Annotated in this window: 211 protein-coding genes, 2 tRNA genes, 17 pseudogenes and 2 riboswitches (2 of these 232 only partly in view); of the genes and pseudogenes, 151 read left to right on the top strand and 79 right to left on the bottom strand. The window is 42.7% G+C overall.

What is annotated here, in order from left to right; all coding sequences use genetic code 11:
* A protein-coding gene (locus KHN78_RS01770; RefSeq protein WP_211919963.1) for a methyl-accepting chemotaxis protein crosses the window boundary here: on the top strand, positions 1-1795 show its 3' portion. The gene continues 89 nt to the left of window position 1, outside the view; 1795 of the gene's 1884 nt are visible here — the last part of the coding sequence; its start codon lies off the left edge, out of view; it ends in the stop codon at positions 1793-1795.
* Positions 1796-1896: 101 nt separating this feature from the next.
* Here the strand turns inward: KHN78_RS01770 and KHN78_RS01765 are convergent, their stop codons facing one another.
* Both KHN78_RS01765 and KHN78_RS01760 read right to left on the bottom strand, forming a co-directional pair.
* Positions 1897-2616, bottom strand: a complete 720-nt coding sequence (locus KHN78_RS01765) for a 3'-5' exonuclease (RefSeq protein ID WP_211919526.1) — start codon at positions 2614-2616, stop codon at positions 1897-1899.
* Between the two features lie 8 nt (positions 2617-2624).
* Positions 2625-4514, bottom strand: coding sequence for a putative nucleotidyltransferase substrate binding domain-containing protein (locus tag KHN78_RS01760; protein WP_211919525.1), 1890 nt, complete (start codon positions 4512-4514; stop codon positions 2625-2627).
* Between the two features lie 286 nt (positions 4515-4800).
* On the opposite strand from KHN78_RS01760, the gene KHN78_RS01755 reads away from it, so the two are divergent.
* The gene (locus KHN78_RS01755; protein WP_211919523.1) at positions 4801-5442 is read left to right on the top strand and encodes an outer membrane beta-barrel protein; all 642 of its coding nucleotides are present in this window, start codon (positions 4801-4803) and stop codon (positions 5440-5442) included.
* A gap of 94 nt (positions 5443-5536) precedes the next feature.
* On the opposite strand, the gene KHN78_RS01750 is transcribed toward KHN78_RS01755, so the two are convergent.
* The 4 genes from KHN78_RS01750 to asnS form a co-directional block, all read right to left on the bottom strand.
* The gene (locus tag KHN78_RS01750) at positions 5537-6727 is read right to left on the bottom strand and encodes an amino acid aminotransferase (protein WP_211919521.1); all 1191 of its coding nucleotides are present in this window, start codon (positions 6725-6727) and stop codon (positions 5537-5539) included.
* Between the two features lie 454 nt (positions 6728-7181).
* Positions 7182-7481 (bottom strand): hypothetical protein, encoded by a 300-nt coding sequence (locus tag KHN78_RS01745; RefSeq protein WP_211919519.1) that lies wholly within the window; start codon positions 7479-7481, stop codon positions 7182-7184.
* 198 nt (positions 7482-7679) lie between these two features.
* Positions 7680-7910: a hypothetical protein gene (locus KHN78_RS01740; protein ID WP_211919517.1), complete on the bottom strand. Its 231-nt coding sequence runs from the start codon at positions 7908-7910 to the stop codon at positions 7680-7682.
* Positions 7911-8089: 179 nt separating this feature from the next.
* A complete protein-coding gene (gene asnS, locus KHN78_RS01735; RefSeq protein WP_211919515.1) occupies positions 8090-9490 on the bottom strand; it encodes an asparagine--tRNA ligase in 1401 nt (466 codons plus the stop codon).
* A gap of 365 nt (positions 9491-9855) precedes the next feature.
* Between asnS and queD the strand changes: the two genes are divergently transcribed.
* Positions 9856-10218 carry a 6-carboxytetrahydropterin synthase QueD gene (queD, locus tag KHN78_RS01730; protein ID WP_211919513.1) on the top strand — a complete coding sequence of 121 codons (363 nt, stop codon included), beginning with the start codon at positions 9856-9858 and terminating at the stop codon, positions 10216-10218.
* Positions 10219-10374: 156 nt separating this feature from the next.
* Here queD and KHN78_RS01725 read toward each other — a convergent pair whose 3' ends face one another.
* From KHN78_RS01725 to pabB, 5 genes are all read right to left on the bottom strand, one after another.
* Complete coding sequence (locus KHN78_RS01725; protein ID WP_211919511.1) at positions 10375-10842, bottom strand: GNAT family N-acetyltransferase; 468 nt, start codon at positions 10840-10842, stop codon at positions 10375-10377.
* A gap of 238 nt (positions 10843-11080) precedes the next feature.
* Entirely contained in the window at positions 11081-12442 is a 1362-nt protein-coding gene (locus tag KHN78_RS01720) for an L-serine ammonia-lyase (RefSeq protein WP_099080867.1), read from the bottom strand.
* Between the two features lie 97 nt (positions 12443-12539).
* The gene (locus tag KHN78_RS01715) at positions 12540-13793 is read right to left on the bottom strand and encodes an aromatic amino acid transport family protein (RefSeq protein WP_211919509.1); all 1254 of its coding nucleotides are present in this window, start codon (positions 13791-13793) and stop codon (positions 12540-12542) included.
* Positions 13794-14140: 347 nt separating this feature from the next.
* Positions 14141-14740: a CoA pyrophosphatase gene (locus tag KHN78_RS01710; RefSeq protein WP_211919507.1), complete on the bottom strand. Its 600-nt coding sequence runs from the start codon at positions 14738-14740 to the stop codon at positions 14141-14143.
* A gap of 396 nt (positions 14741-15136) precedes the next feature.
* Positions 15137-16522: an aminodeoxychorismate synthase component I gene (pabB, locus tag KHN78_RS01705; RefSeq protein ID WP_211919962.1), complete on the bottom strand. Its 1386-nt coding sequence runs from the start codon at positions 16520-16522 to the stop codon at positions 15137-15139.
* 308 nt (positions 16523-16830) lie between these two features.
* Here pabB and KHN78_RS01700 point away from each other — a divergent pair, with 308 nt between their 5' ends.
* The 8 genes from KHN78_RS01700 (at position 16831) to KHN78_RS01665 (ending at position 24671) form a co-directional block, all read left to right on the top strand.
* A complete protein-coding gene (locus tag KHN78_RS01700; protein ID WP_211919505.1) occupies positions 16831-18348 on the top strand; it encodes a fumarate hydratase in 1518 nt (505 codons plus the stop codon).
* Positions 18349-18586: 238 nt separating this feature from the next.
* A complete protein-coding gene (locus tag KHN78_RS01695) occupies positions 18587-18772 on the top strand; it encodes a hypothetical protein (RefSeq protein WP_128811100.1) in 186 nt (61 codons plus the stop codon).
* Positions 18773-18922: 150 nt separating this feature from the next.
* Positions 18923-20299: a YcjX family protein gene (locus KHN78_RS01690; protein WP_211919503.1), complete on the top strand. Its 1377-nt coding sequence runs from the start codon at positions 18923-18925 to the stop codon at positions 20297-20299.
* Positions 20296-21336: a YcjF family protein gene (locus tag KHN78_RS01685; protein WP_211919500.1), complete on the top strand. Its 1041-nt coding sequence runs from the start codon at positions 20296-20298 to the stop codon at positions 21334-21336. Before KHN78_RS01690 ends, KHN78_RS01685 begins: the two co-directional genes overlap by 4 nt.
* Before the next feature lie 100 nt (positions 21337-21436).
* Positions 21437-22981, top strand: a complete 1545-nt coding sequence (gene tyrR, locus KHN78_RS01680) for a transcriptional regulator TyrR (protein WP_211919490.1) — start codon at positions 21437-21439, stop codon at positions 22979-22981.
* 30 nt (positions 22982-23011) lie between these two features.
* Positions 23012-23596 carry a ribosomal protein S5-alanine N-acetyltransferase gene (gene rimJ / locus KHN78_RS01675; protein ID WP_128811097.1) on the top strand — a complete coding sequence of 195 codons (585 nt, stop codon included), beginning with the start codon at positions 23012-23014 and terminating at the stop codon, positions 23594-23596.
* Entirely contained in the window at positions 23597-24184 is a 588-nt protein-coding gene (locus KHN78_RS01670; protein ID WP_211919488.1) for an HD domain-containing protein, read from the top strand.
* Between the two features lie 13 nt (positions 24185-24197).
* Complete coding sequence (locus KHN78_RS01665) at positions 24198-24671, top strand: DUF2947 domain-containing protein (RefSeq protein WP_211919486.1); 474 nt, start codon at positions 24198-24200, stop codon at positions 24669-24671.
* A 112-nt stretch (positions 24672-24783) separates the two neighbouring features.
* On the opposite strand, the gene KHN78_RS01660 is transcribed toward KHN78_RS01665, so the two are convergent.
* Entirely contained in the window at positions 24784-25746 is a 963-nt protein-coding gene (locus KHN78_RS01660) for an integron integrase (RefSeq protein ID WP_211919484.1), read from the bottom strand.
* A 309-nt stretch (positions 25747-26055) separates the two neighbouring features.
* Here KHN78_RS01660 and KHN78_RS01655 point away from each other — a divergent pair, with 309 nt between their 5' ends.
* From KHN78_RS01655 to KHN78_RS01540, 12 genes are all read left to right on the top strand, one after another.
* On the top strand, positions 26056-26262 hold the full coding sequence (locus tag KHN78_RS01655; RefSeq protein ID WP_211919481.1) for a hypothetical protein: 207 nt from the start codon (positions 26056-26058) through the stop codon (positions 26260-26262).
* A 117-nt stretch (positions 26263-26379) separates the two neighbouring features.
* A complete protein-coding gene (locus KHN78_RS01650) occupies positions 26380-27078 on the top strand; it encodes a hypothetical protein (RefSeq protein ID WP_223917755.1) in 699 nt (232 codons plus the stop codon).
* A 731-nt stretch (positions 27079-27809) separates the two neighbouring features.
* Positions 27810-28277 (top strand): cold shock domain-containing protein, encoded by a 468-nt coding sequence (locus tag KHN78_RS01640; protein ID WP_038899037.1) that lies wholly within the window; start codon positions 27810-27812, stop codon positions 28275-28277.
* A 151-nt stretch (positions 28278-28428) separates the two neighbouring features.
* On the top strand, positions 28429-28854 hold the full coding sequence (locus KHN78_RS01625) for a hypothetical protein (RefSeq protein ID WP_148498831.1): 426 nt from the start codon (positions 28429-28431) through the stop codon (positions 28852-28854).
* Between the two features lie 1198 nt (positions 28855-30052).
* Complete coding sequence (locus KHN78_RS01610; protein ID WP_025573065.1) at positions 30053-30331, top strand: hypothetical protein; 279 nt, start codon at positions 30053-30055, stop codon at positions 30329-30331.
* Positions 30332-31079: 748 nt separating this feature from the next.
* Positions 31080-31409: a DUF2185 domain-containing protein gene (locus KHN78_RS01605; RefSeq protein WP_211919475.1), complete on the top strand. Its 330-nt coding sequence runs from the start codon at positions 31080-31082 to the stop codon at positions 31407-31409.
* A 209-nt stretch (positions 31410-31618) separates the two neighbouring features.
* Complete coding sequence (locus KHN78_RS01600) at positions 31619-31897, top strand: hypothetical protein (RefSeq protein ID WP_020840791.1); 279 nt, start codon at positions 31619-31621, stop codon at positions 31895-31897.
* Positions 31898-32578: 681 nt separating this feature from the next.
* On the top strand, positions 32579-33649 hold the full coding sequence (locus KHN78_RS01585; RefSeq protein ID WP_211919472.1) for a Shedu immune nuclease family protein: 1071 nt from the start codon (positions 32579-32581) through the stop codon (positions 33647-33649).
* 135 nt (positions 33650-33784) lie between these two features.
* Positions 33785-34144, top strand: coding sequence for a hypothetical protein (locus KHN78_RS01580; protein ID WP_105067028.1), 360 nt, complete (start codon positions 33785-33787; stop codon positions 34142-34144).
* A 1316-nt stretch (positions 34145-35460) separates the two neighbouring features.
* Positions 35461-36135: a YkgJ family cysteine cluster protein gene (locus KHN78_RS01560; RefSeq protein WP_211919469.1), complete on the top strand. Its 675-nt coding sequence runs from the start codon at positions 35461-35463 to the stop codon at positions 36133-36135.
* 209 nt (positions 36136-36344) lie between these two features.
* Positions 36345-36623 carry a hypothetical protein gene (locus KHN78_RS01550; protein ID WP_020840791.1) on the top strand — a complete coding sequence of 93 codons (279 nt, stop codon included), beginning with the start codon at positions 36345-36347 and terminating at the stop codon, positions 36621-36623.
* Between the two features lie 143 nt (positions 36624-36766).
* Complete coding sequence (locus KHN78_RS01540) at positions 36767-37426, top strand: hypothetical protein (RefSeq protein WP_039562374.1); 660 nt, start codon at positions 36767-36769, stop codon at positions 37424-37426.
* 158 nt (positions 37427-37584) lie between these two features.
* Here KHN78_RS01540 and KHN78_RS01530 read toward each other — a convergent pair whose 3' ends face one another.
* Positions 37585-37935 carry a hypothetical protein gene (locus tag KHN78_RS01530; RefSeq protein WP_211919465.1) on the bottom strand — a complete coding sequence of 117 codons (351 nt, stop codon included), beginning with the start codon at positions 37933-37935 and terminating at the stop codon, positions 37585-37587.
* A gap of 265 nt (positions 37936-38200) precedes the next feature.
* On the opposite strand from KHN78_RS01530, the gene KHN78_RS01520 reads away from it, so the two are divergent.
* The 5 genes from KHN78_RS01520 to KHN78_RS01485 all read left to right on the top strand — a co-directional run bounded on the left by KHN78_RS01520 (position 38201) and on the right by KHN78_RS01485 (position 41141).
* Entirely contained in the window at positions 38201-38635 is a 435-nt protein-coding gene (locus KHN78_RS01520) for a hypothetical protein (protein ID WP_211919463.1), read from the top strand.
* Between the two features lie 198 nt (positions 38636-38833).
* A complete protein-coding gene (locus KHN78_RS01510; protein ID WP_009705214.1) occupies positions 38834-39181 on the top strand; it encodes a DUF3024 domain-containing protein in 348 nt (115 codons plus the stop codon).
* Positions 39182-39396: 215 nt separating this feature from the next.
* Complete coding sequence (locus KHN78_RS01500; protein WP_211919428.1) at positions 39397-39675, top strand: hypothetical protein; 279 nt, start codon at positions 39397-39399, stop codon at positions 39673-39675.
* Between the two features lie 139 nt (positions 39676-39814).
* The gene (locus KHN78_RS01490) at positions 39815-40525 is read left to right on the top strand and encodes a hypothetical protein (RefSeq protein WP_211919426.1); all 711 of its coding nucleotides are present in this window, start codon (positions 39815-39817) and stop codon (positions 40523-40525) included.
* 142 nt (positions 40526-40667) lie between these two features.
* Positions 40668-41141 carry a DUF4145 domain-containing protein gene (locus KHN78_RS01485; RefSeq protein WP_211919461.1) on the top strand — a complete coding sequence of 158 codons (474 nt, stop codon included), beginning with the start codon at positions 40668-40670 and terminating at the stop codon, positions 41139-41141.
* A 25-nt stretch (positions 41142-41166) separates the two neighbouring features.
* Here KHN78_RS01485 and KHN78_RS01480 read toward each other — a convergent pair.
* A pseudogene (locus tag KHN78_RS01480) lies at positions 41167-42134 on the bottom strand (IS30-like element ISVa6 family transposase).
* Between the two features lie 244 nt (positions 42135-42378).
* On the opposite strand from KHN78_RS01480, the gene KHN78_RS01470 reads away from it, so the two are divergent.
* The 8 genes from KHN78_RS01470 to KHN78_RS01420 all read left to right on the top strand — a co-directional run bounded on the left by KHN78_RS01470 (position 42379) and on the right by KHN78_RS01420 (position 47361).
* A complete protein-coding gene (locus tag KHN78_RS01470) occupies positions 42379-42657 on the top strand; it encodes a hypothetical protein (protein WP_025573065.1) in 279 nt (92 codons plus the stop codon).
* A 190-nt stretch (positions 42658-42847) separates the two neighbouring features.
* A complete protein-coding gene (locus tag KHN78_RS01465; protein ID WP_211919458.1) occupies positions 42848-43738 on the top strand; it encodes a HEPN domain-containing protein in 891 nt (296 codons plus the stop codon).
* Between the two features lie 582 nt (positions 43739-44320).
* The gene (locus KHN78_RS01460) at positions 44321-44746 is read left to right on the top strand and encodes a hypothetical protein (protein WP_038888887.1); all 426 of its coding nucleotides are present in this window, start codon (positions 44321-44323) and stop codon (positions 44744-44746) included.
* A gap of 145 nt (positions 44747-44891) precedes the next feature.
* Entirely contained in the window at positions 44892-45338 is a 447-nt protein-coding gene (locus KHN78_RS01450) for a hypothetical protein (protein ID WP_211919454.1), read from the top strand.
* A 144-nt stretch (positions 45339-45482) separates the two neighbouring features.
* Complete coding sequence (locus KHN78_RS01440) at positions 45483-45761, top strand: hypothetical protein (RefSeq protein WP_025573065.1); 279 nt, start codon at positions 45483-45485, stop codon at positions 45759-45761.
* 253 nt (positions 45762-46014) lie between these two features.
* Positions 46015-46296, top strand: coding sequence for a type II toxin-antitoxin system Phd/YefM family antitoxin (locus tag KHN78_RS01435; RefSeq protein WP_000086647.1), 282 nt, complete (start codon positions 46015-46017; stop codon positions 46294-46296).
* The gene (locus tag KHN78_RS01430) at positions 46293-46580 is read left to right on the top strand and encodes a type II toxin-antitoxin system RelE/ParE family toxin (protein ID WP_005445239.1); all 288 of its coding nucleotides are present in this window, start codon (positions 46293-46295) and stop codon (positions 46578-46580) included. Before KHN78_RS01435 ends, KHN78_RS01430 begins: the two co-directional genes overlap by 4 nt.
* A gap of 163 nt (positions 46581-46743) precedes the next feature.
* Positions 46744-47361, top strand: a complete 618-nt coding sequence (locus tag KHN78_RS01420; RefSeq protein ID WP_211919450.1) for a hypothetical protein — start codon at positions 46744-46746, stop codon at positions 47359-47361.
* Between the two features lie 25 nt (positions 47362-47386).
* On the opposite strand, the gene KHN78_RS01415 is transcribed toward KHN78_RS01420, so the two are convergent.
* Positions 47387-48355: an IS30-like element ISVa6 family transposase gene (locus KHN78_RS01415; RefSeq protein ID WP_211919448.1), complete on the bottom strand. Its 969-nt coding sequence runs from the start codon at positions 48353-48355 to the stop codon at positions 47387-47389.
* Positions 48356-48591: 236 nt separating this feature from the next.
* On the opposite strand from KHN78_RS01415, the gene KHN78_RS01410 reads away from it, so the two are divergent.
* On the top strand, positions 48592-49080 hold the full coding sequence (locus KHN78_RS01410; protein WP_053441821.1) for a GNAT family N-acetyltransferase: 489 nt from the start codon (positions 48592-48594) through the stop codon (positions 49078-49080).
* 825 nt (positions 49081-49905) lie between these two features.
* Here the strand turns inward: KHN78_RS01410 and KHN78_RS21935 are convergent.
* Positions 49906-50209, bottom strand: a pseudogene (locus tag KHN78_RS21935) (hypothetical protein).
* A gap of 295 nt (positions 50210-50504) precedes the next feature.
* Between KHN78_RS21935 and KHN78_RS01390 the strand changes: the two are divergent.
* From KHN78_RS01390 to KHN78_RS01375, 3 genes are all read left to right on the top strand, one after another.
* A complete protein-coding gene (locus KHN78_RS01390) occupies positions 50505-50783 on the top strand; it encodes a hypothetical protein (RefSeq protein ID WP_223917753.1) in 279 nt (92 codons plus the stop codon).
* Positions 50784-51063: 280 nt separating this feature from the next.
* Complete coding sequence (locus tag KHN78_RS21930) at positions 51064-51294, top strand: hypothetical protein (RefSeq protein WP_211919982.1); 231 nt, start codon at positions 51064-51066, stop codon at positions 51292-51294.
* A gap of 339 nt (positions 51295-51633) precedes the next feature.
* Positions 51634-51798, top strand: coding sequence for a hypothetical protein (locus KHN78_RS01375; protein ID WP_211919981.1), 165 nt, complete (start codon positions 51634-51636; stop codon positions 51796-51798).
* Between the two features lie 435 nt (positions 51799-52233).
* On the opposite strand, the gene KHN78_RS01370 is transcribed toward KHN78_RS01375, so the two are convergent.
* The gene (locus KHN78_RS01370; protein ID WP_211919445.1) at positions 52234-52536 is read right to left on the bottom strand and encodes a hypothetical protein; all 303 of its coding nucleotides are present in this window, start codon (positions 52534-52536) and stop codon (positions 52234-52236) included.
* Between the two features lie 717 nt (positions 52537-53253).
* Between KHN78_RS01370 and KHN78_RS21925 the strand changes: the two are divergent.
* From KHN78_RS21925 to KHN78_RS01305, 7 genes and pseudogenes are all read left to right on the top strand, one after another.
* A pseudogene (locus KHN78_RS21925) lies at positions 53254-53714 on the top strand (N-acetyltransferase family protein).
* A gap of 143 nt (positions 53715-53857) precedes the next feature.
* Complete coding sequence (locus KHN78_RS01340; RefSeq protein WP_211919443.1) at positions 53858-54145, top strand: hypothetical protein; 288 nt, start codon at positions 53858-53860, stop codon at positions 54143-54145.
* Positions 54146-54268: 123 nt separating this feature from the next.
* On the top strand, positions 54269-55033 hold the full coding sequence (locus tag KHN78_RS01335; protein ID WP_211919441.1) for a hypothetical protein: 765 nt from the start codon (positions 54269-54271) through the stop codon (positions 55031-55033).
* A gap of 144 nt (positions 55034-55177) precedes the next feature.
* A complete protein-coding gene (locus tag KHN78_RS01325; protein ID WP_211919440.1) occupies positions 55178-55762 on the top strand; it encodes a HEPN domain-containing protein in 585 nt (194 codons plus the stop codon).
* A 68-nt stretch (positions 55763-55830) separates the two neighbouring features.
* Positions 55831-56649 carry a DUF2971 domain-containing protein gene (locus KHN78_RS01320; protein WP_223917767.1) on the top strand — a complete coding sequence of 273 codons (819 nt, stop codon included), beginning with the start codon at positions 55831-55833 and terminating at the stop codon, positions 56647-56649.
* A 159-nt stretch (positions 56650-56808) separates the two neighbouring features.
* Positions 56809-57264: an NUDIX domain-containing protein gene (locus tag KHN78_RS01315; RefSeq protein ID WP_211919435.1), complete on the top strand. Its 456-nt coding sequence runs from the start codon at positions 56809-56811 to the stop codon at positions 57262-57264.
* 135 nt (positions 57265-57399) lie between these two features.
* A complete protein-coding gene (locus KHN78_RS01305) occupies positions 57400-57831 on the top strand; it encodes an NUDIX hydrolase (protein WP_211919434.1) in 432 nt (143 codons plus the stop codon).
* Positions 57832-57998: 167 nt separating this feature from the next.
* On the opposite strand, the gene KHN78_RS01300 is transcribed toward KHN78_RS01305, so the two are convergent.
* Positions 57999-58445, bottom strand: a complete 447-nt coding sequence (locus KHN78_RS01300) for a DUF417 family protein (RefSeq protein WP_211919432.1) — start codon at positions 58443-58445, stop codon at positions 57999-58001.
* Positions 58446-58721: 276 nt separating this feature from the next.
* On the opposite strand from KHN78_RS01300, the gene KHN78_RS01290 reads away from it, so the two are divergent.
* The 3 genes from KHN78_RS01290 (at position 58722) to KHN78_RS01275 (ending at position 60968) form a co-directional block, all read left to right on the top strand.
* Positions 58722-59000, top strand: coding sequence for a hypothetical protein (locus KHN78_RS01290; RefSeq protein ID WP_211919428.1), 279 nt, complete (start codon positions 58722-58724; stop codon positions 58998-59000).
* A 139-nt stretch (positions 59001-59139) separates the two neighbouring features.
* The gene (locus KHN78_RS01280; protein ID WP_211919426.1) at positions 59140-59850 is read left to right on the top strand and encodes a hypothetical protein; all 711 of its coding nucleotides are present in this window, start codon (positions 59140-59142) and stop codon (positions 59848-59850) included.
* A gap of 155 nt (positions 59851-60005) precedes the next feature.
* Positions 60006-60968 carry a hypothetical protein gene (locus tag KHN78_RS01275; RefSeq protein WP_211919424.1) on the top strand — a complete coding sequence of 321 codons (963 nt, stop codon included), beginning with the start codon at positions 60006-60008 and terminating at the stop codon, positions 60966-60968.
* Positions 60969-61689: 721 nt separating this feature from the next.
* On the opposite strand, the gene KHN78_RS01265 is transcribed toward KHN78_RS01275, so the two are convergent.
* The 4 genes and pseudogenes from KHN78_RS01265 to KHN78_RS01240 all read right to left on the bottom strand — a co-directional run bounded on the left by KHN78_RS01265 (position 61690) and on the right by KHN78_RS01240 (position 64496).
* Positions 61690-61989 (bottom strand): type II toxin-antitoxin system RelE/ParE family toxin, encoded by a 300-nt coding sequence (locus KHN78_RS01265; protein ID WP_033006605.1) that lies wholly within the window; start codon positions 61987-61989, stop codon positions 61690-61692.
* 7 nt (positions 61990-61996) lie between these two features.
* A complete protein-coding gene (locus KHN78_RS01260; protein ID WP_005442033.1) occupies positions 61997-62239 on the bottom strand; it encodes a type II toxin-antitoxin system Phd/YefM family antitoxin in 243 nt (80 codons plus the stop codon).
* Positions 62240-62563: 324 nt separating this feature from the next.
* Positions 62564-62731: a hypothetical protein gene (locus tag KHN78_RS01250; protein WP_211919422.1), complete on the bottom strand. Its 168-nt coding sequence runs from the start codon at positions 62729-62731 to the stop codon at positions 62564-62566.
* Between the two features lie 796 nt (positions 62732-63527).
* Positions 63528-64496: pseudogene (locus KHN78_RS01240) on the bottom strand (IS30-like element ISVa6 family transposase).
* Positions 64497-64754: 258 nt separating this feature from the next.
* On the opposite strand from KHN78_RS01240, the gene KHN78_RS01230 reads away from it, so the two are divergent.
* From KHN78_RS01230 to KHN78_RS01160, 8 genes are all read left to right on the top strand, one after another.
* On the top strand, positions 64755-65108 hold the full coding sequence (locus KHN78_RS01230) for a DUF6404 family protein (protein WP_211919420.1): 354 nt from the start codon (positions 64755-64757) through the stop codon (positions 65106-65108).
* 781 nt (positions 65109-65889) lie between these two features.
* Positions 65890-66174: a MazG nucleotide pyrophosphohydrolase domain-containing protein gene (locus KHN78_RS01215; protein WP_025640084.1), complete on the top strand. Its 285-nt coding sequence runs from the start codon at positions 65890-65892 to the stop codon at positions 66172-66174.
* Positions 66175-66319: 145 nt separating this feature from the next.
* On the top strand, positions 66320-66796 hold the full coding sequence (locus KHN78_RS01205) for a hypothetical protein (protein ID WP_211919417.1): 477 nt from the start codon (positions 66320-66322) through the stop codon (positions 66794-66796).
* A 361-nt stretch (positions 66797-67157) separates the two neighbouring features.
* Entirely contained in the window at positions 67158-67319 is a 162-nt protein-coding gene (locus tag KHN78_RS01195; protein WP_223917750.1) for a hypothetical protein, read from the top strand.
* Positions 67319-68404: a hypothetical protein gene (locus KHN78_RS01190; RefSeq protein ID WP_211919412.1), complete on the top strand. Its 1086-nt coding sequence runs from the start codon at positions 67319-67321 to the stop codon at positions 68402-68404. The genes KHN78_RS01195 and KHN78_RS01190 overlap by 1 nt, the downstream gene beginning before the upstream one ends.
* A gap of 172 nt (positions 68405-68576) precedes the next feature.
* Positions 68577-69077 carry an opioid growth factor receptor-related protein gene (locus tag KHN78_RS01180; protein ID WP_038892302.1) on the top strand — a complete coding sequence of 167 codons (501 nt, stop codon included), beginning with the start codon at positions 68577-68579 and terminating at the stop codon, positions 69075-69077.
* 233 nt (positions 69078-69310) lie between these two features.
* Positions 69311-69577, top strand: a complete 267-nt coding sequence (locus KHN78_RS01170; RefSeq protein WP_211919410.1) for a hypothetical protein — start codon at positions 69311-69313, stop codon at positions 69575-69577.
* Between the two features lie 214 nt (positions 69578-69791).
* Positions 69792-70070 carry a hypothetical protein gene (locus KHN78_RS01160; protein WP_211919408.1) on the top strand — a complete coding sequence of 93 codons (279 nt, stop codon included), beginning with the start codon at positions 69792-69794 and terminating at the stop codon, positions 70068-70070.
* Between the two features lie 25 nt (positions 70071-70095).
* Here the strand turns inward: KHN78_RS01160 and KHN78_RS01155 are convergent.
* Positions 70096-71065: pseudogene (locus KHN78_RS01155) on the bottom strand (IS30-like element ISVa6 family transposase).
* 255 nt (positions 71066-71320) lie between these two features.
* Between KHN78_RS01155 and KHN78_RS01145 the strand changes: the two are divergent.
* Positions 71321-71821, top strand: coding sequence for an opioid growth factor receptor-related protein (locus KHN78_RS01145; RefSeq protein ID WP_038892302.1), 501 nt, complete (start codon positions 71321-71323; stop codon positions 71819-71821).
* A gap of 209 nt (positions 71822-72030) precedes the next feature.
* A complete protein-coding gene (locus KHN78_RS01135; RefSeq protein WP_138955697.1) occupies positions 72031-72546 on the top strand; it encodes a DUF6933 domain-containing protein in 516 nt (171 codons plus the stop codon).
* Positions 72547-72671: 125 nt separating this feature from the next.
* Here KHN78_RS01135 and KHN78_RS01130 read toward each other — a convergent pair whose 3' ends face one another.
* A complete protein-coding gene (locus KHN78_RS01130) occupies positions 72672-72962 on the bottom strand; it encodes a type II toxin-antitoxin system RelE family toxin (RefSeq protein WP_005377002.1) in 291 nt (96 codons plus the stop codon).
* Positions 72952-73200 (bottom strand): type II toxin-antitoxin system Phd/YefM family antitoxin, encoded by a 249-nt coding sequence (locus KHN78_RS01125; protein WP_005377003.1) that lies wholly within the window; start codon positions 73198-73200, stop codon positions 72952-72954. The genes KHN78_RS01130 and KHN78_RS01125 overlap by 11 nt, the downstream gene beginning before the upstream one ends.
* 740 nt (positions 73201-73940) lie before the next feature.
* On the opposite strand from KHN78_RS01125, the gene KHN78_RS01110 reads away from it, so the two are divergent.
* From KHN78_RS01110 to KHN78_RS01075, 5 genes are all read left to right on the top strand, one after another.
* Positions 73941-74276, top strand: coding sequence for a hypothetical protein (locus tag KHN78_RS01110; RefSeq protein ID WP_069490580.1), 336 nt, complete (start codon positions 73941-73943; stop codon positions 74274-74276).
* Positions 74277-74486: 210 nt separating this feature from the next.
* On the top strand, positions 74487-74753 hold the full coding sequence (locus KHN78_RS01105; protein ID WP_223917749.1) for a hypothetical protein: 267 nt from the start codon (positions 74487-74489) through the stop codon (positions 74751-74753).
* A gap of 151 nt (positions 74754-74904) precedes the next feature.
* The gene (locus tag KHN78_RS01095) at positions 74905-75282 is read left to right on the top strand and encodes a DUF2513 domain-containing protein (protein ID WP_223917748.1); all 378 of its coding nucleotides are present in this window, start codon (positions 74905-74907) and stop codon (positions 75280-75282) included.
* Between the two features lie 155 nt (positions 75283-75437).
* Positions 75438-76718 (top strand): hypothetical protein, encoded by a 1281-nt coding sequence (locus KHN78_RS01085; RefSeq protein ID WP_155399305.1) that lies wholly within the window; start codon positions 75438-75440, stop codon positions 76716-76718.
* A gap of 138 nt (positions 76719-76856) precedes the next feature.
* The gene (locus KHN78_RS01075) at positions 76857-77489 is read left to right on the top strand and encodes a DUF4145 domain-containing protein (protein WP_072604793.1); all 633 of its coding nucleotides are present in this window, start codon (positions 76857-76859) and stop codon (positions 77487-77489) included.
* Positions 77490-77514: 25 nt separating this feature from the next.
* Here the strand turns inward: KHN78_RS01075 and KHN78_RS01070 are convergent, their stop codons facing one another.
* Positions 77515-78483: an IS30-like element ISVa6 family transposase gene (locus KHN78_RS01070; protein ID WP_211919396.1), complete on the bottom strand. Its 969-nt coding sequence runs from the start codon at positions 78481-78483 to the stop codon at positions 77515-77517.
* Between the two features lie 235 nt (positions 78484-78718).
* On the opposite strand from KHN78_RS01070, the gene KHN78_RS01060 reads away from it, so the two are divergent.
* The 8 genes from KHN78_RS01060 (at position 78719) to KHN78_RS00995 (ending at position 84921) form a co-directional block, all read left to right on the top strand.
* Positions 78719-79138, top strand: a complete 420-nt coding sequence (locus KHN78_RS01060; protein WP_031813941.1) for an NUDIX domain-containing protein — start codon at positions 78719-78721, stop codon at positions 79136-79138.
* 134 nt (positions 79139-79272) lie between these two features.
* Complete coding sequence (locus tag KHN78_RS01050; RefSeq protein ID WP_211919394.1) at positions 79273-79719, top strand: hypothetical protein; 447 nt, start codon at positions 79273-79275, stop codon at positions 79717-79719.
* A 183-nt stretch (positions 79720-79902) separates the two neighbouring features.
* Positions 79903-80418: a DUF6933 domain-containing protein gene (locus KHN78_RS01040; protein ID WP_138955697.1), complete on the top strand. Its 516-nt coding sequence runs from the start codon at positions 79903-79905 to the stop codon at positions 80416-80418.
* A gap of 689 nt (positions 80419-81107) precedes the next feature.
* Positions 81108-81728 carry a hypothetical protein gene (locus tag KHN78_RS01030; protein ID WP_211919392.1) on the top strand — a complete coding sequence of 207 codons (621 nt, stop codon included), beginning with the start codon at positions 81108-81110 and terminating at the stop codon, positions 81726-81728.
* A 138-nt stretch (positions 81729-81866) separates the two neighbouring features.
* On the top strand, positions 81867-82325 hold the full coding sequence (locus KHN78_RS01025; protein WP_211919390.1) for a GNAT family N-acetyltransferase: 459 nt from the start codon (positions 81867-81869) through the stop codon (positions 82323-82325).
* Positions 82326-82476: 151 nt separating this feature from the next.
* The gene (locus tag KHN78_RS01015; protein ID WP_211919388.1) at positions 82477-83214 is read left to right on the top strand and encodes a hypothetical protein; all 738 of its coding nucleotides are present in this window, start codon (positions 82477-82479) and stop codon (positions 83212-83214) included.
* A 160-nt stretch (positions 83215-83374) separates the two neighbouring features.
* Positions 83375-83761 carry an NUDIX hydrolase gene (locus KHN78_RS01005; RefSeq protein WP_010648800.1) on the top strand — a complete coding sequence of 129 codons (387 nt, stop codon included), beginning with the start codon at positions 83375-83377 and terminating at the stop codon, positions 83759-83761.
* A 143-nt stretch (positions 83762-83904) separates the two neighbouring features.
* Positions 83905-84921 carry a hypothetical protein gene (locus tag KHN78_RS00995; protein ID WP_211919386.1) on the top strand — a complete coding sequence of 339 codons (1017 nt, stop codon included), beginning with the start codon at positions 83905-83907 and terminating at the stop codon, positions 84919-84921.
* A 25-nt stretch (positions 84922-84946) separates the two neighbouring features.
* Here the strand turns inward: KHN78_RS00995 and KHN78_RS00990 are convergent.
* Positions 84947-85357: pseudogene (locus tag KHN78_RS00990) on the bottom strand (IS30 family transposase); the annotation flags it as partial.
* A 333-nt stretch (positions 85358-85690) separates the two neighbouring features.
* On the opposite strand from KHN78_RS00990, the gene KHN78_RS00985 reads away from it, so the two are divergent.
* The 3 genes from KHN78_RS00985 to KHN78_RS00975 are packed head-to-tail and all read left to right on the top strand — an operon-like array spanning position 85691 to position 88910.
* Entirely contained in the window at positions 85691-87109 is a 1419-nt protein-coding gene (locus KHN78_RS00985; protein WP_211919379.1) for an SLC13 family permease, read from the top strand.
* Positions 87110-87112: 3 nt separating this feature from the next.
* Positions 87113-88450 carry an ATP-binding protein gene (locus KHN78_RS00980; RefSeq protein WP_211919377.1) on the top strand — a complete coding sequence of 446 codons (1338 nt, stop codon included), beginning with the start codon at positions 87113-87115 and terminating at the stop codon, positions 88448-88450.
* Positions 88437-88910: a response regulator gene (locus KHN78_RS00975; RefSeq protein ID WP_128811028.1), complete on the top strand. Its 474-nt coding sequence runs from the start codon at positions 88437-88439 to the stop codon at positions 88908-88910. The genes KHN78_RS00980 and KHN78_RS00975 overlap by 14 nt, the downstream gene beginning before the upstream one ends.
* 152 nt (positions 88911-89062) lie before the next feature.
* Here the strand turns inward: KHN78_RS00975 and KHN78_RS00970 are convergent, their stop codons facing one another.
* Entirely contained in the window at positions 89063-90793 is a 1731-nt protein-coding gene (locus KHN78_RS00970; RefSeq protein WP_211919954.1) for an EAL domain-containing protein, read from the bottom strand.
* Between the two features lie 397 nt (positions 90794-91190).
* Here KHN78_RS00970 and KHN78_RS00965 point away from each other — a divergent pair, with 397 nt between their 5' ends.
* The 4 genes from KHN78_RS00965 to KHN78_RS00950 all read left to right on the top strand — a co-directional run bounded on the left by KHN78_RS00965 (position 91191) and on the right by KHN78_RS00950 (position 95976).
* Positions 91191-92402 (top strand): HD-GYP domain-containing protein, encoded by a 1212-nt coding sequence (locus KHN78_RS00965; protein WP_211919374.1) that lies wholly within the window; start codon positions 91191-91193, stop codon positions 92400-92402.
* A 245-nt stretch (positions 92403-92647) separates the two neighbouring features.
* Entirely contained in the window at positions 92648-93274 is a 627-nt protein-coding gene (locus KHN78_RS00960) for a LysE family translocator (protein ID WP_211919953.1), read from the top strand.
* 254 nt (positions 93275-93528) lie between these two features.
* The gene (locus KHN78_RS00955; protein WP_211919372.1) at positions 93529-95073 is read left to right on the top strand and encodes a YjjI family glycine radical enzyme; all 1545 of its coding nucleotides are present in this window, start codon (positions 93529-93531) and stop codon (positions 95071-95073) included.
* Positions 95074-95094: 21 nt separating this feature from the next.
* Complete coding sequence (locus KHN78_RS00950; protein ID WP_211919363.1) at positions 95095-95976, top strand: YjjW family glycine radical enzyme activase; 882 nt, start codon at positions 95095-95097, stop codon at positions 95974-95976.
* Between the two features lie 39 nt (positions 95977-96015).
* On the opposite strand, the gene KHN78_RS00945 is transcribed toward KHN78_RS00950, so the two are convergent.
* The gene (locus KHN78_RS00945) at positions 96016-96951 is read right to left on the bottom strand and encodes a LysR family transcriptional regulator (protein ID WP_211919361.1); all 936 of its coding nucleotides are present in this window, start codon (positions 96949-96951) and stop codon (positions 96016-96018) included.
* A gap of 338 nt (positions 96952-97289) precedes the next feature.
* On the opposite strand from KHN78_RS00945, the gene KHN78_RS00940 reads away from it, so the two are divergent.
* The 6 genes from KHN78_RS00940 (at position 97290) to KHN78_RS00915 (ending at position 103291) form a co-directional block, all read left to right on the top strand.
* Entirely contained in the window at positions 97290-98057 is a 768-nt protein-coding gene (locus KHN78_RS00940; RefSeq protein WP_211919359.1) for a TerC family protein, read from the top strand.
* Positions 98058-98241: 184 nt separating this feature from the next.
* Positions 98242-98844, top strand: a complete 603-nt coding sequence (locus tag KHN78_RS00935; RefSeq protein WP_211919356.1) for a 2OG-Fe(II) oxygenase — start codon at positions 98242-98244, stop codon at positions 98842-98844.
* 192 nt (positions 98845-99036) lie between these two features.
* Positions 99037-100230, top strand: coding sequence for an iron-containing alcohol dehydrogenase (locus tag KHN78_RS00930; RefSeq protein WP_211919355.1), 1194 nt, complete (start codon positions 99037-99039; stop codon positions 100228-100230).
* A 172-nt stretch (positions 100231-100402) separates the two neighbouring features.
* Positions 100403-101608 carry an aromatic amino acid transport family protein gene (locus tag KHN78_RS00925; protein ID WP_211919353.1) on the top strand — a complete coding sequence of 402 codons (1206 nt, stop codon included), beginning with the start codon at positions 100403-100405 and terminating at the stop codon, positions 101606-101608.
* A gap of 255 nt (positions 101609-101863) precedes the next feature.
* Entirely contained in the window at positions 101864-102988 is a 1125-nt protein-coding gene (locus tag KHN78_RS00920; RefSeq protein WP_211919350.1) for an HD-GYP domain-containing protein, read from the top strand.
* Between the two features lie 87 nt (positions 102989-103075).
* Complete coding sequence (locus tag KHN78_RS00915; RefSeq protein WP_128811017.1) at positions 103076-103291, top strand: hypothetical protein; 216 nt, start codon at positions 103076-103078, stop codon at positions 103289-103291.
* Between the two features lie 201 nt (positions 103292-103492).
* On the opposite strand, the gene KHN78_RS00910 is transcribed toward KHN78_RS00915, so the two are convergent.
* The 4 genes from KHN78_RS00910 to KHN78_RS00895 form a co-directional block, all read right to left on the bottom strand.
* Complete coding sequence (locus KHN78_RS00910; protein ID WP_211919348.1) at positions 103493-104041, bottom strand: hypothetical protein; 549 nt, start codon at positions 104039-104041, stop codon at positions 103493-103495.
* A gap of 437 nt (positions 104042-104478) precedes the next feature.
* Complete coding sequence (locus tag KHN78_RS00905) at positions 104479-106257, bottom strand: ABC transporter transmembrane domain-containing protein (RefSeq protein WP_211919345.1); 1779 nt, start codon at positions 106255-106257, stop codon at positions 104479-104481.
* Between the two features lie 3 nt (positions 106258-106260).
* Positions 106261-108000: an ABC transporter transmembrane domain-containing protein gene (locus KHN78_RS00900; RefSeq protein ID WP_211919343.1), complete on the bottom strand. Its 1740-nt coding sequence runs from the start codon at positions 107998-108000 to the stop codon at positions 106261-106263.
* A 253-nt stretch (positions 108001-108253) separates the two neighbouring features.
* Positions 108254-108940 carry a DNA-3-methyladenine glycosylase I gene (locus tag KHN78_RS00895; RefSeq protein WP_211919340.1) on the bottom strand — a complete coding sequence of 229 codons (687 nt, stop codon included), beginning with the start codon at positions 108938-108940 and terminating at the stop codon, positions 108254-108256.
* 86 nt (positions 108941-109026) lie between these two features.
* Between KHN78_RS00895 and KHN78_RS00890 the strand changes: the two genes are divergently transcribed.
* Entirely contained in the window at positions 109027-109221 is a 195-nt protein-coding gene (locus KHN78_RS00890; protein WP_164837191.1) for a hypothetical protein, read from the top strand.
* Positions 109222-109314: 93 nt separating this feature from the next.
* Here KHN78_RS00890 and KHN78_RS00885 read toward each other — a convergent pair whose 3' ends face one another.
* From KHN78_RS00885 to KHN78_RS00875, 3 genes are read right to left on the bottom strand one after another with little or no spacing between them, the layout of a single operon-like run.
* Positions 109315-112140, bottom strand: coding sequence for an Hsp70 family protein (locus tag KHN78_RS00885; protein ID WP_211919330.1), 2826 nt, complete (start codon positions 112138-112140; stop codon positions 109315-109317).
* A 55-nt stretch (positions 112141-112195) separates the two neighbouring features.
* Complete coding sequence (locus tag KHN78_RS00880) at positions 112196-114160, bottom strand: Hsp70 family protein (RefSeq protein WP_211919328.1); 1965 nt, start codon at positions 114158-114160, stop codon at positions 112196-112198.
* Positions 114160-114792 carry a DUF2760 domain-containing protein gene (locus KHN78_RS00875; protein WP_128811010.1) on the bottom strand — a complete coding sequence of 211 codons (633 nt, stop codon included), beginning with the start codon at positions 114790-114792 and terminating at the stop codon, positions 114160-114162. Before KHN78_RS00875 ends, KHN78_RS00880 begins: the two co-directional genes overlap by 1 nt.
* A gap of 748 nt (positions 114793-115540) precedes the next feature.
* On the opposite strand from KHN78_RS00875, the gene KHN78_RS00870 reads away from it, so the two are divergent.
* Together KHN78_RS00870 and ihfA are read left to right on the top strand one after the other, a co-directional pair.
* On the top strand, positions 115541-116071 hold the full coding sequence (locus KHN78_RS00870; protein WP_128811008.1) for a 3'-5' exonuclease: 531 nt from the start codon (positions 115541-115543) through the stop codon (positions 116069-116071).
* 518 nt (positions 116072-116589) lie between these two features.
* Positions 116590-116886 (top strand): integration host factor subunit alpha, encoded by a 297-nt coding sequence (ihfA, locus tag KHN78_RS00865; RefSeq protein ID WP_128811007.1) that lies wholly within the window; start codon positions 116590-116592, stop codon positions 116884-116886.
* Between the two features lie 113 nt (positions 116887-116999).
* Here ihfA and KHN78_RS00860 read toward each other — a convergent pair whose 3' ends face one another.
* On the bottom strand, positions 117000-117773 hold the full coding sequence (locus tag KHN78_RS00860) for a RelA/SpoT domain-containing protein (RefSeq protein ID WP_211919326.1): 774 nt from the start codon (positions 117771-117773) through the stop codon (positions 117000-117002).
* Positions 117774-118110: 337 nt separating this feature from the next.
* Between KHN78_RS00860 and KHN78_RS00855 the strand changes: the two genes are divergently transcribed.
* Positions 118111-118761, top strand: a complete 651-nt coding sequence (locus KHN78_RS00855) for a thiopurine S-methyltransferase (protein WP_211919323.1) — start codon at positions 118111-118113, stop codon at positions 118759-118761.
* Between the two features lie 140 nt (positions 118762-118901).
* On the opposite strand, the gene purT is transcribed toward KHN78_RS00855, so the two are convergent.
* The 6 genes from purT to KHN78_RS00825 all read right to left on the bottom strand — a co-directional run bounded on the left by purT (position 118902) and on the right by KHN78_RS00825 (position 124916).
* The gene (purT, locus tag KHN78_RS00850) at positions 118902-120077 is read right to left on the bottom strand and encodes a formate-dependent phosphoribosylglycinamide formyltransferase (protein WP_211919321.1); all 1176 of its coding nucleotides are present in this window, start codon (positions 120075-120077) and stop codon (positions 118902-118904) included.
* Positions 120078-120227: 150 nt separating this feature from the next.
* Entirely contained in the window at positions 120228-121115 is an 888-nt protein-coding gene (gene cdd / locus KHN78_RS00845) for a cytidine deaminase (RefSeq protein WP_128811004.1), read from the bottom strand.
* A 374-nt stretch (positions 121116-121489) separates the two neighbouring features.
* Positions 121490-122167, bottom strand: coding sequence for an LrgB family protein (locus tag KHN78_RS00840; protein ID WP_211919319.1), 678 nt, complete (start codon positions 122165-122167; stop codon positions 121490-121492).
* A 1-nt stretch (position 122168) separates the two neighbouring features.
* Positions 122169-122543 (bottom strand): CidA/LrgA family protein, encoded by a 375-nt coding sequence (locus KHN78_RS00835; protein ID WP_128811003.1) that lies wholly within the window; start codon positions 122541-122543, stop codon positions 122169-122171.
* A gap of 58 nt (positions 122544-122601) precedes the next feature.
* Positions 122602-124023 carry an exodeoxyribonuclease I gene (sbcB, locus tag KHN78_RS00830; protein ID WP_211919317.1) on the bottom strand — a complete coding sequence of 474 codons (1422 nt, stop codon included), beginning with the start codon at positions 124021-124023 and terminating at the stop codon, positions 122602-122604.
* 197 nt (positions 124024-124220) lie between these two features.
* Positions 124221-124916, bottom strand: a complete 696-nt coding sequence (locus KHN78_RS00825; RefSeq protein WP_211919314.1) for an NAD(P)H-binding protein — start codon at positions 124914-124916, stop codon at positions 124221-124223.
* 1046 nt (positions 124917-125962) lie between these two features.
* Between KHN78_RS00825 and cobT the strand changes: the two genes are divergently transcribed.
* The 8 genes and pseudogenes from cobT to btuD all read left to right on the top strand — a co-directional run bounded on the left by cobT (position 125963) and on the right by btuD (position 133981).
* Positions 125963-127009 carry a nicotinate-nucleotide--dimethylbenzimidazole phosphoribosyltransferase gene (cobT, locus tag KHN78_RS00820; RefSeq protein ID WP_411912341.1) on the top strand — a complete coding sequence of 349 codons (1047 nt, stop codon included), beginning with the start codon at positions 125963-125965 and terminating at the stop codon, positions 127007-127009.
* Positions 127009-127812, top strand: a complete 804-nt coding sequence (locus tag KHN78_RS00815; RefSeq protein WP_211919305.1) for an adenosylcobinamide-GDP ribazoletransferase — start codon at positions 127009-127011, stop codon at positions 127810-127812. Before cobT ends, KHN78_RS00815 begins: the two co-directional genes overlap by 1 nt.
* The gene (gene cobU / locus KHN78_RS00810; protein ID WP_211919303.1) at positions 127809-128342 is read left to right on the top strand and encodes a bifunctional adenosylcobinamide kinase/adenosylcobinamide-phosphate guanylyltransferase; all 534 of its coding nucleotides are present in this window, start codon (positions 127809-127811) and stop codon (positions 128340-128342) included. Before KHN78_RS00815 ends, cobU begins: the two co-directional genes overlap by 4 nt.
* A gap of 11 nt (positions 128343-128353) precedes the next feature.
* Entirely contained in the window at positions 128354-128965 is a 612-nt protein-coding gene (gene cobC / locus KHN78_RS00805; protein ID WP_211919294.1) for an alpha-ribazole phosphatase family protein, read from the top strand.
* Positions 128966-129052: 87 nt separating this feature from the next.
* A pseudogene (locus tag KHN78_RS00800) lies at positions 129053-130853 on the top strand (M3 family oligoendopeptidase).
* Positions 130854-131102: 249 nt separating this feature from the next.
* Positions 131103-132131, top strand: coding sequence for a succinylglutamate desuccinylase (locus KHN78_RS00795; protein ID WP_211919292.1), 1029 nt, complete (start codon positions 131103-131105; stop codon positions 132129-132131).
* 100 nt (positions 132132-132231) lie between these two features.
* Positions 132232-133227 (top strand): vitamin B12 ABC transporter permease BtuC, encoded by a 996-nt coding sequence (gene btuC, locus KHN78_RS00790; RefSeq protein ID WP_211919951.1) that lies wholly within the window; start codon positions 132232-132234, stop codon positions 133225-133227.
* A complete protein-coding gene (gene btuD, locus KHN78_RS00785) occupies positions 133214-133981 on the top strand; it encodes a vitamin B12 ABC transporter ATP-binding protein BtuD (RefSeq protein WP_211919290.1) in 768 nt (255 codons plus the stop codon). Before btuC ends, btuD begins: the two co-directional genes overlap by 14 nt.
* A 28-nt stretch (positions 133982-134009) precedes the next feature.
* Here btuD and pilW read toward each other — a convergent pair whose 3' ends face one another.
* Positions 134010-134732: a type IV pilus biogenesis/stability protein PilW gene (pilW, locus tag KHN78_RS00780; RefSeq protein ID WP_211919288.1), complete on the bottom strand. Its 723-nt coding sequence runs from the start codon at positions 134730-134732 to the stop codon at positions 134010-134012.
* A gap of 289 nt (positions 134733-135021) precedes the next feature.
* Entirely contained in the window at positions 135022-135963 is a 942-nt protein-coding gene (gene metA / locus KHN78_RS00775) for a homoserine O-acetyltransferase MetA (RefSeq protein ID WP_211919286.1), read from the bottom strand.
* 405 nt (positions 135964-136368) lie between these two features.
* On the opposite strand from metA, the gene KHN78_RS00770 reads away from it, so the two are divergent.
* Complete coding sequence (locus KHN78_RS00770; protein WP_211919284.1) at positions 136369-136716, top strand: hypothetical protein; 348 nt, start codon at positions 136369-136371, stop codon at positions 136714-136716.
* Between the two features lie 159 nt (positions 136717-136875).
* Here KHN78_RS00770 and KHN78_RS00765 read toward each other — a convergent pair whose 3' ends face one another.
* Both KHN78_RS00765 and KHN78_RS00760 read right to left on the bottom strand, forming a co-directional pair.
* Positions 136876-138303 (bottom strand): APC family permease, encoded by a 1428-nt coding sequence (locus KHN78_RS00765; RefSeq protein WP_211919282.1) that lies wholly within the window; start codon positions 138301-138303, stop codon positions 136876-136878.
* 331 nt (positions 138304-138634) lie between these two features.
* Positions 138635-139264 (bottom strand): LysE family translocator, encoded by a 630-nt coding sequence (locus KHN78_RS00760; protein ID WP_211919280.1) that lies wholly within the window; start codon positions 139262-139264, stop codon positions 138635-138637.
* A 387-nt stretch (positions 139265-139651) separates the two neighbouring features.
* On the opposite strand from KHN78_RS00760, the gene KHN78_RS00755 reads away from it, so the two are divergent.
* Positions 139652-140599: an LpxL/LpxP family Kdo(2)-lipid IV(A) lauroyl/palmitoleoyl acyltransferase gene (locus KHN78_RS00755; RefSeq protein ID WP_211919278.1), complete on the top strand. Its 948-nt coding sequence runs from the start codon at positions 139652-139654 to the stop codon at positions 140597-140599.
* A 51-nt stretch (positions 140600-140650) separates the two neighbouring features.
* Here the strand turns inward: KHN78_RS00755 and KHN78_RS00750 are convergent, their stop codons facing one another.
* Positions 140651-142126, bottom strand: a complete 1476-nt coding sequence (locus KHN78_RS00750) for a carboxypeptidase M32 (RefSeq protein ID WP_211919269.1) — start codon at positions 142124-142126, stop codon at positions 140651-140653.
* 261 nt (positions 142127-142387) lie between these two features.
* Here KHN78_RS00750 and KHN78_RS00745 point away from each other — a divergent pair, with 261 nt between their 5' ends.
* Entirely contained in the window at positions 142388-143020 is a 633-nt protein-coding gene (locus tag KHN78_RS00745) for a LysE family translocator (protein WP_211919267.1), read from the top strand.
* Between the two features lie 229 nt (positions 143021-143249).
* Here KHN78_RS00745 and KHN78_RS00740 read toward each other — a convergent pair whose 3' ends face one another.
* A complete protein-coding gene (locus KHN78_RS00740) occupies positions 143250-144626 on the bottom strand; it encodes an alanine/glycine:cation symporter family protein (protein WP_211919264.1) in 1377 nt (458 codons plus the stop codon).
* Positions 144627-144757: 131 nt separating this feature from the next.
* Positions 144758-144845: riboswitch (glycine riboswitch) on the bottom strand.
* Between the two features lie 2 nt (positions 144846-144847).
* A riboswitch (glycine riboswitch) is annotated at positions 144848-144961 on the bottom strand.
* A gap of 420 nt (positions 144962-145381) precedes the next feature.
* On the opposite strand from KHN78_RS00740, the gene KHN78_RS00735 reads away from it, so the two are divergent.
* Entirely contained in the window at positions 145382-145540 is a 159-nt protein-coding gene (locus KHN78_RS00735) for a hypothetical protein (RefSeq protein ID WP_128810983.1), read from the top strand.
* A 32-nt stretch (positions 145541-145572) separates the two neighbouring features.
* A complete protein-coding gene (locus KHN78_RS00730) occupies positions 145573-146307 on the top strand; it encodes a chromosome partitioning protein ParA (RefSeq protein ID WP_211919262.1) in 735 nt (244 codons plus the stop codon).
* Between the two features lie 173 nt (positions 146308-146480).
* Here KHN78_RS00730 and KHN78_RS00725 read toward each other — a convergent pair whose 3' ends face one another.
* The 4 genes from KHN78_RS00725 to KHN78_RS00710 all read right to left on the bottom strand — a co-directional run bounded on the left by KHN78_RS00725 (position 146481) and on the right by KHN78_RS00710 (position 149685).
* Positions 146481-146864: a hypothetical protein gene (locus KHN78_RS00725; protein ID WP_211919259.1), complete on the bottom strand. Its 384-nt coding sequence runs from the start codon at positions 146862-146864 to the stop codon at positions 146481-146483.
* 191 nt (positions 146865-147055) lie between these two features.
* The gene (locus tag KHN78_RS00720) at positions 147056-147631 is read right to left on the bottom strand and encodes a nucleoside triphosphate pyrophosphohydrolase family protein (protein WP_211919257.1); all 576 of its coding nucleotides are present in this window, start codon (positions 147629-147631) and stop codon (positions 147056-147058) included.
* Positions 147632-147820: 189 nt separating this feature from the next.
* The gene (locus tag KHN78_RS00715) at positions 147821-148402 is read right to left on the bottom strand and encodes a DUF1415 domain-containing protein (protein ID WP_211919255.1); all 582 of its coding nucleotides are present in this window, start codon (positions 148400-148402) and stop codon (positions 147821-147823) included.
* A gap of 59 nt (positions 148403-148461) precedes the next feature.
* Positions 148462-149685 carry an MFS transporter gene (locus tag KHN78_RS00710; protein WP_211919253.1) on the bottom strand — a complete coding sequence of 408 codons (1224 nt, stop codon included), beginning with the start codon at positions 149683-149685 and terminating at the stop codon, positions 148462-148464.
* Between the two features lie 106 nt (positions 149686-149791).
* Between KHN78_RS00710 and KHN78_RS00705 the strand changes: the two genes are divergently transcribed.
* Positions 149792-150661: a LysR family transcriptional regulator gene (locus KHN78_RS00705; RefSeq protein ID WP_211919251.1), complete on the top strand. Its 870-nt coding sequence runs from the start codon at positions 149792-149794 to the stop codon at positions 150659-150661.
* Between the two features lie 112 nt (positions 150662-150773).
* Here KHN78_RS00705 and KHN78_RS00700 read toward each other — a convergent pair whose 3' ends face one another.
* Positions 150774-151004: a glutaredoxin family protein gene (locus tag KHN78_RS00700; RefSeq protein WP_211919249.1), complete on the bottom strand. Its 231-nt coding sequence runs from the start codon at positions 151002-151004 to the stop codon at positions 150774-150776.
* A 138-nt stretch (positions 151005-151142) separates the two neighbouring features.
* Between KHN78_RS00700 and KHN78_RS00695 the strand changes: the two genes are divergently transcribed.
* From KHN78_RS00695 to KHN78_RS00680, 4 genes are all read left to right on the top strand, one after another.
* Positions 151143-151658, top strand: a complete 516-nt coding sequence (locus KHN78_RS00695) for a M48 family metallopeptidase (protein WP_211919247.1) — start codon at positions 151143-151145, stop codon at positions 151656-151658.
* Positions 151645-152772: a 23S rRNA (adenine(1618)-N(6))-methyltransferase RlmF gene (gene rlmF, locus KHN78_RS00690; protein WP_211919245.1), complete on the top strand. Its 1128-nt coding sequence runs from the start codon at positions 151645-151647 to the stop codon at positions 152770-152772. The genes KHN78_RS00695 and rlmF overlap by 14 nt, the downstream gene beginning before the upstream one ends.
* Before the next feature lie 166 nt (positions 152773-152938).
* Positions 152939-156472 (top strand): ATP-binding protein, encoded by a 3534-nt coding sequence (locus KHN78_RS00685; protein ID WP_211919243.1) that lies wholly within the window; start codon positions 152939-152941, stop codon positions 156470-156472.
* A gap of 231 nt (positions 156473-156703) precedes the next feature.
* The gene (locus KHN78_RS00680) at positions 156704-157855 is read left to right on the top strand and encodes a GGDEF domain-containing protein (protein ID WP_211919241.1); all 1152 of its coding nucleotides are present in this window, start codon (positions 156704-156706) and stop codon (positions 157853-157855) included.
* Between the two features lie 84 nt (positions 157856-157939).
* Here the strand turns inward: KHN78_RS00680 and KHN78_RS00675 are convergent.
* Positions 157940-158700 (bottom strand): annotated as a pseudogene (locus KHN78_RS00675) (transcriptional regulator).
* Positions 158701-159199: 499 nt separating this feature from the next.
* On the opposite strand from KHN78_RS00675, the gene KHN78_RS00670 reads away from it, so the two are divergent.
* The 4 genes and pseudogenes from KHN78_RS00670 to KHN78_RS22050 all read left to right on the top strand — a co-directional run.
* Positions 159200-160321 (top strand): polysaccharide export protein, encoded by a 1122-nt coding sequence (locus KHN78_RS00670; RefSeq protein WP_211919239.1) that lies wholly within the window; start codon positions 159200-159202, stop codon positions 160319-160321.
* 70 nt (positions 160322-160391) lie between these two features.
* Entirely contained in the window at positions 160392-160832 is a 441-nt protein-coding gene (locus tag KHN78_RS00665) for a low molecular weight phosphotyrosine protein phosphatase (protein WP_211919237.1), read from the top strand.
* A gap of 29 nt (positions 160833-160861) precedes the next feature.
* Positions 160862-163012: a polysaccharide biosynthesis tyrosine autokinase gene (locus KHN78_RS00660; RefSeq protein WP_211919235.1), complete on the top strand. Its 2151-nt coding sequence runs from the start codon at positions 160862-160864 to the stop codon at positions 163010-163012.
* A gap of 14 nt (positions 163013-163026) precedes the next feature.
* Positions 163027-163208 (top strand): annotated as a pseudogene (locus tag KHN78_RS22050) (hypothetical protein); the annotation flags it as partial.
* A 67-nt stretch (positions 163209-163275) separates the two neighbouring features.
* On the opposite strand, the pseudogene KHN78_RS00655 reads toward KHN78_RS22050, so the two are convergent.
* From KHN78_RS00655 to KHN78_RS00640, 4 genes and pseudogenes are all read right to left on the bottom strand, one after another.
* Positions 163276-164069: pseudogene (locus KHN78_RS00655) on the bottom strand (transcriptional regulator).
* A 23-nt stretch (positions 164070-164092) separates the two neighbouring features.
* Positions 164093-164767 carry a GntR family transcriptional regulator gene (locus tag KHN78_RS00650; protein ID WP_211919226.1) on the bottom strand — a complete coding sequence of 225 codons (675 nt, stop codon included), beginning with the start codon at positions 164765-164767 and terminating at the stop codon, positions 164093-164095.
* Between the two features lie 141 nt (positions 164768-164908).
* Positions 164909-166453 (bottom strand): aldehyde dehydrogenase (NADP(+)), encoded by a 1545-nt coding sequence (locus KHN78_RS00645; protein WP_211919224.1) that lies wholly within the window; start codon positions 166451-166453, stop codon positions 164909-164911.
* 18 nt (positions 166454-166471) lie between these two features.
* A complete protein-coding gene (locus tag KHN78_RS00640; RefSeq protein WP_211919222.1) occupies positions 166472-167473 on the bottom strand; it encodes a 4-hydroxyproline epimerase in 1002 nt (333 codons plus the stop codon).
* A gap of 110 nt (positions 167474-167583) precedes the next feature.
* On the opposite strand from KHN78_RS00640, the gene KHN78_RS00635 reads away from it, so the two are divergent.
* From KHN78_RS00635 to tsgA, 9 genes are all read left to right on the top strand, one after another.
* The gene (locus KHN78_RS00635; RefSeq protein ID WP_211919220.1) at positions 167584-168840 is read left to right on the top strand and encodes an NAD(P)/FAD-dependent oxidoreductase; all 1257 of its coding nucleotides are present in this window, start codon (positions 167584-167586) and stop codon (positions 168838-168840) included.
* 165 nt (positions 168841-169005) lie between these two features.
* On the top strand, positions 169006-170079 hold the full coding sequence (locus tag KHN78_RS00630; RefSeq protein WP_211919218.1) for a polyamine ABC transporter substrate-binding protein: 1074 nt from the start codon (positions 169006-169008) through the stop codon (positions 170077-170079).
* A 93-nt stretch (positions 170080-170172) separates the two neighbouring features.
* Positions 170173-171147 (top strand): ornithine cyclodeaminase family protein, encoded by a 975-nt coding sequence (locus KHN78_RS00625; protein WP_211919210.1) that lies wholly within the window; start codon positions 170173-170175, stop codon positions 171145-171147.
* Positions 171148-171203: 56 nt separating this feature from the next.
* Positions 171204-172118, top strand: a complete 915-nt coding sequence (locus KHN78_RS00620; RefSeq protein ID WP_211919208.1) for a dihydrodipicolinate synthase family protein — start codon at positions 171204-171206, stop codon at positions 172116-172118.
* A gap of 72 nt (positions 172119-172190) precedes the next feature.
* On the top strand, positions 172191-173312 hold the full coding sequence (locus KHN78_RS00615) for an ABC transporter ATP-binding protein (RefSeq protein ID WP_211919206.1): 1122 nt from the start codon (positions 172191-172193) through the stop codon (positions 173310-173312).
* Positions 173309-174589, top strand: coding sequence for an ABC transporter permease (locus tag KHN78_RS00610; RefSeq protein ID WP_211919204.1), 1281 nt, complete (start codon positions 173309-173311; stop codon positions 174587-174589). Before KHN78_RS00615 ends, KHN78_RS00610 begins: the two co-directional genes overlap by 4 nt.
* A 2-nt stretch (positions 174590-174591) precedes the next feature.
* Positions 174592-175440: an ABC transporter permease gene (locus KHN78_RS00605; RefSeq protein WP_211919202.1), complete on the top strand. Its 849-nt coding sequence runs from the start codon at positions 174592-174594 to the stop codon at positions 175438-175440.
* Positions 175441-175654: 214 nt separating this feature from the next.
* Positions 175655-176365 carry a purine-nucleoside phosphorylase gene (gene deoD / locus KHN78_RS00600; protein ID WP_411912343.1) on the top strand — a complete coding sequence of 237 codons (711 nt, stop codon included), beginning with the start codon at positions 175655-175657 and terminating at the stop codon, positions 176363-176365.
* 90 nt (positions 176366-176455) lie between these two features.
* Complete coding sequence (gene tsgA, locus KHN78_RS00595; protein WP_211919198.1) at positions 176456-177628, top strand: MFS transporter TsgA; 1173 nt, start codon at positions 176456-176458, stop codon at positions 177626-177628.
* Between the two features lie 137 nt (positions 177629-177765).
* Here the strand turns inward: tsgA and KHN78_RS00590 are convergent, their stop codons facing one another.
* Both KHN78_RS00590 and KHN78_RS00585 read right to left on the bottom strand, forming a co-directional pair.
* Positions 177766-178440, bottom strand: coding sequence for a Crp/Fnr family transcriptional regulator (locus KHN78_RS00590; RefSeq protein ID WP_211919196.1), 675 nt, complete (start codon positions 178438-178440; stop codon positions 177766-177768).
* On the bottom strand, positions 178441-178878 hold the full coding sequence (locus tag KHN78_RS00585; protein WP_211919194.1) for a hypothetical protein: 438 nt from the start codon (positions 178876-178878) through the stop codon (positions 178441-178443).
* A gap of 442 nt (positions 178879-179320) precedes the next feature.
* On the opposite strand from KHN78_RS00585, the gene KHN78_RS00580 reads away from it, so the two are divergent.
* The 8 genes and pseudogenes from KHN78_RS00580 to KHN78_RS00545 all read left to right on the top strand — a co-directional run.
* Positions 179321-182089 (top strand): molecular chaperone DnaK, encoded by a 2769-nt coding sequence (locus KHN78_RS00580; RefSeq protein WP_211919192.1) that lies wholly within the window; start codon positions 179321-179323, stop codon positions 182087-182089.
* Positions 182090-182098: 9 nt separating this feature from the next.
* Positions 182099-182737 carry a hypothetical protein gene (locus KHN78_RS00575; protein WP_211919190.1) on the top strand — a complete coding sequence of 213 codons (639 nt, stop codon included), beginning with the start codon at positions 182099-182101 and terminating at the stop codon, positions 182735-182737.
* Positions 182738-182744: 7 nt separating this feature from the next.
* Positions 182745-185747, top strand: coding sequence for an ATP-binding protein (locus KHN78_RS00570; RefSeq protein ID WP_223917747.1), 3003 nt, complete (start codon positions 182745-182747; stop codon positions 185745-185747).
* A gap of 9 nt (positions 185748-185756) precedes the next feature.
* Complete coding sequence (locus KHN78_RS00565; RefSeq protein WP_223917746.1) at positions 185757-186407, top strand: hypothetical protein; 651 nt, start codon at positions 185757-185759, stop codon at positions 186405-186407.
* A 1-nt stretch (position 186408) separates the two neighbouring features.
* Positions 186409-186888 carry a hypothetical protein gene (locus KHN78_RS00560; RefSeq protein ID WP_211919188.1) on the top strand — a complete coding sequence of 160 codons (480 nt, stop codon included), beginning with the start codon at positions 186409-186411 and terminating at the stop codon, positions 186886-186888.
* Positions 186889-186894: 6 nt separating this feature from the next.
* Positions 186895-187722 (top strand): hypothetical protein, encoded by an 828-nt coding sequence (locus KHN78_RS00555; protein ID WP_211919180.1) that lies wholly within the window; start codon positions 186895-186897, stop codon positions 187720-187722.
* Between the two features lie 155 nt (positions 187723-187877).
* Positions 187878-188168: a YkgJ family cysteine cluster protein gene (locus KHN78_RS00550; protein WP_211919178.1), complete on the top strand. Its 291-nt coding sequence runs from the start codon at positions 187878-187880 to the stop codon at positions 188166-188168.
* Positions 188169-188627: 459 nt separating this feature from the next.
* Positions 188628-188783 (top strand): annotated as a pseudogene (locus tag KHN78_RS00545) (IS91 family transposase); the annotation flags it as partial.
* 91 nt (positions 188784-188874) lie between these two features.
* Here KHN78_RS00545 and KHN78_RS00540 read toward each other — a convergent pair.
* Positions 188875-189318: pseudogene (locus KHN78_RS00540) on the bottom strand (helix-turn-helix domain-containing protein); the annotation flags it as partial.
* 401 nt (positions 189319-189719) lie between these two features.
* Between KHN78_RS00540 and KHN78_RS00535 the strand changes: the two are divergent.
* From KHN78_RS00535 to KHN78_RS00525, 3 genes are all read left to right on the top strand, one after another.
* On the top strand, positions 189720-194102 hold the full coding sequence (locus tag KHN78_RS00535; RefSeq protein ID WP_211919175.1) for an ImpA family metalloprotease: 4383 nt from the start codon (positions 189720-189722) through the stop codon (positions 194100-194102).
* A gap of 425 nt (positions 194103-194527) precedes the next feature.
* A complete protein-coding gene (locus tag KHN78_RS00530) occupies positions 194528-194971 on the top strand; it encodes a patatin-like phospholipase family protein (RefSeq protein WP_211919167.1) in 444 nt (147 codons plus the stop codon).
* Between the two features lie 221 nt (positions 194972-195192).
* On the top strand, positions 195193-195492 hold the full coding sequence (locus KHN78_RS00525) for a hypothetical protein (protein WP_211919158.1): 300 nt from the start codon (positions 195193-195195) through the stop codon (positions 195490-195492).
* 301 nt (positions 195493-195793) lie between these two features.
* Here the strand turns inward: KHN78_RS00525 and KHN78_RS00520 are convergent, their stop codons facing one another.
* From KHN78_RS00520 to KHN78_RS00505, 4 genes and pseudogenes are all read right to left on the bottom strand, one after another.
* Positions 195794-197590: an aminopeptidase P family protein gene (locus KHN78_RS00520; RefSeq protein WP_211919156.1), complete on the bottom strand. Its 1797-nt coding sequence runs from the start codon at positions 197588-197590 to the stop codon at positions 195794-195796.
* A pseudogene (locus tag KHN78_RS00515) lies at positions 197587-197772 on the bottom strand (oligopeptide/dipeptide ABC transporter ATP-binding protein); the annotation flags it as partial. The pseudogene KHN78_RS00515 and the gene KHN78_RS00520, both read right to left, overlap by 4 nt.
* Positions 197773-198000: 228 nt before the next feature.
* Positions 198001-198168, bottom strand: a pseudogene (locus KHN78_RS00510) (peptide ABC transporter substrate-binding protein); the annotation flags it as partial.
* A 269-nt stretch (positions 198169-198437) separates the two neighbouring features.
* The gene (locus KHN78_RS00505; protein WP_128810946.1) at positions 198438-199544 is read right to left on the bottom strand and encodes a M20/M25/M40 family metallo-hydrolase; all 1107 of its coding nucleotides are present in this window, start codon (positions 199542-199544) and stop codon (positions 198438-198440) included.
* Between the two features lie 491 nt (positions 199545-200035).
* On the opposite strand from KHN78_RS00505, the gene KHN78_RS00500 reads away from it, so the two are divergent.
* From KHN78_RS00500 to KHN78_RS00490, 3 genes are all read left to right on the top strand, one after another.
* Positions 200036-201430 carry a hypothetical protein gene (locus KHN78_RS00500; RefSeq protein WP_211919154.1) on the top strand — a complete coding sequence of 465 codons (1395 nt, stop codon included), beginning with the start codon at positions 200036-200038 and terminating at the stop codon, positions 201428-201430.
* A 550-nt stretch (positions 201431-201980) separates the two neighbouring features.
* The gene (locus KHN78_RS00495) at positions 201981-202610 is read left to right on the top strand and encodes an amidohydrolase family protein (protein ID WP_223917745.1); all 630 of its coding nucleotides are present in this window, start codon (positions 201981-201983) and stop codon (positions 202608-202610) included.
* 17 nt (positions 202611-202627) lie between these two features.
* Positions 202628-203716, top strand: coding sequence for an amidohydrolase (locus KHN78_RS00490; protein WP_223917744.1), 1089 nt, complete (start codon positions 202628-202630; stop codon positions 203714-203716).
* A gap of 522 nt (positions 203717-204238) precedes the next feature.
* Here the strand turns inward: KHN78_RS00490 and KHN78_RS00485 are convergent.
* From KHN78_RS00485 to KHN78_RS00470, 4 genes are all read right to left on the bottom strand, one after another.
* Positions 204239-205882, bottom strand: a complete 1644-nt coding sequence (locus tag KHN78_RS00485; RefSeq protein ID WP_211919152.1) for an MFS transporter — start codon at positions 205880-205882, stop codon at positions 204239-204241.
* A gap of 77 nt (positions 205883-205959) precedes the next feature.
* The gene (locus KHN78_RS00480) at positions 205960-207579 is read right to left on the bottom strand and encodes an MFS transporter (protein ID WP_211919150.1); all 1620 of its coding nucleotides are present in this window, start codon (positions 207577-207579) and stop codon (positions 205960-205962) included.
* Positions 207580-207747: 168 nt separating this feature from the next.
* A complete protein-coding gene (locus KHN78_RS00475) occupies positions 207748-208230 on the bottom strand; it encodes a hypothetical protein (protein WP_211919148.1) in 483 nt (160 codons plus the stop codon).
* Positions 208209-208907, bottom strand: coding sequence for a transcriptional regulator (locus KHN78_RS00470; RefSeq protein ID WP_211919146.1), 699 nt, complete (start codon positions 208905-208907; stop codon positions 208209-208211). Before KHN78_RS00470 ends, KHN78_RS00475 begins: the two co-directional genes overlap by 22 nt.
* Positions 208908-209311: 404 nt before the next feature.
* Here KHN78_RS00470 and KHN78_RS00465 point away from each other — a divergent pair, with 404 nt between their 5' ends.
* From KHN78_RS00465 to KHN78_RS00420, 10 genes are all read left to right on the top strand, one after another.
* Positions 209312-210130, top strand: a complete 819-nt coding sequence (locus tag KHN78_RS00465; RefSeq protein ID WP_211919144.1) for a hypothetical protein — start codon at positions 209312-209314, stop codon at positions 210128-210130.
* Between the two features lie 419 nt (positions 210131-210549).
* On the top strand, positions 210550-211623 hold the full coding sequence (gene hppD / locus KHN78_RS00460) for a 4-hydroxyphenylpyruvate dioxygenase (RefSeq protein WP_211919142.1): 1074 nt from the start codon (positions 210550-210552) through the stop codon (positions 211621-211623).
* On the top strand, positions 211616-212746 hold the full coding sequence (locus KHN78_RS00455) for a homogentisate 1,2-dioxygenase (RefSeq protein ID WP_211919140.1): 1131 nt from the start codon (positions 211616-211618) through the stop codon (positions 212744-212746). Before hppD ends, KHN78_RS00455 begins: the two co-directional genes overlap by 8 nt.
* A 9-nt stretch (positions 212747-212755) precedes the next feature.
* Positions 212756-213793 (top strand): fumarylacetoacetate hydrolase family protein, encoded by a 1038-nt coding sequence (locus KHN78_RS00450; protein ID WP_211919138.1) that lies wholly within the window; start codon positions 212756-212758, stop codon positions 213791-213793.
* Positions 213794-213812: 19 nt separating this feature from the next.
* Positions 213813-214481 carry a maleylacetoacetate isomerase gene (maiA, locus tag KHN78_RS00445; RefSeq protein WP_211919136.1) on the top strand — a complete coding sequence of 223 codons (669 nt, stop codon included), beginning with the start codon at positions 213813-213815 and terminating at the stop codon, positions 214479-214481.
* 202 nt (positions 214482-214683) lie between these two features.
* Positions 214684-215385: an SDR family NAD(P)-dependent oxidoreductase gene (locus tag KHN78_RS00440; RefSeq protein WP_211919134.1), complete on the top strand. Its 702-nt coding sequence runs from the start codon at positions 214684-214686 to the stop codon at positions 215383-215385.
* Between the two features lie 225 nt (positions 215386-215610).
* Positions 215611-216273 (top strand): DUF2726 domain-containing protein, encoded by a 663-nt coding sequence (locus KHN78_RS00435; protein ID WP_211919132.1) that lies wholly within the window; start codon positions 215611-215613, stop codon positions 216271-216273.
* Between the two features lie 185 nt (positions 216274-216458).
* Positions 216459-216797, top strand: a complete 339-nt coding sequence (locus KHN78_RS00430; RefSeq protein ID WP_211919130.1) for a hypothetical protein — start codon at positions 216459-216461, stop codon at positions 216795-216797.
* Between the two features lie 190 nt (positions 216798-216987).
* Positions 216988-217064 (top strand) — tRNA-Val (locus KHN78_RS00425).
* A gap of 29 nt (positions 217065-217093) precedes the next feature.
* A tRNA-Val gene (locus tag KHN78_RS00420) sits at positions 217094-217170 on the top strand.
* 89 nt (positions 217171-217259) lie between these two features.
* Here the strand turns inward: KHN78_RS00420 and KHN78_RS00415 are convergent.
* The 7 genes and pseudogenes from KHN78_RS00415 to KHN78_RS00385 form a co-directional block, all read right to left on the bottom strand.
* On the bottom strand, positions 217260-217865 hold the full coding sequence (locus tag KHN78_RS00415) for a sugar transferase (RefSeq protein WP_223917762.1): 606 nt from the start codon (positions 217863-217865) through the stop codon (positions 217260-217262).
* Positions 217866-218013: 148 nt separating this feature from the next.
* Positions 218014-219166: pseudogene (locus tag KHN78_RS00410) on the bottom strand (glycosyltransferase family 2 protein).
* Between the two features lie 11 nt (positions 219167-219177).
* Positions 219178-219738, bottom strand: a pseudogene (locus tag KHN78_RS00405) (OmpA family protein); the annotation flags it as partial.
* A 172-nt stretch (positions 219739-219910) separates the two neighbouring features.
* Positions 219911-220264 (bottom strand): STAS domain-containing protein, encoded by a 354-nt coding sequence (locus tag KHN78_RS00400; protein ID WP_211919126.1) that lies wholly within the window; start codon positions 220262-220264, stop codon positions 219911-219913.
* Positions 220265-220429: 165 nt separating this feature from the next.
* Positions 220430-222133, bottom strand: coding sequence for an ATP-binding protein (locus KHN78_RS00395; RefSeq protein WP_211919124.1), 1704 nt, complete (start codon positions 222131-222133; stop codon positions 220430-220432).
* A 6-nt stretch (positions 222134-222139) separates the two neighbouring features.
* Positions 222140-222679, bottom strand: coding sequence for a heme NO-binding domain-containing protein (locus KHN78_RS00390; protein WP_211919116.1), 540 nt, complete (start codon positions 222677-222679; stop codon positions 222140-222142).
* Between the two features lie 188 nt (positions 222680-222867).
* On the bottom strand, positions 222868-223803 hold the full coding sequence (locus tag KHN78_RS00385; protein WP_211919114.1) for a universal stress protein: 936 nt from the start codon (positions 223801-223803) through the stop codon (positions 222868-222870).
* A gap of 226 nt (positions 223804-224029) precedes the next feature.
* On the opposite strand from KHN78_RS00385, the gene KHN78_RS00380 reads away from it, so the two are divergent.
* Positions 224030-225121 carry a linear amide C-N hydrolase gene (locus KHN78_RS00380; protein ID WP_211919112.1) on the top strand — a complete coding sequence of 364 codons (1092 nt, stop codon included), beginning with the start codon at positions 224030-224032 and terminating at the stop codon, positions 225119-225121.
* Positions 225122-225298: 177 nt separating this feature from the next.
* On the opposite strand, the pseudogene KHN78_RS00375 reads toward KHN78_RS00380, so the two are convergent.
* Positions 225299-226593 (bottom strand): annotated as a pseudogene (locus KHN78_RS00375) (mechanosensitive ion channel family protein).
* Between the two features lie 281 nt (positions 226594-226874).
* On the opposite strand from KHN78_RS00375, the gene KHN78_RS00370 reads away from it, so the two are divergent.
* Entirely contained in the window at positions 226875-227435 is a 561-nt protein-coding gene (locus tag KHN78_RS00370) for an HdeD family acid-resistance protein (protein WP_211919110.1), read from the top strand.
* A gap of 123 nt (positions 227436-227558) precedes the next feature.
* Here the strand turns inward: KHN78_RS00370 and KHN78_RS00365 are convergent, their stop codons facing one another.
* A complete protein-coding gene (locus KHN78_RS00365) occupies positions 227559-228461 on the bottom strand; it encodes a DMT family transporter (RefSeq protein ID WP_211919101.1) in 903 nt (300 codons plus the stop codon).
* A 138-nt stretch (positions 228462-228599) separates the two neighbouring features.
* Here KHN78_RS00365 and KHN78_RS00360 point away from each other — a divergent pair, with 138 nt between their 5' ends.
* From KHN78_RS00360 to KHN78_RS00345, 4 genes are all read left to right on the top strand, one after another.
* A complete protein-coding gene (locus KHN78_RS00360) occupies positions 228600-229034 on the top strand; it encodes a DUF962 domain-containing protein (protein ID WP_211919099.1) in 435 nt (144 codons plus the stop codon).
* A 233-nt stretch (positions 229035-229267) separates the two neighbouring features.
* Positions 229268-229600, top strand: coding sequence for a hypothetical protein (locus KHN78_RS00355; RefSeq protein WP_211919949.1), 333 nt, complete (start codon positions 229268-229270; stop codon positions 229598-229600).
* Between the two features lie 127 nt (positions 229601-229727).
* Complete coding sequence (locus tag KHN78_RS00350) at positions 229728-230336, top strand: sugar O-acetyltransferase (RefSeq protein ID WP_211919092.1); 609 nt, start codon at positions 229728-229730, stop codon at positions 230334-230336.
* A gap of 220 nt (positions 230337-230556) precedes the next feature.
* Positions 230557-230686: the 5' portion of an SslE/AcfD family lipoprotein zinc metalloprotease gene (locus KHN78_RS00345; protein WP_211919090.1), read on the top strand. The gene runs 4307 nt beyond the window's last position; the window shows 130 of its 4437 coding nt (coding positions 1-130); its start codon is at positions 230557-230559; the stop codon falls past the right edge of the window.

The following is a 230686-nucleotide window of genomic DNA, read 5'->3' as shown; positions in this document are numbered from 1 at the left end:
TCAATTATTTGATCAGACTCGTTCAGGTGTCTATTCACGCGCACAGAGCCTAAGTAATTCGGCTTCAGAGGGGATCGCTGATTGGGTTGCCATTCGTAAAGATATCGCAACAGCTTTCAATGATTACTCAACAGAGCGTGATGTTGTGCCTTTTTTACAACAAGCACGTAAAGCAGGGGGCTTTGACGATATCTTCCTTGGTACGCCAGAGGGGGACATGTACCGTTCTCACCCTGAGCGAAATCGTGCTGATTACGATCCGCGTACTCGCCTTTGGTACAAAGAAGCGAATGCTGCCGGTAAGCAGATTATTACTGAAGCCTATCAAGACGCCATCACCAATGCACTGCTCGTGACGATTGCAGAGCCAGTCATGAAAAATGGCCGCTTTATTGGTGTTGTTGGTGCAGACGTATTGATTGATCAATTAATAGAGGATGTCATCAGTCTTAATGCTGGTCAAAATGCATATGCCATGTTGATTGATATGAATACTGGCACTTTCCTCGCTCATCCAAATAAAAGCTTAACGCTTAAACCAATCACTAACCTTTCTAACGAACTTTCCAAAGAATCCATAGAGCGTGCAGCCAACACTGGTACCATTGAAACCGCAACGATTGCAGGTCAAGAAAAGCTATTCTATTTCAGTAAAGTGCCGGGAACGCACTGGATGTTTGCGATTGAAATGGATCGTGCAACAGAAGAAGCAGGGCATTCGCAGCTTTTAAGTGAAATGATCATCACAGCGGTCTTGATCACTATCGCCGTAATTATCGCCGTTTCTTGGCTTGTCGGGTTCTTATTCCGCGACCTTGGACGAGTATCGAAAGCTCTTGAAGAAATTGCTTCGGGCGAGGGTGACTTAACTCAACGACTAGAACCTCGTAGTGACGATGAAGTCGGTAAGCTTGCTGAGAACTTTAACCGCTTTGTGGGTAACATGCATACCATGGTTGTCAAGTTAAGTGATGTATCATCAGCACTATCAGAGCAAGCGCGAACCACGGCACAACAAGCTCAAGAACGTAGCCAACGCATTTCTTACCAACAAGATGAAATTAACATGGTTGCGACGGCTGTGAATGAAATGGCAGCGGCAACACAAGAAATTGCGGGCAATGCTGATAATACCGCAAACAATTCTGAAGAAGCGGTACAAGCCTGTGTTCATGGTTCTGAGCAAGTTACGCAAACACAAACGTCCATTCAAAGCCTCGCTCATGAAGTGCAGGTTGCGACGAATGTCATTCAAGAGCTTGAAGCGCATGGAAACAGCATCAATGCAATCTTATCAACGATTCAGGGCATTGCAGAGCAAACCAACTTATTGGCGCTAAATGCGGCGATAGAAGCGGCTCGCGCGGGTGAGCAAGGTCGTGGTTTTGCGGTCGTTGCAGATGAAGTTCGAGTGCTTAGTCAGCGGACTCATGCATCAACGAAAGAAATCCAAGAAACCATTGAAATGTTGCAAGGCACTACGGCTAAAGCTGTTGGTATCATGGATGATGGTCGTCGTTTGGCGGATACCAGTGTTGATGACGCCAATGCAGCGGCAGTGAGCCTTACTCAGATCCACACCGCAGTAGAGCGAATCAGTGATATGGCAACGCAAATCGCATCAGCGGCAGAAGAGCAAGCATCGGTAACGACGGAAATTACACGTAATACCGAGGGTATCCGCGATGTATCAAATGAACTTGCGGTAGAAGCGCAGCAAGCTGCAGACCAAGCGTCATATTTATCAACCTTGTCTCGTGAACTAGAGCAAGAGATCAACCGCTTTAAGCTGTAGTGACGGACGACCATTTTAGTATGCTAGTTCGCTAGAATGGTAAAGACCTAAAATGAAAAGGAGCCAATGATTGGCTCCTTTTTTACCTTTTTACATTGGTATTAAAGCCAGAAGTCGCCGATGGGGTGATCTGGCTGATAGTGGTGAGCGATTTGAGCCTGCAATAATTCAGCTGTTGCAATGGCATCGGTTAGCGCGTGATGAGGCGTATAGTCTGGTAGGCCATATCGTCGACGAGATTGGGCTAAGCGTAGTGACTCTGGCTTTTTCCCTTTAACTTTGTTCCAGATGCCACCATGAAGTTTTTGCTGAATATTCGCTTCAATCTCTAATGTGTCCAGTACGGGGAACTCGATACCCTCGTCGATACGGCTACGAAGCGCGTGGTCGAGGAACTCACGTTCAATTCTTCGATAGTGCACCACGACAATTTTTCCGCTCAGGCTAGCCAAAATATCACTGAGAATTTCATTGAGATCAGGCGCATCAATCAGATCACTATGAGTAATACCGTGAATGATGACAGAATCTTCAGCCAGCTTTTCTTGCGGTCTTACTTTCCAATGCTTGGATTGGCGTAAAAAAATTCGATTGAGATTAAAGGGCACTAACCCTATGGTGATAATGCCGTTTTTATGAGGATCTAGCCCAGTGGTTTCGAAGTCCATTGCAACAAACTCAACCTCAGAGATTGGCGTGTTTGCATCGGGCAGATCATGGCCATAAAACGCAATGAGCCGCTCATCCGTTGCCCGCTCTTGTTTATGCTTAAACTTAGTTGGCCATTGAATGGTCGGTTTTTGAAATAACTTCTTAATCATCACGTACCTCACTTGAAGCTATTGCTCGCTTGGTAACGGAACTTGAGGAAGTTCTGACCATTACTCAAAATTTGGAATGCATCTTTTAGGTTACGACGTTCAAAATCAGACAAATTTTCTGGCTCGATATTGTTATCAGGATCCATACCTAGCTCAACGTCGACCGCTTGGTGGCGAATTCGAACCATAGAAATAAACTCTAGGGCATCTTTTAAGTCCTGAGCTCGTCCTTTAGGTAGGATGCCGGCATCAATAATGTCATCAAGACGCTCAAAAGAATTTTGTGCGCGTGATCCGACGGCTAAAGCATGAACACGAATAAGATCAACTAACGGTGCGGTGCCGCGACGTTTCAGGTTAATCGAGTTTTTATGTTGGCCATCTTTCTCCATTACGAAATCTTTAAAGAACCCTAAAGGAGGTGTTCGGTTTAATGCGTTGCGTGCTAAGCAGGCTAAGAATCGGTTGTTTTTTCGAGCCCGTCTGACGATGAAGCTGGTCAATTGCTCTGCCCATTTCAAGCGACCATAAACACCATCTAAGTCGAAGAAAATAGAAGCGTTGAGTAGCGCTTTTGGGTTTGGATCATCAATCCAATCGGCAAAGCACTCTTCCCATTGAGAACGCGTCATACGCCAAAGAGGATTGGTTGCCATAATGTCGCCTGTACAGTATTTGTAACCACAAACGTTTAGGCCGTCACTGACAAATTGTGCCAGTGTTTCAAAATACTTGCCGTGTTGCGCTTCATCATAACTGTCATCAAGAATGATCGCGTTGTCTTGGTCTGTGACCAATAATTGCTCATCACGGCCCATGGAGCCGAGCGCTAAGAAACAATACGGAACGGGTGCTGGGCCCAACTCTTCTTCAGCTATTTCAAGTAGGCGTTGTTTAAAGCTGCGACCGATAACAGACATCGCGCTACCAACCATGTGTGAATTCGCATCTTCATTGACTAAGCGAACAAAACTGCTTTTTACTTCTTCGGCAACAATGGCAAGATCTTCGATAGTTTGCTGTTGGAAGATACTGCTCACTAACAACAGAGAGTTCTGCGATTCATAGCGAACAATATCCGTTGCTTCAATGATGCCAATCGGCATCTGATCTTTGACGACAGGCAGGTGGTGTACGTTGTAGCGAAGCATCGTCAGCATGGCTTCATACACATAAGCATTGTGGTCGAGTGATATCACTTCCGTTGTCATGACCGTCGCTACATCATCTTGTGGTGACAAGCCCTCGGCTAACACTCGCGTACATAAATCACGGTCGGTAATGATGCCAACGACAGGAGATTGTGGATCGTCTTCATCAAGAGTGAAATCCGGGTCGACAATCAATAATGACGATACGTTTTCCTGAGCCATTAACTGGGCAGCTGCTTGAATCGTTTGATTTCTAGCGATGGTTGGAGCTTCGCGCGTGAGGAGGGTTTTCACTTTTGAGGTTGTGAGGTCATTAGCATCGCTGTTTTCCGAGACTGCCTGTCGTAAGCGAGCACTGTTTTCAACTTCAACAAAGTCAGCGAAACTGTCGAAGTTATCATACAGCTCTTGGAAAATATCTTGAGGAATACAGTAGAGTAGGGAGTCTTCAATCGCTTTAACCGGGAAACGGACCTTATTGTTTGTCAGTAGACCCATTTGCCCAAAAAGGTCACCCTCATCGAGTCGGTTATAAAGCTCCCCTTTGCGTCGATACACTTCGACCACACCACTTCTTACCATATACAGATCGTTAATTTGATCGCCAAAATGAATGATTGGCGTATCTTGTCGGTAATAAGAGATCTCTATGTTTTCGGTGATCTTGGTGAGAGTTTCTTCGGGTAGCTCGTTAAACGGGGGATACTTGGCGAGAAAGTTATATATCTCGAGAAGTTCTGCATCCATCAAGGTGCCTTTTCGTTTGCAAGTGGTAAGGTAATCTTAACTTAGTTTTAAAACAGAATCTTATCGGATCACTGTTTTTCGTGCGGAATGATAAGATTCCGATGAGCAGCACGGCAAATCGTTCTCAATTCGGCTACGCTGTCATGAAGATGCCGAATTAAATCAATAGAATGTAAACGGTATGAAAAGAGCAATGCTCTAAGAATAATTGAGTTCAAAATAAGAACTCGTAAAGAATAAGAGTGATAGAACAGTACTTTGAATGACACTCATGAAAGGAAGTAAAATGGTAAGAATATTATTAGCTGCACCTCTTGTAGCATTACCGGTGATGAGCGTTGCTTCAGAAGCAGAACAAGTAAGCAAGTTTGGCTATGAGCATATTCATCTTGATGTTGGTGCGGGAACGACCAATGAAGAGTGGTTAGATAATTCAAATGCGACCACGGCAGGTCTTGGCGGTAACTATCTTTTTACCGATAACTGGCTGTTCAACCTTGATTACACTGCGCAGTTTTTCCACCCCGATATTTACACTTTACGCATTGACCGTTTGTTAGTGGGTGGCGGTTACCGTTATGGTATTAATGAGCAATGGGACATCTATGGTATTTACAGTTTGGGGGCGATTAAAGCCAAAGCAACCAACGATGATACAGACAGAACGCTATCCTCAGAGAGCGAGTTCATTCAGGGTGTCAAGCTAGGGACCAATTACTTGATCAGTGAAAAACTTATCGCGACGGCTGAAATTTATCTCAATCGCAGTGATATCGTGGATGAAAACAATTACAAAATCGGTTTCAACTACCAGTGGCATGATGTCATTGGTACAGGACTTTACTATCAATACCGAGATACCGATTATCAAGGTGAAGCGTCAGAAGAGATCAATGAAGTTGGGTTGAGCTTTAAGTTCGTTTACTAGAACAGTATCGCTGTCGTTATATCGATGGCAGCCAAGGTCATAAATACAAAAAAGGTCAGCAATACGCTGACCTTTTGCAATTTTACTTGCTGATTTATAGAACCGCAGCAATACCTTTACATAAAGGTCCCATGTTCGATTTTGTCATGCCTGCAACACTAATGCGGCCTGAGCCAACGATGTAAATAGCAAACTCGTCTTTCAAGCGATTTACTTGCTCTTTTGATAGACCTGAGAATGAGAACATACCATTTTGACGTTCAATAAAGCTGAAATCGGCATCCACGCCCTCTGCTTTCAACGTTGCGACAAATAGCTCTCGCATCTCTTGGATACGATCACGCATTTCTGCAACTTCTGCTTCCCATTCTGCGCGCAGTGCAGCATCGTTAAGAATGTGAGTAACCACAGCACTACCGTGAGCGGGTGGGTTTGAATAGATAGAGCGGATGATAGCTTTCACTTGAGAGAATGCCGTGGTTGCGACGTCTTCTGATTCTGCAACCAGCGTAAATGCACCAACCCGTTCATTGTAGAGGCCAAAGTTCTTAGAGAAAGAGCTCGCAACTAGAATTTCTTTATTGTACTTAGCAAAGATACGCAGACCTGCCGCGTCTTCTTCTACACCTTTAGCAAAACCTTGGTAAGCGAAATCAAACAGTGGAAGCAGTTTCTTCTCAGCAACAAGCTTAGCCAGTGTTTCCCACTCTTCTGCCGTTGGATCAATACCCGTTGGGTTGTGGCAGCAGCCATGCAAAAGCACAATGTCACCTGCTGATGCTGCTTGAAGATCCGTTAGCATCGCGTCAAAGTCTTTGTCTTTTGTTTCTGCGTTGTAGTAGCTGTACTGCGCAGTTTCAATTCCTGCGGCCGTAAATACGCCATTGTGGTTTGCCCACGTTGGGTTGCTGATCCAGATCTTTACGTCGCCAAGTTGACGTTTAATGAACTCACCAGCAACACGTAAAGCACCTGTACCGCCTGGGGCTTGTGCTGTTTTTGCACGTTTTTCAGCCACAATCTCAGCGTCTGCGCCAAACAACAGTTTTTGAACAGCGAGTGCGTATTCCGCCGTCCCTTCAATTGTTAGATAAGATTTGGTTTTTTCTGTTTCAATTAATGCAGCTTCGGCTTTTTTTACGGTAGCAAGAACAGGGGTTTCGCCTTGCTCATTCTTGTAGATACCCACACCAAGGTTAATTTTTTCCGCGCGAGCGTCTTTTTTAAACTCTTCAGTTAGTCCAAGAATAGGGTCTGCCGGAGCGGCAAGTAATGTTTCAAACATAATCTTCATCCATGTGAATTGAAAGGGTCTGAGGTCATTTATACCTTCCAGCAATATTGGATACAACAGTTACAGAAAAGAAAACTTAAAAAAGTCTCGATTTGAAACAGATTGATAACAAAGCAGGCCTTTTTACTATGCATTCTCTTGAGTTAGCGTCTGAAAATCCAAACTTAATTTTTAAGTTGATTGGAAATTAACCACGATATCTCACTGTTCGCCAATACATTAACTGTTCGCTCATATATTAACTGTTCGTTAATACGTTAGGTTCTCGCTCATACATCAAGTGCTCGCGACTACGTTCGTGCATGCTGCTTTAATATTGAATGAGGGCTTTAAAGTGAGTTTCGAATGGAAAGCGTGGGGTGTATGAAGAGAGTGTAGAGAATAACTGAATGCACACATGGAAAACACACGCGCCCAACATCGGGCGCGCAGAAGAAGTTCGTTGTTATTTCTTCAGATTCATTTCTGATTCAATGGCATTGGTCTCAATATCAGGGTTTGAAGATAGCTTGCCACTTGCCCACTCATTTATGTGTTTTAGAACCGCTTTCAAAGCGTGTTTCTCAGTAGGGACTTCAGAACCCGTCACTTCGAGTTTTTGTTTTGGGTGTGAGCCAGTGACATCTTCTGCAACGTGCAACCAATCAGGATGCCAGTAGTAAGGTTGGCCAGATGGCGTGCTCCATGAATGAACGCCGTTAGATTCGCCTTTATATTGAATGTCATTTTCATTGTACTTTGTCATTATTATCATCTCTCATCTTCATGGGTTGAGGTACATCACCTTTACTTCATAAATGTAACAGACACACAAAGAATTAACGTGACGACCATCTACTTATTCTGTCGATGAATAACCGAATACGTTGCACAGTTCTCATTCATACCAATCGTCTGATCTTGTTAGACTTTAACCTTGTGGTAGGTATGGCAATCTTGCTTGTTAGTTTTCATTGAGATGTTTGATGATTGCGGCCTTAGCGTGCTCTTCTGTTGCGACTTCACCCTCAGGCACATCCAATTTTGCTTTTGGGTGAACCCCTAGCGCATCTTCTGCGATATGTAGCCAATCTGGATGCCAATAATATGGAATTGAGCTATCTGGGTGATCCCAACTGTGAACCCCTTTGTGTACGCCTCGATAGGAGAGGTCATCCATCGTAAACAGTTTCATTATTTATCCTCGGTGTTCTTTCATATCATTGAAAGTATGGAACATAATTTCACACTTTGAAGATAAAATTGCTACCGAGAAGAATGAGAAATCACGTTTCAAAAATGACCAATATAAATGACGGGTAAAAAAAGACCTCCACGAGGGAGGTCTTTACAATTTGACTCGTACAGCGATGATTAGAAGTTCGCAGAGCGAGGAGTACGTGGGAATGGGATCACGTCACGAACGTTGCCCATACCAGTTACGTAAGAGACTAGACGCTCGAAGCCTAGACCGAAGCCTGCGTGTGGCACGGTGCCGTATTTACGTAGATCACGGTACCAGCTCATGTGTTCTGGATCGATACCTACTTCACGCATACGTGCATCTAGGATGTCTAGACGCTCTTCACGCTGAGAACCACCGATGATTTCACCGATGCCTGGTGCTAGTACGTCCATCGCAGCAACTGTCTTACCGTCATCGTTAGCACGCATGTAGAATGCTTTGATATCTTTCGGGTAGTTCTTAACGATTACAGGAGCTTTGAAGTGCTCTTCCGCTAGGAAACGCTCGTGCTCAGAAGACATATCGATACCCCATTCAACTGGGAATTCGAACTCACGACCTGAATCTAGAAGAATCTGGATTGCGTCAGTGTAGTCAACTTGCGCGAAGTCAGAAGAAACAAACTGCTCTAGACGAGTGATCGCTTCTTTATCGATACGTTGAGCAAAGAACTCAAGGTCATCTCGACACTCTGCAAGAACGGCTGTGAATACGAACTTCAGCATGTCTTCAGCCAATTTTGCAACGTCGTCTAGTTCCGCGAACGCAACTTCAGGTTCAACCATCCAGAATTCCGCTAGGTGGCGGCTTGTGTTCGAGTTCTCAGCACGGAAAGTAGGACCGAATGTGTAAACTTTGCTTAGTGCACAAGCGTAAGCTTCTGCGTTTAGCTGACCAGATACCGTTAGGAACGTTTCTTTACCGAAGAAGTCTTCGTTGTAATCCACTTTGCCATCGTCAGTGCGAGGAAGGTTTTCCATGTCTAGCGTAGATACGCGGAACATTTCACCAGCGCCCTCTGCGTCAGATGCCGTGATCAACGGCGCAGATACCCAGAAGTAACCTTGCTCGTGGTAGAAACGGTGGATCGCTTGAGCTAGACAGTTACGTACACGTGCTACCGCACCGATTACGTTTGTGCGTGGACGTAAGTGCGCAACTTCACGTAGGTACTCAATTGAGTGGCGAGTTTTTGCCATTGGGTACGTGTCAGCGTCTTCCACCCAACCAACAACTTTAACGTCAGTTGCTGCTAGTTCGAATGCTTGACCTGCCGCAGGAGAGTCAACAATCTTACCTGTTACTTCAACAGAGCAGCCAGTGGTTAGCTTTAGTACTTCGTCGTTGTAATTATTAAGATTATTAGGGACCACGGCCTGAATCGGGTCGAAACAAGAGCCGTCGTAAATGGCAAGGAAAGAGATTCCAGCTTTGGAATCACGACGTGAACGGATCCAACCGCGTACAGTTACTTCACTGTCTACCGCGAGTTGACCTTTCAAAACGTCTGATACAGGCGCGTAAGTCATGTTTTAAATATTCTCCGTTAAGGCATAAAATCAACGCAACAAATCAAAGTGTCTGTCTTTTAACTCGTTTGTACAAAAAACAGCCGAGTGCTGCGTTGGAAAGAATTCTAAAGATTCATCGCAACATATTACCTGTCAATTCGATAGCTTCAACCTTTATATTCACTTTGAACGACAGAAATTTTCTATTTGTTCTCTCTTTGCTCTTTTTTACCGGGAAATGGGGTAACTAAACGCTTAAATGATGGTTTTGGTGGGGGGAGGGTTAGGCCGCAGGTGATTGCGTTAAAGGAGATTGGCATAAAGGTTGTCATCAAGGATTGAATTCCTTAGTATGGCGTCTCTTTTTTAGCCTGAGATTTAAGATGAAAACTGAATTATACAAAGAGTTTATGTTCGAAGCTGCGCACCACTTGCCACACGTGCCAGAGGGCCACAAATGTGGTCGTTTGCACGGACACTCTTTTCTTGTTCGTCTTTATGTAGAAGGTGACGTTGATCCACACACAGGTTGGGTTGTGGATTTTGCAGAAATTAAAGCGGCATTTAAACCAATTTATGATCGTTTGGACCATTACTACCTTAATGATATTGAGGGATTAGAAAACCCAACAAGTGAGGTTTTAGCAAAATGGATTTGGCTACAACTCAAGCCAAAGTTGTCACTATTAAGCAAAGTAGAAATTAAAGAAACTTGTACAGCAGGCTGCATTTACAAGGGCGAATAAATTCGCAATAAAGACAACTGGAAATAAGAACAATAAGAAATAAAGATAAATAAGAAAGGCAAGCTGAACGATAGCTTGCCTTTTTTGTCACTAAATCAAGTCAGATCTACATCAAGCCAGAATTAAATCCAGCCTGAGCCAAATCCATTCAGAAGATCAGCTTAACGCATGGCGAACAATCATCGCTTTCCCACTTTCGTCATACAATGACTTTTGCGTATTTTCAAACCCTGCTGATTCAAAAAGCGTCATGGCAACGGCATTTTTTTGTGGGATGGTGGCACAAATAGAATTACTCAGAGTATCTATTGCATACCCATAAACCATGAGCTTTTTCAGCGTCGCTTTACCTATACCTTGTCGTTGGAAGCGTCTGTCGATGACGATATAGCTTAGCCCTAATTCATGGCGTTTAGCGAAAGGCACATACTGTGCAAACGCTTTGTCGATGATGAGGTAACCCACAACGAGGTAATCATAAAAGATGGTATAGAAGACTTGTGACTTACTGCGCTTTTGATACGCTAAATCGAATGGCAGAAAAAATGCGGTTTGATCTTTGTCTACTTCAAGTTGCAGCAGACTAGAGAAGTCTTTTAATTGAGTCGGTTTAATCGCAATCATAGTGCATGCGTCAGCTAAGCGGTGATGATAGCCGCATTATACAATAGGGTGCAGTGTTTGTATCAATGATAAGGTGAGGGACTGTTTAATAATGGACAGCTTTTTCAATCTAAGGGGGCTTTCAAAATAGAACAGGGCACAGAGAGAAGAGAGGGGAAAGAAAAAACCCGAACCAATGGCTCGGGTTTGTTGTTAGTTCGCAAGACTTAGAAAATCACTTTATTAGCGAATAACCGTATTAACAAATCACTTTAATTGCTAGACCGCCTTGAGACGTCTCACGGTATTTTGCGTTCATGTCTTTACCTGTTTCTAGCATCGTCTCGATAACTTTATCTAGAGATACTGTCGGAGCAGAAGAACGGCGCAGTGCCATGCGAGTAGAGTTGATCGCTTTCACTGCCGCAATACCATTACGTTCGATACAAGGAACCTGTACCTGACCTGCAACTGGGTCACAAGTTAGACCTAGGTTGTGCTCCATGCCGATCTCTGCCGCCATACATACTTGCTCTGGGCTACCACCCATAAGCTCTGCAAGGCCAGCCGCCGCCATAGAACACGCTACGCCAACTTCACCTTGACAGCCAACTTCTGCACCAGAGATAGAAGCGTTACGCTTGTAAAGGCCGCCGATCGCACCAGATGCTGCGAAGTAACGGATGTAATCTTTCTCTGTCACGGTTTGGATAAACTTGTCGTAGTAAGCCAATACCGCAGGGATGATGCCACATGCACCATTCGTTGGCGCTGTTACAACACGGCCACCGGCTGCGTTTTCTTCGTTTACTGCAAAAGCAAACATGTTTACCCAGTCAACCACTGCCATTGGGTCATTTGACGTCTTTTCAGAAGTCAGAAGCTGTTGACGAAGTGCTGCTGCACGGCGAGGTACGCGTAGTGGCCCAGGTAGAATACCTTCTGTATTCATACCGCGTTCCATACCCTCACGCATGGTTTTCCAGATGTTCGCAAAGTAAGTACGAGACTCTTCATCTGAATGCAGCGCAGCTTGGTTTTTCATCACCAAAGCACTGATAGAAAGACCGTGCTCTTTACATTGGTTCACAAGCTCTTCAGCGGTTGTAAATGTGTAAGGAACCTTGATAGGGTTTTCTTCTTCTTTGCCGAAGTTTTCTTCATCGACGATGAAACCACCACCGATAGAGTAATACGTTTTCGAGTACGCGACTTCGTCATCGATCCAAGCGTGGATCTGCATGCCGTTTTCGTGCAGCGATAAGTTAGAAGTATGGAAGTTCATACCGCCATCTTTAGGGAACGATACTGTGTGACAGTGCATGCCAACAGGAAGGCGCTCAGTTTCTTCTACGCGAGCAATAAAGCCCGGTATAGAGTCGATGTCTACTTTCTCAGGGGTGTTGCCAGCAAGACCCATGATGATAGCGATATCGGTGTGGTGACCTTTCCCTGTCAGTGATAGTGATCCATAAACGTCAACGGTGATTTTAGTGATGTCGCGCAATTTTCCCATTGAACGAAGATCATCAATAAATTCTTTACCCGCTTTCATCGGGCCTACAGTGTGTGAGCTTGAAGGACCAACGCCGATTTTATAGATATCAAAAACACTAATCATATCGATTACCTCAGAACAAAAGCCTCCCAAGGGGAGTTGGGAGGCTTGTTTTTATCGTTATATTCTTGAATTAATCACGCTAAAAAATGAGCGGTGATTAAAGAGCGCCGTAGATTACAGAAGTAATCGCTGCAAGACCACAGATAACTGTGAAAAGCTGTACAGGTGCTGAAGTTTTGTACTTCGCCATTGCAGGAACTTTGTGCATTGCGAATATAGGAAGCAAGAATAGGATACCTGCAATCATTGGAGCGCCCATTGTCTCAATCATACCTAGGATGCTTGGGTTAACGATAGCAACGATCCAAGTCGTAATTACGATGAAGATTAGTGAGCCTTTCTCGATTTTGCTTACAGGCGTTTGAGAGCGAGACTTGATTAGACCAACTAGGCCCTCGTGTGCACCTAGGAAGTGACCGAAGTAGCTAGAAGTAATCGCTGCGAATGCCACTAGTGGACCCATGTAAGAGATCAGTGGAGACTCATGAACGTTAGCAAGGTAAGAAAGAACAGAGATGTTTTGCTCTTGTGCTGTTGCTAGTGCTTCTGGAGATAGAGAAAGAACAACAGAGAATACGAAGAACATTACAAAACCCATTAGCATCATTGCTGCGCCGCCAGTGATAGCGTCAGTTTTCTTAACTGCGTCATCACCAAACTGTTGGCGTTGTTCTTTAGAGAACTGAGAAATGATTGGGCTGTGGTTGAATGAGAATACGATGATTGGAATTGCTAGCCAAACGATAGTCGGTACTTCACCCCAGTTTGGTGAAACTTCCATCATAGATGTATTCCAATCAGGAATTAGGTAAACAGAAAGTGCCAGTAGGATAGCAACGAGTGGGTAAACCATTGCTGATGTTGCTTTCAGCATAAGTTCTTTACCAAATACAACACCTGCAGTCATTGCAAGGATCAGCGCACCTGATAGCAACCAACGAGGAATTGATTCCATACCCATTTGGTTAACTAGGAAAGAATCAACTGTGTTTGTAATACCAACACCGTAAATAAGTACGATTGGGTAGATAGCAAAGAAGTAGGCAAAAGTAATAAGGTTTGCGCCAGTCTTACCGAAGTGCTCTTCTACTGTGTCAGTGATGTCTGCGTCTGGGTTTTTCGCCGATAGTACGAAACGTGCTAGAGATTTGTGTGCGAACCAAGTCATTGGTGCCGCGATTAGAGCAAGGATGACAAGAGGCCAAAAACCGCCAGCGCCTGCTTTGATTGGAAGAAATAGTACACCTGCACCTACTGCCGTACCGAATAGGGATAGACACCAAGTGAAGTCTTTGTAAGTAAACTTACTAGACGATTGTGCGGTTGAAGCCGCAGAAGTAGTTGTAGTCATTTTTGAGTTACTCATTTTTGGGAACAGGAAATAAGTCGAGAGCAATTTTGCAGGATTTTACATTACAAAAATTGGATCTAAATCATATATTGCTCGAGCTTATCGAATGATATGTCAAAAACCTGCTTTTTATCACGAAAATGACGTGCCACACCTGATAAATGCTAATGATAGAAATTAGAAAAACTAATCCGAAAGGGTGGTTGTGTGAAATTTATTCTCCGCAAGCGTTTGCGTTGAAAACGGTTAATTAGACTAATGTGAAACTATGTTCTAAAAATAACTTTTTATTAATATTGATGCACATGATGGTTGGTCAAAAAGTAAACCTATCGTTGATAGTCTTGTCATTTAGTGATGATGTGTTTTTGCATCGACTCGATGATTTTTGCCGTCACTCCCCAGATAAAATGACGCTCATAGGGTATGGCAAATACTCTGTGATGGCTGTTTTTTAAACTAAATTTGGCGCTGAAAAGTTTCTTAGGATTCAAAATGTGAGTTGCGGGGACTTCAAAAACCTCTGCGACTTCGTTCGGATCAACCCGCGCAGTGTAGTTGGGAGAAATGAATGCTAAGAAAGGCGTCACATTAAATTGACTAATCGTTGGCAGCGGTCTGAGTTGGCCAAAGACAGTGATTTGTTCTGGTGATATGCCAATTTCCTCTTCGGCTTCACGCAATGCAGTATTAACTAAATGCTCATCGCCTTGTTCATACTTCCCTCCAGGGAATGAAATTTGACCAGGGTGGTGGCGTAAATGTGTGGCTCGCTTGGTAAATATGACCTGCAATCCACTTTCTCGCTCTACAAAACCGATCAACACCGCCGCGTCGCGCAATGATGCTTGGTTTAGATTGGCTAACCGCTTGAGAGACTCGTCATGATAGCCGGTTGGCAAATGCAGTTGGAAGTTTTGCAGTAGGGTTGCTTTGTCGATAACCAAAATAGATTCCTTTCGCTTGTTATTATTATGGACTTATCTCAGGTTTTGATGGGTGACTTAGGTATATTTCTGAACGATTTATCATTAAGGCACCATCTATAACTGATAGGAGTAGGTTCAACTTATATGGAAACGAGGCGAATGGCTACTTTGAATGTGGCTAGCATTGAGCGAAAGTGACAAGTGTTAACGAAATCAGAAAGCATCCATCTCAGAAAGCATCTATTTAAAAAAGCATTCACTTCAGAAAGCATGCATCGAAACAAACCAATGTTGATTGAAATGCAGAGCCGGCGTTCTGAGTACTAGCGGCATGCTATAAACATGCGATAAAAAAGAGGCAAACCTAAATAGGGTTGCCTCTGATGAGAAGTGTGGCTTAATGACGTGAGCGACCTATTTTAACGCCGGTAGGATCTTTGATAACTTGTCGAGCGTTTCTTGATACTCTGCCGCGCAATCACTGTCGGCAACGACGCCACCACCTGCCCATGCGTAAAGGCGGTTGTCTTCTGCAACGAGTGTGCGAATTGTGATACTGGTATCCATTCGACCATGACGGGAGATATAGCCAATGCTACCGCAGTAAGCGCTGCGACGATGTGGCTCTAGTTCTTCTATGATCTGCATCGCGCGGACTTTCGGTGCGCCAGTGATAGAACCTCCAGGAAAGCAAGCTCGCAGTAAATCGGCAGCATTATATCGCGTATCCAACTGCGCTCGAATGGTGCTGACTAGATGATGCACAGCAGGGAAACTTTCAATATCGAACAGCTTCGGAACATGAACGCTGCCCGCAGAAGCGACACGGCCAATATCATTGCGCAGCAAATCGACAATCATTAAGTTTTCGGCTTGATCTTTTTCCGCTGTTTGTAGATCGCGCGCATTGGCTTGATCTTGTTCGCGGTCCAAACTTCGTGGGCGTGTGCCTTTGATGGGCTTGGTTTCAATGACGTTGTCTTTTAATTCCAAAAAACGCTCTGGCGAGACACTGATGATCGCCGAATGAGGCATGCGGATAAATGCGGAGAAAGGCGCAAGGTTGGCCGCTTCGAGTTTGGTGTATGCCTGCCACTCACTGCCTTGATACGGTGCATTGAAACGCTGCGCTAAGTTGATTTGATAGCAATCTCCACTTAACAGGTAGTCTTGCACGCGATCAAAACGCGACGCATAAGACGCTTGCGTCATGTTTGATTGCCAGTCTCCGGTGAGTTTGAATCCCTCGGGATCAACGGATGATTGCTGGTCGACTGACGCGTCATTTAACCAATGCCAAGCTTGTTCAATGTTTTGCCCTACCAAACACGCTTGTTTAAGTTTGTGGTCAACGATCAATGCCCATTCATACAGACCAACAGCCATGTCTGGCGTCTGCAAATCTTTGTTCGCAAGTTCTGGCATGGTTTCCACCCGGCGACCTAAATCGTAACTGAAGTAACCTAAGGCCCCACCGACGAAAGGCAAATCCCACTCATTTGTTAACTTGAGAGTCGGCAACAGCGCTTGTTGCAATTCATCAAGTAGAGCAAATGGGTCAGCTTGCGTTGTGTATTGCTGAGTCGTCGTGTGTATATGAGTGTCATTTGCGATCGTTTCGAGGGTCGCAATCGGTTTTGCAACCAATATGTCGAAACGACTGTCAATGTGCGTATCAGAAGCAGAACGGAGCAGCATTGCCCAAGGTAAATGTTCAATACGAGAAAAAATGGAAGCGGCGAGATCGCGTGAGTAATCCAACGTTTGAAAACTGAGCAATTGTGTGTCCATGTTGTTCATTTGTTTAAATTGTGACAAAGAGTTCGTTCACTGCATGGCATGTGATGGGCAGCAAGAGTATCATAAACGTCTGTATAGCCAAACTACCTCTATACAAAGGCTTAAAGGTGGTTTTACTATATGAAAGGCCAACTTCTTTGAATCGTGTGTCGATATCAGCCGTTCGACGAATATTTATAACGGCTTGTTTATAAAAGTCTAAAAAACAAGCCGTTATAAAATATGCTCATTGAGAGCAGTAAGCTCAACAAAGACGACAGAAGCCAAGCCAATAATGGAAGCAAAGCATAACAATAATGAGGCATGCAATGACGGTAATACGCAAGCAGGACGTCATCAGCAGTGTTGCTGATGCGCTACAGTATATTTCTTACTACCACCCACTAGACTTTGTTCAAGCGCTTGAGAAAGCTTACTACCGAGAAGAGAGCCAAGCTGCGAAAGATGCAATTGCACAGATTCTGATTAACTCTCGTATGTCAGCAGAAGGGCATCGACCGATCTGTCAAGATACAGGCATTGTCACGTGTTTCGTTAATATCGGTATGGGTGTGCAGTGGGATTCTACCGACATGACGGTTCAGCAAATGGTCGATGAAGGCGTTCGACAAGCCTATACCAACCCAGACAACCCATTGCGTGCCTCGGTTTTGATGGACCCAGCAGGTAAGCGAATCAATACCAAAGACAATACGCCAGCGGTTGTGCACATCAATATGGTGCCAGGTAATACGGTTGAAATTCAAATTGCAGCAAAGGGTGGCGGCAGCGAAAACAAAACCAAGATGGTGATGTTAAATCCATCAGATGATATCGCAGAATGGGTAGAGAAAACGCTACCAACGATGGGAGCAGGTTGGTGTCCTCCAGGGATGCTAGGCATCGGTATTGGTGGTACGGCAGAAAAAGCCGCCGTATTGGCAAAAGAGTCTTTGATGGAGCACATCGACATCCAAGAGTTGATTGATCGTGGCCCGCAAAACGCAGAAGAAGCGCTTCGTCTTGATATCTTCAATCGAGTGAACAAACTGGGTATTGGTGCCCAGGGTCTTGGCGGTCTAACAACGGTTGTTGATGTGAAAATCAAAACCGCGCCAACGCATGCTGCTTCTAAGCCAGTGTGTTTGATTCCTAACTGTGCGGCAACGCGCCACGTTCATTTTACTCTCGATGGCAGTGGTCCGGCAGAACTTACGCCGCCGAAGCTAGAAGATTGGCCAGACATCACTTGGGAGGCCGGCGAGAACACACGTCGCGTGAACCTAGATACAGTAACCCAAGAAGATGTACAAGAATGGAAGACGGGTGAAACGGTTCTTCTATCGGGTAAAATTCTGACGGGGCGTGACGCTGCGCACAAACGTATTCAAGGTATGCTAGAAGCGGGTGAAGGGCTACCAGCTGGCGTGGATTTCAAAGGCAAGTTCATTTACTACGTTGGTCCGGTTGATGCGGTGGGTGATGAAGCGGTAGGCCCGGCAGGACCGACAACGTCAACGCGAATGGATAAGTTTACCGACATGATGCTCGAAGAAACCGGCATCATGGGGATGATAGGCAAAGCCGAGCGTGGTCCTGCAACGGTTGAGTCGATCAAGAACCACAAAGCGGTTTACCTCATGGCCGTCGGAGGCGCTGCGTACCTGGTTGCAAAAGCGATCAAGAAAGCACGCGTGGTTGCCTTTGAAGATTTAGGTATGGAAGCTATTTATGAGTTTGAAGTGGAAGACATGCCTGTCACCGTTGCGGTGGATTCAAACGGAGCAAACGCGCACCAAATTGGACCTGATACTTGGAAAGTAAAAATCCAAGAGATGGAAGCGTAGCCTGCACGATGATTATGTTGTTTCGCGATTAAATCCGTACCAAGCGGCCTTATTTTATCTGTCTCAACCAAGAGATTCTATCTATCTCAAGCAAGAGAATGTGACAAGGTGCTGATTTAACTAGCAAACAATTGACAAAAGTGCAGCGAAAGCTGCACTTTTTGTCTATATAATTAAAGATATACATTTATAGGCATAGCAAATGATGTTGTTATGCTGACTATAATTAGGAGACGACATGCCTCGTTTTATTCAGATTCTACAAATCGTTCTTGCTGTTGTGATCGGTGGCTTTGTGGGCTACGACTTGATTCTTCATGGTATCAGTATCTTCAATGAAAAATACGTAACCATTACTTGTGTATTGTGGCTGATTCTAGAAATCGCTTTGTTTGTTATCTACAAGTTGATAGAAGAAGATTAGTTTCCAGCGATTTAAATAATTCTTTAAGCCTCTGATGTTCTCAGGGGCTTTTTCGTTTATGTAGGCATAGTTTGCAGTGAATGTTTTGTTCATCTTCGATTAAGGTTGATAAAATTACACTGCGTAGCAAGACTTGATGAGATAACAAGAATGAAAAGAATAACGCAAGAAGTGAATGATTTTATTAGCCGAGGTATGGATTCCAACGTGCGGATTGCCGTAACAGGATTATCTCGTGCGGGCAAAACGGCCTTTATTACTTCGCTGGTCAATCAACTGCTGCATACTGCCACTCACGATAATTTGCCACTGCTTACTGCCGCCAGAGACAAACGTTTGATTGGTGCAAAGCGAGAACCCCAAGCCAACATGATGGTGCCTCGGTTTGCTTACGATGACGCAATGAATCAAATTCATGCCACGCCGCCTCAATGGCCGATTCCGACTCGTGATGTGAGTGAGATCCGTTTGGCGCTGAAATACAAGCCGAAAAAAACGACCAAAAAGTTGCTCAGCAAAACGGCCGTGTTGAATGTCGATATTATTGACTATCCGGGTGAATGGCTGCTTGATTTGCCATTGTTAGACATGGATTTTGCTACTTGGTCTCACTCTCAGTTTGATGCGCTAAAAGGTCAGCGAAGCGATCTTGCCAGTGAGTGGCTTGATGCGCTTGAACAGGTTGATTTACACGCTGATGTGAATGAAAAGCAGCTTGAAAAAGTGTCGCAAGCTTACACCGATTATCTACATGCCTGTAAAGAGGCGGGGTTGCATTGGGTTCAGCCTGGGCGTTTCGTTCTGCCGGGAGAGTTAGCCGGTGCGCCTGTGCTGCAGTTCTTCCCATGTCGATTTAATTCAGAATCTAAACCCACAAAAGGCAGCAATTTAGCCATGCTAGAAGCGCGCTATCATGAATATCAACAAAAAGTCGTGAAAGCGTTTTATAAGCACCATTTTGCTACGTTTGATCGTCAAATTGTTCTCGTGGATTGTTTGCAGCCGCTCAATGCAGGTGATGAAGCCTTTTATGATATGCGTCAAGCACTCGAGCAGATCATGCATAGTTTCCGTTATGGTCGCAGTAGCTTTTTGCGCCGTTTGTTTTCTCCGAAAATCGACAAAGTCCTGTTTGCTGCAACCAAAGCCGATCACGTTACACCCGATCAGCACCCACACTTGGTATCGTTGTTACAACAGATGGTACACCCTGCGTGGCAAACCGCAGCTTATGAGAACATTGAAATGAGCTGCATGAGCATTGCATCGATTCAAGCGACGACTTCTGGTTTTATTGCATCAGGAGATAAGACGGTACCTGCACTCCAAGGCACTACAATCGAGGGGGAAACCATGACCATGTTTCCTGGCGAAGTACCGAAGAAACTGCCAAATTCAGCCTACTGGCAAAATAGTGGTTTTGACTTTACTTCTTTCCGTCCGATGTCATCAGAGAGTGACGAGCCGATGAAACACATTCGCTTAGATAAAGCACTGGAATACTTGTTGGGAGATAAATTGAAATGAGCGATCTGAAACAAAAACAAGTCTTCTCAGAAAAGGTCATGCACCGAGAAGACGTCGAGTGTTCTCCTGAGCTGACCGCTCAAAAGACGTTCAGCGAAAAAGAAACTTTCGTACCTGTTGAGATTCAAGAACATCAAGAAGAAATCAAGCAAGAGTTACAACTGGAGCAGGTTATTCGCCCGAAATCCAGCCGTAAATGGCTGACAGCCGGTTTGTTTACGACTTTTGCAGGCCTTGTTGGGTGGCAAGCGGTGGATTCGGTGGTCACGGCTGTTCAAACCGCAGATTGGCTTGCTTTGGGTTGGGCTGGTTTTGTCACTACGATCGCCTCTTTTGGTTTAGGGGCGTTAGCTAAGGAGCTTTGGAAGTTACGCAAGCTTCGTCACCACTTCAGTGTGCAGGAAGAGAGTGAAGCACTGATCGATAGTCAGAGTGTCGGTAAAGGTAAAGCATTTTGCGAAAAGGTCGCGGAGCAAAGTGGTGTACTAGCAGAAAATCCAGGCTTTGACCGTTGGAAAAACAGCGTTAACCCAGCACACAGTGATGCAGAAATTCTTGATATGTATGATTCGATGGTGGTCAGCCAACAAGATAAACTTGCCACTAAGATCGTTTCGCAACACGCGACAGAATCTGCGGCATTGGTCGCCGTGAGCCCATTAGCGGCGGCTGACATGTTGCTGGTGGCGTGGCGAAATTTCAAGATGATAGACAACTTATCTAAAGTGTACGGCGTAGAACTTGGTTATGCCTCGCGTATTAAATTACTGCGCGCGGTATTCGTTAATATGGCAGCTGCGGGCGCGAGTGAACTGGCAATCGATGCAGGTATGGATCTAATGTCTATGGACTTGGCTGGAAAAATCTCGGCGAGGGCAGGCCAAGGCTTAGGCGTGGGTATCTTAACGGCTCGTTTAGGTCTAAAAGCCATGGCGTTGCTACGCCCATTACCTTGGTACCCAGAGCGACAAGTCAAATTGGGTACGATTCGTAAAGAAGTCGTGGCGAAAGTTGCATCAATTACGATGAAACCGTAATCAATATCACCTTTGATGAAGAGGATTGCTTGACGCCATTCCACGCATGGTAGAAACTACTGTCAACTTTTCCTGACAGTTGTGAATTGGGATATTTTCAGTGCGTCTTGAAGTCTTTTGTGAAGATAGACTCGGTTTAACCCGAGAATTGCTCGATATTTTAGCGTCTAAAAGCATCGATTTACGTGGCATCGAAATCGATATCAGTGGCATCATCTACCTTAATTGCCCAGATATCGATTTTGATACCTTTAGTGAATTAATGGCCGAAATCCGTCGTATTTCAGGGGTAAAAGACGTACGTAAAATCCAATTTATGCCAATGGAGCGCCATAACACGGAACTGCTTTCATTGGTGGATAACCTCCCTGATCCTGTATTCGCGATTGATCTTAAAGGCGCAGTCGATATGGCAAATATGTCGGCGCTTTCTCTCCTTGGCCAGCACAAGCAAGACGTGATAGGCACACAAATCGGCACATTATTGCCAAGCGTCCGTTTTTCTCGTTGGTCCGAGGGTGTCAATGCGCGCACACGTGAAAGCTTGGTGATAGATGGCTTAGATTACATACTTGAATTGATGCCCGTCTATATCAAGGATGAAGCACAAAACTCGACACTAGCCAGCACGCTGATGACCATTCGCTCTAGTCAACATGGCGTGCAAATTGAAGAGACACTGCCACTGCAAAACCAATTGGGCTTTGAGCATTTTGTGGGTTTGTCTAACCGCCATAAGGCGCTGATGAATCAAGCGAAAAAGTTGTCAGTGTTGGACCAACCACTCTTAATTGAGGGCGAAACGGGCACAGGCAAAGAAATGCTCGCAAAAGCGTGTCATAGCCGTTCAAGCCGAGCAAATAAGCCATTTTTGGTGCTAAGTTGTGCCTCTATGCCTGACGATGTAGCCGAAACCGAACTGTTTGGTCATGCGCCGGGTTCATTCAATCATGAGCAAGGCCATAAAGGCATCTTTGAACAAGCGAATGGCGGTACCGTATTTCTTGATGAAATCGGCGAGATGAGCTCACATTTGCAAATCAAACTGCTGCGTTTTTTACAAGATGGTAATTTCCGTCGAGTAGGCGCAGAAGATGAAATGCACGTTGATGTTCGTATTATCGCCTCTACTAAGCATAACCTTGCTGAGCTTGCCGAAGCGGGCCAGTTCCGTGAAGACTTATACTATCGTTTGAATGTGTTAACGCTTAATATTCCACCTTTGCGCAAGCGTTCTAATGATGTGGCTCCGTTATTGGACTTATTTGTTACCAAGCATGCTCAACAACTTGGTATAGATAAACCTGACTTGGATGAAGCTTTGGTGGATGCGCTTGCGAATTATCAGTGGCCTGGCAATATGCGTCAGTTAGATAACATGGTACTGCGTGCACTCACCGAAATGGATGGCCAGGTTCTGAAAGTCGAAAACTTCAATTTGCCACAGCCACAAGCCATGGGTGGAAGCAGCGCGACACTTAACCTTGATGGTTCACTTGATGAGATCATGCGTGATTACGAATCGCAAATTTTAGAGCGTTTGTATCAATCATTTCCGTCAAGTCGTAAGTTAGCGAAGCGATTGAATGTCTCCCATACCTCTATCGCGAACAAACTACGTGATTACGGTATTCGAAAAAATTAGGCCAAAATTAAAAGGAAGTGATTCATCATAATGGAAGATAAAAGCTCCTCAATCGCCGTTCACAAGTTGGACGGCGACTTGCTTCTACGTACTGCTGAAATCGGCGACGCAGATATGATCGCAGAGTATTTTCAAACTAACCGAGAATACCTCAAGCCTTTTGAACCCAAACGAGAAGAAGCCTTTTATTCTGTCAATGATTGGCTACAAAAGCTGATCAAACTTAATGAGTTACATCGATTGGGCCTTGGTTATTACTGCCTACTTGTGCATGCAGAATCTGGCAAAATGCTCGGTACGCTTTCTTTTAGTAACCTGACACGATTTCCTTTCTATGCGTGTAACGTTGGTTACTCGCTTGCAGAAGATGCGCAAGGAAAAGGGTACATGCGTCGCGGGTTGAAGATGGCTTGTGATTACATGTTTGAGGTGCAAAAGCTGCACCGCATTCAAGCTGGTTATATGCCTCATAACAAACGCAGTGAAGCGGTTCTAAAGCATGTTGGCTTTGAGAAAGAAGGATATGCAAAGAACTATCTGTTGATCAATGGTGAATGGCAAGACCATGTGTTGACCTCATTGACCAACGCAAATTGGAAAGCAGAGGCACGATAAATGGACAGATTGGAAAAGCAGATAGCGTTGTTGATTGAATTGGATCAACTGAAAAGTGTCCTTCGTCGCACTCGTATAAAAAGTGCTGATGGACGATTAGAGAACAGTGGTGAGCACAGTTGGCATGTCGCACTCATGGCTATTTTGATGCAAGAACATGCGAATGCACCTGTCGATATCACTCGAGTAATGAAAATGCTGCTCATCCATGATGTCGTAGAGATCGACGCAGGCGATACCTTTGTTTATGATACAGCAGCATCAAAAGAGCAAGAAGAGAAAGAGCAAAAAGCCGCGCAGCGATTGTTTGGTATGTTACCCATTGAACAAGGTGACGAATTGCTAGCGTTATGGAACGAATTTGAAGCGGCCCAAACAGATGATGCTAAGTATGCAAAAGCGCTGGATCGCTTAATTCCAATGTTGCTGAACTATCACAACAATGGTCAAAGTTGGATCGAGAATAACGTCACACGTGACCAAGCGTTGACGATTAATAAAAGAATTGAATTTGGCTCTGTTACCTTATGGGACAAAGCCAAGGAACTGATTGAAGAAGCCACCGAAAAAGGTTGGTTGAAGTCGTAATAAAGGAGACGGAATGTCTTATTTGCCTTTGGATGAATACCAAAGAAAATGGATTTTTACCCACCAGTCGATGCCGGTACCGGAAGACGAACTGGAGTTTATCAAGCCGATGAATCAGGCTCGTGCAGCACAGTTTTGGAAAGAAAACATCAGTGCGCAAAGTCCGGATATGGAACGCTTGAGCTCATCAGACTGGCCAATGAAAGAGTCTAATTGGACAGATGCAGTGGATTGGATGGCAGCTTGGGACGCAGACGAGCCTGAATTGCCAGAAGAAGTCACGGCATTTGTTGATTGGCAAGATGATGTAACCGTCTACTTTTGTTACGAGAAGTACAATATCATCGAAACAAAGTGGTCGACGTTTAAAAAGCATTGGAAAAATTTCTTGTTTTACGATGATGGCCCGATGTTGCTTGGCCGCCGCCGTTCCCAAGCGTTGTGGTTTGACTCCAAAGGCAACGTCAAACTTGGCGAACGCACTTAACAATGTAACTTAATATGTATTAGTACACTTAATTAGAAGCCACGCATGATATTTTGTTGCAATTGAGCAATGACGAGCCATGCGTGGTTTTTATTTATCTAGAAACTATTAACTAGAGACTTGAAAGGGGACTTAATACTCCTCCTGCTCCGCGCTCAATGACATGGGTATAGATTTGTGTTGTTTTTACATCGCTGTGCCCAAGTTGCTCTTGTACGGTTCTGATATCGGCTCCTGATTCTAAAAGATGGGTAGCAAAACTGTGTCGCAGAGTGTGGCACGTGACCGTTTTTTCGATACCCGCGTCTTTCGCTGCACGTTTTACTGACCTTTGAATGGCACTTTCATTGATATGATGACGTTTAAGTTCGCCGGTTTCTTTATCAATGCTTAGTTTTGTCGATGGGAATAGAAAGTGCCAGTTGAAATCCATTTCAGCTTCTGGGTATTTTCGCCTCAATGCATCAGAAATATAGACACCAGCATATCCAGGGACATGACGGTCTTTTTTGTAATAATCTCGAACAAGATTAACCTGAGATCTCAAAGGCTCATGTAATTCTTTTGCTAACGTCACGGTTCTATTCTTGCCGCCCTTGCCTTGCCAAACACGAATGGCACCATAGTCATAATCGATATCCTGAATTCTAAGTCGCAAGCATTCCATTACCCTTAGGCCAGAACCATAAAGAAGCTGAGTATGAAGTTTATATCTTGGATCGATATGCAGGACAAAGCGGCGCATTTCTTCTCTGGTTAATACTACTGGGAGTTTTTTCTCAGTCAGGGACTTTTGAAAGCGCATTTCTAATGACAGAGGCATTCGAAAATACTCACGATACAGAAATGAAATAGCGTTAAGTGCGAGGGCTTGAGTTTTCACCGCGACTTTTTCATCTATTGCTAAGTGACTTAGAAAGCGTTCTACATCGTCTTCCGCTAATTTGGATGGATGAGCCAACTGGTGGAATACGATAAATCGTTTGATCCAGAATAGATAACTTTCAATCGTTTTCTTTGCATAGTGTCGAGCGATCATGTGTTCTTTTACGCTAAGTAAAAACTGACTTTTCATAACTCAATTTACCTGATTTTTTATACAGTTTTATTAATTTAGCGTTCAAACTGTAATTAGGCTTTATTCCGCCGTCTAATTGCGTGCTTGAGCACACAGATTCATACCATTTTTCTATTTGTTTCATGAGTATAAGTGTTAGCATCCGTTTTTCTTTTTGTGTGAAAGATGGCGGTAGCTTGCGTGAAACTCGGCATACAGCCGTATAGAAAGCGTTAGCTTACTATGCAATGACTTGCAAATTACATTTAGTGACTTAAGCTTACCTTAGTGGTATTATTGCTCTGAAAATTGGTAAGGAGACAAGATATGCCAAGCTTTTTGAAAAGATTGCTACTGCTAACCGTTAGCGAGCAAGAGAAAAAGGTTTTAGTTGCGCTGCAAACGTCAGAGGTTACTTCTCGTCGTGTTGTTGGTCGTGGCACATTGACTGTCGATGCTATCGAAGTTACACGTACTCGAAAATTTCAAGAATACGCAGAGCAAGCCTCTCAGATCGTCAACAGTAGCAGATAATAATTAAGCCAACCTATGTTTCTTCTTTTAGTAATCCCGATACTCATATCGGGATTTTATGTATGTAACCACAATCTATACTATTACTATAAAATTCACCGTTATGAAGGGCAGTATTTGTACTTAAAAAGTGCTCTTTTGGGGTTTGGGTGCTTAGTAATCGCTTCGTTAGTAACCCTTCTGTTAAATCGCTTTATGCCTGCATCGATATTTTGCATCAATATCGACGTTGTTAGTCGGTTAGAAACTTTGCTTAGCTCTGCTGTTTCAATGAAAGAAAACGAAGCGAAGCAATTAGCTTGGATCTCAATTATCGCTGTATCCACCCAAATTGTTGCGTACCTGTGGGTTAAACTGTCAGATCTACATATTCGAATTAAAGAAAGTGACGTTGAGAAATCAAAGATAATGCTAATGTCTACAATTCTCAGTGATAGCCCTTTAGACCTACTTTTACTAAACTCTTACGTGTATGAAAATCCGATTATGCTCACACTCAGTGACCAAAAAGTCTATGTCGGCGTTGTTTCTTCATTAGGTGAACCGAATGAAAGTGAAGGATTAGATCAAGAGATAGCAATCATTCCTATCATGAGTGGTTATAGAGATGATGATAATCTAAAAGTAATTTTTAATACCGATTATAAAATCGTTGGTAAAGACATATCGCTGGCAATTCGACAATCTCTAATTAGTACTGCTACTAAGTTTGAGTTTGATGTTTATCAAGAATTTCAAAAGTCCCAACCAAAAGAAGATAAGAGCAAAAAACTGAGTATTCCAGCTAATTCCAAAGTATTCTTCTGGAAATCGTAAGCTAACAATCTGTTTAAGAGTGATTCGCAACGCTTGGCATTTTTGCTATGCGTTGCGTTTTGTGTTTAAGGTGGTATGCGGGAGCTTCGGTATTGCGTTGCTCACACCTTAACAGGGCGTTATGTTTACTTGAAATTCAAAGGCTTAAAGGTATTGGGCTCTAGTTCTTTGTCCCTCTGGTAATTCGTTCCTAGTAGACTCAGCAAATCAGCATTGTCGACCTAAGTTTTTTGAATCTCTCAGCCCGTAAAACATGCCAATGTTAGTGGGTTGCTTCATTGGCAGGTCGTGGCGGTCGGCTTCTGATTTAACTGGCTCAAAGTCGCTTCTAGGTTCTTAACCGATTAGCATCCTACCTTGGCAGTCGCCTCGGCAATTTTCCGTTGTCTTGCGCTTTTGTTGGAAAGAAAGGGCGCTTGTTGGTACTCAGTTGGGTTGCCTCATTGGGCAGGGAAGTGGACTTGTTTGTTTTAGGTTGGTCGCCTTTGGTGGTCAAGTTAGTTTCTGCCTTGTGGTTTTGCTCAGAAAACTGGTTGGAAATGGGAGTTCTTTCTCAAGTAAATCATGTATTTGTGGTAAAACATAACAAACAATTCAACAGTGATTCGCAACGCTTGGCGCTCTCACTTCGGGTTGAGTTAAGTGTTTACGGCGCAGTATTTAAGTTCAGTGTATGCGCTGCTCACACGTTAATTGGGCGTTATGCCGCTATGTGAAAAACGGGAGAGGACATGAAAGGGGAAATTGTTCGCTGGGTTGATGAGCGCGGTTTTGGGTTCATAAATTCCAATGAACTGGATGGTGACATTTTTGTTCATGTATCCAAGTTCAAAAAAGGATACCGACGCCCCCGAATAGGGGACCAAGTAGAGTTTCAACTGGCAAGTGTTCAGCCTAAGTTAAGTGCGGAAAGTGCTCAGTTAGTCGGTGTCAAACCACAGAAAAGCAATTCTTTTTCAGTTGTATTATCAGCAGTTATCGTCGGTCTAATAGGCGCAGCCTTATATCTGTTTTATATAGAGCCTAAGCTAAACCCTGCATATGAAAATATGGGGTTTAGTTGCCAAGGTAAGACCTACTGTAGCGAAATGGCGTCTTGTGACGAAGCAAAGTTTTATTTATCAAATTGTCCAAATGTCAAAATAGATGGCGACAATGATGGTACTCCTTGCGAGAGTCAGTTATGTGGTAGTTGGTAGGATCGGCATAACAAACTGTTTAAGAGTGATTCGCAACGCGTGGCATTTTTACCATGCGTTGGTTTAAGTGATTAAGGTGGTATGCGGCGGCATCGGTATTGCGTTGCTCACACCTTAACAGGGCGTTATAACTACTTTTTTAGAACGGTATATGAAAGAGAAAATCGATAAAAATACAATATTGCTTAGTCAGTTAAACAAGGCATGCTCGCTATACCTGAAAAAAGAATACATATGTTCTCTTACTTTAGCTGGTAGTGCGGAAAGTTTGAGTGAGGGGCTAGTGGAAGCAATAAACTCTAAGCCGTATAGCGCTTTCTTTGTTATGTTTAAGCGTTTAAAAGCAGAATGGCGTAAAGAGGATGCCTCTAAAGCGAATATCATTCTTCGAGAAAGGAATTGGTCTAGAAACATAATCAAACACCATGACAAGGGTGAGGAGACAATTATCGATATTGATCTTCAATTCCAAAGCTTCATTGTTCTAAAGTCATGCTTGGAGAATTATCGGAAGCTTGGTTTTCAGCCAACGCCTGTCATGCGTCAGTTTGAAAAAGTAACACGTGATTTTGGTTAAACCGTAGTTATAACAAACAATTTAAGAGTGATTCAGCACGCGTGGCATTTTTGGCATGCATTGGTTTTTGGTGTTGAAGTGCTATGCAGCGGCTTGGTCATTGCGTGCTTCACACCTTAATTGGGCGTTAGTACGGGTTTGACATCAAAGGTCATCAGTTTTGGTGTTTATCTGTTTTGGCGCTCGTCTTTACACCTTTCAGTTAGTGCCTTTCACGTTCTATCCGGTGGCACTATATGCGGAGTGTTCGCTTTGATTTTACCGTTTACGGTTTCTAACTTTTAGCCTATTTCTTTGGCGCTTCTTCTCTTTCGTGGTTTTTACTAAGTCAGAATTGTCTTTCTTTGGTGTTGTCGTTGCAGTGCGAGGATCGAATCCTTTTCTAATTTGAAGTCAGTAAAAGTAAGGGAGTTCAGTACGTTTTTCTTCTAGCTAGCTTTCGTCTCTTAATCGAGTTTAAGTTTTGTAGCTGCCCGTCTCACTTCAGTGTTCAAAGCCTTTCATATCATGCTACTTTTCAATATCTTGGAGCGCACAAATAGAAGTAGCGCATGTACTAACAAATTGCTTAAGAGTGATTCGTAACGCGTGGCATTTTTACTTTGCGGTAGCTTATGTGATTAAGGCGCCGTGCGGTAGCTTTTGTATTGCGTTACTCACACCTTAGCAAGGCGTTATAGCGATGGGAAAGTGCCCTAAAATAGATATATTAGGGCATCAATGACGGATTAGTCTATTGGGTACGAACCTTCATAATGGTCATCACAAACGGGGTGATCTTGGACGTAACTAGTGGCTAGATTTTCACAAAACTCGCACTCAGCACCTTTAGGTGGTCTAGTTTCATCACAATATACACAGTAGCCATCTTCTTCTGGATATTCAGTACCGCAGTCATCACACGTAATATAGTTATCTTCTGACATATCGCCTCCATCAATAGTGTAAGTCAGAACTATGGTTTATCATATATGCACTTAATGTAAAAGTGGTTTAACTTATTGATAATTGGATTAATTATTGGTTTGGTGTGACCATTAAAGAATCGCTATAACAATAAATTTAAGAGTGATTCACAACGCTTGGCGCTCTCACTTCAAGTCAGTTTAGTGTTTATGGCACAATGCTTTAGGTAAGGTGTTAGCGTTGTTCACACCTTAATTTGGCGTTATATGCCAATACAGATAGGAAGTAAAAAATGAACTTTGTATATGAATTTCTATATGTGCTTTCATTATCAAAACGCACTCAATTAGCACTGATTCTTGGTGTCGTTTTTCACTTCGTAATTTTATTGGTTGGCAAATACTACATCGCTGAAATTGAGTTCCAAGGAGTAATGAAACCTTTGGAAGATGCCATAGTTGGGAAGCTATTGCATAGATACGATAAGGTAGCGTTGTTTGCATTGGTTTCATTCTGGGTATTGGCTTTTAAATGTTACCGTAAAGATCGCAAAAGGCTATACAGCTTGTAGTCCTTACTTTGGTTGCTCATTAAGGGACTTTCAGGCTTTGGGTACAAGCATATAACAAAGCGTTTAAGACGGATTCCCAACGCTTGGCATTTTCGGTTTGATTCGTATTTAGTGTTTACGGCACAATATTTTAGGTAAGGTGGTAGCGTTGCTCACCACTTAACGCGGCGTTAGGCGCAGTAAAGAAATTCTTGGATCTAATCTCTAATTTATCTTTGGCCATTTGTTCTAGTTTTTCGGCAATCTGGTTTTATCTTCCTAAATTCTTGAATCACTCAACCCGCAAAATATGTCAATGTTCGCGGGTTGCCTCATTCAGCTTTCGGGTCGGTTAGTTGTAATTTTCTTTGGCTCAAATCGCTTCAAGTTCATCTGTTTTGGAAGTTGATTTATTGGCTGAAATTTCGCTCTGAAAATCAGCCTGTTCAAATCCCATTTTTATGTGCTGAAAAGCCAATTTCTTTGGTGTTTTGGTTGCACTGGGTTTCAGATACTTAACTGCTTTAGCATTTGGGTTTTAATCAAATTCAGTGGGTTACGTGAATTTCTTTTTCCAAAAGGTGGTTTTCTAAATCAAATTTAAACTATTTGCGTGAAGCGCCTAACAAAGCATTTAAGAGTGACTCACAACGCTTGGCTATTTCAGTTTAAACTTGGCTTTAGTGTTTAAGGTGCAATGGGTTAGGTTAGGTGTTTTAGCGTTGTTCGCACCTTAATGCGGCGTTATGCGAATACGGAGAATTTAAATATGTCTAAAAAATTCAAAATATCTGCGGACACTATAAGAGAATTGGCGAGTGGGTACGGCGGTTGTATTGCTACAGACATGATAACCGTGGTTGGTAAGAAAGTTGGTTATTTTTACCGAGATGAACCAAATAATGATCTAGACAGCGGTTGGTGTTTTATGTCTGGTGATGAGACGCAAGAGTATATGGATGAGTCAACTAACCACGAAATCTATGATGTGAATACCATTGCTAACTATGACCCGGATATTATTCCTTTTTTGGACGCTCCTGTTGGCTCAGCATTCGAGCGAAACAGTGAAGGGAAAATAGTCGAAATAGTTGAATAATTCGCATAACAAGCAATTTAAGAGGGATTCACAACGCTCGGCATTTTTGCTTCTACTTCAAATTTTGTGTTTATGGCACAATGCTTTAGGTTTAGGGGGAGGCGTTGTTCACCCCTTAATTGGGCGTTAGGCGACATGAGATAAGCGATAGAGTAGTGATAGTATCTTGGCGTGAATCTAGCTTCAGTTAATTGAAAAGGAGTGGATTAATGAATGGTAAAGCATTTGATAATTGGCAAAAATCGCGAAAGAAAGGATGTTTAAATTGGCTTTTCAGAACCACTTTCGTCACAGCCATTTTGTACATGATTTTTAATGTTATTTTCCTTTATCCATCTTCTGATGCGGCAAGCATTACGATTTTCTTATCGGATAATGCTCTTAATTACTCAATTTACACGATCGGGATGTTTTTCGCATTTTGGGCTATTTGGCTATACAACGAATCTTCGTATGAGAAAGAAGTTAAACGTAGAAATGTCGCCTAACAAACTGTTCAAGAGGGATTCGCAACGCGTGGCATTTTCACTATGCGTTGGTTTTAGTGTTTAAGGTGGTATGCGGCAGCTTCGGTATTGCGTTGCTCACCCCTTAACAGGGCGTTAGTACGGGTTTGGCATCAAAGATCATAAGTTTTGGTGTTTATCTGTTTTGGCACTCGTATTTACACCTTTCAGTTAGTGCCTTTCACGTTCTTTCCGGTGGCACTATATGCGGAGTGTCCGTTTTGATTTCACCGTTTACGGTTTCTAACTTTTAGCCTATTTCTTTGGCGCTTCTTCATTTTCGTGATGGCTTTTGAGAGAACCTTGATTACTTTTGGTGTGGCTGTTGAAGTACGAGGAAAGAATCCTTTTCCAATTTGAAGCTAGTGAAAGTTGGGCAGTTCAGTGCGTTTTTCTTCTAGCCAACTTTCCTCTCTTAATCGGTGTAAAGTTTTGTAGCTGCCCGTCTCACTTCAGTGTTCAAAGCCTTTCATATCATGCCAGTTTTCAATATCTTGGAGCGCATAAATAGAAGTAGCGCATGTACTAACAAACTGTTCAAGAGGGATTCGCAACGCGTGGCATTTTCACTATGCGTTGGTTTTAGTGTTTAAGGTGGTATGCTGCGGCTTGGGTATTGCGTTGCTCACCCCTTAACAGGGCGTTAAATTTCAATGAGGTACTATGAAAAATTCAGATGCTGATTTCAGCGATATTTTTGAGGATGTATTTGAAAAGGTTTTTGGTGCGGCTAGATTATCAAAAGACCTTACCAAAGCGAAATCAGCGGACTCAGATAAGATTGGTGATGCAATTTTGTATAAACTGTCTTACGACAGTGTTGATAAAATTTCTGAGTGTGTTGCAAACTTTCAAGACGAAATCAGGGATTATTTGTTAGTATCATTTGAGCGCAATAACGTTGATAAAAGTAAAAAAGATGAAGTCGTCGATTTTGTTTCAGGAGACTCACAAGATAGTAAAAATGCAAGAATTGCTATGGATACTTTGCGTGAGTTGGTTACATTTGATGAAGAGTATGGCGATGACTATCACTACCTTGATCACGATGAGTTCTGCGCTTCGCTACTATCTTGGGTAACGACCTTGAATCGCATACGAGCAACAGGTGACCTGATTCCAATGGTTACTCGTGCCGTTTATCAAGATAAAGTTCGTGATGCAATTAATGTTTGGTTTGACAATAAAGATACCAAAAATAGTGATTCTGAAGATTTTTGGCAAAAGGAGCTGAGTCAAAATCTGGAAGTTTTGGAACGTATTATTGGGTCTAAAGTTTTACTCGTCAGTGAGCAGCCAAATTTTGGTGGGCAAGACATTGATGGCAAAGGTGGAAAAATTCCTGATTTTGCATTGGAAAGTGTAAGTACAAATAACCTTGTCATTGTAGAAATCAAGAAGCCAGGTGCTAAGCTTTTAGGTAGAAAATATCGGGGTGGGGTCTATGGGTTTAGTGCTGATTTGTCAGGTGCAATCTCACAAGTATTAGTTCAACGTAATCAAATTATGAACTCATTCTATGAGAAGAAATATACTTCAAATTCAAGTTTTGAAGTACATAAACCAAAGTGTATTGTGATTACTGGTAACTCAGAGAAAGAGTTAAAAGGTGATACTGACAAATGCCGTTCTTTTGAACTACTTAGAAACACAGTTGAACCTGATGTCGTAATAAAAACATTTGATGAGTTGTATGCGAATTATATTTCCTTCAACGAGGCAAATGAAATTTAACAAAGCATTTAAGAGTGATTCCCAACGCTTGGCATTTTCAATCCATCGTTGGGTTTTGTGTTTACGGTGGTATGGTTAGGTTTCGTGGTAGCGTTGCTCACACCTTAATGCGGCGTTATGTACTTGGAGAAAAATATGGATTTTCTCGTAGGTGTAGACCTTCAGGATTCATTTGTTTTGGGTTGGCACTACACTGATCAAACTTTTGAAATTGAACTAGAGTTTAGCATCTGGCCTGAGTCTAAATATTATGAAGCTCCAAAAATAGGTGAGCATACTTGCTATCGTTTGGGGTCTCTTCTTTTTGAGGGTGTTTTAAGTATTAATGGGCTCTTGAATCAAAATGATATGCAGCCGACCATAGACCTTGACGGTTCAAAAGACTACGGAAACATCGACTACTTTGAAAAGAACCAATCATATTTCAAGGTGGTAGGTGGCTTTGGGAGCATAGAATTTGAAAGCTCAGGTGTTCATTTTAAACTACGTACATAACAAACTGTTCAAGAGGGATTCGCAACGCGTGGTATTTTCAATATGCGTTGGTTTAGTGGTTAAGGTGGTATGCGGCGGCTTTGGTATTGCGTTGCTCACCCCTTAACAGGGCGTTAGTTTGCAAGAGAAAAAACGCAGCTATATCGCAAGATCTAGTGGTAAAAGCTCAAAGTTTAAGTTGTCGTATTGGCTTTCAATTTTAGTGTTAACTAGCGTGGTGAAAATCCAAAATTGGTATCGTTTCAACGGTTGATTTGTTCTTTGGTGCGGCGACTTTTGGGTTAACTGGGTTGAACTTTTTCGCTGAAACTCTGCTCGTTGAGTTTGTTGGTATAAAAGCCGAACTACTCGCTGAAATGACGCTTTCTTTGGTGTGGAAAGTTCACGTGGTTTCAGTGGCTTTGTTGAAAGTCCGCACTGTGAGATTGGTTTTCCAAAAGCGTTTTTTGGTGTTGTGAGTTCGGTTTCTGCCACGTTGTTTGTTCCAAGTGGTTTCATTGAGTTGCCGCTTTGAGACTAAGCCTGACTTAAGTGCATCAAAGCACATAAAGCTTATTGTTTTCAAAATTTAAAATAACGTAAAATCAACTCCTTGGGTTTGCAAACTAACAAACTGCTCAAGAGGGATTCGCAACGAGTGGCATTTTTACTATGCGTTGGTTTTGGTGTTTAAGGTGGTATGCGGCGGCCTTTGTATTGCGTTGCTCACCCCTTAGCAGGGCGTTAGTACGGGTTTGACATCAAAGGTCATAAGTTTTGGTGTTTATCTGTTTTGGCACTCGTCTTTACATCTTTCAGCTTGTACCTTTCACGTTCTTTCCGGTGGCACTATATGCGGAGTGTTCGCTTTGATTTCACTGTTTACGGCTTCTAACTCTTAGCCTATTTCTTTGGCGCTTCTTCATTTTCGTGGTGGCTTTTGAGAGAGCCTTGGTTACTTTTGGTATGGCTGTTGAAGTACGAGGAAAGAATCCATTTCTAATTTGAAGCTAGTGAAAGTAGGGCAGTTCAGTGCGTTTTTCTTCTAGCCAACTTTCGTCTTCCAATCGAGGTAAAGTTTTGTAGCTGCCCGTCTCACTTCAGTGTTCAAAGCCTTTCATATTATTCCACTTTTCAATATCTTGGAGCGCATAAATAGAAGTAACGCATGTACTAACAAATTGCTTAAGAGTGATTCGTAACGCGTGGCATTTTTACTTTGCGGTGGCTTATGGTGATTAAGGCGCTGTGCGGTAGCTTTTGTATTGCGTTACTCACACCTTAGCAAGGCGTTAGGGCTTAAGAAGATAACAATTACAATTGCAAGTGAGATTAATATGTTGCATCTAAACGAAAGAGAACGGCTTGAAGTTCAGAATATATTTGTTACAACCGAGAAAGAATATAGAAAGAAGCTTAGAGCAAACAAAAATGCCATTTATGCCATAAATTTGGTTGGTGATCTCCATAGTAAAATTGATGCTGTAATAGAGTCCGTAAAAGTCAAAGGTATTAAATTCGGATGCAAAAAGGGGTGTAGTTTCTGCTGTGATCTCCGCGTCGAGGTATTAGCTCCAGAGGTTTTTTATATTGCCAAGAAGCTGAAAGCTGATATGTCTAAGTCTGAAATGCAGACGTTTATAGATAAGTTGCAGATATATGCAGGTAAGGCTAAAGGACTTAGGTTCGATGAACACATCATTCCATGCGTAATGTTAGAAGATGGAGCATGTGGAATATACAGTTATAGACCTATGATGTGTCGAAAATATAATTCTCTGGATGCACAGGTGTGTGAGGATCCACATGCACAAGTCCCTGAAAATACGGAAGTAGTAGTTAAAACGGGAGCAATTGGTAAAGGATTCGCTGATAGTTATGAATCTCGAAGTTTGTCAGCAATACCACATGAGTTTGGTCAGGCTCTTCTTATTGCACTAACCGACTCAAAATCAGAGCAGAAATGGGCTAAAGGCAAAGAGGTTTTCGTTCGTATTCCTGAGATGTGTTAAAGACAGCCCTAACAAACAATTTAAGAGTGATTCCCCACGCTTGGCATTTTTGGTTTGGGGCAAGTTTAGTGTTTACGGCGTCCAAGTTGAGTGCGGTGGTAGCGTGGCTCACACCTTAATTGGGCGTTAGGCGACATGAGATAAGCGATAGAGTAGTGATAGTATCTTGGCGTGAATCTAGCTTCAGTTAATTGAAAAGGAGTGGATTAATGAATGGTAAAGCATTTGATAATTGGCAAAAATCGCGAAAGAAAGGATGTTTAAATTGGCTTTTCAGAACCACTTTCGTCACAGCCATTTTGTACATGATTTTTAATGTTATTTTCCTTTATCCATCTTCTGATGCGGCAAGCATTACGATTTTCTTATCGGATAATGCTCTTAATTACTCAATTTACACGATCGGGATGTTTTTCGCATTTTGGGCTATTTGGCTATACAACGAATCTTCGTATGAGAAAGAAGTTAAACGTAGAAATGTCGCCTAACAAACTGTTCAAGAGGGATTCGCAACGCGTGGCATTTTCACTATGCGTTGGTTTTAGTGTTTAAGGTGGTATGCGGCAGCTTCGGTATTGCGTTGCTCACCCCTTAACAGGGCGTTATGTTTTTAGAGGAAATTTGATAGTTTATGGAAAGCTTCTTCGAGAGTGAGTTCATGCTCTCCAACTCGCTTCACTTTGTTTTGCTCACCTGCGGTTTAGCATTAGCTTTCCATTTACCAATCTGGTGTGGCTTTAATCTCTGTAAGCGTAAGTGGAAGTATGTTGACTACCTTTGGCCTCTGCTAGCAGGTGTGGGTATGCTGGGTGCAGTTTCTGAAATTCGTGCAGCAGTTGCTGGTAATTGGGCTATCACCGAGCAAACACGAGCGGTAACCATTCTCGAATCAGTTCACGAGTTTTCAGTTCGGCAGATTAAAAGTGATATGTGTTCTGGTCTTATATCTGTTGGTGGTGAAGATGGATACTCCGACCCATGCAGTTGGTATTTATCGGTTGCTAAGCATCTAAAATCCCTCGATTTCAATTTACTGCCAACATTGGACCTGAATCTATTTTCTACCTCAGGACTCAATTTAAAATGGGTTGAGGAAGATGTTACATGGGTTAATGGTATGTTTGAGCAATACAACCAGCAAAAAAAGCGATACGACGAGACCAAGCTCGCGCAAGTCAAACATCCGATTGAGCAAGTATTTTGGTATATCAGCCCGTATTTAGTTTGTTTTGCGGTAGCTTTACGATTGGCTAAAGTGACAGGTGAGCTCAAACTGGAAAAACAAACATAACAATCTGTTTAAGAGTGATTCGCAACGCGTGGCATTTTTACTATGCGTTAGGTTTGTGTTGTAAGGTGGTATGCGGAAACATCGGTATTGCGTTGCTCACACCTTAACAGGGCGTTAGTCGCCAGAAAAAGCTAGCAATCAAAATCATGTTTCTAAGCTCAAAATTTGGCTGCTGATTGTTCGGCCCACAGGTTCATCGTCGTTGGTCCAAACTCATTTTCAGCTGTTTTAAGTCCAAAGTTTTGCAAGTGTCCTCGCGGTTGTTTTGTTCTTTGGTGCTGACATAGCAGGGCAATCGAGAGTTTGCTTTTGGTTGCAACTCCGCTCGGTGAGTTTGTCGGTACAAAAGCCGATTTACTCGCTGAAATGACGTTTTCTCTGGTGTGGTAAGTTCCACGTGGTTTCAGTGACTTTGTTGAAAGTCCGCATTGTGAGATTGGCTTTCCAAAAGCGCTTTTTGGTATTGTTAGTCCGTTTTCTGCGGCGTTGTTTGTTCTAGGTGGTTTCATTGAGTAGCCGCTTTGAGACTACGCCTGACTTAAATGCATCAAAGCACATAAAGTTTGTTGTTCGCAAAGTTTAGTTCGGCTTAAAATTGTCGCTCGGTGCCTCGCGACTAACAAACTGCTCAAGAGGGATTCGCAACGCGTAGCATTTTCACTATGCGTTGAATTTAGTGATTAAGGTGGTTTGCGGCGGCTTCGGTATTGCGTTGCTCACCCCTTAGCAGGGCGTTAGGCATACAAGGTTATTTTTAGCTTATAGGTCAAGTTTATGAGTTGGGCAAAATTAAAAACGGGTATTATTATAGTTTTGGTCATCCTCATTTCTGAGGCAATTAGGCTACACACTGGGCTACCTATAACAATGATTGATATTGGGGTGCTGCCTATCACATGTTTGCTAATTTATTGTATGAAATATTATAGGTTTCCTTTTAGTAAAACATATAAAGATACGGATAATCTCCAACAAAAAACGCTTTTTCAGCTAATTGGTTTCTTGCTTTTTACAATTATCTTAGCAGCAATGGGTAGCTGGTTAGCTTGGCTTGGAATTCAAGCTCCTCTAAAGTACTTCTCGAGTGTTAAAGGAGCTGCCCATGGATATACATTAATTCAAATTGGTGGTTTAACTGCTTTATACAGTATGTGGGGGGCACTTGTTTTCCTATTTAGGCTAGTTAAGTTACGTGATAAGTCTGCCTAACAAACTGTTTAAGAGTGATTCGCAACGCGTGGCATTTTTACTATGCGTTGCGTTTAGTGTTTAAGGCGGTGTGCGGGAGCATCGGTATTGCGTTGCTCACACCTTAACAGGGCGTTATGTACTTTCTCGAAAATTAACCTAGCCAACGTATGAAATTAGGTCGTAAACTTAGCTTAATTAAAGGGTTAGGTGATAGATATGGCATTTTCAGAAATTGAGCAACAGCGTTATAGAAAGGTAGTGGAGAAGTACCTTGATTCTTGTCGGCCGCCAGAAGAGATCCGCAACCAACTTGATATTGGGTATCGTTTAGAGGGGCAAGTCATCGAAATCTTCGAGATACGTCCTAAGTGGAATGATCCATCCGAAAAAATGGAGTGCCCAGTAGCCAAAGTCAAATATTATAAGTCGCGTGATGCGTGGAAAATTTACTGGATGAAATCCGACCAAAAATGGCATTCGTATGAGCCAGTTCCAGAGATTCAACTTCTAGAAGCTTTCTTGGAAATATTGGAAGACGATACTTATGGGTGTTTCTGGGGATAGAACCAACCACGTACATAACAAACTGTTCAAGAGGGATTCGCAACGCGTGGCATTTTTACTATGCGTTGGTTTTAGTGTTTAAGGCGGTATGCGGCGGCATCGGTATTGCGTTGCTCACCCCTTAACAGGGCGTTAGGCGACATGAGACAAACGATAGAGTAGTGATAGTATCTTGGCGTGAATCTAGCTTCAGTTAACAGAAAAGGAGTGGATTAATGAATGGTAAAGCATTTGATAATTGGCAAAAATCGCGAAAGAAAGGATGTTTAAATTGGCTTTTCAGAATAGCTTTCGTCACAGCCATTTTGTACATAATTTTTAATGTTATTTTCCTTTATCCATCTTCTGATGCGGCAAGCATTACGGTTTTCTTATCGGATAATGCTCTTAATTACTCAATTTACACGATCGGGATGTTTTTCGCATTTTGGGCTATTTGGCTATACAACGAATCTTCGTATGAGAAAGAAGTTAAACGTAGAAATGTCGCCTAACAAACTGTTCAAGAGGGATTCGCAACGCGTGGCATTTTCACTATGCGTTGGTTTTAGTGTTTAAGGTGGTATGCGGCGGCTTTGGTATTGCGTTGCTCACCCCTTAACAGAGCGTTATGTGTATAGAGGAACTAACAAATTGATCGTAAACAGTATTTGTCCTTATTGCTCGACTGCAATGGTAAAAGGCGAGAACTTGCACAATAGTCGTTCTGTTGAGCACCTAGTTCCCAATACCGCTCTAACGCGAAAGAGAAACAACGGTGAGGGTGATTTCTATGCTTGTCGTAAGTGCAATTCTGAAAAAGGTACATTGGATGAAATATTTGGTCTAATTGCCCGATGCCAATCCAGTGATAGTGAGCTAGCTGTGAAAGCACTAGTTCGTGCTTTCACGAAACGTAAGCGTGTACCGAATCGTCTTTGGGAAATGTATGACAGTGCGGTAGAGGTGGGTGAACACGTTGAAGCAAAAATGCCTGTTTATGGTCAAGAGCTGATCGACTACGCAACGTTCTTTGGCAAGGGTCTATATTTTCTAAAGCATCAACGAGTCTTCAATGAAAAGCGAGACGTCATGCATATTCGCTTCTTCAATAAACAGGTTCATTCAAGTTTCGCTCAGAATTATGAGAGTAAGTTTTTAAGCAATCCCATCAAAGACCTAGAATCCAACTCAAAATCATGGGTTGTCGCAGAGGATGAGTGTGTCATCTGGTCAAAAAATAGAAGTCATCTCATTATTTTTCATCACTTTATCTCTTTTGGTATTAGGTTTAAAACTCGTAACCACAAGACTCTGATGAAAAAGAAAGAACTAGAAAATAATATTTTGGAAAGCTTTGGGTAATACACATAACAAAGCGTTTAAGACAGATTCGCAACGCTCGGCATTTTCGGTTTGCTTTGAATTTAGTGTTTACGGCACAATGGTTTAGGTAGGGGTAGCGTTGCTCACTACTTAACGCGGCGTTATGCATCATGGAGTAGCTGTGAAAATTAAAGATGATAAAAACAAATTCAAAGGTTTGAGTAACATTAAAAATGCATCTACTTGGTTTGATGTTTTAAAAAGCGATGACCGGAGTGCGGTGCTTATTTCGTGTGCTGCATTTGACGCAAAACTTGAGAGAATACTTGATAATAGTTTCAAAAGTGGTGTTTCAAACAAAGTAGTTAATCAGTTTGCCAAAAGGATTGATCTTTGTTTCGAGCTAGGGCTAATTTCTAAACAGGTGCAATCGGAGTTGCACGCGTTGAGAGAAATTAGAAATGCTTTCGCCCACAACATATTTGGCTGCAGCTTCGAGAATCCAGATGTTCTCAACGAACTAAAAAAGGTCAAAAGTGCAGAGCTTGCTGGAGCATCTTTCAATGAGCCAAGAATATATTTTCATACCGCGGTTCTCATTCTAGATAATGCTCTTGAAACTGTAATTCAGCAAAACAGTGCAAGTGATGCTTAGTATCAAGTTTGAAGTGCGACACTTTCTACAGATGCGCATGAATATACTCCGTTGGTGTCCTATACCCAAGTCTTTTGCGTGGGCGCATATTTAATTTGTGTGCAATTTCATTGCAGAACTTCTGTGTCACGTGTGACATAGAAGTTCGTTTTGGTAAGTATTGTCGTATCAAGCCATTAGTGTTTTCATTAGTGCCTCGTTCCCATGAGTGGTATGGGTTTGCAAAGTAAAACAGACAGTTATGATGTTTCTCTAGTTGTGCATAACCATGAAATTCAGTGCCGTTATCCGCAGTTATCGTCTTAAAGGGTAAGTCAGAGCGGGTCATGATTTTGCTCATTCTTACGTTGAGCGACTCGCTTGTTCTGTCGTCCATTTGCCCAATAAAAGTGTAGCCAGTCATTCTGTCGACTAAAGTCACGATACAGTGCTTGGTTCCGCGGCCAACGACGGTATCAATTTCCCAGTGACCAGGCTCTTTTCGATGCTCAGCTTTTGCAGGTCTTTCGGTAATATGACGCTTTGCTGCCAGGCGACCTCGGCTGTCTTTTGAGTTATACCTTTTACGCCTTTTCTTAGTGGATTGGCGTAGGTGTTTCCATAGGGTTCCACCGAAAGTTTTGTCGTTCCAAATATGCTGATAAATGAGCTCGTGGCTCATTGTTGGATAGCCTCTTACCCTTAGGTATCCGACGATTTGGTCATGGCTCCAATCCAGTCGTAGCAAGGCTTCAGGTAACCTGAAGTCGATTTCGCTGTAGCGCTTATTTCTGCGCGAGCGACTCAGCCGGTTACGAGCCATTTGTTGGGCTCTCCATGCCTGATAGGAGTACCTTTTAAAGTGTCTGTTGTATCGGGAGTTGCGTTCAATTTCTCGATAGATAGTAGCTTTGTGACGGCCCAGTTGTTTAGCTATTTTAGCGGTACTAATTCCTTGCTTTCTGAGTGCAGAAATCATATACCTTCGTTCTCAGTGAGGTGCGTGTATCTCATGTTTTTTACTTCTTGGCGGGAGCAAACTTCATGATTATCGCATCTCACTGTTTTTATGTTCAGAGGTGTCGCACTTCGTACTTGAATCCAAGATGCATAACAAATTGTTCAAGAGGGATTCGCAACGCGTGGCATTTTTACTATGCGTTGAGTTTAGTGTTTAAGGTGGTCTGCGGCAGCTTCGGTATTGCGTTGCTCACCCCTTAACAAGGCGTTATATGCCAATACAGATAGGAAGTAAAAAATGAACTTTGTATATGAATTTCTATATGTGCTTTCATTATCAAAACGCACTCAATTAGCACTGATTCTTGGTGTCGTTTTTCACTTCGTAATTTTATTGGTTGGCAAATACTACATCGCTGAAATTGAGTTCCAAGGAGTAATGAAACCTTTGGAAGATGCCATAGTTGGGAAGCTATTGCATAGATACGATAAGGTAGCGTTGTTTGCATTGGTTTCATTCTGGGTATTGGCTTTTAAATGTTACCGTAAAGATCGCAAAAGGCTATACAGCTTGTAGTCCTTACTTTGGTTGCTCATTAAGGGACTTTCAGGCTTTGGGTACAAGCATATAACAAAGCGTTTAAGACGGATTCCCAACGCTTGGCATTTTCGGTTTGATTCGTATTTAGTGTTTACGGCACAATATTTTAGGTAAGGTGGTAGCGTTGCTCACCACTTAACGCGGCGTTATATCTTGGAGGTCTTAGTTGAGTAAAAAAGTGGTCATTAATGATATCTTCGAAGAGATAGATGAACGTCTTATCACACAGGGCGTGCCTATTAAGCTCCGTTATATGGAAGCCGTTGGAGAGGTCAGTGCATACTTTGGAAATGTTCCAATTCCGTTGTCACCGAAATCACTTCTTCCCAATAACGAAATAGGTAATCAACTTTGTGTATGGTTGCACGACTGGTATGACGCTAAGTACGGTAAACTTCAGTCCTTCAATTCTGATTTAGGCTTCTTCTATCAAAAAATCAGAGGAGACTTATGGCATTATCGTGTGCCAAACTTTGTTGGTACATGTAACTTTTTCATCGATAAAAATTTGACAGTTTGTGGTGCTCATAACGAGACAAATATAATGCGTATGTCATCTAATATGACGCAAGCTTATGTGAATTCTTTAACCGACGCTGAATTGAGTTCGTTAATGGCATCATTTAGGAGTGCTCTCGAATCATTCGAAATTCTATCTGGTTGGCGATTAGCAAAAATACCATTCTGTCAAGCTATAGAAGCAGACCTTAAGACAATATCCGTGCAGTTACAGACCAATGCAATGAATTATGGGCAAGCTCGATGGGCGTATTCACAATGTGCGGAGAAGATACTTAAGGCTTGGCTTTTAAAGGCTGGTATCTCTGAAAAACGTCTAAAAGATAAATATGGTCACAGCATCCACAAACTAGTTAATGCGTTTAACAAACATTATAACGAGCAGCTTAGCTCTGATAAGTTTGATGCTATTACTTGTTCTCCAAGCGCTCGTTACGATGAGGATGATTTTTCATCTGAAGATATCATTGAAGCGCAAAATTGGTTGTTCGAGACAATTAAAACGATAGGTTTTTCTCCAAAATTAGCAACGATATAACAAACAATTTAAGAGTGATTCCCCACGCTTGGCATTTTTGGTTAGGGTCTAATTCAGTGTTTACGGCGTCCAATTTGAGTGTGGTGGCAGCGTGGCTCACACCTTAATTGGGCGTTAGCAATAATAAACGGTTCAAATGCTTTTTTTGATTTTATCTGAGGTTAATATTCAATGAAACTCATCAAATCGCTAGGTGATGGTAGTGCTTTTACACATGTTTTTTATCTTAATAATGACCCTCAAAAATGCTTCATATTTGGTTCAGCTAGTAGGTATGAGAACTATTTTTATGCACAATTGGATCAAGCTTCTTTAAAATCAATGTTAAAGGCGAATATCGTTGATGCTAGCCGTATCGGTGCGTACGTAGTCAATCACCTAAGGTTTAACTACCTTTTTCTATCAACAGACGTGACTGTAGTCGCAAGGCGTTAAATTTATATTGCTAACAAACTGTTCAAGAGGGATTCGCAACGCGTGGCATTTTTATTGTGCGTTGGTTTAAGTGATTAAGGTGGTATGCGGCGGCTTCGGTATTGCGTTGCTCACCCCTTAACAGGGCGTTATAAGCAATAGGAAAGTATGAAGAATATAGATTTGTTCAATCTTGGGGTCGCTAGCGTCTTTGGCAAATGCTATGAGTCTTTTCCCGTCCCGATCGAGCTATACTCCGGTATCATCGCATTAGAGGTTGAAAGAAAACACACCGAGAATCCTTTCGCAAATATCGACGGTCATGGTGAACAGCAACATATAGCAGAATGTACGATTCAATGGTTATTAGACACTGGTTATATCAAAGGTGTGAAAAAAGAGGGCTTTGCTGTATTCCAAAATGTTGTATTAACCCCGATGGGGCTAGCAGCGTTGAATCGTATGCCTAGTTCACTTTCTGGTAATACAATTGGTGATCAGTTGGCTGATTTCTCGGGTGAGTGCTCCAAGTCTGTGGTGATGGATCTTGTAAAAGACGTGATAGCTGAGGGTATAAGGTTAATCGCGGGATAAATTGCTTATAACAAACTGTTTAAGAGTGATTCGCAACGCGTGGCATTTTTGCTATGCGTTGTGTTTAGTGTTTATGGTGGCATGCGGCGGCATCGGTATTGCGTTGCTCACACCTTAACAGGGCGTTAGGCATCAAGGAGGATGGATGAATCGTCGAGAGAACAAATACCTCATAGCATCTTCAGCGTGTTGCTTTTTGGCAGCATTAGCTCATTTGGGATGTATTGTGTTTGGATCTGACTGGTATCGAATGTTTGGGGCCGGAGAAGCGATGGCACAAATGGCGGAGCAAGGGCTTTGGTACCCTACACTGGTCACGCTCACAATAGCAGCAATTTTGTGTTTTTGGGGTATTTTTGCGTTAGCTGGGGCGGGCGTAATAAAGAAACTTCCATTTACGCGTTCCATTTTAGTAGTGATAACAAGTGTTTTTATCCTCAGAGCATTTTCATTCCCAGTACTAATGCCAAGCTTTCCAGATAATACCTTAACTTTTTGGCTGACAAGTTCAGGTATCTGTTTGTTAATAGGTAGTTTGTTTGCAGTGGGTACAAAGCAAGAATGGTCGAGGCTCACTCAGGCAAATGCCTAACAAACTGCTCAAGAGGGATTCGCAACGCGTGGCATTTTCACTATGCGTTGATTTTAGTGATTAAGGTGGTTTGCGGTGGTTTCGGTATTGCGTTGCTCACCCCTTAGCAGGGCGTTATATGCCAATACAGATAGGAAGTAAAAAATGAACTTTGTATATGAATTTCTATATGTGCTTTCATTATCAAAACGCACTCAATTAGCACTGATTCTTGGTGTCGTTTTTCACTTCGTAATTTTATTGGTTGGCAAATACTACATCGCTGAAATTGAGTTCCAAGGAGTAATGAAACCTTTGGAAGATGCCATAGTTGGGAAGCTATTGCATAGATACGATAAGGTAGCGTTGTTTGCATTGGTTTCATTCTGGGTATTGGCTTTTAAATGTTACCGTAAAGATCGCAAAAGGCTATACAGCTTGTAGTCCTTACTTTGGTTGCTCATTAAGGGACTTTCAGGCTTTGGGTACAAGCATATAACAAAGCGTTTAAGACGGATTCCCAACGCTTGGCATTTTCGGTTTGATTCGTATTTAGTGTTTACGGCACAATATTTTAGGTAAGGTGGTAGCGTTGCTCACCACTTAACGCGGCGTTATAACACAGAATCAACTTCTTGCTCAAAAGGGTCAGTTGAACTATTATCTGTACGTTATTTTGTACTAACTGGAGTTCAATATGAGTCGTATTCATTTCGATCAAGATATTCAGCCTTTGTCTGAGTTTCGTGCCGGTGTAGCTTCATACATCAAACAAATCAATGAGACTCGTCGCCCATTGGTTATTACGCAACGTGGCAAAGGTGTTGCTGTTGTTCTCGATGTTGCTGAGTATGAAGCAATGCAAGAGAAAATCGAATTACTGGAAGAAATGCGCACAGCAGAAGCTCAGTTAGCTTCTGGTCTCGGTGTTTCCAATGATGATGCGCGTGCTCAAGTACTTGGGCGCATTAAAAAATGAAAGTAGTCTGGTCTCCATTAGCACTTCAGAAACTAGGTGATGCAGCGGAGTTTATTTCTTTGGATAATCCACCTGCAGCAGAGAGGTGGGTAAACGAAGTTTTTGATAAAACTGAACTACTTGGAAGTATGCCTGAAATGGGGCGGTTTGTTCCTGAAATGCCCCACACGAACTATCGCGAAATCATCTTTGGTCACTATCGTATTATCTACAGTTTAAGTCACGAAATCCGCGTACTAACAGTTCGTAATTGTCGTCAAATTTTATCGGAAGATGACGTGTAAAACTGTGTTATAACAAACTGTTTAAGAGTGATTCGCAACGCGGGGCATTTTTACTATGCGTTGGTCTTAGTGTTTAAGGTGGCATGCGGCGGCATCGGTATTGCGTTGCTCACCCCTTAACAGGGCGTTATACCACTAGTTAATTAAAGTTCGAGAGTTCATTTTGGAAATTAATGAAGATAATGTTCAAACTATTATAGATAAAGCTTGGGGGGCTTGTCGGGAACGCGTTGAGGATAAAGACTACCCACTGTCAAGCGAGAAGAGTTTAGTGTTTCTATTTGCTATGGAGATACTAAAAATCGTAGGTAATAAATTAGTGGTTGATTTTGAGCAGCAATGTTATGAAGAATTGTCTGGGAAAAGTAAGTACTTAGATCTATTTTTTTATACATCAACTAACTATAAAGTCGCTGTAGAATTTAAACTTCCTCAAGGAACTCCTGATAGAAAGGAAACAAGAAAATCAATTTACCGTGATTTAGCTAGGCTAAGATATTTACATGATCAGAAATCACACAACTATTGCGTCTTTCTAATGGCTTCCAATATTGAGTCTTTTTTGAATCCTGGAAACTATACCAATTACATAAATTACATCACTGCCCATAATCATGTAATTGAACCAGAGAACGATTTGTTAGTAGAGAACCTTCCATTGCAAGGCGTTAGTGCAAAATTTGAATGGAGAAACATAGAGTTTAGGGAAAACAAAACTAACAATAATGGCAAGTTTGTTGTATCCGGCAGTTATGCTTGGATAAAGCCAATAGTGGCTTAGTATCAAGTTTGAAGTGCGACACTTTCTACAGATGCGCATGAATATACTCCGTTGGTGTCCTATACCCAAGCCTTTTGCGTGGGCGCGTATTTAATTTGTGTGCAATTTCATTGCAGAGCTTCTGTGTTACGTGAGACATAGAAGTTCGTTTTGGTAAGTATTGTCGTATCAAGCCATTGGTGTTTTCATTAGTACCTCGCTCCCATGAGTGGTATGGATTTGCAAAGTAAAACAGACAGTTATGATGTTTTTCTAATTGTGCATAACCATGAAATTCAGTGCCGTTATCCGCAGTTATCGTCTTAAAAGGTAAGTCAGAGCGGGTCATGATTTTGCTCATTCTTACGTTTAGCGACTCGCTTGTTCTATTGTCCATTTGCCCAATAAAAGTGTAGCCAGTCATTCTGTCGACTAAAGTCACGATACAGTGCTTGGTTCCGCGGCCAACGACGGTATCAATTTCCCAGTGACCAGGCTCTTTTCGATGCTCAGCTTTTGCAGGTCTTTCGGTAATATGACGCTTTGCTGCCAGCCGACCTCGGCTGTCTTTTGAGTTATACCTTTTACGCCTTTTCTTAGTTGATTGGCGTAGGTGTTTCCATAGGGTTCCACCGAGAGTTTTGTCGTTCCAAATATGCTGATAAATGAGCTCGTGACTCATTGTTGGATAGCCTCTTACCCTTAGGTATCCGACGATTTGGTCAGGGCTCCAATCCAGTCGTAGCAAGGCCTCAGGTAACCTGAAGTCGATTTCGCTGTAACGCTTATTTCTCCGCGATTGGCTCAGCCGGTTGCGAGCCATTTGTTGGGCTCTCCATGCCTGATAGGAGTACCTTTTAAAGTGTCTGTTGTATCGGGAGTTGCGTTCAATTTCTCGATAGATAGTGGCTTTGTGACGCCCCAGTTGTTTAGCTATTTTAGCGGTACTAATTCCTTGCTTTCTGAGCGCAGAAATCATATACCTTTCGTTCTCAGTGAGGTGCGTGTATTTCATGTTTTTTACTTCTTGGCGGGAGCAAACTTCATGATTATCGCATCTCACTGTTTTTATGTTCAGAGGTGTCGCACTTCGTACTTGAATCCAAGTGGTATAACAAAGCGTTTAAGACAGATTCCCAACGCATGGCATTTCCTATTCCATCGTTGGGTTTTATGTTTACGGTGGTATGGTCGGGTTTAGTGGTAGCGTTGCTCACTACTTAACGCGGCGTTATACGACTAAGGAGAAAAATGAAGCCTGATTTACACGGAAGTAGAATTGTTTTGAGGTCAATTCAAACGAATGATTCTGATGATTTGTTTGAAATTTATGGTGACATTCAAACAATGGAATTTGCTTCAGACCCAGTTTTCACATCGGAAGATATGGTAGTTCAGATGCTAGAAAGCGTCGTCCGACTAGAGAAATCAGGTGAATCGTTGGAATGGGCGGTTATGGAGCAAGCGACAAGCAAAGTTATTGGAACCTGCGGCTTACATAGCTTTAGTGATAGCGGTGATTCCTGTGAGGTCGGGTGCTTACTAAATTCATCGTACTGGCGACAAGGGTATATGTCGGAAGCTCTTAGTTTATTATTCTCTCATGCTAAATCTTTGGGTATTGAAAAATTGTATGCCGATATTGATGAGGGTAACTTTAGGTCTCAAGCTTTGTTTAACAAACTGGGCTTCAAAGCTAAAAACGGTCAGTTTCAGCGCTTGCTGAGAGGCATCGTATAACAAACTGTTTAAGAGTGATTCGCAACGCGTGGCATTTTCACTATGCGTTGGTTTTGGTGTTTAAGGTGGTTTGCGGCGGCTTCGGTATTGCGTTGCTCACCCCTTAACAGGGCGTTAGTCGCCAGAAAAAGCTAGCAATCAAAATCATGTTTCTAAGCTCAAAACTTGGCTACTGGCTTTTTGATTCATAGTTCCATCTTCGACGGTCAAAGCTCAGTTTCATCGGTTCTAAATCAATGCATTGCTATTTTCCAAGCGGTTGTTTCGTTCTTTGGTGGTGATAGAGCGGGGCAATCGAAAATCTGTTTTCGGTTGCAAATCTGCTCGGTGAGTTTGTTGGTTTAAAAGCTCATTTACTAGCTGAAAGGACGTTTTCTTTGGTGTGGTAAGTTCCACATGGTTTCAGTGACTTTGCTGAAAGTCCGCACTGTGAGATTGGCTTTCCAAAAGCGCTTTTTGGTGTTGTCAGTCCGTTTTCTGCAGCGTTGTTTGTTCCAAGTGGTTTCATTGAGTAGCCGCTTTGAGACTACGCCTGACTTAAATGCACCGAAGCACATAAAGTTTGTTGTTCGCAAAGTTTAGTTCGGCTTAAAATTGTCGCTCGGTGCCTCGCGACTAACAAACTGCTCAAGAGGGATTCGCAACGCGTGGCATTTTTACTATGCGTTGGTTTAAGTGATTAAGGTGGTTTTCGGCGGCTTTTGTATTGCGTTGCTCACCCCTTAGCAGGGCGTTAGTCGCCAGAAAAAGCTAGCAGTCAAAATCACTTTTCTAAGCTTAAGATTTGGCTGATGATCGTTTGATATGCAGGTGTGTCGGCGATGCTCAAAGCTCAGTTTCAACTGTTTCAAGTCCAAAGTTTTGTAAATGTCCTAGCGGTTGTTTTGTTCTTTGGTGCTGACAGTGCAGGGCAATCGAGAGTCTATTTTTGCTTGCAACTCCGCTCGGTGAGTTTGTTGGTACAAAAGCCGATTTACTCGCTGAAATGACGTTTTCTCTGGTGTGGTAAGTTCCACGTGGTTTCAGTGACTTTGTTGAAAGTCCGCACTGTGAGATTGGTTTTCCCAAAGCGCTTTTTTGGTGTTGTCAGTCTGTTTTCTGCGGCGTTGGCTGTTCCAAGTGGTTTCATTGAATAGCCGCTTTGAGACTACGCCTGACTTAAGTGCATCAAAGCACATAAAGTTTATTGTTCGCAAAGTTTAGTTTGGCTTAAAATTGTCGCTCGGTGCCTCGCGACTAACAAACTGCTCAAGAGGGATTCGCAACGCGTGGCATTTTTACTATGCGTTGAATTTAGTGATTAAGGTGGTATGCAGCGGCTTCGGTATTGCGTTGCTCACCCCTTAGCAGGGCGTTATTGCGACATTGGCAAAGTGAACTACATACAGAATATTAGGAAGATTGGCTTAGATTAGGGAATGTGTATGAATGATAAGTATTTTTCGCACTGGAGCAAGGTTAGAAAGCAGGGTTTTCTCGTCTGGGCTTTAAAAAGTACTGCGGTAATGGCAGTTGCTTTTATAGTGTTTAACATCTTGATTAACTACCCGTCATCAGATGCAGAAAGCGTGTTAATGTACGTAAAAGCCAATGTCGTAGAATACTCTATCTTTCCATGTTTAATGTTTTTCGTTAACTGGGGTATTTGGTTACATAGAGAAAGTAAGTTTAAGGTCGAGCTACAGCGAAGAAATGTCGAATAACAAGGTATTTAAGACGGATTCCCAACGCTTGGTATTTTCGGTTTGCTTTGAAATTAGTGTTTACGGAACAATGTTTTAGGTCGGGTGGTAGGCGTTGCTCACCACTTAATACGGCGTTAGTTTGCAAGAGGAAAAACGCAGCTATATCGCAAGATCTAGTGGTAAAAGCTCAAAGTTTAAGTTGTCGTATTGGCTTTCAATTTTAGTGTTAACTAGCGTGGTGAAAATCCAAAATTGGCATCGTTTCAACGGTTGATTTATTCTTTGGTGCGGTGACTTTTTGGGGTTAACTGAGTCGAATTTTTTTGCTGAAACTCTGCTCGTTGAGCTTGTTGGTATAAAAGCCGATCTATTCGCTGAAATGACGCTTTCTTTGGTGTGGCAAGTTCCACGTGGTTTCAGTGGTTTTGTTGGAAGTCCGCATTGTGAGATTGGTTTTCCAAAAGCGCTTTTTGGTGTCGTTAGTTCGTTTTCTGCGGCGTTGTTTGTTCCCCGTGGTTTCATTGAGTAGCCGCTTTGAGACTACGCCTGACTTAAGTGCATCAAAACACATAAAGTTTGTTGTTTGCAAAGTTTAAAATTACGTAAAATCAACGTCTTGGGTTTGCAAACTAACAAACTGCTCAAGAGGGATTCGCAACGCGTGGCATTTTTACTATGCGTTGAATTTAGGTGATACCCCACGAAGACATCCCTATGCTCAAACTTGCTGATATTGCGATGATGAATTGGCAACCTTGGTCAAGCAACAGGTTTGCAAGAGGAAAAACGCAGCTATATCGCAAGATCTAGTGGTGAAAGCTTAAAGTTGAAATTGTCGTATCGGCGTTCAATTTCAGTGTTAACTGGCGTGGTGAAAATTCAAAATTGGCATCGTTTCACAGTTGATTTGTTCTTTGGAGCGGTGGTTTTGGGGTTAACTGAGTCGAACTTTTTTGCTGAAACTCTGCTCGTTGAGTTTGTTGGTACAAAAGACGATTTACTCGCTGAAATGGCGTTTTCTCTGGTGTGGTAAGTTCATGTGGTTTCAGTGGCTTTGTTGAAAGTCGGCATTGTGAGATCGGTTTTCCAAAAGCGCTTTTTGGTGTTGTTAGTTCGTTTTCTGCGGCGTTGTTTGTTCCACGTGGTTTCATTGAGTAGCCGCTTTGAGACTACGCCTGACTTAAGTGCATAAAAACACATAAAGTTTGTTGTTTGCAAAGTTTAAAATGACGTAAAATCAACGCTTTGGGTTTGCAAACTAACAAACTGCTCAAGAGGGATTCGCAACGCGTGGCATTTTTACTATGCGTTGGTTTAAGTGATTAAGGTGGTATGCGGCGGCTTTTGTATTGCGTTGCTCACCCCTTAGCAGGGCGTTAGTCGCCAGAAAAAGCTAGCAATCAAAATCATGTTTCTGAGCTTAAAATTTAGCAGCAGTTTGTTTGGAACACAGATTCATCGTCGATCCTTAGAACTTAGTTTTAGCTGTTTTGAGTCCAAAATTTTGCAAGTGTCCTAGCGATTGTTTTGTTCTTTGGTGCTGACAGAGCAAGGCAATCGAGAGTTTGTTTTTGGTTGCAACTCCGCTCGTTGAATTTGTTGTTACAAAAGCAGATTTACTCGCTGAAATGACGTTTTCTCTGGTGTGGTAAGTTCCACGTGGTTTCAGTGACTTTGTTGAAAGTCCGCATTGTGAGATTGGCTTTCCAAAAGCGCTTTTTGGTGTTGTCAGTTCGTTTTCTGCGGCGTTGTTTGTTCCAAGTGGTTTCATTGAATAGCCGCTTGGAGACTACGCCTGACTAAAGTGCATCAAAGCACATAAAGTTTGTTGTTCGCAAAGTTTGGTTCGGCTTAAAATTGTCGCTTGGTGCCTCGCGACTAACAAACTGCTCAAGAGGGATTCGCAACGCGTGGCATTTTTACTATGCGTTGATTTTAGTGATTAAGGTGGTATGCAGCGGCATCGGTATTGCGTTGCTCACCCCTTAGCAGGGCGTTAACTGGCGCAGAAAATACGAAAGCACAATGATACAGTTTCTAGGTTCAGAGATTTAGCGTGTTCGGTCGGTTTCCTTAGCTGAGCTAATGCGACTAATTTCAGTTTGATACTTAAGTTTACTGATGTGAAAGGCGGCACAAAGCCTTCTAATAATATAAGGCATTCGCGATTAGTTCGGCGCACTTACATCGCCGAAGTATGGTGTTGTGAGACGCATTTCAAACTAAAGATAAACGGTAATTTTTTGGTTAAATACATATTTGAGTTAGCTTTGCTAATCATTAATTAGCAAAACGAGCTTTGGCGAAAGTGGCTGAAAGATCGGCGAAAACTGAAAGGCGCTCAGTTAACAAACTGTTCAAGAGGGATTCGCAACGCGTGGCATTTGCACTATGCGTTGGTTTTTAGTGTTTAAGGTGGTATGCGGCGGCTTCAGTATTGCGTTGCTCACCCCTTAACAGAGCGTTATGTGCTTTGGTGGAAATGAATATGGAAATCACAATCAGGCTTATCGAAACAGAAAGCATTGAGGACAAGAGTATATTCGAGACTTTGTTTAGAGAGTATCTATCTGGATTCTCAGTTGAACTAGACCTCTCAGTAATTGCTCAGCTATTTGCGTTGCCTTATTTCCACGGATTTATCAGTTTTGTCGACAATAAGCCTGCTGGTTTTGCGGTTTGCTTTGAATCGTTCTCACCACTTATCGTGCGCAAAGAGTGATGAATATTCATGACTTTATGGTGTTGGACAACTTTCGTGGTAAAGGTGTTGGCAAGGCACAACTGAATGGTATCGAACAGTATTGTCGTGATAATGATTACCTCAAAATCACATTAGAGGTCGGTGATGATAATGTTTCAGCTAAAAAGCTTTACAGTTCATTGGACTACGAAGATTACAGAGTAGTTTTGAAAGGGCAGCAACATTGGCAAAAGTACCTCAATTAGCACGCACATAACAAACTGTTCAAGAGGGATTCGCAACGCGTGGCATTTTTACTATGCGTTGGTTTTAGTGTTTAAGGCGGTATGCGACGGCATCGGCATTGCGTTGCTCACCCCTTAACAGGGCGTTATAAGGCACGATAGTTATGAGTGACGAAATGAAATATGTTGAATGTTGTTCTCACGGAAAACAGCAAGCAACGTTTGTCTGCCAGCACATCATACAAACCCTAAGAGATGGTCAACCGCGTGGGTTCTGGTCTGCGGAACCAGAGCCTGGTGATACTCGCCCTGATTCTTGGTGTAGCGAGTGTGAGGATAAAGTTACAAGCACTGGAGGCGAATGGAATGATGAGTCTGAAGCATTTGCTGGAGTCACTTTACTATGTGGTGCTTGTTACGATCGTGCAAAAGAAATCAACGGCCTGACATAGAGTTTTTTAGTGCCTTATAACAAAGCCATCAAACATCGCCCCCTTCGGGGGCTGGACTCGCAAAAAACGCTCGCCGTTTATGGCAAGCGTTATAAGTAATGGAAACGACGGAGAGCGAAATGTATGTTTGAGTCAGCCAGACTTAAAATTGAAAGAGCTAAAAAGCATATAAATGATCTACATGATTTATGTAACACTTATGTCGCTTCAAATTTTTGCGAACTATGGGTCGAGAAAGATGAGAAAAGTGGTGATTACTTATTAAGGTTGGCTCAAACCAAAGAACCGCCATCAGATATACCATTGATTATCGGAGATGCAGTGCACAATTTGAGGTCTTCATTAGATATTGCGTACTGTGAACTAATCAGAGATATCGCTGGCATTTCTCTTACGCCCAAAACACAAATTAAGATCGTAAAAACTCGTAACGAACTCGTTTCAGGCTTGACGAAAGGTAAAGGTATACTGGTTAGTCGCCCCGATATTGCAGAGGTTATAGCCACCACTCTACGTCCATATAAAGATGGAAATGAGGATAGTTTGCTACATGTGATCCATGACCTAAATATTACTGACAAGCATATTATTCTAATACCCATTTTCTGTCCTTCAAAAGCTGAAATTACAAATATAAAAATGGGTGGTTTGACTATTGGAAAACTTGTAGCAGACATAGGACCCGATGGAGTTCTTAATATTGCTCGGATGGGAGGTGGTGTAACCGATTTTAGCTTCGATTCACAATCAGTTTCCTTTTCTGTGCTCTTTGGTAAAGATCAGCCATTGTCTGGAAAGCCAGTAGTCTCAGAACTACGTAATTTAGTCAAATATACGGAAAATGCTTTGCAAAGCATCCAAGACGCAGTTTTAAAGCTGGAGACATAAATTACTTATAACAAACGCTTTAAGGCGGATTCGCAACGCGTGGCATTTTTACCATGCGTTGATATTGGTGATTACGGTGGTTTGCGGAAACGTCGCATTGCGTTGCTCACCACTTAAGCGGGCGTTAAGTTCTCGGAGAGAAATATGGAGCAGTGGATACATTTTTATAAAGAGTACTTTGAATCCGAAAAAGAACGAAATCGATTTATTTTGAAGTGTGAGTCTTTAAGACCGCAATCAGATTCGCACAAAGCCAAGATAATGATGCATCAGGGAAAGCGACTAGTATCGATAGCAAATGAAATGGAGTCAGTAGCAGGTGGTCGAGACTCTCTAAAGCTTATGTTTTTGATTATTGCCTGCGAGAACGTATATAAGTTGAGTTTAGGTAAAAGCCTACGAGGTGATTCAAACAAGAGTGTTAAAAAGTTCTTTAACGTGTTTGTTAGTCCAGAAGATAAAGAGATTTTAACAAAAGGCATCCATTTAATTACTCCTGAAGAAAGTGATTATGATTTGGCTGATATTATCGAGGCTTTATATAAAATTCGATGCGATATAGTTCATGAGGGCTACTATTGGGGATTCGACTTTGCATGCAAACGTTATCCAACGGTTTTGTCAGGACGTGGAACAGATCTCCAACTTCGAGTTTCTCTTCAATATGAAGATCTAAGAGGCATAATCGTCCGTGGTATCATTAGAGCTGTTGAACGTCATATCAATTAGCAACGAACTTAACAAAGCGTTTAAGACGGATTCACAACGCTTGGCATTTTGGGTTTGCCTTGGCTTTAGTGGTTACGGCACAATGTTTTAAGTACGGTGGTAGCGTTGTTCACCACTTAACGCGGCGTTATATTTTTATTGGGGTAAATAACTTGGCTGTAGCTACATCTATATTTAAATATCGAGAGTTCACAAAATCGTCAATAGAGTTGCTTGTCAACCAAGAGCTATGGTTTGCGAAGCCAGATACGTTGAATGATCCATTTGAATGTCAAATGATGATGCCTGAAATGTTGGAATCGATTTGGCGTCATCATGAAGTTGAACAAAAAGAACGAGAAAAAATTGGTCAGTTTCTTACTGAACGTCTCGATGAGGTTGGTATTTGTTCCTTTAGTAAAACACGTCAAAACCAATTGATGTGGGCACATTATGCGGACGAACATAAAGGGTTCTGTATAGGTTTTTCTGAATGCGCTTTGATGCAAGATATACATCCTGTGCATTCTGCGAGTGTAGAGTATCAAGATGATTTGCCATATAAAGGCGTGATAGAACGGATTAAGTATTTTGAAGCCCACCCTCACTCAGAACCATCATTTCAGAATTCTCCCCATTCAATAGCCAGTGATATCTTAAGTTCTTCTATTGGTATCAAGTATACTAATTGGAGTTATGAGAAAGAGGTTCGTCTAGTAAAAATGAAGTTTGGCGCATATAAATTTCATCCATCCTCAGTTGTTTCAATTGCATTTGGTTTACGAATGAGTGAAAGAGATAAAGCCACGTTAAGGAAGCTACTTTCAGGACCTGAGTGGTCTCATCTATTGTGGTTTCAAGCACAAAAATTGCCTGACAAATTCGGCTTAGAGTTTGTAAAAATATAACAAACAATTTAAGAGTGATTCAGCACGCTTGGCATTTTCGGTTTGGGTAAAGTTTAGTGATTAAGGTGTTCAAATTGAGTGTCGTGGTGGCGTGCTTCACACCTTAATTGGGCGTTATGCCACTTTTATTTTACTTCTCATGGATGAGGATAGAATTAGATGCAATATGGGATTCAGCATCACATAGAAGTTACGGCAAAAGCTGCCGGAGCTGTGATTTTTAATCAACGCAATGAAGTGTTATTGGTTCAAGAGCTAACCGGCTCAAAGAAAGGTCTATGGCATATACCGTCAGGTAGTGTTGAATCTACAGAGTTTCCTCAAGAGGCAGCGGTCAGGGAAATTGCAGAAGAAACGGGTTTAGAAGTTGCTTTAGAGAATTACTTAAATACCTATGCAGGACGTTTTGATGATGGTGAATTAGTATTACGTCATGTCTGGGTCACAGAAGTTAAAGACCAAGTCATATTGCCGAAATTCAACCATGAAATAGGTCGAGCAAAGTTCTTCTCGTTAGCTGAAGTACGGGATTTGTATGCTCAATCGAAATTGCGGATGCACCATACATTTTTAATGATCAATGATGCTTATGCACAGCGGGAAAAATTGGCATAACAAACTGTTCAAGAGGGATTCGCAACGCGTGGCATTTTTACTATGCGTTGGTTTTGGTGTTTAAGGCGGTTTGCGGCGGCTTTTGTATTGCGTTGCTCACCCCTTAACAGGGCGTTATATGCACGGGAGAGTTCAGTGGAAGAAAGAGTCCGAAAAAGGGAAGTTAAAGTCTGTCCCGTAGTGTTCAGAAAATCAGGAAACTATCGTGAGTTACTATTGTTTGAACATCCATTAGCTGATGTTCAGCTGGTTAAAGGTACACTAGAACCGTCGGATATTTCTATCGAAAGTGCCGCTTTGAGAGAATTGGAAGAAGAATCAGGGCTATCCAGTGTATCGAGCACTCACTATCTCGGCTGCTGGGAAAGCGGTTTTCAAAATCATTTGTGGCATTTTGTGCTTTGCGAAATAGACCAAGAACTACCGAATAGCTGGAGTTTCTTTACTCAAGATGACGGTGGGCATGAGTTTAACTTCTTCTGGCATAAATTAGGAAGTAAGCCCGATTTGAAGTGTCATAAAGTATTCTTTGATGCCATTAAGCAAGTCGAAATTCTGTGCATATAACAAACAATTTAAGAGGGATTCCCAACGCTTGGCATTTTTGCTTCTACTTCAAGTTTAGTGTTTATGGCACAATGCTTTAGGTTGGGTGGTAGCGTTGCTCACCCCTTAATTGGGCGTTAGGTAACAGGAGCCTACTTTAGATATGCTCTATTTCGGCTCAATATTTGTCACTTACTAGGCTTGTTTCGTTCGATAACGCTCACAGATATTGCGAGAAACAGAATGTCTTTGACTAAGAAGAAGTTAGTAACTAATACTCCGTCAGAAACTTTCCATGTGTTTGGGGTAGTAAGAAGAAAACTTAATGTCGTGACAAAAATAAGTGCTGCCGCGATACCCGAAAGGTAGGCTATTTTGTTATTTTTAATGCCAACAATAAGTCCAATAGCAACAACAATTTCGGTTGCACCAATAATGTTGGATACAGCTTGAACGGAGATGACGTTATATAACCAGCTCATGGCGAAATGATTTTCAACTAGTGATTGAATGAGTTTCGCTTCAGTAGGTGTGAACTTGTAGATACCAATCCAAGCTAGAACTAATGAAACACCCAAAACACCGATAAGGTACCCGACGTTGTCATTTTTTGATTTATTTTCTACAGCATGCATAAATTATATTCCTCATAGTTAGCATGCAAAAGAAGACCGAGGTGGTAATCAAAAAATTTCATTGAGAACAGTTACCTAACAAACTGTTTAAGAGTGATTCGCAACGCGTGGCATTTTTACCATGCGTTGGTTTTAGTGATTAACGTGGTATGCGGCGGCTTCGGTATTGCGTTGCTCACACCTTAACAGGGCGTTAGGCGACATGAGACAAACGATAGAGTAGTGATAGTATCTTGGCGTGAATCTAGCTTCAGTTAACAGAAAAGGAGTGGATTAATGAATGGTAAAGCATTTGATAATTGGCAAAAATCGCGAAAGAAAGGATGTTTAAATTGGCTTTTCAGAATAGCTTTCGTCACAGCCATTTTGTACATAATTTTTAATGTTATTTTCCTTTATCCATCTTCTGATGCGGCAAGCATTACGGTTTTCTTATCGGATAATGCTCTTAATTACTCAATTTACACGATCGGGATGTTTTTCGCATTTTGGGCTATTTGGCTATACAACGAATCTTCGTATGAGAAAGAAGTTAAACGTAGAAATGTCGCCTAACAAACTGTTCAAGAGGGATTCGCAACGCGTGGCATTTTCACTATGCGTTGGTTTTAGTGTTTAAGGTGGTATGCGGCGGCTTTGGTATTGCGTTGCTCACCCCTTAACAGAGCGTTATGTGTATAGAGGAACTAACAAATTGATCGTAAACAGTATTTGTCCTTATTGCTCGACTGCAATGGTAAAAGGCGAGAACTTGCACAATAGTCGTTCTGTTGAGCACCTAGTTCCCAATACCGCTCTAACGCGAAAGAGAAACAACGGTGAGGGTGATTTCTATGCTTGTCGTAAGTGCAATTCTGAAAAAGGTACATTGGATGAAATATTTGGTCTAATTGCCCGATGCCAATCCAGTGATAGTGAGCTAGCTGTGAAAGCACTAGTTCGTGCTTTCACGAAACGTAAGCGTGTACCGAATCGTCTTTGGGAAATGTATGACAGTGCGGTAGAGGTGGGTGAACACGTTGAAGCAAAAATGCCTGTTTATGGTCAAGAGCTGATCGACTACGCAACGTTCTTTGGCAAGGGTCTATATTTTCTAAAGCATCAACGAGTCTTCAATGAAAAGCGAGACGTCATGCATATTCGCTTCTTCAATAAACAGGTTCATTCAAGTTTCGCTCAGAATTATGAGAGTAAGTTTTTAAGCAATCCCATCAAAGACCTAGAATCCAACTCAAAATCATGGGTTGTCGCAGAGGATGAGTGTGTCATCTGGTCAAAAAATAGAAGTCATCTCATTATTTTTCATCACTTTATCTCTTTTGGTATTAGGTTTAAAACTCGTAACCACAAGACTCTGATGAAAAAGAAAGAACTAGAAAATAATATTTTGGAAAGCTTTGGGTAATACACATAACAAAGCGTTTAAGACAGATTCGCAACGCTCGGCATTTTCGGTTTGCTTTGAATTTAGTGTTTACGGCACAATGGTTTAGGTAGGGGTAGCGTTGCTCACTACTTAACGCGGCGTTAGGCATAATGAAATATTGGAGTATGTTTTAAATGACAGTAATTGATGCTGATTTTATTGAAGAAGACTACATTTCGGCGGTAGAAACGATGATATCTCGTTCAGCATATGCCCATAATAAAAAATTTATAGAGATTTCACGTATCTCACAAGATCAAGAAAGAGGGCTCGGTTATGATGGCGTTTTAACTGCAATTGTTCCATTTTATGTCCAATTTAAGCGTTCACAATTTTATACCCCAGCTTATAGTGGAAAATTAAGTAAAGACAGACAAAAGGTGTTCGGAGAACCGTTAAACTCTGGTTTTTTAGCTTTTAAGTTACATAGAGATCGGCATACTCAAATGTATGAGCAACACAATGCAATGTGGAAGCTATCCCAGTGCAGTTCTGCTGCATATGTTGCTCCGCTGTTCTATAAAAAAAGGGACCTGACAGCCTTAAAACAGCGTGAGGTGGATCTTCCTTGGGAATATAGACAGTTAAAAATTCGCGATAGGGTGTATAGGATGGGTTATCCACTAAAGGCTGTTCGAACTTTCAAAGACTCAATTGTAGTTATCCCACATCGAGAAGTTAAAGATAAGGAACCTAGCCATCATTATACTTATGATAGAGCAATAAAGAATGTTGCTTTTCATAGTGATGTTGAGTTTGTTGAAAGCCCGCAATATAACCTTGCTGATTTTGTATCTTCAGTTCTTGAAAGAGCAAGTCGATTGGAGGCTGGTTTTAATCAGATGCCAATGGACGGAAGCTTAGAAGTTATTCAGCACCTACCTGAATTGTTTGGTCTAAATTGGCGATCTCGTAAATTTAGAAGTATGGTATCTAATTATCTAGTAGAAATCGGGGTTATCTTCAAGAAGCTACCGAATAACCTTGAATCCTACCTATCTGATGAATTGTCAATTCAAGATCGATTCTACTTTCTAGAAGAAATCTTAAGACAAGAGTTTGATATCATACAATACACAGTGCGTCTGGATGCCTAACAAAGCGTTTAAGACAGATTCCCAACGCATGGCATTTTTCATTCCATCGTTGGGTTTTGTGTTTATGGTGCAATGGCTTAGGTTCGGTGGTAAGCGTTGCTCACTACTTAACGCGGCGTTAGTACGGGTTTGACATCAAAGATCATAAGCTTTGGTGTTCATCTGTTTTGGCGCTCGTATTTACACCTTTCAGTTAGTGCCTTTCACGTTCTTTCCGGTGGCACTATATGCGAAGTGTTCGCTTTGATTTCATCGTTTACGGCTTCTAACTCTTAGCCTATTTCTTTGGTGCTTCTTCATTTTCGTGGTGGCTTTTGAGAGAACCTTGATTACTTTTGTTGTGGCTGTTGAAGTGCGAGGAAAGAATCCTTTTCTAATTTGAAGCAAGTGAAAGTAGGGCAGTTCAGTGCGTTTTTCTTCTAGCCAACTTTCGTCTTTCAATCGGGGTAAAGTTTTGTAGCTGCCCGTCTCACTTCAGTGTTCAAAGCCTTTCATATCATCTCAGTTTTCAATATCTTGGAGCGCATAAATAGAAGTAGCGCATGTACTAACAAATTGCTTAAGAGTGATTCGTAACGCGTGGCATTTTTACTTTGCGGTGGCTTATGTGATTAAGGCGCTGTGCGGTAGCTTTTGTATTGCGTTACTCACACCTTAGCAAGGCGTTAGTTTGCATGGATAAACTCTCACCCCAGTTATTATTTCTAGGGTGAAAGTCGTGTTATTTCAGATGATTCTGGGGTAGCTGTGATTGACCTAAGACAGCAACGACTAAGATAAAGTCATGTTCTTTGGTGAAATAAGCTGTGTGTTTTCCAATCGGGAAATAAAAGCCATTTGGGTATATCTCGTCACAACTTCTTCCTAAGCCTGGATTATCAGCTAGCATCTGAAACCCTGATAGCAGAGTATCTTTGTAGTTACGCCACTGTAATTCAGAAAAGTTTTCAACAGTGTAGTTTTTTACTTTGCGCAAGTGAGATTGCGCTAAGTTACTTAGCTTGTATTTGTTCTTTTGCATAAGTTAGTTACAGCGAGTTCAGAAAGCTTTCACCATCAACAGTGTTTCCATTGTTCAAGTCTTCTTTAGCTGACTTAAAGCAGTGTTTGAGGTACTCAACTTTCATAGCTTCTAGCTCTTCAAAGTCACGAATGGACATGACAACGACAGTATCTTTACTGTTTTTGCTGATTTTTACTGGCTCGCGTTGTGCGCTTAGAAGTAGTTCGCCGAAATTTCGTTTGGCATCATTGGCTGTTAATGTATGCATGGTCAGTTCCCAATTGAGTGTACAGTTAGATTATAATGTATCGCATGAAATGTTCAATTTAATTAAATCGTGCGATTTGTACGAAATGCAAACTAACAAACTGCTCAAGAGGGATTCGCAACGCGTGGCATTTTCACTATGCGTTGAATTTAGTGATTGAGGTGGTTTGCAGCGGCTTTTGTATTGCGTTGCTCACCCCTTAGCAGGGCGTTAGTCGCCAGAAAAAGCTAGCAATCAAAATCATGTTTCTAAGCTCAAAACTTGGGTTACTGATTGCTTGGTTTATTGTCTATCTTCGACGGTCAAAGCTCATTTTCATTGGTTCTAAATCAATGCATTGCTATTTTCTAAGCGGTTGTTTAGTTCTTTGGTGGTGATAGAGCGGGGCAATCGAAAGTCTGTTTTTGGTTGCAAATCTGCTCGGTGAGTTTGTTGGTTTAAAGGCTTATTTACTTGCTGAAAAGACGTTTTCTCTGGTGTTGTAAGTTCCACGTGGTTTCAGTGACTTTGTTGAAAGTCCGCACTGTGAGATTGGTTTTCCAAAAGCGCTTTTTGGTGTTGTCAGTCCGTTTTCTACGGCGTTTTATGTTTCAAGTGGTTTCATTGAGTAGCCGCTTTGAGACTACGCCTGACTTAAATGCATCAAAGCACATAAAGTTTGTTGTTCGCAAAGTTTAGTTCGGCTTAAAATTGTCGCTCGGTGCCTCGCGACTAACAAACTGCTCAAGAGGGATTCGCAACGCGTGGCATTTTTACTATGCGTTGAATTTAGTGATTAAGGTGGTTTGCGGTAGCATTGGTATTGCGTTGCTCACCCCTTAGCAGGGCGTTAGTACGGGTTTAGCATCAAAGGTCATCAGTTTTGGTGTTTATCTGTTTTGGCGCTCGTCTTTACACCTTTTCAGTTTGTACCTTTCACGTTCTTTCCGGTGGCACTATATGCGGAGTGTTTGCTTTGATTTCACCGTTTACGGCTTCTAACTTTTAGTCTATTTCTTTGGCGCTTCTTCATTTTCGTGGTGGCTTTTGAGAGAACCTTGGTTACTTTTGGTGTGGCTGTTGAAGTACGAGGAAAGAATCCTTTTCTAATTTTAAGCCAGTGAAAGTAGGGCTGTTCAGTGCGTTTTTCTTCTAGCCAACTTTCGTCTCTCAGTGGCGGTAAAGTTTTGTAGCTGCCCGTCTCACTTCAGTGTTCAAAGTCTTTCATACCATGCCCCTTTTCAATATCTTGGAGTGCACAAATAGAAGTAGCGCATGTCTTAGTATCAAGTTTGAAGTGCGACACTTTCTACAGATGCGCATGAATATACTCCGTTGGTGTCCTATACCCAAGTCTTTTGCGTGGGCGCGTATTTAATTTGTGTGCAATTTCATTACAGAGCTTCTGTGTCACGTGTGACATAGAAGTTCGTTTTGGTAAGTATTGTCGTATCAAGCCATTGGTGTTTTCATTAGTGCCTCGTTCCCATGAGTGGTATGGATTTGGTAAAACAGACAGTTATGATGTTTTTCTAGTTGTGCGTAACCATGAAATTCAGTGCCGTTATCCGCAGTTATCGTCTTAAAAGGTAAGTCAGAGCGGGTCATGATTTTGCTCATTCTTACGTTGAGCGACTCGCTTGTTCTATCGTCCATTTGCCCGATAAAAGTGTAGCCAGTCATTCTGTCGACTAAAGTCACGATACAGTGCTTGGTTCCGCGGCCAACGACGGTATCAATTTCCCAGTGACCAGGCTCTTTTCGATGCTCAGCTTTTGCTGGTCTTTCGGTAATATGACGCTTTGCTGCCAGCCGACCTCGGCTGTCTTTTGAGTTATACCTTTTACGCCTTTTCTTAGTTGATTGGCGTAGGTGTTTCCATAGGGTTCCACCGAGAGTTTTGTCGTTCCAAATATGCTGATAAATGAGCTCGTGACTCATTGTTGGATAGCCTCTTACCCTTAGGTATCCGACGATTTGGTCAGGGCTCCAATCCAGTCGTAGCAAGGCAGGCCTCAGGTAACCTGAAGTCGATTTCGCTGTAACGCTTATTTCTCCGCGATTGGCTCAGCCGGTTGCGAGCCATTTGTTGGGCTCTCCATGCCTGATAGGAGTACCTTTTAAAGTGTCTGTTGTATCGGGAGTTGCGTTCAATTTCTCGATAGATAGTGGCTTTGTGACGCCCCAGTTGTTTAGCTATTTTAGCGGTACTAATTCCTTGCTTTCTGAGCGCAGAAATCATATACCTTTCGTTCTCAGTGAGGTGCGTGTATTTCATGTTTTTTACTTCTTGGCGGGAGCAAACTTCATGATTATCGCATCTCACTGTTTTTATGTTCAGAGGTGTCGCACTTCGTACTTGAATCCAAGTGTACTAACAAATTGCTTAAGAGTGATTCGTAACGCGTGGCATTTTTACTATGCGGTGGCTTATGTGATTAAGGCGCTGTGCGGTAGCTTTTGTATTGCGTTACTCACACCTTAGCAAGGCGTTAGGTTTCTCCGCGGGAAACATCGAATACAAGGATTTTGGATCATGGATTATGAAACGAAGCTACAACTGGCGCACAAAGAATTAAGTGACAAAGGTGTTTGGAAGTCGAACTACAATCCTCCACTTGTAAAGTTGTTACGTAAACTAGGACTGTGTTTTCCACCGCCTTATTATCAAAGCTTCTTTTCAAACGTTATGCTTTGTGTGGCTTTCTTTGCTCCTGTTTGGGGAGTCTTTCAATGGTTTCTTGTGTGGGACGAGTTAGGTAAACTAGTTTTAGAAGCTGTTTTCATTTCGTTACTTACTGGCGCTTTGTTTGGCTTGGTTATGGCAACCTTCTATTACATTAGGCGTAAGCAATTAAATCTAACAGATTGGGGTTCACTGGGGGAATAAGCCCAAAACCTAACAAACTGTTCAAGAGGGATTCGCAACGCGTGGCATTTTTACTATGCGTTGGTTTTAGTGTTTAAGGTGGTATGCGGCGGCTTTGGTATTGCGTTGCTCACCCCTTAACAGGGCGTTAGTCGCCAGAAAAAGCTAGCAATCAAAATCATGTTTCTAAGCTCAATATTTGGCAACTGTTTGTCCGGTTCACAGGTTCATCGACGTTGGTCCAAACACATTTTCAGCTGTTTTAGGTCCAAGCTTTGCAATTGTCCTAGCGTGTTTTGTTCTTTGGTGCTGACAGAGCAGGGCAATCGAGAGTCTGTTTTTGGTTGCAACTCCGCTCGTTGAGTTTGTTGGGTACAAAAGCCGATTTACTCGCTGAAATGACGTTTTCTCTGGTGTTGTAAATTCCACGTGGTTTCAGTGACTTTGTTGAAAGTCCGCACTGTGAGATTGGTTTTCCAAAAGCGCTTTTGGTGTTGTCAGTCCGTTTTCTGCGGCGTTGTTTGTTCCAAGTGGTTTCATTGAATAGCCGCTTTGAGACTACGCCTGACTTAAGTGCATCAAAGCACATAAAGTTTGTTGTTCGCAAAGTTTAGTTCGGCTTAAAATTGTCGCTCGGTGCCTCGCGACTAACAAACTGCTCAAGAGGGATTCGCAACGCGTGGCATTTTTACTATGCGTTGAATTTAGTGATTAAGGTAGTTTGCGGCGGCTTCGGTATTGCGTTGCTCACCCCTTAGCAGGGCGTTATACGCTTTATGGAAAATGATACAAAAAGGACGTTATGAAGTTATCTGAGTTACAAAGTCATATAAAAGAATTCGATTATGCGCCAGAGCAATCTGAACACTATTTTTTAAAACTAATCGAAGAAGTTGGCGAATTATCGGAATCTATTCGCAAAGGCAAAAGTGGGCAACCAACGCTAGATGAGCTCAAAGGTTCAGTCGCAGAAGAGTTATATGACGTTTTGTATTATGTTTGTGCTCTAGCCAATATTCACGGTGTAAACCTTGAGAAAACGCATGAACTAAAAGAAGTTTTGAATAAAGTTAAGTACAACCGATAGGGCGCGTATAACAAGTTGTTCAAGAGGGATTCAGCACGCGTGGCATTTTTACTATGCGTTGGTTTTAGTGATTAAGGCGGTATGCGGTAGCATCGGTGTTGCGTGCTTCACCCCTTAACAAGGCGTTATGTCTAAGGAGAAAACAATGAATTTTAAATTAACAATCAACGAAAAATTAACGTTAATGGTTGCTATATTTTCACTTGGTATCGCAGGATATTCGCTTTATATTTCTCTACAGGCTAAAACAACGAAATTGAGTATTGAAACTGAAAAAACAACATGCTCAGGTGAAAAGGATTGTTATAAGGTTTTTGTATTTAATAACGATGAAGCACCTTGTTTTGATTTTAGTTTGAGCTATGGCGAGGAGCTTGGACAAGGCTATTATATGCAAGGCTATGAAAAGTCGAGTTTGTTCAACAGTAATATAACCAATAAAACGATTTCATTCCCTGCGATGACAATGGTGCCGTTAAACAAGCATAACGGTAAAGCATGGCTGGGGTTTCTGGATAATAAACAAATAGCACATTTTTCTTTCATACCGCTAAAGCCACATTCTTCCAGTTCTACTTTGAAAGTTACGTGTGCTGGATTTGAGGAAAGTGTATCTTTGTAGGTACGACATAACAAACTGTTTAAGAGTGATTCGCAACGCGTGGCATTTTTACTATGCGTTGCTTTTAGTGTTTAGGGTGGTATGCGGTAGCTTCGGTATTGCGTTGCTCACACCTTAACAGGGCGTTATAACTAGTAGGTGAAAATTGAAATTAAGTAGCTATAAAGTTAACCCAAAACATAGAGCTCAAAAACCTAAAGAGGACTGCACTCAATGGACAGTTTCGGAATGGGTCGAGCTAAATTTATTTGTCGAAGGACAAAAAAAAGAATGGGTTTGTGGAAAAAATAATGTTTGGTCTATTGAGGGCTCTATAGGTAACTATACTGAAATAGGTAACAACGGGACAGCAAGTGCGTACATGGCTAAGTACGTAACTGACCACAATGGGGAGTGGCATGGTTACCCAGTAGTACCTTCAAGGCAAGCGGATCGTCCGCCGACAACGGTCCTCGATAGCTGGAAAAATAGTGGTATTATCAATAAGCATATTCAATCGAGAATCACTAAGGGCAAGTGGTAATGACTAACAATGAGTTTAAAATCATCATTGAAGGTGACTATGTCGATTCATATATTTACTCTGGCCTTCTTTTCCTAGTGGATTCAAATTATATATTATCGGTATATAAGTGGGAGGACATATTCGAAGAGGCGCTAAAAGGTGTAAACTTCTTTGATTCACTATCTATTAAAGAACTGATCAAAGATAGTAGAAATAAAATTTCTACTAATGGTATTGATTCTATTACTGTAGCAAAGGATATTCTAAATAATCACAAACTTTCAAGTTATGAGGTTGGTGTTTGGCCTACTGATATCAACATATTTTCAAATAAGCTGTATATTGCTTCAGAAAAAGGTGTGCAATGTTTAAGTCTTAATTACTTAACAGGTGAACTAAGCGGTGAACTAACCATGTTTGATGAGATGGTGTTTACACTATCACCTAATTCGCATGGCCGCCTAGCGTTCGCTGCTGGGCAGTCGGGCGTATTGTCATATACTCCGTTTTCTAAATTTTTTAATCGAGACAATATTAAGCAAATCGTAAGTGATACGTGCTTAGAAGTTGATTGGCAATCAACGACACTATTTGCAGAAACAATGAGCTCAATTGTTCGCTGTGATTTTAAGTCTATGCCAAGTAAATCAGATTTTGACTCTAATAGAGAGTATTTCGAATCGGTTAAAGGTATTAAACAAATTAAACCGTCTATAAATCAGTTAGGCTATTTTAAGAACGCATGGGTTGCAGGTGATAAAACGTTTTCCATAACTGAAAGTGGTACAGTTTGTAGCGGGAGTGTGCTGAGTCAAGAGTACGAAGAATACCCGGATATTGTAATTATAGATAAAGTCCTGAAAGCAAGAACTGCAGCTTTCGGAACTGCGATTGAAACTGATAAAGGGTTGTTTACATTACTCAATAAAGAGGTTACTCATTACGCTAGTGAGCCAATCTCTTGGCGAGTCTTCCCACGCGCAAAAAATTATGCCAACCAAATTCATATCATTAAAGAGCAACATATTGAATTAGTTGTTGTGGAATCTAAACCCGATGAGATCTTTGGCTTTGATGTCGAAAAAATTGACTTAAGAGGCTAGGTTTTATCTTGTTATAACAAACAATTTAAGAGTGATTCAGCACGCTTGGCATTTTCGGTTTGGGTTAAGCTTAGTGTTTACGGTGGTCAAATTAAGTGTAGTGGATGCGTGCTTCACACCTTAATTGGGCGTTAGTGCGCAAAGATAAAAATTACAATTAGCAGGATTTAAAATGAGTGAAATTGCTCGTTTCATATCTGGTAAAGCCCCAGATAAATTTGGTCGTAATGTAGAGCAGTTGTTAGCTTACAACCACTTCTGGCTAGAGCATGATCATAAGTATATTCAAGTTCTTTTCCCGATTGATGAGGGTACTAAGTTCAATCAACATGCTCCTTTGGTAACTCAAGCAGATCGAGAGGCTTTTGCTAACTCAGAAGAATTGCGCATTGCTCACTTAAAAGCACTCGACCTTTTACTCGAGTTTTGGGGATTACAGCGAGATGGGTGTGAAATTTCGTCAATACAGCCATTAAGCCCTTCTAACCATGTTTGGCTTAAAAGTCATGACCATAACCAACTTCGCCTGACCCGAGCAATTCGTAGTTTATATTTACTCGGTAATGAGCAGATAGCTGCTAACTTGTGTGACTTTCTAGTGGCTGCAACTAGAGAAACCGGCATGGTTTCAGATAAAACGGTCGAGTATTGGCGTAACGCGCTCAAAGGTTAGGTGATCGCTGAAACAGCGCACTAACAAACTGTTCAAGAGGGATTCGCAACGCGTGGCATTTTTACTATGCGTTGGTTTTGGTGTTTAAGGTGGTATGCGGCGACTTCGGTATTGCATTGCTCACCCCTTAACAGGGCGTTATACGCTAAAGGTTAAACGTAGCAGTAATCAATTTAAAGCAATTGGTTAGCTGCATGTTGGATAATAGGTTTTCATCATTATCAAGGGTAATCATGGAGTTACAAAAGGCAGAGTTGCTAGCATTACTATCAAAAGAGTGTGAAGTTTACTCATCAATTCCCGCTAGCGAGAAGTCGCAAAAACGCGACAAAAAGCACTTCATTAATGGTCTTATGACAGCTTGTCGTGTTGTGGACATCAGTTACGATGAACTCAGCACTATCATTGATTCAATGCCTAAAAGTCCCAAATACAAAGACCTTGATGAGCAATTATCGATTCCTACTTACATTCGTAATAAAGTGGATATTCAGTTGTAAACGTGACTACGCGTATAACAAAATGTTCAAGAGGGATTCGCAACGCGTGGCATTTTCACCATGCGTTGATTTTAGCGATTAAGGTGGTTGCGGCAACATCGGTATTGCGTCGCTCACCCCTTAACATGGCGTTAGGCGACATGAGATAAATGATAGAGTAGTGATAGTATCTTGGCGTGAATCTAGCTTCAGTTAATAGAAAAGGAGTGGATTAATGAATGGTAAAGCATTTGATAATTGGCAAAAATCTCGAAAGAAAGGATGTTTAAATTGGCTTTTCAGAACAACTTTCGTCACAGCCATTTTGTACATGATTTTTAATGTTATTTTCCTTTATCCAACTTCTGATGCGGCAAGCATTACGATTTTCTTATCGGATAATGCTCTTAATTATTCAATTTACACGATCTGGATGTTTTTCGCATTTTGGGCTATCTGGCTATACAACGAATCTTCGTATGAGAAAGAAGTTAAACGTAGAAATGTCGCCTAGTATCAAGTTTGAAGTGCGACACTTTTTACAGATGCGCATGAATATACTCCGTTGGTGTTCTATACCCAAGCCTTTTGCGTGGGCGCGTATTTAATTTGTGTGCAATTTCATTGCAGAGCTTCTGTGTTACGTGTGACATAGAAGTTCGTTTTGGTAAGTATTGTCGTATCAAGCCATTGGTGTTTTCATTAGTGCCTCGCTCCCATGAATGGTATGGATTTGCAAAGTAAAACAGGCAGTTATGATGTTTTTCTAATTGTGCATAACCATGAAATTCAGTGCCGTTATCCGCAGTTATCGTCTTAAAAGGTAAGTCAGAGCGGGTCATGATTTTGCTCATTCTTACGTTGAGCGACTCGCTTGTTCTATCGTCCATTTGCCCAATAAAAGTGTAGCCAGTCATTCTGTCGACTAAAGTCACGATACAGTGCTTGGTTCCGCGGCCAACGACGGTATCAATTTCCCAGTGACCAGGCTCTTTTCGATGCTCAGCTTTTGCTGGTCTTTCGGTAATATGACGCTTTGCTGCCAGCCGACCTCGGCTGTCTTTTGAGTTATACCTTTTACGCCTTTTCTTAGTTGATTGGCGTAGGTGTTTCCATAGGGTTCCACCGAGAGTTTTGTCGTTCCAAATATGCTGATAAATGAGCTCGTGACTCATTGTTGGATAGCCTCTTACCCTTAGGTATCCGACGATTTGGTCAGGGCTCCAATCCAGTCGTAGCAAGGCCTCAGGTAACCTGAAGTCGATTTCGCTGTAACGCTTATTTCTCCCGCGATTGGCTCAGCTGGTTGCGAGCCATTTGTTGGGCTCTCCATGCCTGATAGGAGTACCTTTTAAAGTGTCTGTTGTATCGGGAGTTGCGTTCAATTTCTCGATAGATAGTGGCTTTGTGACGCCCCAGTTGTTTAGCTATTTTAGCGGTACTAATTCCTTGCTTTCTGAGCGCAGAAATCATATACCTTTCGTTCTCAGTGAGGTGCGTGTATTTCATGTTTTTTACTTCTTGGCGGGAGCAAACTTCATGATTATCGCATCTCACTGTTTTTATGTTCAGAGGTGTCGCACTTCGTACTTGAATCCAAGTCGCCTAACAAACTGTTCAAGAGGGATTCGCAACGCGTGGCATTTTCACTATGCGTTGGTGTCAGTGTTTAAGGTGGTATGCGGCGGCTTCGGTATTGCGTTGCTCACCCCTTAACAGGGCGTTAGTGCGCAAAGATAAAAATTACAATTAGCAGGATTTAAAATGAGTGAAATTGCTCGTTTCATATCTGGTAAAGCCCCAGATAAATTTGGTCGTAATGTAGAGCAGTTGTTAGCTTACAACCACTTCTGGCTAGAGCATGATCATAAGTATATTCAAGTTCTTTTCCCGATTGATGAGGGTACTAAGTTCAATCAACATGCTCCTTTGGTAACTCAAGCAGATCGAGAGGCTTTTGCTAACTCAGAAGAATTGCGCATTGCTCACTTAAAAGCACTCGACCTTTTACTCGAGTTTTGGGGATTACAGCGAGATGGGTGTGAAATTTCGTCAATACAGCCATTAAGCCCTTCTAACCATGTTTGGCTTAAAAGTCATGACCATAACCAACTTCGCCTGACCCGAGCAATTCGTAGTTTATATTTACTCGGTAATGAGCAGATAGCTGCTAACTTGTGTGACTTTCTAGTGGCTGCAACTAGAGAAACCGGCATGGTTTCAGATAAAACGGTCGAGTATTGGCGTAACGCGCTCAAAGGTTAGGTGATCGCTGAAACAGCGCACTAACAAACTGTTCAAGAGGGATTCGCAACGCGCGTGGCATTTTTACTATGCGTTGGTTTTGGTGTTTAAGGTGGTATGCGGCGACTTCGGTATTGCATTGCTCACCCCTTAACAGGGCGTTATGTTGCAATCGGCTCTAGCACACATTATCGTAGCTAAAATTAACTATAAATCAGGATATTGCGCTTATGTACCAGTTGCGATGTACAAAGAAAGTACAAGACGCATTAGGCTTGAAACCAGCAGACCTAACTGAAGTTCAAGATGAAAACTTCACCATAGGTAATTGGTATGTAAACCTTTTTACAGCAGACCGTAGAAAGTGTCTGGTTTTCATGGAAGAGCAAACCTTAATGTCGTTTATATTGGTAGGTTATCGAAAAGAGCATGCAAAAGACATTGGAAAAATCTTTAAAAATGGTGTCTTGCAATTACTTGAGCTAGAGGGCTTTCCCACTGAAATTATCGAAGCTTATGAGAAAGCACCAGAAAATGTACTTTTTACTAAGACAGCAAGTAAAAAGTTGCTAGGTAACATGAACGATGTTTTGGGTGGCTATGAGCACTTTATTTACATGGATGGTGGGTTAAAGCATTGTGATTTCACTGATGCAATGTTGCGTATAAATCGAACGCCACAAAGAACTTTGGAGTGGAAGTATCCGATAGAGTCTCTACATCAGCTCTTTGGAACGGCAACATAACAAACAATTTAAGAGCGATTCCCCACGCTTGGCATTTTTGGTTTGGGTCAAGTTCAGTGTTTACGGCGTCCAATTTTAATGTCGTGGTAGCGTGGCTCACACCTTAATTGGGCGTTATACCGCAATCAGTCATCTAACCTTTTCATGGCTTTACGGTAAACATCGCTACGTTCGCGCTTTCCAACTGCTAGGACGGTTACAATGATGACATCATCTTCAACTTTGTAGACGAGACGGTAGCCTGATTGACGCAATTTAATTTTATACATGTTGTCAGCTCCAGAAAGTTTTGAAGCCGGAACATGTGGGTTATCTAAGCGCTCGATTAGCTTTTTCTTAAATTGTTGTTGCAGAGTAGAACCAAGCTTTTTCCACTCTTTGAGGGCGCTCTTTTTAAAGTCGAGTTTATAGGTCATCAATATTTACCGAAATGCTCTCTTCAGATTCACGCTCTTTAGCGATAGCGAGTAGTTCAAGATCTTCGAGTCTGTCCATCATCATTTCGTACGCTTCGGCAGGTACGCAATAAAATGCTGGTTCATTTCGGTTTAATACAGCAACAGGTTCGCCGTAAGCACTAGTTGCAACTTTCATAGGGTTAGCTTTCAACTCAGTAATGCTTGCAGCAACATCGGCTAAAATTCTAGTGGTCATATAATCGGTCTCTTAAGTGGTCTTTATGTTGGTCATTTTAGCCTCAACCAAGCGGTATAACAAGTTGCTTAAGAGTGATTCGCAACGCGTGGCATTTTTACTATGCGTCGGTTTATGTGTTTAAGGTATTATGCGGAGGCTAAGGTATTGCGTTGCTCACACCTTAGCAAGGCGTTAGTACGGGTTTGACATTAAAGGTCACAAGTTCTGGTGTTTATCTGTTTTGGCGCTCGCCTTTACACCTTTCAGTTTGTACGTCTCACGTTCTTTCCGGTGGCACTATATGTGGAGTGTTCGCTTTGATTTGATCGTTTACCGTTTCTAACACTTAGCCTATTTCTTTGGTGCTTCTTCTCTTTCGTGGCTTTTACTAAGTCAGAATTGTCTTTCTTTAGTGTTGCCGTCGAAGTGCGAGGAACGAATCCTTTCCTAATTTGAAGTCAGTAAAAGTAGGGGAGCTCAATGCGTTTTTCTTCTAGCCAACTCTCGTCTCTCAACCGAGTTTAAGTTTTGTAGCTGCCCGTCTCACTTCAGTGTTCAAAGCCTTTCATATTATGCCAGTTTTCAATATCTTGGAGCGCATAAATAGACGTAGAGCATGTACTAACAAATTGCTTAAGAGTGATTCGTAACGCGTGGCATTTTTACTATGCGGTGGCTTATGTGATTAAGGCGCTGTGCGGTAGCTTTTGTATTGCGTTACTCACACCTTAGCAAGGCGTTATGGCTTAGGAGAAAAAATGGCATTTGTATTAGCAAATACAGCAACTAAAAATCAGGCACTCTATGCATTTGAACCAAGTCTTTCATTAGAAAGTGTCGAGTTTAAGACTGTTCGTCTTGAACATGTACATTATGATCATGATGGCAATATATTGGTTGACTCGGATACCCTAAAGGAGTTTGAAGTTTTAGGCATTCCGGTATTCGAAAGGAAGTCATCTGCTAAACAGTTTTTGGTGGGTTTAAATTTGGTAGGTAAGGCAAAGTATGTTGGTGTGCGTTACAAGCGTGCCTTTGAGCATCAATATACAGATCTTGGCTTATTCTCAAGTTGGACGGAACTAAATCGCTAAACGTGAGCTTCACCATAACAAAGCGTTTAAGACGGATTCCCAACGCTCGGCATTTTTGCTTCTACTTCAAATTTAGTGTTTACGGTGCAATGTTTTAAGTGCAGTGGTAGCGTTGCTCACCACTTAACGCGGCGTTAGGCATTAATCGTTAGATTATCAAATTTAGCTGATACAATACCCTTAATTTTCAAAGTAGCAGAGTTTGTGAGTATGGACATTGAAAAGTTAACTCGAAAAGAATTGATTGAGTTAAATAACCGAATCGTAGCTCGCTTGGAACGCCTAGATGAACTTGAAATTCAGGCCAAAAGGCAACAGTTCATACTTGGTTCTCCAGCGGAGTTTGTTGATGATAAAGGCATAGTTCATGTCTGTGTTGTGGTTAAGTTCAATAAAAAGACAATATCAGTGTCAACTGTAAATGGTGAACGTTGGAACATTCCAGCAGATCGGCTGCGCCCGTTGGCAAATGCCTAACAATCTGTTTAAGAGTGATTCGCAACGCTTGGCATTTTTACTATGCGTTGCGTTTGGTGTTTAAGGTGGTATGCAGGAGCTTCGGTATTGCGTTGCTCACACCTTAACAGGGCGTTATAGCGCAGAGGTATTTTTAGAGTGAGGGTATCCGATGAAGCGTGATATGGAATTGATCCGAAAGTTACTAATGTCAATCGAAGAACTGGAAAACCCAAGTTCTAGTGCAATTAGTATCGACGGTTATGAGGAGCGTGTAGTTAATTATCATTTATATTTGCTTATTCAAGCAGATTTACTCAATGGTAACTTTGATTTTGAAGGAGGAGGAAATCTTTCAATTCCTGATTATGTCCGGATCTATCGAGTAACTTGGAGTGGTCATGAGTTTATTGATAATGTACGAAGTGAGGATGTTTGGAATACTCTAAAATCAGAGTTTAAAGAGGTTAGTTTTTCGTCACTTACAAATATAAGTAAGCAGTTGGTAGAAGGTTTTGCCAAGAAAAAAATCGAATCATTACTACTTTAGACACCACGCTATAACAAACAATTCAAGAGTGATTCCGCACGCGTGGCATTTTTACTATGCGTTAGGTTTAATGGTTAATGTGTTATGCGGAAGCATCGGTATTGCGTGCCTCACACCTTAATTGGGCGTTAGCTTACAACTCTACGGAGATACAATTGAGTAAAATAAAAACAAGAATAGATTTTAAACCTCAAGTTCCTGAAATATTGTACAAGCAAGCAGGTGCTAGGTGTTCGGTACCTCGATGTTCGAACCCTACAATGGGACCATTTTATGATCTAGATGGTGCTGTAAATATGGGCGTAGCTTGTCATATATATAGTGCTTCAGAAAATGGTCCTAGAGGTTGGGGCGGTAAAGACGCGGATTTCATTAGCAGCGAGAAGAATGGATTATGGTGCTGTCAGTATCACGCAGCATTGATAGATAAAAAAAATGGTAGAGATTATCCGGCTAGTACGTTATTCGCATGGAAAGAATTAATTGAAGCGCGAACAAGAAAATTAATGAATGATACACCATCTCCTCTAGGCTGGATTGAATCAATAGCAATAGATAAATTTGCTTCTGACAAAGGGATCTCTCCGAATATTGAACTATCTAGATGGAGCTTAATTTGGGGTAAAAATGGAGTTGGTAAAACGGCTTTACTCGAGTTTGCAGCATCTATATCTAATGCTAAGTACGCCGAACGTTTTTCCGGGAATCAGAATTCAATTTTTGAAACAAACGTAAAATACTCGACCGTAGACTCTTTTAATAAAAACTTGACATTAAGTATAGTGAACGGTGACTTTAAGAGACTAGAAAATGGGGTTGAATGCTTGTTACCTCCAGGGGACTTAGAGGTAATATATTGTGATGTAGGTGATCTCCGTGCGCATGAACATGAAGATCATATAGACGTTATGCAAAGAGTGTTAAATGTTGACAAAGCAGCACTCATGTCGCTGTGTTCTATTGGTACTAAAACACTTATACCCGGCGAAATAAAGTTTGAGCCCGGAGTTGTTGAGGACGAGGATGATTGGGATTACGAAAATGATACTTATGTGACCAAGCCTCGACTGAAACTGAATGAAGAGCCATTTTATGAACTATATTTTAAGCGTAAGAACTCATCTCTAGATAGATTTGCTTCCTTCGAGCAACTATCTACAAGTGAACGCGCAAAACTAATCTTGGACTTACAAATTACAAAAGCTCGGGAAATAGCAAAACAGCGATTAACCCTACTATTGGTTGAGGGGCTTGCGGTGAACTTTGATAAAGTTAGCTTTAGATCACTTCTTAATGCTTTAGAAAACGAGAACTTTCAGGCAATAGTTTCAATTCCTCCTTTTTTAGACGGTGAGATTATTGATAAAAAACAATCGACAGTGTGTCTTCAAGATCATGATTATTTAAGATCGTGGAGTCTGCGAGTTATAAGCTAACAATCTGTTTAAGAGTGATTCGCAACGCGTGGCATTTTTACTATGCGTTGCGTTTAATGTTTAAGGTGGTATGCGGGAGCTTCGGTATTGCGTTGCTCACACCTTAACAGGGCGTTATGCCTTTTTTGGAGATATTAAATGAGTAGTCATTACGAACAACCTTTTCTAGATAAAAAAGGTTTTACATGTCCGCATTGCGGTGCTTATTCAGCTATGGGTTGGGAGTGGCTTAGAAATCACTATGATTCATTGCCTTTAAAGCGTGCTTCTTGTCATAAATGCAAACAGTTTTCAATTTGGCGTGTTTCAGATGGTGAGAGTCGCATGGTTGACCCTATTATCGTTTCAGCTCCGCTTCCTAGTGAAGACTTGCCTGAATCTTGTCGTAAGGATTATCAAGAGGCTAGAGAAATTGCGGATAAATCTCCTCGTGGCGCTGCAGCTCTATTGCGTCTATGTATTCAAAAACTCTGTAAAGAGCTTGGTGGAAAAGGAAAGAACATTAATGATGATATTGCGGAGTTGGTGAAAAATGGGTTACCCGTAAAAATCCAGCAAGCGCTCGATGTTGTTAGAGTTGTGGGCAATAACGCTGTACATCCTGGCGAAATATCGCTAGAAGACCACCCGCAAGTTGTGACAGCTTTATTCAATCTGATCAATATGATTGTTGATAATCAAATTACGCAACCTAAGCAGGTCGCGGAACTTTTTGCCTTCTTACCTGAGGGCGCAAAAAGTGCGGTAGAAAAGCGAGACACCAAGGCTTAGTATCAAGTTTGAAGTGCGACACTTTCTACAGATGCGCATGAATATACTCCGTTGGTGTCCTATACCCAAGTCTTTTGCGTGGGCGCGTATTTAATTTGTGTGCAATTTCATTACAGAGCTTCTGTGTCACGTGTGACATAGAAGTTCGTTTTGGTAAGTATTGTCGTATCAAGCCATTGGTGTTTTCATTAGTGCCTCGTTCCCATGAGTGGTATGGATTTGCAAAGTAAAACAGACAGTTATGATGTTTTTCTAGTTGTGCGTAACCATGAAATTCAGTGCCGTTATCCGCAGTTATCGTCTTAAAAGGTAAGTCAGAGCGGGTCATGATTTTGCTCATTCTTACGTTGAGCGACTCGCTTGTTCTATCGTCCATTTGCCCGATAAAAGTGTAGCCAGTCATTCTGTCGACTAAAGTCACGATACAGTGCTTGGTTCCGCGGCCAACGACGGTATCAATTTCCCAGTGACCAGGCTCTTTTCGATGCTCAGCTTTTGCTGGTCTTTCGGTAATATGACGCTTTGCTGCCAGCCGACCTCGGCTGTCTTTTGAGTTATACCTTTTACGCCTTTTCTTAGTTGATTGGCGTAGGTGTTTCCATAGGGTTCCACCGAGAGTTTTGTCGTTCCAAATATGCTGATAAATGAGCTCGTGACTCATTGTTGGATAGCCTCTTACCCTTAGGTATCCGACGATTTGGTCAGGGCTCCAATCCAGTCGTAGCAAGGCCTCAGGTAACCTGAAGTCGATTTCGCTGTAACGCTTATTTCTCCGCGATTGGCTCAGCTGGTTGCGAGCCATTTGTTGGGCTCTCCATGCCTGATAGGAGTACCTTTTAAAGTGTCTGTTGTATCGGGAGTTGCGTTCAATTTCTCGATAGATAGTGGCTTTGTGACGCCCCAGTTGTTTAGCTATTTTAGCGGTACTAATTCCTTGCTTTCTGAGCGCAGAAATCATATACCTTTCGTTCTCAGTGAGGTGCGTGTATTTCATGTTTTTTACTTCTTGGCGGGAGCAAACTTCATGATTATCGCATCTCACTGTTTTTATGTTCAGAGGTGTCGCACTTCGTACTTGAATCCAAGTGTACTAACAAATTGCTTAAGAGTGATTCGTAACGCGTGGCATTTTTACTTTGCGGTGGCTTATGGTGATTAAGGCGCTGTGCGGTAGCTTTTGTATTGCGTTACTCACACCTTAGCAAGGCGTTATATCCTTGGAGCAGATAATGCAGAAACAAAGAGTTAGTGCTCTAATACTTAATCGCAAGAACGCAGAAATTCTCCTCATTAAACGCTTTAAAGAGGGACGAAATTACTGGGTTTTTCCCGGTGGTGGAGTAGAGCCAGAAGAACTACTTGAGCAAGCAATCGTACGAGAGGTTTTTGAAGAAACCAGTCTGCGAATCGACAACTATCAAGAAATATTTTCAGTCGTTAACCGTGGACGAAAGGAGCATTTCTATCTCGTAAATGTTCAGTTTTTTGAGCCTAAATTGTCATTGCATAGCCCAGAGCGTCAAACTCAAAGCAGCAGTAACCGCTATGAGCTTACTTGGGTAAAGCTTAATGATCTAAGTAAGTTAGATCTTGTGCCGGTTGAAGCAAAGGAAATAGTAAATTCACTGGCATCTCAAGCACGGATATAACAAACAATTTAAGAGTGATTCAGCACGCTTGGCATTTTTGGTTTGGGTTAAGTTTAGTGTTTACGGTGGTCAAATTTAGTGTCGTGGTCGCGTGCTTCACACCTTAATTGGGCGTTAGGCATCAAGGAGGATGGATGAATCGTCGAGAGAACAAATACCTCATAGCATCTTCAGCGTGTTGCTTTTTGGCAGCATTAGCTCATTTGGGATGTATTGTGTTTGGAGCTGACTGGTATCGAATGTTTGGGGCCGGAGAAGCGATGGCACAAATGGCGGAGCAAGGGCTTTGGTACCCTACACTGGTCACGCTCACAATAGCAGCAATTTTGTGTTTTTGGGGTATTTTTGCGTTAGCTGGGGCGGGCGTAATAAAGAAACTTCCATTTACGCGTTCCATTTTAGTAGTGATAACAAGTGTTTTTATCCTCAGAGCATTTTCATTCCCAGTACTAATGCCAAGCTTTCCAGATAATACCTTAACTTTTTGGCTGACAAGTTCAGGTATCTGTTTGTTAATAGGTAGTTTGTTTGCAGTGGGTACAAAGCAAGAATGGTCGAGGCTCACTCAGGCAAATGCCTAACAAACTGCTCAAGAGGGATTCGCAACGCGTGGCATTTTCACTATGCGTTGATTTTAGTGATTAAGGTGGTTTGCGGTGGTTTCGGTATTGCGTTGCTCACCCCTTAGCAGGGCGTTATGTTGCAATCGGCTCTAGCACACATTATCGTAGCTAAAATTAACTATAAATCAGGATATTGCGCTTATGTACCAGTTGCGATGTACAAAGAAAGTACAAGACGCATTAGGCTTGAAACCAGCAGACCTAACTGAAGTTCAAGATGAAAACTTCACCATAGGTAATTGGTATGTAAACCTTTTTACAGCAGACCGTAGAAAGTGTCTGGTTTTCATGGAAGAGCAAACCTTAATGTCGTTTATATTGGTAGGTTATCGAAAAGAGCATGCAAAAGACATTGGAAAAATCTTTAAAAATGGTGTCTTGCAATTACTTGAGCTAGAGGGCTTTCCCACTGAAATTATCGAAGCTTATGAGAAAGCACCAGAAAATGTACTTTTTACTAAGACAGCAAGTAAAAAGTTGCTAGGTAACATGAACGATGTTTTGGGTGGCTATGAGCACTTTATTTACATGGATGGTGGGTTAAAGCATTGTGATTTCACTGATGCAATGTTGCGTATAAATCGAACGCCACAAAGAACTTTGGAGTGGAAGTATCCGATAGAGTCTCTACATCAGCTCTTTGGAACGGCAACATAACAAACAATTTAAGAGCGATTCCCCACGCTTGGCATTTTTGGTTTGGGTCAAGTTCAGTGTTTACGGCGTCCAATTTTAATGTCGTGGTAGCGTGGCTCACACCTTAATTGGGCGTTATGTGTTTAATTTGAGTTCAGTATATGAATCATGAGTTTTATGAGCACTTGATTGAGAGTGATGAATTTTGTTTGTATATGGGGCGTTTAACTTTATTGGTTTCAAAACTTGAATCTAGATTGAAAGAAATAATTATTGCCTCAGAGGTTAAAGTTAGAATCAAGTTAGATAAACCGACATTAGGTCCTTTAATCGGTTGCTGCAAAGAACACCAACTTGTGAATAAAGACGTCGTTTTTTTTGTTGGGTTACATATTGGAACGTCGCAATTACGTAGTTCACAATTTGTACCCATTGTTCGATGGTAAAATTGAACCGACCCTTTTACCAAATGACAATCTGGTTTCAGAAGATGCAGAATATCTTTTTGCTAAGTGTGTTCGAGAGTTGTCGGAAGAGGTGAAAGAAACTCTTAAAATGTTAAACACATAACAAACTGTTTAAGAGTGATTCGCAACGCGTGGCATTTTTACTATGCGTTGCGTTTAGTGTTTAAGGTGGTATGCAGTGGCATCGGTATTGCGTTGCTCACACCTTAACAGGGCGTTAGGCAACTTTTTCGAGGTAGGTATTTGAAAGGTAGTAAAAGATTAGTGCTTGAGCTATTGCTTGTCGCAATTATTTGCGTTTTAGCCGTATTTTGGATATTTGAGCCCGATGGGAACTTTGAACCAATTATTGTACTGATTGGGGCGCTTGTGTCTTTAATTGCATTGATAACCTCTTTTTATGTAAAGAAAAAGAAGCAAGACTTCGTGATCGAGGAGCAGCTAAAACCTAGCCAACTTCACTTTATTAACCAGTTGATTGAGCTTAAATCTAGTGTGTACGCGTCTGCCAGAAAACAATGGGATACTGGTATTACAAGTGAAATGCGAGGTGGAAATAGTGAAGTGATGTCTTTCTATGAAGACACTTGGTTACAGTTAGCTGCTAACTTCCCAATTGAGCATTTTGGAAATACAACTCACGCAGAATATTTAGACAAGTATGTATCTGAACGTTATGAAGCCCATTATCAAGCGGCAAATCAAAACGGTTATGGCGAGGGCTCTATGGCATTTGTTATCGTAACTGCTGACGTGATGAAAGATCTCGACTCACAAATTGTTGAGCTAGTCTCGATTGTTTCGTCATCTACGGATTCTTTTGATTACGGCAAATGGGTACAGCGGTGGGCATCAGTTGCCTAACAAACTGTTTAAGAGTGATTCGCAACGCGTGGCATTTTTACTATGCGTTGGTTTAATTGATTAAGGTGGCATGCGGTGGCTTCGGTATTGCGTTGCTCACACCTTAACAGGGCGTTATGTGCTTTGGTGGAAATGAATATGGAAATCACAATCAGGCTTATCGAAACAGAAAGCATTGAGGACAAGAGTATATTCGAGACTTTGTTTAGAGAGTATCTATCTGGATTCTCAGTTGAACTAGACCTCTCAGTAATTGCTCAGCTATTTGCGTTGCCTTATTTCCACGGATTTATCAGTTTTGTCGACAATAAGCCTGCTGGTTTTGCGGTTTGCTTTGAATCGTTCTCAACTTATCGTGCGCAAAGAGTGATGAATATTCATGACTTTATGGTGTTGGACAACTTTCGTGGTAAAGGTGTTGGCAAGGCACAACTGAATGGTATCGAACAGTATTGTCGTGATAATGATTACCTCAAAATCACATTAGAGGTCGGTGATGATAATGTTTCAGCTAAAAAGCTTTACAGTTCATTGGACTACGAAGATTACAGAGTAGTTTTGAAAGGGCAGCAACATTGGCAAAAGTACCTCAATTAGCACGCACATAACAAACTGTTCAAGAGGGATTCGCAACGCGTGGCATTTTTACTATGCGTTGGTTTTAGTGTTTAAGGCGGTATGCGGCGGCATCGGCATTGCGTTGCTCACCCCTTAACAGGGCGTTAGTTGTTTTAAGAGGAAGTATTGAATGCGGTGGATATCTGCTTATAGTCGTTTGTTCAGTATGTTGGATAAAACAGGTTCACCCGCTTACCACAGCGGGTCAGCCTTCATTAAGGTCGTTCAACAGTTTGACCTTGGCTTGCCAGGTTATTCGCTCTACATTGAAGAACGAAACAGGCTGAAACAGAGTACGACTCGTCGAGATTTTTACTGGGACATTCTCAAAAATCTCGATGAATCAACACGATTCGAAGTATTTCGTACCTTTATAGATATTGTCGAGCCACATTGTCCAACTGAAGCTCAAGATCTTCGATCATATATGTTTGGTAACGGTAACCCTGTTCCCAAGGCTACTATTCCAAACCATCAGTGGAGTTCTGATAAACTCAATTCGACACTGTCTAAAATTGACAATGCAATAGATACGGCAAACTACAACAATGCAATGACTTTGGCATATACGTGTCTGGAGGGGTTGTATAAATCCTATGTTCAGAAACATGTTCCAGCTAGCAGCAATGTCACTGACTTAATACCGTTGTCCAAGTTGGTTCGCACAGACATTGATTCAAAGCTCTCAGCAGTAGGTAGTTATCCAGTTCAAATGGTGACAAGTATTTCTACACTTACCAGTGCAATTGCAAACTCTAGAAACAGCTTTAGTGATTCACACTTTGATCATGATGCTAATAAATGGTTAGCTATCTATAGTCGAGATTTGGTTAACTCTATTGGACGTTTGTTATTGCACTTTCTGTGAGCCAAACAACTAACAAACTGTTTAAGAGTGATTCGCAACGCGTGGCATTTTTACTATGCGTTGCGTTTAGTGTTTAAGGTGGTATGCGGCGGCTCTTGTATTGCGTTGCTCACACCTTAACAGGGCGTTATGTGTATTTAGAAGAACAAGGAAAGTTCACATGAAAAATATTGCGATGGGCGTGGTCGTAAGAGATGGAAAAGTTCTTATCCAAAAGCGCTTCAGGCGAGGGCAAGGAATGGTATTTGAATTCCCAGGCGGTTCTATTGACCCTGGTGAGTCAGGTAATCAAGCAGCAGTTAGAGAGCTGTGGGAAGAAACGGGACTGCAAGGTTTAAAGCGACTCGGTAGTCATCAAGCTAAAAATGATTTTGGTGGTGAAATTCATTATGTTGTTTTACGTGCGGGTAATGATACTGAGCCTCAGATGATTGATGAAGTTAGGCAGCAAACTTTCTTTTGGCTTGAGCCAAGTGCTATTCCACTTGGTGATTTTTATCGAGCTGATATCGAATTTATAGAGAATCACTTAAGCCAATACACATAACAAACGCTTCAAGACGGATTCGCAACGCGTGGCACTTTTATCATGCGTTGATTTTAGTGATTTAGGTGGAATGCGGAAACATCGTATTGCGTTGCTCACCACTTAAGCGGGCGTTATGTGCCTAGAACACGAGGTAAATTCCAATGGATTTAGAACAAATGCGGCTTGATGACGAGCTTGAAATGAAAAGAATATTGGAATCCAAGCAAGAAGAAATAGATGATTTTATTAAGTATTGTAAAGCCTTGGGCGTAAATTTAGTTCAAGAAAATTTCAGTTACTCATATAGAGTGGGGCTAACAGCAAACTCACAGGGTATAGTTCAACGCCTTTACCCTGAACTGATAGTTGATAAGGATGGTTTAATCGACTTCGACTTAATGAGAAGTCAAGGTTTGTATTCTTTTCGTCATGTGGGTTATTTATTTGGCTCTAAGTTCACAATTCTAGCCTCACCTTTGTATCGTAGAGGTTTCCACCCAGACTCTAACTGGGACTCAGGTTTTTTAAAAGAGTTCTGGTTTTACGGTAATGAATCATCCAAATGCTATATAGCATTGGACTTAGATAGGGTTCGACTCCCTAATGATAAATCGATATTTTTTGAGAAAGATTATTGGTTTGGACCTAAATTTTCGGATGACATAGCCTCTATCAGCGACGGTGTCACAAGGCATGTTGTGCCATTGGATATCAATACTGCACAAAGGTTATTTGTGTTTAATGATGCTTATTCGATTGAGGTTAAGTGGGACACTAATGGGAACAAAAAAAACTGTCAACTAATTGAGTTCCGCGAGGAAACAATGGTTGTTGAAACTGGTGTAGGAAAACTGCATCCAGCAAAGTACTTACATGCGGAGTTTGACTTAAATAAAAATGTATTCACTCATTTTGACGGTGCAATACAATTATTTGATACGCAAGAGTACTTCCAAGTTCGTGATTGCTTTTTTACCAATATTAGAAATGCAGAGAATCAAGTTAAAGGAAAGTATCATAAGTTATTCAAAATAAACGATATGCTTCCCATTGGTGATTGGGCTGAGTTTGTTGGGTTATTCTGTAGCCATAACCCATTAATCTATGAGTACTTTACAGGTGAACTACCTGAGTTTATGAAAAATAAACTTGAGAAAGTCAGAAGTATAGGCACTTAGTATCAAGTTTAAAGTGCGACACTATCTATAGAAGCGCATGAATATACTTCGTTGGTGTACCATACCCAAGTCTTTTTCGTGGGCGCGTATTTAATTTGTGTGCAATTTCATTACAGAGCTTCTGTGTCACGTGTGATATAGAAGTTCGTTTTGGTAAGTATTGTCGTATTAAGCCATTGGTGTTGTCATTACTTCCTCGCTCCCATGAGTGGTATGGGTTTGCAAAGTAAAACAGACGGTTATGATGTTTTTCTAGTTGTGTATAACCATGGAATTCAGTGCCGTTATCCGCAGTTATCGTCTTAAAAGGTAAGTCAGAGCGGGTCATGATTTTGCTCATTCTTACGTTGAGCGACTCGCTTGTTCTGTCGTCCATTTGCCCAATAAAAGAGTAGCCAGTCATTCTGTCGACTAAAGTCACGACACAGTGCTTGGTTCTCATGTTTTTTACTTCTTGGCGTGAGCAAAGTTCATGATTATCGCATCTCACTGTTTTTATGTTTAGAGGTGTCGTACTGCGTACTTAAATCCAGGGAGAGAATCAACGTCTAATTAGTGAGCTTCTACACAGATACATCAACTTTTTTAATTTGAATAACCATTCATTGATCTAGTCCTAGAATTTAAAATTAAAAGCGCGCGCATAATTTCCGTTTGGAGTGGCGAAAGGAAGCCAAAAGGAATCGCTCTTTAATTTCGTGGCACCTTACGCTTGTTATATCGTGGCCAACTGTCTCAGGAAGAGAAGCTCAGGAAGAGAAGTAGTACTATGCGCCCTTATCTCAAATACATTATCCCAACGATCATTCCCTTGTTCGTATTGCTGATGCCGTTATCAGCGTTTCCATTTGATGGAATAACGATCATTCAACAGCGAGTGATTGCAATATTTTTGCTTGCCGCACTTTGTTGGGTATTTGAACCTATTCCCATTTACGCCACCTCTGTCGTGATCATTGTGCTTGAATTATTACTCGTTTCTAATAAGAGCATTATTCTTTTTCGGCTTGACGAGGGCCAACCTCACTTTGGGGAACTCCTGCAATACAACGAGATCATGGCGACGTTTGCAAGCCCAATCATCATGCTCTTTCTTGGTGGTTTCTTCCTTGCAATGGCCGCGACCAAATATCGTTTGGATGTGAACTTAGCACGCGTATTGCTAAAACCATTTGGTCAAAACCCGAAGTACGTGATGTTAGGTTTAATGCTTATCACGGCGATATTTTCCATGTTTATGTCAAATACGGCGACAACCGCGATGATGCTATCCATCCTAACGCCCGTTATTGCAGTATTTGGGCCCAAAGACCCAGGTAGAATCGCGTTTGCATTATGCATTCCGGTCGCGGCTAATATTGGCGGGATTGGCACGCCAATCGGAACCCCGCCAAATGCTATCGCGTTGAAATATTTAGTTGGTGACAACTTGATTACTTTTGGTGAATGGATGGTGTTTGGCGTGCCGTTTGTTGTGGTGATGATGACATTAGCTTGGTTCTTGATTAGCTTTTTATATAAAGCAGAGCAAACGACCATCAATTTGAACATCAAGAGCAAATTCTTAAAAACGCCGAAAGCCATGATCGTCTATATCACGTTTGCTGGTACGATTTTGCTCTGGTTAATGGGATCGGCACATGGCATGAATTCCTATACGGTGGCATTGATTCCCGTTGCCGTCTTTTCCTTAACGGGCATCATCAATAAAGAAGACTTGAAGAAGATATCGTGGGACGTGCTTTGGCTTGTATCTGGGGGTATTGCCCTGGGTCTTGCGCTTGATAAAACGGGCCTAGCAAGTTTAGTGGTCCACAGCATTCCCTTTGATGAGTTTTCTCCTTATGTGGTGTTATTTGGTGCGGCGTTCTTATGTTTAGTTATGGCCAATTTTATGTCCCATACCGCAACCGCTAACTTACTAATGCCAATTATGGCTGCGCTCGGCACATCAATGGCTTCCCTCACTCCATTGGGGGGAGAGGTAACCTTGATCCTAGTCGTGACCTTTGCTGCATCGTTAGGTATGTCTTTGCCGATCAGTACGCCACCGAATGCGCTAGCACACGCGACAGGGAATGTGCAGAGTAATCAAATGGCGAAAGTTGGGGTAGTGTTAGGTGTTGTGGGGGTCTTACTCAGTTTCTTGATGGTATGGATACTTCATACGGTTGGTCACATTGGATAAGCAATGTACGAAAGTAAATTAGATGCGCTAGTCGAGCGTTATTTCAGTCAAATAGAGCGCCGCATTACTGTGGCGGAGGGCTCTATTTTGATTGAGCAAGATGGCGATAACGAACGACTTTATTACGTACTATCTGGCGAGCTTGCAGGGTATTACTCCGAGGATGGGAAAAAACAGACTCAAGTATTTGCTGCATCACAAGGGGCGTTTATTGGTGTACACAGCTTTTTCTCAGGGACTTGGACGGCCTCGTCTACCGTGGTTGCACAAACAGATGTTGAGTTAGCTTGGATCGAACGCAATACGCCTGCGGTGCAAGCGAGTAAATATGGCCCATTGACCGCGCAATTTATGCCTGTGATGGTTAATGAATTGTCACGCCGTCAGCGTCGAGCGATGCAAGAAGCGCTCGGTAAAGAGAAAGCGCTTCAAAAGCTGCATACCGCAGAGCAGATGACAACACTTGGGCAACTGGCGGCGGGCATTGCACACGAGCTTAATAATGCAATTGGTGTCGTCAGCAGTAAATCAGAGCGCTTAGAATCAGTCATCATGGAATTGTTGGAAGAAGTGCATCCAGAAGCCAGTCAGTTTTTTGATTTCGGTTTAATGCAAGGGCAGAAAGTGTCTTCTAGTGAGGCACGAAAACGAGGCCGACATTTCGAAAAATATTACGGATTGCCGAAAGACATTGCTCGTGAATTGGCCCGAGCAGTACCGACGGACTACCTCAATGAACATTGGTTAAAGAAGCCCGAAGAGGCCATCCGCTATTGGCAAATGGGGCGAGATTTACACGACTTGCGAATTGCATCAAAACATACCGTAGGCATTGTGAAATCGGTTAAGCAACTTGGACGAACTGATATTGATAAGGAAGATGGGTTAAGGGTAAATGACTCCATTAATCAAGCGTTGGCTTTATTGCAAAGCGATTTAAGGCGGGTGAGTGTGCGCTTTAGCCCTGCTGAGTTGCCTTTGTTTATGGGGTCGCAAACGGAGTTGGTGCAGATCTGGGTGAACATTTTGAAGAACGCTTGTGATGCAATGAGAGAAACCGACTCGCCAGTCATTGAAATACAAACACGGGTCAGTAAAAGCAAAATTCTGGTGACTCTAGCAAATAATGGCCCAGAGATTGATGAAGCGACGCGCCGAAAGATATTTCAGCCAAATTTCACCACCAAAAAAGGGGGACTGTCATTTGGCTTAGGGCTAGGGTTGTCGATCGTAAAGCGCATCGTGGCGGGGTATAACGGCTCGATAGCGGTGAAAAGTGACAGCAAAAAAACCATATTTAGAATTAAATTACCGGTAGAGGATGAACATGGACAAGCTTAATTTAATTTGCGTTGATGATCAGCGAGAGGTGTTAAGTGCCGTTCTGCAAGACTTACAGTCATTGAGCCCATGGATCAATATCGAAGATTGCGAGTCTGCCGATGAAGTGCTCGAACTGATGGAAGAGTTAGATGCAGATGGTGAAATGATTGCACTGATTATTTCAGATCACGTCATGCCAGGGAAAACAGGCGTTGAGTTGTTAACTGAAGTTTCCCAAGACAGCCGTTTTATCCGTACTCGCAAAGTGCTGCTGACTGGGCAGGCGACACATACGGATACCATAAACGCAATTAATTCGGCAGGTATTGACCGTTATTTTGAAAAACCATGGCAAGCTGAACAATTGGTCGAGTGTGTAAGAAACCTGGTAACGAAATATATTTTCGATATGGGATTAGATTATACCGAATACCATGAATACTTAGATCAAGCCGTGGTATTAGAAAGATTGCGATAAACAGGTATAAGTAAAAAGGTCGAAGTAAAATGACAGGCATATCCCTGAGCAAAGATAGTACTGCTCAGGGGTAGCATCAGTCGGGTTGCGTTTATTGCCAATCAGAATTTCAACGTCTTACTGATTTAACGTCTTATTACTGATTCAAAGTCTTATTGCTGATTCAACGTATAGTGACTTGCACTCGCGACAGAGAGGGGCTTTGAATACCAATAGCCTTGCAGATAATCTACGCCTAATTCTGTGAAAAAATCACACATCTTGGCGTCTTCAATACCCTCAATAACCACTTCTATATTCTGCTCTCTGCAAATCGAGATTAAGAACTGCAGGTATGCTTGAGACGAATTATTAGTCAGTGTCTTCCAAGCCATTGATTTATCGATTTTGATTTGTGTCATTGGTAAATCAAAGAAGCAGTTGAGAGAGCTATAACCTGCACCAAAATCATCCAGTGAGAGCGCAAACCCAAGCTCACTTAGCGTGTTGAGGGGTGCAATTGCCGCTTGATTGTTATCGAGAATGAATGTTTCAGTCAGTTCCAACACAATGGCTTCAGGATGAATACCAGCATCGTCAGCGATGGTTTTGATTTTGGCTGGGAATTCACTGTTCAACAATTGCAGCACTGAGACGTTAACATTGACTCGAACTTGGTTGTGATGCTTTTCTCGATAGCGTTTAATAAAGTGACATGCCTTAGCAAAAACTTGATAGCCAAGCTCTATAATTAGGCCTTTGTTTTCTGCAACCGGAATGAACTCGTCTGGAAAGATTTCTCCAAATTCTTTGCTGCGCCAACGCACAAGTGATTCAAAACTCACTACTTGTCGTGTCGTGGCATCGATAATGGGTTGGAACTTCACACTTAGCGTTTTTTCTTGCAATGCTGTTTTTAGACCTTGCTCTATAAAAAAGTAACGGTCGACGGCTAATTGTGTTTTTTGGTTATAAATGGCGATCCGGTCTTTATTTTTCTCACTGGCGTATTGGCATGTGCGTGCCACCTTGCGCAAAATCTCTTCGGCGGGATGTTCAGTGGAAAAGCAAGGATATAAGCCAATACTGATGTTGCTACCGAGAGAAATACCGTCTTCGACAACGGCTTCATGATAGTTGCTTTTGATGGTTTTCGCGTATTGTTGGAGCACATCGAGATTGCACTCGTTTGGAACGAGAACAACAAAAGCATCGTCATGGACGCGATAAATTGAGCTGTCTTTTGACGGGAGAGTACTGACGGTGCGAATCAGTTTTTCGACCAAACCGTCAACAATTTTACTGCCATATTGGTTTAAGTAAGAGCGGATTTCTTCAATTTGGATGTAGAAGATGGAAGAACGTTGCGGGTCTTTATTGGTAATGCTATTGAGGTCAAATAGCAAGTGGGCGCGATTGGCCATACCCGAGGCGTTGTCATGAAAAGCTACCTGGTGGATGTAACTTTCCATCAACTTTTTATCTGAGATATCACGATGACTGCCAACCATATAAAGCCCTAATTGGCTCTCTTTAGTTAACGCCGTGCCCTCAACCCAAATGTATTGGCCATTAGGTTTTCGCAAGCGATAGGTTGTGGTGACTTTTGTGTTTTTGCTACTAATGTGTTGGTCAACACGCTGGGATAGTAATGCTCTATCTAATGGATGAACCAAAGCAAGCCATTGATCTAAGGTTATTCGTCCCGCATCAATGCCGAACTGCTTATAAAAAGATTGATTGTAAAAGACCATCGTGCCGAACTCATCCATATAGAAGAGTCCTTCACTAAAAACATCAAAGATGTGGATGAATTTTTCTTCAACAATTTGAAGAAATTCACGGTCGTGGTCAGAAATTGGTCGTTCAGCCTCGGTAGACAAGATAATTCCTCCGCAGCCCATCAAGAGTGGCAACGAAAATCAAAGCCTGATAAAAGTCTAAAGGCATGTTTTGATGTCCACTCAGTAAAGAAAGTTAAAGTGTGAATTCGACAAGTTTCTCATGCGCATTAGGCGTTGTAAAATAGAGTTATTGCTCTAATTGTCAATTTTCCCATAACTTGGTTCTTAGTATCAGCCGTTTATGATTCCGTATTATTGATGCGCGCCGCAAAATGATAAAAGAGTTGACGTGCTGATGAAATATCGCTCAAAACTCAAGGCAATATAAAGGGTTAGTAGCATAAATGTTGCTCTTTGGTTGATAGAACGCGCATTAATGTCAGTTTTTTCTAACGCTGGATGAGCTGATCTCATATAATCCTACACAATTCTATAAGCAGTTAATGAATATACCGATATGCAATACCGACAAGAAGATTCGATAAAAATAGCTATTGCAGATCTGGGCATAGGAATGTTCGTCACCGCTATTGAGCAAAGTAAACGAATTAATTTAGCCAATGCCGGGCGTGTTTCGAGTGAACTAGGTATAAAAAAACTCCAAGATAGTGGCGTCAAATACGTATGGGTTGACCAGAAACTCTCGGCAAAAGAATGCATTATTAAGCCCGTCGAAGAGCCTCACAACATTACGGTTGAAGCTGGTGAGTTAACGACAATACCAAAGATTCCCCGCTCATTTCGTTCTCGTGAAGTACAGCATAAACGTGCTAAAAAACTGATTGCTGAAGCGAAAGGCCTAGCCCAGAAACTACTTAACCAAACGTTTGAGGGGAAAGTACTCGAAGTCGATGAGATTGAGTCATGGGCAGATGACATGATCGAGAGTGTTTTTATTGACTCTGATGCGCTGCAGTGCGTGTCTGCATTGCGTAAAAAAGACTCTTACTTGCTTGAGCATTCAGTGAATGTGGCATGTTTGTTGGTGACGTTTGGCAAGCATCTAGGGTTAAATAAAGATGTACTTAAACAGTTGGCAATTGGGGGCATTATTCACGATATTGGCAAAATTAAAGTCGATGATGATGTTTTGCAAAAGCCTGCCCGCTTGACTCCTGAAGAGTTCGAGCACATGAAACTGCATCAAGTGTATGCGAAACGCATCATTCTTGGTGTGAAAGGGTTAAGTGATGTAAGTCGTGACGTGTGTTTAATGCATCACGAAAAACTCGATGGTAAGGGTTATCCATTGGGGTTGTCCGGTGATCAGATCCCACTACACGGGAGAATGAGCTGTGTTGTTGATATCTATGATGCGCTAACGTCTGAACGCGTTTATAAAAAGGGAATGAGCTCTGCAGAAGCATTTAAAATCTTGTTGAGTTTGACGCCATTCCATCTCGATGCTGATCTCGTTTATAAGTTCATTAACTGCATTGGAATATATCCTGTCGGCTCGATTGTGGAACTAAGCGATGGTCGAGTGGGGATTGTGTGGACATCAAACACTTCGCTACCACTTAAGCCTATCGTAAAGTGTTTTTATTCTCGTAAATATAAACGTTATGTTGAAGTCAGCATGGTGGATCTAAAACACAGTACGCTCAAAATAGAAAAAGCGGTTTCTCCTGTGTCACTCGAGGTGGATCCAAAACCTTTCTACGATTAAGTGGGTGACTCGACTTTGCTCACACACCTTTTGCAATGAAAGGCATTTTTAATGAAAGAGCACCCAAATATAAGTGTTCATGTTAAACAAGAGTGAATATTGATCGCTTTACATGATTGCATATAGACAGTATGTTGTTTGCATAGTTATGCCCAAGTATTTTGTGTTAACTCGGGTATAGTAAGTATTTCATGGATGGAAATACTTTGCTTCTAACATTCATCACATTGGATAAGGAAAGCCTGATGCAACTTGATACTTGGATTTATTATACCCTTGCGATATTGGTCCTTACTGCCTCTCCAGGGCCTAGCTCTCTGCTTTGTTTAAGCAAAGGCGTCAGTAGTGGTTTTCGATCTGCGTTTTTTACCGCGCTGGGTAGTTTAACTGCGATTACAACGATTCTGACATTGTCTTTTACGGGGCTTGGAGTTGTGATTGCCTCTTCTGAACTGGTATTCAATATCATTAAATGGTGTGGTGCGGCCTATCTGATTTGGCTTGGCGTTCAAGCACTACGTTCAAAACAAACCGATTTTACAAAAGGGAATGCAGAGCAGCCTACATCAGGCTATTTGAGTGCCTTTGCCAGTGGCTTTATCGTGGGCTCAAGCAACCCTAAAGCGATCGTCTTTTTTACCGCGTTATTTCCCCAGTTCATTGACCCATCCGCGCCATTGTTTACCCAGTACATTGTTTTTGCGAGCACTTTTGTTGTTTTTGAATTAACTTGGCTTGTTTTTTACGGATTGCTCGGGGTGAAAACGTCAAACTGGCTGTTTGTAAAAGGTCGCGCTAAGTTATTTAATCGTCTAACTGGCGGAGTGTTTATTAGTGCGGGTGTGATGTTATCCGCAACGAGTCGAAGCTAGGCTAATCGCTAATCGCTAATCGCTAATCGCTAATCGCTAATCGCTAATCGCTAATCGCTAGCATTATCCCTGATATCCACACTTCGCTATTGATGAATCGCACGAACAACAAAAGAGTTATTTCTGAATTGGAAATGACTCTTTTGTTTTTATTCATTAGTGGAAAAGACAAAAGACGCATAAAATCAGCATCAACCTTTTGAGCAATTGATATCAAAGGGTTAACCGTCGTATTTTCTTCAGGAATATCCTAGATGATTCAAAGCTTATCTGATCTTCAACAGCGTTTTCTTACTATTGCTACTGACAGCAATTTGTCACCAAAACAAAAATCCAACATCCTCGCTTTAGAAGCTGAAGCCAGCATTCCATATATGACCATCTCTGATGAAGTGAGCACTGCGATGCAGCAAGGCGTGATATGTGACATGTTTGAGGGGCATGCGCCGTTTAAGCCACGCTATGTTTTGCCTGATTACGCAAAGTTTCTTTCTCAAGGTTCAGAATACTTGGAGTTATCTCCGGCGGAAGATTTTGATGATGCCATCAACATGCTGACCATCATTTATCATCATGTGCCTTCAGTAACGAACATCCCGGTTTACCTCGGTCAACTTGATGATGTTTTAATGCCCTATGTTGGGGAACTGACGGAAGCACAAATCTACAAGAAACTTAAACACTTCTGGATCATGCTTGATCGCACATTGCCAGATGCATTCATGCACGTGAATATCGGCCCATCAGATAACATCATTTGTCGTACGATTTTGAAAGTAGATGCAGAACTCAAGCAAATTGCCCCAAACTTGACGTTCATGTACGACGAAGCCGTGACTCCAGATGATTTGTTGAAACAAGCGACACAAAATATTTGTGAATGTAGCAAGCCACACATTGCAAATTATCCAATTCATGCAAATGCTTACGATGGTGGTCGATTTGGTATTGTGAGTTGTTATAACTCTTTGCCTTTGGCTGGTGGCTCGAACACGTTAGTACGTATGAACCTTAAAGAGGCAGCAAAGCGAGCAGATAACCGCGATGACTTTTTTGCGAATGTGCTACCAGAGTACCATGGTTTGATGGTCGAACTAATGGATGCGCGTGCTTCACACTTACACGAAAAATCAGAGTTTTTTAAAGGCTTCTTAACCCAAGAGGGCCTCATTGAAGCGTCTCGCTTTGCGCCAATGTACGGGATTTACGGCATGGCGGAAGCGGTGAACGTATTACTTGAAAAAGAGAATATTGAAAGCCGTTACGGTCAAGATGATCTCGCGAATGAACTCGGTCACGCCATTTCTGCGAAACTTGCTGAACTGGTCGACAGCACGCCGGTTAAATATGGTCTTGAGGGTAAAGCGTTATTACACGCTCAAGGGGGCATCAGTCTTGATTTAGACGTCACTCCAGGTGTACGTATTCCTTATGGTACTGAGCCTGATCCCGTGTCTTACGTGCAAGCGACAGCCGCGCACCATCAATATTATCGCTCTGGGATCAGTGATATTTTGACCATCGATGAAACGGTAAAATCAAACCCAGAAGCCATGTTTAACCTGTGCAAAGGTGCGCTGAATGCTGGTTATCGTGAGTTCACTGCGAACGTTGCATCCAATGATCTGGTCCGCGTCACGGGTTATATGGTGAAACTGTCGGATATTGCAAAGTACGATTCAGAGGGTTCGCGTACAAACACGACGTTTTTAGGGGCGGAAGCGGCAAAAAATACGGGTATTCTAGAGCGCTCACCTCGTGTGGTGAGCCACGAAATGTCACCGACTTACGTAAAGTAATTGGGGATAGGTAACAATAAGATGACAAGACGTACAGACAATCTACGAGCAAAGGTGAGTCGTATCCTGCCTTTTTCTTGTGTTGATGGGCCGGGAAACCGTCTTGTTGTCTTCTTACAGGGTTGTAATTATCAGTGTATTACTTGCCACAATCCCCACACGATCAATCACTGTAATCATTGCGGTGATTGTGTTGGGGAGTGTCCAGCAGGTGCGCTGAAGTTCAACGAAAACAACAACGTTGTTTGGCTAAAAGAGGAGTGCACCCACTGCGATCGTTGTATAGAAATATGTCAGCATCACTCTAATCCAAAAATTACTGACTATTCTGTTGAAGCAATGCTCGATTTGATACGTAAACAACGTTTTTTTATTAGCGGTGTAACAGTATCCGGTGGGGAATCTACCTTACAGCTTCCTTTCATCATTGCGTTATTTAAAGGGATAAAGCAAGACCATGAATTGCAGCATCTCACTTGTTTTATAGACAGCAATGGATCGTTGTCGCTTTCTGGATGGGAGCGTGTCTTGCCATATATGGATGGCGCAATGATTGATCTCAAGTCATGGCAGCGAGAGACACATCAGTGGTTGGTGGGCCGTGATAACCATCGTGTACTTCAAACCATTCAATATCTTGCTCAAGCAAACAAGCTCTACGAAGTGCGTTTACTCCATATTCCGGGAAAAAGTGATTTGGATATTGAAGCTGAAGCGGTAGGTCGTTATCTGCAAACATTACCGGAATCGGTACAGATTCGCCTAAACGCTTTTCAACATCACGGTGTCACAGGGGAGGCGTTAGATTGGGAGAAATGTTCAAAAATAGAAATGGAACGATTTCATGCTCAGCTAAGTCACTTCGTTACCCGTCCAATCACGATGCCTCAAGTATTCGTTTGAAAGGTCTAGTTTGATCCCTTTACGTCATCAGATATCCTATTAAGGTTTGCCAACAAGAGTATTGCTTGCGTTGAAAAGCTGTTGTTGCAACCACTGCAAAGCGGGATCGTTTAAGCTCGCTTTGTTCCAAACCAAACTATACGCCACTTGCCCATATTCAAAGGGGAGAGGCTTTTGAACTAATCCCTTGGCTTGCAAGGCCGCGTTCGCCCACAGCTTTGAGCAAGTAAATAGATAATCGGAATGATGACACATCACTGCAGCCGATCCAAAGTCAGCTACCGTCATCGCGACGTTTCTCTTGGCATGATGCTGGGTTAAGTTTTGTTCAAAGTAAGGTTGTGATAAATCTTTGTCGTGAATGCCTAAATGTCTTGCACTCAAGTATGCGTTGATGGAAAGCGCCTTGTTCACCAGTGAGTTTTGATTTCCCATCAAACAAATCATTTCATCTTCTAAAATGGCCTGCCAAACCAAGTCTTTATTGCTGGTTGGGGGCTGACTAATATCGTGCGGTAACAGCATAAAGTCGACTTGGCCACGGACCAGTGAATCAAAGTTCATTTGTTCTTTTGCGTAGACATGCAACTGCGCACTGTCGCCGATTTGTGTTGAAAGGGACTGCAATATAGGGGCGAAAATCTCAAACGTACTTTCACGCATCGCGAGCGAAAAGCAGCCTTGATACTGTGCAGGATCGAATGAGCCTTGGTAGAGTAAACCGTTCATGCTCGATAAAATACCATGGATTGATGGCCCAATATTGAGCGCAAAGGGCGTCGGAACTAAATGAGTTCCATCACGATAGAAAAGCTCATCTTTTAGGATATCCCGCAGTTGACTGAGAGTTTTACTGACGCTCGATGGCGTAACGCATAACTGTTCTGCTGCTTGAGTAACGCTGTGTGTCGTAAGCAGCATGTGCAAAACGGTTAGGTGCTTAAGGCTAATGCGTGAGAGTGTTAAATAGTCCATTCGACAGGCTAATTCGGGTGATTTTTCTCAGTATATCAAAATATTATTATGAAACATTTTTTTACGATTACTGAAGCACGAAAAAATAGGCGCTTCCATTCGTGCTCTATGCAATAGTTTGGCTCAACTCGGCCCTTGATGAGGACGGTAGTGGTAATATCCTTTAGAGGACGAATTATTGGGGGCGAAAGTCGGCCAAAATAAGGGATTGCGCCCAAGCGTGGGAGATGATTTACTCGCATTTCCTAAGTAACAGAGGTTTAAATAAACTTAATGGACGACCCCTTTAGTCGACTGAACAATTCACTGTATGGCTTCCAATCGCAGGAGGCATACTCATGTTAGAACTTTTCATGCAACCAGAAGCGTGGGCTATCTTCGCGACCTTGTTTGCTCTTGAAGTTGTCTTAGGCGTTGATAACGTCGTATTCATCTCCGTTCTGTGTGAACGATTACCATTGCACCAGCGTAAACTTGCCCGCAATCTAGGTATTGGCCTTGCGGTGATGGCGCGTATTGTTTTGGTGTTCTCGATCTCTTGGATCATGCAACTTACTCAGCCATTAATCAGCTTTGGCGCTCATGCGTTTACTGGTCGTGATTTGATTATGATTGCAGGTGGTGCGTTCCTACTGGCGAAAAGCTTGAAAGAGTTGTGGAGTTGGTTAACACACACCGAACACGGTCACTCGACCCACGTCCGTACTGGCTTGGCAGTGGTTCTACTGCAGATCGTAGCGGTTGATGCGGTGTTTTCGATGGACTCGGTGATTACTGCGGTTGGTTTAACGAGCGAAGTACCCATCATGGTAGCGGCGATCATCTCATCGGCGATTGTGATGGTGTTAACGGCAGAGAAAATCAACAACCTAGTGACGCGTTACCCGGGCTTTAAGACCCTTGCTCTACTGTTTCTAGTATTGCTTGGTGGTTTGTTGATGGCAGAAGGCTTCGCTATTCACATCAACAAAGGTTACGTGTATTTCGCGATGGCGTTTGGTTTAGTGTTGGAGATGTGTCATATCCAGCTTAAGAAAAAACAACGTCCAGTTATTCAAAGAATTCGTCCAATCCGACCTCGTTCTATTGCGCTTCAAACGCGATAACTGACTTAAATGCGATAAGTGAAACGCAGTCATTGAAGTCTATTAAGCCGCTCTTCTGAGCGGCTTTTTTACATGAAAATCTTTGGTTGACCAAACGGTTGTCGTTTCGATTAAAAATGCCATTTGTCGTTGTAGCACGCATTTTCTATATAGAAGCTCCCAAAACAAACAAGTGATAATGAGAATGAACAAACTGATCGATGCGTTAGCAACGGACGGATATTACATTTGGGATGATTTTCTTTCACAGCAGGAAGTGATAGAGCTACGTGACTGTATTCCCGAAAATTGGAAGAACGCACGTATTGGCCGCAATGATGATGTAACGCGTATTGAAACAATCCGCAGTGATAAAATTCAGTGGCTAAAGCGTGATATGGGTGAGCCCGTCACGTCTTTCTTAGACAAAATGGAAGCGATTCGCTTAGAAGCAAACCGCCATTTCTTCCTGGGTTTGTTTGAGTACGAAGCACACTTTGCGAAATATGAGAAAGGTGACTTCTACCAAAAACATCTTGATTGTTTTAAAGGCAATGAAAACCGCCGCCTAACCACAGTGTTCTACATGAACGAATCGTGGAGCGAAGAAGATGCTGGTGAGTTGGTGGTGTACGATTTGAATGACAATAAAATCGCGACGATTCCTCCGCGATCAGGTCGTCTGTTCGTGTTCTTATCGGAACAATTCCCACATGAAGTGTTGCCGACAAACGCTGAGCGATTCAGCATTGCGGGTTGGTTCCGTATCAATGGCGTAAAAGACAACCAATTGGATATCGCACACTAATCGAGTTGATGAGTTGAGGTTAAATAGTAGGGGTAGTGTTAAGCACTGCCCCTTTTTTATGTTTCGAATCGTGTTTTTACACTCATTCCATATTCTGTGATGTTAACGCATCGAAGTGATTGAAAAAGCGTCTAAAATAACACAAGGCTTAACGCTCTCTCAAATCGATTCAGATACGGAAAAGGAATGGGTATGCTGAAACACCTGCTCTATCGTGGTTACACTAATGGACTAAAAGTGGCTGCGCACATTCTTCCTATGCCTAGGCCTACGCTGTTTTCTGGAGCAGGCAGTGCTTATGAACTCATCGAAGCGATAGCGGAACTTGGCTTCAACAAGTTGCTTTTGGTGACCGATGAGGGGTTGGTACAAATAGGCATGGCGAAGCAAATTTCACAAAGCGCACAATCGCAAGGCTTAGAGGTGATCTTGTATGCAGAAGTGAAGCCTGATCCGACTTACGATCAAGTAGAAAGTGGTTTAGATGTATATTTACAGTCTCAGTGTGATGCAATCTTAGCGCTAGGTGGCGGCTCAGCAATGGACTGTGCCAAAGTTATCGCAGCAAGAGTGACTAATCGACGCCCAATCAAAAGGCTAGCGGGACTGTTTCGAATTTGGCGAGCGCCTGCCCCTCTATTTGTTATACCAACGACATCTGGAACTGGCTCAGAGGTGACCATCGCGGCGGTTGTTTCTGAACCTGATACACACAAAAAAACACCATTGATGGATCCTAAGTTGGTTCCGCTTATGGCTGCTCTAGATGCGAACTTGTTGCTTGGCTTACCGCCAAAAATAACGGCTGACACTGGCATTGATGCGCTTACCCATGCGCTAGAGGCATATATCTCTCGTAATGCAACACAAGAAACGAAAGCCTACTCAGTCGCGGCGATGAAGCTTATCTTCGAATATTTGCCGCGCGTAGTTGAAAAGGGCAGTGACGTTAACGCGAGGCACAAGATGGCGATGGCGTCGTATTACGCGGGACTGGCGTTTACCAAAGCAAGTTTGGGCTACGTGCATGCATTTTCGCACAACTTAGGTGCGAAATATGGCTTACCTCATGGTATGGCAAATGGTTTGGCTCTGCTGCCAGTACTTCGTTTTTCTTTGCCTGAAATAGAGCCTCAATTGGCTGCACTAAGTGAAGGGTTAGAGGTGGGGGAAAGTGAAGAGATTCCAAGCGCACAAGCATTTATCGATAGAATTGAGAACTTGTATCAGGTTATCGGAATTGAGCAAGTGACAGATAAGATCCAGCCTTCAGATACGCAAGAGCTTGTGCGACTTATCTTAAAAGAAGCACATTGGAACTATCCAGTTCCGAAGTTTATGAATGAGCAAGAATGCGCCCAGATATTGGCTGAAATATCTATATAGTATAAGTGTAAATTTTAGTGTACGGATATGGTTTGTTATCCTTACACTTCGCTTGACCTTATCATAAAGATCCTACAGAATCGATTTCATACCAATTGTGGCGTCTAATGACAGGGGTTTTTACCCGATTTGATGCTGATGAATCTTATTAAGCCGTAAAGATAATTATACAATGAGTCGATCTAAAGTATTTGGTAGTACCCTAATCATTGCAGGGACTACGATTGGTGCTGGTATGCTAGCACTTCCTCTTGCTTCTGCAGGCATTGGTTTCTCTACTTCCTTGGCCATCATGCTAGGTTTATGGGCATTGATGGCTTTTACTGCATTGCTTATGCTGGAGCTTCATCAGTATGCTGACAGTAGTGCAACGCTTCACACTCTCGCCAAACAAATTTTAGGGAAAAAGGGTAAGTGGGTAGCAAGCTTTGCGATGCTTTTCTTGTTTTACTCATTGTGTGCGGCTTACATCGCGGGTGGTGGTGCTCAGTTTGGTGATCGTCTAGCCGAGTGGTTTGGTTTAGATATTTCAGGTTCGAGTTCAACCATCATCTTCACACTTATCGTGATGCTGGTGGTGACGGTGGGTACGAGCACGGTCGATAGAGTAAATCGTGTACTATTTGGCCTGAAGATGGTGACCATGATTGCGGTGCTGTCTTTCCTCGCTCCGAACGTGACCGAATCTTACTTATTGAGCATGCCGATAGAGCAGGGGCTGATTGTTGCGGCGATTCCCGTTATCTTTACGTCGTTCGGTTTTCACGGCAGTATTCCTGCAATCGTCAACTACTTAGATGGCGATACATCATCACTGCGTAAAGCGATCATTGTAGGATCAACAATCCCATTAGTGATTTACATTTTCTGGCAAATTGTCACGCTTGGCGTGGTAAGCCAAGATACGTTAATTGAAAATGGTGGTTTGAGCGCCTTAATTGGCCAACTATCTCAAACGGTTCATCAGTCTAATCTAGGTAGTGTGGTCGGTTTATTTGCAGACCTTGCGCTTCTTACTTCTTTTCTCGGTGTGAGTTTAGGTCTATTTGAATTCTTGGGAGACACCATCAAGGGCGATAGCGATAAGCCAAACCGTTTGATTGCCGCGGTCGTTACATTTACACCACCACTAGGCTTTGCACTGTTTTACCCACAAGGCTTTATTATGGCATTGGGTTACGCCGCTATTGCTTTAGCGATTCTTGCCATCTTCTTACCGTTGGTGATGATTATAAAAGTTCGTCGCTCAGAAGAGTTTACTGGCGAATACCGAGTGGCGGGTGGTCAAGGTGCGCTGGTTATAACAGGTGTAGCTGGCACAGGCATCGTAATGGCACAAATTCTTATTACCTTGGGTGTACTTCCTGCGTTAGGTTAAAAACCAAACCAATTGGTATCAAAAAATCGAACTGTATAAAACAGCCAGTGCCCGAAGTGTACTGGCTTTTTTGATCTGGATTAAGCTACGTTGCGATTCTAAGTGAAAAAATTGGCAAAAATTTGGTTTTATTTCGTACACTTAACTTGTGGTATGTCGATTATTTAGGGGAAGAAAGACTGCTCGAATTACATCACAGACGCTGACTTTCGTGGGGTTTTCTTCAGGTTTCTCTACATGGTGTGGAGGTGAAGTATGGCGCACCGGAGTTTTTACCCGTTTGCAAAATCGCTCAATGAGCAAATGCAAACATTAAAGAATCGAATGCAAGCACATTTGCCGTGTGTCGATAGGGTGTCGTTTGCCAAGTTTCATCCTAAACAAGGCCTGCTTAAATCTTGTGCTGAAAGTGAGTTCGATACTTGGTGTTTGGCCCATCATGAAGCGCCACTTCGTAAATTGCATCATCTGAGCATTTCTGCCGACAATGCTATTCCTCGCGTCGTGAATGATTTAAACGACATTCGCCACTGTCCACGTATCAAAACCTTATTAAAGCAGGGCTATCATTCTTCCGTCGCAATTCCTTGCTATGACCGTCAAACGTTCACGGGTTTTGTCTTTCTGAATTCTATCCAACCCAATGCCTTTAGGGCAGAGGCGCTAAATGGTTTAAAGCCCTATTTTGATATGGTACAGTTTGCCGTGGAATCAGAAGATCACGTTGTGAATGCCATCGAACTGTTAGCGGAAAAAGTACAAAACTTGTTGCCAAGTTACTCACCAGAAGTGTATTCGCACAGCAAGCGGATGGGGATGTACGCGCAATTAATCGCGGCGCGATTGGCTGACAGGCATCATCTCAGTGATGAAATGGTCGAGCAAATTGGCATGTTTGCGCGGTATCATGCCCTTAGCAATATCAAACTGCCTACTGATCTGATTTGTAATCGTCGTTGCAAGAATGCAGAGCAAGAGGCGTTACTGAGCGAACACATTGAACAATGCGTGGAAACTGCGGACAACATCGTTGAGCGTATAGGAAATCCTGTTCACCCAAGTGTGACGCTATTCCAACAAATTATGGCTTACCAATATGAGAACCTCGATGGCTCTGGTTATCCTTATGGGTTAAGCCATGGTGATATTCCAATTTCGGCCCAAATCGTAGCTGCTGCGAATGTGTTTGACGTGATGACCACACATCATCCATATCATCAAGCGTGGTCAATTCCTTATGCGTTATTAGAGTTAGAAAAGCGAGTGTATCAAGGCTTGTTGTCCAATGAATGCGTTAATGCTTTGCGCGATCACCAAGCTTATTTAAAGCAAATCATCCACAAATATCCGGAGCACTATGCTGCAATGGGTTTAATGTAACGAGTGAATAACGAAGCAAAAAGTTGACGAGGAGGAAGTTATAATTAATACTGTATTTATATACAGTAAGTAGTTTGGAGGTGAAGTATGTTGTGGGAAACCCTAGAAAGAGTAAACCGCTTACGCCAACAAGCAATGGCGAATTCTGAGTTCGTTGAGTCTGCAAAAGAGCATGAAGAAGCCTTGCTAGACCAAGAATATCATTACTACCCTAAAAAGCGTTCAGCCAAAGACAAACAAGGCAAGAAGTCGCTGGCCGATATCTATAAAGAAGTAGAATTTGGCGCTGACGCTCGTCATTAATTGATTAAATAACGCTGCGGCTTGCATCCAATTGTTCTCATCGCCGCAGTTCTCTATCCACAAAGTTTCTATCCACAATGTGGATGTTCAATAATGGTAATGCAAATGGCTTTCAACGTTATTCGAAAGTGTGACATTACTCAAAGTCATCCGATGAAAATGGAAAATAAAAAAATCCCCCGAATTTCTCCGGGGGATTTTTTAGAAGTCAGCTTTGCGTACATAGTGTGGATTTTTGTACTTTTTCTCAGGCCCAAAAGTAGAGACGACCAATTTGTTCCAAAGCGTTTTATCAAACTCTCCTTTAGGAATGGAGGGGTAAATCGTTTCCTCTTCTTCTCGGGCAAAGTTCATATACTGCTTTTTCTTAATTTGATTGTATTTTTTGGCAATCTGATTGTGCTTTCTCACCCACTCAAGCTTATATTCACGCAGAACGTGCTCCGCTTTCTCCACTTCCATGCGAGATAAGAAGAGACGCTTATAAGACACTTTTCTATCAATCATGGTGCGCATGACGGTCTGAATATATTTACCGTGATGAGTGATGGTTATGTCTTTCTCATCAATAGGTGTGATACACCAGCCCTTTGGTAAAAAGTGGGGCTTTTTAAACTGCTTATTACGTTCCATTAGCACCTGATGAAGAACTAAATCAGAGGTGCCGCGGAAAGTCTTTTGCCATTTAGCGATTCGAATTTGTAGCGAACCTGGCAAGCGATAGATGTTAGTAAACTTATCTTGATCCATGGACTTCAATCATGAAATTAATATGCAATATTGAATGTGGCAGACACGAAACTCGAGCGTCGCATCAAAGTGCAGCGCACTATATTTTCGAAGATGTACATAACATTTTCAAAGATATACTTAACGGCTGAAACTATTTTAAGTATAAGACGACGAGTCGTTAGCTTACGTGATTCTACAACGACCTCGCTTAGAATAGCGAGAGGTTATGTCAATAATAGGTAAGAAATAAAGAATTTGTTTCGTTTATGAATAAAACATGAGAAAAGCCCGTGAACTACGTCACGGGCTTGGGGTTTGAAAGCAGGGAGTAGCGAGTAAATATTCAATAGTAGAGAACCATCAACTTGAGTTGAATTAGCGCAGTGAACATTCAAACTCACATGGCTCCGTTCGGTGGCTATGCAATGGAATCTGGACCCTGTAAATAATTCCGTTTAAACGGCCTCTTCAAATTGTTTGTCTTCCATTTCTTCAATTTGCTGAATATGCCGATCCGCTTGCTGAAGCTGATACATTTTGGCGTAACGACCGTTTTGTTTCAGCAGTGATTGGTGTGACCCCCTTTCTACTAAATCCCCATGATGAAGGACGATGATTTGGTCTGCGTTTAAAATCGTGGATAAGCGATGTGCGATAACCACAAGAGTCATGTCTTGACGTAACACTTCCAAACTTTTTTGGATGAGGACTTCCGTGCCTGAATCAATGTTCGCGGTTGCTTCATCTAAAATGAGAATTTTAGGTTTCGCGACCAGTACGCGAGCGAGTGCTAGTAACTGTTTCTGGCCGGCTGATAGATTGGTCTCTCCTTGTCCTAATTGCGTTTGTAACCCGTTTGGGTACTGGCGGATTTGTTGGTCTAAACCGACCTTTTCTAGCGCATCCCATATTTGTTCATCGGTAATGGTTCTACCAAGGGCAATGTTCTCCTGAACCGTTGTAGGCAGAATGTGTGGGTCTTGCTGAACCATGGCAATGTCTTTTCTGATGACATCTTTCGCTAAAGAACTGATTGGGCGGCCATCGATGGACAGTGAGTTGTTTTCCGCTGGGTAAAATCCCATTAATAAAGACGCTAACGTGCTTTTACCACTGCCAGTGTGACCCACTAAAGCGATGAAATCTTGATGCTTGGCTTGAAAAGTGATGTCATTGAGCACATTTTGTTGTCCATCATAGCTGAAAGTCAGCTTCTCTAGCGAGATGGACCCCGATGCTAACGGTTGGGTATCTTCGCCATAGGTTTGAGCTTTCGCATCCATTAATTCGAACACGCGCTCACTCGATACTAATGCCTGCTGCAATAGGGCTAATTGCTGCGTCATTTCAATGAGCGGCTCGGTCACTCTCGCAAGGTAACTAATGAAAGCATAAAGCACACCAACACCAATTAGCTCGACGCCGTTAAAGCCAAAAATTGCAACTAAAGAAAGCAGCGCTAGGCCGGCAAGTAAATCCATTAACGGACGCAATAGAATACCATTAAGGCGAATGACTTTTTTCGATGCGGCTAAGTGTTCAGCAGTTAGATCATTAAATTGCTGATTAAAATGCGCTTCCTGTTGCATGAGTTGAATCACGCTCATACCTTGAATGGATTCACTTAAGTTGGCGTTAATATCCGATAGGAGGTCACGCATATTGCGGTAAGTTTCTGTACTTAATCGCTTAAATAAGTACATGAAACCAATCACGATCGGCAGCAAAACTAGAACGACAAGCGTCAGTTTCCAACTCATGTATAGCATGACACCGAGCATGACCGAGATCATGACGAAATTTCTGACAACCGCAGCGATGAGCAGCTCATAAAATTGTTGTAGTGATTCAGTATCATTGGTAATCCGAGATACTAATTTTCCTGCTGGTGTGTAGTCAAACGCAGAAAGTGGCTGATTGATTACGCCGGAAAATATCTGTTTTCGTATCACTTTGATGGTATTGGCCGCCACAATGCCAAATTGTAGCGATTGCAGATATTGGAACGTTGCGGAGATAAGTTGTAGAGCAATATAACCTACCGCTAAAGGAATCAGGACATCTGTTGAGTAGTTTCCTTTCGTTATATGTTCATCAATAAAATACTGTATCAGCCATGGCCCGCCAGCATTTGCTACTGCAGCAATAAACAATAGACCAAGGCCGATGAGCATCGGTTTAGGTTGAGATAATGGGTAAGACAGGAGCCTTTTAAATAGCGCGCTTTGTTTCACGGGTTACTCCTCCATAGCTTGTTCAAGTTTTTGATATTGATACATCTCTGCATACCATCCATGGTGTTCGAGTAACGAATGATGCTGTCCGCGCTCGGAGATGTGGCCGTGATTAAGCACAACAATCTCATTGGCAGCTTCAAGTGCGGTTAAACGATGAGCAATGACAATAAGCGCTTGATCGCGATAATGTGTCTCCAAGTTATGGAGGATTTTGTGTTCAGTTCGACCATCGACGGCAGACAGTGCGTCATCTAATACCAACACTTGTGCATTGAGTAACAAAGCTCGAGCAATCGCAATCCGTTGTTTTTGTCCTCCGGACAAGGTGATGCCTTTTTCTCCGACCTCTGTCTGGTAGCCATGCGGGAATTTTTCGATATCATCATGGATGCAAGCCAGTTGTGCTGCGCGATACACTTCTTCGGCGCTTGCATCCGGTTTGCCTAAAGCGATATTGTCGAAAATGGTTTTAGAAAACAGAAAAGGGCTTTGATTTACGATCGCAAAGCGGTTTCGCCATTGAGGTAAAATGGTATTTTTGATTTCAATATCGCCAAACTGAATCGTACCTTTCTTCAAATCATATTGTCTCAATAGAAGAGAAAGCAACGTGGATTTTCCGCTACCAACAGGCCCGGCGATGCCAAGCATTTTTCCGGGTTCTAGCGTAATGTCAATGTTACTCAAAGCGGGGGGCAAATCTTGAGACCAATGATACTGCTCAATTTGGATTCGCAGCGGCAGTGGGGCATCACCAAGGGGTTGTTGACCACTCACGATGTCAGGCTTTTCATCAAAGATTTCTTGTAGCCGATTCCAGGCGGCTGAGCCGCGCTCCAGAATATTAAACAGAAAAGCAAAGGCGAGCATTGGCCATATCATCATGCCTAAGTACATGGTAAATGCCGTTAAGTCTCCAAGTGAGATTTCACCTTGCTCAACTAAATACGCACCGGATGCAATGCTCAATAAGAAAGATAGGCCAATGGTTAACTGGATGGCAGGATCAAAGCGTGCATCTGCTCTTGCGACCGCTATGTTCTTCTCTGCGGTGTCATTGACGACCTGTTCAAAACGTTGTTGTTCGCGGTTTTCTAAACCAAACGCGCGCAGCATTCTTACCCCGTTTAGTGACTCTTGAGTCATGTCTGACATGGAAGAAAATGCTTCTTGAGCGGTGCGAAAACGTTGGTGCAAAACACGTACGATAAAGAATATGGTGATCGCAAGAAAGGGCATGGGCAGCAGAGCCATAACCGTCAGTTTCCAGCTTATTTGGGTGACCATAATAATCAGCACTGCAATTCCAGTGATTAAGGAATCTGCTGCGGTCAGCACGCCCTCGCCAGCGGTCATCACCACGTTTCGAACATCGTTGGTGCCTCTTGCCATCAGATCACCCGTTTTAAAACGCTCAAAAAATCGTGGTGGTTGTGTAGAGAGATGGCGATATAGGCGGTTACGCAAAATCGCACCCAATTCCCAACTGGCGCCAAATAACCAGATACGCCAGAGAATTCGGCAACCGTAAACCGTAGCAAGAACAGCGGCAAGACCAAGCAGCCAGAGGATCAATGTCGATGCCTCAAGAGAGTTATCGACAACCCCATCGACAATGATGCCGACGGCTTTAGGGGGAATAAGTTGGAGAGCGGAGATCAAGGCAAACAATAGGATGGAACCCACGTAATGTTTCCATTTTAGTTGGAAATACCAACGAAGCTGCCAGAATATTCTCATTACGCCTCCTGCTTTAAATGATTGAATTTTCTATGGAACCATTATTGAGGCAAATGATGAGTTTACAAGCACATTTTTTACACAGCGCAGAAAACAATAGATTGTGTTGTATTTACTTGAGCACAGGGAAATAGGTCCGATCTCTCACTGCAAACTGAGGATGCAACAATATTGTGTGAAATTATTGTTACATTCCCCTAGCAGATAGCAGATAGCAGATAGCAGAACAACAGACTTATCAGTGACAGTAATGCTAAATTCGGTTATCCCCGGTACTAAACGCAATGATTTGACTGATCTCGGTTAAACTTTTGCCGCTTTCTTTTTGCCATTGAGTAAAGGCCTTGTTGGCTGCATCCAATGATTTCTTGGTGTCTTTCCCCCCCTCAATGATCTTACAATTGCGAAGATAAGCTTCAACGTCACTAGACAAGATAAAGGTGTCGACGCCCATTTGGCGAAGTGTGTAAGGACCAGTATTTCCGCCCAAGCGATTGCCGCGTTTCTTCAAATACGCCCATAGATCGGTGATTTTATCATCAGGCCAATCGGCAACCATTTTGCCAAACGAGCCGTATTCGATTTTTGCTTCGTGGATCATACGTGCGTTGGCAGGAATCGACATGACTTTGGTAAGGTGGCGAATAATGCGCTTGTCAGTCGCTTTGTTTTCCCACTGCTCGTCAGAGAGCATCAATAGCGGCTCAATTTTAAAGCCGAAAAAGACTTCCTCAAAGTTCGGCCATTTGTTGCGAACCACACTCCACGAAATACCACTTTGGAATACTTTCATCGAAAATGCCGCTAACCAACGATCATCGGGAATCGTTGCCAGTTCTTCTTTGCTTAGTGGGCGAGACAAAAGAGATTCTAGTCGCACCTCTCCGCCTTTGCGTTCAGCTGCGCGCTGATAAATGGCGTCAAACTTTTCGATACTCATAAAAGAAGTTAGTCCTAGTTTATGTCGATATTTGCGAAACATACTACCCTTAAGTGGCTGAATCGTAAATTGATGGAGTGTCACAAATGAAGAAAGTCACGTTGACGTTTATTGGAGAAGGTTCGGAGCAAGTAGCAGAAAAGTTTTATGCTTGGATGACGGATGGCGGGTTAGAAGATAGCATGATTGAACATCTATCAGACCGAGAAGTATCCGTGGTGGGGATCAGCGATATGGATAATGAAACACGTGATGTGGTGATCAATACTGAGGTGAATTAGCGTACTGTTTGTGGTCAACATGTCAGTGGTCAATATGAATAAAACAAAGCCCTTCATTGAGAGGGCTTTGCTGTGTTTAGGCGTGCATTAATATTAATAATTGACCAGCGTGAGCCCGCTAGGCAGTGCATCACCAAAGACGCGTTTTGACTCGCTCTCTGACAGCTCTTTCACTTTTTCAACCAACGATACCCAAGATTCTGGCACCTTGCTCTGTTTCAGTTTAGCAAGAACTTGCGCGCGATAGTCGTCTGAAATATCGAATAGGCGATCGCCAGTTTTACGACAAATCATTACGGCTGCGAATGCAATCATAGGCTCTTTCTGCCAATCTTGGTCTAGCAATTTCGGTAACCACTGTTCCGCTTGCTCGCGAGGAACGACGTTATGTTGACTGCCATATAACGGTGTACGTGATGCCAAGCGACCCATAGCCCACCAGTGCGCTTGTTCGAACTGGTTGTGGTTGATAGCCTTGCTCAAGAACCACGTTGCTAATAGAACTTTGTCTTCGACTTCTAGGTGTTCTAGAGATGCAGACAATCGCACCATAGATTCGTAACCCATGTCTTGCGCGGCTTTTGCTGATTGTGGGTTCTTCATCGCGCCAGGATGCAGGTATTTCGCAATGTCTGCTAAGATGGTTTCTTGCTGCTCTTGGCTCAAACCACCTGCGATGCGGCGCCAGAATACCCACCAGTCGGTCCAACCCTGATGGTTCTTGAATTGAATGTTTTGTTGGTAAAGGCCCCAAACTTGCTCGATGCGCCATGAATCAGTGGGATCGCCAAAACCCGGGCGAAGTGCAAACCCTGCCAAACGAAGCCAGTTTTTCTCGTGTTGCTCAGAGCGACGACGACGCTTACGGCCTTGGGCGAAAGTATCGAACAATTGACGTAGGGTGGTGAAATCCCACTCGTCACGTTTACCGAGCTTCTTCTCAAGATCTTTGGCTAAGGTTTTGATCTCTCTGCTTTCTGCGCTTTTCTTGTTGCCGCTGTATAAGCGTGCGATCTGCTCTTTACACTCGTTCAGTTTAGGGTGGAGCTTAACTTGTTCGTTCTCATCGGTTTGCTTGTTACGAACTTCGAATTCCAGCTCCCAACGTTTGCTGTCGTCTTCCGCGCTAACACACTCCATCTTAAGCGTGCCGACTTCAGTCAGCTGACACGCGAGTTGTACTTCTACGCGTTCTTTCTGGTTCGCTTGCAGTTCGGCAGCTTCGCCTTCAAGAGTGGTGATGTAAGGTGGTAGAGGAGCAAACAAGTCGGGATCAACGTCAACCATCACACCATTTTGAATCGCGGTGTTATTGGTTAGGGTGTCGTGGGTAGAAGTCAGCAGGTTAAAGCGAACGGGTTCACCTAGGGTAAGCGAGAAACGACGACCACTTAAGCGGATCTCGTGACCTTCTTCTGTACCTTTTGCGAGCAAACAAAGTGCTTTACCCATCTTGTTCTTTTCTTGAAGATGCAAGAAGTAAGAACGTGCTGCGCCACCACCAATTTTTAGTTGTGCGCCACGACGCGCTTTACCAAAGGCAACAGCACCAAGTGCGACCGACCAATCTGGATGGGGGTTATCTAAAACGGTGATAGGCGCGTCACCCCAATTTGAAAGTAGCGTCGTTACGCGCTCGGTGACAAGGTCACTATTAAACACCCCGCCATTAAGCAATAAGCCCACTGGGATTGCGTTTTGCTTATCGTCTTCAATGCCAAGAGCGGCACGAGACACTTGCTGATGCTGGGTTAAGAACTCGGCAACATGTTTACTCACCGCAGGGTCAGCAACGTAGGGAAGACCAAACTCAACGACCGCACTGCGACGTTTATCTGGTACTTCACTGAAATCAGAGAGCGGGAAGAAGCCATCTAAGGCGATTTGGTGCACTTCTTGTTTGCTCAGAGCAATACTTTTTGTGCCGCCGAGCAGTTTAGAGCCACTGCCTAGCATAGTGATTTTTACTTCTTCAGGCGCGTTTGCAGAAAGTAGGTTTTCTTTCGCCTTGCGAGTTTGCTGAATCAGTTTGGTGAGGCTTGCCGCGGTGAGTTTCTTACTTTGTTCTCCCTTTTGTTGAGCAAAGCGACTTTCCGCGAGGTGGGCCAATGCGAGGTCTAGGTTATCACCACCAAGCATCAAGTGTTCGCCAACGCCGATACGATCAAGGGCAAGTTCATCTTGAGAAGAAAAACGCGCTTCAATTAAGCTTAAGTCGGTGGTACCACCACCTACATCGCACACCAGAATCAGTGGCAGCTCTTTTAGCTCATTGGCTGCGGTTTGCTGGTGGCGCGCGTACCAGTCGTAACATACGGCTTGTGGTTCTTCGAGCAGGACGATTTTCTTTAAACCCGCCAATTCAGCAGCTTCAAGCGTGAGCTTACGTGCGGTTTCATCGAACGACGCTGGAACGGTTACAACGACATCTTGGTCTTCTAGCTTGTTGCTAGGGTGTCGGTAGTTCCATGCTTGACGAATGTGGTTGAGGTAGCTTGCGCTCGCAATAACGGGTGAGACTTTATCTACGTCTTGCGCAGCAGCCCAAGGAAGAATGTCTGAGCTGCGATCGACGGCCTGATGTGATAACCAGCTTTTCGCACTGGATACCTGACGTCCTTCGACTTTCGCACCTAATTCACGAGCCCACTCACCAACGATCACGTTATTAATATCACCAGAGACGGGTTCATGGTCCCATGGAAGAGTAAGATCGGATGGGGAAATTTGACTTATCGCTGGATGATAGCGAAATGAGGGCAGGAGTGGTTTACGAACCACTTCACCCGGACCAATTAATTGATCGATGTTAAATAGGGATACTTCGGATTGTTCAAGGTTGTCGGTGATTTCACAATACGCCACCACAGTGTTTGTGGTGCCAAGGTCAATACCAACAAGAAAACGAGGAGATGCCATACAAACCTTCGTGTATTTAAAAACGGCACCCGATTGGATGCCGTTTGATTTCTATTTATTCTTCTTCGTTTGAGTCGCTTTTCGCGTCTTCGCGCACATCGAACTCAACATGCCATTTTTGGCCGTTATCAGCAGCAATGGCTTCTAGGTAAAGCGTACCAAGCTCGGTTACGCGAGAGGCTAGGGTTACCGGAACCACTTCACCCTCACGACGACCTTCAGATACAGGCAGCGTTACTTGAATTTCTGGCAGCTCTTCAAGCTCTTCTGGTGCCCAGTAGTCTAGGTGAGTACCTGCTAGGTCATCACGGCGAACGGTGGAGCCGAAGAACTGGAAGTTAACTGGCTGACCAATGATCAAACCAAACTCTTGGCTTGGTACGTCAACGCTTGAGCCTTCCTCCATACCAAATGGTGCCACACACAGTGCTTCCATTGGAGGCGCCATGCCCGGAATCGCTGGCATCGCACTTTCGATACCCACGTAGTATGCCGAAGCAATACCGCCGCGGATACGAACGCCTTGACCGCGACGTACTGAACCGTAGTAAGCCGCACCGCTAGCAACCGCAAGGTCTAGATCCACACCTGTTAGGCGCTTTGCCATTTCTGCATCTGCTTCAAGTAGCCATTCGTTGATCGTGTCTTCTAGACGAGTTGCTAGAAGTTTTGATTTCAGCACACCACCGTTGAATAGGATTGCGGTTGGCTTGATGAAGTCAGCTGATTGCGCTGCATCCGCACCTGGCATACCAGGCATGTTAGCGAATGGGTTGAAATCTTGAGTTGCGGCTTCTGCGCCATTTCCTGAAGCAGAAAGGGCATTGGCTTGCTTAGACAAGAACGCTGCAATATGACGAGTAATGCCCGCATCTTGTGCGTAAGGCAGACCCATTTGCGTTAGTGCACCACGGTTACGTTGAACAGGGTGGTCCGTAATCGCAACTTGAGGGAAGAAGCCATCAACCAATGTTTGTTGTACTTCTTCTTGAGTCAGGTCAGTCTTAAGTGTTGCGCCAAGCAGTTTCGAACCACGGCTTGGTACCACGATTGGCACTGACTGAAGTTCGCTGTCGTTCAATAAAGCTTCTTTCGCATCACGACATGCGTGCGTCATCGCCTGAACTTGCCATGGCTGTAGCTCTTTGCCGTCCTGCGCTAGCTTCATCTTTAAGCGGTACGCAAGTGCAAGATCCATGTTGTCACCGCCAAGTAGGATGTGTTCACCTACCGCGATACGGTTCAGAGTTAGGTTGCCGTCGTCTTCAGTGACTTCAACCAAAGAAAGGTCGGTTGTACCACCACCGATATCTACCACAAGCACGATGTCGCCAACTTCAACTTCGTCGCGCCATTTGTCGTTGCTATTATCGATCCAGTTGTAAAGCGCAGCTTGTGGTTCTTCTAGAAGCGTTAGGTGCACGAAACCAACGTTACGTGCTGCTTCTGCCGTTAGATCACGAGCAGCAGGATCGAAAGAAGCCGGAACCGTAATGGTGACGTCTTGGTCTGCAAGGTTGTGGTTTGGATTCGCGTGATTCCAAGCATCTTTTAGGTGCTCTAGGTAAAGCTCTGTCGCACGAAGCGGGGATACTTTTTCCACTTCTTCTGGGCTACCTGCTGGTAGGAATGCATCACGACGGTTCACACCAGCGTGGCAAAGCCAAGATTTCGCACTTGCAACAAGACGAATTGGTGTTTTTGAACCTAGGTTACGTGCAATCGCACCAACCAGAGCTTTTGGCTCGCTCGACCACGGAAGAACGCGTGATTGCGGGTCCATTTCGTGTTCGTGCGGCTGGTATAGGAAAGAGCCTAACTGGCTGCGAGTCTCTACCGTGCCTGGCGCAGTAAGTTGCGGGATAGGCATCACTTCAACGCGTGCATCTTCGTCGTGCGTATCGACAAAAGACATCACACAGTGCGTCGTACCTAAGTCGATACCAACGCTGAATTTCGGCGTCTGTTGTGTTTCAACAGACGTTTCTTGAGAATGGTTTTCTTGATTCATGTGTTCCATTACAGCTCAACCTCAGCTGGAGCAATCACAGATGCATCGTAGTTTTCAGCAAGTTTTGGTAGGTTCATTGATGTTGCTTTCCAGCCTTTATGAACTAACGTGCCGCTAAATGGTGCGTTACCTGTAACATTGCCTGTTAGACGGATTTCTTGTGGGTTAAAACCTTCTTCAACCGTAATGCGAGTTTCTTCATCTTCGTTGCGTACATTTGCAAGCGTAACGTAATCATTCAATACTTTTTGGCCGCCAGTGTGGATGACACGTGCTGCCGCACCCACTTCCTCATCAGAGAATGACGTTAAGTCTTCTTTTAGGAAGTCGATCAGACGCGCTTCTTGCTGCATGATAGAAAGTAGTTGCATGGCAGAGTCTGTTGATGCGGTTGCAAGTTTTGATTCAACTTCGACAACACGCTCGACGACTTTCTCGACTTCTACAACTTTTTCTACTTCGACGATTTTTTCAACTGGCTTTTCCACCTCGACGATTTTCTCGACAGGTTTTTCGACCACTTTCTCAACCACTTTAGATTTGCGAGAAACCGCAATCAGAAGAAGTAAAACGCTCGAAACAGCAAGACCAGCGTGAAGCATATCGAACGTTTGAGGAATTAGGTTCAAATCAATGTTCATGACATTATTCTCTTTCTATTGATTGACTGGTGCTCAGCATTGGCTCATAGGTATTGACGCTAAGAATTGTCTTTGCGGCCTGCACCAAGTTTAGACATTAAAATGATGCTCGATGTTAGCATATTCAAGGCTTAAGGCTGTAATAATTCGCAAATATCGCGCATGATTAGCATAAAAATTCAGCGATTAGACGATGCTATCACGTCATTGCTTGCTGTTTATTCACTTGTGGCGCTCTATTTCAATAACTTCCAAAGTTTGACCAAGCGTCAAAACATGGTTTGCTAAATGACTTATGGTGTATTTTGAATGGGGGGATGACTTAAACTGCTCCTACGCTCGACATGTCTATCAAAGTTGAAGGTTTAGGCTTTGATGCGAATGGCGGAATTGGACTCAGTGACCCAACTATACAATCGACACAATCGACGCATTTTTAACGATAACTTATTTCACTATATTAATAGTGGGTTGGAATGAATAGTGGGTCGAATTTCACTTTGGTCGGTTTTGACGTTGCTCGCTTTAAGTTCGTCAATTTTTTTCATTGAGCATCGGATCGGCTACTCATGAAGACGAAGATCCGGAGACATTACTCCATAAAGTTGATCTACAGCTCTATAAAAGCAAGGAAAATGGCCAAAATTGGGTATCGATTGGTGATTAAATCAGCGGGCAAATTCGAGTTTTGAAAAGTGTTGCGGTAGAATCTCTCGCTTTCCATTTACGTTAGGAACGAAAACAAACTATGAACCATAACCGTATCGTCTGCTTCGATTTAGAAATGTGTTGTTGGAATGAAAATGGCGCAGGCCGCACAGGCGAAATTATTGAAGTTGGTTTGGCTGAAATAGATTTGTTGAAAGGTGAGATCGTCAAGCGCGCCCAATACTATGTCAAACCAGAACACGACGAAGTGTCTCTGTTTTGTGCTGAGTTAACCGGTATCACACCACGTAAAATTGAAAAACAAGGTAGACCGTTAGAAGACGTCATTAAGTCGATCATCAAAAACTTCGGCGGGCGCAATAAAATTTATGCCTCGTGGGGACGAGATGATCTTATCTTGCTTGAAGAATGCAGACAGAAAGGGTTAGATGCTCCTTTTTCAGAGTTCATTAACCTCGCTACTTTGTATCGAATTCAAAACCGTATGAAAGAGAAACGCATTGGTCATAAAGCGGCGCAAGAAGCGAAAGGTATTGAGTGGGAGGGGCGACAGCACTCTGGCTATGTTGATGCCTATAATCTCGCCAAGCTTGCATTGACGATGCTGTAGTGATCTCTCCAAGCGGTTTCAATTTGCGCTGTTGGGAAAGAATTCGTTGAAAACGAAATATTAGGTACGTGGATAGCGTAGGCTAAAGACAAAAAAGCTATTATTATGAGACCTAGTGCTTACACTAGGTCTTTTTTATATCTAATTTCTTTAGAGCGCGCATTTTTACAAGCTACTGAAATATCGGCAGGTTTTATGTCAATTGTATGTAAAATGTACCAACTCTGATATTTCTATTAAATAGGATTTAGTTCTGGTTTTTGTGTTTTTTGCAATTAAATTATCTAGATGTTTTTTTATTTTTGGCCATATGTGTCCCTAGAAGCAAAATTTGAAGTACCTCGCAAGTATTTGAGTTTATATAAATCTTAAATTAGCCATGAAAAAAGTTGGCGAAAATCATAAGCTTGTCATACACTTGCTGATGTACGCCCGATATGTTGTTGAATTGGTAGGGTAAAACTGCTCTAGCGCTACATATAGGTAGCATTGTTTAACATAGCTTTGAGGAAAGTTTTATGGCGCTCACAAAAGCCGAACTTGCAGAAAACCTGTTTGAAAAATTGGGATTTAGTAAGCGGGACGCCAAGGAAACGGTGGAAGTGTTTTTTGAAGAAATTCGTAAAGCACTTGAAAGTGGCGAACAGGTTAAGCTATCAGGATTTGGTAATTTTGACCTTCGTGACAAAAATGAACGACCTGGTCGTAATCCTAAAACCGGTGAAGATATTCCCATTACTGCTCGACGTGTTGTTACGTTCCGCCCGGGTCAAAAGCTGAAAGCCCGTGTAGAGAATTTAAGAAAAGAACAGTAAGCAAAGAACAGTAAATTAGGCGGTTAGTCACTTTGTGGCAAGGTAACACGCTAAAACAAAACCACCTCAATGGGTGGTTTTGTTGTTTTTATCGCTTTGAAAATCCGTGGTGTTTATGCCGCTTCAAGATGGGTCGTTAAATAAGGCTGCCAAGCCTGTTGATACCAGTTTTTAGATTGGCTTTGCATCTGTTTTATCGATGCCATTTCCCATTCAGTTAGGTCACGTTTTTCCATCAATGCTAAGCGCTCAACATTTTGAATTTTTTCATACAAATCATGTTCAGGGCCATTTTTTACTTCTGCGATGGCTTTTAGATGAAGTTGCACCTCAGCAACTAAGTTGGTTTTTGGTAAACGAACTAAAAGATTAAGATCACGATAGCCAGATGGTGTCGGCTTCTTAAAGCGGTTTTTCACTTTTACGATGGTGGTTTCACGCTCCAGTGCTTCATAGATGGAAACCAAACTAGCCACGTCATCTGCAACGATCGTAGCGCGCGCAAGGTCGGTGATTCTTTCAACTTTTCCATCTAATTCATGAGTAATTTTTTCAATCGAGCGTTGTTTAGATTTAACACCTGCAAAGTATGGTTGTGCATTGGTAAGTAGGGCGGTACTTTTACAGATGGTCTCGAGTTCGAATTGTGCTTGGTGAGCTTTGCTGTAGAGAATATCGAAATCGGTATAAGGCTGAGTTGGCTGGGTATCAAGGGATTGGATACCGTAAAGGCCACTGAGGCTATGTTTGAACAGTTTTGAGCAAACTTCGTTTTGACTTTCAGAACGATTTTGCTCGTTGCTCGGCGAATTTGGAAGTGCGGCGAATGCCGGCGCACGGCTTAGTACTAATAGCATCAATGCTGTAGTACGTAAAAATAAGCTCATTCACTCTCCTTAACTTGCATACACTTAGAAAATGGGTAACGAAAAGGTCACTAAGATTCGCAAATCAGGTACTACCTATTAAATGGGGTCTAACAACATAATTCCAATACTCCTCGTCTAGCTTGTAGTGAAATCGTGCTGTATATCACCATTTTACTCTTCATTTATTCTGACCCGCAGATAAACAAAACGTTCATTCTTGAACAGCATCTATTCTAACATTTCATTGTTAACGAAAGATGAACGCCATAGACAAATTTGAAAAAATCATTAGTCTTAGCAAACAAAAGAGAAGGACAACACTTCCAATAACTATCAGCCGATAAGTAGAAGTAAAATGAGAGATCAAGAATTTTGGCATCAAAAATGGGCCAGCAATCAAATTGGTTTTCACCTTGATGAGGTGAACCCGTTATTACCCATATTTTGGCAGAAAACCAATCCGAAACGAGAAGATGTAGTGCTTGCTCCTCTGTGTGGTAAATCAGAGGACCTTATCTGGCTTGCGTCGAAACATGACAATGTTCAAGGCGTTGAGCTTAGTCAGATTGCGGTAAGAGCGTTTTTTGCTGAGCATTTTTATACCCCAACTGTGATACCTGTCAATGGAATGCATGAGTTATATCAATTCGATGAGCTTTCCGTGTACACCGGGGATTTCTTTACAGCGCCAGTGTCAAAGGTCGATATTGTTTATGATCGTGCAGCGCTAGTCGCATTACCGAAAGACATGCGAATCGAATACGCAAGTAGAATTAAATCACTATTGAACCCTGATGGACGAATTTTGTTAATTACCTTGAATTACCCTCAGAATGAAATGTCCGGTCCTCCATTCAGTGTTCCTGTTGAAGAAATTGAGCAATTGTTTGAGGGGTATAAGGTAACATGCCTCAATGTGGATCAAGCAGATGAAACTCATCCTAAAATTGCTAAGCAGGGACTAAGTCGCTTTTCTGAAGAAGTGTACTTAATCGAGAGTACATAACCTGACGTTGGGTAATCTAAGCGGTGAAAGACGCTCTTATCCTGAAATGAGGTAACTGGCGATCTCTTGATTGAAATTTATGTACAGAAAAGCGCAGCTCACCGAGCTGCGCTTTTTGTTCTCTTTACTTGATGAGAAAATCAGTAAACGATCTGTATTTTAGATGCATTTTTTACGGCATCTTCAATCGAATCTTCGATGGTTTTGCGTCGAGTAAGGATGACGCCAAGACGTCGACGACCGTCGATTTCCGGTTTACCAAATAAACGTACTTGAGTTTGTGGTTGTGCGAGTGCGGCCGCTAGGTTGTCAAAGCGAATATCGCACGATGTGCCTTGGCCAAGAATAACGGCTGATGCGGACGGACCATATTGAACGACATTGTTGATTGGCATGCCGGTAAAAGCACGAACGTGTAATGCAAATTCCGACATTTCTTGTGAAATCATCGTCACCATGCCAGTGTCATGTGGGCGAGGAGACACTTCATTGAAGATCACCTTGTCACCTTTCACAAACAACTCTACGCCGAAGATGCCGTGACCACCCAGTGCGTTTACCACTTTCTCCGCGGTATATTCCGCGGCTTTTAATGCGTTTTCAGACATAGCCTGTGGCTGCCATGACTCACGGTAGTCTCCATCTTCTTGGCGATGGCCAATAGGTGCACAGAAGTGAACCCCGTCGACTGCTCGAACGGTTAAGAGTGTGATTTCGTAATCAAAGTCGATAAATCCCTCGACAATAACGCGGCCTGCGCCTGTTCTGCCACCTTCTTGTGCATAATCCCAAGCGGCTTGAACATCTTCTTCTGTCTTGATGATGCTTTGGCCTTTACCTGAAGAGCTCATGACAGGTTTAACCACACAAGGGATACCGACATGCTCGACGGCAGCTTTAAAGCTAATGAAACTGTCTGCGAATTGGTAAGGGGATGTGGTTAAGCCAAGTTCTTCTGCTGCAAGGCGGCGAATGCCCTCACGATTCATAGTGAGCTTGGTCGCTTTCGCAGTCGGAACGACGTTTAAGCCTTTCTCTTCAAGCTCAACCAATTTGTCTGTTGCAATCGCTTCAATTTCTGGAACGACGTATGCGGGTTGCTCTTTTTTGATGATTTCTTCTAGTGCTTGGCCATCAAGCATATCGATAACGTAACTACGATGAGCAACTTGCATGGCTGGCGCATTTGCATAGCGGTCACAGGCGATGACCTCTAAGCCCAAACGTTGACATTCAATTGCCACTTCTTTTCCTAGCTCGCCAGAGCCCAAAAGTAATACACGAGTAGCTTGATTGCTAGTAGCAGTACCGAACATAGTGTTCCCTTAAAAAATAAAGTGATGAAACCGAATTTGCGGGGGATCATACTGAATTTTTATCATGAAGCAAACGTTTGCGCATGGTTTTTAAAAATAAAAAAAAGGCTCCACTAAAAGCGGAGCCATGCCTTAAATGCGTTGGGTAGATTAAACGTTCACAAAAGTGACCGGAATATCAGGGTTTAACGCTTCAAGCGTGGATTGTGTATCGGCTAGATGGCTGATTTTCCCTTGCGCATTCTCAACGAGTGCAGCGGCTTTGATGTTATCAAACGTTTCACCGGCAAGCAGGATCTGAATGAGCGCAACTTGCAAAGGTGGAAGGCTTGGGTTGAATGCGGCATTTTCCGCGTAAGCACCTTGGAACACTCGGCCATCTTCCATTTCTAGTGCTAGACCACTTAAATTGTTTGTATATGGCGCGTGGCTTATGTTCATCGCATCGACCGCTTTCTGGATGAGCATATCGTCTTCATCACAAGTAAATTGATGCATGACTTCTGCCATCAAGCCAGATTCGATGCCAAGATCTGCGGGTCCAAATGCTTCTGGTAGATACTCGTGTAGAGATTTCTCTTCTCGCTCTGGTAGCTGAACTTTTAGATCTTTTGCTGTTGATAGTTCGTTCATGAACTGGCGACAATGACCGCAAGGGCTAAAGTTGATTGTGATGTCTTTAACACCACGTTCGCCTTTCATCCAAGCATGGCTAATCGCAGATTGTTCAGCATGGACGGTTTGACCGAGTTGAACACCGAAAAACTCCATGTTTGCGCCGAAGTATAAGCGGCCGGAAAGACCACGAACAATCGCACCGACATAGAATTCAGAAATAGGCGCATAAGAGAACGATGCCGCAAAAGGAAGTAGAGCAACACGAAGCTCTTTATCAGACATGCCTGTCGCTGCAAGCAATTGTGCGAACTGTTGCTCTGAAAGAGTGGCATCAAAATCGTCCGCTTGTACGATAGGAGCAAGATGTTTTGAAAGTGCTTCTGGAGCGCTTGAAAGCGCCTGTTCAATGCGACGTTTCATGTTGAATCCTTGTTATTGCATGGACAGTTATTCTATGCGAAAAGTGAAAACGTTCCGTGCTTTAGATCACGTTAATGTGTGTAATGTTAATAACATTTACATAATTAGAGTGAACTCACACATGCATTCGATTGCACAGAAGTGAAATGTTATGCCTATCACAGTAAGTCAGAAACACATTATCAAGCTTGATAATCCTTTGAATAAAACGTTTTTGACAGGGATTGGTGTTATTCAGTCCTACAAATAACCATATCAACTTTCGTGCATATTGCGAATTTTAAGGAGAAATAGAGTTGGATTTTGCTGTTTTGGGAAAGTGAGGATGCCCAAGGGTGAGAACCAACTCGGGCATATAGAAAACCAAGGAGTGATTATTGGGATAACCACACCGCTAAAGCAAAGAAGCTAGGGGCAAGAATCGAAGTGATGATGCCACATAACACGAGAGCAAGAGATGAGAACGCGGCATCTCCTGGCTGTTTCTCAGCGCACGTCGCGGTTCCTAAGGCGTGTGAAACCGTGCCCATAGTCAGGCCTCGAGCGATAGGGTGCTTAATTCCGATAAGATTGAATATTGGGTAAGCCAGAATTGCCCCGAACAAACCCACAATGAGAACGAGGATTGCCGCAACGGCCGCTTCCCCCCCAAGATGACTTGAAATTTCCATTGCGATAGGCGTCGTCACGGATTTACCAACAAGACTTGCGATTAAGCTAATATCTGCTTTAAAGGCAACAGCGATGAGTGTTGCGGTTAGCATTGACATCACACTGCCCAGCGTACAAGCGAGCGCGATGATGCGCCAATTGGCCTTGATTTGGGGTAATTGCTCGTAAAGTGGATAGGCAAGAGCGACGACTGCTGGTTGCAGCAGGAAGCTAATGTATTCATTGTCCGCGTAGTATGTTTCAAATGGAACGTTGAGAAACATAAGCAATGGGATCAACACCGCAATACTAATCAATAGCGGATTGGCAATCGGGTTGTTCACTTTGATTGCAATTTGGCGAGCTACGAAGAAAACAACAATAGTGACAATTAACCACATATTAGTTTTTCTCCTTTAGCAAATAATCCAGGAACCAAGCAAGACTGACTAACACAATGAGCGATCCACCTACGGCACTCGCAAAGATAGGAAGTGCATTGGCAATCAACATATCGAAGTGTTGCATTAGGCCAACACTGATCGGGACAAACAAAAGGATCATGTAGCGGATAAAAAGTGTGGCGCCCGGTTTGACCCATTCTACTTTAACAAGTCCAAGAGCCATGGATAAAAAGAGGACAAGCATTCCTAGGACACTGCCAGGAACGGAAATGCCAGTAAATGTTTGGATGGTGTTACCGATACCAAGTGCTCCCATAATTAATGCAAAGGAGATGAGCAAATGGATCAGTTGTAAAAGTCGGTTTTTAATCATTTTGACAGCATATAAAACGACAAGCACACCCGAAAGTGCGCTTGAATAAGGAAAGAAGTTATGAGGCTAGACTCTCTACATAACGATAGACTGATTTTAGTATTGCTATCTTTTTTTCGTCACTTTCATGTTCGTGAACTAAGTTTTCTAAATTAAGCATGTACTCTTCGATTTGGCTTTCGAAAACATCACGACAATGGAGCGTCCAGCGTCTTTGTTCTTGTTCATCTAACGTGTTTGGATAATGACGTGCTCGGTAGCGAAATAGCAAGGGTTTAATGCGTTTATCGCCAAATTCGATATCAAGCGCCGCGAGATTGATAGGATCAGTTTCGCGAATGATGTCCATTGCTGCACGATCGGCGGGTGAGAAGAAACCATCATAAAGCTGTGTATCAACATCATCACTTTTTTCAAACTGACGCTCAATAGAGAATAGGTTGATGAGCTTCTCACGAATTTCTGGGTGTTGACGCAGCAAGGCAAGGTTATCAAGACATTTCTGACGATCAATGCCAATGGATTCGGCATTTTCGGCCGTCAGCGTTTTCGCTGGAGCAAGAATAGGGCACTTGTTTAAATGAACAAGTTTTACCGGCACAGGCAGTTGACCGCCTAATTCTTCACGTTTGGTGTATAAGCGTTGGTGTAACTCTTCTGCCGACAGCTCAAGAATTGGTTGAGGATCTTTTGCCAAATCAATCGTGATAACCGCATTATTATTGGTTGGGTGCCAAGCGACAGGTACAATCCAACTGGTGTACTGACACTCTCGCCCTAACATGCCAGAAACGTGCATTAATGGCGTCATGTTGACGATATCGACTAACTCATTAAGTTTTCGCTTATGGCGCATTGAGTAGAAGTAGTCGAAAAACTTAGGCTGTGCGGCTTTGACTTTTTTGGCCATTTCAATGGTAGCGATGACATCTGCCATTGCGTCATGGGCATTGCTGTGTTCAATGCCATTTGCCACTGATAAATGCTCTAGCTTAAAGCTCGTAAAGCCCTCTTCGTTTTCTGGCCACTCCACGCCCTCAGGACGTAAAGCGTGACAAGCACGCATAACATCGAGTAAGTCCCAGCGCGAGTTACCATTTTGCCAACTCCATGAATAAGGGTCGATAAAGTTTCGGTAACAGGTGTAACGGGTGACTTCGTCATCGAAACGAATGCTGTTGTACCCAAGACTTGTGGTATTTGGCTTAGAGAGCTCAGCGTGAATTTTAGCAATAAATTCAGGCTCAGAAAGGCCCTCTTGCATTGCTTTTTGCGGTGAAATACCGGTAATTAAAGCGGCCTCTGGAGATGGGAGGTAATCCGCTGGTGGTCGGCAGTACATCACCAAAGGTTCGCCAATGATATTAAAGTTCTCATCTGTACGAACGCCAGCAAATTGGCTAGGGCGATCTTTGGCTGGGCTTGTTCCCCAAGTCTCATAGTCGAAGAAGAAGAAAGTGGGCTGATTGTCTTGGTGCATGATGCTTACCGTTTACGGAACCGATGGCAGTATTAGACCATTCAACGCTTTGACTCGCAACGAAAGATGAAAGAATCTACGGTGAAAAGCACAGCCGTAAATAAGTGCCACGTGAACGTTCAGCACGCGAACTTTAAAAATCTACGCAAGCTATGAAAAATGGAGGTGCAGTCAGGGTAAACGAGAAGTTTGTGTCGCTAATCATAGTGCGCGAGCAGGTTCATCATTTCGTTGCGGTGTAAGTAAATGATCGGCTCTTCTTGGTAACTGAACACTTGATAGATCATTGCTTTGGCGACATCTTGAGCGGCTATCGGAAGAAAGTTGGCTAATTTCCCTAACATCACTGGTTTAATGATCTTAAAAATGCTTTGAATGATCTTCTCGTCTGTTCGAGGATTTTCTCGTTGACCAACCAATGGTCCGGGTCTTACGAAGACTACTTCATCGAACCCCATTTTTTCAATGTTCTTTTCCATGTGGCCTTTGCAAGCTAAATAGTGGGATGAAGAAGAGGCTTTGGCTCCAAGGCTAGAAACCACCGCTAAACGCTTGACGCCAATCATTTTCATTTGCTGTGCTACTTTACACACCAACTCTACATCGACTTTGCGCAGCGCTTCTTTACTTCCAGCTTGCTTTAATGTCGTGCCTAAGCAGATAAATCCGATGTGAGGAGAGGGTTTCTGTTCATCCCAATCATGAATGGACAATTCTGCGTCAATGATAGGGATGATCTTGTTGTGAGGATCGCTGACTTCGCTCAGTGCTCGACGAGATAATGAGTAAAGCGTGTGAATACTTGGCTGCGCAACTAATGTGGACATGACCTCTTTGCCAACTAGCCCTGTTGCGCCTGCAATAATTACACAGGTATTTGAATCATTACTCATTGTCTTCTTCCTCATAGAGAACAGATGCTTACGCTATTGTAGCGTATTTAATGAGTTAAGTACTTTTGTTACGTTAAATCGTGTGCAGGGCCACATGTTTGAGGACTGAATCTCATTCGATGAATTGGTGGTTTTCAAATATATGGTTTGCTCTTAGAGCAGTTTGGTTCTTTGTGTGAATCATTCTTGTGAGAGAGCGTAGCTGGTGCGGACGCAAAGAATGAACAAGGCCCACCAAATCGGTGGACCTGTACTTTAGGACAAGGACAACGGAACGGAACGTTTTTGGTTTTTGGGTTTAGGTTTGTCTTTTTTAGCTGTGCGATGGGTTTGATTTGCAAACATAGATCCTCGCTTATTGTTGTTATTGACTTATTTGTTAGTGCATTTAGCGATTGTAATAAACGAATGCATTCGACGTGCCAATGTTATTGTGGGGCGACGATTTACAAAGTTTTGCAAAATAAAATCAAATCCAGAATTTGACGGTTTGATAGTGCATGGGTTGGTTAAATTACTTTAAAATCAGTATTTTGAGTTGTTTTTCATGTCATTTTTTTAAAGCTGGCGATGCGTGTGAATGTGGTTATCATTGATGGCCTGCCGCGCTAATTGTTCGAGCGAGGAAAGCATCTTTGAGGGGAAACATATTCGTTTTATTCTCAAATTGAAAAAATGCGTTTCAATTTGAGAAAGTCGGATGAAAATGAGCGGTAGCAAGTTACACTTAGCAGGTTTACTCAATGAACTTCGAGATTTTCAGCGACAAGGATGCTGTATAAATATCGATTTTGGCGCACTTTTGCGGACACACGATCTTTGAATTTGTCAAAATTTGCTTTGTCGCGTATTAAAGGCGCGCCAATTGCATTTGCTTGTCAGTTACACATAGTAATCGTTACGCAAATGAACAGTTCCACAAGCGAATAGTTACCCAAGGTAAGCGAAGTCGGTGAAAGGCCGCAAAGCTTCATTTTTTGCTGAGATTGAACGAACTTAGAAAAGACGTTTCCGTTGCTCGTCAAAAATAACAAGAAGGAACCATTATGATGGATCGCTCTTATGCTTTAGAAATCCAAGCGCGTATTGATAACAAAACCAAACCTATCGGTGCGCTCGGTCTCCTTGAAAAGGTGGCGTTAGAACTGGCTCTTATTCAAAGCCAAGATAAACCTAAGGCGGCAGAATATATTGAAATTCGTAAGCCAACGATGCTTGTGTTCGCAGGCGATCACGGTATTGCGGAAGAGGGCGTCAGTATTGCACCTAGTGCTGTCACTCAACAAATGGTGGCCAACTTTTTGTCTGGTGGTGCTGCGATTAATTGCTTTTGCGACCTCAACCAAATTGAGTTTAAAGTGATCGATTGTGGCATGTTGTCGCCAATTGAAACGCTTGTTCCTGATTTCAAAGCTCACCCAAACCTAATTGAAAAACGATTAGGTAACGGCACCGCAAACTTTGCGAAGCAAACTGCGATGTCCTTAGAGCAAGTTGCATTGGGTTTGGAGTATGGTGCAAAGGTCGCAGAGCACAGCATACTCAATGGGTCAAACTTGTTGATGTTCGGTGAAATGGGTATCGGAAATACAAGTTCTGCGTCTGCGTTGCTCACCGCATTGAGTCCTTTAGAAGTCGACCACTGTGTTGGTTATGGGACAGGGATTACTCAAGCGCAACTGAATCACAAAATCAAGTTGGTAGCGCAAGGCGTGAGTCGTTGTCGTGATTTGGGGACTAAAGAAACCTTGGCGCAGGTTGGAGGATTTGAAATCGTCCAAATGGTGGGCGCTTTTCTAGAAGGGAAACGTTTGAAAACGCCAGTGCTGGTCGATGGTTTTATTGTGTCCGTTGCTGCTTATGTCGCGATACTTCTCGATGAAGAGGCACGCGACTATATGTTGTTCGCTCATAACTCAGAAGAAAACGGTCATAAGTTTGTTTTAGAGTGCCTGCAAGCGGAGCCGCTACTAGACCTTGGCTTGCGTTTAGGGGAGGGTACAGGCTCGGCCCTAGCACTACCGTTAGTGAAAGCAGCAGCGCAGTTTTACAATAACATGGCCAGTTTTGAGAGTGCGGGAGTAACGGTTTAGTGTCTACTCTCAACAATACATCATCACTAGTAAGCTCGCTGCGTTATCAAGGCGAGCTTTTCTTGTTAGCCGTGAGCTTTTTTAGCCGCTTAGCTGTACCAGAAAACTTACCTTACAGCGAAGCGCGCATGAACCAAGCTGGACGATATTTCGCACTTGTTGGCGTAGTGCTTGGTTTACTCTGTGCCGCGTTGTACTCACTTACGGTGTTACTGTTCCCTCACACTGTCGCGATTGTTTTGACCATGGGCTTTAGCTTGCTGTTGACCGGCGCATTTCATGAAGACGGGTTAACAGACATGGCCGATGGTATTGGCGGAGGGATGACGGTTGAACGACGCCTGATGATAATGAAAGACAGTCGTATTGGTACTTATGGTGCAGCGACATTGGTTATGGCGTTACTCGCAAAGTTTGTATTTTGGAGTGAGTTAGTTTTTGAACCCCAATTTTGGCTAATTATTGTCGTGGCTTATACCGTAAGCCGAGCAACCGCCGCGACGTTGATTTATGACATGCCTTACGTCAGTGATGCTGATACCTCAAAAAGTAAGCCTTTAGCAAATAAGCAATCGACACTAGAAGTGGCGGTACTGCTCTTTACTGCTGGTGTTGTTGGGTTGTCTCTAGGGATAACACTGGCGGTTCTGATTGCGCTTGTGCTGTTGGTTTTTCGCGCCATCTTTAAGGCGTGGTTACTGAAACGTATTGGTGGCTTCACCGGAGATTGCTTAGGTGCGGCTCAACAGCTTTCAGAACTACTGGTTTATCTTACACTTATCGCATATTTTCACCTTTCATGAAGCAACTTATCTTAGGCGGAGCACGCTCCGGAAAATCAACCCTAGCAGAAACCAGAGCTAAGAAAACTGCTCAAGAAAGAGGCATGAAGCTACACTATGTCGCTACCGCGTATCCATTTGATGATGAGATGCGGGAGCGAATTGTTCATCATCAAAAACAGAGAGGGGTGGGCTGGAAAGAGCATGAATGTACGTTGCATTTAGCGGAGAACATTCGTGGATTTTCTTCAAATGACGTGGTGTTGGTGGACTGTTTAACGCTTTGGTTGAATAACTGGATTTTTCAGTTAGGTGATGAGTGCAGCAATGACAAGCTAGAAGTACAGATCAGAGAATTGGTCAAAGCGGTAAGTGGATCAAGTGCGACACTCATTTTTGTCTCGAATGAAGTCGGCATGGGCATTGTGCCATTAGGTCAAGTGACTCGGTATTTTGTTGATAATGCAGGACGAATGAATCAGCAATTGGCGCAAATTTGTGACCGCGTCACCTTTGTCGCAGCAGGCCTGCCCCTTGAATTGAAATCATAGGATTTAATGAGATGAAAACGCTAAATATTTATTTGCTACGCCACGGAAAAGTTAATGCCGCCCCTGGGTTACACGGACAGGCTGATTTAAAAGTTGATGGGTCAGAGCAAGTTAGCATCGCCCAAGCGTGGAATGACACGGGCAAAGAGATTGGAGGAGTCATCAGTTCACCTTTGTCTCGTTGTTATGATTTGGCACAAATGCTTGCAGATCGACAACTGCTTCCTTTATGTGTAGAACCGAATATTAAAGAACTCGATTTTGGCGATTTTGATGGCGTACCTTTTGACATGTTGGCAGAGCATTGGAGCAAGCTGGATGCCTTTTGGAAAGCGCCAGCGCATCACACACTGCCAAACGCCGAGTCTTTAGATATGTTTGCTGAGCGTGTAACTTGTGCATGGTCTCAAATAATCAATGATATCAATGACAACTTGCTAATTATCACGCATGGTGGCGTAATAAGAATAATTCTTGCCCATATTTTGGGTGTAGATTGGCGCAATCCGCGATGGTATTCGACATTAGCGATTGGGAATGCGTCAGTAACACATATAACCATTACCATCGATGACCAAATTTACGCCTCAGTTCGTTCAATAGGCGTACCAATAATGGAATAATTTTGTTAGTCACGGAAGATTTCCATCTGTACTTTGCATTGGAAATGTAAGGAAAGGTGGGATGAATTACATCAAAAGGAACCAGAAATGACGACTCCAAGCTGGGATTTATCTATCGTTTATAACGATCTCGCTGACCCTAGAATTCAAGATGATATTGCGTTAGTTGAACAATGTATTGACCTTCTGAACAAGCAGTCAACGGACTGTCATTCGGTGGAGGTGATGCAAAATGCAATTTTGACCAGCGAAGCCGCAAGTCGCTTGGCGGGTACCATTGCAAATTTCGCCAACTGCTATGCATCCGTCGATGCAACTAATGCAGAAGCTAAAGCGCTACTTGGTCGAATGACACGCATTTTCTCTGAGCTCTCTCAAGCTTACAGCGCATTTGATCTGACGCTGACGCACGCTGATGATGAGTTTATTGCTCGCGTACTTGACCACGAAAATCCAGACATCAGCGGTCAAGCATTTTCCATTGCAAACGCTCGTAAGTTGGCGGATACGCGTTTAAGTACAGAAGAAGAAAAACTGCTTGCGGCGATGAGCGTTGATGGTAAATCCGCATGGGGCAAACTCTATGATAACTTGACTGGATCTTTGAAAGTCAAGTTGGACTACGCGGATGGCAACAGTGAAGAGCTCGGTTTTTCTCAAGCAGCGAGTATTCTTTATGGTTCAGAGTTTGACCGTCAGGAAGCAGCATGGCGAGGCGTTCAAAAAGCAATGGCAACGCATCAAGAATCGTTTGCTGCGATTTTAAACGCACTATCTGGTTGGCGTTTGACAGAAAATAAAAAAACGTTCATCAAAGCGAGAGGTTCACTTCTTAGACCCGAGTTTGCACGGTAGTCGCATTAAGGCAGAAACACTTGATGCGATGATGAGTGTTGCCAAAGACAGCCGTGATATTGGCCAAAAAGCGGGTTTATTGATGGCCAAAGTGCACGGCCTTGATGAGATGAAACCGTGGAATCATCTTGCTGCTATGCCAGCTTTAAGTGGCGATGCAAAAGTGTATGACTTTGATGAAGCCATCGACGTTATCTGCGAGGCATTTGAAACAGTTAATCCAGACATGTCTGAGTTTGTTCGTATGATGGTGCAAAATGGTTGGATTGATGCTGCACCAAATGCTAACAAGCGTTTAGGTGCCTACTGTACTAAGTTACCAGCAACGCGCACACCTCTCGTGTTCATGACTTGGAGTGGCAGTCGTTCTGATTTGATGACGCTTGCTCATGAACTTGGTCATGCATTCCACAACTGGGTGATTCGTGATTTGCCGCTTTGCCAAACGTACTACCCAATGACGTTGGCAGAAACCGCCTCGATCTTTGCAGAGAATATCGTTCGAGATCACCTGATTTCGAAAGCGGAAAGCGTGGATGAAAAGCTCGAAATGCTTTGGGAAGAGTTGTCTTCTGCTCTGGCCTTGATGGTTAATATCCCAGTTCGTTATGAGTTTGAAAAAGCATTTTATGAGCGCCGCCAAGAGGGGGAACTCACTGCGGAAAACTTCTGTGAGTTGATGTCGGATACTTGGAAAGATTGGTACGGGAAAGTAATGAGTGAAGCGGACCCGTATTTTTGGGCAAGTAAACTTCACTTCTCTATTTCTGGTGTGAGTTTCTATAACTATCCGTACTTATTTGGCTTCCTATTTAGCAAGGGAATATACGCGCAGCGTGACGCGAAAGGGGAGCGTTTTTACGGTGATTATGTCGAGTTATTACGCGATACTGGTAACATGATGGCAGAAGATGTAGTCGCAAAGCACTTGTCGATGGATTTGACTCAACCGGAGTTTTGGCAACAGAGTGTGGAACTCGTGCGTGAGAAAGTCGACGAATTTGAGCGGTTACTTTCACAGCGCAGTGAATAAGTACACAAACCGTACGCAAAGTTGATCAAATCATAAGGATCTTAAGTAGGGCTGTGGTAAAGTACACAGCCCTAACACTTTGTAATTGTTTGAAAAATAAACGCATCAATACTTGAAATTAGCGTATGGCGCGGAAATAAATCGGATTTTCGATAAAATTGTGGGCTGCTATCCATAAGTGGGATCGCCACAACATAAATTCACTGTACAATTTATTAACATACCCGCCGTGCTATTAAGGAGTAACGCATGACGAAGTCTCTTTTTCGCCAATCGTTTTTAACTGACACGTTAGATGTACACATTGATGTTGCACCGGCGGAACAGGTTCTGGCTAACGGTGTAAAACTTAAACTTTACCAGCGTGGTGTACTTGAGGTAATCCCTGCTGATTACACTCAAGATACCAAGAACATCATCATCTCATGTGGCATTCATGGAGATGAAACCGCGCCGATGGAGCTGGTGGATTCAATCATTAAAGATGTAGAATCCGGCTTTCAAAAAATTGATGCTCGTTGTCTATTTCTTATCGCTCACCCAGAATCTACACTGGCGCATACGCGATTTCTTGAAGAAAACCTCAATCGTCTGTTTGATGAAAAAGTACATGAGCCAACCAAAGAGCTTGTGATTGCCGATACGCTTAAGTTTTTAGTGAGAGATTTCTATCAAGGTACAGCGACAGAAACACGTTGGCATTTAGATTTGCATTGCGCGATTCGTGGTTCAAAACACTACACGTTTGCGGTGAGTCCAAAAACTCGACACCCAGTTCGTAGCAAAGCGTTGATTGATTTTTTAGACAGTGCACACATTGAAGCGATACTGCTTTCGAACTCACCGTCTAGTACGTTTAGTTGGTTTAGTGCAGAAAGCTATGGCGCTCAGGCATTGACGATGGAACTAGGCCGCGTTGCCCGTATTGGGGAAAATGATTTAGATAAACTCACTGCATTTGATTTGGCTCTTCGTAACCTTATTGCTGAGACTTCTGCTGAGCATTTATCGAAACCGTGCATTAAGTATCGAGTCAGTCGAACCATTGTGCGTTTGCATGATGATTTTGATTTTATGTTTGATGACAATGTTGAGAACTTTACCTCGTTTGTGCATGGTGAAGTCTTTGGGCACGATGGTGATAAACCATTGATGGCGAAAAATGACAATGAAGCGATTGTTTTCCCCAATCGACGTGTTGCGATAGGGCAACGAGCGGCCTTAATGGTGTGTGAAGTGAAAACGCGCTATGAAGATGGTGAATTGGTCTACGATTAATCCCAGTCAGCTCATTTAGGTAAAATGAGCCGTCGAAGTCATTTGCAATTTACTGAGGCTTAACTGTATGGTTAGGCCTCATTTTTATTTATCGGTCGCTATGGATTTTCAACAACTTATCCTAAATAAAGAGCGACGCTGGCAACGTAATCTTCTGATTATGTCAGCGATGCTCATGCTGTTATCTGCCGTCCATTTGATGGTTGGTGAGGTGCTCCTTTCTCCTTTTCATGAACTGTCCTCCTTTGAACAAAAATTGTTGTGGGATTTACGTCTGCCTCGCTTAGTGGCTGCTGCAATTATTGGCGCCGCGTTGGCAGTCTCTGGTGCAACGTTACAAGTGTTACTTGGGAATGTGCTTGCGGAACCGGGAGTGCTTGGTATCTCCGGCGGTGCAAGCTTAGCCATGGTCTTGGTCATGTTTGCTTTTCCTGTGCTGCCGTCACCGATGGTTTTTATGTTGTCTGCGATTGCCGGTTCGATGCTCTTTACGGTGATTTTAGTGGGGATCGCGAGAGCCATGCATTTGTCGACGGCACGTTTGCTTTTAGTTGGCGTAGCATTGGGTATTTTGTCTAGCGCGGTTGTTACTTGGGCATTTTACTTCAGTGATGATTTAAGCTTACGTCAGCTTATGTATTGGCTTATGGGCAGCATTGGCGGTGCGAGCTGGTATCAACACAGTGTCACGTTAGTGATGTTGCCAGTATTGATTTGGTTATGTTGTAAAGGCAAGCCCTTGGATAAGCTTATGCTAGGGGAAACCCATGCGATGCAATTGGGTGTTGACGTCCATCAGCTGCGCTGGAAATTGATCCTCGCTATTTCCATATTGGTGGGTGGTTCTGTGGCATTAGGGGGCATTATTAGTTTTGTTGGTTTAGTGGTACCACATCTATTGCGATTGGCTTTTGGTACCGAGAATCGATATTTATTGCCTTTATCGGCGATATTCGGTGCGGCTTTGTTGGTGTTTGCTGACATAGGTGCACGCTTATTGCTTGATTCAGCTGAGCTGCCTTTGGGTGTCATGACCACATCCATCGGGGCGCCAATATTCATTTGGATGTTAGTGAAAAGTCATGATGCACGTTAAACACATCGCGGTGGGAAACCGATTATTACCCTTGTCTTTTGAATGTAAAGCCGGGGAAGTTGTGCACGTAGTTGGGCCAAATGGTTCAGGAAAAAGTACATTGCTGGCGGCGATTTCCGGTACGCTCACCTCGAAAGATAATGTTAGTGGGGAAGTGCTTATTAATGACAACGCGCTGCTCACGATGCCGCTGTCGGAACAGGCTCATGTTCGCGGCTATTTATGCCAGCAATCTAGGCCAGCATTTAATGTTGATGTATTTCAATATCTCGCACTGTCATTACCGAGTTGGTGCAACATTGCAGATTCCACAGTCCAAGAAGCTGTGAATAAAGTCATTGAGCTTGTCCAACTTCAAGACAAGCTCTATCGCAGCATTCAAACTTTATCTGGGGGAGAATGGCAGCGAGTTCGACTTGCTGGTGTGTGTTTGCAAGTGTGGCGAACCATCAACCCATATTCTCAATTACTGATTTTAGATGAACCTGCCGCGCCTCTGGATATAGCACAAGAGGGGTTGTTGTATCAGTTGATTGATGCCGTTGCCACACAAGGAGTATGTGTCTTGGTTGCCAATCACGATCTTAATCGAACGTTAAGACATGCTGACAAAGTCCTAATGCTGAGTAATGGTGTTCTGCATACTCAAGGGAATGCGAATGAAGTCCTCACAGAAAAAACATTGAGCGATGTATTTCGTACTTGCGTGAAAAAAGTTTCCCTGGAGGGTAAAGCGTACTTGCTGTTTGATTAGGGACTGTTGACCTTTCGGGGTGCTCTTCTTAGCTCAAATTGTCTAACTTTTGTTGGTACTTATGTTTTAACTTATCATTACCAGCTTTGTTTTCTAATTGAATCATGAGTTGAAGAGACGGCTTGCTAAGGCCATATACTTGATTAAATCGAATCAGCCTGAGTCTTGCGTCCGCATAATTTCCTTTGTCTATTTCTAATTTCGCAAGCTGGAGAATCGATTTTGGACGATGTGGGTCATGAGCGATAGCTCGAGAGAAGTAAATCATGGCTTTGTCTTGTTCGTTTGCTTTTAACGCACAGAACGCTGCATTTTCGTAACTGATTGGTATCAAGTAATAGTTCGGTAACTCAATAGCTTGCTTGAATAGCCTATCGGCCAAAAGGTAGTTTCCTTTCTTACACAAAAACGTGCCGTAGTTATTAAGCACATCACCATTTTGTGAATGTTGTTCTAATGCACGATGGTACAATTGCTCAGCTTTGGTATCTTCACCGACGGATTCGTAATAATGCGCCATTGATAACTGAGCTCGATAATAGCGCGGAGCATAACTCAATGCTTGCTGTAGATTATTGTGAGCTTGGATCATGCTGCCATTTTTTAGATAACTCAATCCAAGCGCAATGCGCGATTCTGATAAAGCAATAGGGTCAGCGTGCTGATCAACATGATCTTCTTGAACGGTAACGCACCCCAAAAGGCTAAATAGACTGGTTATTACGCATGCCTTAACCTGAGTGAACGTCATCTTTTGTCCTTACTTCTAGCTTTATTCGTCAATAAACTTCATCTGTAGATAGGATATGGTTTCATGCGTTGAAATTCATGAGTGGAGAATGGCAATGCGAGCAGGTTGGCAAGGGGCATGAAAAAGCCGTCAAAAGACGGCTTAAACTTAAACTATCTATCGAGAAGCTCAGTATTTAAAAACCAGCAATGAAAGAAACACGTGTTAAGAGCCGAACCAGCAAAAAATAAACGCTATAAAATACGTTATTCAAAGACAATCCAATCATGTCGTCATCTTTTCTAATCATTTAGTCATCTTTTGTGAATGCCGCTTCACTAAAGTGATCCAAATCGTATGGCGTTTGTTGATAAACACAGTAATTTAGCCAATTTGAAAATAATAGATGCCCATGGCTACGCCAGCTGGCGAATGGTGGATTATCTGGGTTGTTATTTGGGTAATAATTAACAGGAATAGCAGGCTCCATCCCCTCACCGAGATCTCGAATGTATTCGTTGTGTAGCGTATGAGAATCGTACTCGGGATGACCAGTTACAAAGACGTTTCGCTTATCCTTGGTTGAGGCAAGATAAACACCGGCGACATCAGAAGTTGCAAGAATATCTAAATCAGTATGCGCTTCTAAAAACTCAGGCGAAAAATCGGCATATCGAGAGTGGGGTGCTAAGAAAGTGTCATCGAACCCTCTCAACACAGGATGGTACGGATGATGAATATTGTGATGATACACGCCAGACAGTTTCTCTTTGCGTGTTTTCTTTGGTAAATCATACAATAGCTTCAATCCAGCTTGCGCTGCCCAGCACACGTAAAGAGTGGACGTAACATGATCTTTTGCCCATTCCATAATGGTTTTCAAGTGGTCCCAATAGATGACGTCTTCAAACTGAACTAACCCAAGTGGCGCACCTGTTATGATCATGCCATCAAAGTTTTTTGCTTTGATCATTTCAAATTGTCGGTAGAACGTATCTAAATGTTCCGTAGGCGTGTTTTTGCTTGGGCGATCATCAATTCGAAGCAATTCCACGTTGACTTGCAGCGGGCTGTTAGAAAGTAAGCGAAGGAACTGCGTTTCAGTTTCAATCTTTTTGGGCATTAAATTGAGGATAAGCACACGTAAAGGGCGGATTTCCTGACTAGCCGCTCGACTTTCGCTCATCACGAAGATGTTTTCGGTTCTAAGTACATCGGTCGCGGGTAACTGATCTGGAATTCTAATTGGCACGGCTCTCTCCATAAGCTGTAATTTAGACGTCTATACATCTAAACTTAACGTAATTTGTTTCGGATGTCGATACAAGAGTGTTGTGAATGACATCGAGAGTTTTAAGTTATGTGCAAAAAGGCATGGTGAACATATACGTTCAGTAAAGCCGTTTCCAACCTAAGGCTTGCTTTTATCCATTGGTGTCATTAATGAGGCTAGGTACAGGATAGTTTTTACTCGCTCTATGTGATGCATACTTTGCTCAGATATGTGTGACCGCACTTAAACTTCTGGCTACACAAGAATGCAACGTGATCAGTATAGTTTGATGAGTGGATTGGGATCGAGCTAGTATAAATCTATGCGCCGATTTTGGAGCTCATGGTGCAAGTCACTCGTTTCATCGTGTTACTGGAGGGTTGTATGTTTGGAATGTTTAAGAAAAAAGAAGTCATTCAGAGCATTGCGCAAGAAGTACCTAAGGTATTATTGCGGTCGTTCGGGGATAAGCATTACTATTTGCCAGTAGAGATCGACCAAGTGCTAGCAGCGCTCAATTACAAAAAAGAGAATGACTTAATGCGCTACAAATACGCTTATGGGATGTTCTCAAACTTAGAAAACTATGAACAGCTTGGTTTGACAGAAGAGCTAGGTAATTATGGCCATTTTCAGCGAGAAGTTGGCAAGATGTTGCTAAATACGCCAGAGCCCATTGATATGCATATTTACTTTGCTATCGCACAAAAACATCATATGACGGTGAGTTAAGCGTGCAGATAAATCAGTAAAACAGGTATGAAAAACGCAGCGATGAATGCTGCGTTTTTGTTTCTACCGAATAGACACGACCAATATGCATTTATTGCAACTGCTTCGCTTTTGTTTCAGATAGATCGCTTATATTCTGTTAGTTCGTCTTTGCTTACGCTAGTTTGCCATAACTTCAATGAGTTGGCTTTGCTGCTGAAGCTTACGGTTACGATAGATAACCGCGGCAATCGCTGGCAAGCTAAAAGCGATAAAGCCAAGGATAAGCGCATAAGCTCCGGTTTCGGTACTGATACCAGCAGGTACATCAAACGAAACAAAGATAGTCACTACACAACTGATCAAGCCCAGTGTCGCAACGAGCATCATCCCGAATTTCCCACCAGGAACGCGGAAAGGGCGTTCAATCTTTGCGTGTTTACGACGAGAAACCAAGAAGCTCACAAAGATGCAGATGTACATCACCATGTAGAGTTGAGTCATCAAAATATTGAGCAGCCACATGCCTTGGTTTACGTTTGGCACTAAGATAAACACCAAAGAAAGCACACTGACAATTGTGCCTTGAAGCAACAAAAGTGGCACAGGTGCTTGGTTTTCGTTTTCTTTTGATAGCGCCATTGGCATAAAGTGATCTTTTGCTGCCACATGAAGACTTTTTGTTGGTGCAATGATCCAGTTATTTAGGCTTGCTAAGCTACCAAATACAATCGCAAGCGCAATAACAGGTAGCATGAATGACATGTTCAAATCGTCGAAGAATGCTTTGAATGCCAGAATGACGCCCTCACTCAGACTAGAGTGTTCACTTGATACCACGGAAGAGATGGAAAGCGAACATGCCGTCAATGAAACCAGAATCAACACGGTCGATACAATCAGCGCTTTTGGGTAAGTTTTTTGAGGGTTATCGACTTCACTTGCGTATGAAGTCGTAATTTCAAGCCCAGTCAGTGATAGCACAACAGCCGTGAAACCAGCGCCAATACCATCTTGAGAGAAGTCAGGTAGCCAGTCTGACACGTGACTGAGTGAAATGTGGGACTCACTTGGGTTGGTATAGGCCCAATATCCACCCAGTGCGATGATCAATAGAATTGGAAAAATAAGTCCTAGTGTACCAAATACATTGGTAATCAGTGACGACAAGCGTAACCCAAAGATATTGACCAATGTTAGCGCCCAGAAGATCACGTTGATCATGATTAGCATGAAGATGTTATTTTGGGCGAGCTCTGGAAAGAACGGATAAGCGCCTGTTGCAACGATAAAAGAGATCAGTGGAGGATAGTAAACGATGTTTTCCGCATATTGATACCAGACGGTCGCGAAGCCAAAGTTAGGGCCAATGGTTTCTTTTCCCCATAGATAAACCCCGCCTTGGTGCGGATAGGTCGTACTTAACTCAGCACAAACCAGTGCTGTAGGGACGAAGAAACACAATCCAGCAAGTAAGAAGAAAGAGATAGCGTGACTACCAAATAAGGCGGCACCCGGAATGTTCCTTATGCTGTCAACGGAGGTAACCGTGATCATGATGACAGAAAAGACACTGAGTTTGACGGCGGATTTGGCGATACTGCTCATTCGATACCTTTATTGATTGAGCGGCGGGCCAGTTAGGAGAGCCCGCGTGCTACAAGTAAGACCGCCGTATTGTAGGGCGGTAGGCATCGATGGGTATATAGCCAAAAATGGTATGTATTTACTCAAAAATGAGTTGAAATCTCAGCGTGTTATTTGTCATCAATTTAAACGTTTGCTTGGTTTGTTGAACGACAGTTTGCCGCAAAGTGTCGATATGAATTGATGTGTTCATGCGAAAGTATTCACGTGGTCATTGGAATATTTTTAGAACCCCAGAATGATATAGTGAGAATAAACCAGTCAGATATTGAATGGTTTATTCTGAGAAAAATTATAGGTGGGTATTCGCTAAACCGATGCCAAAGAAGATAAATAATCCGCCACTTACATAGTTGAGCCATTTACTGGTTTTCGAAGACGTTAGTGTCGCTTTGACTTTGTGGGCAAAGAAAATCACGAACAAGAACCAAAGTGCAACAATAGTGGCTTGAAGTGCACCCAGCATCATGCTTTGCTCTAAAATATGTTGTGGCTGGACGAATTGGGGAAAAATCGACAAGTAAAAAAGTACAATCTTCGGATTAAGCAGGTTAGTTAAGAGTCCTTTAACAAATGCTTGTTTGAACGTCTGCTTTTCAATTATACGATCTAACTTTAGTTTTTGATCGGCGAGTCTAAATCCACTTTTTAGGTTATTGATACCAAGCCATACTAAATAGGCTACCCCCATCCATTTGAGCGCGTTAAACGCTAATGCCGACTGAGAGAGTAACAAGCTCAGGCCATTTGCAGAAACAAAAGCATGAATCAGAAAGCCCAGTCCAACACCGAGTATATTAGCGATAGCAAAACGACGGCTTTGGGTAAGTGCCGTAAATAAAATAAGCAGTGCGTTTGGTCCTGGAATCACGGCAAGAAAAAAGACGATCCCGCCGAAAGCGATCATGGTGTCGAGAGTCATGGTTATTCCGACTAAAGTAAAGGGTTACATAAAGGGCAAGTTGGCGAGACTGTACACTGTGGAGACAAGAAAAACAAACGATTAGAATGGAATATGATGATGAATTGTTCAGTTTAAAAACTAATAGGGAAAGTAGTCGTACTCGTTGTTTGGCCGGATTTGCTTTGCCCTTGGTGATGAGTAACGTAAATTGTTATGAAGACCGTAAATTTCGTTTTAGAAATGACGATGTCTGACGCAATATTAGCAAATATTTGTTGTTTACCGTGCTTTCCGCCCATAGAATTCGCGCGCTTTATCAAAATAAGCACACTCAATGGTAAAAGGTCTTTCTATTTATCGTTGTTTTTAAGGACCTATAAGACGAGCTCGTCTGATGACACTTTCATGAACAAATACCAGGCACCAAAATTTAAGGCCGCTTTTCTCACTCCTCGTTATTGGGGAACGCTAATCATTATTGGCATTATGTATTCGCTGAGTTTACTTCCTTTCAAACTTCAACTTTTGTTGGGGCGAGGCATTGGGCGTTTAGCGATGCGATTGATGAAAAAACGACAAGTTACGATTAAACGAAATTTAGAACTTTGCTTCCCAAAAATGGCTGAGCATGAACGAGCAGCAATCTTAAAAGACAACATTGATAATACAGGGATCGCGCTGTTCGAAACGGCTATGGCGTGGTTTTGGTCTGATAAGCGCGTAAATAAGCATGTTACCATTGTAGGAATGGAGCATCTTGAAGCGTTGGAAGCGCAGGGCAAAGGCGCGCTGATGCTTGCTGTCCATTCAATGAACTTAGAGCTCGGTGCTCGAGCATTTGGCATTAAAAAGTCGGGGATGGGTGTATACCGCCCTAATAATAACCCTTGCTTTGACTACTTCCAGTACAAAGGCCGTTCTCGTTCAAATCGTACATTGATCGACAGAAAGAACGTAAAAGGCATGCTAGAAGCACTCAATACGGGTCAACGAGTATGGTATGCGCCTGATCATGATTATGGTGTTCGTCGTTCAACATTCGCCCCTTTATTTGCGGTCGAACGCGCTTGTACCACAACGGGAACCAGCCTGTTGGTGGATGCGACCGATTGTGCGATTGTTCCGTTTACTATGGTTCGTGGTGAGGATGGGCACTACACATTAACCTTGAGTGCACCAGTTGATGGTTTCCCGAAAAATGATCCCGAGCAAGCCGCCGTGTTTGTGAACAAGATTGTTGAGAAATCGATTATGGCTTGTCCAAGTCAATATATGTGGTTACATCGACGATTTAAAACACGTCCTGATGGCGAATGCTGTTTGTATAAACCAAGACTCGTACCAGCAATCTAATTGATAAGCCCAGAACTTGATTCTGGGCTTTGTCTATTCGAGTAAATCATCCTAGCGCAGGTAACGATTCTCTAAATGGGTTTTGAAGTGTTCCGCATTTAAAACATCACCTGTGGCTTGGCTGACAAGATCGTCAGTGGTTAGCAAGCTGCCTTTACTCCAAATGTTGTCACCCAACCAAGTGAAAATCGGTGTTAAGTCACCACTACGAACAGCAGCATCTACATCAACAGTTTTCTTCATTGCAGCCATAAATTGTGCCGCATACATCGCACCTAGTGTATAGCTAGGGAAATATCCAAAGCTTCCGTCTGTCCAGTGTATATCTTGCATACAGCCATTTTTATAATTGCCTTCAGTGGATAAACCAAGATAGGTTTTCATTTTTTCATTCCAAAGCTCTGGCACGTCTGTATGTTGGATAACGCCATTCATCAAATCACGCTCAATTTCGTAGCGTAAAATGACATGGGCAGGGTAGGTGAGTTCGTCGGCATCGACACGAATAAAGCCTTTCTCAACCTTGGTATAGATTTTGGCTAGGTTGGCTTTCGCAAACTCTGGCCCATCAAAATGATTTGTTGCTAATCGTGCCAAGTGTTCAATAAATGCTTGGCTGCGTCCCATCTGCATTTCAAAGAATAGAGATTGGGATTCATGGATGCCCATTGAACGAGCTTGGCCGGCTGGTGTATCTGCAAGCGATTTAGGTAAGCCTTGCTCATAGCGTGCATGCCCAGTTTCGTGCACGATCCCCATCAATGATTGAACAAACTCGTTTTCATCGTATCGAGTTGTAATTCGAACGTCGGTAGGTACGCCACCACAAAATGGATGCACACTTTCATCAAGACGGCCGTGGTTAAAATCGAACTGCAGTAACTGCATGACTTCTAACCCTAGCGCTTTCTGTTTCTCTGTTGGGTAATGACAGTTAGGCAAAAGAATATTGCTCGATCTTTGTTTTTCAATGGCTTCGTCGATCATACTCGGAAGCCACGTTTTTACGTCGGTAAACAAAGTATCGAGTGATGCTGATGTTGTTCCTGGCTCGTAAATATCGAGCATGGCATCGTAAGGGGTACTTCCATTAGCTTCTGCACGAATTTGAGCTTCTTCGATAGACAGTTTCACGACTTCTGCCCAATTCTTCTCGAAACCAGTCCAGTCATTGTCGTCACGCTGTGTACGCCATGCATGTTCACACTTTGAACCAGCCAGAGATTGGGCTTGGACAAGGGCTTCGGGAAGCAGGTTAGATTGTTGCCAGTCGCGCTTCATTTCGCGAAGTTCGGCTTTTTCATTGATGGATAGCGGCTCTTCCTCTGCTTGAGCAAAGAGATCGCCTAGGTGTGGTTGCGTCATCAATGAATGAATGTGAACGTCCAGTTCTGCGATGGCATTCGAGCGTGCTTCTGCGCCGCCTGCTGGCATTACTGCAGCTTGGTCCCAGCCGATGATGGATGCAAGGTGATCAAAATGGGAGACTTTTTTTGAATGTGCGATAAGTTTTTGAAATGCGCTCATGTGACTACTCTTTATTATGTTCTTTCCTTAAACGCCCCTGGTGGGGTCCTTGAACGTTAAGTTCTACTTCTATTAGGCAGCATACAATGAATGTGTACACAACTATGCCTTTAGATGTGCATTAATTTACTATTTTTTAACAACTTGTGTAGTTCCATTGTGCACAAATTCAGTGACTTGTATAGCACACCGCAAAAGTTGCTTGCGAAACCATCGGTTTGACGGTATTGATCGGGAAAATTGATTGAGTTATATAAGAATATGGACATTTTGAACTTTGAAGCCTTTCTTATCGCGATTACGATACTGACACTTACGCCTGGCCTTGATACTGCTTTAGTCATCAGAAATACGAGTCGGGCAGGGCTTAAGGACGGGTGCGTGACAAGTCTGGGCATTTGTTTTGGCTTATTTGTGCACGCATTTTTTTCTGCGGTCGGTATTTCTGCAATATTGGCGCAATCAGCAGAGCTTTTCCAAATAGTGAAAAGTATGGGGGCAGCGTATCTTATTTGGCTTGGATTGAGCAGCCTGAGAGCGCTGACAAAAAACAATGGAACGATTTCTGTATCCGAACAGGCTCATCAAGCATACAGTGGTAAGCGTTCTTTCCGAGAGGGTTTTCTTTCTAATGTCTTGAACCCGAAAACGGCAGTCTTCTATCTCGCGTTTTTACCACAGTTTGTGAATCCAGAGAGTTCTCCGCTCGCGCAGTCGATGTTGATGGCGGGTATTCATTTTATTATTGCAATGCTTTGGCAGTGCAGCTTAGCTGGAGCGCTAAACTCGGCGAAGAACCTACTAAAGAATGTGCGCTTTATGAAGTGGATGGAAGGTGCCACTGGTGCGGTACTTGTCGCGCTTGGTGTTAAATTGCTGATTGAAAAACCATAATATATCGTGCGAAATGGCTTCAGTTATTCGGAGTTGAGGTTATTTGGGAGCGTTTAAACAACAAACCTTCACCGATAACGTAAATAGCCCGCTGAATCATCAGCGGGCTATTAGTTTCTAACCATTTAGTTCTAATCACCTAGTTCTAATAGTTTAGTTTCTAGTGATTGTGTTGCTAGCAAATTAGTTCCTAGCAAACTAGTTTCTAGCGATTGGATGTCTATGCCAATTATGCTTTTACTGCGTCAAAATCATCCGAATGAGAAGATGGTTTGAAGAACAGTTTGGTTTCTTCCAATACTACGTGGCGAAGTGCAATTAAACCAATAAGGTTCGGAATTGCCATCAACCCATTTACGATATCTGCTAATAGCCAAATCATATCTAGGTGAAGGAACGCACCAGAGGCAACCAAACCCACAAAGATAAGTTTGTATGGTAGCACTGCTTTTGTACCAAGTAGGAACACAACACAGCGTTCGCCGTAGTAGTTCCAACCCAAGATAGTCGTAAATGCAAAGAACATGAGGCCAATCGATACCAGCATAGGACCAAATGTTTCTGCATTTAGACCTACCGCAAACGCGTGGGTTGTCATCGCTGCACCAGCTAGGTCACTTTGCCATGCTCCGGTAAGGATCAGAGCAAGGCCTGTCATGGTACAAATGATGATGGTATCGAAGAAAGTACCTGTCATTGAAATCAAACCTTGTTCAACACAAGAGTCTGTTTTCGCGGCTGCGGCTGCCATTGGCGCACTACCCAAGCCAGATTCGTTTGAGAATACACCACGAGCAATACCCGATTGGATAGCCAGCATGATACTTGCACCCAAGAAACCACCCGTTGCAGCGGTAGAGGTGAAAGCAGATACCAATACTAACTCAATTGCGTTAAGCAACTGGTCAGCATTCATGATGATCACACTCAAGCATGCTAACACGTAGAACACAGCCATGGCTGGAACGACTTTACCTGCCACACTTGCAATCGATTTGATACCACCTAGTGTGACAAACGCCACTAATAGCGTCAGGATGAAAGCGGCTAAATCACGGTCTACACCAAGAGATATTTCGCTTGCATCAAGGATTGCGTTAACTTGTGGGAAAGTACCAATACCAAAACAAGCAACACCTAAGGCGAATACCGCGAACATGATGGCGAGCGCTTTAGAGCCAACACCATATTGTAGGTAGTACATAGGGCCGCCAATCATTTGGCCTTTATCGTCAACACGGCGATATTTTACTGCAAGTAGACACTCAGCGTACTTTGTTGCCATACCGAATAGGGCTGCAAGCCACATCCAGAATAGGGCACCCGGACCACCAAGTTTAATTGCAGTAGCAACACCGACGATGTTACCAGTACCAATAGTTGCAGAAAGAGCAGTACATAGTGCTGCAAAGCTAGAAACGTCACCCTGTTTATCAGATGACTTATCTTTACGAAATACCATCGCTAACGCAGTCGGTAAGTGTTTAAACTGGATCAAGCCTAGGCTAAAAGTGAAGTAAACACCGGTACCCACTAGCAAAATTAGCAGTGGTGGACCCCAGACAAAATTATCAATGGTTTGAAGTAAAGAATATAGGTCGTTCATGATTTCCCCTTAATAAAACAACTAATAAGGAGAAGAGGGAAAGGTCGAGATCATGGATCTCTAATAGAGCCAAGCTATGTTAAAAAAGGCGGGAACGCCAAACAACAATAGTTAGGTTGTTACTTTCCACTCCTCTGTCCTTTTGCCTGAGAGTTTCACCCCACACAGATGTGCGGGACTTGCTCCTTCGGCGACCGATTTAACGGTTCTCTCCAGAGGTTCCTCCAACTACAGTCCCTGCTACCTGGGTAGCACCTGAAATAGTTAATTCTTCGGCGGGTTAATCTAACCAAATGTTAAGTTTTGGTTAATAACCTCTCTCCTGCAGTCTTCATCGGAACATTTACTCAAATAAGTGAGTAAAGGTTAGTTAATGATGCTGGTCACCATTAACGTGTGAACTCTATCATGTTTTTTTACCAATTCAACACCCAAATGAAGATTTATTTTCAATACATTAAGCGGATTTTATTGTTAGGGTGTAATTCAGGCGTAAATTTGTTGAGCAATGTTTGTTTTGTGGTTCTCATTTCTAACCGTAATTTGTCATGAGGATGGATTCGGCTGTGAAATAGAACTTAGAGTAAAAAGTGATAAGTTGTTCAGTTTAGGATGAAAAATTGATCAGACAGGGGAGAATTACTTTAATTTCTACGCTAAGTTGACCGTAAGTAACGTAGAAATGAGTTACAATGATTTCTCAAGAGCCTATCTATGGAATCAGATACGTTGTTAATGCTGGGCAAGGAGGCGATATGACCAGATTGTTAGCTATTGCGGTATTGATTGTTTTGGCGTTTGTGCTTTTTCGCTATCGCACAAATGAAAAAGTTCAAAAAGTGACCATCATTACATTGATCAGTGCGTTTTTGATTTATACCGCGTCTATCATGATTGCGGAACTCACTCGCTAGCAAAATCAGTAGAGTCCTTGGAGTAAAATGCTGTGACTTCTCATAATAAAATTGAAGAACAAGACGAAGTAGTTGTCATTGAAGAGCGCGATAAGCGTACCCAGATTTATATCGCTATTGCGGCAGTATTAGGTCTAGCTTTTGGGGGATTAGCTGGCTCTGTACTAACCGCGAATAAGTGGGAATCAACTTATCAAGTGCTGGAAGAGAAGTATCAATCGCTAGCTCAAGATAAATCAAATTTAGCCTCTCAAGTTGAGGCACGTGAAGCAGGGTTAGACAAAGAGATCGAAGAAAAGCTAGCGGTGTTATTGGCAGAAAAAGAACAAGCACATAAAGCGGAGTTGCAAGCACTTCAAGAGCAATTAACTGAAGTAGAAAAGGTGAATCTTTCACTTGAATCTCAGGTAAAAGAGCAAAAAAATAAGTTAAGCAGTACGAAAAGTGAAAACGATAAACTGAACCGTCAAGCGGATATACAAGCGACCCTGTTCGAGCGTTCTCGCGAAGTGTTCCAAAAAGAACTGCAAATTTCTCAAGAGCTTGAATCACTCCAAAAAGAACGCATTGCGCTACTTCCTAAAATCGAGAAACTGAAGAAAGAATGTGATGTCTTCCTTGAGGGGAAATCTTGGGACGTTAAATCTGATGCTTGTGATAAACATGATGAAGCGAATTCCCGATTGAGCCAAGTTGACCAGCTTATCGAGGTGCACAAAATGGATCTACAACAAATTAAAGAGCTATCGGATAGCTTAGGACTGTGACTTTTGGCTTTTAATGGGCCATCGCATAAGCAATGTTGTTGAGCACAAGCAAAACGGATTAGCATGAGCAAAGCGGATTAGTATAAGTAAAGGAGCTCGATGAGCTCCTTTGTTGTTTTCGAGCGTTATACTCGTTCTGAATTAGAAAAGTTGGCGCATATTAGGCAGGAGTGCTAGATACGCGAGGCATCATAACCAGAGGCGAGGAGTAATTCACGTTCATGTTTAATCAGCTGTGCTCGATCTTCAATGAGTTCATTGAGTGCAAGTGATGGTTTTCCTGCGAGTGTTTTAAAATCTTCAAAAGACGCGGCGTTTTCAATTTCGCTTATCATTTGGCAAATAACGTTTCGTGCCTCACAAGACGTATTGTCAGACGTGAAGTAATCCACCTGTTTTGCCGCTGTTTTCATTTCAGCCAGTAGTTCTAATGGACTGCTTTCTTTCGCTACAGCCATGTAGTTATCAAGTACGCGCTTTGCATACAGCAGTTCTTTTAGTGGGATATCTCGACCACTTTCGATCAGTGACTCGGTAAGGATCATACTTGAGCTCATGGGCATTCCTTTTCTCATTAATTCAAACAATCTAGCGCGTTACTCGAGTCTAATTTATTGAAGCATGAATGGGAATGGCCAAAATCAATTTGGTAAGAGGTTCGCCAGATGGAGCGGTTGGGTAGAGAATAAAAAACGCTCACGAAAGGTGAGCGTTTTCAAATGTAAGATATCGAATTGATATTATATATTTATTGCGTCAGTGGCTTGAGATCGGCAGGGCGGTAGTAAACAGATTTTAGGACTTTACCTTTACGAACCGTTTTACCTTCAGAGACAAAGTCTTCGGCACATTTAGCAATGATGTACTCGCCTTTTTGAACGGCCATTAATTTGATGCCTTGTTCTGCGTAGAATGCTTCTGTTTCTGCGTATTCTTTTTCGTTGCGGCACACTTTGCTCATGTTGCTAGAGTGTACTTCATCCCAGCAAGGAATAAAGTCGATACCACGGTTTACCGCAACGTTAAGCAATAGATCGATTAGGTAGCTGATTGCTAGATTGTCTTCAACTTTGCTGTCGCCAAGATGTACTAGGCGGCCCATTAAAACATAAACGCTGTCGATGATTGCGTCAGCTTGTTCTGTCTTGCAATCTGCTTCTGCTAGTTCGGTCAACTCTTCGATCGCTAGAGACGTGTGTAATGTGTCTGCCTGTGCGTCTAAGCTTGCGACATCTGCGACTGGTAGGTCGAATGTGCTACGGAACTCGGTGATGTCACGGTATAAGTGATCAAAAATCTCTTGGGTTAGCTTTGACAGTTGCATTCTAATGTCCATTGAATCAATTGAGGTCGCAATCATATCAAACCGAACTTTGATCCCCAAGTGTTCCGATTCTAACTGGTTAGAAATCTGCCGATAGGGTCTGTTGATCTTTCTCGATCAAAAATTAACCGGAGAAAGAAAAATAAACCCTATGGGTGTTGGGCTTAAATTATCCAGAGTAGAGATTGGTTAGCGAAACAAGTAAGGAAAGAGATTTTTCCGTTCCTCTTTAGTCAACGCTGAAACGCGAGCAATATTGGTGTCTGGGATCGACTCTGGATCAGGGTAGTGTTTGAGTACTTTTTCCATGCTTTCTTCACGAATAAGATGGAATACAGGGTAAGGTGACCGGTTTGTGAGATTCTCGTCATCTCCCGGTTCTGAACCACCAAAACAATAGTCTGGATGGAATGTTGCAACTTGGAAAATACCCTCCCAATCTTGTTGCTTGATTAACCCCTCAACCCAATCGATAAAGAAGTTATAGTCCCAAAAATCCTGCAGCATGTTAGGTACCACAACGAGCGTGGTTTCCAATTTTTTTGGCTCGGTGTTATTGAGTTCAATCAATTGCAATAAGATATCTTCAAGTAAGGTCTCTTCTTGATTTGCCTCACTGACGAAAATCTTAATCTGTTTGTTCCGTTGCGGTTTCGCTGCAAAGGGACATAAGTTTAACCCAATCACTACATCATTGAGCCATTGGTCGACTTGTTGAGTGATGGTGTTGATATCGGTATTTGGTATTTCTTGTGTTGAGCGCATTAGCATACGACTTTATAGTTATGAGTGTGGCGCAAGCATAGCATTATCTAGCTTCTTTCCAAGATTTAGCTTCTTTCCAAGCGAGTCATATTCGTAGGTTCATCTTCTTCATGCTGTTTACTCACGCGTTTTAAATAGACAATCGCAGCGAACATGGCGATGTATAGCATGCTTCCACCGATTAAAACGCTAGGCCAACCACCATGTTGCCAACAATACAGTAATAAGAAACCACCCAAGCTGCCACCAATATAGTAATGAACTAAATACAGTGCCGTTGCCGTAGCTTTGTTATGTGTTGCGGTTTGTCCGACCCAACCATAAGCTAAGGTGTGGGTAAAAAATGCGCCAAAGCTGATCATCAAAAGCCCAATAAGCATTGCTGCAATACTTTCAAACGCCGCGATCCACATACCGGCCATACTCACTACTGTGCCAAGCAACATCCCGACAATCGCGGAGTACCGCTTGCTCCAATGGCCTGCACATCGGGATGAAAACGTCCCCCCTAAATAACAAATAAAGATAAGTGAAGCCAAACCGACCGGTATGTTATGTGGTGCTGCAACTAAGCGAAACCCCATCACGGAATAGAGGTTAACAAACAAGGCGAAATTTAAGCCACCAATCAGCATCGCAAACCATACTTTTGGGTTCTTAAAGTGGCCAGCAATAGCACGGTGCTGATGCCTTAACGTGTTGGATGAAGGCGTAAAGTTTCGTTGTTTCGGCAGTAAGTATTGAACACTGACAACGCCAATGAGCGTGACGACCATCATTACTTCAATTGCGATGTGTACGCTAAAGTTGTCTGCTAATAGCCCACCGCTAATTCGTCCCGCGATGCCTCCGAGAGAGTTGGCAGCAATGTAAGTGCCAATCGCCATCGAGAATGCATGTTGGTCTAATTCTTCCGCCATGTAGGCCACCGCAACAGCGGCGAATGCGGCCAGTGCGATACCGATAAGTGCACGACACATGACCAAGAAAAGAAATGAATCACCAAAGAGCATCAATGCCGATAGCACGGGTATTGAGAATAAACCAAACATCATCACAGGTTTACGGCCAATCGACTCCGACAGAACCGCCATCGGAACCAAACTAAAAGAGAGTGCTAGAGTTGTGGAAGCAAACAACCAATTCACTTGTGTTTCTGAAATCGTGAAATGGGCAGCAAAGCTTGGCAGCATGGGCTGAAGCAGATACAGGTTAGAAAACACCAAAAAAGAGCCAAGCGCGAGTGAGAGCGTGATGCGTGAATATTCCGGAGTGCCAAAACGGATCATAGGTCCCACCTAAAGGGAGTAAGTCTGAGAACTGTGATCAATGTACCAGTTGTACGTGGATTGAAAAAATATATTAAAAATATGGTGGGTATATATTTTTGATCTCATGGAATCGAAACAGCTTAAACATTTTTTGGCGGTGGCAGAGCACGGCAACGTGACTCATGCGGCTAAAGCTCTGCACATTGCTCAACCTGCATTGAGCATTTCTATTAAGAAGTTTGAACAATCCTTGGGAGTGACGTTATTTAGGCGAGATGACAAAAAAATTAGCCTAACCAAGGAGGGGGAGACACTGTTTCTACACGCCAAAAGAGTGATACAACAGTTACATGATGCTCAACTGGCTATAAATGAACTTAAAGGCTTAACCAAGGGGGAAGTAAGGTTAGGCACACCGTCTATGATGGGCAGTTACTTTTTTCCTAGGGTTGTGATGGCATTTAAAAGTCAGTATCCAGATCTCAAACTGACGTTGGTAGAAGCGGGAACGCAATCCATTCGGAATATGTTGCTCAATGGGCAGTTGGATATCGGCGTGATAAGTTGTGATAACGTACCGGATGATCTGGAAACCGATCACTTGTTTACCAGTCAGATGGTGGCGGTTGTTGCACCGGATCACGAACTGGCTCAGCAGACCAGCGTGCAGTTTGAAGCGTTTTTTGAGCACGATTTGGTGATGTTTCAACATGGCTATTTTCACCGAGAATTTTTGGATCAGGTGAGTAAAGAGCATGGATTTACGGTAAAGTCATCCTTTGAAACGAACTTGTTGCCGTTAATCTTGAGTATTGTAAGGCAGGAGTTTGCGATCACCGCATTACTGGAGTTAGTGACGCAACATGAGCGTGATGTGGTGGGTATTCCATTTGATCCACCCGTTAAGTTGGATTTGGCGCTGGCATGGCGAAAGCAAGGTTATTTGTCGATTGCCGATCGTACGTTCATCGACTTTATAAAGCGATATGTTTGATAAAAAGAGCTTCTAATTCAGGTTCAAATGCCTTGATTAAGAAGCTCTTCAAAGCGGCTTTCTTAAAAGCAGACTTGTTTAAACGGACTTCTTTAGAGTGGATCGTTACCGATTAATTGTTGCCGTACATCTTTTCGAAATTTTTTGGGTTCCAACCGATCATCAAGCGATCCCCAATTTTTAACACTGGCACCGAGCGTACACCAAGCGCATCTAACTCTTTACGACCGCGTTGCATTTTTGCATTGCACAAGCGGTAGACAATGTTTTTCGAATCAAGATAACGTTGAGCATCTTTGCAGTGAGGACACTTGTCTTTGACATAAAGAACGACACGTTTCATTCAATTTCTCTCCATTATCGTCGGGAGGCGAAGTTTAGCGAGGTTTAGTGATAAAGGAAAGCTGAAACCTAAGATGAAACTCTTGCTCATCTCAGGTATATTTAGCGCCTTTCCTTTGTCATAGCAGACTTTATATTCATGCATCCGTCACTTCGATACATACAAGGTTATCCGCAAAACATTGTCGAGCAAGTAAGCTCAGAGGTAGACAACGGTAAGTTTATTCCTTGGTTCGAAAAACGTTATCCAGACCAACACCAAATTAAAAGTGAAAAGGCGCTCTACGAGTATGCCATCGCGATCAAAAATCGTTACATGAAGAAAGCCGCCCCCATAAGTAAAGTGGTCTACGATAAGAAAATTCATGTGGTGAACAATGCCCTCGGATTGCACAGTGTGATTAGCCGCAATCATGGCGGTAAACTGAAATCGAAGAACGAGATCCGTATTGCGAATGTGTTTAAAGAGGCGCCAGAACCGTTATTGAGAATGCTGGTTGTGCATGAGTTGGCGCACACGCGTGAGAAAAATCACGATAAAGCGTTTTACCAACTTTGCTGCTATATGGAGCCTGAGTATCACCAACTCGAATTTGATGCTCGTCTATTTATGATTTATCTCGATTTAAAAGCGAACTCGAATGAAGAACAATAATCACAACGCGAAACAAGCTCAACCGAAAACCGTGAAATCTAAGTCGGGCAAAGAAGCAACGAATGCCAAGCCAAAACGTGTGAAGAATAAGCCTGCGATGAAAGCAAAAGGGTCGGAAGAAAAGAGCGAAGTAGAATTTTTTAAGGTGGCGAAGAGTGGTTTGCATGAGCGTAATGCCCATCGAGGTCGTTATGATTTCAACAAATTAATCGTAGTAGAGCCTCAGTTAAAACCATTTGTTATTAAGAACCCGAAAGGGGAAGATTCGATCAACTTCTCGGATCCGAAAGCAGTAAAAATGCTGAACAAAGCACTGCTTGCAGCGCACTACGATATCGAATATTGGGACATTCCGGAACACTATTTGTGTCCTCCGATTCCTGGTCGTGCTGATTACATACATCGTGTTGCAGAATTGCTTGATGGCGAGGTAAAAGGCAAGTATCCACATCGTCATGTTCAAGCGCTGGATGTCGGCGTGGGCGCGAATTGTATTTATCCTATCGTGGGTGTTACACAATATGGTTGGCAATACGTAGGCAGTGATGTCGATCCTAAATCCATTGAATCTGCAAAGGCGATTGTCGATCGTAATGGGTCATTAAACGGTAAAATTAAGCTCGTTGAACAAGTGAGTGAGGCTTATATTTATCGTGGTGTTATTCAGCCGAATGATCGCTTCGATGTGACCACGTGTAACCCGCCTTTTCACCGCTCGGCAGAAGAAGCTTCGATGGGGAGTCAACGCAAGCTCGACAACTTGAAAGCCAATCAGCGTAAAAAAGGCGTAAAAACCCAAATAAACCAAGCGAAAGCCAATACGCCAACGTTAAATTTTGGTGGGCAAAATGCGGAGCTTTGGTGTGAGGGTGGAGAAGCGGCCTTTATTCGTAAAATGGCTAATGAAAGCCAAGCGTTTGGTGCACAAGTGCTTTGGTTCACCACGTTGATTTCTAAGAAAGACAATGTTCGTCCAATGCGTAAGCAATTAGAAAAACTAGGTGTGAAAGCGATTCGCGTTGTAGAGATGAGTCAAGGCCAAAAGGTGAGTCGCTTTATGGCTTGGTCATTTATGGATAAGTCACAACGCAAAGCGTGGATAGAGCTAAAGTAGAGTAAGGTTATACACCATAAACATGCCGTTGATTTTTATCGACGGCATGTTGTTTTCGAGGTTAGATTTTATCATGAGCACAAAAATATTTAGTGACGATATACCTAGAGAGGCGATTTATAAACGGAGATAATGCCGAGATATAAATTATAAATGGATATCCACTATGAAGCGTATGCTTCTCTTACTGCTGTCCTCTGTACTATTTGCTAGTCAAACATTTGCTACCTCAATCTCTCCCCAAAATGAAGACACAAAACAGCTTGTGATTGGTCGTCAATATGACGCACACAAGTATTTGTGGAAGTCGGTTAGTTCAGGAGAAAGCAATAGCAACTATGCCGATGTTGTAGAACGCTTCGCTGACTCAATAGGAGTGGCAGTCTCATACCGTTATTTCCGCGAGAGTAATGAGCTTTTAAATGCTTTGCGCTTGGGGGAGGTGGATTTGGTCGTGGGATATGCAAAAACTCAAAAAGGTGAAGAATACTTCAATTTCAGCCAACCAATATTTAACATTCGTTCAGTATCGTGGTTTTATCGTTCTGAACTCAGAACTAAGCCAATGAATGAATTGCGTTGGGGATGCGCACGGTATTCTGTTTATTGTGACGTTTTGGCTAGGCAAAGCGTATCGGATCTTACTACCTATAAAACCAGCCGTTCGTTAATACAAGGATTAGCAAACGGTGAAATTGACGCAATCTATACGGATGTGGTGTCGGCAGAGCAGTACCTATCGGAGAGAACGTTTGGCGAATGGGTCGGGTACATCAATTATTTCAGCCCTTTACCAGATTTTGAGGCTTCAATAGCAATAGCCCAATCCAATACACATTTACTTGAGCAAGTGAATCAATACCTAACTGAGGTGCGTCCATCTTTAGATAAAAATCAACACCTTTTGATAGACCCGTTAGGTAAAGAGGCTTTATTAAAAGCGCTGCATCTTGAATATGGTCGTGGAGTCATTCGTTATACCATTGATGAGAATATGCGACCTTTCTCGTACAAGGATGTGAATACGAATAAACAGGTCGGTCAAATTCATGATTTGATGGCGTTGATGTCGCGAAAGAGTGGTATCCAGTTTGAGTATGTACCCCAAAATGGTCGCACTCCGGTGGATATGCTGGATGCGAATGTTGTAGATCTTATTCCCGCCGTTATTGATGTAGAGAGAGAGGATTTTATTTTCACCCATGCGTTTGGGGAGATTAATTGGGTAAAGATTGCATCCAAAAACAAATCTGGCCATGGGGTAACCGCAGTATTAGATCGTACTAGACGCATTTTATTAAACGAAGTATTTAGCCCAATTGATATCCCAATCCTATATGACGACTATTCATTGATAATTGATGCAATGGAAAAAGGGCAAGTCGACTATGCATATCTCCCAACTTATGTTTTAGAAAATTATGCGTATGACGATAGCCGAAAAGTCTATAACATTGTTTTGAATGGGCATATGAATACCTTTCGTATGAAGCTAGGGTTCGAGCTAGAATCAAACGGAACACTGCTGCAATCAATAATGAATGATGTGCTTAAATTGATCAGTGCTAATGAAGTGGAACTGTTACAGCTCAAGCATCATCGAGTGACCGCCCAATATGGCTATGACAAATCGGATATTATAATTGGTGCACTCGCCACGTTATCACTGTTTTTACTGGTGTTGGTGGGTTATCAAACTCAGGCCAATCGACTATCAAAGTCTCTCTTAAAAGCAGACGAAGTTGCGCATCAAAATGCTAAACGCCTAAAATGGTTGAGTGATTTACTTGATCGCTTGCCAAGCATGATTGCGATCTATGATGAGTCAAATACTTTGGTGCTGTCTAACAAAGCATTTAATAAGCACGGGATGCGCTGTGGCAATTTTAAAACTGGTCAATGCTTGCTTAAACATCAAGGAAATACGTTCGATGGTGTAAGCGGACATGTTTGCCAATGCAGTTATTCACACCGTCATTTGCGAATCATTGAAGATGAAATTAGTGGTATGAATGACGATAAACGGTATCGTTTGATGGTTTTCGATGATTACACCAAATTGGAAAAGCAGAAACAGAAGCTAGAAGATTCGAACAAGAAAGCACTAAAAGCGATAAAGTCACGCGATCTGTTTTTAGCGACTATCAGTCATGAGTTGAGAACACCGATTGCGGCAATGATTGGTTTGATGGAGTTGATGGATGGCAAAGTAGAAAGTGTTGAAAACATTGAATTGCTATCAAATGCACAAACATCTGCAAACCGTCTGAGATTGCTTGTCAATGACATATTAGACATATCAAAAATAGAAGCGAATCAGTTTCATCTCGATGCGAGAAATGGCAACGTTTATTCGGAGTTAGGGCCGTTACTGCGTACCTATGAGTCGAATGCAGTGATGAAAAACGTCGGTTTCACGGTTAATTGGAGTTTAACGCCATATTCTATGGCTAAGCTCGATTGGTTACGTGTCGCACAAGTGCTGAATAACTTGCTTAGCAACGCCGTGAAGTTCACTCAAGAGGGTGAGATTACGGTGCTGGTGGCCTTGACTCTGGATCGATTAGACATCGAGGTAAGTGATACTGGCTGTGGCATGAGTAAAGCGCAATTATCGAGAATCTTTACCCCATTTGCTCAGGCAGACGTATCCATCACTCGAAAATATGGCGGTACCGGGTTGGGGCTGACGATCGTAAAAAGTATTGTTGAAATGATGTCAGGGACCATTGATGTCCAAACGGATTCTGGCCGAGGCTCTTGTATGCGAGTTAGTTTACCGACGAACAATGCTTTTATGTTGGATGCGAGTGATTGCGGTGCAGTTTCTGAACACCCTGAAATAAACAGGTGGTTGGAGATTTGGAATGTTCGCCAAAGTGGCTCAACAATCTCAATGCCAACAGGGTGGCGAAACATTTATCCAGATTTAATTCTTAATGCGCTAAAACAAGAAGAAAGGCTAAAAACCGACTTAGAGAGTGCAAAACTTGGCCTTTCTGGCAATGTTTTAGTGGTAGATGATGATCCAATTAATCGATTGTTGTTTAGTAAGCAGTTTTCTAAATTGGGGTTACAACCAGCATTTGCCCACGATGGAGTAGAAGCATACGATTATATTCTAAAGCACAGCGCTGAATTGGATTTGGTTGTCAGCGATTGTCATATGCCGAATATGGATGGCTACGAGTTGACTAAAAAGATTCGCTCAAATCCAATCTTATCTGAGCTAAAGGTTGTTGGGTGTACGGCTGAAGATTCTAAAATTGTGGTTGAGAAAGCCGCCGATGCGGGTATGTCTCATGTCATCTATAAACCGTATACGCTTGAAGAACTGAGCTGGGTTTTGAAAGCGTATTTGACGCTGGAAAAACGTAATGATTTTGATAATCCCGAGCAAGAAAATAGGGATTTTGGGTGGTTATCAGGTTATGGTTTGAACGAGCAAAAGGAAGTCATGGAAGTGGTGATTACCTCTTTCTCTTCTGAACGAGACTTGATTAAGCAGGGGACCGAACTATCTCAAGTGATACATCGCTTAAAAGGCTCAGCTTCAATGCTAATGCAAGATACATTAGTCCAGCTTGCACTCGACTGGGAACAGAGCAAGATAGCTAATGTCGCAGCAGATACGCAGCCCTTGCTTGATGAACTGGATAGATTATTAAATGTGTTTAATCGTTGGTTAAAAACGAAATAATAAACATTAAATCCTCCGATATCAGATTGAGCAAGGTCAACAATAGATTAATAATAGCGCCACTAAATAGTGGCGCTTTTTTGTCCAATAAATAAATTAAAAAGATGTAGTTTTCAATCTATTTCAACAAGTTGTCTTATTGGTTCCAAATTTACACTGATCATGGCTATTTGAACTTGAAATCACTTGGGGTACTATTCACTATGAAACTCTCTCTTTATATGCAATTGTATGTCAGATACTGAACTGATTATTTTTCCCTGGAATCATAATTTCGAAACTGGAATAAAAAAAGTTGATGAACAACATCATCATCTGTTTTTATTGGTTAATAAACTCGCAAATACGTTGATTTATGATAATCGAGTCGAAGTTGATGAAATATTCAATGATTTGAAAGATTACGCGCATTATCACTTTGCCTATGAGGAGAGCGTATGGAGTCGTTGCTTTTCGGAAGATGAGTGGAATGAGGAGCATCAACAATGTCATTCCAGATTTGTTCAAGATGTAAACAAAATACAGGCTGAATCTAAAAACTTGAGTTGGCATGAGTCGATAGAACATATTCTTCATTTTTTGATTCGATGGCTTGTTTTTCATATTCTTGGCGATGACAAGAAAATGGGGCTTGCACTCAAAGAGTTTGAAAGCACGGGTTCTTTGATTCGAGCTAAAACAAATGCATTGAATACGCTACAAGGTATACACGGGTTAGTCACTGATACCGTTTTAAAAATGTACTTTGAAGTATCAACCCAGTCGATTGAGTTAGTTCGAGAAAAACATCGTCGCTTTGTTGCTGAAAGAGAGCTTAAAAAACTCAATACAAAACTTCAAAAGCTTGCTATTACGGATGAGTTATCCGGTTTATATAATCGTCGTTACTTTAATATGATGATGCCGGATTTGCTATCGAGAGCGAGAGAGGAAAGCAGCATTGTTAGTTTGGTTTTCATCGATATAGACCATTTTAAATTGCTTAATGATCGACTTGGTCACCTAAAGGGCGATGAGGCCATCTCCAAGTTAGGAAGTATGTTATCCGACCAATTTTGCGAATTGGATGAAACGTCTTTTCGGATGGGCGGGGAAGAGTTCTTAGTAGTCATAATAGGAGCAGACCACCAAGAAGTGGTATGTCGAGCAGAAGAGACACGTAAGGCTATCGCTAACATTCTCATTTCAAATGAAAATAAAGGCGTGCAGCACGAGTTAACCAGCTCAATTGGTGTGTATAGCTGTCTTCCAAGTGAAACAGATGACGCTAATTATTTGTTAGATAACGTTGATAAATGTTTGTATCACGCTAAGTTAAACGGCAGAAATAAGATTGTTTCACAGTGTGGACAATTAATTACTGCAAAAGAAGTCGTTATTTAATAAGGAGAAGAACAGCCATGTTTGAAAATCAAATACAAACATGGCTATGAGATATAATTATAAATCTAATCTGATGCCGTTAATTTATGTATTGATGAGTTGTGCTACATACTTAAGCAGTTCGCCATCTATATTGGGAATGTGATCAGAGAAAAAATCTGCGTTCCTGGTGTACAGCGCATCATAATGTTGGTTTCTAAACCATCATTGTTCGATGTATTTATTGCGTTAAGCTTTATTAATTTATTGTAGACATCTTCTTCTAGTTGTAGCCGTTATGAATCAGTCAAACGAATTCGGCCCACACAAATTCCCGGGTTGATGTTATGAGAAAGTGATTCCTTTTGAAAACGTTCACGAAAGAGTGAATCGAGTGCAGAGCCTTCTTCCAGCAAAAAACGTCGTCCAGAACGGTAAAAGAGCCCATCGCCAAAATCTTCAACATAACCAAGCATTTCAGCAATACGTAAATAAAAGCGCAAGCTTGTCTCAGTGAGCCCATACATCTGCGCGATCTCCTTGGGAGCAAGGTTGCGAGATGTGACCATATAGATGAAGTCGAGCAGGTAAGGGTGCTCGAGAAATAGAGCGCTTTGTTCTTGCGTCAGCATTTGTTCGTTTTCATGCTGCAGCTGATTGGCAAGATTAGCTAGTTCGATAAGATCGGTATTGAGATAATTTAAGTAGAGGAGAACTTTATCAAGTCCCAGTGATGGATTATGAAGATGGCGCTTAATGCTTGATAAAGGAATGCCACTTTTTTCTGACAAAGCGCTGTAACAAAGCCCCCCATCTTCGATTTTCTTTCGAAGTACCGCTAGAAGAAATTTTGATCCAACTTCCATTTAAATAATTATCCTGACAGAGACTAATTGGCGGTATTGAGTATTTTAATAAACTTAACTGGTTAAATTATGAACTAATGGTTTGGTTTCCTGGTTTATGAAATAAAGCCTATTGAGAGTATATTCTTACATAAAAACAGGTAACAAATATAAAAAATTAGTTGTAATCTAAAAGACATGACTAACTATCATCAAGGAACAAGTTTTATTCAACTGACTCCTGAGTGATAGTGTGACTAATTCAGGCTCTCGCGTTTGTTATTTTAGAGGCTTTTTAAAGAAACTATTTATATATTAAATGATGAATAAATTTTTCTTAAGAGAAACTAGCTGATAGTTTTAGTGTATTTTAATTAGATAACATTAATATCTTGCGTGATTTTTAATGTTATCACTGCAATAGTGTTGAATATTATTAGTAAAAACTTAATACCCTGCAGTTCTATCGCAAATAACTTGAGTTAATGATCTCATCTATATTTCAAAAGATTGAAAAAGCATGACTTTCAACTATATAAAGCTAGGTAGTTTACTCCTTTTCACTGTACTTCTCGTTGGATGTACAGTCCCGGGCAGTCACTTATCCACGAGTGGGAAGCACATCGTTGAAGACAGCAACGCCAATACTGCGTCAGATTTTAACCTCTTTCCACTGACTCTTGATAAAGTCTCGCAGCTAAAAAGCTTAGATGTAGAGGCCAAAGCGAACCCAATGCTTGACCATCACCTTGCAGCTTATGAGTATGAAGTCGGCCCTGGAGACATTCTCAATATCACTATCTGGGATCACCCTGAATTAACCATTCCAGCAGGTTCATACCGAAGCTCTGAAGAAGCGGGGAATTGGGTACACGCTGACGGCACCATCTTTTACCCATACATAGGTATTGTAAAAGTCGCGGGTAAAAACGTCCGACAAATTCGAAAAGACATCTCCAAAAAATTGGCGAAATACATCGAAAGCCCTCAAGTAGATGTCAGTGTTGCTGCATTCCGATCCAAGAAATCTTATATAACCGGTGAGGTGAATAAGCCAGGGCAACAAGCAATCACCAACATCCCTTTGACTCTGCTAGATGCCGTGAATCGTGCTGGTGGCTTAGGTCAAGACGCGGACTGGCGTAACGTTACACTCACAAGACAAGGCAAAGTTGAAAGCATTTCTCTCTATGCATTAATGCAACAGGGTGACCTCACTCAAAACCGATTACTTCAACCTGGCGACATCGTGCATGTACCAAGAAATGACGCTCAAAAAGTGTTCGTTATGGGGGAGGTTAACGATCCCAAGCTACTGAAAATGGAGCGCGCAGGTATGAGCTTGACCGAAGCTCTAAGCAATGTTGGTGGTATCAATCAACTTTCTGCTGATGCGACAGGCGTGTTCGTTATTAGAAAAGCACTAGACAATCAAGTATTAGGCGATATTTACCAACTCGATATATCTGATGCAGCCGCGTTAGTAATTGGTACTGAATTTGACCTAAAGCCTTATGACATCGTCTATGTCACTGGGGCACCAATCAGTCGTTGGAATCGTGTTATAGCACAACTAGTACCAACGATTTCAGGCTTTAATGAGCTTACAGAAGGTGTACTTCGTGTAAGAAATTGGCCATAGCTCAAGTGTTATTTAGGACTTATCTAGAACAGGTAAGCCATGTAGAAAAGTTATTGATAAGGAATAGGTCATGTTTTCAAACATTCTTGTTGTGTGTGTAGGTAACATTTGTCGCTCTCCGACAGGAGAACGAGTCCTTCAACAATTTCTTCCGAATAAAATCATTTCTTCAGCAGGTATTGCCGTTGAGAAAAGTCGCCTGACCGGGAAACCAGCGGATGAAACAGCAACGCTAATTGCCTCAGAAAAAGGGTTTTCTCTCGAGAATCACCAAGCACAACAACTTACTGCGCAGCTATGTGCGACACAAGATCTTATCTTGGTAATGGAACAAGGTCATATCGGTGCATTGACGGAGATCGTTCCGGAAGCAAGAGGCAAGACCATGCTGTTTGGGCATTGGATGAATTCTGTTGATATTCCAGATCCATACAGACAAAGCAGAGAAGCATTTGATCATGTGCTTTCTCTGATTGAGCAATCCGCTCAGGCTTGGGCAAAAAAACTATAACTTCAGATTATTTGGCGAAACAAAAAACAATGGCTAACCAAACTATAAGTTCACCTGCACCAACCGATGATGAAATCGATCTCGGTAAACTGTTTGGCATTTTGATAGATGCGAAATGGTTCATCATTGGCATGACGTTTCTCTTTGCAACAATCGGTATTGTCGTTGCATTGCTATCGACACCTATCTACAAAGCTGATGCTCTGATTCAGATCGAACAGAAAAGCTCTGGCAGTATTTCGGCGTTGGTCGGAGATATGGGTGAGTTTTTTTCTACAGAATCGTCAGCAACGACTGAGATTGAGATCATCAAGTCACGTATGATTCTTGGTGATACCGTCGATACATTTAACCTAACGACGATTGCCACTCCGGACTACTTTCCTTCTATCGGTAAAGGTCTGGCTCGCATCGATGGCACTCAAGATTACATCTCAGTTTCAACTTTCGAGGTGCCACGTACCGCGCAAGGTTACAAGCATCAGCTTGTAGTAACGAATGCAGAGAAAGGCAGTTTTGATCTGATGATTGAAGATCAAATTGTGCTTTCTGGCGTTGTTGGCCAAACGATTAAAATGAATGACTACCACATCAAAGTTCGTGAATTGGTTGCGCAAAATGAAGACAGTTTTTCAATCGGAAAAATTAGCAAGCTTGACGCAATCAACCGATTGGCTTCACAACTGTCTATTTCAGAGCGTGGTGCGAAAACAGGTATTGTGTCACTGAGTATTGAAGGCGAGTACCCTGAGCGTAACGAACAAATTTTGAATGACGTTGTGCAAAACTACTTCCTACAGAATGTAAGAAGAAACTCGGCAGAAGCGGAGCAGAGTCTAAACTTTCTAAAAGAGCATCTGCCAGAAATTAAAGAGAAACTGACAGGGTCTGAAGACGTACTGAATCATTTTAGACAAGAAAACGAATCGATAGACTTAAACCTTGAGACACAATCAACACTTAAAGTGATGGTCGCTCTTGAAGCGCAACTGAATGAACTGACATTCAAAGAAAGTGAAATCAGCCAGAAATTCACTCAAGATCACCCCGCATACAAGTCCTTACTGGATAAACGACAGACGTTACTGCAAGAAAAAGCTCGTTTGGAGCGACAAGTTCAGAAGCTGCCAAAAACGCAGCGTGAAATCCTACGTATGACACGTGACGTTGAAGTTAACCAACAGATCTACATCCAGCTTCTAAACAAAGTTCAAGAGTTGAACATTATTAAAGCTGGTAACGTTGGTAACGTACGCATTATCGATAGTGCACAGTCTTACGCTATTCCAGTGAAGCCTAAAAAGCCTCTTATTGTTGTTCTAGCAACACTATTAGGCGGTATGATTGCCGTTGCTTTCGTTCTGATTAAAACTGCTTTCCATCGCGGTGTCACTTCTCCGGATGAGATTGAGCAAACGGGCATTTCCGTTTGCGCAAGTGTTCCTAAGTCAGTACAACAATTAGAAGTTGCGAACAAGCTTAAACGCAAGAGCAACAAAGACCTGTATCTACTGGCAGAAGAAAACCCTGCGGATCTTTCGATTGAAGCACTACGTGGACTTCGTACTACCCTTCATTTTGCGATGATGGAAGCGAAAAACAACGTACTGATGATTTCTGGTCCATCGCCTTCAATTGGTAAGACATTCATATCAATGAACTATGCGGCCGTAGTGGCTAAGACAGGCAAAAAGGTTTTGTTGGTCGATGCAGACATGCGTAAAGGTTACTTGCAACAATGTTTTGGTCTGACGGCTGATAACGGCCTTTCTGATTTATTAAGCGGCAAGATTAGTCAAGATATGGTGATCAAGACAACCAAAATAGAGAACTTAGATTTAATTACACGTGGTCAAGTACCACCAAATCCATCAGAACTTTTGATGCAGCCACGATTTGCTGAATTTGTAGAAAAAGTATCTCAAGAGTATGACCTAGTGATCATCGATACACCACCTGTATTGGCAGTGACTGACCCAAGTATCGTTGGTGCGATTGCTGGTACCACACTTATGGTCGCTCGCTTTGACCAAACGACATCTAAAGAGCTTGAAGTTGCTCGCAGTCGATTTGAGCAATCGGGTGTAGAAGTCAAAGGCGTCATTCTTAACGCAATTGAGAAAAAAGGCTCGAATTCATACGGTTATGGTTATTACAACTACGCTTATAAATATGAATGATATGACTAAAGCGCTCAGAGACAGAGATGTTCCGTGTAAATAACTACTTGGCGGTACATTAAGATTAACAAATTACAATGCTCAGGTTAGTGAGACTTACGCCATGATAAAAGCATTAAATAAGCTTACAGGGATAGGTATGCTTAACACTAGTCACCGCCTAAAAGTTAGTCATGTTAGGCGCCTTTTAAACTGAAACAGAATTAGGAAACGCCATGTTTGAAAATCAAATACAAACATGGCTATGAGATATAATTATAAATCTAATCTGATGCCGTTAATTTATGTATTGATGCGTTTTTGTTGGTGAGTTGTGCTACATACTTAAGCAGTTCGCCATCTATATTGGGAATGTGATCAGAGAAAAAATCTGCGTTCCTGGTGTACAGCGCATCATAATGTTGGTTTCTAAACCATCATTGTTCGATGTATTTATTGCGTTAAGCTTTATTAATTTATTGTAGACATCTTCTTCTAGTTGTAGCCGTTATGAATCAGTCAAACGAATTCGGCCCACACAAATTCCCGGGTTGATGTTATGAGAAAGTGATTCCTTTTGAAAACGTTCACGAAAGAGTGAATCGAGTGCAGAGCCTTCTTCCAGCAAAAAACGTCGTCCAGAACGGTAAAAGAGCCCATCGCCAAAATCTTCAACATAACCAAGCATTTCAGCAATACGTAAATAAAAGCGCAAGCTTGTCTCAGTGAGCCCATACATCTGCGCGATCTCCTTGGGAGCAAGGTTGCGAGATGTGACCATATAGATGAAGTCGAGCAGGTAAGGGTGCTCGAGAAATAGAGCGCTTTGTTCTTGCGTAAGCATTTGTTCGTTTTCATGCTGCAGCTGATTGGCAAGATTAGCCAGTTCGATAAGATCGGTATTGAGATAATTTAGGTAGAGGAGAACTTTATCAAGTCCCAGTGATGGATTATGAAGATGGCGCTTAATGCTTGATAAAGGAATGCCACTTTTTTCTGACAAAGCGCTGTAACAAAGCCCCTCATCTTTGATTTTCTTTCGAAGTGCCGCTAGAAGAAATTTTGGTCCAACTTCCATTTACATAATAATCCTGACAGAGACTAATTGGCGGTATTTTGTCTTTCTAAAAGCAGATTGCGAATCGCAGTGCCTGCTTCTAGGATGTGCTTTTTCAATAAGTATTTTGCACCCTCAATATCGCGATTTTGGCACATTTCAAACAAGGTTAAGTGCTCTTGCTCAGCTTTTTGAATGCCGGTTGTGAACAACAGTTGCATACGAATATAGCGATCGCATTTCGTATTTAAACTGTAAATAACGTCCATGGTTTCTGGCATATTTGCAGGCGCGTATAACGCTTTGTGAAACTCATAATTGTAGTTGCTCCATTCTTCGATCTCATCGCCACTGTTCACGACCGATTCAAAACGTTCGCGAACTTCACGAGCTCGTTCAAGATCGCGTTCGGTCATGTTCTGAATCGCACGTTCGAGAATGTGGCATTCAACGACAGCTCTAAGTTCAAACAACTCATCGATTTTGTCTGGAGATAATTCGGTGACGGTCGCCCCTTTGTGAGGCTCAAAGCTCACTAATCCCTGTGCTTCTAACTGCACTAACGCTTCACGAACGGGAATTCGGCTGACATTGAACTCTTTTGCCAATGCGTCCTGACGTAAAGGCTGACCAGTTTTTAACTCGCCTTTCAGGATCTGAGTACGAATCGCTTCCTCAACAAGCTGAGTTCGCGTTTTAAAAACGGGTTTTTGCGACATTGAAGTTTTCCTTAAAATAAATATTGTATCCAATTTCTTTAGTTTATTGTTTTTTAGGATTAAGCCAACTGTGAAACTGGGTTTTGAGAAGTAGCATGAAATAAAAGGCACCAATTGGTGCCTTTTCGAGCTATTTATTGATTACTTCACCAAACCATCAATACTACGTTGGATGCCCAGTGGATTCGTTGCTTGCAAGGCGTTTGGCAGCAACGCCTCTGGCAGTGCTTGATAGGCGACAGGGCGTAACCAACGATGAATGGCTTCAGCCCCGACGGAAGTGGAAGCTGAATGCGTTGATGCTGGGTATGGTCCTCCGTGTACCATGGCGTAACCAACTTCAACACCCGTTGGCCAACCGTTGAAGACAAGGCGGCCAGCCATCTCTTCTAAACATGGGATCAATTGTAGTGCTTGAGAATGGTCCTCTGTAGTGGCGTGGATGGTGGCGGTTAACGATCCCGTCAGAGTTTCACTCAGTGCAAGCATATCTTCAAAATCTTCACAGACCACGATGAGAGACTGGGGGCCAAAGATTTCTTCTTCCCATGCAGGATTGCTACGCCAGTGCTTGCTATCCGTCACAAACAGGGCTGCAGGAACATTAGGTGACTGCGCTTCGGAGTAAGTGATGGCAATGCCCTTGTCAGCACTGCGATTCTCGATCTCAGATTGATAGTTATCCTTAATACCATGCGTGAGCAGTGTCGATGGGGATTGTTGTTGGACTAACACTTGTGCAGTCTCGATAAAGGCTTGAGTCTCTGGGGAGTTAATGACAAATACAACGCCAGGTTTGGTACAGAATTGTCCGCACCCCATGGTCATGGATGCCACAAACTGTTCGGCTAGAGATGGATTGGCTTTCATCGCGTCAGGCAAAATAAAGGTTGGGTTTATCGCGCCAAGTTCACCATAGAAAGGGATAGGTTCAGGTCTTTGTTGAGCGAGGTTAAATAGGGCACGTCCACCGCCTACAGAACCAGTAAATCCAACGCCTTTGATTTTCGGATGTGTGACTAATGCCTGACCAAGTTCGCGGCGATTACCTTGAAGTAGCGTAAATATCGCTTGCGGTAACTGCTCTTGAACGAGGGCCTTTTCGATGCACTCTGCAACAATCTGGCTGGTGCCCGGGTGCGCCGTGTGGCCTTTTACAATGACTGGACAACCTGCCGCTAACGCAGAAGCGGTATCACCCCCCGCGGCGGAGAACGCCAAAGGAAAATTAGAGGCGCCAAAGACCGCGACTGGACCAATCGCTATTTGTTGGCGTCGTATATCCGGTTTAGGTAACGGTTGACGCTCTGGGTTAGGGGTGTCAAAAATGGCTTGGTGATAACTGCCTGAATTAACGACGTCAGCAAAGAGTCTCAACTGGTTTGCGGTGCGACCAATTTCTCCTTTTAAACGAGCATCTGGCAGCGCGGTTTCTAAGTGAGCGCGAGCAACAATATCTTTGCTGCGCGCTTCAAGCTCTGAAGCGATGGAACAGAGTAGACTCGCACGTTTTTCATTGCTCAACTTTCTGAAATCACGGGCGATCCTTGCGGCAGCGTTCGCTGCTTGTGCGACTGCTTCTTTTCCGTGTACAGGAAAAGCCGTAGGCAGGGTTTCGCCAGTAAAAGCGTTTCTTGCGTAAAAAACATCGCTTTCGTAAATAACATCGTGTGTCTGTGGGTTCATTACTATTCCTTTCTATTCTTAATTTACTTCAAATCCGTATGCATATGGGTCTTCATCATCGACCCAGATGGTATTGTGGCCATAAACTTTCGCCCAACCCTCGATGCTCGGTAAAATTGCGGCTCTGCCGTTGACTTCTGTTACCCCTTCAATTCGGCCATTGAATACACTGCCAATAATGCTTTCGTGCACAAAATCTTCACCGGGTTTGAGTTTACCTTTCGCGTGCCATTGAGCCATTCGAGCACTTGTGCCCGTCCCGCAAGGAGAGCGATCCAGTGCTTTATCGCCATAAAACACCGCATTGCGAGCCGTTGCCCCGTCTTGTGTTGGCTCACCTGCCCAAAGTACGTGAGACACGCCACAAACCGTTGGGTCTTCTGGATGAATGCATTCCACTGCGTTTGAGACTGCATCACGCACTCTTGGCGAGAGCATCAAAATCTCATCTGGTGAGTAGTGCTCTAGTCCGGCAAAATTCATTTGTGGATCGACAATGACGTAGTAGTTTCCACCGTATGAAACATCAACGGAAATTTCACCGAGCCCTTCAACGTAAACCGTCACGTCTTGGTGGGCGAGATAGGCAGGCACGTTAAATATTTTGACTGACGTGACCTTGTCACCTTTTGTTTGATAGTGAACTTCGATCTGACCTGCGGGAACATCAAGAATCAAACGCCCCTCTTGCTTTGGGATGATTAAGCGGTTCTCAATTGCTGTAGTGACGGTGCCGATCGTGCCATGACCACACATGGGTAGACAGCCACTGGTTTCAATAAAAAGAATGGAAGCGTCGGCGTTGTCACTGCAAGGGGGCAGTACAACCGAACCGGACATCATCGAGTGTCCTCGTGGTTCAAACATGAGCGCCTGACGGATCCAATCGTAATGTTCTAAGAAGTATTGACGTTTTTCACTCATGGTATCGCCTTTGAGAGGGGGCACACCACCAGCAACCAATCTGACAGGATTTCCACAGGTGTGGGCATCAATACAGAAAAAGGTTCCTTGTCTCATTTTTCGCTCCTTGCTGAAAAAATGGGTTGAATCGAACAAGCTTGATGTTATCGTGATGTAAAATATATTGTATACAATCTACTTTTTCAACTGTGATTTGGAGAATATTCATGTTGGGTGAAGCGGGGACATCAAATAACAACATCGCTGTCGTTGGTGCAGGCGTCATTGGATTGGCAATCGGTTTGAAGTTGCAAAAGCAAGGGCATCAGGTGACAATTTTTGATCCTAACGGTGTTGGAAGTGGCTGTTCTAAAGGGAACGCTGGTCACATTGCAACAGAGCAAGTATTTCCGCTATCTACACCGAGCCTGATTCCTCAATTGCCAAAGATGCTGTTAAGTTCAGAAAGTCCGGTTTCGATCCGTTGGCAGGATTTACCTAAAACGGTCGGATGGATGATTCGATTTTTGTTAAACGCGACACCGTCTGCTTCCAAAGCCTCGACACGGGCAATCAAAACGCTGAATGAGCAATCGGTAAAAAGTTGGTTTGAACTATTGGAATCAATTGGTCAAAGCGCGTTGATCAAGATGGACGGTTCACTGTTGACGTTTGAAAGTAAACGCTTGTTTGAACACTATCAGAGTACACTGGCGGAATTGATGAATCAGGGCGTGAACTACGAAATCTGGACACAAAATCAAATTCGAGAACGGCTTCCTGAAATCAGTAAAAATGTGCAGGTGGGTGTTTTTTTTCCGGATACTGGTCATACGGTTGATCCTTACGCCATCTGTGTTGAGCTAAGTCGGGCTTTTGAAAAGCTAGGTGGAAGAGTTGAGCTCAAAGAGGTCGATGCATTACGTAAAAACGGAGGGCTCTTGGCCGATGCACAGCGATATCGGTTTGATCGAGTTGTTGTTGCTGCGGGCGTACATTCTAAAGCGTTGGTAAAACAACTTACCGGAATAAATGTGCCCATACAAGCAGAGCGAGGTTATCACTTAATGATGGATGATAAGCATGAATCACTCCCGTTTCCTGTCAGTTCAGCAGACCGAAAATTTATCATGACGCCGATGCGAGATGGGCTTCGTTTGGCCGGAACGGTGGAATATGCGGATGTAAAATCTCCGCCCAATATGGCGCGAGCAGCGATGTTGTATCAACAGGGTAATGCGATGTTTCAATCGGGCTTGAATGCGTCAAAACAAAAAGAGACTTGGATGGGCAATCGTCCTTCAACCAGTGATTCACTACCCATCATAGACCGAATCTGTGATGGAAAAATTCTGTTGGCTTTTGGTCATCAGCATTTAGGGTTAACGCAAGCGGCAATTACAGCAGACCTGATCTCTGAGCTTATTGCAGAGTCTTTACCATCGGTCAATTTGGCGCCGTTCACATTGCATAGATTTGCTTAAAAAATTTTAATATTAAATATTGTATAAAATATATTTGATGCTATCGTTTACAAAAATGCAACAATCATGGTGTCCAACAGCCGTATGCGGATGCCTCCAGAAAACAATCATGGTGTCCAACAGCCGTATGCGGATGCCTCCAGAAAACAATCAAAGGAGTAATCCATGTCACGAATGACGAAAGCACCCCTGGCGATGTTAATTTCAGGAACGCTGTTGGGGACGTCTGCATACGCAGAAGACAAATTGACCGTCGTTTCTTGGGGCGGAGCATTTACTAAGAGTCAAGTGGAGGCTTACCACAAGCCATTCATCAAAAAGACAGGCGTTGAAATTGTCTCAGAAGATTTCAGCGGGGGCTTAGCGGAGATAAAAGCGCAAGTGGAAGCGAACAACGTGCGTTGGGATCTCGTTTCACTGGATAAGCCAGACATTGTACGAGGCTGTGCAGAGGGATTGTTAGAACCCGTGAACCCAAGCATCTTGCCTCCTGGTTCTGACGGCACACCTGCTGATGAAGACTTTATTGACGGCGCAATTCATGAATGTGCAATCAATACCATCGTGGTATCGACCGTTTTAGCGGTGAATGAAGAAGCATTTAAAGGAAAAGCAGTGCCGAGCAAGTTGACTGACCTTTTTGATCTAAAAACTTTTCCAGGTCGACGAGCTTTACAGAAACAACCCCAAGGTAATCTTGAATGGGCGCTATTGGCGGATGGGGTAAAACCAGAAGAAGTGTACAGTCTGTTAGAGACAGAGGAGGGTCGTGAACGAGCGTTCGCTAAGCTCGATACTATTAAATCAGAAGTGCTCTGGTGGACGACAGGCGCACAGCCACCGCAAATGCTAGCCGATAAAGAGGTGGTTATTGCTTCGGCATTTAATGGCCGCATTCACAATGCTCGTCAAGATGAGGGGCAGCCGTTTCGTATTATTTGGGATCGTCAAATGGGCTACATGAATGGCTGGGCTATTCCTAAAGGGAGTGAAAATACCAAACTTGCACTCGATTTTATCGCGTTTTCATCTGGCACTAAACCGCTGGCTGACCAAGCGAAATATGTCGCTTATGGCCCAACGCGAAAGTCCTCTTCAGCTCAAGTCAGCCCAGAGATTTTGGCCAACTTGCCTACGGCACCACAAAATTTTGAAACGGCATTTTTGATCAACGATGAGTGGTGGTCAGATTATGCTGATGAGCTAAATGAAGAGTTCAATACTTGGCTGCTTAATTAAGCATTAATCCAGTTAGAACCTAGTTTATATCTGATGAACTCGGTTCTAATAGCTGCCAATTCTATGTCTGATTTGTTCACTCTCGGAGAAAGAATGAAAGTTATCGATGCAAAGCAAGTTGCGCAATGTTTAACCATGACATCGCTCATAGAAACCATGCGAGATATCTACGCACAACCTGCGACGATTCCTCAACGGCGCGTCATGCTCTTAGAAGAGGGCAAGTACGAGGCGTTTGCTTTACTGCCCGCATGGAACCAAGAGTTAATCGCCGTTAAAGCGTTTACCTATTTCCCGAAAAACGCGGCACAAGGCAAAGATACGTTAGCCTCAAAGTTACTGGTGTTTAAGCGAGGGGATGGTGATCCGATTGCACTTGTGGATGGCAAGGTATTGACGTTTTGGCGAACGGCTGCTGCATCGGCATTAGCGGCAGATTACCTAGCGAGAAAAGACGCTTCACAGCTACTGATTTGTGGTACGGGTAATCTTGCTCCTTATTTTGCTTGGGCGTATGCGGCGATTCGGCCAATCAAGCACGTTTATATTTGGGGCCGTAATCCAGACAAGGCCGTGGCAACGGTAGATAAGATTTTGTCTTCTAGCGAATATCAGTCATTGCCTGCTGAACGTCAATTTGACATCTCCATTGTAGAGACGCCAGATCAAGTGATTAATCATGTTGACATTGTCAGCTGTATTACCGCTTCAGCAACGCCACTGTTTAATGGAAATGCTGTTCAAGCTGGTACGCACATTGATTTGGTCGGTAATCACGATCTCGATAAGCGTGAATGCGATACTCATGCTGTTCAACGATCAGAGGTTTACGTTGATAGTCGGGTCAATGTGCTCGCAGAAGCCGGGGATTTATTGATCCCAATTCAAGAGGGCGTGTTTACTCCGGAGGAAATTCGAGGTGAATTGCCTGAACTTTGCGCCCAACAAGTCGCTGGGCGTCAGAGTGATAAGGTGATCACCTTATACAAATCAGTTGGCAGTGCCTTAGCTGATTTGGCCGCAGTAAAAGCGGTGTTAGTCGAAAGTGGCATTGATAGCCATGCATGAGCATTTTTGCTCGCCTTTTAAAATTGCATATAATATACATATAGGGAAAGAAGTTCATGAAAGTTGATTGGAAAGGTGTATATCCAGCAGTAAGCACACAATTTCGTAAAGATCAGTCGATCGATTTAGATGCAACCCAAACGGTCATTGATAATCAGATTAAAGATGGTGTGAATGGCATCATCTGCCTTGGCACCGTAGGTGAGAACTGTGCGCTATACCCAGATGAAAAACGCCAAGTATTGAAAGCCGCGCAAGAAGTGGTGAACGGTCGTGTGCCACTGATCGCGGGGACCGCGGAGTCAATTACCACTGCGGCGATGGATTACATGCAAGATGCAAAAGAAATTGGTATTGATGGTTGCATGGTGATGCCAGCGATGGTCTACCGTACTTCTGAAAGTGAGACATTCGACTACTACCGTACACTGGCAGAGGCCACGCCAGAAATGCCAATCATGATTTACAACAACCCGGTCTCGTATGGTGTTGATGTGAATCTGGATATCATGGCGAAGTTGGCTGAGTTTGAAAACATTGTCGCAATCAAAGAGTCGACAACCGACACACGCCGTATTACTGAGCTTTATAATAAGTTTGACGATCGTTTTACTGTGTTTAGCGGTGTAGATGACATTGCATTGGAATCATTGATGTTAGGCGCAACTGGTTGGATCTCGGGCCTGACAAACGCATTTCCAGAAGAATCCGTTGCGATTTACAAACTGGCGAGCCAAGGTCGTTACGCAGAAGCTCTCGAGATCTACCGTTGGTTCTTACCATTGCTTCGTTTAGATACGATCCCAACTCTTGTTCAGTGCATCAAACTGGCCGAACAAGTGTGTGGCCGTGGTTCAGAGCAAGTACGAGCGCCACGACAACTGCTTAAAGGCGAAGAACGTCAGCAAGTTATTCAGTTGGTTGAACATGCATTGGCAACCCGTTTAGATCTTTCAAAATACAATTTGTAATTGGCTGTTTAGCAGGGCGTTATTCGACGCTCTGCTCATTCTTGATGTTTCAAAAAATGAGAGGAGGAAGCCATGAGTACGTCAAACAAGGACTATGTCAGCTTTCAACACGTTAAGAAAACTTATGATGGCACCAATCTGGTTGTAAAAGATTTCAACTTGGATATTGCACCCGGTGAATTTGTCACCATGCTAGGACCATCGGGTTCTGGGAAAACCACCTGTTTAATGATGTTAGCAGGGTTTGAAACCGCAACAGGCGGAGAGATTTATATCGACGGTGTCGCCGTGAACAACCTTGCTCCGCACAAGCGTGATATCGGCATGGTATTTCAAAACTACGCACTATTTCCCCACATGACCATTGCCGAGAATCTTGCCTTTCCTCTGAATGTACGCAAGTTATCGAGCGATATTGTTCAGAGTAAAGTCAAGAACGTCTTGGATATGGTTGAACTGGGGCATGTTGCTAACCGTTACCCGAAGCAACTTTCTGGTGGTCAGCAACAGCGTGTCGCGCTTGCTAGAGCATTGGTGTTTGAGCCTAAATTGGTGTTGATGGATGAGCCCCTTGGCGCATTGGACAAACAGCTTCGCGAACAGATGCAAATGGAGATCAAGCATCTTCATGAAAAACTCGGCATTACGATTTTGTATGTGACTCACGATCAAGATGAAGCGCTGACCATGTCTGATCGCATTGCGGTGTTTAATCAAGGGGAAGTACAGCAACTCGCTTCTCCTACCGAACTGTATGAAGCGCCGAGCAATACGTTTGTCGCCCAGTTTATCGGTGAAAACAATCAGCTCTCAGGCACGGTACAGAGCATCGAATCATCACATTGTGTGGTTCAGGTTGGCCGAGAAAGTATTTATGCAACACCAGTGAGAGTTAATGAAGCCGGTGAGCAAACCACGCTGTCAATTCGACCGGAAAAAATCCAGATTCAGCCTGAGCGAAATCAATGTGACAACCACGTATCAGGTCTTTTACGTGAGTTGATTTATCACGGTGATCATTATCGCCTGGTGGTTGAAGTCGAGACCGTTGGTCACCTTGTTATTAAGCTTCCGAACGACAGTCGCACACAATTGGATCTGACACCGGGCACGCTTTGTCGAGTAGGCTGGAATCATCAAGATTGTCATGCCCTTGACGGTATTCCAACATCAAGCGAAGAGGTGACCGCATGAGTCGAGAACTCACCTCGTTAAACTCAGTGCTTGAAGTGGAGCGACAATTTGCTCATCCGCCTCAGGATCTAAAAGCACAGTTGAAGAAAGCGGAGCGAAGAAAAACCATTCGATCTGTGATGCTTACACTGCCATTAGTTTGCTTTATCTTATTGACTTTTGCTTTTCCTATTCTTGAAATGCTCTATCGTAGTGTCGATAATCGCGCGATCCCACAGGCTTTACCTCAAACGGTCAATGCGATAGCTAAATGGGACTATCAAGGTCTTCCACAGCCAGAGGTCATTCAAGCCTTTTCGACGGAAGTGTTGGCTTTGTACCAGAGCAAAACATTACCTAAAATCGCGAATCGCATGAACATAGAAGTGTCGGGTATGCGAAGCTTACTTATGAAAACAGGACGTAAGTTGTCTCGGCTCGATGCAATGCCAACCACGGTGAGTGAGTTAGCCGTGCTTGATAAGCGTTGGGAAAACGCCAAGTATTGGGCCGCGCTAAAAAACCTCAGTGGCACACTAACCATGAATCATTATTTAGCCGCGCTGGATATGCAAGTGAATGATTCGGGAGAAATCGAAGCGCAACCGAAAAAACGCCAGATCTACGTTGACCTTTTTTTTAAAACTTTTTGGATGTCGATCTTAATCACCTTAATTTGTTTGGTGATGGCGTACCCCGTGGCTTACCTGCTGGCTAACTTACCAGATAAACGGGCCAATTTACTCCTAATCGTCGTACTGTTGCCTTTTTGGACCTCGTTGTTGGTTCGCACGACATCGTGGATTGTTTTGCTGCAAAACCAGGGGGTGATAAACGATTTACTCATTTGGAGTGGCGTAACCACTGAGCGGATTCAGATGATCCATAACACTTTTGGGACGGTGGTTTCAATGGTTCATATTCTGCTTCCTTTTATGATCTTACCGTTATATAGCGTTATGAAAGGGATCAGCCCTACCTATTTTCGAGCGGCTCGTTCGTTAGGAGCGACACCTTTTGTGGCATTCGTTAAAGTTTATATGCCTCTAACTCTGCCGGGTATTGGCGCTGGCGCATTGCTTACGTTCATCCTGTCGATTGGTTTCTATATCACCCCTGCATTGGTTGGTGGAAGAAGCGGACAGATGATCTCGAATATGATTGCTTACCACATGCAAACGTCACTGAATTGGGGAATGGCAGGGGCGTTAGGTGGATTGCTGCTGTTTGTTGTATTGGCACTGTTTTATGTGTTTAACCGAGTCGTAGGCATTAATAATATCAAAGTTGGGGGTTGATCATGGCGTTACCAAATTATGCGTCAAAAGGTGAACGAATCGCCTACATGGGGTATTTGCTCTTTTGTGGCTTTGTGCTGTTTTTTCTCATTGCGCCAATCCTTACCATTATTCCTTTATCGTTTAATGCAACGCCTTATTTTACGTTTACCGAGGGAATGCTAAACCTTGATCCAGAAGCATATTCAGTGCGCTGGTATCAAGATATGTTCACTAATGAGCAGTGGTTGCTGGCGCTAAAAAACAGTACTTTCATTGCTTTGATGGCGACCCTTATTGCGACAGGATTGGGGACGTTGGCTGCGTTGGGTTTGGCGAGCAGTCATTTGCCGTTTCGAAATACGATCATGGCATTGTTAATCTCGCCAATGATTGTTCCTGTGATCATCTCTGCGGCGGCGATGTATTTTTTCTATACGCGCTTGGGGTTATCCCAAACTTACATGGGTATCATTTTAGCGCATGCAGCATTAGGAACGCCGTTTGTGGTGATCACCGTGACTGCAACGTTGAGTGGATTTGATCAGAGTTTGGTGAAAGCTGCCGCAAGCTTAGGGGCAAATCCGGTCTATACCTTTCGCCATGTTACGTTTCCTTTGATTCGGCCCGGTATGATCTCCGGTGGTTTGTTTGCGTTTGGCACCTCGTTTGATGAAGTCGTGGTGGCACTGTTTCTGACAGGCGCAGAGCAAAAAACCGTACCAAGACAGATGTGGTCGGGGATTCGGGAGCAGATCAGTCCTACGATATTAGCGGTTGCCACACTTCTGATTTTTATGTCCGTTTGCTTGTTGGTGACTCTCGAGATTTTACGCCGTAGGAATGTACGTATTCGAGGTATTCAAGAGTAAAACAGATTTTTCGGTTACACGGATCCTCTCGTCCAGGCATGACTCTCCAATATTGACCGAACGCGCCTCTTAGTAGGCGCTTTTTTATTCCCAAGTTGATCTTATTTAGTGTTTACTCAGTTATGAGAGGTGGCACTTTCAAACCGGACTTTTGTCCTGAAACTTTGGTTGTTTTCCTCATTATGATTGCGCTATCAGAACGAACGAGGAAAAAATAATGACTGCTCACATTGCAGGTTCTGCCGAAGATTTTGCTTCAACCGTAATCATGCCGGGCGATCCGCTACGTGCGAAATACATCGCTGAAACGTACTTAGAAGACGCCAAGTTAGTGACCGATATTCGCAACATGTTGGGTTATACCGGTTACTACAAAGGTAAACGTATCTCTGTCATGGGCCATGGTATGGGTATTCCATCTATGGTGCTTTACGGCCACGAACTGATTAATGACTTTGGTGTTAAGCGTATCATTCGTATTGGTAGCATTGGCGCGACACAAAAAGATGTCCACATGCGAGACGTCATTTTGGCGCAAGCAGCGGGTACGGACTCACCGACTAATGCGAAACGCAGCAGCGGATACCACATGGCGACATCGGCAACGTTTGAACTGCTTCACAGTGCCTACATGTCTGCGAAAGAAAAGGGCATTGATGTCAAAGTGGGTAACATCTTTACTGGCGATCTTTACTACGATCCTGACGAAGACATGATCCCTGCACTTGAACGTTTTGGCGTACTCGGAGTGGATATGGAAGTTGCGGGTCTATATGGATTAGCGCATCAATTTGGTATTGAATCTTTAGCGATTTTGACCGTGTCTGATCACTGTATCACGGGTGAAGAAACAACGGCTGAAGAGCGTCAACTGTCATTCAACAATATGATTGAAATTGCGTTAGAAACGGCAATTAAAGCATAACGATACCCTGTAAAACATACTGTGAGAGCTGGTAAATTCAGCTCTCTATTCGATCAAGAACATCTACCTTATGAGCCCTTGGAGTGCACAATGAAAAATAAAATGACACTCACTGCGATAAGTTTTCTCGCCAACTTTATTATGGCGGGTTTCGCAACCCAATTTGGCATGCTTGTTGAACCGCTTGCTAATGCTTTTCACGCGAATGTAAATGAAGTTGCGTCTATTTTCTCTCTACTAAACGGTGGCGCATTAGGCGGAACCATTGCGGCTTTCTTCTTAATTGAAAAAGTCGGCATCAAACGTATGACCGTGTTGTGTTACGGCGCAATTTCAGCATCTGCATTGAGCCTTTATGTCGCGCCATCATTGTTTATCGTGATGCTTGGTATGACCGTTATAGGTTTCTGTGGCGGTGTTGGTTTGTGTATTGCCGGAACAATTGTTGTATCGGTTTGGAAAGACAAAATTCAAAGTACAATGTTGGTCGTTCAAGATGCAACCTTTAACATTGCTGGCGTGATCTTCCCATTAATCACAACGTACGCCCTGACTAATGCTATGAACTGGAGCATCAGTTACTTGAGTGTTGGGGTCGTCGCACTTGCAACCATGTTTGTCGCGATGTTGACCAATTTTAACCAATGTGGTGGTGAGAGCGGCTCTGAGAAAGAAGCTAAATCAGAGTGGAACTTTGGCATCATCAGTGGTGGTATTGGTCTCTTCCTAGGAATGCTAGCGCTATACACATTCTTAACGTGGGCACCGATGTTTGTGAAAGAAAAGTTTGATATTCCATTTGAACAAGCGGGTAACATCATTACGCAATACTGGTCGGCCGCTTTGGTTGGTGCATTGGTTTCCACGGTGATTGTGTCACGCATGAAGATCCAAACATTCTTGTTGACTATTATTACGGTTGCAATGGTTATCACCAGCGTTATCGTAATCACGGACAAACTTGAATGGCTATCGTACCTTACTTACGGTTATGGCTTTGCGTGTGCGGCGCTATACAATGCGTTTATTGCATATGGGGTGTCATTTGTGCGCAATGCAACCAGTAAGAACGTTTCTTACATTCTTATCAGTGGTAGTGCGGGTGCCATGTTCAGTCCTGCAATTAGCTCTGTGTTGGAAAGTATCGTTGGGCTACAAACCGTTATGTATGCGATTCCAGTGATTTATGGTGTGATTGTGGCAATGCTGGTGGTGTCAATGAAGTTTAAAATGGCGTCTCAAAACCAAGTTCAAACAGCATAGTAAACGCGTGAACCACTCACGAAAAGGTCTGCACTTTGCAGACCTTTTCTGTTTCAATATGAACGATGAAAGACGATGATTCGTTCACGTTATGACACCGTATCGCGATGGCTCAACAAAGCTAAGATTAAACAAAGTTATGACTCAACAAAGCTGCGGAGGCCGTTCAAGTCCAGAATGCGTAAGCCTTTTTTCTCTTTGGCAATATAACCTTTGCTCTCAAGTTCTTTTACCGCCCGACGATACACTCGATCAGACGTAGCAAATCGTTCCGCCTCTAGATAATTTTTTTGAAAGCCATCAACCGGGAGATCGTTTAAATATTGATGATAAATGTCATACGCAACGTTATAAGTGATCGGATAGAGCAATCGTCGAGACAGTATTTCTAATGTATCTTGATAATCGATGGCAATCGCGCTCGCAAAATAAAGTGATAGGCGAGGCTGCTCTAACAAGCACTGTTGTAATTTTTGCGCGTCAATGATCGCTACTTCAACGGGTTCAATCGGCATGATGTCCATTTGGCAACGATAGCCAGTAAAAAACTCCATCTCACCAAAAACTTGTTGTTCACACTCAAGCGTACCAAGTAAGAATGTTTTCCCATTTCGCGCGGTAACGCCCATCGAAACACGACCAGAGTCGACAAGGTACAAGTTATCTACATGTTCTCCTTGGGTGAGTAGCTTTTCATTTTCATCAAAGATTCGGCGCGTGCAAATACAATCTCGAATGGCTTGTTCGATGAGTTGTTTATCTTGACTCCATTGCGCTTCAAAGCGTCCTTTTCCTAGGGTTTGTAGCTGCATTTATTTACCTTGAATCGTAATACCAGCCTGCTCAAAACGTGCCATTACGGGCTTGTGATCGTGTTGATACCAGTTAGCGGGCATGTTCGGTTTAAGTAGAACTTTTTCACTCTTGCTGATCACAACATAATGCAAAAAATCGTTTAGTGTTTTTTGCATCGCTTCCAATGTCATGTCTCCATCTTTATGGATGGTTTTGAGCAAACCAATGACCGCATCTTCAGGAATCAGTGGCTCGATAATAGCATTTTTACGCGTTTGAATTGACGATGAAACAGGTAGATTTGCACGTGCCGTTTCCCAGCTCACTTTGTTGCTTTTAGTGACAAGGTTATGTTGGTAACAATAGTAGCTAAACAAAAAGCGCGACAGGTTTTGCCAGCGCTCGGTTTGGACTTCTAACCAGATATGTTGTAGCTCGATGTCGGCGTCAGTCATAGATGCAGTTCGGATAAGAGATTTTGGCGTAGTGTAACTGCGTTTACTTGGATCGAAAAGCAGCCCACCTTGCGAATTTTAAGGATTTCATGAGGTGTCATGAATAAATCAACATTCTGAATAACATAAGATTATGTATAACCCGTTTTAGGTTAAGAGGTAAAGGTCTGGGTATATAAATCAAATAAGACGCTAAGAGTGTTCACTTTCATTATGATAGACAAGTACATATTTTGAGCATATTGAGTTATTTCACGCGCAAGATCTGTTCAATCGCAAATCATTTACCTGAAATAACAGTGCAAAGCAGTCAAATTCTTCTTTTGCTTTTAAAATTTCCCGACAGATGACACAGTTTTTATATGAAACTTACCTATACAATCTTCGAGTTTTTAAGTCCCGCTATGAAATTAAGTGGGTAAAGTGATTGGTAACGCGAAGTATGTCTACAAAGTTAGTTTCAGAGTGGAAAATAGATCAGACGTATGCTCAATGCATGGGCTTGTCTCTTGGGAAAGAAGAAGCGATTGAAGATCACATCGAACAATGCTTAGAACGCTTTCAAAGAAATTCGGAACTGAATAGTTCCAACGTAGCAACGATGCTTCAACAATGTTATTCCACTATTCAACGTAAGTTTGAATCAGAGCGTTGGATTGAGTGTACAAATGGCCGATATTTTGACCGATCTGCTCGTGGTTTTTGGATCTTAGGTGCTGATAACGCCGCTTATGGCGCTTATAAAGCTGAAATAGAACTGAGTTATGTTGAGGATGAGCTAAACGCACTAGTGTCAGATCCGATTAATGAATGGTCAGTTCCGAACCAAGAAGAACTACGCTACTTAACGGGTTTGTCGAGTTCACAAGTTAGCTTTGGAGTCTACAATGGTCGCCCAAGTGGTGCCGATCGTTATTTATATGAACATGGTGATATAGTTTATGGTCTTCGGTTAGACAATGGCATCATTAATGTAGACAGAGGTTACCTCATTCCTTTTCTTCCGTATGATAGTAATGATCTAGATCCTCGGAAGATGTTTTTAGAGTTTTTAAATAAAGGTCTGACACCGAAAGAACTTGAAAACGACTCCAGATACACCGCCCTTCTCTCTTTGATTCATCGTGCTCATCGAAATTTGTTTGACGATTATCGCTCAGACGCAGAGCGCCTTGTTCATCAAGATCTATCTCAAAAGCTCTATCAAGTGATGCTGAGCGAAGATCAAATACGTGCAGACATCGCACCGTACCATTCCAAAGTTCTTCATGATACCGAGCTCGGTCACTGGAGTTTGTGGCAAAATGAAATTGATACTAAAAATCACATTAGCGTCGAACTCGACTCGAAGTTGGTCGCTCGTGACCCCAAATCGAGCATTAATGATGGTGTGGTAGCGATAGATTTTGGAACAAAGAGCACGGTTGTTGTTTTTCAAAAAGACACCGTCAATATTCATCCTATGCGCATCGGAACAGGAGATTTAAGTAAAGAAATCTCTGCTTATCAATATGAAAATCCGACCATTTTAGAATTTAAGAACATAGAACGCTTTTTTGATGCCTACAAAGCAAAAGCTTTTAAACCGTTCACTCGCTGGTGTGATCTTACTATTTCGCACACTGCTCAAAACTCAATGCAAGGCAGTGAAGCAAGCCAGTTTAATACGTTTTTAGAAGAGATTAAGCAGTGGGCTGGTGATAAAAACAGAAAACTCAAAATAGTTTGTCAGCAAGGCAAAGTGATTGATTTACCACCTTTCTTAGAACTGACCGATGACGATTTTGACCCGATAGAAATCTACGCTTATTACTTAGGCTTGTATATCAACAATCTAAACAATGGCATTTATCTCGACTACATCCTGTCTTTCCCAGTGACTTATGAGTTACCGGTACGAGATAAAATCATAAGTAGCTTTCAAAAAGGGCTTAAAAAATCGCTACCGGAAGAATTGGGTATAGAAACCATCAATCAACTGACAGTAACAAAAGGGGCGAGTGAGCCCGCTGCATATGCATTAACAGCTCTCCAATCGTATGGTTTTGAACCAAGCGGTGATGAGAGAGTTTTTTACAGTGTCTTTGATTTTGGTGGCGGGACGACGGATTTTGATTTTGGCATTTTCCGTGAAGCAACAGGGCGAAAAGAACGTCGTTTTGATTATGTGATTGAGCACTTTGGCGCTGGTGGGGATAAGTTCTTGGGCGGTGAAAACTTGCTTGAGTTATTGGCATTCGAAGTGTTCAAGAAGAATAAATCTGAGCTCCTTGCCAAAGGTATTCAGTTTGAAAAGCACCCTGAGAAAGAGCCATTTGCAGGGAGTGAACATTTGCTTAGCCACTCCCAAGAAGCCAGAACTAATACCAAACAGCTATGCATTGCACTCCGAGCATATTGGGAAGAGTACGAAGACTTTGAATTCGACTCAAGTGGTGAACTATCCATCACGCTGACAGACCTTGATGGTATCCAGCATTCTGGTTTTGCTCTCGATATCAATGAAGAAGAGTTAGAACAGTGGATTACTGAACGTATTGAACGTGGTGTAGAAAACTTTTTTGATGCATTACGCTTGGCATTTAGTCAAAGTCGCCAGAATCTTGGTGATATTGATAGCGTTAAGATTTTCTTGGCCGGTAATTCAAGTCGTTCTCGCTTTGTTCGTCAGTTATTTGAAAAGCATATTGCGATTCAACACCGTGAAATGGGGCTCAATGAAACCGAAAGTCGTTTTGAGTTATTTGCCCCTCTTGGCACAGATAAACATGATGTAGAGAAACCAACGGGCAAAACAGGTGTGGCTTTTGGCTTAATTGATTCTCGTGAAGGTGGGTCAATCAAGGTTGTCGATCATAATGTTCAGCAAGACGATATTAGATTTAAGTTTTATCTGGGTGAGAGCCGTAAAAATAAATTTAAGCCGTTGATAGATAGAGAAAGTCCGTTTGGTCAGTGGATTGAGTTCATTGACGCTGGTTACCAACGGTTTGAGATTTTTTATACCGATCAACCAAGTGCAAGTACTGGGCAAATCGCAATTTCGGATGCATCTATTAAGAAAAGAACGGTCAAGTTAGACATTACTGATGATGACGCATTGGTTTACTTACGCGTTATAAACCCTACCACGGTAGAGTGCGTGGTAGCGAACGAATGTGACATTGATCAGAATGTTTATCTCAATGAGATTCAATCTATCGAACTTTAAGGAATAAAAATGATTGTATTAGCACCAACAACTATCCCTACATTAATTTCGACGGTGACGACATTAGCAAAAACGATTGGACCTGCAATCGTCAAGTACGCGCCTATCGTCATTGAGACAGCGGCAAAAAACTTACCATTGATCATCAAAACTGTGGAAGCAGTCGGCGTGATTGCCAACATTACGCGACCAACGGATAACGTTAGCGAGCTGGGCGCTAAAGCGATGCAAGCTGATAAAAAACCAGAAAATTTTGATGCGATTAATGAATATATCGACTATCTACGCAATGATGTGGTTGTTGATGTAAGTAAACTTTCAAATGACCCCGTAGATGTAATGGCTCGTCAAGCGATTGGAACATCGGTGATTTTGCAAGGTTTGAGCAGCAAGCTAGGTACTGAGGTGTCTTGGGCGTTTGTTAGTAAAGCTGCCCAAATGGGAATTGAATCTTCAGTGATTTGGCAAGTATTAAAAACGTACTCAGACAATGGGTTGAATGCCGACGAGTTTACTCAATTTATGGATGATGAACTAAGCATCGTACAAGCAGATAAACACTGTGAAGCATTAGTCAAAGCCCATCTGGAACTTGACCCTACAATGAGTATTGAACAAGCAGAAGATGCTGTTCTAGCAATGCGATAGAGGCACCATGCGTCGAAAACATTCTGTGACAAAACGAACGGCTACACCAACAAAACCATTAATAGAGCTACTGAAAAACGTAGACGCAATGAGTGACACGCCGGATACACTTGAAAAAGCGCTTGTTCTTATGGAACATGACTTTTCACTCTTTCATATAAAAGAAGTGACGTTTGACGAAGACTCACCTCGTAGAGAGGGATTCGAAAATGTATTGAATGCCCTCAACATAGACGGGATTATCTTCTTGTATTTGCTGCTTGGTGATGGTGAAAAAGTAGACTTCTACTTTGGAATTGCCAAGGATAAGCGCCACGACAAACCTCTCTTACTTGATGTCGCTGAGATTGGGGAAACAATATTAAAGCCATCTATTGAGGGAAACTTTCGAGGCAGCGTTGTAGAAAAACTAAATCCAAGTCAGCGTAAATGGGTTAAGAGCCAATTGGATTCGTTCCAACATGTAGCAAAACTGGATGGCGTGCCTAGTGTGCATGAAGAAAATGAGGAGTTCCAAGGTGTTGAACGTCTCGTAGATATCATGAGTGGCGATCAATTCTGTTTAGCTGTGATGGCCGATCCACTGTCCTTAAAAGATGTGAATGAGATTGAACGAGAGCTTTATCAGATATATGACAAGCTTTTACCACTCTCTAAGCAAAGCATTCAATCTGGATCGAATGAATCGGCCTCTAAAGGGTCAAATGAGGGCAGTAACACTTCACAAGCGACGGGTAAAAACGACAGTCTAAATATTACAACCAGTGAAGGTAGCTCTGATTCTCGTACACAAGGCACGAGTCAAGGCTCTGGAAATTCAACGAATAAAAGTCGTACAGAGGGAACGAATAAAGGGACTTCAGAAGCAAAAACCAAAGGCACTTCAGTTACGAATACTACGGGAACAAATGTAGGAACGACTTATTCGAAGCAGACAGGTACTTCAGAGAGCATTACGCGAGAGTTCTCCGATAAAGCGGTGCAGGAATGGGTTACCTACATTGATGAAGTGTTATTAAAACGGGTACAAATCGGTAAGAACAAAGGTCTGTATTTGTCTAATATTTATCTCCTTTCAAACTCGGTTGCTAGCGTTTTGAAATTGGGTAATACAGCTCGTTCAATTTTCTCTGGTGAGGATGCCAATAAGTCACCCCTTCGCCTGAACAAGGTGACGTTGAATCACGAAATTGCAGCGGTTAAAAATTTTCAGTTACCCGCGATTAATCGTGCAGAAGCGAAAAAGGTTGCGAACAGTGGGAGTTTGCGACAATTAAATTTATTGTTGTCAAAAAATCCATTTAACAAATACGCCTGTAATTGGTTGTCTACGAATGAACTGAGTGTTGTCGCTGGCTTGCCGCAAAAAGAAGTAATTGGTTTAACATTGAAAGAGGAAGTCGAGTTTGGTTTGAACATCAATAAAATGATAGATAAACCGGACCAACTCTATCTTGGGCATTTGGTGAAAAGCGGTTTGCACCAAAAAACAAAAGTCCACATCAATAAGCGTGATTTGGATAAACACATCTTTATTGCAGGTGTGACAGGCAGTGGTAAAACAACGACATGTCATCGTTTGTTAGATTCATCAGATATGCCATTTTTGGTAATAGAACCAGCCAAAACAGAGTATCGTATTTTAACTAAACGACGTGATGATGTATTAGTGTTCACGTTGGGCAACGATAATGTCGCACCTTTCAGATTGAATCCATTTGAGTTCTTTCCGCATGAAAATATTACGTCACGCGTAGATATGATCAAGGCCAGTATTGAATCGTCTTTTGATATGGAAGCGGCAATACCACAATTGATTGAAGCAGCGATTTACCGTTGTTATGAAGCCAAAGGTTGGAATATCGCTACATCTAAAAACGAGCACTATGAAGATCCTTTTGCAGCAGGGATTTATGCCTTTCCAACTTTGAGTGACCTCATCACCATGACAGAAAAAGTAGTGGATGAGCAAGGGTTTGATGAACGCCTCCAGAAAGACTACGTGGGCTCGATAAAAGCACGATTGCAAGGGTTATTGATTGGTTCAAAGGGACTGATGTTAAACACGCCTCGCTCTATCAATTTTAAAGATCTGGCGCAGCGTAATGTCATTTTGGAGCTAGAAGAAATTCGTAACCCAAGTGAAAAATCGCTGATCATGGGGTTTGTTTTGGCAAATCTTAACGAGGCAATTCGAGCTAATTATGAGGAATATAGAAAGCGTGGGGAAAGATTCCGACATATTACCTTAATTGAAGAAGCACATCGCTTGTTAGCAAAATTTGAACCCGGTGATAGCCCGAGCAAAAAGCAAGGTGTAGAAACTTTTGCTGATATGCTAGCTGAAGTGCGTAAGTACGGAGAATCGTTAATTATTGTCGATCAGATACCAAACAAGTTGACTCCGGAAGTACTTAAAAATACCAACACCAAAATCATCCATAAGTTGTTTGCAAAAGATGATAAAGAAGCCGTTGGAAACACAATGGCTTTGAATGATGAACAAAAAGATTTCTTGTCAAATCTGGAAGCGGGACGAGTGATTTTATCGACGACGGGAATGAGTAAACCACTTCAAGTCCAGATCGAAGAGTTTGTCAGTACCACCAATGAGCCAGATGTATCAGCCGATGAAATTTCAGCATTGGCATTCAGCTATTACGCGGAAAACTATCGAAGCGGTTTACTACAGGGTTTAGAACACTTGAAGCAAAAACCGAGTGCTGATGAGGTGAAAGCGATTCTTCGAGGTGAACTTGCCTTAGCGTGGTATGAGACGGTTAAACAAAATAGTGCGTCAGATATGTTTCAGCATTATGTCAGTAAGTTTGGTGTAGAGTTTACTCATCTTTATGTGATGACCGCGTGTTATCACGATGGTGCAGCTGATGATATAACGCGTATCAGTACGCGCTTGGCTGAATATTTATTTGCAGTGGAACATAACCAAGTGCGCAGATTAACGCCACAGCAGCACAGTACTTTTAGAAAAAACATTAAAGTGAAATAGGAATTAAATATGGGCATTTGGAGCAGTATTTGCAGTGGTGTCAGCAGTGTGTGTAGTGTGATAAGCAGTGCTGTTTCTGCTGTCGGCAGCAAGGTAGCAGATGTCGCGACCTCGATAGCGAATCTTGGTTTGGAAATGGCCAATAAAGTAGGTGAGGCCATTCACAAAGTTGGCGTTGCTTTAGGCATCCTACAACCAGAAGATAAGTTGCAAGAGCTAGGTGAAAAAGCGATGTTGAGCGAGAAAAAGCCTGAGGATTTTGACACCATCAGTGATTATATTGACCATCTTAAAAACGACGTGCCAATTGATAAAGAAAAACTTGCCAGTTTGGATGAAAAGGAACTTTTAGCCCGCTCTCTTATTGGTGCAGCAATTACGCTGAAAGGGATTAATGAAAAGCTTGATACTATCGTTACCCCGGAATTTATGTCGATTGTCACTAAGCAAGAGCTTGAAACCAAAGCGATTATTGCAACTATTGAAGCGTATAAAGAAAACAAATTCAATACGAGCGATTATGCACTGTACGTCAATGATGGTTTAAGTGTCGATGAAAGTGATAAACATTGTAGTGTGCTTGTTTCTACTTATCAGAAGTTGGAGCCAGAACTATCAATTGATCAAATAGAAGATAAGGTGATGGGGTTAAAGATCTAACATGGCTGACTTTTATATTCACTTAAATAAAAACGCTGTTAAGTCTTATAGAGTCATCAACGGTGAGCTAGAAATCATTCGATTTTTAGGTGAATCTTCATTATCGAAGGATGGTTTTTGGGAAAAGTTTAAAAGCAAAATTGAATATGAGAAAGGGGATAAACATAGCTTTCTCATTGCTAGTGATGATGCTGGCTTTTCACCAGTGGGAGAAATGGATTTCGCGCACAATTTTGACTGTGACTTAAATCAATTACATCGGATAGTGTTAGACTCATTTCCAGAGGCATGCAATCTCATAACTTTTCCTAGGGTTGATCTTCAACCCATGCCTGACCTGCCCAAGGCAACCTCTACTCAGTCTCTGAATGCGGTTAAGGAGAAGAGTCAATTTGAAGAACTAGATGATACTGATGATGACAATGTATTTAGTTTACAGTCGTTTTATCGAAGAAAAACTCGTGATTATCAGCGAGGGTAGATGCGAATGGAAATAGACAATTTATTGGCAGCGTTAGATGATGATCGCGTTCAAGACAAACTCCTCTCGATAATGACAGAGCTTGGAGAAAGGAATCAAACAATCGATGCGTCAACGCCAGCGTATCAACATTCTACTTCTTTAATAGCCGCCGAGTATCAGCAACCTAATCTATTTACTCAAGATAAGTTTGGTGAATTACAACAGGAACTATCGACACTGAATGACAAGCTTGAGGCTGAGTGTTTGAGAACAAAGACGCTTCAAACTCAACTTGTTGAAAGTGAAAGGTGCATTTCTACTTTAACACTAAGTAATCAAACACAGAGCAAAGAACGTGAGGAGCTGGAAACTCGTTATAACACAGTGCTCGAAGAGTTGAGTACGACAAACGCTAAGCTGGATTTTTATCGTTCTCACTTTACGGAAGAGGTCTATGCTCAAGATTTGTATCAAAGTTTGACAAGTCAAACTCGCGATTCCCTTGCGGGTATTTTTAAGGATGTCACTATTCAAGGATTGATGGTTTGTGGGACGCAAGAAAAAAACATTGCTAACTTTTGGGACTATCTTAAAAATGAAATCGTTAATGGCCACAATCAAGATCAGAATAATCTTGTAAGTCTGTTTTCTCTTCTTTTTAAACGGTTTAACTTAGCATTCCCAATGTTAGAACCATTAAATCCAGACGAGGGCGAAATGTTTGATAATCAACTGCATATTAAACATAACAGCAGTGTAAACATGAGTGGGGCGATTAAACATGTGTTGCTGCCGGGGTATGTGAACACGAAAACAGGTAAAGTTATTAGGACCGCTATCGTCGTAATTTAATCAAGTGAGTTATTCGCTCAGACTTGTACATATGGGGTAGTAGACACATTTTGGGGCAGTGAGTGTGATGTGTCTTAAGGTAAACATTTCAGAAACACAAGAAGTTTGAACACGTTTTGCGGTATCATGCACAATTGTTCTAAATGTCGTGACTTATGAATATACCCACTGTTCCTCCCAAACCCTCCCATGTCTCTTGTGCAAACTGTCAAGCGTGCTGCTGTCGTCTTGAAGTGATGATTATTTCTGATACAGGTGTTCCAGACAAATTTATCAAACGTGATCAGTACGGTGGCGAGACAATGTTGCGGCTAGACGATGGATGGTGCGCGGCTTTAGACAGAGACAGTTTAATGTGTTCAATTTATGAAAACCGCCCATGGATTTGTCGTGAATTCGAGATGGGGTCGGGTGAATGCATGGATGAGCGAGATAAGTTCTTATAAATCCGTTTCTTAACGGTGCGTTATCTGAACTTTTTGTCATCACAACGTTTGAGTTTTCAAGATGGCTTTTTCCTTTCCCAGGACTCTAATGTTCACAACATCTGTGCAGAATTTGCATAGGTCCTGTTCCATTCCTCTGGTTTTTCCGAATGCACCGATCTCTATAATGCACACCATCCGCTACGACGAGTCTTATCTACAAAGAGAGTGTCGAGTATGACTAAGAAATATGAAAATGCAGTGTTAGGTGATCAAGCACTGATTGATGGCCTTAAATCAATCAACCCGGCATGGGGTGACATGACAGTGCGTGTTGCTGGTGAAGCATGGGGATTGCCTTTAATTGACCAGAAAACTAAAGCTCTAATTAGTATTGCGATTGACCAAATGGCTTTAAATGTCACTGGTGAAGGTAACCCATTTGGTGCACATGTTGATATGGCGCTTAAGCAAGGCGCGACGTATGCGAAACAATACAAAGGGTTAACCAGCAACGATCCATATCAGTGTGTACTGTGTGGTAATAGAATGGTATTTACAGGTTTTACCGCAGGGACCAAAAACAATGAGCTGCTGAATAATCGCAGTATGAGTATGCGTGAATCGCAGCGGTGAGGGTGGTAGCTTTGGCAATTGCATCTAAAATCTGTAATTTAAAAACAATTACCTAATTAAATTATCATAATCTCAATTAATCTTAAGAGCGATCATGCTTCTTGCGTTCAAGGGCCGCAACTTGTTCGTCTGTTAAAATGATACTGTTTTCAGTGACCTGCTTTTTTAAAGCGACAAGCTGCTTTTTTGAAGTTTTCTAGGTCATTACGAAGCCAAATTGAGCGCACGCCACTTGGAGAAATAAACACACCTGTTTATCACTTGTTCGAACTTACCCGTGAGCAGGGAAATCGATGGCGTCCTTGAGAACGACGTACTCTGTTCCACCATCTACTCGGTTCTTTAAGTTTAGCACCCTTCTGCTTTGATTAATCAGAGCATCAATTCCACCCGTTTCAACCAGTTCTTGATAGCGATAGAACGTGTCTCGCGAAACCCCCATGACCTTACAGGTTCTAGAAATATTGCCAAGCACTTCGGCAAAATTGAGAAGTCCAGCTTTGTGTTTGATGATCGGATTGCTAGCATGAAACACGAGAGTTACCCACTTTGATTACGGATTCAGCACTTTTAATCAAAGTGGGTAACTCTCTTCTTTTCAAATCGAAATGTCAGATCTAATCGAAACTAAAACAATTGAAGCTATTGAGTGTTGACGGCACTTACTTCAAAACGCACGACACAGAAAGTAATCAGATCTTTGGCAATGCCCAAAAATCCGCCATATTCCTTTCCGTTCTTGCAGTCACTTAGATGTCTACAATGTGCGTGGGTATTCCAGATTTGGCCTTGGGACATGATTTGAGGGACGAGGGATTTACTAAGTATTTATACAGAAATTATCAAGGCATCGGTCTTGATAGCGTAACTGACAATTGAAACAAATAGCTCACCAAAACAAGTTAATAAGCTAACTAATCCTAAAGAGATTCTTAGATGAAAACTAAAATCCTAGCACTCGCAATTACAACCATCTTAGCGGGTTGTGGCGGGGGTAATAATGAAAAAAAACAAGCTGGAAATAACGCTCCTGTTATAGAGCAACTACCTAACTTTGGTGTCATGGTTGGCACTGGCTCTATCTATGAATTTATTATCAAGGCAACCGACCAAGACGGAGATTCTTTAGAATTCTCTCTTGAGGGGAATCCGGAATGGGTGTTAATCAATCCGGAGACTGGTGTAATCACAATTAACTCCCTTCACGCTGTTGATGGCATTCACTCTTTCTACTTAGTTGTTTCGGATGGAACGAATGAGGTTCGTAAGCTCATCCGCTTAAAAGTAGAGCCTTATACTCCTGATTTGAACAACCAAACTCCTGAATTCCAAGGGTTGGCAGAAAGCTACTCTCTTGTGGAGTTTGTGGAGTTTGTGGAGTTTAAGTTACAAGTCGTAGCTGTCGATGAGGAAGAGAATGAACTTACCTATCAACTGCGAAACAACCCACCTTGGGTTTCCATTAACCATGAAACAGGGTTGCTTACTGCAAAAGCCCCAGATAACTCCGTGGGTGCCCATGAGTTGTCTATCTTGGTTAGTGATGGCAACACAATGACTACGCAGAATGTGACCCTTAATGTTGCATTGGGTGATGACCCAGAGGGTGAAATTCCGGACATTGAGAACACTGCCCCATCTGTTGATATCATACCAACAATGTCAGTAGTTATTAACAAAACTGCTGTTCATCGTGTCCTTGCAAGCGACAAAGATGGCGACATATTATCTTACTCTCTAGATGCTAATGAAGATTGGATTTCCATTGATGAAAAAGGCTTGATTGTTGCTAGTCCAAAAGCTGAACACGAAGGCAACTATAACTTTGTTGTAACCGTTACGGACGGTAAAGTTGACGTAGCAAAAGGGTTTGGCGTAAAGGTTGGTATCGACATGACACCGATTTTGCCACCAACACCACCAACACCACCTACAGTGTTTGATATTCCAGACATTAAGCTTAAAGAGGGCGAAACGGAAACCTATCGAGTTCGCGCTATTGACGAAAATAATGATCCGCTCGTTTACACACTTGTAGGCGCTCCTGAATGGGTTTCTATTGATTCGAATGGGATTATTAGTGTTAATTCCCCTAGTGGCTCAAAAGGCTCTTACACGTTTACTGTTGGTGTTTCTGACGGCACTACAAATGTAACCAAGACAGCTACGGTCGTGGTGTCAAGTGCGATTGTTTACGATGTTAGCACTAACGTTTCGCTAGGTGGTTCTGTTGCTCCACGATACAAAGAAGTTTCAGAAGGTGAGGCAACTAAGTTTGTAATAACACCAAATGAAGACTTCTACATTGATTCTGTAACGGGTTGTAATGGCTCGCTATCAGATAATGAGTTTACAACAGGACAGGTTACATCGGCTTGTGAGGTTTCGGTAAACTTCATATCAAAAGCAATTAGAGCGATTAACGAACAAGACCATACTCTGGCAACTGACAAGCAACTTATTGACTTCATTTCTACTGAGTTGGACAAAAACTCACAAAGCCAAAAAGCGCTAATTGATGAACTTTATGCTGGAACTGATTTAGTTACTTGGAACCTGAACAAGGATGCCGTTGTTTTCAAGGTAAGTGCAGCAGCAGAAATCACGCCAGTCCTATTCCCTGACGAAGAGAATTACTCCGGTAGTGATGCTCACATCTTTGCTGGTCAGCGAGATAACGGTGCTAAATATGCTGCTTACGGCCTTGTTCCATTTCATAATGCTGCGGGGGATTTTGACAAGCTCACTCAAAACACTATGAGTTGGTTGGTTGGTAAGGACATCACGGCTATGGAGCGACCATTAAAGATTGTTACCGCTCAGCTCGAAAACACCTACTACTACAACATCCACAATGACATCAAAGAGTGGCATGGATATGGTGAGCAAGGTATCACCATTAACGATTATGGTGTTTGTGATGGTCGCCTTGCGGAATGTGTTGCTGAGTATGAGCCTGATTTGGTGATTGTGGGCGATTACACTCCGCTGGATGGTGGTAAATACAATGATGCTCGCAAGGCAGAGTTGGATTACGTTGCTCAATCTGGCACATCTTTGATGGTGATAGCTCGCGGCGAAAATGGTGGGCTTGTTGAGGGGCTCATGACCTATGACATGATGTACGACCAATTTGGCGTAACAACGGGTAGCTTCGGTTATTGGCACCCTCACCCTGTTGAAAACGTGTCTGCTGAGACAGCGAAAGGCTTCATTGATTTGCGTCAAGAGGCCCCGCAAAACGTCATGACTCGATTGATGAATGAGACCTTTGATTCATCTATGGTCAATGGTTGTGACCGAAACTACGGATACTGTGAGACGTCTGAGTTTGCGAATCACTTTAAGTATGGTGCGGAATTCTTCTTGGAGCGTGCTAAATTCTTCGATAGTCGAGGCGAAGACATGTTCGACGTTGAGGGTTATGACATTATCAAAGCTGGCTTGTTGCTAGGTGATAAGTATCGCTCAGAGATTGATTACCCAATTTCAAAAGATGATACACAATCATTCTACGAAGCGTTGTTTGGTGATTTCGCTATACACTACGCTCGCAAGGGCAACTTGGCTCAGCCTGATTTGGGTGAATATATCGTTGATACTAGCTTGGTTGTTGAAGGTGAAGCCGCTAACTACGAAACGCCAGCAAAAATCACAGATGAGAAGTTGATTACTGTTCCTTTCCGAAATCAGTGGACAACTACGGGCTGGTATGCTCCAAAAGGAGAAACCGTAAAGCTAACTCGCATGGATAACACTAACCACAAAGTAACCGTTCGTTTGTATTATGCTCGCCACAACACAAATCGAAACTGGGAACAAGGGAAGATGTATAAGCACTCGTTGATGACAACTGAGCACTTAGTGATTCCTGTTGGTGGTTCTGTTTCTTTCTCTACTCCTTACGGTGCGCCTATCTACTTGTATATTGATGGCGACTCTGTTGAAGGTACGGATGCGGTATCCGCTCGCATTAAAGCAGAAGGTATCGTGAAACATGCTACCATCACTGATTTTTCAAGTGCGGAGCAAATTGCTACCTTTATCGAAACGCTGGAAACAACTGACCTTCCACACGTTGATTTACGTTCACCAAGCTATGAACTACATTTGCGCCGAGACCGTTTTGAAAACGCTTACGGCGACAATAGCGAGGCATACCCAACAATCAATGCTTTGCTGGATGGCGTTAAAAACCTCCACATCAATGACAACTACAGTTTGGCAGGGTTAAAGGTTGATGGTCTTGACTTGGTTGAATCTGTTCCTGCAAGTGCTATGAGCGCATGCAGTAATCAACTGGGCGAAGCGGATTGCACTGATGAAACACTGCATCGTCGTGGCATTATCCAACACGCTAACTATGACCAACATGCTCAGTGTGGTGTTGGCTGTGGTGGTAGTCCTTGGGATTCGTCATACACCCTATCGCCTGAAGGTTGGTTGGATAACCACGAGCTGGGTCATAACCTACAGACTGGTCGCTTACAAGCATCTTATGTTGCCGAGGGTGAAAACAACGAATGGGGTAAATACCACAACCGTGCGGGAGAAGCTTCAAACAACATCTTCCCATTTGTTACGCTGTGGAAACATGCTCGCGTTCACTTGGAAAGAACTGATGTGATTACTGACCCGCACATGAATCAGCGCCACATGTTCTTTGCGTTTATGTCTGATGCTTTGGATTTGATGGATGGTAACGGTGAGCGTATTAGCTATAACGCAAACTGTGACTCAGAAGGCAGCGCAGACCGCTTTGAATCAATCTGGTCAAGTGGCGAGTACGCTATTAAGAACGGTCAACGCATGACGTTCTACATCCAGATGGCGCTACGTATGCACGGCGAAACCTTGGCTGATGGAACCGTGATGAGTAACGGGTTTGATATCTACCCGCTCCTATATTTACATGAGCGTATTTTTGGTAAATACGCTGCTACACAAGAATTGTGGGATGCGAACCGCGAGCGTCTAGGTTTCGGTATGTTCGACTTCAACAATGATACTCTGGGTGAAATCAAACACATTAGTGGTAATGATTTCATGCTAGTTAGTTTGAGCTACATGACGGGTAAAAACTGGTCTCTATACTTTGATATGATGGGCTTGCGATACTCAGATAAAGCAGCCGCACAAGCCCTTGCTCATGGCACTGTTGGTGGTGAAGTCACTAACGTTCCTGTTGGTATGTATTCATTTGATGAAGACATTCCTATGTTAGACCTTCATGAAGGTGCGGTATGGGTTGATTTGTCAAACCCAACTGCTGAAACGGTTTGGGGACGCGATAACGCCACTCCGTTAAATTGCCAATAAGCAACTTAATCAACTAAGGTAAGCCCTGAGGAGTAATTTTCGGGGCTTTTTGTTTTTAATCTAACAGGCTTTTACGTTCTTCTATCGCAAGCGTCCGCAAATCCACACCTTCAATCTGATGCTCTGTCGTCATAACCCGTTAGTTCCAATTACCAAACAGGAACTGTCTATGGCTCACCATCGCTCTCAACAAGAATGGTGGTGCCTTGTTCAACTATTTTTACAACTCCGGTCTCTCGGCTGCGCAATCTTGTCTTGCGCATAACTTTCACCCTAAGACCTTTTACAACAATCTTCGCAAACTCAGATGTCTTGTTAATATCCCTAAAAATTCCAATCCGCCTGCAGATTCTAAATTTTTGATCATGACTCCAACATAGAAAACTTGAGCTAAAATGGGATCCTTTCACCGTCAAATTAGAATTATGGCTATCATTCAAGTTCAACTGAACATGTTCGTAAACACGGAAAAGGTGTTACAGGCTTTCAGCGCTTTCGCTGCAGGGATACTCAATGCGTGGACAGATAAAGGCGATCGTCCTGATTTCGATGTCGTGACGGGTATCTCAATCGGTGCGATAGTCTTAATTTTTGCGTTTTTAGGTAGTAATTATGATGACGAGCTGGCTAAATATTATACACAATCATCACTAAATGAAATCTTTAAAAGAAACTCACTATTAAAATTGCCATTTAAAGCTTCAATTATAAATACGGAAGGGTTCGAAAATGAAGTGAGAACGTTTGTCGATGATACTATAATTAGCAAAATTGCTGCCGAGAGAGATAAAGGTAGAATACTTCTGATAGCGACAACCAATCTTGATAATGAAAAAATGTCCATTTGGGATATAGGACGAATCGCATAAATAAAAACTGAAAACTCAAAGAAGTTAATTCAAGATATTATTATAGCGAGCAGTTCTATACCTGGTCTTTTCCCAGCAAAACCAATATTTATTGAGTCAGACAGTGTTATATATGAAGAGTTGCATGTGGATGGCGGAGTATCAAGGCAAGTTTTTTTATTTCCTCAGTAGCTAGATGAAGCGGTTCCAAGTTTAACCAGCCACAAAAAAAAAATGTATACGTGATAAGAAATGGTCAGTTTAAGCCTAAGTTTGAGGCTATCGACAATAGTATTTCCTCGATATCTATTCGGGCACTATCCATTCTTACTCGTCGTCAAGGGGTTGGAGATGTGGAATATATATATAACTACACAAAGTCTAACAACATGATGTTTAACTTTGCACATATTGATGATGACTTAGTTGGCGATGGCTTAGACACAATGAGTAAAGATTATATGAATGCGGTCTATCATTATGGCTATGACAATATGCTGAATGATATGCTTTGGTTAACGACACCTCCAGCAATGAATTGAACGATACACAACCACTATTTTTAGTTGTAATTTTAGTGGAAACTCATATCGATTATCTGCATAAAGTGAGTCGTAAATGCTTCAGAGCCTCTCAAAGTATGGGAGGCTTTTTCGTAAAAGGTATTATCAAATCGTAAAATCAACTGGATTAGGTCAGCTATATCTATTATCTAGTAGTCCATTTTTTTAGAAAAATGGACAAAGAGAAAATAAGAAAATGAAGATAACTGAAACAAAAAAGCCAGCCCGAAGACTGGCAATCAAACTGGGGAGTTTGAAATGAAAATGAAAGCGTTGCTGACTATTTTTCAATAAACTGAGTTGCTCGCTGAAGCCAGGTTTTATCATGGTTATCCAGCGTTGGGCTCAGTGCTTTATAAACGCGAGTGTGGTAATGATTTAACCAGTCGATATCTCCTTGATCCAGCATGGATAAATCTAATGCATTAGTCGCGATCGGTGCTAACGTGATGGTTTCGAATCCATAGAATGTACCGAATTCATTTTGTTCTACTTCGACCACTTTCATGATGTTTTCAATCCTCACGCCATATTCCCCTTCGCGGTAAACGCCAGGCTCATTAGTGATCACCATACCGGGTTTTAGCGCGACTTCACGGTGACTTTGCGAGAAATTTTGTGGGCCCTCGTGTACGTTTAAACAAATACCAACGCCATGGCCCGTGCCACATTTATAGTCAATGCCATGTTGCCATAGTATGCCACGTGCCATAATGTCGAGGTTGGCACCCGTAGAGCCTTTCATAAATCGAGTCTGAGTCAGTCGAATAACCGCTTTAAGCACTAAAGTGTAATCTTTACGTTGCTTAATGGTCGGTGACCCGAAGTGGAAAGTACGGGTGATGTCTGTTGTTCCGCCTAAGTATTGACCACCTGAGTCCACCAAGAAAAAGTTGCTTTCATTAACGACGGCATTGCTTTCATCATCTGCGGCGTAGTGCATTTTTGCCCCGTGCGCTGCAAACCCGGCAATGGTTCGAAAACTATCACTCACATAGTGACGAGTTTGACGTCGGTAGCTTTTAAGTTGTGCTTCCGCAGACAGTTCAGTAACAAGCCCACTTGGGACTTGGTCGTCTAGCCAACTCATGAACTTGACTACCGCGACACCATCGTCCGTCAAGGACTGTTCGAGATTGGCCAGCTCGGTTGAGTTTTTGATGGCTTTCATTTCGGTAACCGGGCAGGCCGCTGGCTTTAGTGATACGTTTTTTTCAATCGCACTAACAAGCAAGCTGTCAGTGTAAGATGGGCTGAATGCAAGCGTTAATCCCTCACATTGCTGATTTACATACTGGCTAACATACTCATAGTGGCGAACGCTGACGCCTTGTTCGTTGATCTTTTTCTCTAACTCTGGGTGCAGTTTGCTTTTGTCGATAAATGCCGTTGCACGATTTGGCTCTACAACCAAGTAGGCTTCTGAAACTGGGCAATACAGGGTGTCTCCGCCACGAACGTTCAATGTCCACATTATGTCGTCTAACGTGGTGATTAGAATGCAATCCGCCGTATTCTTTTGTAGCCAAGTGCGGATTTTTACGAGTTTTTCTTGGGTTTCAACTCCAGAAAATGCAGTAGGGTGGTCAAAGATTTTGGCTGTTGGACGGTTTGGTCTCTCTAGCCAAATCGGCGTGAGTAAATCAAGATCGAGAATGACTCGGATACTCTTTGGCTCGAGGGTTTGCTTCAATTCTTGGTAAAACGTGTAACTGATTGATCGCCCATCCACAGCCACGGCACTATTTTCCGGTAACGTTGCTGCAAGCCATTTTGCAATACTTGGCGTTTCTGGTTGGCGAGCTTTGAACAAGTTAATCCCGGTGCCAAGCAGTTGTTCTTCAGCTTGAATGTAGTAACGTCCATCCGTCCATAAGCCACCGCCTTGCTCTGTGACCACCACATCACCGGCTGATCCTGTAAAGCCAGAGATCCAAGTACGAGCTAACCAGTGCTCTGCAGAATATTCGCTATTATGGGGGTCGTTATTGGTCACGATATAAGCGGAGATATCGTTGCTAGCCATCGCATTACGCAGCGATGTTAGGCGTTGGTTTACAGTAGAAGTGGTATTCATGAAAGACTTCCTAAATTCATGTTTGAACAATAAATATGATGTCCCATTGAGCCTGTTTTAGTGGGATTTTGTTGTCCACACAGCTCCGTGGCTTCGGGGCATCGGGTACGAAAGACGCAACCGCTCGGTGGGCTGAGCGGGGAATGGAGATCGCCGGGCAGCAGTTGAACCTCGCGACGTTTCTGATTGGTATCGTGCTTTACGATATTCATAGTGTTCACTAAATGGTCAGCCTTAACCAAAGTGAAATCAGTGAGATAAACAAAAGGGTAGAAAATGCTATCGCAAGTCTTTTAAGAACGCACCAAATCATATTCCATCATTCCTTGGCAATCCGAAGTAGTTTCGAATTGTAATGAATAAAAATTGGCCTGAGATCCGGGTAAGATACCCAGGCCCAAAGCATGCCATTAGTGGACTTTCACATAGACATTCTTAAGGTAGCATGACGACTCGGGGTTAGTACGCTCATAGCCACCAATATAAGGCTTGATCGAATATCGATCGTTGCCTGGACGGTAAATCGGGATAATTGCCATGTCTTTGATGAGCATGGTTGCTGCTTGTGAATAGAGCTTGGGTAGTTTCATCCTGTTAGCACTCTATTCTTCCTGAATACAGTTCAAATTTATATTGTATAAATTCGATGCACAATTGAGTTTTAACACGGTTGTAACAAGGGATTGAAAGGCGAGCTTAATGGTCTCAAAAAGTGAGCCATAGAAAGATAAATGATGAAAAGTGTATTAGGTTGGCACGAATAAAGACAACTGGGAAAAAAATCCCTTTCACCTAGCCGGGTTCAAACGGCTCAATGAAAGGGATGATGACGATGATTATTGCGTGTTTATTTCACAAGGAAATGTTTAACGAACTCGGTAATTTTTACCATATCTTCAACGGCGATGAACTCTTCAGTCGTATGTACTTTTGCCATGCCAGTTGACAGGTTTACTGTCGTTAACCCTTTTTTGTTGAAGTTGTTTGCATCACTACCGCCACCGGTGCCTTTAGTGAATGCTTCGATACCCATATCGGCAAACGCCGCTTTGATTGCAGTAACGTGCGCGTTATCTTCCTCGATAACAAAGGCATCGTAAGCGCGGCTAGATTCGATTTCTACTTCCGCACCGTGCTTTTGAGCCACAAACTCGAATGTTGAGATCATGTGTTCTACTTGTGCATCTAGTTTTGCACCGTTTAGCGAACGCGCTTCGGCAACGATGGTTAGCTCAGGCATCACGATGTTGGTTGCTTGACCGCCGTTAACCATGCCGATATTCGCAGTGGTTTCTTCGTCAATACGAAGTAAGTTCATCTGGTTGATTGCGTCAGCTGCGACCATAATTGCGCTGATGCCCTCTTCAGGAGCCAAACCAGCGTGAGCTGGACGGCCTTTAATTGTCGCAACGATTTTTTGCTGACCAGGTGCTGCGGTTACGATAGTGCCGATTGGGCCACCTGTATCCAGTACGATCGCTTCTGTTGACGTAACGTGTGACATGTCGAAGTATTCAGAGCCGAAGAGACCACCTTCTTCATGCACCGTGAAAGCGAGTTCTAGTGTTTTGTGCTCAAGGTTTTCAGCTTGAATGCAACGTACCGCTTCCATGATTGCAGCGATACCAGATTTATCATCGCCACCAAGGATCGTATTGCCTTTCGAGCGGATGATGCCGTCTTCAATGATCGGCTCGATACCAATACCCGGTGTTACTGTATCCATGTGGCAGCTCATTAGAATAGAGCCTTCTTTTTTACCCTCTAGACGTGCGTATACGTTGAAGCCATTCGAAATATGTTCAGGTACAGGCAATTTTTGAACAGTAAAGCCGAGTTCGCCTAACTGTTCGGCAAGTGTTTCTGCGATTTGTTTTTCATTCATTGTTTCGCTATCAATGCGAACCAGTTGGCAGAAGTGATCAATCAGGCGCTCTTGATTAATTTGTGTCATTTGCATGTCTCTTTGTTTATTACTCGAGAATCAGCCGAACGGCGTGGCTCGATAGGGAACAGAACACCTCTTATTACATACCTAGCGGAACTGAAAACTGCGTTGAATCAAAAAACACACCTGCCTGACATTCTTCTGACCATTAAAAGTCATGAAGTGATGGCGTGGTCACGCTCTCTGCTGGTGGGCGTAAAAGCGTTGATTTTCAATTTAACCATACTGTTGTGAAACTAGAGTGTGGAAAGGGTGGGATGGTTTTTGTAGGCACTGTGCTTATTTATTGTACCAAGTAAAATAAGAGACATACAAAGTATGACAAAAGTGGCATTTATCCATCATTGAATTAAATGAATTGCATTCATCGTGTTACATTTATAGATGTAACATCATGTTTCCATTAGTTTTAATGGCATGATTATTAACATAAAAATAACACCAACGCCTGCCAAGGTCGTTTGGACAAAAATTAATACAATGTACGGTGAAAGGTTATGAACGTGCGTAAACTCACTCTATTGAGTTCTCTAGTTTCAGTGTTAGTTGGTTGTGGAGGTGGAAGCAGCAGTGATAGTGATTCTGGCCAAACTGTTCTTTTGAAAGGCAAAGCGATAGATGGCTATATCATTGGTGCAACCGTCTTTTTAGATTTGAATTTAAATAATCAGCTTGATGCGAATGAGCCAAATGTGAAAACACAAGGTGAGGGCGATTTTGAATTAAGCATACCGAGTAAGTATCAACAGTGTGCGAAATATGTTCCTTTAGTAGTAGATGTGCCAGAGGGCGCTATTGATACAGATACGCCAGATACGCCAATTGGGGAAGCGTATCAAATGGTATTCCCTCCACAGTTTGCACTTACCACGGATCAAGATTTACTGAATTTGACGCCATTGACGTCTGTTGTTTGGAAGCAAGTGGAGCAAGAACTTCGCAGCCAACAATCAAGTGGGCTATCTTGTGATTCTATTCTTAAAGAGGAAGCGCTACGAGCGGATATTTCACAGCGTCTAAAAGAACAAGAGTTCCGAGTAGCACAGCGCTACAACGTGACTGTCAATGAGCTATATGGAGATTATGTAGCTAGTGGTGACACCGCTCTGCATGAGTTAGCAAAAGCGTTGGTTCCGGGATTACAAAAATCTTACACTGAAACAAAGCAACTTATTGATGCGAACCCTGAAGCGGATTTCGCTTGGGTAGAGTACTTTTTAGGGATGTGGGACAGTAGTACCACTCAGTATAATAAAAGTTGGTACCGTTATGAGTTTGTACAACCATCAAATGGGAACTTCCATTCAGAAACCTATCTGATGTCTGATGACCTAGATACTAAAATATCACTCTACGATAAGCATCAAATGGTTACTAATCAGCGTGATGGTGTGAATATTGAGTCAACTATCAGTTTAGAACCCGCTGAGAGCGGATACAATTGCGCACGCAGTGAATGGCTTGAAACATTACTAGAAGAGTCTTCTGGTGTACGCAATACAATGTATAGCATGGTAGGTGACTGGGATTCATGTTTAACTTCTCAAGGGGAAGTGACACAAGCGCTGGTGACAAAGAACTATCAAGATCATATGTTGATTAGTTATACCGAGCATACTTACCACCCAGGTACAGTCAGTGGTTTTGAACACTTGATTGGGGTAACAGATACGGTCAGTGAGTCAGATTTAAAGCCGGTAAGAGACATTATTGATACCAACTTTTACAGTGAACAAGCCCATGGTGCAGATTATTGGCACCGTACGAAAAACGACTTTAGCTCTGTAGCTAGTGAACCTAGTCAAATCATGACGAGCCATGACAGTGATGGGCGTTGGGAGCGTCTTACTAACTATCGCGATGGCACACATAAAAGAGTGTGGCGATTCTGAAGAAAGCTTATCAGTAGAGAACTGTACAAAGTAAATAGAGTCACTTATTTTGCAAAAATACCCGGCAATGCTGGGTATTTTTATATCTATCATTAAGAAAAAAGTTAGACCAAAATAAATAACAATAAGTGAGAAATTGTTTTAAAAGGTCACTTGTCAATAATTGAGGGAAATAAACATCCTATAAATAGCACTCAACCAAAAAAGAGGACTGTATTATGGGATTCTACACAAGAATACTGGTTTTTGTCGGGCTAATATTCATCCTAGCTATTGTGATCGTCTATGCGGTAGTGGATAACAGAAAAGATCGATTTGAAGCGTCTGACATCCCAATTGGTACCTTTGAAGTGCACATGTTTTTCGAACGACATCAAAACCATTTATAATAAAAACACAATAAATTCATTGGGTTGAGTTTTTTTTAGAGTCGCATTTTATTTGATAATTTTATTTCACTTTTAAATTCTCGAAAGCAACGATGGTTTGAGGCAGTTTGAAGGGGTACACAGAAAAACAAACACGTATCCTACATGTTCGGAGTTTAATTATGACAACAAAAACATCGCTTAATCCTGGCCTTGAATACAACAATGAAACGGTTCTATACACAGGCAGTTTTATCACGGTTAATAAAGAACAGCCAAAAGCAAATGCGGTCGTTGTACAAAGCGGGAAAATACTCTTTACGGGCACCAAAGATCAGGCAGAAACATTCCTAAATACAAATAACCTTTCTTACCGTCATGACGCTCAATTTGAAGGGAAAACGATTGTTCCGGGTTTCATTGAGGCGCATATGCACCCACTGCTCGCTGCGCTATTTACGGGAATATTTGAATACGCGGGCCAATATGACCGATTAGGAGTAGGGGGTAAGCTGTTAAAGGGGTGCTCAACAGAAGATACACTCAAAGCACGTCTTTTGGAACTTAAAAAAGCGCATGACGACGCAGGTAAAACAGGGGAATGGCTAAACTTGTGGGGGCTAGATCCGTTGTTGATGACAGACGGCAGCGTGGTTAATCGTGACTTTTTAGACTCTGTTATCGACGATTCTCCGGTGTTCCTAATGCATGCAAGTTGCCATCTTGCTGGGCTTAACTCATTAGGACTTGAAAAATCAGGTTACAGCTTAGACGACGATCCTGAATTGTACTTCGCGAAGATGGTCGACTAACAGGTGATATTGCAGAGATGAAAGACATTTATCGAGCGCTTAATGTTGGTGCATTTAACTATGGTAGCGATCCGGCAGTGATCGGTAAAGCGCTGATTGATTATGCGAACATTGCCCACTCACTAGGGGTAACGACGGTCTCTGATTGCGGTATGGGCATTCCATCTAACCCTTACCCGCTGTACCAAGCATTAAGTAAAAACCCAGCGTTTAAACTGCGTGTCACTGCTTACCCACTTGCCAATGTATTTAGCTTAGATGAAGTTAACGCGATGAAAGAAACGAACAATGATCGTTTAAGCATTGGTAGTGTTAAATACGTGAATACCGACGGCTCAATTCAAGGGTTTACAGCGAATCTATTGGACGGTCAAACGTTCTATAATGGCAAGCCAAGCACATCCATGACGCGCGATATCGAAGAAATCTATGAATCGTCATTACCTTTCCACAAGGCGGGATACAACATCTCTTTTCACTGTAATGGCAATGGGGCAACAGAGAAGCTGTTAGACATTATTGAGCGTATGCAAAAAGATACACCAATGCCAAATGCACGCCACTGTCTAGAGCACAATCAAATGGTGACGGACGAGCAGATGGACCGCATGAAAGTGCTCGGTGTTTGCCACAACCTATTTGGTACGCACGTACCAGTATGGGGCGACGTACACGCAACTCAAACTGTTGGGCCTGAGCTTGTTAAGCGTTTGAATCCATTCCAAACGTCTGCGAAGAAAGGTATTCCGTTCTCTATTCACAGTGATGATGGTGTAACGCAAGTAAACCCATTATTTATGATGTGGGGTGCGATGAATCGTAAATGCATTTTCTCTGGCAATGTATACGGAGAAGAAGAGTGTCTAACAGCAGAGCAAGCACTGCATGCTGTCACGCTAGGTGCAGCTTACCTAATGGGCCATGAAGACAACAAAGGTTCTATTGCACCAGGAAAGCTGGCTGATTTCGCGGTACTAGATGCCGATCCTTTGAATACGCCTAAAGAGCAGATCAAAGATATCCATGTTCATGCAACGGTATTGGGCGGTGATGTTACGGTACATGCTCGTGCAGCAACGCCAGCAAAAGAAGCTGAAGTCGCATAACGGCAAAGGTATTCAACTTACGATATTAAGAGCGCAATAAGCGCTCTTTTTTTGTATTTATTATCGATAGATAGCCACGGTTTATAGCCCAACGTCAGTTTGAGCGGCATATGTCATGCTAAGGTACGAGTATCAGATTAACTTCCCCTACATCGCGTTGAGCTTCTTGTTTTGGATAATTTACGGCCTCATGTGCGATCAGTCTAACCACGCTTAGGTTTCCATACAGCAACTCTAAGAGGAAGGCTTTTGTTTGATGATTCTTTTGAATGACGTCCGTTTTAACACGTTTTGCACATTGAGAACGTTGGTACCTAAATAATGGCAAAGAGCGACATATCGCACAAAAGATGGAAGCTGAAATCGTTACAACGATACGCTTGTAGATGTAGATGTAGATGTAGATGTAGATGTAGATGTAGATGTAGATGTAGATATGGATGCAGAGAATAGGATATGAATTGAGTAAGCGTTCGAACGGTATAAAGCAGAGTCATACCGTTCAAAGACTTGCAGTGGAGATTATTTTGACGGAATAAGAGAGTGCGTCGATTTTTCCGAGGTTATTGCGGGTTGTTTTTGAACTCGAGTACTAACAAAACAACCCAAAAGAGCGGTGAATGTAAGTAGACTCATTGCCATATTAAAGCCGAGTAATCTCGCGTTCGCATTGGACTGATGTAAATAATTCGCCTGATGAAGATCGAGATTGTAATGCTCAATTAAAACATCTAATCGATTGTCATCAACGTAAGGGACATGTGAAACCTGGTTGAGGTCAGTAACAAATGCATGAGGAAAGTACGTGGTAATTTCGTGGTTGGAGCGAATGTTGTGATCCATTGTCCATTGGTTAATACCACCAAATAGGCTAATCCCCAACACTAGGCCAATGTTTCTTACGGTTGCTTGTAGTCCACCAGACTGTTCTGCTTCGCGCTCACCTAGAGCATTGGTAATGATCACCGGACATTGGGACGCCAAAATACCCATTGATGCTCCAAGTAATGCCATACCAAGATAGAAAGGTATTAAGATACTTGTGCTCTGACTGGATAAGAGCAAAATTAGGCCCGCACCGGCCATGACGCAAAATCCAATTTGGCATAGACGTTTTGCAGACTGCTGCTTGAACAATAGTGGCGTACCAATAGATAGCCCAATCATGCAGGCTGAAAAAAGTAAGATAATCCCACCAGAATGAGATGCAGAAAGTGAAATTGCCACTTGTAAGTAAGTGACCACGATAAAGCTGCTCCCTCCTAGCACTAAGTACATCAACGAAAGGATAACAAACCCTGTGCGAGAGCATCGGTTCTTTAACCAACTAAAAGGCAAAATAGCGTAACCATACCTTTGCTCGAATCGGGTTTGTTGATAGAGAAATAAGCCAAATAATACCGAGCCAAGTATGAGCAAGAACAGGGCTGGGCTAAGTGGTGTGACAAAGACAAGCCACTGGGGAATGTTCGCTCCGTTTAATACTGAGAAGAGTCCCCAATAAGGCATTTTAATCAAACCAAAGAAGATGGTAACGGTACTTATTGCACCAATAGTCGCACCTAAAAAGTCAAATTTAGCGGGTTGATTGGTGTGAATTGGCCGAATCCCAAAGATGGCACTGATTAAGCTGAGAAAATAGAGAATAGCAATGATAACAAATGGCCAAACCCATTGTGTGTTGTCATGCAGCCAACCACTCACAAGGGGAATCAATGCTGCTGCTAACCCAGTTGATGCTGCCATTAATCCAAAACCAACAGCGCGTTTTTTACCAGGAAAGTGCGCAACGACGAGCGCAAGTACAGCTGGCAATATCAACGCCGAGGCAATCCCTGCGAGTGGACGAATGAACAGAGAAATGGTCGTTAGGTTATCTATAGTGATGAATCCAATCGTCGATACTAGCCCAATTGAAGTTCCTAAAATAAGCAATCGACGCCAACCAATGATGAGACCCAATATACTGGCTGAGAGCATGAATGCCGCACCGACTAAAGGTTGAACACTGCCCAAAAATTGGATGCTAGAAATGTCCGTTTGGAAGACGGTGACGAGAGCAGAAGTGGAGATAGAAAGGTTAGCGACGTCTGCCGAAAGTGTGAATTGCGCGAGGCACAACGCGATGAGCAACCAACTAGTTTTGTTATCTTTAGTCTTATCCATAGTGTCTCTCTAGGTGACTGAAATGGTATGGTTGAAACGAATAAAGCCCCGGCAGTACCGAGGCTTAAAGGTCAACCTTAACTATTCATTAAAGAACGTTGGGGAAGTTTTGAACAAAGGGCTAAGCCACCAAGCATTAAGCCAATAAGTGCAAACAGAGCATAGTGGACTGACTGTAAGCGAGATTCCGCCATCACTTCGATCACGATGCGTTGCTCTTCTTTATCTACAATTAGGTCCTCCATCAGATCAATCGCCATTGCGTTAGATACGAACGGTAATGATGGTTGCTCGATGATGATTTGCTTGGTTTCAGCGGACAGTGCTTCGTGCTCAGCAACGTTTGATTTAATCGCTCCCGTTAGCGAGAACAGCATAACTGAACCAAGAATTGCAACACCAAATGCTTGTCCAACGTTACGAGATGTCGCTTGGATACCACCGGATTGCTGTGCTTCACGTTCATCAAGTGCTGAGGTAACAACAATCGATGCTTGAGATGCTAGCAGACCAGCACCAGTACCAAAAATAGTCAGAGAAATGTACTGCCAGAAAGTAATTCCCTCAGCGGTAAATCCAAGGAACATGAGTGCTGTGCCTGCGGCCGCGATAATGAATCCTAGCTGGCAGACGCGTTGACAGGTGAGGTGAGCAAGTTTTGCAGGTGCACCTAGTGAACCGATCATCATACCTAAAGCGAAAGCACACAATGCCATACCAGAGGAAAATGCGCTCATGCCAGCAACAAGCTGCATGTAAGAAACGTTTATGAATCCTGTCGCACCAAATAGCAAGAAGATGGTTGCACATAGTACTAGGCCAACGACAACCTGAGGGTTTTTAACGTAAGAGGATGGCAAGAGTGGCGTACCGCCTTGTGCTTCAAACTTACGCTCCCAAACCATAAGGGTTTTGAGAATTGCAGCACCAAGTAAAACCGTTGGAATTGCTGGAGAAATGCCAAAGATAGAGAAGTCAGTCAGTGGTGCAAATAGGCCCCACTCAGAGATTTTCAATAAGCCCGTAACAAAGCACAGTAGGCCGATGCCAGCTAGTGCAATGCCAACAGTATCCAGTTTGCCTTTAAAAGGGCTCGATTCTAGTGTTGGCAATTTCATGCTACCGAACATAACAAATAGGCAGTAGACGCCTAAACTGAAAAAGGCAACTTGGAAGCTTGCTACATCAAGAATAAAGCCAAACAAAAGTGGCGTAACAGCACTTGCAAGGCCAACCAACGCAGCGATAGCCGAGAAAGCAATTGCTTGATCTTTGCCCTTATAAATACCAGCGACATTGGCAAGTACAGCTGGGATCAATAAACAAGCGCCAAGGCCAGCACCAACGCGTGCGCCATAGTTTAATACTTCCATGTTTGGCGCAAAGGCTGCACCAAATGAAGCGGCGGCTAGCATGCCCGCGCCAATAACCATTTGGCGTTTCCAGCCAATGATCAGGCCAATCAAACCACCAGCAATCATACCGGCACCTGCAATAAGAGGATACATGGCATTGGCCATTTGAATTTGTGGCATGGTTGCGCCGTGTAAAGCAATAAGAGCGTCAGTTGAAATCGCGAGACCAGAGTTATCGGCCATCGTAGAAAACTGTGCCGCAAGAAGAACAATCAGAGGAAACCATTTGGCTAATCCTGATTTTTCTTCCGGTGTAGGAAGTGTAGAAGCGGATACCGTCATAGTAGATACCTTTTGGTTGAAGAGCGAGAGCTCGTGTCGTTATAGTTTTGATTTGTCATCGGCACTATTTAAACGCGAAAGGCTGTTTTCGCTCCAACCAAAAAAAGTATCTTTAGAAGAAAAAAAGTTGTTTTTGTAAATTAGAAAATAAAAAAAACTAAAATGAGGCTAACCATCTGATTTTTTTGTCAAAATATAAGACACGTCTAAGTTGTTACTTTGCTCTACATCAATAAAAAGACGCCCTTCATCAAGTCGCCATGCATTCAGTCGGAGCAAATTTCCTCCCATCGGAATATCGATATGAGTATTTTGAACAAACTCTTCTAAGCCACGTACCTGCCGGTCAATAATATCGAAATGAGCACTAATATGTTCATGCTTTCGAATTTTGAGTGTACCGTCATAGGTGTAGTTAAAATCACCATATCGGTTGTTCACCGAGAGTCTAATCTGACCATTTTCTACTAGCATAATGGCCACAGAATGGATTTTTTTATCGCCGATGAATAGCGTACCATCACCTTGCCACGCTCCTTCGTAAAGTTGAAAAGGGTCGTTTAAATAACGATAGACTTTCGTCCCTGCAAAGCTTGAAAGTGCAATCACACCTGAGATGATGAGCAGAATTAGAAATCGACTTTTTGGCATTCTAATACTCCTTGTCTCTCAGAACAGATTCGATAGTAAGTCGGGTGTTTTGTTATGTATTTTGTTGTCTCATCTGGCTTAACAGGCAGCGAAGATAACTCGTTTTCTGTTGCGTTAAATAATATCCAGTGATTTCCGTATTTTTGGCTTACTCTATTCGGTTCCGACACAAACAACCCAGAGGCAGATAAAGCAAAAGAAGCAATAGCTATTGTGCACACCGCGACAACCACTCGAATGGAATGTATCGGTTGGTTTGAGTCTTCAGATGAACTTTTGTTCGTATCAATTTCTTCAGTAACCTGTTCATTCGGGGAGATAAAACAAGGGCTAAGATCACCATAGCCATTTTCTTTTATTGGTGCGATCGCGAGAACGTAGCCTTGTTTCGGGATCGTTCTGATCAAGGTTCTATCGATATCTTTTAAAGAAAATCGCAGCGCTTTCACGGTTTGATTAATGGTCGCATTTGTTGCGTAAGAGTCTTTCCACAACGTTTCTTCTATCGTGGTTCGAGACAGCACTTCTGGAAAGGTCTTGATTAGCTCATTAAATAGATTGGCTTCCCTTGCCCTTAATCTCGATAGCTCTCCTTGATTATCGATAACGCCGGAAGTCGGGGAAAAGTATATATCTCCCACTTTATATACCGGTGGCTCCAAGGATAACTTAGGCATTGAATTCTCTCTTTCTGTTATTTCAAGGATTATGCTAACCGAGAAGAATCGATCACGCATTTGATCAGACGCAAAAAGTGGACCAGAACGAAAACCAAATATCAAAAATGCGAATCCGGTCATTATTAATTAAAGTCGAAGTGAAAATTAATATCATGGAATGGGCTAGGCAAATATATCAGCATTTTAAAATCATTCTGTAATATTTATGTTGGCGAGGTGGTTTGGTATGTGGGCGCTTTTTAAGAGCATGTTTTTAAATAAAATATTTCCTGCGCTATACTTTTTTTTATTTTATGTTTTTTTATTTTGTTATCGCAGTGTGTGTAAATTTTCTAGAGTGGGTTCGAATTTAGCTCATAGAAGCTGACAAACCAATAACGCACAAAATAGGTTCTCCGACCATGACAAATTATAAAATAATAACATTAAGTAGTGCACTTATCCTGTTCTCAACCCACGCTATAGCAGATGAACATATCACGCCAGACGATGCGCCAGATCCAGGTGACCATACGAAAGTATCTTCGGTTGTAAACATCACTTATGGAAAACAGAGCTTTAATGAAGAGGACAATGATTTTGTTCAAATTCAGGGTCAGATCTCTGGCGGAAAAAGTAATGGCAATCTGTTTTTGGGGCAGCTAACCATTCAGGGCCAGGAAAACGGTAAAGTGGGTAGTGACGATTTTAACTTGTCACAAGTACGCGCTAGGTACTTTGAAGTGACTCATACAGAGTGGCAGCATGCGCCTATGGCCGGCGTCTCTCTAGATTATATTGAAACCAGTTTTACCGATGCAATTTCTGATCGATTGTTTGCGGTAGGCGGTTTGATCCGCATTGATACGCCATTCAAAAATTGGTTGTCATTCCCAATTCTTGCAGGTGCAGTGGGACAGAACAATAGTACTTACAGCAAGCTAGGGTTGGTGGATGATTATACCTGGGGTGTTCAATTTAACTTTTTGAACTCAATCTATTTGCATCAAAATGGTACGCACGTTCAAATTAACCCGCAATTTAGTTCATTAGATTTTGGTGGAACGGTGGGAACGATAAACCAGCTTCAACTGGATCTTGCATTTCAAACACCACTTGCACAAAACCGCAAACATTGGGGAAAAATCACTTACACCGAGTACTTTGATGATGTTGAGCAAAGTTTCGGCCACAACAGACAAGGGACAGAGCTGAAGTTTACTTATAGCTATTACTTCTAATTGGCTTTGTTCAATATAATCACCTCGTCTAGGACTGGTAACATATCCTGTTGCCAGTTTGATGCCCTTTCTTCATCCTGCTGCGTCAAATAAAGTGGCCATTCAATGGCGTGGTAACATTTCGTTTACATCTGTAGTCTGGGTTATATTGCGAAATAAAAATCATAAGTTACTGATAATAAGTTGCTTTAACTGTTATTGTTTTTGGCTTTAAAATTAGCGCTACTGGTGTAACAAATTTTTTACATTAATAAGTGGTATTCGCTAAGTCACCGATTTTTCGTCAACTATTCCAATTTATCTTCTCCTGCGCCAAGTTAGAAATAGATTCCAAGCAAGCCGACAGTTTTCTGGCGTAAAGAACGTTTCCAGGCATAACGGCTGTTTCTAGCTATAACAGTGACATTGAGGAGAAAGTCATGGTGGACACTTACAACCCATTAGGCACGGATGGATTCGAGTTTGTTGAATATACCGCAGCAGATAGCGTGGGTATTGGACAGCTAAAAGCACTCTTTTCTTCGTTGGGCTTTGCCGAGATCGCAAAACACCGTTCCAAAGAGGCGTGGCTGTATAGACAAGGTGACATTAGCTTCATTGTTAATGCTCAGCCTCATAGTCAGGCAGAAGCGTTTTCTAAACTTCATGGCCCTTCCGTATGCGGAATGGCGTTTCGTGTAAAAGATGCCAATCTAGCGCTTAAGCAAGCACTGGATAACGGCGGTGTTGAATACAAAACTGAAATTGGTCCAATGGAGCTGAGTATTCCTGCCATCTATGGCATCGGTGAAAGCTTACTGTACTTTGTTGACCGTTACGGCAAACAAAGCATTTACGACGTTGATTTTCGTTTTTATGACGATGCGGACGAGCGCCTTGCAAAAGCCGACGTTGGTATGTACGAAATCGATCATCTGACCCACAACGTCAAGCAAGGCAACATGGATGTGTGGTCTGGGTTTTACGAGCGCATTGGTAATTTCCGCGAAATTCGTTACTTCGATATCGAGGGTAAGTTGACAGGTCTTGTCAGCCGAGCAATGACTGCTCCTTGTGGCAAGATCCGTATTCCAATCAATGAATCTTCGGATGACAAATCTCAGATTGAGGAGTTCATCCGCGAATACAACGGTGAGGGTATTCAGCATATAGCGCTAAGCACGGATGATATATACCAAACCGTTCAAACCCTACGTGACCGTGGTATGGACTTTATGCCTACACCAGACACTTACTACGAGAAAATTGATGAACGAGTGAAAGGCCATGGGGAGGATGTCAACAAACTGCGCGATATGAGAATTTTGATTGATGGCGCACCAACTAAAGATGGCATCTTGCTGCAAATTTTCACTCAGACTGTAATTGGCCCGGTGTTCTTTGAAATCATCCAACGCAAAGGCAATGAGGGCTTTGGTGAGGGTAACTTCAAAGCGCTGTTTGAATCGATTGAAGAAGATCAAATCCGCCGAGGAGTACTAAGCGATGCATAAATGGATCACATTCCCTCATCGGGAGGGAGTGTGCTCCAAGCAAGCACATGCTGATTTCCCGGAAGAGGCAATTTACGAACGTGAAGCAGGTCGAAGTGGGTTCTTCGGCCCAGCGGCACACTTTCATCACCAACACGCGCCGACAGGGTGGTCTGAGTGGGTGGGGGACTTGCGACCTCGCGCATTCGATTTCAACTTAGTCGAAACGGCGAGTCAGATTTCACCATGGGCAGTGCCGCTTCTTTTACACAACGCCAACTGTAAGATACGTGTATGGCGTATGGATGAGAAGATGGACTTCTTGGTGCGTAACGCCGATGGTGATGAGCTGCTGTTCATCCATCACGGAGCTGCAGACCTTTACTGCGACTATGGTCATCTCAAAGTGAGCGAAGGCGATTACGTAATGATCCCACGCTCAACCAGTTGGCGATTAGAACCAAGTGAGCCAATGTTTGTTCTGATGATTGAAAATACCGATGCTGCTTATTCGCTACCGGAAAAAGGCATGGTGGGTAATCATGCCGTGTTCGACCCAGGCGTTCTGGAAACCCCGTCAATTAACGGCGAGTTCCGCGCGCAATATTCAGAAGAGCAAACTCAAGTTCATGTGAAGCGTCATGACAAAGTCAGCGTGATTACCTACCCATTTAATCCGCTTGATGCGATTGGTTGGCACGGTGACTTGGCAGTGGTGAAAGTGAACTGGCGAGATATTCGACCTTTGATGTCGCATCGTTATCACTTACCACCTTCTGCCCACACGACGTTTGTTGGTGCTGGATTCGTGGTGTGTACGTTTGTACCTCGTCCAATCGAGAGCGACCCTGGCGCACTGAAAGTGCCGTTCTATCATAACAATGACGATTATGACGAAGTCTTGTTCTACCACGCAGGGGATTTCTTCAGCCGTGACAACATAGAGGCAGGTATGGTGACTTTCCACCCGGCAGGCTTTACTCACGGTCCTCATCCGAAAGCATTTAAAGCAGGTCAGGAATACAAGAAGAAGTTTACCGATGAAGTGGCAGTGATGATTGATACGCGACACGCACTTGAGTTTTCTGACGAGCTCGATAAGGTTGAAAACAAAGAATACGTCTATAGCTGGCAAGAGAAGTAAGGGGCAAGGATGAAATTAGCAACCAAGAAAAATGGCACTCGCGATGGTCTGTTGATGGTCGTGAGCAAAGACCTGACACAATGTGTTCCGGCAACCGAAATTTTCCACGCGATGCATCTCGCGCCGACCATGCAAGTGGCATTGGATAACTGGGATAAAGTCGCTCCACAACTGGAAGAGCTTTATAGCGCGCTAAATAATGGTGCGGTTTCGGGAAGTGAAGAGTTTGAATCCCACTATCTAGCATCACCATTGCCACGCGCATATCAATGGGCAGATGGTAGTGCTTACGTCAATCACGTCGAACTGGTACGTAAAGCTCGCGGTGCAGAAATGCCAGAAAGCTTCTGGACCGATCCTTTGATGTATCAAGGTGGCTCAGATGCATTTATTGGCCCTTGCGACAACATTGAATTTGCCAGCGACGAGTGGGGCATCGATTTCGAAGGTGAAGTTGCCGTGATCACTGGTGACGTGCCAATGGGCGCAAGCATTGCAGAAGCACAAGAATCCATTCGTCTTATCATGCTCGTTAATGATGTGTCACTGCGTGGTTTGATTCCGGCGGAGCTGGCGAAAGGCTTTGGCTTCTTCCAATCGAAACCATCATCGGCGTTTTCTCCTGTTGCAGTCACGCCAGATGAACTGGGTAAAGCGTGGTATGAGAACAAAGTTCATTTGCCTTTGGTTTCTACATACAACCACAAGCCATTTGGTTGTCCAAATGCAGGTATCGATATGACGTTTGATTTCGCTGACTTGATTGTCCATGCCAGCAAAACACGTCCACTTTCTGCGGGCGCAATCATTGGCTCGGGCACAGTATCGAACAAGCAGGGCACAGAGCATGGTACCTCTATCGAAGAGGGTGGCGTGGGTTATTCCTGTATCGCAGAAGTACGCATGATAGAGACCATTCGTGATGGCAAGCCGATAACTCGCTTTATGTCGTTTGGTGACTCAATCAAGCTAGAGATGTTTGATACAGATGGTAACTCGATCTTTGGCGCGATTGATCAACAAGTCAGCCAATATTTAAAACACTAAAATGTGAGGCAAGGAAGCGATGAGCGAAAATGTCACCCTCTACGGCTACTGGCGTTCTTCGGCGGCGTATCGAGTGCGCATTTGTTTGAACTTAAAAGCGTTGGGCTACGAGTCTCAATCGGTTCACTTGGTACGTAACGGCGGTGAGCAGCACAGCGCGGAATACCATGAGCTAAACGCCTCTGAACTTGTGCCAGTGCTTGTCGATGGTGATATTCAGCTAAATCAGTCTCTTGCCATCATTCAGTATCTCGATGAGCAATATCCGCAAGCTCCTGTCATCCCAGAACCGTCGCCGCTTCGCTATCAAGCGTTGGCGATGGCCCAGGATATTGCAATGGAGATCCATCCGCTTAATAACTTACGCGTGTTGCAGTATTTGGAAAGGGAGTGGTCTTGCAATCAAGAAAACAAAGTTGAATGGATCCATCATTGGATACACGAGGGCTTTACAGCATTAGAAGAAAAGTTAACCCGCCATCGACAACAATATGGAAACTGTATCTACAGTGTGACTGACTCTCCCTCTGTTGTTGATATTTGCTTGGTGCCGCAAGTTTACAATGCGCTGCGTTTTGGCGTTGATATGACGTCTTATCCCATAATCACTGCTGTTGTGGAAGCTTGTAACCAATTGCCTGCTTTTATTGCAGCGATGCCAGAGAATCAGCATGATGCTACTAGTTGAGTTCTTTGATTGATAAGCACTGGCTGCGTTCAAATTGCTCAATTTAAAACTATGGGGAGGCCTATCCCATAGTGTGTCTTTTGGGGATTTTTAGTTTTCGTTTAGGAATACTACTTTATTTCACTAAATTTTCTTTGATGTGCTGAGTTAGCTAAACCAATAATTGCCTCTCAAATTGGTTATTAGAGTTAGGGCTCACAATATGAATAAGACGGTTTTGGTTACGGGAGCATCTGGCGGCATTGGGCGCGAAATCTGCACACAATTTTTAGATGCAAAATACAATGTTATTGCGCTCGCTAGAGAGTTCAATGATTTTGAATTGTTGGATGACAATAGAGTTAAATGTATTGAATTTGATCTGACAAACTTATCCACAATTCCGAGCCTAATATCAAGCTTACCGGTAATTGATGTTTTGGTTAATAACGCAGGCGTCATGATTTCCGCACCATATGATGATTATCCTGATGCGATGAAAGCATTGACGCTCAAGGTGAATCTTGAGGCTCCTATTGCGCTTATGACAGAAGTCGGTAAGAAAATGAAAGTACAAGGTTCAGGTCGTATAGTTAATAATACTTCAATTGCGGGTCACATTGGACATCCAGATATTTGGTATGGTGTAACCAAATCAGGTTTGCTGAATGCAACGAAGAGTTTTGCTAAGTTACTTGGCCCACATGGAATTACCGTCAATGCCATTGCGAGTGGACCAGTTATGACTTCGATGATGGAGTCAATTGCCCCTCGTCGTCTTGAACAGATAAAAGAATCAGCGTTGACAGGACGTTTTGCACAGCCAAAAGAGATTGCTAAAACAATTTGTTGGTTAGGTTCCCAAAGTCCTCAATACATAAATGGAAGCTGCATTGATATTAATGATGGTGCATATCTTAGGTAGGTCCGCATTCAAAATAGAACGAAACATGGATGAGAACATAAGAACTCAGTCCAATGATCGCGAATGAGGCTGACATTCAAAGCGAGTTCATTTCTTTAATATCTGGTTAGTGCCCAAATTGATAAGGACTGCTATTATCTTCTCCGAAATTTTGGGGTTTTGTTGCTCTTGCTAAGTTTTCCCTTTAGGCTTTGAGTAACTCGTTGTTTTGGGCGCATTTTATCTATGACCAACATCTTTATCATTGTTGTTCTTCTTGTCGTATTCTTCTTCATTATTCAAAAGTATGTGATCAAACATGATGATACTCGAGATTATCCGTATCAAAGCAAAGGGCCATTGCTTAGAGGACAAGAAAGCGCGTTTTACAATGCGCTAAGATCCGCAGTTGGCGAACATGCAGTAGTATTTGCCAAAGTGAATATGGCGAGTGTAATCACTCCCAAAAGTATTAAAAATAAAAAACAGTTGTTTGTTGCTAGCAATCGAATAGCGCGCAGCTATTTTGATTACGTAATCTGTGACCCAAGAACTTTGGAGCCTCGCGTTATTGTTGAGCTCGATAACGGCCAACTGTTGACTAAGGGCAAAGTTGAACGACAAAAACTGCTCATGCATGTATGCAAATCAGCCAACTTGCCTCTGATTGGTGCATCGGTGAAGCATAGCTATCAAGTAGGGCGTTTGCGTCGTCTTTTGGCCGCCCATATCGATTTAATTGAATCAGATAAAGAAATTCGATTCTGTAAGAAATGTGGTAGTCCAATGGTGATAAAAACCGCGAATCAGGGCGAGTTTAAAGGACGACGTTTCTTTACCTGTAGTCGCCAACCAAATTGTACGTACACTGAAAACTATAATGTCGTGTTTGATACGGAAGATGAATAAGCGTCTATTCACTTCAAGGTAAGAACAAAGGCTTTGACTCCACAGGTTGAAGCCTTTTTTATACCCAAGCATCTCTCGGTTAAATAAGCTCAGTACTTAGCAGCACTTAGCAACCTTTATCCTGTCGGCTCCCATCATTTGAGAAAGTCCTATACTTTGATAAAACACAAGAATAGGGAAGTGTGATGCGATTAGGATGGGTTCTTTCAACATTTCTACTGGCATTTAGTGTCAATGGGCAGCCTTTACTTAAACCACTTGAGTGTCAGCTGACGGGTACTCCGCAAGACCATTTCTTGTTTTATCGCGAGCAGATGGTTTATCACAGTGAGCAATTTGCCATTTTCCAAAACTTCAAAGGCCGAGTGAGCACACAAGTCGATTTGAAAACCGGGAAGCTGATTAGAACCACGTATATTGGCGAGCCATTTACACCCAAATATCAAATTCTGTTTGGTGATTGCCCGAATGTCTCCCAAACGTTGCAGATTTGGATGTTAAGTGAAGTGCCATACGACAATTAAAGACGTATTCGTTCAACAAAGAAAAGTTAGATAGATCACTCTTTTATGTTCACTACGTTTGATGGGTGGTGATAAAACCATCTAAAAACCGGTCTTGAGTTTAGATTTTCGCCAAACGAATCAAAGTGTGTGAATTTATGCTTGCACCCCTGATGGGATATAGCTAATATCCATCTCGTTCCAGAGAAATGCGTCCGTAGCTCAGTTGGTTAGAGTATCGCCTTGACATGGCGGGGGTCGGTGGTTCGAGTCCACTCGGACGCACCATTCAATTTGAATGGTTAGGAATAAAATTTGGGTCCGTAGCTCAGTTGGTTAGAGTACTACCTTGACATGGTAGGGGTCACCAGTTCGAATCTGGTCGGACCCACCAAATTTTAGTTCTTCGTGAACAAGCACAAAGCCCGCTAATTTAGCGGGCTTTGTCGTATCTGGTGTTTTTATCTTGCACTCTCTTGTTCATCATCTACCTCGACCATCCAGCATTATCACGAATGTCTTCATCGTAATCATCAAATCAGTTTTAAACCAACTTTTTAGTGAATGCTGGGATAGCGCGTACCCGTGATCAAATCCGACTTTTCTTCTCACGTCTTCAATGGATGTATCGTAACCCTGATTAACTTGCGCAAGTCCGGTGATGCCGGGTAACACACCATAAGTTCTGTCGGTAAAGAATGGGATGTTTTGCTCTAGTTTTTGATAGAAAACTGGTCGTTCTGGGCGCGGTCCAATTAATGACATTTCACCTTTGAGTACATTAATCAATTGAGGCAATTCATCGAGTCGGGCTTTCCGCAAAAATTGGCCGACAGGTGTGATCCTAGGGTCGTTATTTGTAGCCCAAGTGGCACCGGTTCGTGCCTCGGCATCTTGGTACATGGTCCGAAATTTGATGATTTCAAACAGTTCTACGTGGTCTATGTGCGATTTGCCAACTCTAAGTTGGGTATAAAAAATCGGGCCGGGGGATGTCATGCGAATAGCGAACATGATAAATGGCAATATTGGTAGTAGAACTAGCAGGCCGACGATTGCCCCCGAGATATCGACCACACGTTTGCACATGGTTACTGAGCGTTTTGAGCGTAAATAGTTATCCATAACGTATTACTCCAAGTTGTTTCGAAAGGTGGATGTTGTTTCGAAAAATGGGTGTTGCTGCGAGTGTGGTTATCAAAATTAACGGACTCGTTGAGTCATTTCGAGTGAGCCATTAAGCGCGCTTAATTAACAAGTATTTAATGCCACCAATAAAGTTCGCAGTGTGACCAATGAGTAGATAATTGAGCCATTGCAATGGTTTAAAGCGGATCAATTTACCAAAAAAAGTCGTGATAATGACTACCGCATAGAGTTGTAATTGAGCAATTAAGATCCATTCAAATATGGGGAAATCGCGCAGTAAAAAAACTACAGATAAAAACACCAATCATTAGGTAAGGAGTCAGCAAGCGCAGTCCTTTACCTGATGCGAAAGCAAAGGCTATTGTTTTGAACTTTGGGTTGAATAGTGCAGATAACGTAATGATTTGTTGCATGTTTCCTGCTGATATCCTCACTCGTCTTGAGAAGTCATTTTTAAACGTTGTTGGCTCTAATTCCGTTGCGACAAGGTTCGCATCGTATGCCGAAAGATAACCCTTTTTAACGATTTGCATGGGTAGGATGAAGTCATCATTGATAGTGGCTAAATCTAGTGGCTCAAACAAACATGTTCGGAGTATGTAAAATGCGCCGTGTGAGCCCATTGTTGTGGCGAGATGGGCTTCTGCTTTTTTTATTTTATTTTGGTAGTGCCAATAGGCATTTTCTCCCTCAGTGGCCGCATTAAAAATGACGTACTGGCCATTAACAACCCCAACTTTTTCATTCTCAAAATGCGATTTAGCAATCTGCAGAGCGTCTATGGAGATTAACGCAGAGGTATCAGTGAGCACGGTGAGATCGGTCGTCACACTTTGCATCGCAGTGTTGAGAATATTCACCTTTCCTCGATTTTTGGAATACTCGATAATTTCAAACAAGGTATCGGAGCAAATTGCTTCTTGTATGGTTTGGCGGGCTATTTCAGCAGTATTGTCACTGCAACCGTCGCAGTAAAGTTTGATCGTAAGGCGAGATCGGGGATAGTCTATCATCGCGCAATTTCGCAATTTGTCTGCGATCCATTGCTCCTCGTTGTAGGCTGGGATGATCACCGTGACACTTGGGTAATCAGCGTTGTTTTGTTGAGTAAGGCTCTGCTCGTTACGATCATTTTTCTTTGCAAGATATTTGAGTAACAAGGGATACCCAATATGATGATAAATAATAAGAAACAGACATAAAGCCCAAGCCGTCATGAGGAATAAATCAGCGTAAGTCATACAGAATCTCCCGTTATCGTTGCATCTGCATGGCCGGTGACATTGAGATTGAGTTGTCTGTGCTGCTTGAGAAGATTGGCCGCTTCGGCAAGGTTTCCCATGTATTTGGGATTAATTTCTGTCGAGTCGATAGCAAATTGATTATCGATATTGAGCAGTGAAACAAGCTGTTCGATGATGGCAATTTCTGCGCCAATAGTTTGTTGGTTCGGTGGCTCGCAACGTGCTTCTCGCGTTACGTAGTCCAGTTGATGTTCCAGCTGGGATAAGTTTTTACGTAAAATCACCAAATCGTTGGCCGCATCGAGCAGTAAGTTACCCTCAAGCTCACGAGCGATTCGGTTTTCTTTTGTTTTTGCTTGTACGACAGCTGCGGGAAAACACCATTCAGCCCCTTCTCGAATCAGACTGTCTAGCTGTAACCGCGCCAGTTGCCAGTCAAAGCGTAGGCCATGCTCAGGGCCTAGTGGCTCGTCAGGAAGGATGGGTGAAAAGTCTGCCATGGTTGTGTATTCACCTAAGCCTCCTTGGCCTTGCTCAGGATAACTGACACAACCCATATTGAATAACATACTTGCAATGAGCAGGCTTCCGACTCGAACAGAAGAAATGCTCTTTGTTGTAAGCCTACGCAGTAATGCTAATTTGTATGATATTCCTAACTTATGTGAACGCATGATAAGCCTCCTAGCCAACCGTCTCTTTGCAGCTTTCGTATCTTTATTCATTTATCAATAGGATGAGTTAATGAACAGGCTGCTTGGCGCTTGCCTGTGATGAATGAGATGCGTGATTGAGAGGGATGGCACTGCCAATACGCAACAGTTGCAACATCTTTAATGGCTGACCGTGTGCATGTTCGATTCGCATGTGACGCTTAGACTCTACTAAGCGTTTGAACAGGTATACGATGGCGCCAATTCCCGAAGAATCGAGAAATTCAACGTGTCTCAGATCGATCTCAATCTCTGAGTGAGAGTCATGAGTGAGAACATCATCGATAATGATTTGAGCTTGTTTGCTTGACGATGCATCAAAGTCACCAATAACTGAAAGAGTGAGTAATTGTTCGTTGATGTCTATTTTTCTCAGTTCCATAGTATCTACTCCGTAATAAGGGTTACTTAAATAGAGCAGGGAACGTGCCTAAAATAATTATCAATAAAAACAGGTAGATATAAATGAGTCTCAATATGAGAATGGCGTTTTCTCATATTGAGAATCGAAAAGATGTGCCGTTAGGCAGAGTAAAAGTTGGAATTATCAGGACGTCCATTTCAAAAGAACAGACTTTAGATCTTCTGAGGTATAGGGTTTTGTTAAAATGTCATTCATGCCACACTCAATGCATTTTTTACGCTCTTCTAGTGTCGTGCCTGCAGTGAGTGCGATGATGGGATTATTGAACTTAAGATCCCTTAATGCAACGGTTGCTTCAAAGGCATCCATTTCTGGCATGCGGCAATCCATAAAAATAAGATCATATTTTCTTTTTTCCGCGGCAGTTAACGCCTCGATGCCATTTGCTGCGATATCCGCAACAATACCGAGTTTGTTGAGCATCTCTTTTATAATGACTTGATTAAGTAAAATGTAATCCACGACAAGGATTGCAAGCTTGCTCGAAATGTGAATCATTTTTTGGGGCGTATCTATTAAGTGCAAGCAATTGTCACCAACCGACTTGAGTGGAATTGTGCCGAAAAATTGAGTGCCAATACCTTCTTGGCTTTGGAGTGATAACTGACCGCCCATCAACTGAATCAATTGTTGGCAGATCGCCAACCCCAATCCGGTTCCCTCATATGCCCTTTTGCTAGAACGATCCACTTGAGTAAATGGCTGAAACAGTTTCTCTTGAGAGTCTTCATTAATGCCGATCCCAGTGTCTTGAACAGAGAACGACAGTTGCTCATTTTCCCAATCGAGGGTGACCAAAACAGAACCTTTATCCGTGAACTTAATTGCGTTGCCAATTAGGTTCACGAATATCTGAGTAATCCGTTCAAGATCGCCATCAATCGCATTAGGTAGGTTATCTTGGGCTGAAATATCGAACAGTAAGCCTTTCTCTTGTGCTTTGTGCTCAAAAATACTTTCTAAGGTGCTAATTAGTGATTTGACTTCAAACTGGCTGGGTATCAATTCAAACATACCTGAATTGATCTTACTGAAATCGAGGAGATCGTTAATGATGGTTCTTAATAGCTCACCGGATTGAGATAGGTTGTTGACGAGCATCTTTTGCTGATGATTAAGGACGGTTTCGCTGAGTAGTTCGGATGTACCAAGTAGGCCATTTAGTGGTGTTCTTAACTCATGATTAATCATGGCGAGAAAGTCACGAGTTGACCGTTCAGACTGTTCTGCAATTTTTCGCGACTCAATGTTACGATAGATCGTGTGTTGACGACTTATTGCCCCACATAACAGCTCTGTGACACGCACAATTGAACGCTTAATGAATGCTTGGTCGATATCTTGATTTCTCACTAAAATGCGCAGACTGCCATATCTTTCGTTATGAATGGTTAAAGGGAGCTGAAGTTCACCATTGAGCCATTCACCATCTTTAAGGTCAACGTTCGCATTGAGTTGACCATATTGTTGATTAGCTAAACCTAAATCATGATGCTGTAAAACGATAAGACGACATTGTTCTATTAAGGTATTTTCAGTCAGCTTTTGGGTAAAATTGTCGAGGATAATGTCGTCGAGATTTTTCCTCAGAAAGACACGCCCAAAATGAATCAGTAGCGCATCGACTTGTTGTTGAAATTCGAGTTTGATTAGGTTTTCAGCTGAACTTTTTTCAAGCTGTGCCACTGCAAGCTCTAACTTTTGGTTCGCCTCAAATAAGGCGAAACTCTTTTGTTCTAGCAGCGCTTCTGCTTGTTTTCTGGATGCAATCTCACGTTCTATTTTTCTTAGTAATGCGGTATTGGCAGAGAGGTACTCATTAGTCATGTTCAATTACTTCAAAGTGATGTTGAATTTAACTTCACTGCCACTGTCGTTGAGAGGCTCCATTTCAATGTCGACGGTTTGATTGAAGTATTTTGCACACCCTTTAATTAGTCCAAAGCAAACGTGTGACATACAACGAGCGCTTTTATAATTCATCGCCAAGTGGGTTTTAGTTTCTGAAATAAATTCAAATCGTGGCGGTTCTGCATCCGGGTAGAGCTTCTTTACTTCGACGTGAATATATTCTTCTACGTGGCGAATAAACTGAAAGCAATGGTCACTTTTTACTAAGCTGGCTTGGGGAGGGATGGTTCTCAGTAAATTGAGAAATACGGTTTCACCAAAGATTTCTTGGAGTTTTTCTGCTGGGATGTCGGTGGATTTACTCAAGTTGACGATAAGTTTTACGAGGCGTCGATGATCATAACTGCCGACAGAAGTGTAAATGCCCTCATCATGTGATGCCTCTAATACTTGATCTAAGACCTCTAAACCAAAGTGGCTCTCAACTAACTCCATGAATTCTGTGAATATGATTCCTTTCATATATAGCGCCTTTCACACGGTTTAATTTCAAGAATAAACCACACTAATTCATTTGTCGCGAGTTTATAAACAGCAATAGAGCGAATTGAGAAACTTAAAGCCTAAACTGAATGAGCTTGAGCGCCATCATCAACCAAGTGATTTAAATGGATGATAGCGCTCACAAATGTATCACTGATTCAATACGTTTATTGAATCGGTGATACAAAGTTGTCTGGTTTGAGTACAACAAGTGAACAGTTAACGGTTTGGAAGATGTTTTCTGCGGTGTTACCGACCAGTAGCCCTTGGATTCCTGAGCGAGCGACGGTACCCATCACTAAAACATCAATGTCTTTCTCTAGTATCCAATTTGGTATTTCATCATCTGGTGTTCCGTGTAAATGATGCACAACCTGATCACCCTTGATAGCGGACTTCTCAATGAGTCCCTCTAGCGCTTCTCGGTGCGTTTTCTTTTCGATTTCTACTTGCGCATCCAGCACTTTATCTTCAATTTGAATCCAACTATGGTGACGAAGATAGCTTTCTAGATGAAAGTCCCAGCAGGAAACGATATGAAGTGTACCGGTTGTTGAGTCTGCGACTGAGCGGGCCAGTTGAAGCAATCGGATAGCCAATCCTTGCTCTGCTGGGTCTGAGACGCTTGGGTCGATGGCTACCGCCACATTTAATGCGTTTGCGGCTTTGCTCGATTTTTTGTTTAACCAAATCGGGCAAGGGCACTTGCGCAGGAGTTTCATGTCCAGTGCTTTGAATCCTTTAGTGTCGTCATCTTGAGGTTCGGCGTCCTTAATCAATAAATCATTGTGATGACGATGAACGGAGCGGATAATCCGTATCGCGGGGTAACTGCCACACTCGATGGAGATAGGATATGGACTCGGATGGCTAGGTGTGCCAAGCTTGGTTTGGATCTCACTCATGTTTGTAGCGAGGGCATCGATAAGTGATTGCTCATATGTTGCCTCGTAGTCAAGCATGCTGGTAGGTAAAGATGGGCAGACGATGAGTCCTTTAAGATCGGCTTGGTTGTTTTCTGCAATTTGGATAGCTTGAGTAAGTCCGTGACTCTTGCCTTCCAATCCGTGATTTACAAATAAAATATTTTTAAACTCTTTCATCATGACCTCCTTTTCTTTAAGTGTTGTATTGAACAACGGATATTTCCACATTAGAAACATGGAAATCGATGCTTCTTACCATAGAGGCTCAAAGAGCGCAGTTGTCAGGGTTAATCTCGCTATGCAGGTTTCCAGTTATCCATTTGAGTTTGGTAATATTTTAGTGTCATGTGAAAGGTAAGGAGTATACTAGTTGAGTAATTTCCTCTTTAGAGCGGACGTAAAAATGTTAAAGAAAACCCTCCTCGCAATTGCAATGTCAGCCAGTATCATCACTCCAGCGATGGCGTGCACAGGTATATCACTTTCAACCACAGCAAATGACCACGTTCATGCCCGTACGATTGAATGGGGTGAAAATGACTTAAATAGTAAGTTGATTGTGGCACCGAGAAACTATTCGTTTACATCAACCATGCCTGATCAAAAGCAAGGTATGAGTTGGAAGAGTAAATATGGATTTGTCGGAATCTCTGTGAGTGATGATCGATTTATTGGTGAAGGTGTCAATGAAGAGGGACTGACAGCGGGCTTGTTCTATTTCAAAGGGTATGGGTCGTTAAAAGCCTATGATCCACAAGAGCGTAAAGACAGCATTACCGATATGGATTTTGTGCGTTGGATGCTTTCTCAATTCAAAACGGTTGAAGAAGTTAAAGTCGCAATGAAAAACATCGATATTGTCCCGGTTTACCTTGATGCGAAAGGCCAACCCTCACCAACGGGACACTGGCGTGTAACGGATCGCAATGGAAAAAACATTGTTATTGAGATCATGGATCAAGGTCAGGTACACATTTACGATAACGAAGTGGGCGTGCTAACTAACTCTCCAACGTTCCCTTGGCAAGTGACTAACTTGAGTAACTATATACACTTACAACCTGGTACAAGCAAGCCTGCGAAGTTTGGCAATGTTGAGGCAAAATCTTTTGGTATAGGTTCAGGTTTTCTTGGTCTTCCTGGAGATATTACGCCGCCATCGCGTTTTGTCCGCGCTGCATTCTTTGTCAATACCGCTCCTGAATCTAAAACATCAGAAGAGGCGGTATCGCAAGCGTTTCATATTTTGAATAACTTTGATATTCCAATTGGCACTGAGTTTAGCCAAGAATACCGTGAGCACATTCCAGATTTACCAAGTGCAACGCAATGGACGTCGGTGATTGATCAGGACAATGGATTGTTCTACTACAAAACCATGCGCGACAGCCGAATTAAGAAAGTGGATCTCAATAAAATCGATTTCAATCAATCACAGGAAGTGAAACGTAAGCTTGATAACGGGACATTTGCTGTTGAAGATGTTACGCCTTAATGACATAGCATTTGAGTGAAACTTAGTTTTTGGCAATTCATGTACAGTAAGTGATTTGCAACACTTGCTTTGTAGATGTAGATGTAGATGTAGATGTAGATGTAGATGCAGATAGCGTCGTTATCATTTTGTCACATAGGGGGAAGAAAAATTCCCCCTTTATTGCGTAGAGGAGTCTTATGGATTTTTCTGAATTGATGAGCGAGATGTCGTATCAGATCGCACAAACTGAAACGCATCATTGCTGGTGAGCATTTGATAAGGTCTTAAACCAAACAAGGGCATGATGGAATAGATATGATCGAATAGATCCGCTTGCACGCCTTCGTAATGTGCCCAATCCGTATTATTGGTAAAAGCATACACTTGTAGAGGGATGCCTTCTTGAGTTGGCTCAAGTTGTCTTACCATGATTAACATGTATTGGTGTATGTCTTTACTCGCTCTTAGATAGGCGTTGATATACGCACGAAACATTCCCAAATTTGTCATGTGACGAAGGTTGCCAAAGGCTGGCTCTTCACTCATTTCTTCATTGTATTCATTAATTTCACGTGATTTCTCATAGATGTATTGACGTAAAATACGAATGCTTTTTAGCTTTTCTATTTCGTCATCATTCATAAAACGAATCGAGGTGACATCTATATTGACTGCCCGTTTTATACGACGACCACCAGAGTCAGACATGCCTTGCCAGTTAATGAACGCATTTTGAACTAACGCATAAGCAGGCAACATGCTGACGGTATTATCAAAGTTTCTTACTTTAACTGTGGTAAGAGAGATCTCTTCTACTGTTCCGTTGGCACCATAAGCATCCATTTGAATCCAATCATTCAAGCTGATCATCCTGTTGGCGGAAAGCTGAATACCTGCAACAAAACCTAATATCGTGTCCTTAAACACCAACATAACGAAACCTGTTGCAACCCCCAACCCTGATAGGAAGATAACCGGGGACTCATTTGCAAGTATCGACATCGACACCACAACACCCACAAAAAATGTAAAGAGTTTAATTAACTGAACAAAACTCTTGATCGGCATTTTCGGGTAATGCCTTTAAAGGTAGCAATGTCGTTTAGAGCATCGAGTAGAGCGAAGACCATCCACACAAAGATGACCAATATGGAGATGCTCAGAACTCGATCAAAAATAGCGGCAAGCCATGCATAATGACCAACAGCAAGGGGCATGAAAACATCCAATATCATAATAGGAATAAGCAAGGAAAGCTTTTCAAGAACGTCGTATTTAGACAGGCTTTCTTCGAGTGGCTTATTCGCTTTTTTTAAGACGTTATTCACCGACCTTACGATTAAATGGTGAACAACGAGATAGCTAATGGCCGCGACGGTGAGGCTAGCAAGGATAAAAATGCTTGTAAATTCGATCCCATAAGGATCACTGTTGATTCCGACGGAACTTAACTTCTCTGCGATGAAAGTCCGAATGTGATGCTCAAGCAAAATATCATCCTCAAAATGTAGCCTGTAAAAATAATAGCGTAGGTATACTCTGGTCAACAGGCGGTAAGTGTTAGAAAACCGCTAATCCTACTCTCCATCTTCTTGATTTGCACTGGTTTAATCTCAGGAACACGAAACTTAGTATTCAAAAATAGCGTATAGGCTAACTTTACTTAAAGGTTTAACATCCTGTTATTCAAACGCTGTTAAGTCTGTGAACTGTCTATAATTTATTAGACTAGACTAAATAAGCAACTCGCGTTTAATTCAAGAGGCATTTAATGGAAAATTCTAATCAATCACAGCAACCAACATTTTTGTCTAAAGGTTGGAAGTACTTCGTTATCGTTGGCGTAATCATCGCACTGATGGGAATTGGGGCGATGAGCTTGCCTGTGTTGGCAGGGGTAACCATCTCAACCATCGTTGGTGCGGTGCTTTTATTCAGTGGTTTGGTTCAGGCTTATCACACCTTGTCCATAAAGGCATGGGGTGAAAAACTATGGTATGTATTGAGTGCTGTGCTCTACATCATTGGCGGCTTATTCATCCTATTTAAGCCTTTAGCCGGCTTAGTCACTATCACTATGCTGATGGTGATTGTTATGATCTTAAATGGTTTAACTCGAATGTTCTTTGGCTTAAGCAACCGAAATTTACCGAGCAGCAATGTGATTGTGTTTAGTGGTGTGATTTCCGTTCTTATTGGCGGTTATTTCTTCATGTTATTGGATGACCCAGCATTCTCTACAACTTTGCTAGGTACGTTCGTTGGTATCTCGTTACTTATTGAGGGGATCAGTTTTATCTTCATGGGGATGCAGATGAAGAAACTTTCGTAAGTTGAGCTCTTAACCGAAATCGTTGGTTTTGATTACAAACATTTAAGAAAGAGTTAGATATTAAAACTAAAAGAATGCCACTCGTTAAGCGAGTGGCATTCTTGTTTGACATCAATGACGAAGTTAAGATTCGCTACTTTTGGTAAGAGGATTGCTTCGCTTTTGCTTCATTGAAACGACAAATTGGGGAACGAGTGACATTGCAATCATACCCAGCATTAAACTGTATTGAACAGCAGTGAAGCTTTCTCCTAGCAATATAAAACCCGATAAAATACCTGCGATCGGGTTCGCGATACCACCAAACGTAAAATCTACTACAGACATACGTTGTAATAACCATACGTATAGTCCGTAGCCTAATGCTGTATTGAGTACAATTACCCACAAAAGGCCAAGAAGATTGGTCATAGATGTGTATTTTACGGCGAGGAGATACGGATCTGGATTTAAACTTGCTAACACCATTACTGCAATCGATAGGATTAAACCACCTAAGATGAGTTGCCAGGTGAGCACCGCCCACCAGTGTATTTTAGAACCAAGAGATTTTGTTACACTGCTACCGATAACAATGCACATAATCGCAGCAAGCATCGCCATTAAGCCGATTGGGTTTAGCGTAATGGAGCTTGGATCGAATAGAAACCACGCCAATGCAATCAGGACTACGCCGCTGGTGGCTTGAACTAAATTTGGACGTCGTTGGTAGATGACCCATCCAAACAACATCGCAAACACAGGCACAGAGATCATACCGACGCCAGATATTGCAGAGGGCAGGGTCAGAGCCATAACAAAAATAAGGCCAAAGAAAAGTGCGATATTGACTGTTCCTAATACAACGAGGACTTTCCAATCTCGTTTTTTTGGTAAGGTTGGTTTGATCGCGAGTAACAGTAAGCCAGCTGGGAGCGCACGCAGCGCGCCAAGTAATACGGGTGGCCAGTCTGGTAAAGTAAACTGTGTTACGGCATAGGTCGTGCCCCAGAAAAATGCCGGGATCATTGCGAGTAGAATATTCATAAAAAGTATCTTTACGTTAAGATATTTAGTTGCAAAGGTACGCTTGAGATTGTCGATTATCCATATCTTTTAATAAAAACTCGCACCTTTAACGTGTAGACGCTATATAAATGTTGTAACAATGTAAAAGGTGAAGTTATGCGAACGCTTGCTCAATGGCTTGAAGCATATGGTGAAAGCCATCAAAATCCAATTAATCAAAAGATTCATAAGGTTGCGGTACCTGGCATTTTTCTTTCTGTCGTTGGTCTGATTTGGTCTATTCCGCAACTACCATTAGCTGGATTTCACTTCAATTGGGTATGGCTGGTCGCTTTACCTGCTTGGGTGTTTTACTTCCGCCTATCGATAAGCGTATTCATTATGATGATCGGCTACACGCTAGCGTGTATTGGTTTGATTTGGTCGATGGAACTTCTAGGCTGGCCAGTGTTACACATTTCGATATTGTTGTTTGGCGTATTGTGGGCATTCCAATTTATAGGCCACAAGATTGAGGGAAAGAAACCGTCATTCTTTGAAGATGTTCAGTTCTTGCTGATTGGCCCAATTTGGGTGTTTCGTAAACACTGATTGCTTTCTCGCTTGTCTCGTTGTTTTGACACGCAAAACCTTCTATTCAACACTATGATTATTCATATACGACTCCCATCGTTTACTAAAGGGGCAATGTTGTCGTAAGTAGCATGCTCGTCATGAGTACCTAATTTGTTGTAAAGGCAATAGTTGTGACAATGTCACTACGACAATTAGTCAATTACGGTAAAGGGATGCGGTAAAAATCTTAGATGAAGAATGGAGGGATGATGTACAACCGTGAGCACAAATATGTCTACTGGCGAGAAGAGCGTAAAAAAGGCAAGTGGCATTATATCGTGAAGACATTCCTGATGATTTTTTGTGCATTTTTCCTTGGCAATGTGATTGGACTGATCGTATTTGGTGAGTTGAAGTCAGTTAATGATATTACACAGCAACTTCCCACAGATTTGCTTATTATCGTGCTAGTTGGGTTTCCTCTGAGTGTGATCGGTTGGTATCACGAAGAATCTAAATTTTTCCGTGCACTGAAACGCAGAGATAAAAAGCTCAAAGCCCGATTGGAGCGCCGAAAGCGAATGAATAAATTGCAAAATTAATCCATGCGCTAACGAGTTTCTCGCTGTTACGTACACCTTTGGTATTTTTCTATGAAGTTTAACAATTTATGGACGCGATTCTTTTGTTAGATTTACGCATAGAACATCCCCCTTATCAGGAAATATCATGGATAAAAAAGCGATTTTGCATAGTCAAAGAGTCTACTTGTGTACTGACGAAGAATTAGCAGAGATGCAAACGCAATGCTTAGAAGTTTTGTATGACTACAATCAAACGCGCCCTTCAGAAGGGGATAAACGCAATGAAATACTGCATCGTTTATTTGGTCGTGTAGGAGAGAATTGCTATTTTGAACCGCCATTACGCGCCAATTGGGGATGCCACACTTATGTTGGTGATCATGTTTATGCGAACTTCAATCTGACACTGGTTGACGACACTCATATTTATATTGGCAATCACGTGATGATTGGGCCTAACGTCACTCTAGCAACTGCTGGGCACCCCATTGACCCAGACTTAAGGCGACAAGTAGCTCAGTTTAATATGCCCGTGCATATTGGTGATAATGTTTGGATTGGTGCGCATTCGGTTGTGCTACCAGGCGTCACCGTCGGTGAGAACTCAGTGATTGGTGCAGGCAGTATTGTGACAAAAGATATTCCTGCAAATGTTGTCGCAGTAGGCAACCCGTGTCGAGTGATGCGTGAGATAGGACCACACGATAGAGAATATTTTTTCAAAGACCGAAAGTTAGAAAGTAACGTAATTTGACGTTCAACGAGTACGAGTGAAAGCCGAGTTAGTATAGCGACTCGGTTTTTTTGTGTGTCATTATTTTAACGTCAAAAATGTGTCACAAATGGGCGAATAAAACAACATGTTTTTCTTTTAAATCAACGGCTTTTTATTGTTAGCATAGCAAATGCTAGTCGTCTAATTTGAGGGGATTATTTACAATAGTGCTCCATAATATAACGACTAAAAAGCCTAAATGAAGAAGAATCTAATCGCGATTGCGGTTTTATCTACCGTTCTTACAGGATGTAATAACGATGATCCAATCGCAAATTTACCAGAAGTTGTTCCACCGACGGATGTGATACCACCGACTGATATTATTC

The sequence above is a fragment of the Vibrio sp. B1REV9 genome, assembly GCF_905175395.2.
Taxonomy (GTDB): Bacteria; Pseudomonadota; Gammaproteobacteria; order Enterobacterales; family Vibrionaceae; genus Vibrio; species Vibrio alfacsensis.
The sequence above is the reverse complement of the archived record's forward strand: the minus strand, read 5'-3'. Positions and strand labels throughout refer to the sequence as shown.

Bases quoted from the DNA above. Each gene is read 5' to 3' on its own strand.
- KHN78_RS01765 (WP_211919526.1), bottom strand. From the start codon at position 2,616: ATGATTAAGAAGTTATTTCAAAAACCGACCATTCAATGGCCAACTAAG.
- KHN78_RS01760 (WP_211919525.1), bottom strand. From the start codon at position 4,514: ATGGATGCAGAACTTCTCGAGATATATAACTTTCTCGCCAAGTATCCC.
- KHN78_RS01755 (WP_211919523.1), top strand. From the start codon at position 4,801: ATGGTAAGAATATTATTAGCTGCACCTCTTGTAGCATTACCGGTGATG.
- KHN78_RS01750 (WP_211919521.1), bottom strand. From the start codon at position 6,727: ATGTTTGAAACATTACTTGCCGCTCCGGCAGACCCTATTCTTGGACTA.
- KHN78_RS01745 (WP_211919519.1), bottom strand. From the start codon at position 7,481: ATGACAAAGTACAATGAAAATGACATTCAATATAAAGGCGAATCTAAC.
- KHN78_RS01740 (WP_211919517.1), bottom strand. From the start codon at position 7,910: ATGAAACTGTTTACGATGGATGACCTCTCCTATCGAGGCGTACACAAA.
- asnS (WP_211919515.1), bottom strand. From the start codon at position 9,490: ATGACTTACGCGCCTGTATCAGACGTTTTGAAAGGTCAACTCGCGGTA.
- queD (WP_211919513.1), top strand. From the start codon at position 9,856: ATGAAAACTGAATTATACAAAGAGTTTATGTTCGAAGCTGCGCACCAC.
- KHN78_RS01725 (WP_211919511.1), bottom strand. From the start codon at position 10,842: ATGATTGCGATTAAACCGACTCAATTAAAAGACTTCTCTAGTCTGCTG.
- KHN78_RS01720 (WP_099080867.1), bottom strand. From the start codon at position 12,442: ATGATTAGTGTTTTTGATATCTATAAAATCGGCGTTGGTCCTTCAAGC.
- KHN78_RS01715 (WP_211919509.1), bottom strand. From the start codon at position 13,793: ATGACTACAACTACTTCTGCGGCTTCAACCGCACAATCGTCTAGTAAG.
- pabB (WP_211919962.1), bottom strand. From the start codon at position 16,522: ATGAACAACATGGACACACAATTGCTCAGTTTTCAAACGTTGGATTAC.
- KHN78_RS01700 (WP_211919505.1), top strand. From the start codon at position 16,831: ATGACGGTAATACGCAAGCAGGACGTCATCAGCAGTGTTGCTGATGCG.
- KHN78_RS01695 (WP_128811100.1), top strand. From the start codon at position 18,587: ATGCCTCGTTTTATTCAGATTCTACAAATCGTTCTTGCTGTTGTGATC.
- KHN78_RS01690 (WP_211919503.1), top strand. From the start codon at position 18,923: ATGAAAAGAATAACGCAAGAAGTGAATGATTTTATTAGCCGAGGTATG.
- KHN78_RS01685 (WP_211919500.1), top strand. From the start codon at position 20,296: ATGAGCGATCTGAAACAAAAACAAGTCTTCTCAGAAAAGGTCATGCAC.
- rimJ (WP_128811097.1), top strand. From the start codon at position 23,012: ATGGAAGATAAAAGCTCCTCAATCGCCGTTCACAAGTTGGACGGCGAC.
- KHN78_RS01670 (WP_211919488.1), top strand. From the start codon at position 23,597: ATGGACAGATTGGAAAAGCAGATAGCGTTGTTGATTGAATTGGATCAA.
- KHN78_RS01665 (WP_211919486.1), top strand. From the start codon at position 24,198: ATGTCTTATTTGCCTTTGGATGAATACCAAAGAAAATGGATTTTTACC.
- KHN78_RS01660 (WP_211919484.1), bottom strand. From the start codon at position 25,746: ATGAAAAGTCAGTTTTTACTTAGCGTAAAAGAACACATGATCGCTCGA.
- KHN78_RS01655 (WP_211919481.1), top strand. From the start codon at position 26,056: ATGCCAAGCTTTTTGAAAAGATTGCTACTGCTAACCGTTAGCGAGCAA.
- KHN78_RS01640 (WP_038899037.1), top strand. From the start codon at position 27,810: ATGAAAGGGGAAATTGTTCGCTGGGTTGATGAGCGCGGTTTTGGGTTC.
- KHN78_RS01625 (WP_148498831.1), top strand. From the start codon at position 28,429: ATGAAAGAGAAAATCGATAAAAATACAATATTGCTTAGTCAGTTAAAC.
- KHN78_RS01610 (WP_025573065.1), top strand. From the start codon at position 30,053: ATGAACTTTGTATATGAATTTCTATATGTGCTTTCATTATCAAAACGC.
- KHN78_RS01605 (WP_211919475.1), top strand. From the start codon at position 31,080: ATGTCTAAAAAATTCAAAATATCTGCGGACACTATAAGAGAATTGGCG.
- KHN78_RS01600 (WP_020840791.1), top strand. From the start codon at position 31,619: ATGAATGGTAAAGCATTTGATAATTGGCAAAAATCGCGAAAGAAAGGA.
- KHN78_RS01585 (WP_211919472.1), top strand. From the start codon at position 32,579: ATGAAAAATTCAGATGCTGATTTCAGCGATATTTTTGAGGATGTATTT.
- KHN78_RS01580 (WP_105067028.1), top strand. From the start codon at position 33,785: ATGGATTTTCTCGTAGGTGTAGACCTTCAGGATTCATTTGTTTTGGGT.
- KHN78_RS01560 (WP_211919469.1), top strand. From the start codon at position 35,461: ATGTTGCATCTAAACGAAAGAGAACGGCTTGAAGTTCAGAATATATTT.
- KHN78_RS01550 (WP_020840791.1), top strand. From the start codon at position 36,345: ATGAATGGTAAAGCATTTGATAATTGGCAAAAATCGCGAAAGAAAGGA.
- KHN78_RS01540 (WP_039562374.1), top strand. From the start codon at position 36,767: ATGGAAAGCTTCTTCGAGAGTGAGTTCATGCTCTCCAACTCGCTTCAC.
- KHN78_RS01530 (WP_211919465.1), bottom strand. From the start codon at position 37,935: ATGAAACCACCTAGAACAAACAACGCCGCAGAAAACGGACTAACAATA.
- KHN78_RS01520 (WP_211919463.1), top strand. From the start codon at position 38,201: ATGAGTTGGGCAAAATTAAAAACGGGTATTATTATAGTTTTGGTCATC.
- KHN78_RS01510 (WP_009705214.1), top strand. From the start codon at position 38,834: ATGGCATTTTCAGAAATTGAGCAACAGCGTTATAGAAAGGTAGTGGAG.
- KHN78_RS01500 (WP_211919428.1), top strand. From the start codon at position 39,397: ATGAATGGTAAAGCATTTGATAATTGGCAAAAATCGCGAAAGAAAGGA.
- KHN78_RS01470 (WP_025573065.1), top strand. From the start codon at position 42,379: ATGAACTTTGTATATGAATTTCTATATGTGCTTTCATTATCAAAACGC.
- KHN78_RS01460 (WP_038888887.1), top strand. From the start codon at position 44,321: ATGAAGAATATAGATTTGTTCAATCTTGGGGTCGCTAGCGTCTTTGGC.
- KHN78_RS01450 (WP_211919454.1), top strand. From the start codon at position 44,892: ATGAATCGTCGAGAGAACAAATACCTCATAGCATCTTCAGCGTGTTGC.
- KHN78_RS01440 (WP_025573065.1), top strand. From the start codon at position 45,483: ATGAACTTTGTATATGAATTTCTATATGTGCTTTCATTATCAAAACGC.
- KHN78_RS01435 (WP_000086647.1), top strand. From the start codon at position 46,015: ATGAGTCGTATTCATTTCGATCAAGATATTCAGCCTTTGTCTGAGTTT.
- KHN78_RS01430 (WP_005445239.1), top strand. From the start codon at position 46,293: ATGAAAGTAGTCTGGTCTCCATTAGCACTTCAGAAACTAGGTGATGCA.
- KHN78_RS01415 (WP_211919448.1), bottom strand. From the start codon at position 48,355: ATGAAATACACGCACCTCACTGAGAACGAAAGGTATATGATTTCTGCG.
- KHN78_RS01410 (WP_053441821.1), top strand. From the start codon at position 48,592: ATGAAGCCTGATTTACACGGAAGTAGAATTGTTTTGAGGTCAATTCAA.
- KHN78_RS01390 (WP_223917753.1), top strand. From the start codon at position 50,505: ATGAATGATAAGTATTTTTCGCACTGGAGCAAGGTTAGAAAGCAGGGT.
- KHN78_RS01370 (WP_211919445.1), bottom strand. From the start codon at position 52,536: ATGAAACCACTTGGAACAAACAACGCCGCAGAAAACGAACTGACAACA.
- KHN78_RS01340 (WP_211919443.1), top strand. From the start codon at position 53,858: ATGAGTGACGAAATGAAATATGTTGAATGTTGTTCTCACGGAAAACAG.
- KHN78_RS01335 (WP_211919441.1), top strand. From the start codon at position 54,269: ATGTTTGAGTCAGCCAGACTTAAAATTGAAAGAGCTAAAAAGCATATA.
- KHN78_RS01325 (WP_211919440.1), top strand. From the start codon at position 55,178: ATGGAGCAGTGGATACATTTTTATAAAGAGTACTTTGAATCCGAAAAA.
- KHN78_RS01315 (WP_211919435.1), top strand. From the start codon at position 56,809: ATGCAATATGGGATTCAGCATCACATAGAAGTTACGGCAAAAGCTGCC.
- KHN78_RS01300 (WP_211919432.1), bottom strand. From the start codon at position 58,445: ATGCATGCTGTAGAAAATAAATCAAAAAATGACAACGTCGGGTACCTT.
- KHN78_RS01290 (WP_211919428.1), top strand. From the start codon at position 58,722: ATGAATGGTAAAGCATTTGATAATTGGCAAAAATCGCGAAAGAAAGGA.
- KHN78_RS01275 (WP_211919424.1), top strand. From the start codon at position 60,006: ATGACAGTAATTGATGCTGATTTTATTGAAGAAGACTACATTTCGGCG.
- KHN78_RS01265 (WP_033006605.1), bottom strand. From the start codon at position 61,989: ATGCAAAAGAACAAATACAAGCTAAGTAACTTAGCGCAATCTCACTTG.
- KHN78_RS01260 (WP_005442033.1), bottom strand. From the start codon at position 62,239: ATGCATACATTAACAGCCAATGATGCCAAACGAAATTTCGGCGAACTA.
- KHN78_RS01230 (WP_211919420.1), top strand. From the start codon at position 64,755: ATGGATTATGAAACGAAGCTACAACTGGCGCACAAAGAATTAAGTGAC.
- KHN78_RS01215 (WP_025640084.1), top strand. From the start codon at position 65,890: ATGAAGTTATCTGAGTTACAAAGTCATATAAAAGAATTCGATTATGCG.
- KHN78_RS01205 (WP_211919417.1), top strand. From the start codon at position 66,320: ATGAATTTTAAATTAACAATCAACGAAAAATTAACGTTAATGGTTGCT.
- KHN78_RS01195 (WP_223917750.1), top strand. From the start codon at position 67,158: ATGGCTAAGTACGTAACTGACCACAATGGGGAGTGGCATGGTTACCCA.
- KHN78_RS01190 (WP_211919412.1), top strand. From the start codon at position 67,319: ATGACTAACAATGAGTTTAAAATCATCATTGAAGGTGACTATGTCGAT.
- KHN78_RS01180 (WP_038892302.1), top strand. From the start codon at position 68,577: ATGAGTGAAATTGCTCGTTTCATATCTGGTAAAGCCCCAGATAAATTT.
- KHN78_RS01170 (WP_211919410.1), top strand. From the start codon at position 69,311: ATGGAGTTACAAAAGGCAGAGTTGCTAGCATTACTATCAAAAGAGTGT.
- KHN78_RS01160 (WP_211919408.1), top strand. From the start codon at position 69,792: ATGAATGGTAAAGCATTTGATAATTGGCAAAAATCTCGAAAGAAAGGA.
- KHN78_RS01145 (WP_038892302.1), top strand. From the start codon at position 71,321: ATGAGTGAAATTGCTCGTTTCATATCTGGTAAAGCCCCAGATAAATTT.
- KHN78_RS01135 (WP_138955697.1), top strand. From the start codon at position 72,031: ATGTACCAGTTGCGATGTACAAAGAAAGTACAAGACGCATTAGGCTTG.
- KHN78_RS01130 (WP_005377002.1), bottom strand. From the start codon at position 72,962: ATGACCTATAAACTCGACTTTAAAAAGAGCGCCCTCAAAGAGTGGAAA.
- KHN78_RS01125 (WP_005377003.1), bottom strand. From the start codon at position 73,200: ATGACCACTAGAATTTTAGCCGATGTTGCTGCAAGCATTACTGAGTTG.
- KHN78_RS01110 (WP_069490580.1), top strand. From the start codon at position 73,941: ATGGCATTTGTATTAGCAAATACAGCAACTAAAAATCAGGCACTCTAT.
- KHN78_RS01105 (WP_223917749.1), top strand. From the start codon at position 74,487: ATGGACATTGAAAAGTTAACTCGAAAAGAATTGATTGAGTTAAATAAC.
- KHN78_RS01095 (WP_223917748.1), top strand. From the start codon at position 74,905: ATGAAGCGTGATATGGAATTGATCCGAAAGTTACTAATGTCAATCGAA.
- KHN78_RS01075 (WP_072604793.1), top strand. From the start codon at position 76,857: ATGAGTAGTCATTACGAACAACCTTTTCTAGATAAAAAAGGTTTTACA.
- KHN78_RS01070 (WP_211919396.1), bottom strand. From the start codon at position 78,483: ATGAAATACACGCACCTCACTGAGAACGAAAGGTATATGATTTCTGCG.
- KHN78_RS01060 (WP_031813941.1), top strand. From the start codon at position 78,719: ATGCAGAAACAAAGAGTTAGTGCTCTAATACTTAATCGCAAGAACGCA.
- KHN78_RS01050 (WP_211919394.1), top strand. From the start codon at position 79,273: ATGAATCGTCGAGAGAACAAATACCTCATAGCATCTTCAGCGTGTTGC.
- KHN78_RS01040 (WP_138955697.1), top strand. From the start codon at position 79,903: ATGTACCAGTTGCGATGTACAAAGAAAGTACAAGACGCATTAGGCTTG.
- KHN78_RS01025 (WP_211919390.1), top strand. From the start codon at position 81,867: ATGGAAATCACAATCAGGCTTATCGAAACAGAAAGCATTGAGGACAAG.
- KHN78_RS01015 (WP_211919388.1), top strand. From the start codon at position 82,477: ATGCGGTGGATATCTGCTTATAGTCGTTTGTTCAGTATGTTGGATAAA.
- KHN78_RS01005 (WP_010648800.1), top strand. From the start codon at position 83,375: ATGAAAAATATTGCGATGGGCGTGGTCGTAAGAGATGGAAAAGTTCTT.
- KHN78_RS00995 (WP_211919386.1), top strand. From the start codon at position 83,905: ATGGATTTAGAACAAATGCGGCTTGATGACGAGCTTGAAATGAAAAGA.
- KHN78_RS00985 (WP_211919379.1), top strand. From the start codon at position 85,691: ATGCGCCCTTATCTCAAATACATTATCCCAACGATCATTCCCTTGTTC.
- KHN78_RS00980 (WP_211919377.1), top strand. From the start codon at position 87,113: ATGTACGAAAGTAAATTAGATGCGCTAGTCGAGCGTTATTTCAGTCAA.
- KHN78_RS00975 (WP_128811028.1), top strand. From the start codon at position 88,437: ATGGACAAGCTTAATTTAATTTGCGTTGATGATCAGCGAGAGGTGTTA.
- KHN78_RS00970 (WP_211919954.1), bottom strand. From the start codon at position 90,793: ATGGGCTGCGGAGGAATTATCTTGTCTACCGAGGCTGAACGACCAATT.
- KHN78_RS00965 (WP_211919374.1), top strand. From the start codon at position 91,191: ATGCAATACCGACAAGAAGATTCGATAAAAATAGCTATTGCAGATCTG.
- KHN78_RS00960 (WP_211919953.1), top strand. From the start codon at position 92,648: ATGCAACTTGATACTTGGATTTATTATACCCTTGCGATATTGGTCCTT.
- KHN78_RS00955 (WP_211919372.1), top strand. From the start codon at position 93,529: ATGATTCAAAGCTTATCTGATCTTCAACAGCGTTTTCTTACTATTGCT.
- KHN78_RS00950 (WP_211919363.1), top strand. From the start codon at position 95,095: ATGACAAGACGTACAGACAATCTACGAGCAAAGGTGAGTCGTATCCTG.
- KHN78_RS00945 (WP_211919361.1), bottom strand. From the start codon at position 96,951: ATGGACTATTTAACACTCTCACGCATTAGCCTTAAGCACCTAACCGTT.
- KHN78_RS00940 (WP_211919359.1), top strand. From the start codon at position 97,290: ATGTTAGAACTTTTCATGCAACCAGAAGCGTGGGCTATCTTCGCGACC.
- KHN78_RS00935 (WP_211919356.1), top strand. From the start codon at position 98,242: ATGAACAAACTGATCGATGCGTTAGCAACGGACGGATATTACATTTGG.
- KHN78_RS00930 (WP_211919355.1), top strand. From the start codon at position 99,037: ATGCTGAAACACCTGCTCTATCGTGGTTACACTAATGGACTAAAAGTG.
- KHN78_RS00925 (WP_211919353.1), top strand. From the start codon at position 100,403: ATGAGTCGATCTAAAGTATTTGGTAGTACCCTAATCATTGCAGGGACT.
- KHN78_RS00920 (WP_211919350.1), top strand. From the start codon at position 101,864: ATGGCGCACCGGAGTTTTTACCCGTTTGCAAAATCGCTCAATGAGCAA.
- KHN78_RS00915 (WP_128811017.1), top strand. From the start codon at position 103,076: ATGTTGTGGGAAACCCTAGAAAGAGTAAACCGCTTACGCCAACAAGCA.
- KHN78_RS00910 (WP_211919348.1), bottom strand. From the start codon at position 104,041: ATGGATCAAGATAAGTTTACTAACATCTATCGCTTGCCAGGTTCGCTA.
- KHN78_RS00900 (WP_211919343.1), bottom strand. From the start codon at position 108,000: ATGAGAATATTCTGGCAGCTTCGTTGGTATTTCCAACTAAAATGGAAA.
- KHN78_RS00895 (WP_211919340.1), bottom strand. From the start codon at position 108,940: ATGAGTATCGAAAAGTTTGACGCCATTTATCAGCGCGCAGCTGAACGC.
- KHN78_RS00890 (WP_164837191.1), top strand. From the start codon at position 109,027: ATGAAGAAAGTCACGTTGACGTTTATTGGAGAAGGTTCGGAGCAAGTA.
- KHN78_RS00885 (WP_211919330.1), bottom strand. From the start codon at position 112,140: ATGGCATCTCCTCGTTTTCTTGTTGGTATTGACCTTGGCACCACAAAC.
- KHN78_RS00880 (WP_211919328.1), bottom strand. From the start codon at position 114,160: ATGGAACACATGAATCAAGAAAACCATTCTCAAGAAACGTCTGTTGAA.
- KHN78_RS00875 (WP_128811010.1), bottom strand. From the start codon at position 114,792: ATGAACATTGATTTGAACCTAATTCCTCAAACGTTCGATATGCTTCAC.
- KHN78_RS00870 (WP_128811008.1), top strand. From the start codon at position 115,541: ATGAACCATAACCGTATCGTCTGCTTCGATTTAGAAATGTGTTGTTGG.
- ihfA (WP_128811007.1), top strand. From the start codon at position 116,590: ATGGCGCTCACAAAAGCCGAACTTGCAGAAAACCTGTTTGAAAAATTG.
- KHN78_RS00860 (WP_211919326.1), bottom strand. From the start codon at position 117,773: ATGAGCTTATTTTTACGTACTACAGCATTGATGCTATTAGTACTAAGC.
- KHN78_RS00855 (WP_211919323.1), top strand. From the start codon at position 118,111: ATGAGAGATCAAGAATTTTGGCATCAAAAATGGGCCAGCAATCAAATT.
- purT (WP_211919321.1), bottom strand. From the start codon at position 120,077: ATGTTCGGTACTGCTACTAGCAATCAAGCTACTCGTGTATTACTTTTG.
- cdd (WP_128811004.1), bottom strand. From the start codon at position 121,115: ATGAAACGTCGCATTGAACAGGCGCTTTCAAGCGCTCCAGAAGCACTT.
- KHN78_RS00840 (WP_211919319.1), bottom strand. From the start codon at position 122,167: ATGTGGTTAATTGTCACTATTGTTGTTTTCTTCGTAGCTCGCCAAATT.
- KHN78_RS00835 (WP_128811003.1), bottom strand. From the start codon at position 122,543: ATGATTAAAAACCGACTTTTACAACTGATCCATTTGCTCATCTCCTTT.
- sbcB (WP_211919317.1), bottom strand. From the start codon at position 124,023: ATGCACCAAGACAATCAGCCCACTTTCTTCTTCTTCGACTATGAGACT.
- KHN78_RS00825 (WP_211919314.1), bottom strand. From the start codon at position 124,916: ATGAGTAATGATTCAAATACCTGTGTAATTATTGCAGGCGCAACAGGG.
- cobT (WP_411912341.1), top strand. From the start codon at position 125,963: ATGATGGATCGCTCTTATGCTTTAGAAATCCAAGCGCGTATTGATAAC.
- cobU (WP_211919303.1), top strand. From the start codon at position 127,809: ATGAAGCAACTTATCTTAGGCGGAGCACGCTCCGGAAAATCAACCCTA.
- cobC (WP_211919294.1), top strand. From the start codon at position 128,354: ATGAAAACGCTAAATATTTATTTGCTACGCCACGGAAAAGTTAATGCC.
- KHN78_RS00795 (WP_211919292.1), top strand. From the start codon at position 131,103: ATGACGAAGTCTCTTTTTCGCCAATCGTTTTTAACTGACACGTTAGAT.
- btuC (WP_211919951.1), top strand. From the start codon at position 132,232: ATGGATTTTCAACAACTTATCCTAAATAAAGAGCGACGCTGGCAACGT.
- btuD (WP_211919290.1), top strand. From the start codon at position 133,214: ATGATGCACGTTAAACACATCGCGGTGGGAAACCGATTATTACCCTTG.
- pilW (WP_211919288.1), bottom strand. From the start codon at position 134,732: ATGACGTTCACTCAGGTTAAGGCATGCGTAATAACCAGTCTATTTAGC.
- KHN78_RS00770 (WP_211919284.1), top strand. From the start codon at position 136,369: ATGTTTGGAATGTTTAAGAAAAAAGAAGTCATTCAGAGCATTGCGCAA.
- KHN78_RS00765 (WP_211919282.1), bottom strand. From the start codon at position 138,303: ATGAGCAGTATCGCCAAATCCGCCGTCAAACTCAGTGTCTTTTCTGTC.
- KHN78_RS00760 (WP_211919280.1), bottom strand. From the start codon at position 139,264: ATGACTCTCGACACCATGATCGCTTTCGGCGGGATCGTCTTTTTTCTT.
- KHN78_RS00755 (WP_211919278.1), top strand. From the start codon at position 139,652: ATGAACAAATACCAGGCACCAAAATTTAAGGCCGCTTTTCTCACTCCT.
- KHN78_RS00750 (WP_211919269.1), bottom strand. From the start codon at position 142,126: ATGAGCGCATTTCAAAAACTTATCGCACATTCAAAAAAAGTCTCCCAT.
- KHN78_RS00745 (WP_211919267.1), top strand. From the start codon at position 142,388: ATGGACATTTTGAACTTTGAAGCCTTTCTTATCGCGATTACGATACTG.
- KHN78_RS00740 (WP_211919264.1), bottom strand. From the start codon at position 144,626: ATGAACGACCTATATTCTTTACTTCAAACCATTGATAATTTTGTCTGG.
- KHN78_RS00735 (WP_128810983.1), top strand. From the start codon at position 145,382: ATGACCAGATTGTTAGCTATTGCGGTATTGATTGTTTTGGCGTTTGTG.
- KHN78_RS00725 (WP_211919259.1), bottom strand. From the start codon at position 146,864: ATGAGCTCAAGTATGATCCTTACCGAGTCACTGATCGAAAGTGGTCGA.
- KHN78_RS00720 (WP_211919257.1), bottom strand. From the start codon at position 147,631: ATGCAACTGTCAAAGCTAACCCAAGAGATTTTTGATCACTTATACCGT.
- KHN78_RS00715 (WP_211919255.1), bottom strand. From the start codon at position 148,402: ATGCTAATGCGCTCAACACAAGAAATACCAAATACCGATATCAACACC.
- KHN78_RS00710 (WP_211919253.1), bottom strand. From the start codon at position 149,685: ATGATCCGTTTTGGCACTCCGGAATATTCACGCATCACGCTCTCACTC.
- KHN78_RS00705 (WP_211919251.1), top strand. From the start codon at position 149,792: ATGGAATCGAAACAGCTTAAACATTTTTTGGCGGTGGCAGAGCACGGC.
- KHN78_RS00700 (WP_211919249.1), bottom strand. From the start codon at position 151,004: ATGAAACGTGTCGTTCTTTATGTCAAAGACAAGTGTCCTCACTGCAAA.
- KHN78_RS00695 (WP_211919247.1), top strand. From the start codon at position 151,143: ATGCATCCGTCACTTCGATACATACAAGGTTATCCGCAAAACATTGTC.
- rlmF (WP_211919245.1), top strand. From the start codon at position 151,645: ATGAAGAACAATAATCACAACGCGAAACAAGCTCAACCGAAAACCGTG.
- KHN78_RS00685 (WP_211919243.1), top strand. From the start codon at position 152,939: ATGAAGCGTATGCTTCTCTTACTGCTGTCCTCTGTACTATTTGCTAGT.
- KHN78_RS00680 (WP_211919241.1), top strand. From the start codon at position 156,704: ATGTCAGATACTGAACTGATTATTTTTCCCTGGAATCATAATTTCGAA.
- KHN78_RS00670 (WP_211919239.1), top strand. From the start codon at position 159,200: ATGACTTTCAACTATATAAAGCTAGGTAGTTTACTCCTTTTCACTGTA.
- KHN78_RS00665 (WP_211919237.1), top strand. From the start codon at position 160,392: ATGTTTTCAAACATTCTTGTTGTGTGTGTAGGTAACATTTGTCGCTCT.
- KHN78_RS00660 (WP_211919235.1), top strand. From the start codon at position 160,862: ATGGCTAACCAAACTATAAGTTCACCTGCACCAACCGATGATGAAATC.
- KHN78_RS00650 (WP_211919226.1), bottom strand. From the start codon at position 164,767: ATGTCGCAAAAACCCGTTTTTAAAACGCGAACTCAGCTTGTTGAGGAA.
- KHN78_RS00645 (WP_211919224.1), bottom strand. From the start codon at position 166,453: ATGAACCCACAGACACACGATGTTATTTACGAAAGCGATGTTTTTTAC.
- KHN78_RS00640 (WP_211919222.1), bottom strand. From the start codon at position 167,473: ATGAGACAAGGAACCTTTTTCTGTATTGATGCCCACACCTGTGGAAAT.
- KHN78_RS00635 (WP_211919220.1), top strand. From the start codon at position 167,584: ATGTTGGGTGAAGCGGGGACATCAAATAACAACATCGCTGTCGTTGGT.
- KHN78_RS00630 (WP_211919218.1), top strand. From the start codon at position 169,006: ATGTCACGAATGACGAAAGCACCCCTGGCGATGTTAATTTCAGGAACG.
- KHN78_RS00625 (WP_211919210.1), top strand. From the start codon at position 170,173: ATGAAAGTTATCGATGCAAAGCAAGTTGCGCAATGTTTAACCATGACA.
- KHN78_RS00620 (WP_211919208.1), top strand. From the start codon at position 171,204: ATGAAAGTTGATTGGAAAGGTGTATATCCAGCAGTAAGCACACAATTT.
- KHN78_RS00615 (WP_211919206.1), top strand. From the start codon at position 172,191: ATGAGTACGTCAAACAAGGACTATGTCAGCTTTCAACACGTTAAGAAA.
- KHN78_RS00610 (WP_211919204.1), top strand. From the start codon at position 173,309: ATGAGTCGAGAACTCACCTCGTTAAACTCAGTGCTTGAAGTGGAGCGA.
- KHN78_RS00605 (WP_211919202.1), top strand. From the start codon at position 174,592: ATGGCGTTACCAAATTATGCGTCAAAAGGTGAACGAATCGCCTACATG.
- tsgA (WP_211919198.1), top strand. From the start codon at position 176,456: ATGAAAAATAAAATGACACTCACTGCGATAAGTTTTCTCGCCAACTTT.
- KHN78_RS00590 (WP_211919196.1), bottom strand. From the start codon at position 178,440: ATGCAGCTACAAACCCTAGGAAAAGGACGCTTTGAAGCGCAATGGAGT.
- KHN78_RS00585 (WP_211919194.1), bottom strand. From the start codon at position 178,878: ATGACTGACGCCGACATCGAGCTACAACATATCTGGTTAGAAGTCCAA.
- KHN78_RS00580 (WP_211919192.1), top strand. From the start codon at position 179,321: ATGTCTACAAAGTTAGTTTCAGAGTGGAAAATAGATCAGACGTATGCT.
- KHN78_RS00575 (WP_211919190.1), top strand. From the start codon at position 182,099: ATGATTGTATTAGCACCAACAACTATCCCTACATTAATTTCGACGGTG.
- KHN78_RS00570 (WP_223917747.1), top strand. From the start codon at position 182,745: ATGCGTCGAAAACATTCTGTGACAAAACGAACGGCTACACCAACAAAA.
- KHN78_RS00565 (WP_223917746.1), top strand. From the start codon at position 185,757: ATGGGCATTTGGAGCAGTATTTGCAGTGGTGTCAGCAGTGTGTGTAGT.
- KHN78_RS00560 (WP_211919188.1), top strand. From the start codon at position 186,409: ATGGCTGACTTTTATATTCACTTAAATAAAAACGCTGTTAAGTCTTAT.
- KHN78_RS00555 (WP_211919180.1), top strand. From the start codon at position 186,895: ATGGAAATAGACAATTTATTGGCAGCGTTAGATGATGATCGCGTTCAA.
- KHN78_RS00550 (WP_211919178.1), top strand. From the start codon at position 187,878: ATGAATATACCCACTGTTCCTCCCAAACCCTCCCATGTCTCTTGTGCA.
- KHN78_RS00535 (WP_211919175.1), top strand. From the start codon at position 189,720: ATGAAAACTAAAATCCTAGCACTCGCAATTACAACCATCTTAGCGGGT.
- KHN78_RS00530 (WP_211919167.1), top strand. From the start codon at position 194,528: ATGGCTATCATTCAAGTTCAACTGAACATGTTCGTAAACACGGAAAAG.
- KHN78_RS00520 (WP_211919156.1), bottom strand. From the start codon at position 197,590: ATGAATACCACTTCTACTGTAAACCAACGCCTAACATCGCTGCGTAAT.
- KHN78_RS00505 (WP_128810946.1), bottom strand. From the start codon at position 199,544: ATGACACAAATTAATCAAGAGCGCCTGATTGATCACTTCTGCCAACTG.
- KHN78_RS00500 (WP_211919154.1), top strand. From the start codon at position 200,036: ATGAACGTGCGTAAACTCACTCTATTGAGTTCTCTAGTTTCAGTGTTA.
- KHN78_RS00495 (WP_223917745.1), top strand. From the start codon at position 201,981: ATGACAACAAAAACATCGCTTAATCCTGGCCTTGAATACAACAATGAA.
- KHN78_RS00490 (WP_223917744.1), top strand. From the start codon at position 202,628: ATGAAAGACATTTATCGAGCGCTTAATGTTGGTGCATTTAACTATGGT.
- KHN78_RS00485 (WP_211919152.1), bottom strand. From the start codon at position 205,882: ATGGATAAGACTAAAGATAACAAAACTAGTTGGTTGCTCATCGCGTTG.
- KHN78_RS00480 (WP_211919150.1), bottom strand. From the start codon at position 207,579: ATGACGGTATCCGCTTCTACACTTCCTACACCGGAAGAAAAATCAGGA.
- KHN78_RS00475 (WP_211919148.1), bottom strand. From the start codon at position 208,230: ATGCCAAAAAGTCGATTTCTAATTCTGCTCATCATCTCAGGTGTGATT.
- KHN78_RS00470 (WP_211919146.1), bottom strand. From the start codon at position 208,907: ATGCCTAAGTTATCCTTGGAGCCACCGGTATATAAAGTGGGAGATATA.
- KHN78_RS00465 (WP_211919144.1), top strand. From the start codon at position 209,312: ATGACAAATTATAAAATAATAACATTAAGTAGTGCACTTATCCTGTTC.
- hppD (WP_211919142.1), top strand. From the start codon at position 210,550: ATGGTGGACACTTACAACCCATTAGGCACGGATGGATTCGAGTTTGTT.
- KHN78_RS00455 (WP_211919140.1), top strand. From the start codon at position 211,616: ATGCATAAATGGATCACATTCCCTCATCGGGAGGGAGTGTGCTCCAAG.
- KHN78_RS00450 (WP_211919138.1), top strand. From the start codon at position 212,756: ATGAAATTAGCAACCAAGAAAAATGGCACTCGCGATGGTCTGTTGATG.
- maiA (WP_211919136.1), top strand. From the start codon at position 213,813: ATGAGCGAAAATGTCACCCTCTACGGCTACTGGCGTTCTTCGGCGGCG.
- KHN78_RS00440 (WP_211919134.1), top strand. From the start codon at position 214,684: ATGAATAAGACGGTTTTGGTTACGGGAGCATCTGGCGGCATTGGGCGC.
- KHN78_RS00435 (WP_211919132.1), top strand. From the start codon at position 215,611: ATGACCAACATCTTTATCATTGTTGTTCTTCTTGTCGTATTCTTCTTC.
- KHN78_RS00430 (WP_211919130.1), top strand. From the start codon at position 216,459: ATGCGATTAGGATGGGTTCTTTCAACATTTCTACTGGCATTTAGTGTC.
- KHN78_RS00415 (WP_223917762.1), bottom strand. From the start codon at position 217,865: ATGTGCAAACGTGTGGTCGATATCTCGGGGGCAATCGTCGGCCTGCTA.
- KHN78_RS00400 (WP_211919126.1), bottom strand. From the start codon at position 220,264: ATGGAACTGAGAAAAATAGACATCAACGAACAATTACTCACTCTTTCA.
- KHN78_RS00395 (WP_211919124.1), bottom strand. From the start codon at position 222,133: ATGACTAATGAGTACCTCTCTGCCAATACCGCATTACTAAGAAAAATA.
- KHN78_RS00390 (WP_211919116.1), bottom strand. From the start codon at position 222,679: ATGAAAGGAATCATATTCACAGAATTCATGGAGTTAGTTGAGAGCCAC.
- KHN78_RS00385 (WP_211919114.1), bottom strand. From the start codon at position 223,803: ATGAAAGAGTTTAAAAATATTTTATTTGTAAATCACGGATTGGAAGGC.
- KHN78_RS00380 (WP_211919112.1), top strand. From the start codon at position 224,030: ATGTTAAAGAAAACCCTCCTCGCAATTGCAATGTCAGCCAGTATCATC.
- KHN78_RS00370 (WP_211919110.1), top strand. From the start codon at position 226,875: ATGGAAAATTCTAATCAATCACAGCAACCAACATTTTTGTCTAAAGGT.
- KHN78_RS00365 (WP_211919101.1), bottom strand. From the start codon at position 228,461: ATGAATATTCTACTCGCAATGATCCCGGCATTTTTCTGGGGCACGACC.
- KHN78_RS00360 (WP_211919099.1), top strand. From the start codon at position 228,600: ATGCGAACGCTTGCTCAATGGCTTGAAGCATATGGTGAAAGCCATCAA.
- KHN78_RS00355 (WP_211919949.1), top strand. From the start codon at position 229,268: ATGTACAACCGTGAGCACAAATATGTCTACTGGCGAGAAGAGCGTAAA.
- KHN78_RS00350 (WP_211919092.1), top strand. From the start codon at position 229,728: ATGGATAAAAAAGCGATTTTGCATAGTCAAAGAGTCTACTTGTGTACT.